This window comes from Micromonospora sp. WMMD730 (genome assembly GCF_049178955.1).
Classification (GTDB): domain Bacteria; phylum Actinomycetota; class Actinomycetes; order Mycobacteriales; family Micromonosporaceae; genus Micromonospora; species Micromonospora wenchangensis.
Window position 1 is genome coordinate 4809902 of sequence record NZ_JBMHML010000002.1, and the last position, 228435, is coordinate 5038336.

212 protein-coding genes, 1 pseudogene and 1 riboswitch (2 of these 214 only partly in view) are annotated in these 228435 nt (G+C 73.5%); of the genes and pseudogenes, 98 read left to right on the forward strand and 115 right to left on the reverse strand.

Translation table 11 applies throughout. The features are described 5' to 3' along the window. On the forward strand, nucleotides 1-52 hold the 3' end of the coding sequence (locus tag ACN265_RS20640) for a hypothetical protein (protein WP_421408989.1). It extends 479 nt beyond the left edge of the window; 52 of the gene's 531 nt are visible here — the last part of the coding sequence; the start codon falls outside the window, past its left edge; the stop codon is at nucleotides 50-52. On the opposite strand, the gene ACN265_RS20645 is transcribed toward ACN265_RS20640, so the two are convergent. After that, nucleotides 49-1449: a protein kinase domain-containing protein gene (locus ACN265_RS20645; RefSeq protein ID WP_421408990.1), complete on the reverse strand. Its 1401-nt coding sequence runs from the start codon at nucleotides 1447-1449 to the stop codon at nucleotides 49-51. The genes ACN265_RS20640 and ACN265_RS20645 overlap by 4 nt on opposite strands. Before the next feature lie 136 nt (nucleotides 1450-1585). Between ACN265_RS20645 and ACN265_RS20650 the strand changes: the two genes are divergently transcribed. The 3 genes from ACN265_RS20650 to ACN265_RS20660 all read left to right on the forward strand — a co-directional run bounded on the left by ACN265_RS20650 (nucleotide 1586) and on the right by ACN265_RS20660 (nucleotide 3598). After that, entirely contained in the window at nucleotides 1586-2197 is a 612-nt protein-coding gene (locus ACN265_RS20650) for a hypothetical protein (RefSeq protein ID WP_421408991.1), read from the forward strand. 115 nt (nucleotides 2198-2312) lie between these two features. Continuing rightward, complete coding sequence (locus ACN265_RS20655; RefSeq protein ID WP_204927639.1) at nucleotides 2313-2654, forward strand: PadR family transcriptional regulator; 342 nt, start codon at nucleotides 2313-2315, stop codon at nucleotides 2652-2654. Beyond that, nucleotides 2651-3598, forward strand: coding sequence for a permease prefix domain 1-containing protein (locus tag ACN265_RS20660; protein ID WP_420117696.1), 948 nt, complete (start codon nucleotides 2651-2653; stop codon nucleotides 3596-3598). Before ACN265_RS20655 ends, ACN265_RS20660 begins: the two co-directional genes overlap by 4 nt. Nucleotides 3599-3685: 87 nt before the next feature. Here ACN265_RS20660 and ACN265_RS20665 read toward each other — a convergent pair whose 3' ends face one another. From ACN265_RS20665 to pgsA, 8 genes are all read right to left on the reverse strand, one after another. Next, complete coding sequence (locus ACN265_RS20665) at nucleotides 3686-4300, reverse strand: DUF402 domain-containing protein (RefSeq protein WP_421408992.1); 615 nt, start codon at nucleotides 4298-4300, stop codon at nucleotides 3686-3688. A 5-nt stretch (nucleotides 4301-4305) separates the two neighbouring features. Continuing rightward, nucleotides 4306-5058 (reverse strand): YebC/PmpR family DNA-binding transcriptional regulator, encoded by a 753-nt coding sequence (locus ACN265_RS20670; RefSeq protein ID WP_208569437.1) that lies wholly within the window; start codon nucleotides 5056-5058, stop codon nucleotides 4306-4308. Nucleotides 5059-5277: 219 nt separating this feature from the next. Then, a complete protein-coding gene (gene pdxT / locus ACN265_RS20675) occupies nucleotides 5278-5883 on the reverse strand; it encodes a pyridoxal 5'-phosphate synthase glutaminase subunit PdxT (protein WP_204927642.1) in 606 nt (201 codons plus the stop codon). A gap of 31 nt (nucleotides 5884-5914) precedes the next feature. Then, on the reverse strand, nucleotides 5915-6832 hold the full coding sequence (gene pdxS / locus ACN265_RS20680) for a pyridoxal 5'-phosphate synthase lyase subunit PdxS (RefSeq protein WP_363654952.1): 918 nt from the start codon (nucleotides 6830-6832) through the stop codon (nucleotides 5915-5917). Nucleotides 6833-7012: 180 nt separating this feature from the next. Continuing rightward, nucleotides 7013-7528 (reverse strand): hypothetical protein, encoded by a 516-nt coding sequence (locus tag ACN265_RS20685; protein WP_377685626.1) that lies wholly within the window; start codon nucleotides 7526-7528, stop codon nucleotides 7013-7015. After that, nucleotides 7525-8694, reverse strand: coding sequence for a glycosyltransferase family 4 protein (locus ACN265_RS20690; RefSeq protein WP_421408993.1), 1170 nt, complete (start codon nucleotides 8692-8694; stop codon nucleotides 7525-7527). Before ACN265_RS20690 ends, ACN265_RS20685 begins: the two co-directional genes overlap by 4 nt. Before the next feature lie 15 nt (nucleotides 8695-8709). Next, nucleotides 8710-9651 carry a phosphatidylinositol mannoside acyltransferase gene (locus ACN265_RS20695; RefSeq protein ID WP_421408994.1) on the reverse strand — a complete coding sequence of 314 codons (942 nt, stop codon included), beginning with the start codon at nucleotides 9649-9651 and terminating at the stop codon, nucleotides 8710-8712. Further along, complete coding sequence (gene pgsA / locus ACN265_RS20700; RefSeq protein ID WP_421408995.1) at nucleotides 9648-10268, reverse strand: phosphatidylinositol phosphate synthase; 621 nt, start codon at nucleotides 10266-10268, stop codon at nucleotides 9648-9650. Before pgsA ends, ACN265_RS20695 begins: the two co-directional genes overlap by 4 nt. A 251-nt stretch (nucleotides 10269-10519) precedes the next feature. Here pgsA and ACN265_RS20705 point away from each other — a divergent pair, with 251 nt between their 5' ends. Next, nucleotides 10520-12637 carry an elongation factor G-like protein EF-G2 gene (locus ACN265_RS20705; RefSeq protein WP_421408996.1) on the forward strand — a complete coding sequence of 706 codons (2118 nt, stop codon included), beginning with the start codon at nucleotides 10520-10522 and terminating at the stop codon, nucleotides 12635-12637. Nucleotides 12638-12754: 117 nt separating this feature from the next. Here ACN265_RS20705 and ACN265_RS20710 read toward each other — a convergent pair whose 3' ends face one another. The 4 genes from ACN265_RS20710 to thrS form a co-directional block, all read right to left on the reverse strand. Continuing rightward, the gene (locus tag ACN265_RS20710) at nucleotides 12755-13813 is read right to left on the reverse strand and encodes an aldo/keto reductase (protein WP_421408997.1); all 1059 of its coding nucleotides are present in this window, start codon (nucleotides 13811-13813) and stop codon (nucleotides 12755-12757) included. Nucleotides 13814-13958: 145 nt separating this feature from the next. Beyond that, on the reverse strand, nucleotides 13959-14597 hold the full coding sequence (locus tag ACN265_RS20715) for a CG0192-related protein (RefSeq protein WP_421408998.1): 639 nt from the start codon (nucleotides 14595-14597) through the stop codon (nucleotides 13959-13961). 114 nt (nucleotides 14598-14711) lie between these two features. Further along, nucleotides 14712-15284 (reverse strand): HIT family protein, encoded by a 573-nt coding sequence (locus ACN265_RS20720; protein ID WP_377685052.1) that lies wholly within the window; start codon nucleotides 15282-15284, stop codon nucleotides 14712-14714. An 81-nt stretch (nucleotides 15285-15365) separates the two neighbouring features. After that, nucleotides 15366-17369 carry a threonine--tRNA ligase gene (thrS, locus tag ACN265_RS20725; protein WP_357930783.1) on the reverse strand — a complete coding sequence of 668 codons (2004 nt, stop codon included), beginning with the start codon at nucleotides 17367-17369 and terminating at the stop codon, nucleotides 15366-15368. Nucleotides 17370-17580: 211 nt separating this feature from the next. On the opposite strand from thrS, the gene ACN265_RS20730 reads away from it, so the two are divergent. After that, nucleotides 17581-18429, forward strand: a complete 849-nt coding sequence (locus ACN265_RS20730; RefSeq protein WP_421408999.1) for a DUF1775 domain-containing protein — start codon at nucleotides 17581-17583, stop codon at nucleotides 18427-18429. A gap of 17 nt (nucleotides 18430-18446) precedes the next feature. Here the strand turns inward: ACN265_RS20730 and ACN265_RS20735 are convergent, their stop codons facing one another. After that, nucleotides 18447-19370 (reverse strand): ADP-ribosylglycohydrolase family protein, encoded by a 924-nt coding sequence (locus ACN265_RS20735; RefSeq protein ID WP_420115630.1) that lies wholly within the window; start codon nucleotides 19368-19370, stop codon nucleotides 18447-18449. Between the two features lie 73 nt (nucleotides 19371-19443). On the opposite strand from ACN265_RS20735, the gene ACN265_RS20740 reads away from it, so the two are divergent. Then, the gene (locus ACN265_RS20740) at nucleotides 19444-20133 is read left to right on the forward strand and encodes a response regulator transcription factor (RefSeq protein ID WP_204927653.1); all 690 of its coding nucleotides are present in this window, start codon (nucleotides 19444-19446) and stop codon (nucleotides 20131-20133) included. Between the two features lie 29 nt (nucleotides 20134-20162). Beyond that, nucleotides 20163-21566, forward strand: coding sequence for a HAMP domain-containing sensor histidine kinase (locus ACN265_RS20745; protein ID WP_204927725.1), 1404 nt, complete (start codon nucleotides 20163-20165; stop codon nucleotides 21564-21566). Nucleotides 21567-21793: 227 nt separating this feature from the next. On the opposite strand, the gene ACN265_RS20750 is transcribed toward ACN265_RS20745, so the two are convergent. Next, the gene (locus ACN265_RS20750) at nucleotides 21794-22813 is read right to left on the reverse strand and encodes an adenosine deaminase (RefSeq protein ID WP_377685046.1); all 1020 of its coding nucleotides are present in this window, start codon (nucleotides 22811-22813) and stop codon (nucleotides 21794-21796) included. Then, nucleotides 22810-23604 (reverse strand): trans-aconitate 2-methyltransferase, encoded by a 795-nt coding sequence (locus tag ACN265_RS20755; RefSeq protein WP_421411553.1) that lies wholly within the window; start codon nucleotides 23602-23604, stop codon nucleotides 22810-22812. The genes ACN265_RS20750 and ACN265_RS20755 overlap by 4 nt, the downstream gene beginning before the upstream one ends. 85 nt (nucleotides 23605-23689) lie before the next feature. Here ACN265_RS20755 and ACN265_RS20760 point away from each other — a divergent pair, with 85 nt between their 5' ends. Together ACN265_RS20760 and ACN265_RS20765 are read left to right on the forward strand one after the other, a co-directional pair. After that, nucleotides 23690-24673, forward strand: coding sequence for an aldo/keto reductase (locus ACN265_RS20760; RefSeq protein ID WP_421411555.1), 984 nt, complete (start codon nucleotides 23690-23692; stop codon nucleotides 24671-24673). An 88-nt stretch (nucleotides 24674-24761) separates the two neighbouring features. Next, entirely contained in the window at nucleotides 24762-24956 is a 195-nt protein-coding gene (locus ACN265_RS20765) for a hypothetical protein (protein ID WP_421409000.1), read from the forward strand. Between the two features lie 140 nt (nucleotides 24957-25096). On the opposite strand, the gene ACN265_RS20770 is transcribed toward ACN265_RS20765, so the two are convergent. The 7 genes from ACN265_RS20770 to ACN265_RS20800 all read right to left on the reverse strand — a co-directional run bounded on the left by ACN265_RS20770 (nucleotide 25097) and on the right by ACN265_RS20800 (nucleotide 29453). Then, the gene (locus ACN265_RS20770) at nucleotides 25097-25300 is read right to left on the reverse strand and encodes a cold-shock protein (RefSeq protein ID WP_011905669.1); all 204 of its coding nucleotides are present in this window, start codon (nucleotides 25298-25300) and stop codon (nucleotides 25097-25099) included. A gap of 349 nt (nucleotides 25301-25649) precedes the next feature. Next, complete coding sequence (locus ACN265_RS20775; RefSeq protein WP_204927657.1) at nucleotides 25650-25922, reverse strand: DUF4235 domain-containing protein; 273 nt, start codon at nucleotides 25920-25922, stop codon at nucleotides 25650-25652. Further along, a complete protein-coding gene (locus tag ACN265_RS20780; protein WP_421409001.1) occupies nucleotides 25919-26278 on the reverse strand; it encodes a DUF3618 domain-containing protein in 360 nt (119 codons plus the stop codon). The genes ACN265_RS20775 and ACN265_RS20780 overlap by 4 nt, the downstream gene beginning before the upstream one ends. Further along, nucleotides 26275-26709: a phage holin family protein gene (locus ACN265_RS20785; protein WP_204927659.1), complete on the reverse strand. Its 435-nt coding sequence runs from the start codon at nucleotides 26707-26709 to the stop codon at nucleotides 26275-26277. Before ACN265_RS20785 ends, ACN265_RS20780 begins: the two co-directional genes overlap by 4 nt. Nucleotides 26710-26889: 180 nt before the next feature. Beyond that, a complete protein-coding gene (locus ACN265_RS20790; protein ID WP_421409002.1) occupies nucleotides 26890-28128 on the reverse strand; it encodes a mechanosensitive ion channel family protein in 1239 nt (412 codons plus the stop codon). A gap of 80 nt (nucleotides 28129-28208) precedes the next feature. Then, complete coding sequence (locus ACN265_RS20795; protein WP_357935593.1) at nucleotides 28209-29030, reverse strand: DUF1206 domain-containing protein; 822 nt, start codon at nucleotides 29028-29030, stop codon at nucleotides 28209-28211. Between the two features lie 60 nt (nucleotides 29031-29090). Continuing rightward, a complete protein-coding gene (locus tag ACN265_RS20800) occupies nucleotides 29091-29453 on the reverse strand; it encodes a hypothetical protein (RefSeq protein WP_204927662.1) in 363 nt (120 codons plus the stop codon). Nucleotides 29454-29532: 79 nt separating this feature from the next. On the opposite strand from ACN265_RS20800, the gene ACN265_RS20805 reads away from it, so the two are divergent. Continuing rightward, entirely contained in the window at nucleotides 29533-30759 is a 1227-nt protein-coding gene (locus tag ACN265_RS20805) for a cysteine desulfurase-like protein (protein WP_421409004.1), read from the forward strand. An 11-nt stretch (nucleotides 30760-30770) separates the two neighbouring features. On the opposite strand, the gene ACN265_RS20810 is transcribed toward ACN265_RS20805, so the two are convergent. Next, nucleotides 30771-32258, reverse strand: coding sequence for a glycoside hydrolase family 3 protein (locus ACN265_RS20810; protein WP_357935589.1), 1488 nt, complete (start codon nucleotides 32256-32258; stop codon nucleotides 30771-30773). Nucleotides 32259-32397: 139 nt separating this feature from the next. On the opposite strand from ACN265_RS20810, the gene ACN265_RS20815 reads away from it, so the two are divergent. The 4 genes from ACN265_RS20815 to ACN265_RS20830 all read left to right on the forward strand — a co-directional run bounded on the left by ACN265_RS20815 (nucleotide 32398) and on the right by ACN265_RS20830 (nucleotide 35936). Further along, nucleotides 32398-32520, forward strand: coding sequence for a hypothetical protein (locus ACN265_RS20815; protein ID WP_269756964.1), 123 nt, complete (start codon nucleotides 32398-32400; stop codon nucleotides 32518-32520). Nucleotides 32521-32615: 95 nt separating this feature from the next. Beyond that, on the forward strand, nucleotides 32616-33566 hold the full coding sequence (locus tag ACN265_RS20820) for a TIGR03557 family F420-dependent LLM class oxidoreductase (RefSeq protein WP_420116748.1): 951 nt from the start codon (nucleotides 32616-32618) through the stop codon (nucleotides 33564-33566). 173 nt (nucleotides 33567-33739) lie between these two features. Then, nucleotides 33740-35371, forward strand: coding sequence for a RecQ family ATP-dependent DNA helicase (locus ACN265_RS20825; RefSeq protein ID WP_420116749.1), 1632 nt, complete (start codon nucleotides 33740-33742; stop codon nucleotides 35369-35371). A 61-nt stretch (nucleotides 35372-35432) separates the two neighbouring features. Then, nucleotides 35433-35936 (forward strand): hypothetical protein, encoded by a 504-nt coding sequence (locus ACN265_RS20830; RefSeq protein WP_420116750.1) that lies wholly within the window; start codon nucleotides 35433-35435, stop codon nucleotides 35934-35936. 80 nt (nucleotides 35937-36016) lie between these two features. On the opposite strand, the gene fxsT is transcribed toward ACN265_RS20830, so the two are convergent. From fxsT to ACN265_RS20860, 6 genes are all read right to left on the reverse strand, one after another. Continuing rightward, on the reverse strand, nucleotides 36017-38533 hold the full coding sequence (fxsT, locus tag ACN265_RS20835) for an FxSxx-COOH system tetratricopeptide repeat protein (RefSeq protein ID WP_421409008.1): 2517 nt from the start codon (nucleotides 38531-38533) through the stop codon (nucleotides 36017-36019). A 76-nt stretch (nucleotides 38534-38609) separates the two neighbouring features. Next, complete coding sequence (locus tag ACN265_RS20840; protein ID WP_421409009.1) at nucleotides 38610-39053, reverse strand: hypothetical protein; 444 nt, start codon at nucleotides 39051-39053, stop codon at nucleotides 38610-38612. 172 nt (nucleotides 39054-39225) lie between these two features. After that, nucleotides 39226-39366: a hypothetical protein gene (locus ACN265_RS20845; protein WP_421409011.1), complete on the reverse strand. Its 141-nt coding sequence runs from the start codon at nucleotides 39364-39366 to the stop codon at nucleotides 39226-39228. A 7-nt stretch (nucleotides 39367-39373) separates the two neighbouring features. Next, a complete protein-coding gene (locus ACN265_RS20850; protein WP_421409012.1) occupies nucleotides 39374-40570 on the reverse strand; it encodes a helix-turn-helix domain-containing protein in 1197 nt (398 codons plus the stop codon). Then, nucleotides 40557-40793 (reverse strand): hypothetical protein, encoded by a 237-nt coding sequence (locus tag ACN265_RS20855; protein WP_421409014.1) that lies wholly within the window; start codon nucleotides 40791-40793, stop codon nucleotides 40557-40559. Before ACN265_RS20855 ends, ACN265_RS20850 begins: the two co-directional genes overlap by 14 nt. 84 nt (nucleotides 40794-40877) lie before the next feature. Next, nucleotides 40878-42032, reverse strand: coding sequence for a helix-turn-helix domain-containing protein (locus tag ACN265_RS20860; RefSeq protein ID WP_421411557.1), 1155 nt, complete (start codon nucleotides 42030-42032; stop codon nucleotides 40878-40880). A 368-nt stretch (nucleotides 42033-42400) separates the two neighbouring features. Between ACN265_RS20860 and ACN265_RS20865 the strand changes: the two genes are divergently transcribed. Then, complete coding sequence (locus ACN265_RS20865; RefSeq protein ID WP_421409015.1) at nucleotides 42401-43435, forward strand: helix-turn-helix domain-containing protein; 1035 nt, start codon at nucleotides 42401-42403, stop codon at nucleotides 43433-43435. A gap of 200 nt (nucleotides 43436-43635) precedes the next feature. Here the strand turns inward: ACN265_RS20865 and ACN265_RS20870 are convergent, their stop codons facing one another. From ACN265_RS20870 to ACN265_RS20905, 8 genes are read right to left on the reverse strand one after another with little or no spacing between them, the layout of a single operon-like run. Continuing rightward, a complete protein-coding gene (locus ACN265_RS20870; protein ID WP_421409017.1) occupies nucleotides 43636-44619 on the reverse strand; it encodes a DNA topoisomerase IB in 984 nt (327 codons plus the stop codon). 1 nt (nucleotide 44620) lies between these two features. Further along, the gene (locus tag ACN265_RS20875; protein ID WP_420116007.1) at nucleotides 44621-45610 is read right to left on the reverse strand and encodes a glycosyltransferase family 9 protein; all 990 of its coding nucleotides are present in this window, start codon (nucleotides 45608-45610) and stop codon (nucleotides 44621-44623) included. Beyond that, entirely contained in the window at nucleotides 45607-46308 is a 702-nt protein-coding gene (locus ACN265_RS20880; RefSeq protein ID WP_420116006.1) for an SDR family oxidoreductase, read from the reverse strand. The genes ACN265_RS20875 and ACN265_RS20880 overlap by 4 nt, the downstream gene beginning before the upstream one ends. After that, nucleotides 46305-47798, reverse strand: a complete 1494-nt coding sequence (locus tag ACN265_RS20885) for a PfkB family carbohydrate kinase (RefSeq protein WP_421409019.1) — start codon at nucleotides 47796-47798, stop codon at nucleotides 46305-46307. The genes ACN265_RS20880 and ACN265_RS20885 overlap by 4 nt, the downstream gene beginning before the upstream one ends. Further along, nucleotides 47795-48577: a D-sedoheptulose-7-phosphate isomerase gene (locus ACN265_RS20890; RefSeq protein ID WP_421409021.1), complete on the reverse strand. Its 783-nt coding sequence runs from the start codon at nucleotides 48575-48577 to the stop codon at nucleotides 47795-47797. The genes ACN265_RS20885 and ACN265_RS20890 overlap by 4 nt, the downstream gene beginning before the upstream one ends. Continuing rightward, nucleotides 48577-49794: a glycosyltransferase gene (locus ACN265_RS20895; RefSeq protein ID WP_204927679.1), complete on the reverse strand. Its 1218-nt coding sequence runs from the start codon at nucleotides 49792-49794 to the stop codon at nucleotides 48577-48579. Before ACN265_RS20895 ends, ACN265_RS20890 begins: the two co-directional genes overlap by 1 nt. After that, nucleotides 49779-50753: a glycosyltransferase gene (locus ACN265_RS20900; protein ID WP_420119577.1), complete on the reverse strand. Its 975-nt coding sequence runs from the start codon at nucleotides 50751-50753 to the stop codon at nucleotides 49779-49781. Before ACN265_RS20900 ends, ACN265_RS20895 begins: the two co-directional genes overlap by 16 nt. Beyond that, nucleotides 50750-52432, reverse strand: a complete 1683-nt coding sequence (locus tag ACN265_RS20905; protein ID WP_421409024.1) for an HAD-IIIA family hydrolase — start codon at nucleotides 52430-52432, stop codon at nucleotides 50750-50752. The genes ACN265_RS20900 and ACN265_RS20905 overlap by 4 nt, the downstream gene beginning before the upstream one ends. Nucleotides 52433-52616: 184 nt before the next feature. On the opposite strand from ACN265_RS20905, the gene ACN265_RS20910 reads away from it, so the two are divergent. Next, entirely contained in the window at nucleotides 52617-53066 is a 450-nt protein-coding gene (locus ACN265_RS20910; RefSeq protein WP_357935554.1) for an SRPBCC family protein, read from the forward strand. A gap of 89 nt (nucleotides 53067-53155) precedes the next feature. Further along, nucleotides 53156-53923, forward strand: coding sequence for a polyprenol monophosphomannose synthase (locus ACN265_RS20915; RefSeq protein WP_204927683.1), 768 nt, complete (start codon nucleotides 53156-53158; stop codon nucleotides 53921-53923). Between the two features lie 28 nt (nucleotides 53924-53951). Here ACN265_RS20915 and ACN265_RS20920 read toward each other — a convergent pair whose 3' ends face one another. Further along, on the reverse strand, nucleotides 53952-55556 hold the full coding sequence (locus ACN265_RS20920; RefSeq protein ID WP_421409026.1) for a phytoene desaturase family protein: 1605 nt from the start codon (nucleotides 55554-55556) through the stop codon (nucleotides 53952-53954). A gap of 70 nt (nucleotides 55557-55626) precedes the next feature. Here ACN265_RS20920 and ACN265_RS20925 point away from each other — a divergent pair, with 70 nt between their 5' ends. Beyond that, nucleotides 55627-57060 (forward strand): aldehyde dehydrogenase family protein, encoded by a 1434-nt coding sequence (locus tag ACN265_RS20925; RefSeq protein ID WP_421409028.1) that lies wholly within the window; start codon nucleotides 55627-55629, stop codon nucleotides 57058-57060. 51 nt (nucleotides 57061-57111) lie between these two features. Here ACN265_RS20925 and ACN265_RS20930 read toward each other — a convergent pair whose 3' ends face one another. Beyond that, nucleotides 57112-57513, reverse strand: coding sequence for a ChaB family protein (locus ACN265_RS20930; RefSeq protein WP_145918831.1), 402 nt, complete (start codon nucleotides 57511-57513; stop codon nucleotides 57112-57114). 167 nt (nucleotides 57514-57680) lie between these two features. On the opposite strand from ACN265_RS20930, the gene ACN265_RS20935 reads away from it, so the two are divergent. From ACN265_RS20935 to ACN265_RS20950, 4 genes are all read left to right on the forward strand, one after another. Then, a complete protein-coding gene (locus tag ACN265_RS20935) occupies nucleotides 57681-58664 on the forward strand; it encodes a YihY/virulence factor BrkB family protein (RefSeq protein ID WP_377686298.1) in 984 nt (327 codons plus the stop codon). 62 nt (nucleotides 58665-58726) lie between these two features. After that, nucleotides 58727-59143, forward strand: coding sequence for a DUF2795 domain-containing protein (locus ACN265_RS20940; RefSeq protein WP_088644065.1), 417 nt, complete (start codon nucleotides 58727-58729; stop codon nucleotides 59141-59143). Nucleotides 59144-59195: 52 nt separating this feature from the next. Then, the gene (locus ACN265_RS20945) at nucleotides 59196-59657 is read left to right on the forward strand and encodes an SRPBCC family protein (protein ID WP_145918828.1); all 462 of its coding nucleotides are present in this window, start codon (nucleotides 59196-59198) and stop codon (nucleotides 59655-59657) included. 115 nt (nucleotides 59658-59772) lie between these two features. Continuing rightward, nucleotides 59773-60036 (forward strand): hypothetical protein, encoded by a 264-nt coding sequence (locus ACN265_RS20950; RefSeq protein WP_204927688.1) that lies wholly within the window; start codon nucleotides 59773-59775, stop codon nucleotides 60034-60036. Between the two features lie 125 nt (nucleotides 60037-60161). Here the strand turns inward: ACN265_RS20950 and ACN265_RS20955 are convergent, their stop codons facing one another. Further along, entirely contained in the window at nucleotides 60162-61538 is a 1377-nt protein-coding gene (locus ACN265_RS20955) for an MFS transporter (protein ID WP_421409030.1), read from the reverse strand. A gap of 161 nt (nucleotides 61539-61699) precedes the next feature. Here ACN265_RS20955 and ACN265_RS20960 point away from each other — a divergent pair, with 161 nt between their 5' ends. Then, on the forward strand, nucleotides 61700-61912 hold the full coding sequence (locus ACN265_RS20960) for a hypothetical protein (RefSeq protein ID WP_204927690.1): 213 nt from the start codon (nucleotides 61700-61702) through the stop codon (nucleotides 61910-61912). A gap of 18 nt (nucleotides 61913-61930) precedes the next feature. On the opposite strand, the gene ACN265_RS20965 is transcribed toward ACN265_RS20960, so the two are convergent. Further along, complete coding sequence (locus tag ACN265_RS20965; protein ID WP_421409033.1) at nucleotides 61931-62764, reverse strand: hypothetical protein; 834 nt, start codon at nucleotides 62762-62764, stop codon at nucleotides 61931-61933. A 206-nt stretch (nucleotides 62765-62970) separates the two neighbouring features. Here ACN265_RS20965 and ACN265_RS20970 point away from each other — a divergent pair, with 206 nt between their 5' ends. Together ACN265_RS20970 and ACN265_RS20975 are read left to right on the forward strand one after the other, a co-directional pair. Beyond that, a complete protein-coding gene (locus ACN265_RS20970) occupies nucleotides 62971-63900 on the forward strand; it encodes a hypothetical protein (protein WP_420117913.1) in 930 nt (309 codons plus the stop codon). A 189-nt stretch (nucleotides 63901-64089) separates the two neighbouring features. Beyond that, entirely contained in the window at nucleotides 64090-64455 is a 366-nt protein-coding gene (locus ACN265_RS20975) for a DUF6401 family natural product biosynthesis protein (protein WP_420117912.1), read from the forward strand. Between the two features lie 66 nt (nucleotides 64456-64521). Here the strand turns inward: ACN265_RS20975 and ACN265_RS20980 are convergent, their stop codons facing one another. Beyond that, nucleotides 64522-65394 carry a mechanosensitive ion channel family protein gene (locus tag ACN265_RS20980; protein ID WP_204927694.1) on the reverse strand — a complete coding sequence of 291 codons (873 nt, stop codon included), beginning with the start codon at nucleotides 65392-65394 and terminating at the stop codon, nucleotides 64522-64524. 187 nt (nucleotides 65395-65581) lie between these two features. Here ACN265_RS20980 and ACN265_RS20985 point away from each other — a divergent pair, with 187 nt between their 5' ends. Both ACN265_RS20985 and ACN265_RS20990 read left to right on the forward strand, forming a co-directional pair. Beyond that, the gene (locus ACN265_RS20985) at nucleotides 65582-67702 is read left to right on the forward strand and encodes a SpoIIE family protein phosphatase (RefSeq protein ID WP_420117911.1); all 2121 of its coding nucleotides are present in this window, start codon (nucleotides 65582-65584) and stop codon (nucleotides 67700-67702) included. Between the two features lie 160 nt (nucleotides 67703-67862). Beyond that, nucleotides 67863-69158: a cation:proton antiporter gene (locus ACN265_RS20990; protein WP_421409036.1), complete on the forward strand. Its 1296-nt coding sequence runs from the start codon at nucleotides 67863-67865 to the stop codon at nucleotides 69156-69158. 16 nt (nucleotides 69159-69174) lie between these two features. Here ACN265_RS20990 and ACN265_RS20995 read toward each other — a convergent pair whose 3' ends face one another. Then, complete coding sequence (locus ACN265_RS20995; protein ID WP_204927727.1) at nucleotides 69175-70113, reverse strand: NAD(P)/FAD-dependent oxidoreductase; 939 nt, start codon at nucleotides 70111-70113, stop codon at nucleotides 69175-69177. 94 nt (nucleotides 70114-70207) lie between these two features. Here ACN265_RS20995 and ACN265_RS21000 point away from each other — a divergent pair, with 94 nt between their 5' ends. Then, a complete protein-coding gene (locus tag ACN265_RS21000) occupies nucleotides 70208-70423 on the forward strand; it encodes a DUF3072 domain-containing protein (protein ID WP_204927697.1) in 216 nt (71 codons plus the stop codon). Between the two features lie 2 nt (nucleotides 70424-70425). On the opposite strand, the gene ACN265_RS21005 is transcribed toward ACN265_RS21000, so the two are convergent. The 3 genes from ACN265_RS21005 to ACN265_RS21015 are packed head-to-tail and all read right to left on the reverse strand — an operon-like array spanning nucleotide 70426 to nucleotide 73636. Next, entirely contained in the window at nucleotides 70426-70926 is a 501-nt protein-coding gene (locus ACN265_RS21005) for a metallophosphoesterase family protein (RefSeq protein ID WP_421409038.1), read from the reverse strand. Nucleotides 70927-70968: 42 nt separating this feature from the next. Continuing rightward, nucleotides 70969-71748: an SDR family oxidoreductase gene (locus ACN265_RS21010; protein ID WP_421409040.1), complete on the reverse strand. Its 780-nt coding sequence runs from the start codon at nucleotides 71746-71748 to the stop codon at nucleotides 70969-70971. Nucleotides 71749-71788: 40 nt separating this feature from the next. Further along, a complete protein-coding gene (locus ACN265_RS21015; protein WP_421409042.1) occupies nucleotides 71789-73636 on the reverse strand; it encodes a glycoside hydrolase family 15 protein in 1848 nt (615 codons plus the stop codon). Nucleotides 73637-73770: 134 nt separating this feature from the next. Here ACN265_RS21015 and ACN265_RS21020 point away from each other — a divergent pair, with 134 nt between their 5' ends. Further along, complete coding sequence (locus ACN265_RS21020; RefSeq protein WP_145918815.1) at nucleotides 73771-74358, forward strand: general stress protein; 588 nt, start codon at nucleotides 73771-73773, stop codon at nucleotides 74356-74358. Between the two features lie 70 nt (nucleotides 74359-74428). Here the strand turns inward: ACN265_RS21020 and ACN265_RS21025 are convergent, their stop codons facing one another. Beyond that, nucleotides 74429-75016 carry a DUF1684 domain-containing protein gene (locus ACN265_RS21025; RefSeq protein ID WP_421409044.1) on the reverse strand — a complete coding sequence of 196 codons (588 nt, stop codon included), beginning with the start codon at nucleotides 75014-75016 and terminating at the stop codon, nucleotides 74429-74431. A 425-nt stretch (nucleotides 75017-75441) separates the two neighbouring features. After that, nucleotides 75442-75969: a GNAT family N-acetyltransferase gene (locus tag ACN265_RS21030; RefSeq protein WP_421409046.1), complete on the reverse strand. Its 528-nt coding sequence runs from the start codon at nucleotides 75967-75969 to the stop codon at nucleotides 75442-75444. 136 nt (nucleotides 75970-76105) lie between these two features. Between ACN265_RS21030 and ACN265_RS21035 the strand changes: the two genes are divergently transcribed. Both ACN265_RS21035 and ACN265_RS21040 read left to right on the forward strand, forming a co-directional pair. Next, entirely contained in the window at nucleotides 76106-76588 is a 483-nt protein-coding gene (locus ACN265_RS21035) for a MarR family winged helix-turn-helix transcriptional regulator (protein ID WP_145918811.1), read from the forward strand. Nucleotides 76589-76598: 10 nt separating this feature from the next. Beyond that, on the forward strand, nucleotides 76599-77585 hold the full coding sequence (locus ACN265_RS21040) for a pirin family protein (protein ID WP_421409048.1): 987 nt from the start codon (nucleotides 76599-76601) through the stop codon (nucleotides 77583-77585). A gap of 61 nt (nucleotides 77586-77646) precedes the next feature. Here the strand turns inward: ACN265_RS21040 and ACN265_RS21045 are convergent, their stop codons facing one another. After that, on the reverse strand, nucleotides 77647-77775 hold the full coding sequence (locus tag ACN265_RS21045; RefSeq protein ID WP_269756975.1) for a hypothetical protein: 129 nt from the start codon (nucleotides 77773-77775) through the stop codon (nucleotides 77647-77649). Between the two features lie 136 nt (nucleotides 77776-77911). On the opposite strand from ACN265_RS21045, the gene ACN265_RS21050 reads away from it, so the two are divergent. Continuing rightward, complete coding sequence (locus tag ACN265_RS21050) at nucleotides 77912-79501, forward strand: phospholipase D family protein (RefSeq protein WP_421411559.1); 1590 nt, start codon at nucleotides 77912-77914, stop codon at nucleotides 79499-79501. Here the strand turns inward: ACN265_RS21050 and ACN265_RS21055 are convergent. Then, complete coding sequence (locus ACN265_RS21055; protein ID WP_421409051.1) at nucleotides 79430-80203, reverse strand: hypothetical protein; 774 nt, start codon at nucleotides 80201-80203, stop codon at nucleotides 79430-79432. The two genes, ACN265_RS21050 and ACN265_RS21055, sit on opposite strands and share 72 nt — an antisense overlap. Nucleotides 80204-80520: 317 nt before the next feature. Here ACN265_RS21055 and ACN265_RS21060 point away from each other — a divergent pair, with 317 nt between their 5' ends. After that, nucleotides 80521-81342: a SigB/SigF/SigG family RNA polymerase sigma factor gene (locus tag ACN265_RS21060; RefSeq protein WP_088644086.1), complete on the forward strand. Its 822-nt coding sequence runs from the start codon at nucleotides 80521-80523 to the stop codon at nucleotides 81340-81342. 183 nt (nucleotides 81343-81525) lie between these two features. Here the strand turns inward: ACN265_RS21060 and ACN265_RS21065 are convergent, their stop codons facing one another. From ACN265_RS21065 to ACN265_RS21075, 3 genes are read right to left on the reverse strand one after another with little or no spacing between them, the layout of a single operon-like run. Beyond that, nucleotides 81526-82119, reverse strand: a complete 594-nt coding sequence (locus ACN265_RS21065) for a GNAT family N-acetyltransferase (protein WP_421409053.1) — start codon at nucleotides 82117-82119, stop codon at nucleotides 81526-81528. Next, nucleotides 82116-83636, reverse strand: a complete 1521-nt coding sequence (locus tag ACN265_RS21070; RefSeq protein ID WP_421409055.1) for an APC family permease — start codon at nucleotides 83634-83636, stop codon at nucleotides 82116-82118. The genes ACN265_RS21065 and ACN265_RS21070 overlap by 4 nt, the downstream gene beginning before the upstream one ends. A gap of 52 nt (nucleotides 83637-83688) precedes the next feature. Continuing rightward, complete coding sequence (locus tag ACN265_RS21075) at nucleotides 83689-84315, reverse strand: GOLPH3/VPS74 family protein (protein WP_204927901.1); 627 nt, start codon at nucleotides 84313-84315, stop codon at nucleotides 83689-83691. 142 nt (nucleotides 84316-84457) lie between these two features. On the opposite strand from ACN265_RS21075, the gene ACN265_RS21080 reads away from it, so the two are divergent. Genes ACN265_RS21080 through ACN265_RS21090 form a run of 3 tightly spaced genes read left to right on the forward strand, consistent with a single transcriptional unit; the run spans nucleotide 84458 to nucleotide 88176 of the window. Then, nucleotides 84458-85303, forward strand: coding sequence for a helix-turn-helix domain-containing protein (locus ACN265_RS21080; RefSeq protein ID WP_204927902.1), 846 nt, complete (start codon nucleotides 84458-84460; stop codon nucleotides 85301-85303). 40 nt (nucleotides 85304-85343) lie between these two features. After that, complete coding sequence (locus ACN265_RS21085) at nucleotides 85344-85544, forward strand: DUF397 domain-containing protein (RefSeq protein ID WP_420117137.1); 201 nt, start codon at nucleotides 85344-85346, stop codon at nucleotides 85542-85544. A 25-nt stretch (nucleotides 85545-85569) separates the two neighbouring features. Beyond that, nucleotides 85570-88176 (forward strand): ATP-dependent RNA helicase, encoded by a 2607-nt coding sequence (locus tag ACN265_RS21090; RefSeq protein ID WP_421409058.1) that lies wholly within the window; start codon nucleotides 85570-85572, stop codon nucleotides 88174-88176. A gap of 22 nt (nucleotides 88177-88198) precedes the next feature. Here the strand turns inward: ACN265_RS21090 and ACN265_RS21095 are convergent, their stop codons facing one another. Beyond that, entirely contained in the window at nucleotides 88199-88924 is a 726-nt protein-coding gene (locus tag ACN265_RS21095; protein ID WP_420118212.1) for a PP2C family protein-serine/threonine phosphatase, read from the reverse strand. Nucleotides 88925-89179: 255 nt separating this feature from the next. On the opposite strand from ACN265_RS21095, the gene ACN265_RS21100 reads away from it, so the two are divergent. Both ACN265_RS21100 and ACN265_RS21105 read left to right on the forward strand, forming a co-directional pair. Continuing rightward, nucleotides 89180-91789 carry a glycoside hydrolase family 9 protein gene (locus ACN265_RS21100; RefSeq protein ID WP_420118214.1) on the forward strand — a complete coding sequence of 870 codons (2610 nt, stop codon included), beginning with the start codon at nucleotides 89180-89182 and terminating at the stop codon, nucleotides 91787-91789. A gap of 127 nt (nucleotides 91790-91916) precedes the next feature. After that, nucleotides 91917-92327 carry a hypothetical protein gene (locus tag ACN265_RS21105; protein WP_421409061.1) on the forward strand — a complete coding sequence of 137 codons (411 nt, stop codon included), beginning with the start codon at nucleotides 91917-91919 and terminating at the stop codon, nucleotides 92325-92327. A gap of 41 nt (nucleotides 92328-92368) precedes the next feature. On the opposite strand, the gene ACN265_RS21110 is transcribed toward ACN265_RS21105, so the two are convergent. The 8 genes and pseudogenes from ACN265_RS21110 to ACN265_RS21145 form a co-directional block, all read right to left on the reverse strand. After that, a complete protein-coding gene (locus tag ACN265_RS21110) occupies nucleotides 92369-92569 on the reverse strand; it encodes a DUF397 domain-containing protein (protein ID WP_204927907.1) in 201 nt (66 codons plus the stop codon). Continuing rightward, nucleotides 92560-93327, reverse strand: coding sequence for a Scr1 family TA system antitoxin-like transcriptional regulator (locus ACN265_RS21115; RefSeq protein WP_420118503.1), 768 nt, complete (start codon nucleotides 93325-93327; stop codon nucleotides 92560-92562). The genes ACN265_RS21110 and ACN265_RS21115 overlap by 10 nt, the downstream gene beginning before the upstream one ends. A 191-nt stretch (nucleotides 93328-93518) precedes the next feature. After that, nucleotides 93519-94091: pseudogene (locus ACN265_RS21120) on the reverse strand (snapalysin family zinc-dependent metalloprotease); the annotation flags it as partial. Nucleotides 94092-94187: 96 nt separating this feature from the next. Beyond that, entirely contained in the window at nucleotides 94188-94445 is a 258-nt protein-coding gene (locus tag ACN265_RS21125) for a UBP-type zinc finger domain-containing protein (protein WP_088646235.1), read from the reverse strand. Beyond that, entirely contained in the window at nucleotides 94445-96022 is a 1578-nt protein-coding gene (locus ACN265_RS21130; protein ID WP_420118504.1) for a Na+/H+ antiporter, read from the reverse strand. Before ACN265_RS21130 ends, ACN265_RS21125 begins: the two co-directional genes overlap by 1 nt. A gap of 37 nt (nucleotides 96023-96059) precedes the next feature. Then, nucleotides 96060-97025, reverse strand: a complete 966-nt coding sequence (locus tag ACN265_RS21135; RefSeq protein ID WP_421409064.1) for a TIGR03885 family FMN-dependent LLM class oxidoreductase — start codon at nucleotides 97023-97025, stop codon at nucleotides 96060-96062. 66 nt (nucleotides 97026-97091) lie between these two features. Beyond that, nucleotides 97092-98504 (reverse strand): NADP-dependent succinic semialdehyde dehydrogenase, encoded by a 1413-nt coding sequence (locus ACN265_RS21140; protein ID WP_421409066.1) that lies wholly within the window; start codon nucleotides 98502-98504, stop codon nucleotides 97092-97094. An 11-nt stretch (nucleotides 98505-98515) separates the two neighbouring features. Next, nucleotides 98516-98779 carry a DUF6343 family protein gene (locus tag ACN265_RS21145; protein WP_421409067.1) on the reverse strand — a complete coding sequence of 88 codons (264 nt, stop codon included), beginning with the start codon at nucleotides 98777-98779 and terminating at the stop codon, nucleotides 98516-98518. A 253-nt stretch (nucleotides 98780-99032) separates the two neighbouring features. Between ACN265_RS21145 and ACN265_RS21150 the strand changes: the two genes are divergently transcribed. Beyond that, on the forward strand, nucleotides 99033-99887 hold the full coding sequence (locus ACN265_RS21150) for a GDSL-type esterase/lipase family protein (RefSeq protein ID WP_420118508.1): 855 nt from the start codon (nucleotides 99033-99035) through the stop codon (nucleotides 99885-99887). Nucleotides 99888-99981: 94 nt separating this feature from the next. Here ACN265_RS21150 and ACN265_RS21155 read toward each other — a convergent pair whose 3' ends face one another. The 3 genes from ACN265_RS21155 to ACN265_RS21165 all read right to left on the reverse strand — a co-directional run bounded on the left by ACN265_RS21155 (nucleotide 99982) and on the right by ACN265_RS21165 (nucleotide 102045). After that, nucleotides 99982-100704, reverse strand: coding sequence for an EcsC family protein (locus ACN265_RS21155; protein ID WP_421411561.1), 723 nt, complete (start codon nucleotides 100702-100704; stop codon nucleotides 99982-99984). A gap of 163 nt (nucleotides 100705-100867) precedes the next feature. After that, nucleotides 100868-101017: a hypothetical protein gene (locus tag ACN265_RS21160; RefSeq protein ID WP_168222413.1), complete on the reverse strand. Its 150-nt coding sequence runs from the start codon at nucleotides 101015-101017 to the stop codon at nucleotides 100868-100870. 143 nt (nucleotides 101018-101160) lie between these two features. Further along, nucleotides 101161-102045, reverse strand: a complete 885-nt coding sequence (locus tag ACN265_RS21165; RefSeq protein WP_420118509.1) for a peptidase M23 — start codon at nucleotides 102043-102045, stop codon at nucleotides 101161-101163. A gap of 418 nt (nucleotides 102046-102463) precedes the next feature. Here ACN265_RS21165 and ACN265_RS21170 point away from each other — a divergent pair, with 418 nt between their 5' ends. From ACN265_RS21170 to ACN265_RS21180, 3 genes are all read left to right on the forward strand, one after another. Further along, on the forward strand, nucleotides 102464-103384 hold the full coding sequence (locus ACN265_RS21170) for a proteasome assembly chaperone family protein (protein WP_088646244.1): 921 nt from the start codon (nucleotides 102464-102466) through the stop codon (nucleotides 103382-103384). A gap of 119 nt (nucleotides 103385-103503) precedes the next feature. Continuing rightward, nucleotides 103504-104316 (forward strand): exodeoxyribonuclease III, encoded by an 813-nt coding sequence (locus ACN265_RS21175; RefSeq protein WP_421409069.1) that lies wholly within the window; start codon nucleotides 103504-103506, stop codon nucleotides 104314-104316. 59 nt (nucleotides 104317-104375) lie between these two features. After that, a complete protein-coding gene (locus ACN265_RS21180; RefSeq protein WP_088646246.1) occupies nucleotides 104376-104696 on the forward strand; it encodes an antibiotic biosynthesis monooxygenase family protein in 321 nt (106 codons plus the stop codon). Between the two features lie 16 nt (nucleotides 104697-104712). On the opposite strand, the gene ACN265_RS21185 is transcribed toward ACN265_RS21180, so the two are convergent. The 3 genes from ACN265_RS21185 to ACN265_RS21195 form a co-directional block, all read right to left on the reverse strand. Next, complete coding sequence (locus ACN265_RS21185) at nucleotides 104713-105990, reverse strand: lanthionine synthetase LanC family protein (RefSeq protein ID WP_421409071.1); 1278 nt, start codon at nucleotides 105988-105990, stop codon at nucleotides 104713-104715. Between the two features lie 55 nt (nucleotides 105991-106045). Next, a complete protein-coding gene (locus ACN265_RS21190; protein ID WP_421409072.1) occupies nucleotides 106046-106768 on the reverse strand; it encodes a class F sortase in 723 nt (240 codons plus the stop codon). 221 nt (nucleotides 106769-106989) lie between these two features. Further along, nucleotides 106990-107589 carry a hypothetical protein gene (locus ACN265_RS21195; RefSeq protein WP_357934202.1) on the reverse strand — a complete coding sequence of 200 codons (600 nt, stop codon included), beginning with the start codon at nucleotides 107587-107589 and terminating at the stop codon, nucleotides 106990-106992. Nucleotides 107590-107810: 221 nt separating this feature from the next. Between ACN265_RS21195 and trmB the strand changes: the two genes are divergently transcribed. Both trmB and ACN265_RS21205 read left to right on the forward strand, forming a co-directional pair. Further along, nucleotides 107811-108440: a tRNA (guanosine(46)-N7)-methyltransferase TrmB gene (trmB, locus tag ACN265_RS21200; RefSeq protein WP_421411563.1), complete on the forward strand. Its 630-nt coding sequence runs from the start codon at nucleotides 107811-107813 to the stop codon at nucleotides 108438-108440. A gap of 150 nt (nucleotides 108441-108590) precedes the next feature. Further along, on the forward strand, nucleotides 108591-111104 hold the full coding sequence (locus ACN265_RS21205; protein WP_421409074.1) for a DEAD/DEAH box helicase: 2514 nt from the start codon (nucleotides 108591-108593) through the stop codon (nucleotides 111102-111104). Nucleotides 111105-111259: 155 nt separating this feature from the next. Here the strand turns inward: ACN265_RS21205 and ACN265_RS21210 are convergent, their stop codons facing one another. Continuing rightward, entirely contained in the window at nucleotides 111260-112003 is a 744-nt protein-coding gene (locus ACN265_RS21210; RefSeq protein WP_421411565.1) for a nucleotidyltransferase domain-containing protein, read from the reverse strand. A 595-nt stretch (nucleotides 112004-112598) separates the two neighbouring features. Here ACN265_RS21210 and ACN265_RS21215 point away from each other — a divergent pair. From ACN265_RS21215 to ACN265_RS21235, 5 genes are all read left to right on the forward strand, one after another. Next, nucleotides 112599-113243 carry a hypothetical protein gene (locus ACN265_RS21215; protein ID WP_421409075.1) on the forward strand — a complete coding sequence of 215 codons (645 nt, stop codon included), beginning with the start codon at nucleotides 112599-112601 and terminating at the stop codon, nucleotides 113241-113243. A 226-nt stretch (nucleotides 113244-113469) separates the two neighbouring features. Then, nucleotides 113470-114213 carry a GNAT family N-acetyltransferase gene (locus tag ACN265_RS21220; protein WP_421409077.1) on the forward strand — a complete coding sequence of 248 codons (744 nt, stop codon included), beginning with the start codon at nucleotides 113470-113472 and terminating at the stop codon, nucleotides 114211-114213. Further along, nucleotides 114210-115181, forward strand: a complete 972-nt coding sequence (locus ACN265_RS21225) for a hypothetical protein (protein ID WP_421409078.1) — start codon at nucleotides 114210-114212, stop codon at nucleotides 115179-115181. The genes ACN265_RS21220 and ACN265_RS21225 overlap by 4 nt, the downstream gene beginning before the upstream one ends. Next, the gene (locus ACN265_RS21230; protein ID WP_088646256.1) at nucleotides 115178-115912 is read left to right on the forward strand and encodes an iron-containing redox enzyme family protein; all 735 of its coding nucleotides are present in this window, start codon (nucleotides 115178-115180) and stop codon (nucleotides 115910-115912) included. The genes ACN265_RS21225 and ACN265_RS21230 overlap by 4 nt, the downstream gene beginning before the upstream one ends. Nucleotides 115913-116057: 145 nt before the next feature. Further along, on the forward strand, nucleotides 116058-117554 hold the full coding sequence (locus ACN265_RS21235) for a peptide ligase PGM1-related protein (protein ID WP_421409080.1): 1497 nt from the start codon (nucleotides 116058-116060) through the stop codon (nucleotides 117552-117554). 30 nt (nucleotides 117555-117584) lie between these two features. Here ACN265_RS21235 and ACN265_RS21240 read toward each other — a convergent pair whose 3' ends face one another. Next, on the reverse strand, nucleotides 117585-118064 hold the full coding sequence (locus ACN265_RS21240; protein ID WP_204927927.1) for a cytidine deaminase family protein: 480 nt from the start codon (nucleotides 118062-118064) through the stop codon (nucleotides 117585-117587). A 235-nt stretch (nucleotides 118065-118299) separates the two neighbouring features. Between ACN265_RS21240 and hrpA the strand changes: the two genes are divergently transcribed. Further along, nucleotides 118300-122355, forward strand: a complete 4056-nt coding sequence (gene hrpA, locus ACN265_RS21245; RefSeq protein WP_421409082.1) for an ATP-dependent RNA helicase HrpA — start codon at nucleotides 118300-118302, stop codon at nucleotides 122353-122355. Here the strand turns inward: hrpA and ACN265_RS21250 are convergent, their stop codons facing one another. Continuing rightward, nucleotides 122356-123294 (reverse strand): LysR family transcriptional regulator, encoded by a 939-nt coding sequence (locus ACN265_RS21250; protein ID WP_357934228.1) that lies wholly within the window; start codon nucleotides 123292-123294, stop codon nucleotides 122356-122358. 29 nt (nucleotides 123295-123323) lie between these two features. Here ACN265_RS21250 and ACN265_RS21255 point away from each other — a divergent pair, with 29 nt between their 5' ends. The 7 genes from ACN265_RS21255 to ACN265_RS21285 all read left to right on the forward strand — a co-directional run bounded on the left by ACN265_RS21255 (nucleotide 123324) and on the right by ACN265_RS21285 (nucleotide 131554). Beyond that, entirely contained in the window at nucleotides 123324-124055 is a 732-nt protein-coding gene (locus ACN265_RS21255) for a succinate dehydrogenase cytochrome b subunit (protein WP_204927929.1), read from the forward strand. A 1-nt stretch (nucleotide 124056) separates the two neighbouring features. Further along, nucleotides 124057-125994, forward strand: coding sequence for a fumarate reductase/succinate dehydrogenase flavoprotein subunit (locus ACN265_RS21260; RefSeq protein WP_204927930.1), 1938 nt, complete (start codon nucleotides 124057-124059; stop codon nucleotides 125992-125994). Beyond that, a complete protein-coding gene (locus tag ACN265_RS21265; RefSeq protein WP_420118520.1) occupies nucleotides 125991-126752 on the forward strand; it encodes a succinate dehydrogenase/fumarate reductase iron-sulfur subunit in 762 nt (253 codons plus the stop codon). Before ACN265_RS21260 ends, ACN265_RS21265 begins: the two co-directional genes overlap by 4 nt. A 207-nt stretch (nucleotides 126753-126959) precedes the next feature. Then, a complete protein-coding gene (locus tag ACN265_RS21270; RefSeq protein ID WP_204927931.1) occupies nucleotides 126960-128144 on the forward strand; it encodes a zinc-dependent alcohol dehydrogenase in 1185 nt (394 codons plus the stop codon). Next, nucleotides 128141-129160 (forward strand): SDR family NAD(P)-dependent oxidoreductase, encoded by a 1020-nt coding sequence (locus ACN265_RS21275; protein WP_421409085.1) that lies wholly within the window; start codon nucleotides 128141-128143, stop codon nucleotides 129158-129160. Before ACN265_RS21270 ends, ACN265_RS21275 begins: the two co-directional genes overlap by 4 nt. Before the next feature lie 81 nt (nucleotides 129161-129241). Next, nucleotides 129242-130261, forward strand: coding sequence for a serine hydrolase (locus ACN265_RS21280; protein WP_421409087.1), 1020 nt, complete (start codon nucleotides 129242-129244; stop codon nucleotides 130259-130261). Between the two features lie 147 nt (nucleotides 130262-130408). Next, a complete protein-coding gene (locus ACN265_RS21285) occupies nucleotides 130409-131554 on the forward strand; it encodes an MBL fold metallo-hydrolase (RefSeq protein ID WP_421409089.1) in 1146 nt (381 codons plus the stop codon). A 23-nt stretch (nucleotides 131555-131577) separates the two neighbouring features. On the opposite strand, the gene ACN265_RS21290 is transcribed toward ACN265_RS21285, so the two are convergent. Further along, nucleotides 131578-133089: a deoxyguanosinetriphosphate triphosphohydrolase family protein gene (locus ACN265_RS21290; RefSeq protein ID WP_421409090.1), complete on the reverse strand. Its 1512-nt coding sequence runs from the start codon at nucleotides 133087-133089 to the stop codon at nucleotides 131578-131580. Between the two features lie 251 nt (nucleotides 133090-133340). Here ACN265_RS21290 and ACN265_RS21295 point away from each other — a divergent pair, with 251 nt between their 5' ends. Both ACN265_RS21295 and ACN265_RS21300 read left to right on the forward strand, forming a co-directional pair. Continuing rightward, nucleotides 133341-135803, forward strand: coding sequence for a Tex family protein (locus ACN265_RS21295; protein WP_421409092.1), 2463 nt, complete (start codon nucleotides 133341-133343; stop codon nucleotides 135801-135803). A 202-nt stretch (nucleotides 135804-136005) separates the two neighbouring features. Continuing rightward, a complete protein-coding gene (locus ACN265_RS21300; protein ID WP_421409093.1) occupies nucleotides 136006-136440 on the forward strand; it encodes a hypothetical protein in 435 nt (144 codons plus the stop codon). Here ACN265_RS21300 and ACN265_RS21305 read toward each other — a convergent pair. Genes ACN265_RS21305 through ACN265_RS21315 form a run of 3 tightly spaced genes read right to left on the reverse strand, consistent with a single transcriptional unit; the run spans nucleotide 136415 to nucleotide 139349 of the window. Beyond that, complete coding sequence (locus ACN265_RS21305) at nucleotides 136415-137674, reverse strand: glycosyltransferase family 4 protein (RefSeq protein ID WP_420115391.1); 1260 nt, start codon at nucleotides 137672-137674, stop codon at nucleotides 136415-136417. The two genes, ACN265_RS21300 and ACN265_RS21305, sit on opposite strands and share 26 nt — an antisense overlap. Before the next feature lie 5 nt (nucleotides 137675-137679). Next, on the reverse strand, nucleotides 137680-138609 hold the full coding sequence (locus tag ACN265_RS21310; RefSeq protein WP_421409095.1) for an NAD-dependent epimerase/dehydratase family protein: 930 nt from the start codon (nucleotides 138607-138609) through the stop codon (nucleotides 137680-137682). Continuing rightward, a complete protein-coding gene (locus ACN265_RS21315) occupies nucleotides 138606-139349 on the reverse strand; it encodes a sugar transferase (protein WP_420115393.1) in 744 nt (247 codons plus the stop codon). Before ACN265_RS21315 ends, ACN265_RS21310 begins: the two co-directional genes overlap by 4 nt. Before the next feature lie 274 nt (nucleotides 139350-139623). Between ACN265_RS21315 and ACN265_RS21320 the strand changes: the two genes are divergently transcribed. Genes ACN265_RS21320 through ACN265_RS21330 form a run of 3 tightly spaced genes read left to right on the forward strand, consistent with a single transcriptional unit; the run spans nucleotide 139624 to nucleotide 143187 of the window. Further along, nucleotides 139624-140667, forward strand: a complete 1044-nt coding sequence (locus tag ACN265_RS21320; protein ID WP_420115394.1) for a polysaccharide biosynthesis protein — start codon at nucleotides 139624-139626, stop codon at nucleotides 140665-140667. Continuing rightward, on the forward strand, nucleotides 140664-141662 hold the full coding sequence (locus tag ACN265_RS21325; RefSeq protein ID WP_421409097.1) for a dTDP-4-dehydrorhamnose reductase family protein: 999 nt from the start codon (nucleotides 140664-140666) through the stop codon (nucleotides 141660-141662). Before ACN265_RS21320 ends, ACN265_RS21325 begins: the two co-directional genes overlap by 4 nt. A 55-nt stretch (nucleotides 141663-141717) precedes the next feature. Further along, on the forward strand, nucleotides 141718-143187 hold the full coding sequence (locus tag ACN265_RS21330) for an O-antigen ligase family protein (RefSeq protein WP_421409099.1): 1470 nt from the start codon (nucleotides 141718-141720) through the stop codon (nucleotides 143185-143187). 57 nt (nucleotides 143188-143244) lie between these two features. On the opposite strand, the gene ACN265_RS21335 is transcribed toward ACN265_RS21330, so the two are convergent. Genes ACN265_RS21335 through ACN265_RS21350 form a run of 4 tightly spaced genes read right to left on the reverse strand, consistent with a single transcriptional unit; the run spans nucleotide 143245 to nucleotide 148110 of the window. Next, on the reverse strand, nucleotides 143245-144498 hold the full coding sequence (locus tag ACN265_RS21335; protein ID WP_421409101.1) for a glycosyltransferase: 1254 nt from the start codon (nucleotides 144496-144498) through the stop codon (nucleotides 143245-143247). A gap of 5 nt (nucleotides 144499-144503) precedes the next feature. Then, nucleotides 144504-145706 (reverse strand): glycosyltransferase, encoded by a 1203-nt coding sequence (locus tag ACN265_RS21340; protein WP_420118024.1) that lies wholly within the window; start codon nucleotides 145704-145706, stop codon nucleotides 144504-144506. Next, nucleotides 145691-147157, reverse strand: a complete 1467-nt coding sequence (locus ACN265_RS21345; protein WP_421409102.1) for a lipopolysaccharide biosynthesis protein — start codon at nucleotides 147155-147157, stop codon at nucleotides 145691-145693. The genes ACN265_RS21340 and ACN265_RS21345 overlap by 16 nt, the downstream gene beginning before the upstream one ends. After that, on the reverse strand, nucleotides 147154-148110 hold the full coding sequence (locus tag ACN265_RS21350; RefSeq protein ID WP_421409104.1) for an NAD-dependent epimerase/dehydratase family protein: 957 nt from the start codon (nucleotides 148108-148110) through the stop codon (nucleotides 147154-147156). The genes ACN265_RS21345 and ACN265_RS21350 overlap by 4 nt, the downstream gene beginning before the upstream one ends. A 225-nt stretch (nucleotides 148111-148335) precedes the next feature. On the opposite strand from ACN265_RS21350, the gene ACN265_RS21355 reads away from it, so the two are divergent. Then, nucleotides 148336-150366 carry a hypothetical protein gene (locus tag ACN265_RS21355; protein WP_421409105.1) on the forward strand — a complete coding sequence of 677 codons (2031 nt, stop codon included), beginning with the start codon at nucleotides 148336-148338 and terminating at the stop codon, nucleotides 150364-150366. A gap of 24 nt (nucleotides 150367-150390) precedes the next feature. Here ACN265_RS21355 and ACN265_RS21360 read toward each other — a convergent pair whose 3' ends face one another. Beyond that, entirely contained in the window at nucleotides 150391-150930 is a 540-nt protein-coding gene (locus ACN265_RS21360) for an acyltransferase (RefSeq protein ID WP_421409107.1), read from the reverse strand. Between the two features lie 117 nt (nucleotides 150931-151047). Beyond that, a complete protein-coding gene (locus ACN265_RS21365) occupies nucleotides 151048-152256 on the reverse strand; it encodes a glycosyltransferase family 4 protein (RefSeq protein ID WP_421409109.1) in 1209 nt (402 codons plus the stop codon). Between the two features lie 250 nt (nucleotides 152257-152506). On the opposite strand from ACN265_RS21365, the gene ACN265_RS21370 reads away from it, so the two are divergent. After that, nucleotides 152507-153223, forward strand: coding sequence for a NeuD/PglB/VioB family sugar acetyltransferase (locus ACN265_RS21370; protein WP_421411567.1), 717 nt, complete (start codon nucleotides 152507-152509; stop codon nucleotides 153221-153223). On the opposite strand, the gene wecB is transcribed toward ACN265_RS21370, so the two are convergent. Next, complete coding sequence (gene wecB, locus ACN265_RS21375; RefSeq protein ID WP_421409111.1) at nucleotides 153152-154276, reverse strand: non-hydrolyzing UDP-N-acetylglucosamine 2-epimerase; 1125 nt, start codon at nucleotides 154274-154276, stop codon at nucleotides 153152-153154. The two genes, ACN265_RS21370 and wecB, sit on opposite strands and share 72 nt — an antisense overlap. A 64-nt stretch (nucleotides 154277-154340) precedes the next feature. After that, nucleotides 154341-155582, reverse strand: a complete 1242-nt coding sequence (locus ACN265_RS21380; RefSeq protein ID WP_421409113.1) for a glycosyltransferase family 4 protein — start codon at nucleotides 155580-155582, stop codon at nucleotides 154341-154343. Nucleotides 155583-155764: 182 nt separating this feature from the next. On the opposite strand from ACN265_RS21380, the gene gmd reads away from it, so the two are divergent. Genes gmd through ACN265_RS21395 form a run of 3 tightly spaced genes read left to right on the forward strand, consistent with a single transcriptional unit; the run spans nucleotide 155765 to nucleotide 159098 of the window. Then, a complete protein-coding gene (gene gmd, locus ACN265_RS21385; RefSeq protein WP_421409114.1) occupies nucleotides 155765-156778 on the forward strand; it encodes a GDP-mannose 4,6-dehydratase in 1014 nt (337 codons plus the stop codon). Next, the gene (locus ACN265_RS21390; protein WP_421409116.1) at nucleotides 156775-157977 is read left to right on the forward strand and encodes a glycosyltransferase; all 1203 of its coding nucleotides are present in this window, start codon (nucleotides 156775-156777) and stop codon (nucleotides 157975-157977) included. The genes gmd and ACN265_RS21390 overlap by 4 nt, the downstream gene beginning before the upstream one ends. Then, entirely contained in the window at nucleotides 157974-159098 is a 1125-nt protein-coding gene (locus tag ACN265_RS21395) for a DegT/DnrJ/EryC1/StrS family aminotransferase (RefSeq protein WP_421409117.1), read from the forward strand. The genes ACN265_RS21390 and ACN265_RS21395 overlap by 4 nt, the downstream gene beginning before the upstream one ends. 39 nt (nucleotides 159099-159137) lie before the next feature. Here the strand turns inward: ACN265_RS21395 and ACN265_RS21400 are convergent, their stop codons facing one another. The 5 genes from ACN265_RS21400 to glgC all read right to left on the reverse strand — a co-directional run bounded on the left by ACN265_RS21400 (nucleotide 159138) and on the right by glgC (nucleotide 166229). Continuing rightward, nucleotides 159138-160442 (reverse strand): hypothetical protein, encoded by a 1305-nt coding sequence (locus tag ACN265_RS21400; RefSeq protein WP_421409119.1) that lies wholly within the window; start codon nucleotides 160440-160442, stop codon nucleotides 159138-159140. Then, nucleotides 160439-161761, reverse strand: coding sequence for a hypothetical protein (locus ACN265_RS21405; protein ID WP_421409121.1), 1323 nt, complete (start codon nucleotides 161759-161761; stop codon nucleotides 160439-160441). The genes ACN265_RS21400 and ACN265_RS21405 overlap by 4 nt, the downstream gene beginning before the upstream one ends. Continuing rightward, nucleotides 161761-163125, reverse strand: coding sequence for a hypothetical protein (locus tag ACN265_RS21410; RefSeq protein ID WP_421409122.1), 1365 nt, complete (start codon nucleotides 163123-163125; stop codon nucleotides 161761-161763). Before ACN265_RS21410 ends, ACN265_RS21405 begins: the two co-directional genes overlap by 1 nt. A 160-nt stretch (nucleotides 163126-163285) precedes the next feature. After that, nucleotides 163286-164923, reverse strand: a complete 1638-nt coding sequence (gene pgm, locus ACN265_RS21415) for a phosphoglucomutase (alpha-D-glucose-1,6-bisphosphate-dependent) (protein ID WP_421409124.1) — start codon at nucleotides 164921-164923, stop codon at nucleotides 163286-163288. 73 nt (nucleotides 164924-164996) lie between these two features. Further along, nucleotides 164997-166229, reverse strand: coding sequence for a glucose-1-phosphate adenylyltransferase (gene glgC, locus ACN265_RS21420; RefSeq protein ID WP_357932874.1), 1233 nt, complete (start codon nucleotides 166227-166229; stop codon nucleotides 164997-164999). Between the two features lie 95 nt (nucleotides 166230-166324). On the opposite strand from glgC, the gene glgA reads away from it, so the two are divergent. Continuing rightward, nucleotides 166325-167527 (forward strand): glycogen synthase, encoded by a 1203-nt coding sequence (gene glgA, locus ACN265_RS21425; RefSeq protein WP_377683455.1) that lies wholly within the window; start codon nucleotides 166325-166327, stop codon nucleotides 167525-167527. 61 nt (nucleotides 167528-167588) lie between these two features. Here the strand turns inward: glgA and ACN265_RS21430 are convergent, their stop codons facing one another. From ACN265_RS21430 to ACN265_RS21440, 3 genes are all read right to left on the reverse strand, one after another. After that, a complete protein-coding gene (locus ACN265_RS21430; RefSeq protein WP_421409127.1) occupies nucleotides 167589-168044 on the reverse strand; it encodes a type II toxin-antitoxin system VapC family toxin in 456 nt (151 codons plus the stop codon). Then, nucleotides 168034-168273, reverse strand: coding sequence for an AbrB/MazE/SpoVT family DNA-binding domain-containing protein (locus ACN265_RS21435; protein WP_421409129.1), 240 nt, complete (start codon nucleotides 168271-168273; stop codon nucleotides 168034-168036). Before ACN265_RS21435 ends, ACN265_RS21430 begins: the two co-directional genes overlap by 11 nt. Before the next feature lie 61 nt (nucleotides 168274-168334). After that, entirely contained in the window at nucleotides 168335-168610 is a 276-nt protein-coding gene (locus ACN265_RS21440) for a hypothetical protein (protein ID WP_421411741.1), read from the reverse strand. Between ACN265_RS21440 and ACN265_RS21445 the strand changes: the two genes are divergently transcribed. Further along, complete coding sequence (locus ACN265_RS21445; RefSeq protein ID WP_421411569.1) at nucleotides 168549-168698, forward strand: hypothetical protein; 150 nt, start codon at nucleotides 168549-168551, stop codon at nucleotides 168696-168698. The genes ACN265_RS21440 and ACN265_RS21445 overlap by 62 nt on opposite strands. Before the next feature lie 332 nt (nucleotides 168699-169030). Here the strand turns inward: ACN265_RS21445 and ACN265_RS21450 are convergent, their stop codons facing one another. Further along, nucleotides 169031-169342, reverse strand: a complete 312-nt coding sequence (locus ACN265_RS21450) for a hypothetical protein (protein ID WP_204927968.1) — start codon at nucleotides 169340-169342, stop codon at nucleotides 169031-169033. Nucleotides 169343-169409: 67 nt separating this feature from the next. Next, complete coding sequence (locus tag ACN265_RS21455) at nucleotides 169410-169685, reverse strand: hypothetical protein (RefSeq protein ID WP_420118009.1); 276 nt, start codon at nucleotides 169683-169685, stop codon at nucleotides 169410-169412. A 193-nt stretch (nucleotides 169686-169878) separates the two neighbouring features. Between ACN265_RS21455 and ACN265_RS21460 the strand changes: the two genes are divergently transcribed. The 3 genes from ACN265_RS21460 to ACN265_RS21470 all read left to right on the forward strand — a co-directional run bounded on the left by ACN265_RS21460 (nucleotide 169879) and on the right by ACN265_RS21470 (nucleotide 175757). Next, a complete protein-coding gene (locus ACN265_RS21460) occupies nucleotides 169879-172107 on the forward strand; it encodes a maltotransferase domain-containing protein (protein ID WP_421409131.1) in 2229 nt (742 codons plus the stop codon). After that, nucleotides 172095-174197, forward strand: a complete 2103-nt coding sequence (gene glgB / locus ACN265_RS21465) for a 1,4-alpha-glucan branching protein GlgB (RefSeq protein ID WP_421409133.1) — start codon at nucleotides 172095-172097, stop codon at nucleotides 174195-174197. The genes ACN265_RS21460 and glgB overlap by 13 nt, the downstream gene beginning before the upstream one ends. 72 nt (nucleotides 174198-174269) lie before the next feature. Next, nucleotides 174270-175757, forward strand: coding sequence for a M48 family metallopeptidase (locus ACN265_RS21470; protein ID WP_421409134.1), 1488 nt, complete (start codon nucleotides 174270-174272; stop codon nucleotides 175755-175757). A 15-nt stretch (nucleotides 175758-175772) separates the two neighbouring features. Here ACN265_RS21470 and ACN265_RS21475 read toward each other — a convergent pair whose 3' ends face one another. After that, complete coding sequence (locus ACN265_RS21475) at nucleotides 175773-176813, reverse strand: App1 family protein (protein ID WP_357932909.1); 1041 nt, start codon at nucleotides 176811-176813, stop codon at nucleotides 175773-175775. 149 nt (nucleotides 176814-176962) lie between these two features. Between ACN265_RS21475 and yaaA the strand changes: the two genes are divergently transcribed. From yaaA to ACN265_RS21490, 3 genes are all read left to right on the forward strand, one after another. Next, the gene (gene yaaA / locus ACN265_RS21480) at nucleotides 176963-177763 is read left to right on the forward strand and encodes a peroxide stress protein YaaA (protein WP_421409136.1); all 801 of its coding nucleotides are present in this window, start codon (nucleotides 176963-176965) and stop codon (nucleotides 177761-177763) included. Nucleotides 177764-177860: 97 nt separating this feature from the next. Beyond that, entirely contained in the window at nucleotides 177861-178526 is a 666-nt protein-coding gene (locus ACN265_RS21485; RefSeq protein WP_421409138.1) for a hypothetical protein, read from the forward strand. A 95-nt stretch (nucleotides 178527-178621) separates the two neighbouring features. Then, nucleotides 178622-179584 carry a TAXI family TRAP transporter solute-binding subunit gene (locus ACN265_RS21490; RefSeq protein ID WP_421409140.1) on the forward strand — a complete coding sequence of 321 codons (963 nt, stop codon included), beginning with the start codon at nucleotides 178622-178624 and terminating at the stop codon, nucleotides 179582-179584. Between the two features lie 4 nt (nucleotides 179585-179588). On the opposite strand, the gene ACN265_RS21495 is transcribed toward ACN265_RS21490, so the two are convergent. From ACN265_RS21495 to ACN265_RS21515, 5 genes are all read right to left on the reverse strand, one after another. Beyond that, entirely contained in the window at nucleotides 179589-181010 is a 1422-nt protein-coding gene (locus ACN265_RS21495; RefSeq protein ID WP_421409141.1) for an ATP-binding protein, read from the reverse strand. A 10-nt stretch (nucleotides 181011-181020) separates the two neighbouring features. Continuing rightward, nucleotides 181021-181677: a response regulator transcription factor gene (locus ACN265_RS21500; protein ID WP_204927976.1), complete on the reverse strand. Its 657-nt coding sequence runs from the start codon at nucleotides 181675-181677 to the stop codon at nucleotides 181021-181023. A 173-nt stretch (nucleotides 181678-181850) separates the two neighbouring features. After that, nucleotides 181851-183605 (reverse strand): CDP-glycerol glycerophosphotransferase family protein, encoded by a 1755-nt coding sequence (locus tag ACN265_RS21505; protein ID WP_421409143.1) that lies wholly within the window; start codon nucleotides 183603-183605, stop codon nucleotides 181851-181853. A gap of 252 nt (nucleotides 183606-183857) precedes the next feature. Further along, nucleotides 183858-185867 carry a DUF6077 domain-containing protein gene (locus tag ACN265_RS21510; protein WP_421409145.1) on the reverse strand — a complete coding sequence of 670 codons (2010 nt, stop codon included), beginning with the start codon at nucleotides 185865-185867 and terminating at the stop codon, nucleotides 183858-183860. Nucleotides 185868-186096: 229 nt separating this feature from the next. Further along, complete coding sequence (locus ACN265_RS21515; protein WP_357932920.1) at nucleotides 186097-186732, reverse strand: TetR/AcrR family transcriptional regulator; 636 nt, start codon at nucleotides 186730-186732, stop codon at nucleotides 186097-186099. A gap of 178 nt (nucleotides 186733-186910) precedes the next feature. On the opposite strand from ACN265_RS21515, the gene ACN265_RS21520 reads away from it, so the two are divergent. The 4 genes from ACN265_RS21520 (at nucleotide 186911) to ACN265_RS21535 (ending at nucleotide 192013) form a co-directional block, all read left to right on the forward strand. After that, nucleotides 186911-187804: an ABC transporter permease gene (locus ACN265_RS21520; protein WP_421409147.1), complete on the forward strand. Its 894-nt coding sequence runs from the start codon at nucleotides 186911-186913 to the stop codon at nucleotides 187802-187804. Continuing rightward, on the forward strand, nucleotides 187797-188615 hold the full coding sequence (locus ACN265_RS21525) for an ABC transporter ATP-binding protein (protein WP_204927981.1): 819 nt from the start codon (nucleotides 187797-187799) through the stop codon (nucleotides 188613-188615). Before ACN265_RS21520 ends, ACN265_RS21525 begins: the two co-directional genes overlap by 8 nt. A gap of 170 nt (nucleotides 188616-188785) precedes the next feature. Beyond that, the gene (locus ACN265_RS21530; RefSeq protein ID WP_420117999.1) at nucleotides 188786-190294 is read left to right on the forward strand and encodes a D-ribitol-5-phosphate cytidylyltransferase; all 1509 of its coding nucleotides are present in this window, start codon (nucleotides 188786-188788) and stop codon (nucleotides 190292-190294) included. 24 nt (nucleotides 190295-190318) lie between these two features. Beyond that, the gene (locus ACN265_RS21535; protein ID WP_421409148.1) at nucleotides 190319-192013 is read left to right on the forward strand and encodes a CDP-glycerol glycerophosphotransferase family protein; all 1695 of its coding nucleotides are present in this window, start codon (nucleotides 190319-190321) and stop codon (nucleotides 192011-192013) included. A gap of 122 nt (nucleotides 192014-192135) precedes the next feature. Here ACN265_RS21535 and ACN265_RS21540 read toward each other — a convergent pair whose 3' ends face one another. The 4 genes from ACN265_RS21540 to ACN265_RS21555 form a co-directional block, all read right to left on the reverse strand. Beyond that, a complete protein-coding gene (locus tag ACN265_RS21540; RefSeq protein WP_421411571.1) occupies nucleotides 192136-192987 on the reverse strand; it encodes a C39 family peptidase in 852 nt (283 codons plus the stop codon). Nucleotides 192988-193259: 272 nt separating this feature from the next. Then, nucleotides 193260-193404, reverse strand: a riboswitch (cyclic di-AMP (ydaO/yuaA leader). Nucleotides 193405-193903: 499 nt separating this feature from the next. Further along, nucleotides 193904-194665 (reverse strand): hypothetical protein, encoded by a 762-nt coding sequence (locus tag ACN265_RS21545; protein WP_421409150.1) that lies wholly within the window; start codon nucleotides 194663-194665, stop codon nucleotides 193904-193906. 135 nt (nucleotides 194666-194800) lie between these two features. After that, nucleotides 194801-195196: a hypothetical protein gene (locus ACN265_RS21550; protein ID WP_421409152.1), complete on the reverse strand. Its 396-nt coding sequence runs from the start codon at nucleotides 195194-195196 to the stop codon at nucleotides 194801-194803. A 297-nt stretch (nucleotides 195197-195493) separates the two neighbouring features. Beyond that, entirely contained in the window at nucleotides 195494-196753 is a 1260-nt protein-coding gene (locus ACN265_RS21555; RefSeq protein ID WP_421409154.1) for an acyltransferase family protein, read from the reverse strand. A 180-nt stretch (nucleotides 196754-196933) separates the two neighbouring features. On the opposite strand from ACN265_RS21555, the gene ACN265_RS21560 reads away from it, so the two are divergent. The 3 genes from ACN265_RS21560 (at nucleotide 196934) to pseI (ending at nucleotide 200586) form a co-directional block, all read left to right on the forward strand. Continuing rightward, nucleotides 196934-198259, forward strand: coding sequence for a polysaccharide pyruvyl transferase family protein (locus tag ACN265_RS21560; RefSeq protein WP_421409156.1), 1326 nt, complete (start codon nucleotides 196934-196936; stop codon nucleotides 198257-198259). Between the two features lie 89 nt (nucleotides 198260-198348). Continuing rightward, nucleotides 198349-199467 carry a glycosyltransferase family 2 protein gene (locus tag ACN265_RS21565; RefSeq protein WP_421409157.1) on the forward strand — a complete coding sequence of 373 codons (1119 nt, stop codon included), beginning with the start codon at nucleotides 198349-198351 and terminating at the stop codon, nucleotides 199465-199467. A gap of 69 nt (nucleotides 199468-199536) precedes the next feature. After that, nucleotides 199537-200586 (forward strand): pseudaminic acid synthase, encoded by a 1050-nt coding sequence (gene pseI / locus ACN265_RS21570; RefSeq protein ID WP_420117992.1) that lies wholly within the window; start codon nucleotides 199537-199539, stop codon nucleotides 200584-200586. 49 nt (nucleotides 200587-200635) lie between these two features. Here pseI and ACN265_RS21575 read toward each other — a convergent pair whose 3' ends face one another. From ACN265_RS21575 to ACN265_RS21590, 4 genes are read right to left on the reverse strand one after another with little or no spacing between them, the layout of a single operon-like run. Next, nucleotides 200636-201115 (reverse strand): hypothetical protein, encoded by a 480-nt coding sequence (locus ACN265_RS21575; RefSeq protein WP_363656556.1) that lies wholly within the window; start codon nucleotides 201113-201115, stop codon nucleotides 200636-200638. Beyond that, entirely contained in the window at nucleotides 201099-201845 is a 747-nt protein-coding gene (locus ACN265_RS21580) for an SDR family NAD(P)-dependent oxidoreductase (RefSeq protein WP_377683879.1), read from the reverse strand. The genes ACN265_RS21575 and ACN265_RS21580 overlap by 17 nt, the downstream gene beginning before the upstream one ends. Continuing rightward, nucleotides 201838-203082, reverse strand: a complete 1245-nt coding sequence (locus ACN265_RS21585; protein WP_421409160.1) for an AMP-binding protein — start codon at nucleotides 203080-203082, stop codon at nucleotides 201838-201840. The genes ACN265_RS21580 and ACN265_RS21585 overlap by 8 nt, the downstream gene beginning before the upstream one ends. Then, nucleotides 203079-203330 carry an acyl carrier protein gene (locus ACN265_RS21590; RefSeq protein WP_169733084.1) on the reverse strand — a complete coding sequence of 84 codons (252 nt, stop codon included), beginning with the start codon at nucleotides 203328-203330 and terminating at the stop codon, nucleotides 203079-203081. The genes ACN265_RS21585 and ACN265_RS21590 overlap by 4 nt, the downstream gene beginning before the upstream one ends. A gap of 89 nt (nucleotides 203331-203419) precedes the next feature. Between ACN265_RS21590 and ACN265_RS21595 the strand changes: the two genes are divergently transcribed. Beyond that, nucleotides 203420-203932: a GNAT family N-acetyltransferase gene (locus tag ACN265_RS21595; protein ID WP_421409162.1), complete on the forward strand. Its 513-nt coding sequence runs from the start codon at nucleotides 203420-203422 to the stop codon at nucleotides 203930-203932. Nucleotides 203933-204035: 103 nt separating this feature from the next. Here the strand turns inward: ACN265_RS21595 and ACN265_RS21600 are convergent, their stop codons facing one another. Beyond that, a complete protein-coding gene (locus ACN265_RS21600) occupies nucleotides 204036-205826 on the reverse strand; it encodes a hypothetical protein (RefSeq protein WP_421409163.1) in 1791 nt (596 codons plus the stop codon). 347 nt (nucleotides 205827-206173) lie between these two features. On the opposite strand from ACN265_RS21600, the gene pseB reads away from it, so the two are divergent. From pseB to ACN265_RS21635, 7 genes are all read left to right on the forward strand, one after another. Further along, a complete protein-coding gene (gene pseB / locus ACN265_RS21605; RefSeq protein WP_088645426.1) occupies nucleotides 206174-207157 on the forward strand; it encodes a UDP-N-acetylglucosamine 4,6-dehydratase (inverting) in 984 nt (327 codons plus the stop codon). Next, on the forward strand, nucleotides 207154-208311 hold the full coding sequence (locus ACN265_RS21610) for a DegT/DnrJ/EryC1/StrS family aminotransferase (protein WP_421409165.1): 1158 nt from the start codon (nucleotides 207154-207156) through the stop codon (nucleotides 208309-208311). The genes pseB and ACN265_RS21610 overlap by 4 nt, the downstream gene beginning before the upstream one ends. A gap of 13 nt (nucleotides 208312-208324) precedes the next feature. Further along, nucleotides 208325-209161 (forward strand): hypothetical protein, encoded by an 837-nt coding sequence (locus ACN265_RS21615; protein ID WP_204927995.1) that lies wholly within the window; start codon nucleotides 208325-208327, stop codon nucleotides 209159-209161. Continuing rightward, nucleotides 209158-210963, forward strand: a complete 1806-nt coding sequence (locus tag ACN265_RS21620; RefSeq protein WP_421409167.1) for a class I SAM-dependent methyltransferase — start codon at nucleotides 209158-209160, stop codon at nucleotides 210961-210963. The genes ACN265_RS21615 and ACN265_RS21620 overlap by 4 nt, the downstream gene beginning before the upstream one ends. Before the next feature lie 116 nt (nucleotides 210964-211079). After that, complete coding sequence (locus tag ACN265_RS21625) at nucleotides 211080-211808, forward strand: cytidylyltransferase domain-containing protein (protein WP_421411573.1); 729 nt, start codon at nucleotides 211080-211082, stop codon at nucleotides 211806-211808. Then, nucleotides 211805-212893, forward strand: coding sequence for a PseG/SpsG family protein (locus ACN265_RS21630; protein ID WP_421411575.1), 1089 nt, complete (start codon nucleotides 211805-211807; stop codon nucleotides 212891-212893). The genes ACN265_RS21625 and ACN265_RS21630 overlap by 4 nt, the downstream gene beginning before the upstream one ends. A gap of 13 nt (nucleotides 212894-212906) precedes the next feature. Continuing rightward, nucleotides 212907-213539: an alpha-ketoglutarate-dependent dioxygenase AlkB gene (locus ACN265_RS21635; RefSeq protein WP_421409168.1), complete on the forward strand. Its 633-nt coding sequence runs from the start codon at nucleotides 212907-212909 to the stop codon at nucleotides 213537-213539. A 47-nt stretch (nucleotides 213540-213586) separates the two neighbouring features. Here ACN265_RS21635 and ACN265_RS21640 read toward each other — a convergent pair whose 3' ends face one another. Then, nucleotides 213587-216076, reverse strand: coding sequence for a DNA gyrase/topoisomerase IV subunit A (locus ACN265_RS21640; protein ID WP_421409170.1), 2490 nt, complete (start codon nucleotides 216074-216076; stop codon nucleotides 213587-213589). 38 nt (nucleotides 216077-216114) lie between these two features. Continuing rightward, nucleotides 216115-218172: a DNA gyrase/topoisomerase IV subunit B gene (locus tag ACN265_RS21645; protein ID WP_377683862.1), complete on the reverse strand. Its 2058-nt coding sequence runs from the start codon at nucleotides 218170-218172 to the stop codon at nucleotides 216115-216117. Between the two features lie 312 nt (nucleotides 218173-218484). Here ACN265_RS21645 and ACN265_RS21650 point away from each other — a divergent pair, with 312 nt between their 5' ends. Beyond that, the gene (locus ACN265_RS21650; RefSeq protein WP_204927999.1) at nucleotides 218485-219741 is read left to right on the forward strand and encodes a hypothetical protein; all 1257 of its coding nucleotides are present in this window, start codon (nucleotides 218485-218487) and stop codon (nucleotides 219739-219741) included. Nucleotides 219742-219810: 69 nt separating this feature from the next. Here ACN265_RS21650 and ACN265_RS21655 read toward each other — a convergent pair whose 3' ends face one another. Next, a complete protein-coding gene (locus ACN265_RS21655; protein WP_357932966.1) occupies nucleotides 219811-220263 on the reverse strand; it encodes an RrF2 family transcriptional regulator in 453 nt (150 codons plus the stop codon). A 145-nt stretch (nucleotides 220264-220408) separates the two neighbouring features. Between ACN265_RS21655 and ACN265_RS21660 the strand changes: the two genes are divergently transcribed. The 4 genes from ACN265_RS21660 (at nucleotide 220409) to ACN265_RS21675 (ending at nucleotide 224760) form a co-directional block, all read left to right on the forward strand. Next, nucleotides 220409-221626 (forward strand): globin domain-containing protein, encoded by a 1218-nt coding sequence (locus tag ACN265_RS21660; protein WP_421409173.1) that lies wholly within the window; start codon nucleotides 220409-220411, stop codon nucleotides 221624-221626. Between the two features lie 242 nt (nucleotides 221627-221868). Further along, nucleotides 221869-223086, forward strand: a complete 1218-nt coding sequence (locus ACN265_RS21665) for a glycosyltransferase (RefSeq protein ID WP_421409175.1) — start codon at nucleotides 221869-221871, stop codon at nucleotides 223084-223086. A 64-nt stretch (nucleotides 223087-223150) separates the two neighbouring features. Then, nucleotides 223151-224014 (forward strand): alpha/beta fold hydrolase, encoded by an 864-nt coding sequence (locus ACN265_RS21670; RefSeq protein WP_421409177.1) that lies wholly within the window; start codon nucleotides 223151-223153, stop codon nucleotides 224012-224014. A 122-nt stretch (nucleotides 224015-224136) separates the two neighbouring features. Beyond that, nucleotides 224137-224760 carry a hypothetical protein gene (locus ACN265_RS21675; protein ID WP_088647384.1) on the forward strand — a complete coding sequence of 208 codons (624 nt, stop codon included), beginning with the start codon at nucleotides 224137-224139 and terminating at the stop codon, nucleotides 224758-224760. Between the two features lie 91 nt (nucleotides 224761-224851). On the opposite strand, the gene ACN265_RS21680 is transcribed toward ACN265_RS21675, so the two are convergent. Then, entirely contained in the window at nucleotides 224852-225748 is an 897-nt protein-coding gene (locus ACN265_RS21680; protein WP_421409179.1) for a DUF72 domain-containing protein, read from the reverse strand. 139 nt (nucleotides 225749-225887) lie between these two features. Between ACN265_RS21680 and ACN265_RS21685 the strand changes: the two genes are divergently transcribed. Further along, a complete protein-coding gene (locus ACN265_RS21685; protein ID WP_421409181.1) occupies nucleotides 225888-226394 on the forward strand; it encodes a DinB family protein in 507 nt (168 codons plus the stop codon). 10 nt (nucleotides 226395-226404) lie between these two features. On the opposite strand, the gene ACN265_RS21690 is transcribed toward ACN265_RS21685, so the two are convergent. Together ACN265_RS21690 and ACN265_RS21695 are read right to left on the reverse strand one after the other, a co-directional pair. Continuing rightward, nucleotides 226405-227451 carry a polyprenyl synthetase family protein gene (locus tag ACN265_RS21690; RefSeq protein ID WP_204928006.1) on the reverse strand — a complete coding sequence of 349 codons (1047 nt, stop codon included), beginning with the start codon at nucleotides 227449-227451 and terminating at the stop codon, nucleotides 226405-226407. A gap of 4 nt (nucleotides 227452-227455) precedes the next feature. Next, nucleotides 227456-227917, reverse strand: coding sequence for a hypothetical protein (locus ACN265_RS21695; RefSeq protein ID WP_421409183.1), 462 nt, complete (start codon nucleotides 227915-227917; stop codon nucleotides 227456-227458). Nucleotides 227918-228100: 183 nt separating this feature from the next. Here ACN265_RS21695 and ACN265_RS21700 point away from each other — a divergent pair, with 183 nt between their 5' ends. Then, nucleotides 228101-228435: the 5' portion of a hypothetical protein gene (locus tag ACN265_RS21700; protein ID WP_421409184.1), read on the forward strand. The gene runs 10 nt beyond the window's last position; the window shows 335 of its 345 coding nt (coding positions 1-335); it begins with the start codon at nucleotides 228101-228103; the stop codon falls past the right edge of the window.

Sequence of the window (228435 nt, forward strand, 5' to 3'; positions counted from 1 at the left end):
GAGCATCCCGTACGAGGGGACGACGTACCTGGTCACGGTGGTGGTCGTCTAGCCGGGCCGCACGCGCACCCCGGCCAGCAGCGTGTCGACGACGTCCGGGCCGCTGCCCTGCGGCGGGGCGACCTGCACGTAGAGCAGCCCGACCCGGCCGGCACGGGCGGCGGCCTCGACCAGCACCGGCCGACCCGCCGGGCAGGTGAACCGGGCGACCACCCAGACCGTCGAGCCCCGGTGTACCCGCCGTACCGGGGCGGCCACGCAGTCGGCGTGCGGACGCTGCGCGACGAGGTCCGCCGGGGTGGACCGCCGGCCCAGCGTCGCGGAGAGGCCGACGAAGGCCCCCGGCACGGTCGGGTCGGTCGCCCACCGGCCCGGGTCGGGCGAGACGACAAGCGCCGGTTCGAGCCGCCCCCGCGCGTCGTACCGGCCGGCCCAGCCCGTCCCGGCGGCCCGCCAGCCGGCCGGCAGGAGCACGCTCACCGGCCCGCTGCGGCCCCACCGGCCGTCGGCCGTGGGCCGGGCGGCGTCACCGCCGGTGGCACCCACCGCGACCAGGATCAGGGCACCAGCCCCGGCCAGGCCCAGCCGACGCGCCACCCGGCGACCCGCAGCCGACCCGGCCCGGCCGACCGGCAGCGCCTCCCCCACCGGGAATGCCCTCCCCGGTCGCCGGGTGGCGGGGGCGTCGGGTGCCCCGGCGGCCCGGCGCAACGCCGCCCGGAAAGCGTCCGCGTCGGGGTAGCGGTCGGCGGGGCGGGGCGCGGTGGCCCGGCGCAGCACCGCCACCACCGGCGCGGGCACCCCGTCCAGGTCCGGCCGGGGGCCGGGACCGCCGAGCAACCGCAGGCCGAGCCGACCCAGCCCGAACACGTCGCTGCGGGTGTCCACCACGGCCAGCGGATCGTCCTGTTCGGGCGCCATGTAGCCGGGCGTGCCGGCGCGGGCGGTCAGCCCGGAGGCGGCGGCGAGCGCCTTGGCCAGCCCGAGGTCGGCGATGACCACCCGTTCCCCGTCGGCGGTGGAGGTGAACAGCACGTTGCCCGGGGTGAGGTCGCGGTGCACCACCCGCTCCCGGTGCAGCACGGCGACCCCGGCGGCGATCTCGTCGAGCAGCGTCAGGGCCGGCGGCACCGGCGGCGTCCCGGCGGCCAGCCGGTCCCGCAGGCTTCCGCCGTCGGCCAGGGCCAGCACCGCGTACGGCCGGCCGTCGGGTAGTTCGCCGACCGCGTGCACCCGTATCAGCCGGGGGTGGTCGAGCCGCCGCAGCAGCCGGGCCTCGTCCCGGAAGCGTTCGCGGACCCGCAGGTCGTGACTCCAGTTCTCGGCCAGCACCTTGATCGCCACCCGGGAGTCGAGAGCGGGATCGTGACCGAGCCAGACGGTCGCGAAGGAGCCCGCACCGAGCAGCCGTTGCACCCGGTAGGGCCCGATCCACGCCGGAGTGCCCATCGTTCCACCCCCACCGCACGGTAACCGGCCTCGGCGGGTGCCGGCGTCCGCCGGGGTCGGTCGGAAAGCCGACGAACGGATTCCGGCCCGGCGGAGACCAACAGAACGACAGACCCGTACCCGCGAAGGAGTTGTCATGCATCGTCTCCGCACCATCCTGCTCACCGGCCTGCTGACCCTGGCCGTCGTCGCGCCGGCGGTACCGGCCGGGGCGCATCCCGGCGTCGCGTCGGGGTCCACGGTGGACCGCGCGCCGGGGGTCGCCGCCGGACTGTGGTCGGGCGGCCTCCCCGGGCGTTCCACCGGCACCGACCTGCTCAGCGTCCGGGGGGCGGGGCCGTTCCGGATCGGCGCGTCACTGACCCGGCTCACCGTGGCCGGACTGATCGACTGGACGGCCGTCGACTGCGAGGGCGTGGTCACGGCCGGCGTCACCGGCGAGTGGGCCGGAAAGATCATGGTGGCCTTCCGCAACGGGCGGCTGGTCGAGATGGGTACTGCCACCGCACCGCCCCGCTCGCCGGCCGGGGCGGGCGTGGGCATGTCCTTCGCCGAAGTGGCGCGGATCTACGGCCCCCGGGGCGAGTTCATCCACAACGACGCCGGAGACGACACGGCGTACCTGGTGCGGTTCGGCAACCGGGTCGAGTTGTTCACCGGGCACCCGATCCGGCCGGGCGTCGGCTACTTCCAGGTCGGGCTGGCGGATCACGTCGAGCGGGCCTTCCGGCAGGGCCGGCCCTGCTGATCAGCCGGTCGGAGCCGGGGCGTCGGGGTTTCCCGACGCCCCGGCTCGCATAGTGCCGAACCCACATTGCTGCGCCGGTAGACATTAGTGTGTGCCACACAGTATAGTGTGACACATGGTCAACGAAGAGGTTCTGCGGACCCATCTCCAGGAGCTGCGCCGCGGCACGGTGGTGGTCGCCAGCCTGCTGGCCCTGCGCACGCCCGACTACGGCTACGCACTGCTGCAACGCCTCGGCGGGCACGGCTTCCCGGTCGACGCCAACACCCTCTATCCGCTGCTGCGGCGGCTGGAGGAACAGGGGCTGCTGACCAGCGAGTGGAACACCGAGGAAAGCCGGCCACGCAAGTTCTACCGGACCAGCGCCGACGGCGAGACGGTGCTGACCCGACTGCTCGACGACCTCGCCGCCGTACAGACCTCCGTGACCGGGCTGATCGAAGGAGTCGACCGATGAGCACCCTGACCGACCGCTACCTCGCGGCGACGCTCCGCTCGGTGCCCGCCGAGCGCCGGGACGAGATCGCCACCGAGTTGCGCGCCTCCATCGAGGACATGATCGAGGACCGGAGCGGCGGCGGCCAGCACACCGCCACCGCCGAACGGGAGGTGCTCACCGAGCTGGGCAACCCGGACCTGCTGGCCTCCCGGTACGCCGACCGCCGGCTCCAGCTCATCGGCCCGGCCTACTACCTCGTCTGGCTCCGACTGCTCAAACTGCTGCTCAGCTTCATCCCGGCGATCGTCGGCACGGTCGTCGTGGCCGTCGAGGTGGCACAGGGCAACGGATTCGGCGCCATCGGTCCGGGGATCGTCGCCGCCATGCAGGTGGCCGTGCAGATCGCCTTCTGGCTCACCCTGACGTTCGCCGTCATCGAACGCGCCCAGCCGGACCCCACGATGCCCGGCTGGACCGTCGACCAACTCCCCGACGTCCCCACCCACCGGGACGTCTCCCTCGCCGAGACCGTCGCCACGGTGGCCATGCTCGCACTGGCCATCGGGTACCTGCCCCTGCAGCACTTCCAGTCGTGGGTGCACGACACCGACGGCGGCAACATCCCGATCCTCGCCCCGGCGCTGTGGACGTTCTGGCTGCCGGCGCTGATCGTGGTGCTGGCCGCCAGCGTGGTGTTCGAGATCGTCAAGTACCGGATCGGACGCTGGAACTGGCCACTGTTCGGGGTGAAGGGCCTGCTCGACGTGGCGTTCGCGGTGCCGGTGGCGTGGCTGGCGCTCTCCGACCGGCTGCTCAATCCGGCTCTGGCCGACCGGCTGAGCTGGCTCGCCGACCAGGACAACCGGGACACCCTCGGAGTCATCATCGCGCTGAGCGCGGCCGGGGTGGTGGTCTGGGGGCTGATCGACAGCGCCCTGAAGACCCGCCGCCAGACGCGCTGAGCGAACCCGCACCCGACGGGCCCGGCGGATCCACGCCGGGCCCGTCGGGCGGTCCGGGAGTGCCGGGTTGCGCGGGGGCGGGTCAGGTCAGCAGGGCACGGCAGCCCAGCCGGGCGGCAGCTGCGGCACCGGCCAGGACGGATCCGGCCGCCAGTGCGCCCAGCCCGCGTCCCACCACCGCTGCCCCGCGTCGAGCAGCGCGGCGATCCGGTCCCCCTCGGCCCGGATCGCCTCCGCCATGCCCGGGTACCGCCCCTCCACGAGGCGCTGGGCGAACAGGTCCACGTCCTTGAAGACGTACCGGTCGGCGTCCGCCGCCCACCACAGGTCCAGCTCGTGGTCGAGGGTGTCCACCCCGATCGGGGTACGCCGCAGCGGGTCCTGGAGGTTGAAGTACCAGCCGGCGAAGGTGCGGTCCGGCCAGGCCCAGAAGACGTCGACCGAGTGCGCCTCGCCGGGGCGGTGCAGCATCAGCTTGCCGTGCCCGGACCACGCGGTGTGCCCCGCCGTCTGCCACGGGTGCCGGCCGCAGGGGAACTCGCCCTGCTCCGGGAAGCCGAACCCGGCACCCGGCGGCAGATAGAGCGCCAACAGGTCGTCGGTGTCCGCCACGCAGATGGTGGGGCAGCCGAACCAGACCTCACCACGCAGGATCTCCCGCCGGACGACCACGTCGCCCGGCGGGAACCGGTGCGCCGGCACGACCGTCAGGCGTCCACCGCCGCCATCACGTCGTCCGAGACGTCGAAGTTGGCGTAGACGTTCTGCACGTCGTCGCAGTCCTCCAGCACGTCGATCAGCTTGAAGATCTTGCGTGCGCCGTCCTCGTCCAGCGGCACGTTGACGCTGGGGATCAGGGCGGACTCGGCCGACTCGTACTCGATCCCGGACTCCTGCAACGCGGTGCGGACCGCGATCAGGTCGGTCGGCTCGGAGACCACCTCGTACGCCTCACCGAGGTCGTTGACCTCCTCGGCGCCGGCGTCGAGGACCGCCATCATCACGTCGTCCTCGGTGGTGTCGGCCTTCGGGACGATCACCACGCCCTTGCGGGAGAACATGTACGACACCGAGCCGGCGTCGGCGAGCGAGCCGCCGTTACGGGTCAGCGCGGTACGGACCTCGGTGGCGGCCCGGTTGCGGTTGTCGGTCAGGCACTCGATCAGCATGGCCACGCCGCTCGGGCCGTACCCCTCGTACATGATGGTCTGCCAGTCGGCACCGCCGGCCTCCAGGCCGGAGCCACGCTTGACCGCGCGGTCGATGTTGTCGTTCGGGACCGAACTCTTCTTGGCCTTCTGGATGGCGTCGAAGAGGGTGGGGTTACCGGCCGGGTCACCGCCGCCGGTGCGGGCCGCGACCTCGACGTTCTTGATCAGCTTGGCGAACATCTTGCCGCGCTTGGCGTCGATGACGGCCTTCTTGTGCTTGGTGGTCGCCCATTTAGAGTGGCCGGACATCTCGTACCTCCGTCTGTTGACTCACGCCTCGCGTCGGCTGGCCGCGCCGACTCCGGGCCAGCACCGGCCGCGTTGGAGGGCTGCGACGGGCAGTGCCCGCGCCGAACCGCGGCAATCCTACCGAGAGCACCGACCCCGCCGTCACACCCGGCGCGTCACCACCGCCGAGCCACCGGCAAATCGCCACGAATGACCGCTTCTTTGCCGGGCCGGGCCGGCTCAGCGGGCGGCGGCGACCAGGTCGGCGAAGTAGCGGTGCAGGCGCAGGTCACCGGTCAGCTCCGGGTGGAACGAGGTGGCCAGCAGGTTGCCCTGGCGGACGGCGACCACCCGGTCGACGGCCGGGCCACCGGTGACCCGGCCCAGCACCTCGACGCCGGGGTCGACCCGCTCGACCCAGGGGGCCCGGATGAAGACGGCGTGGAACGCGGGCCCGTCGACCCCGGCGACGCGTACCGGAGCCTCGAACGAGTCCACCTGGCGGCCGAACGCGTTGCGCCGCACGGTCATCCCGATGCCGGCGAAACCCCGCTGGTCGGGGCGGCCGTCCAGCACCTCGGCGGCCAGCATGATCATGCCGGCGCAGGAGCCGTAGACCGGCATCCCGGCGGCGATCCGCTTGTCGACCGGCTCCCGCAACCCGAAGATGTCCACCAGCTTGCTCATCGTGGTGGACTCCCCGCCGGGCACGACCAGCCCGTCGACCGCGTCCAGCTCGGCCGGCCGGCGCACCGGGCGGGCGTCCGCACCGACCCCGGCCAGGGCGGTGAGGTGCTCACGGACGTCCCCCTGCAATGCCAGCACCCCGATCACCGGTCCGCGCACGGCTGCCCCTCCCGACGTCGTGGCCCCCGGGTCACCAGCCGCGCTCGGCGAGACGGTGCGGCTGCGGGATCTCGTCGACGTTGATGCCGACCATCGCCTCGCCCAGCCCCCGGGACACCTTGGCCAGCACGTCCGGGTCGTCGTGGAAGGTGGTGGCCTTGACGATCGCGGCGGCCCGCTGGGCCGGGTTGCCCGACTTGAAGATGCCGGAACCGACGAAGACGCCCTCCGCGCCGAGCTGCATCATCATCGCGGCGTCGGCCGGGGTGGCGATGCCCCCGGCGGTGAACAGCACCACCGGCAGCTTGCCCGTCTCGGCGACCTCCCGGACCAGCTCGTACGGGGCCTGCAACTCCTTGGCGGCGACGAACAGCTCGTCGGCCGGCAGGGAGCTGAGCCGGGCGATCTCCTGGCGGATCCTCCGCATGTGCATGGTGGCGTTGGAGACGTCCCCGGTGCCCGCCTCACCCTTGGAGCGGATCATGGCCGCGCCCTCGGTGATCCGGCGCAGCGCCTCGCCCAGGTTGGTCGCGCCACACACGAACGGGACGGTGAACGCCCACTTGTCGATGTGGTTGGCGTAGTCGGCCGGGGTCAGCACCTCGGACTCGTCGACGTAGTCGACGCCGAGCGACTGGAGGATCTGCGCCTCGACGAAGTGGCCGATCCGGGCCTTGGCCATCACCGGGATGGAGACGGCCCGGATGATGCCATCGATCATGTCCGGGTCGCTCATCCGGGACACGCCGCCCTGGGCCCGGATGTCGGCCGGCACCCGCTCCAGCGCCATCACGGCCACCGCGCCGGCATCCTCGGCGATCTTGGCCTGCTCGGCGGTGACCACGTCCATGATCACGCCGCCCTTGAGCATCTCGGCCATGCCCCGCTTGACGCGGGCGGTGCCCCAGACCTGGGCGTCACCGGCGTTCGGGGAGGTCGTTTCGGGCACGGCTCATCACTCCTCGGACGTGCTGGGGGTGGGTTCCGGCTGATGCTACGACCGTGGCGACGCCGTTCCGACAGCCAATCGGCCCCACGGTGGCCTGCCCTGTGGCCCGCGTCACCACGTCCGCGCACCGCCCACCGGCGACGGCGGACCGCCGACCGGGCGGGCCGGCACGCCGTGGGGTCAGCCCGTCGGGACGTCGGCGGGCAGGGCCAGGGTGGGGTCGTCGATGTCGAAGTAGCGCGGCCACGGGTGGCGGCGGCCCATCCGGCACACCCGCACCAGCGGCCGGCTGCGCGCGCTACGGGCGTCCCGGACCAGGTCGGTGTGCACCTGCCGGGACAGGGCCAGCCGCCGGCTCGCCGCGATCACCGCCTCGCACGCCGGATCGGCCGGGTCGAGCCGGACCGCCCGCAGTTGCCGGGTGAGGTCGTTCTCGGCCGCCTCCCGCTCCTCGGGGACGGCGTCCAGGGCGATCCGGGCCGCCGCGTACAACTCGACGCCGTAGCGCTTCTCGGCCAGCACCGCGGCGGCGGCGGCCCGGCGCAGCAGGTGCGCGTCGAGCGCGCGGGCCGCCGACTCCGCCCGGGTCTGCAGCCGCTCGACCCGGCCGGCCGTCCAGACCAGGTAGACCGCGAGCAGGACGGCCACGACCGCGGTGGCCAGCACCGCCCACAGCTGCGGCAGCGTGGTGCTCACCCGGGACCACCCAGCCCCGCCCACTCCTGGTCGATGACCCGCCCGTCGGTGGCCTCGATGGCCGCCGCGTAGACCTCCACCACCCGGCGGGCCACCACCGGCCAGTCGAAGTGGGCGACCACCTGGCCGCCGCAGGCGGTCAACGCCGCCCGCTGCGCCGGGTCGTCGAGCAGTTCCGCCAGGGCGGCACGTAGGCCGGCCGGGTCGCCGGTCGGGAAGAGCCGGCCGGCCCGCCCGCCGTCGAGCACCCGGCGGAACGCGTCCAGGTCGCTGGCGACCACGGTGGCCCCGGCCGCGAGCGCCTCGGTGAGGATCATGCCGAACGACTCGCCGCCGGTGTTCGGGGCGACGTAGAGGTCGACGCTGCGCAGCATCCGGGCCTTGTCGACCTCGGAGACGAGGCCGAGGAACGTCACCCGGTCGCGCAGTTCGGCCGGGAACCGCCCGAACAGGTCGTCCGGGTCGCCGGGGCCGGCCACCAGCAGGCGCAGCCCCGGCCGGTGCGGGGCCAGCGCGACGAAGGCGTCCCGCAGGATCGGGAAGCCCTTGCGGGCCTCGGTGAACCGGCCGAGGAAACCCAGCGTCCCGCCGCTGCCGGTGGTGCACTCCCCCGGCCAGCCGGGTAACGGCTCGACCCCGGCGAACTTCGCCACCGCCACCCCGTTGGGGATCTCCACCGCCCCGCCGTCCATGTGCTCGACCTGCACCTTGCGGGCCAGCGCGCTGACCGCGATCCGGGCGGTGATCCGCTCCAGCAGGATCTGGAGCAGCCCCTGGGCGGCGGCGAGCACCCGGGAGCGGGTCATCGCGGTGTGGAAGGTGGCCACCACCGGCCCCCGGGCGGAGAGCACCGCCAGCATCGACAGGCTCGGGGTGAGCGGTTCGTGCACGTGCAGCACGTCGAAGTCGCCCCGGGTGAGCCAGCGCCGCACCCGGGCGGTGGAGACCGGCCCGAACGCGATCCGGGCCACCGAGCCGTTGTACGGCAGCGGCACCGCCCGGCCGGCGGAGACCACGTACGGCGGCAGCGTCGACTCCTCGTCGGCGGGGGCCAGGACGCTCACCTCGTGCCCCAGCCCGAGCAACGCCTCGGCCAGGTCCATGACGTGGTTCTGCACCCCGCCCGGGACGTCGAAGGAGTACGGGCACACGATGCCGATCCGCACTGGCGCCCTCCTCCCTCAGACCGATCCGGCGCTGGCCGGGGGCGCCGGCGCGGTGGACCCGCCGTCGGTGGAGCCCCGCTGGTCCAGCCACATCCGCTGCAACATGTGCCAGTCTTGCGGATGACGGGCGATGCCCGCCGCCAGACGGTCGGCAATCCGCTGGGTCAGCACCCGGACCCGCTCGTCCAGGGGTGCGCTGTCCGGCTCGGGCACCGGCAGCGGGCCCTCCAACTGCGCGCGCGGCATCTCCGGTTCGTACCACAGCGAGGCAACGTAGAGCGGGGCGCCGGTGCGGATGGCCAGCAGGGCGGGCCCGGCCGGCATCTTGGTCCGCGCGCCGAAGAAGTCCACCTCGATGCCCCGGGCCGAGAGGTCCCGGTCGGCCAGCAGCGGCACCACCGCGCCGCTGTGCAGCCGGTCCACCAGCACGTCGAAGGCCGGGCGGGCACCGCCGTGGGTGGGCAGGATCTCCATGCCGAGGGTCTGCCGGAAGGCGAGGAACCGCTGGTAGACGCCCTCCGGCTTGAGCCGTTCGGCGACCGTGGTGATCGGCCAGCCGGTGGCCGCGACCCAGGCGCCGGCGGCGTCCCAGTTGCCCGCGTGCGGCAACGCCACCACCGCGCCCCGGCCGGCCGCCACGTCGGCGGCGAGCATGTCCGACCCGCCGAGGTGGAAGCCGTCGAGGATCTGCTGGCGGCTGAGCGAGGGCAGCCGGAACGCCTCCATCCAGTACCTGGCGTACGACCGCAGACCCTGCCTGACCAGCGCGTCCAGCTCCGGCTCGGGCAGGTCGGGGCCGACCACCCGACGCAGGTTGGCGCGCAGCCGGGTGGCACCTCTGCCCCGGGACCGGTGGGCGCGGTCGGCACCGGCCCGGAAGGCGGCGGCGACCACGGGTCGGGGCAGCGCGCGGGCCAGCCGCCAGCCGGCGACGTAGCCGAGTTCGGTGAGGTTCACTCGCGGCCGGCCAGTTGCGCCTGCCGGTACACGTGGGCCACCCGCTGGCCGACCGTGAAGATCGACACGGCGGCGAGCAGCCAGAGCGAGATCTCCAGGGCCGGGCCGATCCCGAGGCCGGTGATCAGCCCACCGACCCCGACGATCAGCAGCCGTTCGGTGCGTTCCGCGACGCCCACGTTCGCACTCATCCCCAGCCCCTCGGCACGGGCCTTGACATAGGAGACCAGGCCACCGGCGGCCAGGCAGACCAGCGCGGCGGCCACCCCGGAGTGGTTGCCCTCGGTGGCCAGCCAGTAGGCGACCGCGCCGAACACCGCGCTGTCGGAGACCCGGTCCATCGACGAGTCGAGGAACGCGCCGAACCGGGTCGAGCCGCCGCTCATCCGGGCCATCGTCCCGTCGAGCATGTCGGTCAGCGCGAAGAACGTCACGATCAACGCTCCGGCGACGAGATGGCCACGGGCGCCGAAGCCGAGCGCGCCGAGGAGCACGCCGACGGTGCCGGCCACGGTGACCGCGTTGGGGGACACACCGGCGCGGAGCAGACCGCGCGCGACCGGCTCCACGACGCGGGTCATCCCCGCGCGGGCCGTCACTTGGAAGATCTTCGCCATGGCGGTCCCACGATAACGGCCGGCGGCGGCGGGCGGTACGGCCGGTCGCCCGACCCGCCCGGGAGGCTTGTGCCAACCCCCCGCCGGGTGTGAGATCGGGGTGGAAGGTGAGCCAGCTCACCGTCACGGCCGTTGACCGTCGTCCGGCCGACGGGTCACCGGAGGATAGCGCCGCGGCACCCGCACCGGGCCCCGCTTCCCGTCGCGCGCGGCGGTCGCCATCCACCACCGGCTGAGGGAGGTGCGCCGCGATGGCGCAGAGGAACCACGACAGGGCAGCCACCGGCGTACCGGCGGTGACCGACCCCGGCACCGTACGCAACGTGGTGCTGGTCGGGCACTCGGGGGCCGGCAAGACGACCCTGGTCGAGGCGCTGCTCGCGGCCAGCGGCACGATCGACCGGGCCGGCAGCGTCGCCGCCGGCACCACCGTCGGCGACCACGACCCCGCCGCGGTACGCCAACAGCGTTCCGTCGCCCTGTCCTGCGCGCCGCTGGTGCACGCCGGGGTGACGGTGAACCTGCTGGACACCCCCGGGTACGGCGACTTCGTCGGCGAGCTGCGGGCCGGTCTGCGGGCCGCCGACGCGGCACTGTTCGTGGTGTCCGCCGTCGACGGGATGGACGCCGCCACGGCCGCCCTGTGGGAGGAGTGTGCCGCGGTCGACCTGCCGCGTGCGGTGGCGGTCGCCCGGCTGGACCATCCGCGCGCCGACTTCGACGAGGCGGTGGCGCTGTGCCAGCGGGTCTTCGGGGACAACGTGCTCCCGCTGCACCTGCCGATGCTCGGTGACGACGGCGAGTCGGTGGCCGGTCTGCTGGCGCTGGTCACCCGGCGGGTGCACGACTACTCGGCCGGGCTGCCCGCCACCGTGCGCGACCCGGAACCGCAGCACCTGCCGGCGATCACCGAGTCCCGGGGCGAGCTGATCGAGGGGATCATCGCCGAGAGCGAGGACGAGACCCTGATGGACCGTTACCTCGACGGCGAGGAGATCGACACTCAGGTGCTGGTCGCCGACCTGGAGAAGGCGGTCGCCCGGGGGCACTTCTACCCGGTGGTGCCGGTCTGCGCGGCCACCGGCGTCGGGCTGGACGTGCTGCTCGACGGCCTGGTGTCGGCGTTCCCGTCGCCGCTGCAACGGCCGGTGCCGGCGGTCACCGGGCTGGACGGCTCCCCCCGCCCGCCGCTGGACTGCGACCCGGACGGCCCACTGGTCGCCGAGGTGGTCCGGACCACCGTCGACCGGCACGTCGGCCGGGTCTGCCTGGTCCGGGTCTTCTCCGGGACGCTGCGCCCCGACCAGACGGTGCACGTGTCCGGGCACGGGATGGCCGACCGGGGACACCCCGACCACGACGCCGACGAGCGGATCGGGCACGTCTACCGCCCGCTCGGGGCGGCCCTGCGGGAGGTGGACGCCTGCGTCGCGGGTGACATCTGCGCGATCACCAAGTCGGGCAGCGCGGAGACCGGCGACACCGTCTCGGCGCGCGACGAGCCGCTGCTGATCGCGCCGTGGGAGATGCCGGAGCCGCTGCTGCCGGTGGCGGTGGTGGCCCGCAGCCGGGCCGACGAGGACGCCCTGGCCCGCAACCTGGGCCGGCTGATCGTGGGTGACCCGACGCTGCGGCTGGAACGCAACCCGCAGACCCACCAGCTGGTGCTGTGGTGCATGGGCGAGGCGCACGCCGACGTGGTGCTCGACCGGCTCCGGGCCGGCGGGGTGGAGCTGGACACCGAGCCGGTGCGGGTGCCGCTGCGGGAGACGTTCACGGTGGCCGCCAGCGGACACGGCCGGCACGTCAAGCAGTCCGGTGGGCACGGCCAGTACGCGGTCTGCGACCTCACGGTGGAGCCGTTGCCCCGGGGTACCGGGATCGAGTTCGTCGACCGGGTGGTCGGCGGGGCGGTGCCGCACCACTTCGTACCGTCGGTGGAGAAGGGCGTACGGGCGCAGTTGGCGCAGGGGCTGGTGGCCGGCCACCCGGTGGTGGACGTGCGGGTGACCCTGGTCGACGGCAAGGCGCACAGCGTCGACTCGTCCGACGCCGCGTTCCAGACCGCCGCCGCGCTCGCCCTGCGCGACGCCGCCGGGCGGGGCGAGGCGACGCTGCTGGAGCCGGTCGACGAGGTGGTGGTCCGGGTCGCCGACTCCTCGGTCGGGGCGGTGCTGGGCGACCTGTCCGGCCGGCGGGGCCGGGTGCTCGGCACCGAGGCCGACCCGGACGCCGAGGGCCGCACCCTGATCCGGGCCGAGGTGCCCGCCCTGGAACTGCTGCGCTACGCGGTGGAGCTGCGCGCCCTGACCGCCGGCACCGGCACCTTCCGCCGCACCTTCTCCCACTACACCCCCACCCCGAACTAACCCACCCAGCCACCCCTCCCACCGCGTCGATCATGGAGTTGTGGTGGGGGTTGAGCGCACATGTGTCGCTTATGCGGGGGCCCACAACTCCATGATCGACGGGGGTGGGGGGGGTGGTCAGGGGCGGGCGGCGGGGATGGGGGGGAGTGGCCAGTGCGGGCGGTCGGCGTCGCGCAGCGCGGCCTTACGCAGCGCGGCGAGCTGCCGTTCCACCTCGGCGAAGTGGTCCGGTGTGAGCGGGCCGAGGCGCAGCGCGGCGGCGTTCTCCTCCACCTGGGCGACGGTACGGCAGCCGGGGATCGGCACCGCCCGACCGCTGCGCGCCCAGATCCAGCCCAGCGCGCCCTGGACCAGGGTCCGACCGTCGGCGGTCAGCGCGCCGCGCACGGCGGTGACCCGGCGCAGCCACTCCGGCGCGGGCCGGCCGCCCCGGAACCACTCCAGCCAGCCGGGGGTCATTCCCCGCACGTCGTCGCGGGGCAGGGTGGAGCCCGCCGTGTACTTGCCGGTGAGCAGCCCCATCCCGAGCGGCCCCCGGTTGACGCTGGCCAGGTCGTACTTGTCGCAGGTGGACAGCATCGCCGGCGCGTCGCGCAGCACCGACAGGTTGTGCTGGATCGCGGTGGCGTGCGGAGCCACCTGGGCGAAGCCGGCGGCCCGGTCGGCCCGGTCGGTGCTCCAGCCGTACGCCCGGACGAGGCCGTCGGCGACCAGGTCCTCGCAGGTGCCCACCAGCGCCTCCACCCGGGGCAGCGGCAGGTCGCCGAGGTGCAGCTGGTAGAGGTCGATCCGGTCGGTGTCCAGCCGGCGCAGGGAGTCGACGACCGCCCGCCGCAGGTACGCCGGGGAGGCGTCCTCGCCGGTGGCCTGCCTGGCCCGTTCGTCGAAGGTGTACCCCCACTTGGTGGCGATCACCGCCTCGTCCCGGCGGCCGGACAGCGCCCGCCCGAGGACCCGTTCACCGTGCCCGGCGCCGTACGTGTCGGCGGTGTCGAAGAGGGTCACGCCGAGGTCGAGGGCGCGGCGGACGGCCCGCACCGACTCCTCGTCGTCGACCGCGCCCCAGCCCAGCGGCTGGGATCCTTCGGCCCAGGGGCCACCGATCGCCCAGCACCCCATGCCGAGAGCGCTGACCTCGATGCCACTGCGACCCAACACCCGTGTCGTCACTGCCATGGCCGCATCGTGTCACCTTCCGGAAGCCTGGGGAGACGAAGCTGACGCAACGTGCCCGATCGACCACAAGCGACACCTCGGCGTGGACACCGGGCGACGGCGACGCGCCCGGCCCACCCCGTGGTGCCGGGAGGCCGCCGGGTGGTCAGCGGGGCCGGACGCTGGCCAGCGGCATCGGGGTCGACTGCCCCGGCCAGCGGCCGGTCAGGGTGGCGGCTGCCGGCCCGCCGTCGGGCAGTCCGTCACCGGGCAGTCGGCGCGCGACGAGCAGGTCGACGGTGTCGGTGCCGATGCGGGTCGGGTCGCCGTCGACCACCTGACGCACCGGGCCGACGACGGGGGCTCCCACGCTGCCGGTGGTGGCCACCGTCATGGACGGCTCGCGGATTTCCCGCACCCCGTCGATCTCGAAGTACTCCTGCGCCTGACCGGAACCGGTGAGGATCGCGGCGGCCAGGGCAGCGGCGTAGACCGGGTCGCCGCACCCGTCGTAGACCCAGCGGGGGCCGAGCACCGAGTGGTGGGTGGTGCCGACCAGCCATTCGTCGGCGTCGGCCAGCGGCGCGTCCCGGTAGGTCAGCGGGACCTGGTGGACCGGGCCGGCGTCGAGGCGTACCAGGATCGTCTCGATGCCGACGGCACCGGCGGGGTCGTCGAACCGGTAGGCGGCGACCCGGACGGGCTCGCCGGCGGCCGGCCCCGAATACCACCGTCGGCCCGGCAGCCACCCGGCCAGGAGTTCGAGTTTCGTGGGGCGGATCTCCGCCTGGTGCAGCAAGGCCATGATCACATCCTAGGAGTCGGCAGACCGGCCGCCGCACCCGTCACGTGGCCCGGTCAACCGGCGCGCGCCCGGCCGCGTTGTGCCGTGGCGGGCGCGCCGGTCCCGGGACGCCGGTCAGGACGGCCAGGCGCGGGCGAGCAGCTCGCGGGTGTCGGAGAGTAGTTGCGGCAGCACCTTCGTCCGGCCGATCACCGGCATGAAGTTGATGTCCCCACCCCACCGGGGCACCACGTGCTGGTGCAGGTGGGCGGCGATGCCGGCGCCGGCCACCCCGCCCTGGTTCATCCCCAGGTTGAACCCGTGCGCGCTGCTGACCTGCCGGACCACCCGCATCGCGGTCTGGGTGAACGCCGCCAGCTCCACCGTCTCGGCCTGGTCGAGCTCGGTGTAGTCGGCCACGTGCCGGTAGGGGCAGACCAGCAGGTGCCCCGGGTTGTACGGGTAGAGGTTGAGCACCGCGAAGACGTGCGTGCCCCGGGCCACCACCAGGCTCCGCTCCGGCGGCAGGCCGGGGGCCAGGCAGAACGGGCAGCCGGCGGGCTTCTCGTAGCCCCCCTCGGGGCGGTCCTCCCCCGAGATGTAGGTCATCCGGTGCGGGGTCCAGAGCCGGTCGAGCCCGTCGGCCAGGCCGTCGTCCACCGAGCCGTGGTCCGTGTCGCCGTCGAGATGCCGCTCCGCCCCAGTCACACCGCCGATCCTACGATCCCCCACCACGAACGCCACCGGCCCGTCGGTACGGGGGCCGGTGGCGGGTGGGGCGGGGCCGGGTCAGCCGGCGGCGGACGGCCCCGCGTTGGCCCGCGAGGAGACCACGTCGAGCACGTGGTCGACCGCCTCGGCGACCGGCACCCCGTTGCGCTGGGAGCCGTCGCGGTAGCGGAACGAGACGGTGCCGGCGGCCACGTCGTCGTCCCCGGCGATCACCATGAACGGGATCTTCTGCTGCTGGGCGGTGCGGATCTTCTTCTGCATCCGGTCGTCACCGGCGTCGACCTGCGCCCGGATGCCCTTGGCGCGCAGCGCCGCGACGAAGCCGTGCAGGTACTCGGTGTGGTCCTCGCGGATCGGGATGCCGACCACCTGCACCGGGGCCAGCCAGGCCGGGAACGCCCCGGCGTAGTGCTCGGTGAGCACCCCGAAGAACCGCTCGATCGACCCGAACAACGCCCGGTGGATCATCACCGGCCGCTGCCGGCTGCCGTCGGCCGCCTGGTACTCCAGGCCGAACCGCTCGGGCAGGTTGAAGTCGACCTGGATGGTGGACATCTGCCAGGTCCGGCCGATGGCGTCCTTGGCCTGGACGGAGATCTTCGGCCCGTAGAACGCCGCGCCGCCCGGGTCGGGCACCAGGTGCAGGCCGGACTCCTCGGCGGCCGACCGCAGCGCCTCGGTGGCCCGCTCCCAGTTCTCGTCGGTGCCGACCGACTTGTCCGGGTTACGGGTGGACAGTTCGAGGTAGAAGTCGTCCAGGCCGTAGTCGCGCAGCAGCTCCAGGACGAAGGCGAGCAGCGACTTCAGCTCGCCGGCCATCTGCTCCTCGGTGCAGAAGATGTGCGCGTCGTCCTGGGTCATGCCCCGGACCCGGGTCAGGCCGTGCACCACGCCCGACTTCTCGTACCGGTAGACCGTGCCGAACTCGAACATCCGCAGCGGCAGTTCCCGGTAGGAGCGACCCCGGGACCGGAAGATCAGGTCGTGCATCGGGCAGTTCATCGGCTTGAGGTAGTAGTTCGCCCCCTCCACCTCCATGGGGGGGAACATCCCGTCGGCGTACCAGTCGAGGTGCCCGGAGACCTCGTACAGGTGGCCCTTGGTGATGTGCGGGGTGTTGACGAACGAGTAGCCGGCCTCCTCGTGCTTGACCCGCGAGTAGTTCTCCATCTCCCGGCGGATGATGCCGCCCTTGGGGTGGAAGACCGCCAGGCCGGAGCCCAGCTCGTCGGGGAAGCTGAACAGGTCGAGGTCCACCCCGAGCTTGCGGTGGTCGCGCCGGGCGGCCTCCTCCAGCAGCTTCAGGTACGCCTTCAGCTCGTCGCGGGTCGGCCAGGCGGTGCCGTAGACCCGCTGGAGCTGCGGGTTCTTCTCCGACCCCCGCCAGTACGCGGCGGCCGAGCGCATCAGCTTGAACGCGCCGATCAGCCGGGTGTTCGGCAGGTGCGGGCCCCGGCACAGGTCCGACCAGCAGACCTTGTCCTCGCCGGCGGCGAGGTTGTCGTAGATGGTCAGCTCGCCGCCGCCCACCTCCATCACCTCGCTGGTGTCCAGCCCCTCGCCCTTGACCTCGATCAGTTCGAGCTTGAACGGCTCGGCGGCCAGCTCGGTCCGGGCCTCGTCCAGGCTGTCGAAGCGACGGCGACGGAACCGCTGGCCGGACTTGACGATCTCCTGCATCCGCTTTTCCAGCTTGGCCAGGTCGTCGGGCTGGAACGGCTTGTCGACGGCGAAGTCGTAGTAGAAGCCGTTCTCGATCGGCGGGCCGATGCCCAGCTTGGCCTCGGGGAAGACGTCCTGCACGGCCTGGGCGAGCACGTGCGCGGTGGAGTGCCGCAGCACGTTGAGCCCGTCCGGCGAGTCGAGGCTGACCGGCTCGACGGTGGTGTCCTCGGCCGGGGTCCAGTCCAGGTCGCGGAGCTGGCCCTGCGGGTCGCGGACCACCACGACCGCCTTCGGGCCGGCGGCGGGCAGCCCGGCCGCGGCCACCGCGTCGGCCGCCGTCGTCCCGGCGGCCACGACGACGGGGTCGGCCACGACGGGGGTACGGGGTGCGGACACGGTGAACTCCTCAACGGCAGGCGGCACGGATGGGCCGGACGCGCCGGCTGCTTCGATGCTATCGGTCCCGCCGTCGCCCCCGGTCGCCGGGAAAGGAAGCCCGGTCGCGGTGCCGACCCGCACCGACGTTGAACCTTTTCGGCCCGCCGTCCGAACTACCGGGTGTGGCCGGAGCCGGTGTCGGCCACGGCGAGACGGATGGGGGCGGAAGATGACGACGACCCGAGGTGACGTCCGGCGGCGTCGGAGCGTTCTGGTGCTGGCGGCGGTGGCGGCCGGGGTGTTCGGCGCCCCGGGCGCGGCGTCGGCGGACGGGCTGACGTCCAGTCCGAGCCAGGCGGTGCAGGGCGACGCGGTGGAGTTGACCTTCGTGGTGCCCGAGCAGCGGCCCGGCGCGCGCACCGAGAAGATCGAGTTCAGGCTTCCGCCGGACGCCCCGATCGGCGAGGTTTACCCGCTGTCGGTGGACGGCTGGGCACCGCTGATCACCTCCCGCGAGCTGGCCGCGCCGGTCGCCGGCATCCACGCCCCGTCGGTGAGCACGGTGACCTCGGCGGTGGTCTGGACCCGGGGTGCCGGGCCGGCGGTGTCGGGTCCGGCCCGGCTCTCGGTGGCCATGGGGCCGCTGCCGCAGGCCGACCGGATGACCTTCGAGGTGGTGCAGACCTACTCCGACGGGACGGTGGTGCGCTGGGCCGACCCGGCCGGGGGTGGGCATCCCGCCCCGACGCTGGCGCTGGTGCCGCCCGCTCCCGGCGCGGCGACCGGGCACCACGGCGGCGCGGCCGACGGGACGGACGCCCAGGCGGCCCCGGCCGCCGACGCCGCACCGGCCGACGACGAGGGCGGTCCCAGTGCGGACCTGCTGCTCGGCGGGGGCCTGCTGGTCGGGTTGGGCGGCGGCGCGGCGATCGGCTGGGTGGCGAGCCGGTCGCGCCGTCGGGCCGCCGCCGACGACGCCGGGGACGACGACCCGACGGCGGAGGCCGGCTCCGCCCCCGGCGAGCGGGGCTGGCGGCTCGACGGGCACGCCGACGCCGAGCGGGTGTCGACGCACTGAGGGCCGGCCGGGTCGGTTCAGTCCAGCCAGTCCGGCAGCGGCTCCCGGGCGGCCACCCAGTCGGCGGGCACCCCGCCGGGCGTGCCGACCCCGGTGTGGCCGCCGATGATCCCGCCGACGATCGCGGCGGTCGTGTCGACGTCCCCGCCCGCCTCGACGCAGGCGCGGATGGCGGCCGGGTAGTCGGCCAGGTGGGTGGCGGCCACCCAGAGGGTGAACGCGACCGTGTCCTGGGCGGTCACCCGGGCACCGTTGCCCAGCGTCGCGACGGCCTCGTCGAGGCCGCGACCGAGCAGGCCGATCGCCCGGCGTACCCCCCGGTGCACGACGCTGGCCGGGTCGATCGACCCGGCGACGGTGGTGAGCAGCCGGGCCGCGTCGGGGCGGGGTTCCCCGTCCAGCCGGGCCCGGGCGGCGAGGCAGGCGGCGACGGCCACCGCGACCGCGCCCGCGATCCCCTCCGGGTGGGCGTGGGTGACCTCGGCGCTGACCCGGGCCCGGGACGCGGCACGGGTGGTCGAGTCGGCGTACCAGGCGCCGAGCGGGGCGACCCGCATCGCCGCGCCGTTGCCGCAGGAGCCCTGGCCGTCGAAGGCCGACGCGGCGGCCACCGGCCACGGGGTGCCGGTGCGGATCAGCCGTAGGATGCTCACCGCGCCCGGACCGTAGCCCCGGTACGGCTCGGCCCGGGTGGCGAAGGCCAGCGCGAGCCGGTCGGCGTCGACGTCGCCGTGGGTGGCGAGTTCGGCCAGCACCGAGCAGGCCATCTCGGTGTCGTCGGTCCACTGCCAGGGCGGTGGTGGCAGTCGCCCGGCCGCGAGGTCGTCGGGTCGCCGGCCCGGGACGAAGAACTGCGAACCGAGGGCGTCGCCGACGGACAGCCCGGCGAGGCTGTCCCGGGCCAACGCCAGCCGGGCGTCGGGAAACAGGGTGAACGGCATCGTCGTACCATTTTGCCCGGTTCGCGGATGCGTCGCAACGCGCCCGACTTGCCACGGGCAGTACGGTGCTGACGTGGCCACCGTGCTCCTGGTCGAAGACGACCACGTCGTCCGTGGCGCGATGCTGCGGTCGCTCAGTGAACGGGGGCACGCGGTGCACGCGGTCGGCACGGCGCTGGACGCGCTGCGTCGGGTCGCCGCCGAGACCCCCGATCTGGTCGTGCTCGACCTGGGCCTGCCCGACCTCGACGGCTCGGACGCGCTGCGGATGCTGCGCGGCATCACCGACGTACCGATCATCATCGCCACCGCCCGCGACGACGAGCAGTCGGTGGTCCGCCTGCTGCGCGCCGGTGCGGACGACTACATGGTCAAACCGTTCACCGGCGCCCACCTGGACGCCCGGATCACCACCGTGCTGCGCCGGGTCGGCCGGGCCAGCCGTACCGTCGCGCCGGCCGTGCACTCCGTCGGTGGGCTGCGGGTGGACGTGGGCGAGCGCAGCGCGGTGCTCGACGGGGAGCCCCTGGCGCTCACCCGTAAGGAATTCGACCTGTTGGCGTATCTGGCGGCGCGGCCCGGCCGGGTGGTGTCCCGGCGGGAACTCTTGGAGGAGGTATGGCGCCAACCGTCGGTCGGCGAGGACCAGACCATCGACGTGCACCTGTACTGGCTGCGCCGAAAGATGGGCGAGTCCGCGGCGAAGCCGCGCTACCTGCGCACCGTGCGGGGGGTGGGGTTCCGGCTGGTGGCCCCCGACTGAGGCCGGCGCTGGCCGCGTTGACGGCCGGCATGTGCGCGCTGGTCGCGTCGGCGTTCCTCGTCCCGCTCGGCTTGACCCTGCGGGAGGAGGTGCGCGAGGAGGCGCTCGCCGACGCGGCGCGACGCGGGGCGCTGGTCACCGGCGCGCTCGCCGTCAGCGCCGAGCCGGCGGCCGTCCGCCGCGCGGTCGAGGCCACCGGGGACGACCCGGCGACCCGTCCGGTGGTGCACGGCCTGGCCGGGAAGCAGCCGGCCGGCCGGGCGTCGGCCGACGACCTGGAGCGGGCGCGGGCCGGGGAGCAGTCCCGGGTGGTCGACGTCGACGGCGGGTTGGTCCGGCTCGACCCGGTGGTGCTCGACGGCCGGGTCGCCGTGGTCGAGGTCTTCGTGCCCGACGCCGTCCTCGACGAGGGGGCGGGCGGCACCTGGCTGCTGCTCACCGGGGTGGCCGTGGCGCTGGTCGGCGCGGCGGTGATCGTGGTGGACCGGGTCGCCGGGCGGGCGGTCGACTCCACCCGGGCCCTGGTCCGCGCCGCGCTCGCCGTGGGCGACGGTGACCTGGGGGTACGGGTCGAGCCGAGCGGCCCGCGCGAGCTGGCCGAGGCGGGGTACGCGTTCAACCGGATGGCCGACCGGTTGGTCGCCGCCCGCACCGACGAACGGGAGCTGGTGGCGGACCTGTCGCACCGGCTGCGTACCCCGCTGACGGTGCTGCGGCTCGACGCCGAGGGGCTGGACTCCGACGACACCAGCGTCGGCTCGTTCAGCGCGGCGGAGCTGGACCGGCGGCGGACGATCCGGCGCATCCGGCAGGCGATCGTCACCCTGGAGGGCGAGATCGACGTGCTGATCAAGACGACCCGCAAGGCGGTGGCGCACGAGGCCGGGCCGGCCGAGTGCGACGTCAGCGAGGTGGTCCGGGACCGGATGGTGTTCTGGGCGGCGCTGGCCGGCGACCAGAACCGCCCGCACCGGGTCAGCGGTGCCCAGTTCCGGATTCCGGTGCCGGTGCCCCGGGCCGAGCTGGCCGCCGCCCTGGACGCGGTGATCGGCAACGTCTTCCGCTACACCCCGCAGGGCACCGCGTTCGAGGTGGCCGTCTCCCGCCGGGACGGGTACGTGGCGATCCGGATCGACGACGCCGGGCCGGGCATCGCGAACCCGGACCGGGCGTTGCGGCGCGGGGCCAGCGACCAGGGTTCGACCGGGTTGGGCCTGGACATCGCGCGGCGGGTGGCGTTGCAGGCCAACGGCTCGGTCAGCCTCGACCGGGCCCACCTGGGCGGGGCGAGCGTGGTGATGCTGCTGGCCGACCCGCAGGCGACGCCCCGGCAGGTCAACCGGTTCGGGCTGGTGGGCCGGATGGCGCGGGAGGCCCGGGAGCAGAAGGGCGGGGGCCGCCGCTGGCCCCGGCAGCGTCCCACCGACGGCTGAGAAACCGACGCTGGCTGTGCTGTGGCGCAAGGTTTCCTTAGATCCGGATTAACGACGGCGACGCGGGGCCGGTGGGCTGACAGGATCGGGGCCGAACCCATCGGTTCCACCGGCCTGTCGCCCCTGACACCCACCGGCCGGTGGATCGGTACGCGCGGCGGGGGCACGGTCCCCCACACCAGCTCCCGCCGCGTGTACACCCACTCTTCCCGGTCACCCGTGACGGTTCAGCGGGTCGCCACGAAGGCGTCGATCTCGGCGATGATCCGGGCCTGCCCGGCCGGGTCGAGGAACGACGCGGACACCGCCTCCCGGGCCAGCGCCGCGAGCCCCTCGGGGCCGGCGTCGAGCAGTCGGGCGGCGACGGCGTACTCGTCGTTGAGGGTGGTGCCGAACATCGGCGGGTCGTCGGAGTTGATGGTGACCCGCACCCCCGCGTCGACGAGTCGCCGCAGCGGGTGTTCCTCGATCCGGGTGACGGCCCGGGTCCGTACGTTGGACGTCGGGCAGACCTCCAGCGGGATGCGCCGCTCGGCCAGGTACGCCAGCAGCTCCGGGTCCTGGGCGGCGGAGATGCCGTGGCCGATCCGCTCGGCGCCCAGCTCGCGCAGGGCGTCCCAGACGGTCTGCGGGCCGGTGGTCTCCCCGGCGTGCGGCACGGAACGCAGCCCGGCCGCCCGCGCCTGGTCGAAGTACGGCTTGAACTGCGGCCGGGGCACCCCGATCTCGGGGCCGCCGAGGCCGAAGGCGACCAGACCGTCGGGGCGCTCGTCGAGGCTGATCCGCAGGGTCTCCTCGGCCGCCGGCAGGCCGGCCTCGCCGGGGATGTCGAAGCACCAGCGCAGCGCGATGCCGAAGTCGGCCTCGGCGCGGCGGCGGGCGTCCTCGATGGCCTCGCAGAACGCCGGTGCGGGAATGCCCCGGCGCACGTGCGAGTAGGGGGTGACGGTCAGCTCGGCGTAGCGGACCTGCTGGCGGGCCAGTTCCCGGGCCACCTCGTGGGTGAGCAGCCAGACGTCGTCGGGGTCGCGGATCAGGTCGACGACGCTGAGGTAGACCTCGATGAAGTGGGCGAAGTCGCGGAACGCGAAGTAGTCGGCGAGGGCGTCCGGGTCCGCCGGTACGGGGCTGCGTCCCTCGTGCCGGGCGGCCAGTTCGGCGACGATCCGGGGGGACGCGGAGCCCACGTGGTGCACGTGCAGCTCCACCTTGGGCAGTTCGGCGATGAAGGCGGACAGGTCGGTCACTGCGGCTCCTTGTGCCGGGCACCCGTACGGGCGACCACGAAGATCCGACGGAACGGGAAGTACACCTGACCCTGCCGTACCGGGTACGCGCGGGCCAACAGGTTCTCCAGCGCGGCGCGGAAACCGGCGAGGGCGGTGTCGTCCAGCACGGCCCGCACGGGGCGCAGGGCGGTGCCGTCCAGCCAGGTCAGCACGGGGTGTTCGGCGTCGGCGGGGGCGGGCAGCCGGTGCAGGTAGGTGGTCTCCCAGGCGTCGACCGCGCAGCCGGCGGCGGTCAGCGTGGCGGCGTACCCGACCGGGTCGTCGACGGGGTCCTCGCGCAGCAGCGGCCGGACGGTGTCCGCCCAGCGGGGGTCGGCGGCGACCTCGCGCAGCGCCCGGTGCGAGGGGCCGGTGAAGTTGCCGGGCACCTGGAACGCCAGCCAGCCGCCGGGTGGCAGCGTGTGCGCCCAGCGGCGCAGCAGGGCCGGGTGGTCGGGCACCCACTGCAGCACGGCGTTGGCGACCAGCACGTCCACGTCGGGGTCGGGCCGCCAGTCGGTGACGTCGCCCACGGTGAAGGTGACCGGGGTGTCGAGCGTGCGGGCCCGCCCGATCATCTCCGGGGAGGAGTCCAGGCCGCTGATCCGGGCGTCCGGCCAGCGTCGGGCGAGGGTCGCGGTCAGGGTTCCGGGACCGCAGCCGAGGTCGACCACCGCGCGTGGCCGGTCGGCGTCGACCCGGGCCAGCAGGTCGTGGAACGGGCGGGACCGTTCGTCGTCGTAGCGCAGATACGTGCCCGGATCCCACATGACCAACCCCCAAACCGTACGTACGTTTTGTTACAAGGTACGGCCGGCGCTGCGCCCCGGCAAGCAGGTCACTAGGCTCGACGGCATGGAACAGCGCAGCTTCGACCGGCTCGGCCGGCAGGTGGGTGTGGTCGGCCTCGGGGCCTGGCAGCTCGGCGCGGACTGGGGACAGGTCAGCGAGAGCGACGCCCTGGCCGTCCTCGCCGCCGCCGTGGAGTCCGGCGTCACCTTCCTCGACACCGCCGACGTCTACGGCGACGGCCGCAGCGAACAACTGATCGGGCGGTTCCTGCGGGACAACCCCGGACACGGGCTCACCGTCGCCACCAAGATGGGCCGCCGGGTCGAGCAGACGCCGCAGGCGTACACCCTGGACAACTTCCGGGCCTGGACCGACCGGTCCCGGGCCAACCTCGACGTGGACACCCTCGACCTGGTGCAGCTGCACTGCCCGCCCACCGAGGTCTTCGCCGACGACCGGGTCTTCGACGGCCTCGACACCCTCGTCGCCGAGAAGCGGATCGCCGGGTACGGCGTCAGCGTCGAGACCTGCGACCAGGCACTCACGGCGATCGCCCGGCCGGGGGTGGCCAGCGTCCAGATCATCCTGAACGCGGTCCGGCTCAAGCCCCTCGACGAGGTGCTGCCGGCCGCCGCCGCGGCCGGCGTCGGGATCATCGCCCGGGTGCCGCTGGCCAGCGGCCTGCTCTCCGGCCGCTACGACGAGCACACCACCTTCGCCGCCGACGACCACCGCACCTACAACCGGCACGGGGAGAGCTTCGACGTCGGCGAGACCTTCTCCGGCGTCGACTTCGACCTCGGCCTGACCGTGGTGCGCCGGCTCGCCCCGCTGGTCGGCGACGGGCGCACGATGGCCCAGTTCGCCCTGCGCTGGGTCATCGACCAGCCCGGCGTGACCGTGGTCATCCCCGGCGCCCGCAACCCGGAGCAGGCCCGGGGCAACGCCGCCGCGGCCGGGTCCCCCGCGCTCACCGGCACCGAGCTGGACACCGTCCGGTCGGTCTACGACGAGCTGGTCCGGCCCCGGGTGCACGACCGGTGGTGAGCCACGCCGGCCGGGTCGTCGCGTCGGTGCCGTCCGGCCGGCATCCTGGTGACCGGGCCGGGTCGACCGGCCCACGGAGGGGGGACCGGTGAGGGGATGGCTCACGCTCACCCTGGGCCTGCTGGCCGTGGTGGTCGGCGCCGTCTGGACGGTCCAGGGCCTCGGATACGTCGACGGCAGCCTGATGAGCGACGAGCGGCTGTGGGCCTTCATCGGACCGCTGCTGGTACTGGCCGGCCTGGTGCTGCTCTGGCGCGGCCTGCGGGCCCGGCGGCTGCCCTGACCGGCGTGCCGGGCTGCGGCCAGGCACGCCGACGGGGAGAGGAACCGATGCGGAAAGCCCCGCGTCCTGGAAGGACACGGGGCTTCTCGTCGATCCGGCTGGCCGGATCACCCGGGCCGGCGAATGCCGACCGGCTTCGCTCAGAGGGGGCGGACCTGCTCGGCCTGCGGACCCTTCTGACCCTGGGCGATCTCGAACTCCACCCGCTGGTTCTCCTCCAGCGTGCGGTAGCCGCTGGTCTGGATGGCCGAGAAGTGGACGAACACGTCAGCACCCCCGCCGTCGACGGTGATGAAGCCGAAGCCCTTGTCAGCGTTGAACCACTTCACGGTTCCCTGCGCCATGTGTATCTCCTTCTAAAACCGGCGGCCGAGCACGCTGTGCGGCCGATTGGCCGTGTGCGGGCGGCGACGACCCGGGTGTGGCCCCCACAGCGGGAGACCGCTCCGTTCCGACACCGTCTCGCAACAGCGGGGATCAGCAAACCACGTACCCAAAAACCTTGCACAGCCTAATCGACGAAATTCTCCGACATGTGACCTGACGGATGCCCGACGCACGCTGCCCGGGTCGTCCCGACCCGGGCGAAAGGCCCCCCGTCCGTCGATGCGTACGGGGGGCCACAGGTCGTCGTCACCATCCGGTGGGACAGCCGTCGCGGCTGGTCACCGGGGTACGGCCGGTCGGAGCGGGTCAGTCGGGCCAGCGCCCGGTCAGCCGCCGGACGCCGACCGCGCCACCCCGGTCCACCGCCGCCCGGACGACCGAGAAGATCGCCCCCTGCAACGCCGCCGCCGCCAGGATCTCGCCCCAGCGGCGGTCCTCGTCGGTGGGATTGGGCGCCTCGCCGTCCCCGGCGGTCGCCTTCCACACCTGCCGGAAGATCGTTCCGGCCAGCGCGCCGGCCGCCAGTCCCAGCACCACCCCCACCGGCTTGTACGCGGTCCTGCCGATGCCCTTGCTCACCTGCGCCTCCCCCGAACGATCAACAACACCACCACGGCGGCCACCGCACCTGCCGCTATCGTCGCCCACGGCACCGGATCACGTCGCACCGCCACCGAGGTGTCGTACGCCTGGGCCCGCGCGTGGTCGACGCTCTGGGCGGCCTGGCCGCGCACCCGGGCCACGGTCAGCGCCGCCTGCTCGCGCACCCGCTCCTTCGCCTGCTCCGCCGAGTCCTTCAGCCGGGCCTTGACGTCGGCCTTGGAGGCCAGCAGTTCCATGGTCTCGCCCAGCTCCACCCGGGTGCGCCGGATCTCCTCGCGCAGCGCCTCGGTGTCGCCGGTGCCGTTGCCGTTGCTGCCTGTCGTGCCGGTCATGCCCGTCCCCTGTCCTTCACCGCGGCGGCGACCGTGTCCACGTCCGCGCGGACGCTACGGACCGTCGCCTCCGGCATCGGGGGGACCGCGTGGCTGACCTGCTTCTTCCCCACCAGGGCGAGCACCCCGGCGACGAGGAAGAGCACCACCGCCACGATCAGCGCCGCCGCCCACGCGGGCAGCACCAGGGCCAGCAGCAGGATCGCGGCGGTGACCAGTGCGCCGAGCCCGTACAGGGCCAGCGCCCCGCCGCCGCCGAAGAGGCCGATCCCGATCCCGGCGTGCTTGCCCTTCTGGGTCAGTTCCGCGCGGGCCAGGGCCAGCTCGTCCCGGACCAGTCGGGAGACCTGCTCGGTGGCCCGCTGCACCAGTTCGGCGGTGGACGGCTCGCTCCCGGTCCGGGACGTACGGTGGTTCGCGACGTCAGCCATGCTGTCCTCCTTTCGTCATCACCGCGCTGTATGCCCGGAGCCGCCGTCCGTCAATCCTGCGCACGGTGACCAACCACATCTGACCGCAGGTCGGGCCGGGGCGTCCGGCAAAACGCCGAAGCGGGTGCGACAAGCCCCCGCGACCGGCGGTCGCGGGGGCTGGACGGGGCTGCGGGTGGCTCAGCGGCGGGCGTCGCCCCCCGGGTCCGCCCCGACGGTGACGGCCTCGCCCCGGGCGTCCTGGTCCGGGCCGACGAACGCCTCGCTGCGGGCGTCGCCGTCGTCGCTGCCGCCGAAGACCCGGGCGTCGTCGGGCAGCTCGCCCTCGGCGCGGCGACGGACCTGACGCCGCGGCGGCACCCACTGCCAGGGCAGGTTGCCGGCGCCGTCGCCCACCTCGGCGCGGGTCCGGGGCAGCGCGGTCGGCCGGTGGTCCCGGACCCAGCCGACCAGGTGCTCCCGCACCAGGCAGCGCAGGTCCCACAGGCTGCCGGCGTCGGCGGCGCTGACCAGGGCGCGTACCTTGATCGCGCCGCCGGTGGCGTCGGTGACCTGGAGCACGCAGACCCGGCCGTCCCACAGGTCGGTGCTCTCGACCAGCCGGCGCAGCTCCTCCCGCATCGACTGCACCGGCACCGACCAGTCGAGGTGGAACTCGGCAGTGCCGAGCACCGCCGCCTCGGTCCGGGTCCAGTTCTGGAACGGGGTGCTGGTGAAGTACGAGGTGGGCAGGATCAGTCGCCGGTCGTCCCAGATCTGGACCACCACGTAGCTGAGCGTCAGCTCCTCGATCCGGCCCCACTCCCCCTCGACCACCACCACGTCGTCGAGGCGGACGGCGTCGCTGAAGGCGAGCTGGAGGCCGGCGATGACGTTGCCGAGCAGGCTCTGCGCGGCCAACGCGGCGACCACACCGACCACACCGGCGCTGGTGAGCACGCCCGCGCCGACGCCGCGTACCGCCGGGAAGGTCATCAGCATCACGCCGACGGCGAGCACCACGATCACCACGATGGTCAGCCGGCGCAGCAGCACCACCTGGGTGCGTACCCGCCGGGCGTGCCGGTTGTCGGGCACGTCGACCCGCAGGAACCGGGCCAGCGCGGTGTCCTCCGCCACCACCAGCAGCGAGGCGACCAGCCAGGCCACCGCGGCGACCACCCCCAGCACCAGGATGTGCAGCACGGCCTGCCGCCACCCGGTGCCCACGGCGTAGCCGGTGGTCCAGCGGACCGCGAACTGGACGGCCACCACCGTGCCGGCCACCTGCAACGGCCGGTGCACGTGCGCGGTCAACTCCGTCATCAGGTGGGACCGCCGGCCGAGCCGGCGGATCAGCCGGTGTACCACCTCGACGAGCAACAGAGCGATCGCCGCCGCGGTGGCCGCGGCGGCGATCGTCTCGAGGTAGTCCTGCACGTGGTTGTCTCCCTCCGGCCGGGCTGATCGCAATCGGGCAAAGGCCCAATGGTGCCCGGCGTTTCCGGTATCGACCAGGCTCAGATCTTGCGGAACCGGGACTGGAAGAAGCAGTAGACCCCGAAGGCGGCGATACCGAGCGCCATCAGCGCCAGGATGAACGGCCCGTACGGCTGGTCCCGCAGGGTGCGCAGCGCGGCGTCCAGGCCACGGGCCTTCTCCGGGTCGTAGTTGATCGCGGCGACGACGATCAGCAGACCAGCGACGGCGAACACCGCGCCCCGGGCGATGTAACCGGCCATGCCCAGCCGGCGGACCGTCTGCCGGGTCTTGCCGTTCATCTCGTTGGTCTTGAGGTTCCGCTCGAACTTCTTCTTGTAGCCGTAGATCACCATGCCGATGCCGACGGCGGCGAGCACCAGGCCGGCGAAGCCGACCAGACCACGGCCGCCGCTGGAGGCCATCAGCTTCTCGCTGAACTGCTCCTGCTGGTCGGCGCTGTTGGAGCTGGCGTCCTGCACCACCTGGATCGAGGTCCAGGCGAGCCAGAGGAAGACGACGGTACGGACGACCGAGGCGATCCGCTCGAAGAGACGTTCCTTGCCGCGCTTGGCGTGGTGGCCGACGGCCGCCTCCAGCGCCTGCCAGATGGCCATCGCGATCAGGCCGACGGCGATCGCGATCAGCAGGAACTTGCCCATCGGCTGGGCACCCAGGGCGCGCAGTGCCCCGTTCTGGTTGCCCTCCTCGCCGGAGCCGGCGAAGGCGATCTGGAGGATGATCCAGGCGAAGAGCAGGTGGACGATCCCGTAGCCGATGAAGCCGGCCCGGGCGAGGAGTTCCAGCCAGCGGCTGTCCGCGGTGCGGCTAGCGGTGGCTTCGGCGTTCCGGGTGAGTGACATGGGCCCACAATCTCCGTTCGGGAAGATCCCCAAACGTGGTGCCCGCGCCCGGCGTGCAGGTCAGCCGCCTGCGTTACGCGACACCCGGATCTGCACCTGCTGGTCGGTGACGCTGTCCAGGGTGACCGCGAAGCCACCCACCTCGGTGGCCTGCTGGCCGATGGTCAACGAGAGCTGCTCGCCGGCGACCTCGACGGTCACCTGGTCGCCCTGCGCGCCGATCAGCTTCGCCTCGACGCCGAGGATGGAGGCGCGGGCGTCGACACCCCGGTCGAAGGTGACCGTGCAGGCGTCCAGGCCGCAGTCGGTGTCGGCGCCGTCCGAGCTGCATCCGGCCAGCACGGCCACGCCGAGTGCCAGGCCGGCCAGCAGGCCGGCGGTCCGCCGGAGGGGGGTGGGGGTGGTGGCGCTTCGCTTCGTCACCCCACCAAGGGTACGAGACGCGGCCCACCCCGGCACCCGGGTGGATCTTCGGGCCGGTCCGGCGGGCTAGGGTCCGGGCATGCCGTTCGACATCACCCGTACCCGGGCCGCGTACCCCGCGCTCGCCGAGGGTTTCGCCCACTTCGACGGTGCCGGTGGCACCCAGACCCCCCGGTCGGTGATCGACGCGGTGGCCGAGGCGATGCGGATCGCCGTGGGCAACCGCAGCACCGCCTTCCTGCCCGGCCGCCGGTCGCTGGAGCTGGTGGCGGGGGCCCGCACGGCGGTGGCCGACCTGCTGGGCGTCGCACCGGACGGGGTGGTGCTCGGGCCGAGCGCGACCGCGCTGACGTACACGCTGGCCCGGACGCTGGGCGCGGACTGGGGCCCGGGGGACGAGGTGGTGGTCTCCCGGCTCGACCACGACGCCAACGTGCGGCCCTGGGTGCAGGCGGCCGCGACGGCGGGGGCGACCGTACGCTGGGCCGAGTTCGACCCGGCCACCGGTGAGCTGCCCGCCGACCAGTACGCCGACCTGGTCGGCGCGCGGACCCGGCTGGTGGCGGTGACCGCCGGCAGCAACGCCACCGGCACCATGCCGGACGTGGCGGCGATCGCCGCGACGGCCCACGCGGCCGGCGCGCTGGTCTGCGTGGACGGGGTGCACTCGGTGCCGCACGGTCCCACCGACCTGGCCGCCACGGGTGCCGACTTCCTCGTCACCAGCGCCTACAAGTGGTCCGGTCCGCACCTGGCGGCGGTGGTGGCCGACCCGGCCCGGTGGGCGGGGCTGCGCCCGGCCAAGCTGCTCCCCTCCTCCGACGCGGTGCCCGACCGGTTCGAGGCCGGCACGCCGAGCTTCCCGCTGCTCGCCGGGGTGGCCGCCGCCGTCGACCACCTGGCCGGGCTGGACCCGACGGCCACCGGAGACCGGCGGGCCCGGGTCCGCGCCGGGCTGGCCGCCGCGCGGGATCACGAGGGGATGCTGTTCGCCCGGTTGGCCGCCGGGCTGGCCGCCCGGCCGGCGGTCGCCGTCCTGCCGGCCGGCGTGCGGCGCTGCCCGACGGTGTCGTTCCGGCTGGCCGGGTGGACGCCGGCCGGGCTGGCCGCCGCGTTGGGGGCCGCCGGGCTCTGCCTGTCCAGTGGCGACTACTACGCCTACGAGTACTTCCAGGCGCTCGGCCTGCGGGACAGTGGCGGGGCGGTACGGGCGAGCGTCTACCACTACAACACGGTCGACGAGGTGGACCGGCTGCTGGCCGAGCTGGACCGGCTCGCCGAGCAGGGGGAACCGGCGAACCGCTGAGGGCGGGCGGGTCAGCGGGTTCCGGTGAGCAGTTCGGCGGCGGCGCGGGCGGCGGCCCGGGTCGCGCCGTGGGTGGCCAGGTGCAGGCCGCCGGTGACCAGCTCGGGCAGGCCGAGTTCGACTATCACGGCGTCCGGCCGGGTGGCCAGCGCCCGGTCGACCGCGGCCTGCATCCACGGGTGCCGGTGCAGGTCCCGCACCACCAGCACCAGTGGCCGGCCGGCCGCCGCACCGGTCGGGTCGGCGGGCAGGTCGGCCTCGGTGAGCCGGACGGTGGTGGTGCCGGGGAGCAGGTCGGCCAGGGGTGCCCCGAGACCCCACGGGGTCTCGGCGCCGATCGCGATGTTGTGTGGTGCGGCGAACTCGACCACGTGCGCGGCGGCGGTCAGCGGCAGCCGGCCGACCGCGTCGCCGCTGACCCGGACCGCCCGCCGGGCGGCGGTCAGGCCGACCGGCGAGCCGTCGGTGGGGCGCGGGGCGGGGTCGGGCCGGCCGGTGCGGGCGGCGGTGCTCCACTCGGCGAGCTGACCGACCCGCTTGGCGGCCTCGGCGAGGCGTTCCTCGGGCAGCTCACCGGCGATCACCGCGGCGACGATCGCGTCGCGCAGGTAGCGGGCGGCGGCCTCGTCGGCGCGTTCGCCGCCGACGCAGATCGCGTCCGCCCCGGCGGCGAGGGCCCGGACGGCGGTGCCGGCGAAGCCGTACCGGTCGGCGACGGCGCGCATCTCCACCGCGTCGGTGACCACCACGCCGGAGAAGCCCAACTCCTCGCGGAGCAGGTCACCGAGGATGCGGTGGCTGAGGGTGGCCGGCAGGTCGGGGTCGAGGGCGGGGACCAGCAGGTGCCCGGTCATCACCGCCTGCACCCCGGCGGCGACGGCGGCCCGGAACGGGACCAGTTCACCGGCGTCCAGGCGGGCCCGGCTGGCCCCGATGCGGGGCAGGTCGTGGTGCGAGTCGACCCGGGTGTCGCCGTGGCCGGGGAAGTGCTTGGCGCAGGCGGCGACGCCGGCGGACTGGAGGCCGCGTACCCAGGCGGCGGTGTGCCGGGCGACCAGGTGCGGGTCGGCGCCGAAGGACCGCACGCCGATCACCGGGTTGGCCGGGTTGATGTTGACGTCGGCGTCGGGGGCGTAGTTGAGGGTGACGCCGAGGTCGGCGAGTTCGACGCCGAGGTCGCGGGCCACGTCCTCGGTGAGCGTCGGGTCGTCGACCGCGCCGAGGGCGAGGTTGCCGGGACGGGAGCTGCCCCGGCCGGACTCGATCCGGGTGACGTCGCCGGCCTCCTCGTCGATGGCCACCAGCACGTCGGGGCGTTCGGCGCGCAGCGTCGCGGTGAGCGCGGCGACCTGTTCGGGGTCGACGACGTTGCGGGCGAACAGCACCACCGCGCCGAGCCCTTCGGCCAGCCACCGGCGGACCCAGTCGGGCGGGGTGGTGCCGACGAAGCCGGGTTGCAGGACGGTGGCGGCCAGACCCGCCAGGTTGCGCTCGTTCATCCGGCCCCGGTACCCCCGTCGCGTGTCGACGGCCCGATGCCGTCGCGGTGCTGCCATGGTCACACCGGGCGAGGTAATAGTCAATAAACCTTACTGTTACTGTCTGGCGTCGGTCGGGGCGACGTGCGACAGTGCGGGGATGGACCTGCCGCTCGCCGACGCCACCTCGCCGGCCGACATTCCCGGCGTACGCCTGCTCGGCCTGGTGGTCGGCGGATTGCTGCTGCTGGCCGCCATCCGGGCCATGTTCGGCCGCCGCTGAGTCCGGCCGCCGCCGGCCGACTGATCCCCCACCCGCCGGGGTACCGCTGGCGGAGGTCGCGCCGCACCCGGCGGCGGGCCCGGCGAGGGGGCACCATGAAGATCGGCTACTTCCTGTCCAGCGAGGAGTACACCCCGGCGCAACTGCTGGAGCAGGCGCGGGCCGCCGAGCGGGCGGGTTTCCAGGCACTGTGGATCTCCGACCACTACCACCCGTGGACCGACGCCCAGGGGCAGAGCCCCTTCGTCTGGTCCGTCATCGGGGCGCTGAGCCAGGTCAGCTCGTTGCCGGTGAGCACGGCGGTGACCTGCCCGACGGTCCGCATCCACCCGGCGGTGCTGGCGCAGGCCGCGGCGACCAGCGCGGTCATGCACTCCGGCCGGTTCGTGCTCGGCGTCGGCACCGGCGAAGCGCTCAACGAACACATCCTCGGCGACGCCTGGCCACAGACCGACGTGCGGCTGGAGATGCTGGAGGAGGCCGTCGCGGTGATGCGGGAGCTGTGGCGGGGCGACTTCGTCAACCACCGCGGCCGGCATTACACGGTGGAGCACGCCCGCGTCTACACGCTGCCCGACACACCCCCGCCGGTGTACGTCTCCGGCTTCGGGCCCAAGGCCGTCGACCTGGCCGCCCGGATCGGCGACGGCTACGTCAGCATGATGCCCGACGGCGACCTGGTCAGCCGGTTCCGGGACAACGGCGGCGGCGACAAGCCGTGCCAGGCCGGTTTCAAGGCCGCGTACGCCGACACCGAGGACGAGGGCGCGCGGATCGCGTACGAGACGTGGCCCAACGCCGGGGTGCCGGGCGAGCTGTCCCAGGTGCTGCCCTCCCCCCGGCACTTCGAGCAGGCGGCCCAACTCGTCACGCCCGAGCAGGTGCGGCAGGGCTTCGTCTGCGGCAACCGCGCCGACGCCCACCTGGAAATGATCGACAGGTACGCCAAGGCCGGGTTCGACGAGGTCTACGTCGCCAACACCGGCCCGCACTGGCAGGGCCTGTTCGACCTCTACCAGCGCGAGGTGCTCCCCCACCTGAGCTGAATCCCACCGTCCACGGGTCACCGACACGCACCGCCGTCGGTGACCCGTGGTCGATCACGTGTGCGCGCCCGGTCACCGCGCCTGACCTGCGACGTACCGGCCACCGTGGGCGGTGTGCCCGATCCGGTGGGAGCGGTTTCGCCGCCGATCCACCCGGGTACCTCCGGCCTTCGATGAAGCTGTCCATGCACTCGACGACGTTGCGCCGCGCGGCGCGCAGCCTGTTCGGCTGGAAAGCGCTGCGGCCCAACCAGCTCGCCGCCATGCGCGCGGTGATGAAACGACGCGACGCCCTGGTGGTGCTCCCCACCGGAGCCGGCAAGTCGGCGATCTACCAGATCCCGGCGAGCCTGATCCCCGGGCCGACGGTGGTGATCTCCCCCCTGTTGGCCCTTCAGCAGGACCAGATCGCCGCGCTCAACGAACGCCAGCGCCCCGAGCTGCGCGCCGTGCGGATCAGCTCGGACGAGAGCGCCGCCCAGCAGGCCGAGGCCATCGAGGAGATCCGGCAGGGGCGGGCGGAGTTCCTCTTCATCACCCCGGAGGCGCTGGCCAACCCCGACCGGATGGCCGAGGTGAAGTCGCTGCAACCGGCCCTGGTGGCGATCGACGAGGCGCACTGCATCTCGGCGTGGGGGCACGACTTCCGCCCCGACTACCTGGCGTTGGGCCACCTGATCGACGGTCTCGGCCGTCCGCCGGTGGTGGCGCTGACCGCCACCGCCTCCCCGCCGGTACGCGACGACATCATCGCCCGGCTGCGGCTACGCGACCCCGAGGTGGTGGTCTCCGGGCTGGACCGGCCGAACCTGTTCGTCGAGGTCGCCCACTGCCCCACCGACGACTACCGCTGGCGGCGGCTGATCGCGCTGCTGCGTGACGACGAGCGGCCCGGCATCATCTACGTGCCGACCCGGCGGGCCGCCGAGGAGCTGGCCGAACGGCTGACCACGGCCGGGTTCCCGGCGGAGTACTACCACGGCGGGATGCCCACCGCCGCCCGGCACGGGCTGCACGAGGCGTTCCTCGCCGACCAGGTGCCGATCATGGTGGCGACCTCGGCGTTCGGCATGGGCATCGACAAGCCGAACATCGCCTGGGTGGTGCACATGGCGCTACCCGACTCGCCGGACAGCTACTTCCAGGAGATCGGTCGGGCCGGGCGCGACGGTGCGCCGGCCCGGGTGCTGCTGCTGTGGCGGGCCGAGGACGTCGGCCTGCAACGCTTCTTCTCCGGCGGCCTGCCGGACGAGACCGAACTGCGGGACCTGGCCGCGCTGCTGCGTCGCCGGGCGACGACCAAGAAGGCGCTGCGCGAGACGACCGGCCTCGGGCCGCGCAAGCTCGGGCAGTACCTGGCCCTGCTGGAGCAGATCGGGGCGGCCGAACCCCGGGCCGGGCAGAAGATCGGCGCACCGCGCTACTCCCCCACCCCGGCGGAGGCGGGCGCGGCGGCCCTGGCCGAGGCCGAACGGCAGCAGACGGTGACCCGCTCGCGTACCGACATGATGCGCGCCTTCGCCGAGACCACCGGGTGCCGGGGGCAGGTGCTGCTGGCCTACTTCGGCGAGCAGATGTCGCAGGTCTGCGGGCACTGCGACAACTGCCACGCCGGCACCAGCGTGGCAAGCGACGGCGCGGTCGGCCCGTTCCCGGTGCACAGCCAGGTCCGGCACCCGGAGTGGGGTCCCGGCCTGGTGCTCAACTACGAGGAGGACCGGATGACGGTGCTCTTCGACGAGGTGGGTTACAAGACGCTCTCCGTGCGCGTGGTGTCCGAACAGGGTCTGCTGACGCTGGACTAGCCTGACCCGGGCGACCGCCGGGGGCGGTGCCCGCAGTGAAACGATCGAGAGGGGCTCAGTCGTGATCGAACAGCCGGCGTACACCGGGTTCGGGTTCTCCGACGAGGAGTGGGGGCTGCTGGTCGGCCTGCCGCAGTCGGTCCTGACCGCGGCCAGCGCCGCCGAGTCGGACGGCGCCCGGCGCACCCGCGCCGAGAACGCGGCCGGGCTGGAGACCATCGCCGCCGGCCGGGAGTCGGCGAGCCCGCTCGTCGCCGCCGTCGCCGGGGAGATCGTCTCCCGGGTGGGTGACCCGGAGGCCGGCGAGGAACTGCCGGTGATCTCGCCGGCCGACCCGCAGGCGCTCATCGACGACGTGCTGGTCCGGGCCGGGCAGGCGGCCACCCTGCTGGCCGCGAAGGTGGACGAGGGCGAGGCCGGGGCGTACCGGCACTGGCTGGTGGAGATCGCCGAGCAGGTGGTCGGGGCGGCGTCCAGCGGGGGGCTGCTCGGCATCGGCGGCGACCAGGTCAGCGACTCGGAGCGCAAGTTCCGCGACCGGCTCTCGCACGTCCTCAACGACTGACATCGCGTACGGCGACGGGCCGGGCCAGCCTCACGGCGGCCCGGCCCGCGCTGTAACCCGTACCAGTGCTCACGCATTGGTCAACGCCCACGGTGGGTCCTGCCCGGTGGCCGGCGCCCACCCATGGCAACTGCGATCTGATCGAGGGTGGTCCGCGCGCGCTCCGTATAAGGGTGCTGCTGACCAAGAGTGGTTCGCAGTTTCCGATGTGCTGCTTCAGCGAATCGACGAGCGGAAAGCAACTGCCCGCGCCGCCCCAATATTTGGGCGAGATTCACCATGCCCGAAAGCGTATCAGGATGATCCTCGCCGAGGATCCGTACACGTCGCCGATACATATCCTCCATAACCTCCAACGCCCGCCTAAAATCCCCTACATCACCCAACGCGACAGCCAAATTACTCGCAGCCGTCAACGCGTCAGGATGATCCTCACCCAAAACCCGAACCCGCCGCCCATACACATCCTCCGCAACCTCCAACGCCCGCCTAAAATCCCCTACATCACCCAACGCGACAGCCAAATTACCCGCAGCCGTCAACGCGTCAGGATGATCCTCACCCAAAACCCGAACCAGCCGCCCATACACATCCTCCGCGATCTCCAATGCCCGCCCAAACTCCCCCACACTACCTAAAGAACTGGCCAAATTACTCGCAGACGTCAACGCGTCAGGATGATCCCCACCCAAAACCCGAACCCGCCGCCCATACACATCCTCCGCAACCTCCAACGCCCGCCCAAACTCCCCCACACTACCTAAAGAACTGGCCAAAATACTCGCAGACGTCAACGCGTCAGGATGATCCCCACCCAAAACCCGAACCCGCCGCCCATACACATCCTCCGCAACCTCCAACGCCCGCCCAAACTCCCCCACCCTACCTAAAGAACTGGCCAAATTACTCGCAGACGTCAACGCGTCAGGATGATCCCCACCCAAAACCCGAACCCGCCGCCCATACACATCTACATTGATTTCGAGTGCCCGCTGATGGTTCCCGAAAGCACTCTGAACTACCGCAAGGTCGGAGGCAGTGCGGAGGGTATCGGGATGGTCATGGCCGAGAATACTGATCTGGCGGGTGAGGGTGTCGTCGATCAGAGGACGAAGCCGGTCGAACTGGCCCAGGTCGCGGTAGGCCCAGACCAGTTCAGTGGCAGCGCGCAGAGTGTCCACATGATCCGGGCCGTGTCGCTTCTTCCACTCCTGGTAGAGGTTGTCGGCTAGTTGCTGGGCGGGGCGGCTGTCGCCCCTGCAGAGCAGGTAGACGATGGCATCCCGGGACCGGAGGCGAAGATCGGGGTTATCGGTGCGCGCGGGATCCGCTGCCAGCAGGTGGGGCAGGATCATGCTCCACTGCGGCCAGGTTGCAGTGTCCCGGGGATTACCCGGGTCGACGGTGCCGAGCGCCGCCTCGATGCGCGCCCGCAGCTCGGCAGCGACGGTGGGATCGATCTGGTCCCGGATGATCGCCTGGACCAGTCGATGGACGGTGATCGTCCCGAGTTCGACCCGGGCCAGCCCGGAGGCACCGACGGCACTGATGGATCGCTGGCGCTGGAGCGGCTTGTCAATGATCTGCGCCAGCGGTGCGAGGATCTCCAGTTGCAGGTCGGCATGCCGGGCGATGGTGATGACGAGGTCGGTCGGCACCGGCTCGGGTGCCAGGAACGCACACAGGTGGAGGACGGCGAGCGCGGCGGGATCCTTGGCCCCCAGCGCCGTGGTGCTCAGGGCGGCAGCCGCCGCCAGGGAATGCGGGTAACCTGCCAGCTGCCCCTCGTCGAGCACCGCAAGCGTCTCCTCCCGGAGCACCTGTCGGTATTCGGTAACAGACATGCCGAACTCGGCCAGGTAGCTCGCCGCCTGCGCCAGCGCCAAGGGCAGGTCACCCAGGTCCTCGGCGAGCTGACCGGCCTCCATCGCGCTGATCCTGGCAAGGCGCAGCGTCAGCAGTTCCACCGCCTCAGCACGCGGAAGGACCTCCAGCTCTAGGGTCCGGGCTAGCTGTCCCCAGCTCGTGGTGCGGGAAGTGACGAGCACATGCCCCTCGCCGTCCGGCAACCAGGGGCGGAGGTCCTCGGGTTTCTCCGCATTGTCAAAGATCAGCAGCCAGCGGTCCCGGCTCCGGAGGTACTCCTTGACCTTGCTTTGGGCGATCACGCTGTCCACTTGGGCGTCGAGCACGCCCAGCGCGGTCCCGAGCGCGCTGAACTGCTCACCGATGGCCCCGGACTGTTCCGCAGAGATCCACCACACGACGTCGTAGTCGGCACGGTGCAGGTTCGCGTACTCCAGGGCCAACTGGGTCTTGCCGACCCCGCCGATGCCGTGGATCGCCTGCACGCCGGCAGCGCCACCGGACGACAGCCGGGTTCGCAGCTCGGCCAGTTCGCTCCCCCGACCGGCGAAGTTCGGATCCCGGGGCCGGAGGTTCCACACCGGCGACGGCCGGTCCGCTGCGGCGGCGGGCCGATCGGTGGCGGGCCGGGGATCGGGTACGCCTTTGGTGTTGATGAAGTTGTTGATCTGGAGACCGTTACCCACCCCGGCACTCGTGCCGTGCCCCTCGGCCTGCATCCGCTGAGTCACCGTCGGAGGACCATCTGTCGGCTCGTCACCTGTCCCGCGACCGTGTGACGGCTCGGCCACAGGAACACCGGACGGTTCAGTCATCGGCGCGCGCCTCTGCGGTGCCGAACGTGTTGATCTGGCTGCCGTGGCCCAGCACAGCCTGCCGCGCGTTGCCGGAGGCGGTGGCATGCTGTACAACGTGACCGGCAGAGCGGACCCCGGCGCTCGCGGCGACCTGCCGTACCAGCGTCTCCAGTTCGGCGGCGGCAGCCGGTTGCTCGATCAGCAGGTCCTCTAGCCGGCCCGCCCACAGCGCCTCGTGCTGTGCACGCACCCGGTCGCCGTCCGCGCCCGCCGTCTCCACCGCGCCACGGGTCCGCTCCAACTGTTGCGTCACCGCGTCCTCTCTCGCCCGGTCACCCCGGCCGAGCAACCGCACGAAGCCGGTTTTCGCCAGCCCCCACGCGTCCTGGGCTACCGCGCCCACCAGTGCCGCACCACCGGCTCCAGCCAACACGAGCAGTTCCTCCGCCGCCATCACAGCCCCCTGATCGGTCGCCCACATGCCCAACCCATAGGAGTATCGCAACCTGTCGACGCCAGACACCCTGGACGGGCGGACGCCGCCCCGGAGTCGGGAGACCGACATCGAAGACCACCCAAAAGGCCAATAACGCACCCGGTCTGCTCTCGGGAACCGTTGCCCTTCTTCAGCGGCGTGGCGGACGTGGGGCGGTCGCCACGGCACCGCAGAGCGGGCAGCGACCGTCGGGCGCGGATCGCTCGGCGCGGCGGGCGTCGAGGATCAGTCGGTTGCGGATCTGGGCCAGGGACAGGAACGGCGCGGTCATGCTCAGGTCACCCGGAGGGCGGCGGCGAGCTGGATGATCGCGGCTGATGCCCGTGGGTCGTGGGCCAACTGGGCGAGCACCGATCGAGCGGCAGGCCGGTGGCGCACCTCGGCGGGGGCGGCGTGCTCGGCGGCCATGAGGGCGCGGCCGGCGTTGACCGGGCCGCCTGTGTGCAGGTAGGCGCGGGCGGCGTCGAGCAGGTGCCCGGCGCGGTGTTCGGCGGGTAGCCACCGCCAGCCGTCGCGGGCGATGACCTTCTCGTGCCAGGCCACCGCCGTACCGGCATCGCCCAGATCCAGAGCGGCGACGACCCGGGCCAGTCCACCGCGACCGGCCCAAAGGCGGTCCGATAGTGGTCGTGGCCGTCGCCGACCCGGGCCGCCATCTCGGCGGCCTCGTCGAGCAGGTCGGCCGTGGCGTGATCGTCGCCGTCTCGGGCTGCGGCCAACGCGGCCTCAATGACCAGGGCACCGCACAGCGACAGCGCCGGGGCGGGCAGGTCGTCGAGGTCGGGCGGAGCGATCCGGTACGCGGCGGCCAGCGCTGTGGACCTCGCCGCCCGTGCCCGCCCCGAAGCGCGGAGCACCTGGCCAAGTTGCACGGCAGCGGTGGCCACCAGCACCGCCTCACCGGCCGCAATGGTCATCGCCCGGTCGGCAGCCAACCACGCCATTTCTACCTCACCCAGCTTGACCAGCAGTGACGCGGTGACCCGGTACGCCTCCACCAGCATCGACCGCCCCGCCACCGGATTGTCCGCGTAGACACCCTGCGCGGCGACCACCAAACCCGGAAGCAGCCTGGTCACCTGCGGGTAGCGGGCGTGCCGGAACGTGCCCCAGGCGTACGTGACGTCCCGTGCCAGCCGATCCGCCGACAGCACCTGACCCCGCACTGTCGAACGACCCACCGCGATGTCGTACGTCGACAGCGCCTCTCGGACCCGTTCCACTCCCTCGACCGGACCGGACACGTCCACTGCCTGGAGGTCCCGGCCGAGCAGCACACCCGGGTCGATGCGCAGGACAGCGGCGATGTCCTGAAGTGTGGACACCTTGTCCAGCGTCCGGACACCCCGCTCGACCTTGTCCACCCAACTCTTCGACTTACCCAACCGGTCGGCGAACACCTGCTGCGACAACCCACGCCGCCCCCGCCAGTGCGCCACCCGCCGACCGACCGGCAACAACTCACCGCCCGCCACGACGCCACCGCCGATCCGGCACCGCCCGCGTCGTCTCCTCCACCGGTATCCGCTCCGCCTCGGCCTGCGCGAGCAGCCGTTGCCGCGCCGCCTCCCGCTCCGCCGCCTGAATCCGCTCACCCCGGCTCGCACCCGGATCACGTTCTTCGTCGCCCACCTGCGTCCCCTTCGCATGGGCGCGGCGGTACGAGATGAAGCTGCCGCCGCGCACGATCAGCGGCACGGCGACGGCCGGTCACCAGACCGACGAGGTGTCACCATGCCGTGATCAAGACGCTACGGAGCGCACGTGGAAGGGTTGGAACGCTTACGCACCACCCGTGGTCAGGCTCATCCTTTCGCAGAGACCTCGCAGCTCGGGCGAGGTCGCCCCCTTACGCAACAATGACCGCGCCGTCTCCCGGGCGGCGACCGACGAGCGGGCATGTTGCGGCCCGATCCGCTCCGCAGTGAGCAGCATCCGTACGGCGTCACGATCCCGACCGGTACCCTCGGCCGCCCGGCTCATGTCGAGCCAGAAGTACACCTGGCGCACCGCCGGCAGACCCGTCAGCTCCACACCCGCCGCAGTCCGCATCGCCAGTTCCGGACGGCCCGTGTCGAGCTGGAACGCCATCGTCCACAGGGCCACGTTCCGGGGACCCCAGACGAGATCCCAGCTCTCGGTCTCCCCGGTGTGCGCGGCGATCCGCGCCGCCTCGGCGAGATGATCCTCGGCACCGACCCGGTCCCGCAGACCGGCGAGATGGTGCGCCCGCGCCAGGTGCAGGAAACCCAGCACGTCCAACGCGCCGTCGGCGGCGCTACCGGCAAGATCGGCAGCAGCCGCGTCACACCACGCGCGGGCCGGCCCGTAAGCCCCGGAGTAGGCCGACACCCGCGCCCGGTTGGCCGCCGCCACCCCGACCGCCACCCCGTCGTCGAGCAACCCGGCAGCCTCGGCACAACGCTCGGCAGCCAGCCAGGCATGGGCCGGATAGCTGACGTTCAGCAACGACCCCATGGCCACGCCGTACACCGGCACCATCTCCGACAACGCCGCCCGCCGGTCCGTCAGGGCGTGCATCGCCGGCACGAGATCCACCAGCCGCCGCAACGCACCCGCGTAATCACACCGCCCATACAGACCACGCACCAACGCCGCCTCGCGACGCACCTGCTCGACCGTCGCCGTCGCCTCGGAACGCTGGGCCATCGGCGTGTCCATCATGACCCGCCACACCCGCTCGGCGTCGATCCGGGCGGCGTCGAGCTGCCGATCAGCCGGCGTGTACGCCTGACCCGTCAGGTCGACCACCGAACACTCCAGGGCCGCCGCCAGATCCACCACCATGTACCGGTCGGTGCGCTGCCGCCCCCGCTCGATACGCGACCACGACGTATGGGAGATGCCCGCCCGGCTGGCCGCGTACCGCACGCTCCAACCACGCAACTCCCGGCGAGCACGAATACGATCACCGATCGACGGATCGTCAGGAATAGAGCGACGAGGCATCAGCACACTCCCCCGGTGACACGAGATCCCCACCGGCCGAAACCGACAGGCTTCCACCACGGAACGTACACCCGCACCACCGGATGCGTGACACCCTGCGCTGCCACCGGCCGGCGCTCAAGAACGACGCCGAGCGAGCGTGAGCCAGTTGATCGACTCAATGTCGCTGACAGAGTGGTATCCCCGGCGCTCCAATGCCGCCATTTCGGCGCAACAGCGGCATCGGCACCCTCCGCGACCACACCCGACACCCCCCGCGACCCCCGTGCGGAGCGGGCCGGTGGGGTCTTCGTCCAGAATGGAGGGGAAGTGCCCGCCGACGGGGGAGGCCGGACATGGTGCACCGCACGGTGATCGACACTGAACAACTGCCACCGACGGAACGGTTCGGGATGTGGCTGGACCTGGTCGCCCGGACCGCCGCGCCGCTGCGCATCCGCTCCGACCACCAGCACGACTTCCGGGCCCGCGCCGAGTTCGTCGAGCTGGGCCCCATCCGGCTGGTGCGCTACCGCTACCCGTCACTGGAGGCGGTCCGCACCCCGAAGCTGGTCCGCCGCACCGAGGTGGACTTCCACATGCTCGCCCTCACCACCAGCGGCACCGGCGTCGCCGGGCAGGCCGGGCGGGAGAGCCGGATCGGCGCCGGTGAGTTCACCTTCTACGACGGTTCCCGGCCACACGAGGTGAGCCACCTCGGCGACGGCAACGGTGCGGAGCACGCCGCCTCGATCGTCGCCCTGGTCCCGTACGGGGCGATCCCGCTCACCCCGGACCAGCTCGCCCCGCTGCTGGCCGGCCGGATGTCGGCGAGCGAGGGGATCGGCGCGCTGATCGCCCAGTACCTGACCCGGATCACCACCCATCCGGAGCAGTACCAGCAGGCCGACGCCGAGCGGCTGGGCGGGGTGGCGCTGGACCTGATCTCCACCATGCTCGGCCGGTACCTGGTCGCCGAGGACGAGATGCCCCGCGAGGTACGCCGCCGGGCACTGCTCGCCCAGGTGCGGGCGTACGTCCAGCGGCACCTCGGTGACGCCGGGCTGACCCCGGCCGCCATCGCCGAGGCGCACCACATCTCGGTACGCAGCCTGCACCGGCTCTTCGAGGAGGAGCACGCCACGGTGGCGTCGTACATCCGGGAGCTGCGGTTGGAGCGGTGCCGGCGGGACCTGGCCGACCCGGCGCTCGCCCACCGGCCGGTGCAGGCCGTCGCCGCGCGCTGGGGTTTCCGGGACAAGGCCCACTTCAGCCGGGCGTTCCGGGCTGCCCACCAGCTCACCCCGCAGGCGTACCGGACGCTGCACCTGCAACAGGCACGGATCGTCAACAGCACGGCGTCCGCAGTCAACCCGGGACCGACATACTGACGGTGGGCCGGCGGTCACCCGACCGGTCGGCCCGACGGTAACGGGGGACCGCGGCGTGGCGTCCGTGACCCATCCGGGTCACGGACGGCCGCCCGGTGCCGCAGCCCGCCCGGCACGCGACCGCCGTCGCCCGGGATGGCCTCCCGGCCGCACCGGCCCCGACCCCGTCGCGCCTCCCCCAGGACCTGCGGCGGGGTCGGTCAGGTCTCCTCCAGCAGCTCCAGCACCAACCGTTCGACCTGCTCCCGCGGGGCGTCGGCGGGCACCGGCAGCACCACGCCGTCGTGGTAGAGGTCGACCACCCGGGGATCCACGTACGACGTGCGGGCCACCGTGGGGGTGTTGCCGAGCAGGTCGGCGACCTCCCGCATCACCCCGGCCACCGCCCGGCGACGCGCCGTCACCGAACGCTGCGTCCCCACGGTCGCCAGTTCGGCGGCCGCCCGGACGGTGGCGTGCCAGGTGCGGAAGTCCTTCGCGGTCATCTCGCCGCCGCTGGCGTCGCGCAGGTAGCCGTTGACCTCGTCGCTGCGCACGTCCCGCCAGGTCCGCCCGTCCCAGTAGCCGAAGAGCCGTTCCTCGGTACGCCGTCGCCGCCGCAGGGTGGTCAGCACCCGGCACAGTTGCGGGTCCTCGATCCGACGGACCTGTTCGATACCGCCCTTGGCCGGGAACTCGAAGACCACGCAGCCGCCCCGGGACCGGGCGTGCTCCGGGCGCAGGGTGGACACGCCGAAGGTGGCGTCCTCCCCGACCGCGTACTGCTCGTTGCCGACCCGGAAGGCGCCCATGTCGAGCAGCCGGGCGACGGTGGCCAGCACCCGGTCCCGGTTCAGCCCCCGCCCGGTCAGGTCACCGGCGATCCGGTCGCGCAGGGTCGGCAGCCGACGGGCCACCTCCAGCACGTGGTCGAACTTCGCCTCGTCCCGCTTGCGCCGCCACTGCGGGTGGTAGAGGTACTGCCGTCGGCCGGCGACGTCGGTGCCGGTGGCCAGGATGTGCCCGTTGGGGTACGGCGCGATCCACACGTCGGACCAGGCCGGCGGGATGACCAGCTCGGACAGCCAGGCCAGCGTGTCCGGGTCCCGGACCCGCTCACCGTTGCGGTCCAGGAAGGTCCAGCCCTTGCCGCGCCGGCGACGCCCGTAGCCCGCCCGACCCGGATCACTGCGCCTCAGTCGCACCTCAGACCCGTACCGTTTCCTCGGCCTCGTCCACGGCGGCCAGCACCCGGTCGACCGGGAGCGCCGCCCATCTCGCCGCCGTACCTACCCCCGGCCCGGCGGCACAATCCTCGCCCGCGGCCCAGAGCACCCGGTGCCACGGCCGGTCGGCCGGCGGGCCCCAGCGGGCCGGCGGCACCGGGCCGAACAGCAGCACCGACGGGACCCGGTAGGCGGTGGCCAGGTGACCGACCCCGGTGTCCCCGCTGACCACCAGCCGGGCGGCGGCCACCAGGGCGGCCAGCTCACCCAGGTCGGTCCGGCCGGCCAGCACCGCCGAGCGGGGCAGGCCGGCGTCGGCCGCCACCCGGTCGGCCAGGTCCCGTTCGCCGGCCGAGCCGGTCACCACCACCCGGTGCCCCCGGTCGGCCAGCCGCCGGGCCAGCGCGGCGAACCGGTCCGCCGGCCACCGCTTCGCCTCCACCTTGCTGCCCGGGTGCACCACGGTCACCCCGGCCGGCAGCCGGCCGGACGGCGGGCGGTGCAACGCCAGGTCGGTGCGGTCGGCCGGGATGCCGTACCAGTCGAGCAGCCGGCACCAGCGGTCCACCTCGTGCTCGTCGTCGTCCCAGTCGGGTCCGTCGCGGTGCCCGGCGGGCGGGCACCGGAAGGCCACCAGCCGGCCCGCGCCGGCCAGCATCCGGTGCGACCCCGGCCCGCGTCCGTGCAGGTTGACCGCCACCTCCGGCGGCGGCCCGGACCACGGCGGCACGCCATCCGGGGGCGGGCCGGGCCACCGGCCGGCCGACGACGGGACGGGCCAGGGCGGCGGGCCGAGGTCGTCGGTGGGCAGCAGCCGGTCGACCCCGCCGACCAGTTCGACGAGCGGACCCAGCCAGGCCGGCGCGGCCAGCACCAGTTCCTCGTCGGGGTGCCCGGTCCGCAGGGCACGCAGCGCGGGCACCGCCGTGGCCAGGTCACCGACGCCGAGCGCCCGCAGCACCAGGATCACGGGTACGAGGTCTCCTGCTCGGCGCAGACCACCAGTTCCCGCACGGCGCTGCCGGGCGGCTGGGAGAGCGCGAACATGATCGCGGCGGCGGTGTCGGCCGGGTCGTTGAGCTTCGCGTCCGGGCCCGGACGGTACTGCGGGTCACGGTCGTCGAAGAACGCGGTCCGCATCCCGCCGGGGATGAGCAGGGTCACCCCGACGCTGCCGGCCAGCTCGGCGGCGAGCGACCGGGTGAACCCGACCACCCCGAACTTCGCCGCGCAGTACGCGGTGGCGTCCCCGACCGCCTTGACGCCCAGGGTGGAGGCGACCGTGACGACGTTGCCCCGGGACGCCTCCAGGTAGGGCAGCGCCGCCCGGACCACCGCCACCGTGGCGAGCAGGTCCACCACGACGATCCGTTCCCAGGTGTCGCGGGGGACGTCGGCCAGTTTGCCGGGCACGTCCATGCCGGCGGCGGTCACCACCGCGTCCAGCCCGCCGACCCGCTCGGCCAGGTCCCGGGTGGCGTCCTCGGCGGCCCGGGTGTCGGCCAGGTCGCACTCGATCCACGGCACCCCGTCGTCGGGGGGCCGCCGGTCCAGCACCAGCGGTCGTCCGCCGGCTTGCGCGACGGCGGTGACCACCGCCGCGCCGAGGCCGCTCGACCCGCCGGTGACCAGGACGGCCGGACCGGCACCGGGTGGACTGCTGCTCATCGTGCTCCCTCCGTCGTCGGATGCGCCGGCCGGGACCCGGCGGGTTCCGGCCGCGCGCCACCGGCCGGGCCGGTGCGCCGGCGCTCACCCCGGGCCGCCGCGATCATGTCGGTGGTGGAGCGCCCGTCCAGGTACGGCACCACCACGCTGTCCCCGCCCCACCGGCGCAACAGCTCGCCCTCCGGCAGGCCCGGCCCGCCACCGACGCCGGTGGCGTAGTCCCCGCCCTTGACCCAGACGTCGGGCCGCAGCCAGCCCAACGTCGCGTGCGGGGTGGGCTCGTCGAAGACCACCACCGCGTCGACGCAGCTCAACGCCGCGAGCAGCCGGGCCCGGTCGCCCTGCGGGATCACCGGCCGGTCGGGGCCCTTGAGGCCGGTGACGCTGGTGTCGGAGTTCAGGCAGACCACCAGGCAGTCGCCGAGCTGCCGGGCGGCCTGCAACGTCGCCACGTGCCCGGCGTGCAGCAGGTCGAAGCAGCCCCCGGTGGCGACCACGGTGCCGCCGGCCGCGCGGACCTCGGCCACCACCGCGCCCGCCGCGGCGGCCCCGATCCGTTCCCCGCCGCCGACCAGCACCGGCGGGCAGTCCCGCACCGGTACGGGCAGCGCGGCGGCCACTCCGCCGTCCGCCACGTACGTCGACGCCGCCCCGACGGCCGCCTGGACCGCCTCGGAGACCAGCGCGCCCCCGGCGAGCGCCACCGCGGCGGCCGAGGCGAACCGGTCCCCCGCCCCGCAGGTGTCCCCCTCGGCGCTGACCGGCGCGGAGACCATCAGCGGCGTCGCCCCGGCGGAGCAGAGCAGCGCGCCGTCGCCCCCGAGGGTGACCACCACCGCGCCGGCCCGCCAGCGTTCCCGCAGCCCCTGGCCGGCGCGGGCGGCGACCGCCAGCCGGGACCCGCCCGGCGGCACCTTGGCCAGTTCCCGGGCCTCCGGCTCGTTCGGGGTGACCAGCCGCACCCCCGGCACCGCGACCGGACCCCGGGGGTGCGGGTCCCAGACCACCGGGGCGCGGGTCGCGGCCAGCGCCGCCCGCAGCGCCGGCTGTCGGGCCACCCCCCGGCCGTAGTCGCTGACCAGCACGGCGGACGCCCCGGCGAGCAGCCGCAGCACCGCCTCGGTGGGCGGGCCGGGTTCGCCCGCCACGCCGCCCCGGTCGTGGCGCAGCAGCACCCGGCCCCGGGCCCGCAGCCGGACCTTCTCCGGGGTGGCCCCGGCCAGCGGCAGGCCGTACACCTGCACCCCGGCGGCGGTGAGCAGGGAGCTGAGCCGGGCCGCCCCGGCGTCGTCGGCGAGCGCGGTCACCAGCGCCACCTCGGCACCCGCGGCGGCGGCGAACACGGCGGCCAGGCCGGCCCCGCCGGGCCGGTCGGCGGCGGCCGTCTCGTCCAGCACCGGCACCGGCGAGTCGGGGCACAGCCGGTTCACCACCCCCTCGACGTCCCGGTCGAGCAGGGTGTCCCCGATCACCACCAGCGGGCCCCTCACGCCGGGTCCCCGCGTCGCCCGTCGGCCGCCGGGTCGACGACCACCTCCACCCCGGCCCGTACCGGCCCGTCGTCGGCCACCGGCCGGTCCGCCGCCCCGGGCGGGTCCACCGGGGGGCCGGCGGGGTCCACGGGCGGGGCCGGCGACGCGGCGGCGGTGGCCGCCGCCTGGCCGGCCAGCGCGGTCAGCGCCGTGGGCAACGCCCGGTCGACGTACTCGCAGAGCACGTGGGTGGAGACCAGGTGCAGTTCCTGCACCACCTGGCTGTCCGGCGAGACGACGCCCAGCGCCTCGTGGCAGGCGTCGGCGAGCGGGTTCGGCGTCGGGCCGGTGAACGCCCAGCAGCGCAGCCCGACCTCCCGGGCCGCCGCCACGGCGGCGAGCAGGTTGCCGCTGGACCCGCTGGTGGACATCAGCAGCAGGACGTCACCGGGACGGCCGTGGGCCCGCACCTGCCGGGCGAAGACCTCGTCGTAGCCGTAGTCGTTGCCGATCGCGGTCAGCGCGGAGGTCTCGGCGTGAAGGGCGATCGCCGACAGCGGCCGGCGCTCGTCGCGCAGCCGGCCGACCAGTTCGGCGGTGAGGTGCTGGGCCTCGGCGGCGCTGCCCCCGTTGCCGGCGACCAGCAACCGCCCGCCGCCGACCAGGATGCCCGCCAGCTCGGTGCCCCAGCGGGCCAGCAACGGCTCCGCCGCACGGTACGGCAGCAGCGCCTCGGCCAGCAGGGTCAGGTGCGCGTCGAGCAGGCCGGCCCGCGCCGCCCGGGTCGAGGTCGTCATCAGGCGACCACCCGGCTCGGCTTGCGTACGGCGGCGACCTCGGCGTACACCTCGGTCAACCGGTCGGCGGCGGTGGCCCACGAGTAGCTGCGGCGGGCCCGCTGCAACGCGGCGGTGGCGTAGCCGTAGCGGCGGGCCGGGTCGCCGAGCAGGCCGGCCAGCGCGTCGCCCAGCGCCTGCGGGTCGCGGGCCGGCACCAGGTCACCGGTCACCCCGTCGACCACGGTGTCCCGGATGCCGCCGACCGCCGTGCCGACGACGGGCACCCCGCAGGCCATCGCCTCCAGCGGGGTCAGCCCGAACGGCTCGTACCAGGGGGCGGCGACCAGCACGTCGGCCGACCGGTACCAGCGGCCCATCTCCTCCCGGGGCACCGCCCCGACCAGCCGGACCCGGTCGGCCACCCCGCAGCTACCGGCGAGCGCCCGCAGCCGCCGGGCGTACGGGTCGGTCTCCAGCAGCCCGGCGGGCGGCCCGCCGACGACCACGCACTCGGCGTCGGGCACCAGTGCCATCGCCCGGATCACCGTCTGGAAGCCCTTGCGTTCCACCAGCCGGCCGACGGTGAGCACCCGGGGCCGGTCGGCGTCGCGGTCCACGGCCGGGCCGAGCGGGGCGAAGGTGTCCAGGTTCACCCCGGACGGCACGACGGTCATCCGGGACCGGGGGACGCCGAGCCGGACCAGCTCCCCCACCTCGTCGCGGCACTGGGCGACGACCCGGTCGACGGCGCACCCCAGTTCCCGTTCGTAGCCGATCCGCCGGGCCGGGCTGGTGTCCTGCACCCCCTGGTGACGTCGCTTGACCGTGCCCAACGCGTGGTACGTCTGCACCACCGGCACCCCGGTCTGCCGGCCGGCGGCCAACGCGGCCAGCCCGCTCATCCAGAAGTGCGCGTGCACCACCTCGGGCACCCAGTCCCCGCCCCGCCAGCGGCCGGTGAGCCAGTGGCTGAACTCCTTCATGTGCGGCAGCAGGGCGTCCTTGGCGACCGGTTCGGCCGGCCCGGCGGGCACGTGCACCACCTCGTACCCGTCCGGGGCGCGCACGGCGACCGGCAGGTCGACGGCGTCGCGCCGGGTGTAGACCCGGACGTCGTGGCCGGCCGCCACCAGCGCGGCGGAGAGTTCCGCGACATGCGTGTTCTGCCCACCGGCGTCCTCACCGCCCAGCACGGCGAGCGGGCTGGCGTGCTCGGAGATCATCGCGATGCGCATACTTCCTCCTCCAGCAGGCGGTCCCAGTCGGCGAGGAAACGGTCCAGGCCGTAGCGGCCCAGTGCGGCGGTACGCGCCTGCGCGCCCGCCCGGCGGGCCTCGGCGGGGTCGGCGACGAACCGGGCGGCGGCGGCCAGCAGGGTGTCGACCCGGGTGGACAGCGCCCCCGCCCCGGGGGGCACCGCCTGCACGGCCTCGGTGGTGGCCAGCGCGACCACCGGCATGCCGATGGTCATCGCCTCGATCAGGCTCAACCCGAGCGAGGTCCACCGGCACAGGTGCAGGTAGGCCCGCCGCCGGGCCAGCTCGGCGTGCATCCGGTGCTGCGGGACGTCGTCGTGGCTCCGCAGCCGGTCGGCCGGCAGTCCGAGATGGTCGGCGAGCCCGGCCACCTTCATGCCGAAGACATCCAGCGGGGCGATCTCGGCGAACCGGGCCAGCAGGTCGGTGCCGGTGATCCGGCCGCGGCGTACCGGCTCGTTGATCACCACGGCGAGCCGGTCCAGCTCACCGGTCCAGGTCACCGACGGCGGCACCACGCCGTGTTCGACGACGGCGGTGCGGGTGGACCCGTTGTCCCAGAACAGCTCGTTGAAGTGGGTGACGTGGGTGAGCAGCAGGTCGTCCCGGTCGGCCATCGGGTGCCGGGTGTTCGGCACGTCGCCCTTCGGGGTGTTGTGCTCGACGTAGACCGCCGGCACGGCCCGACCCACCGGCCGGCCGAGCCACTCACCGGCCAGGTCGTGCTCCTCGGGGCGTTGCAGCAGCACCACGTCGACATCGGCGTGACGCAACTGCTGCGGGGTCACCTCGACGGCGCTGTCCGGCCACGGGTAGGTGCGCGCCCGGCCCAGCCCGTACGGGCCCCGGTCGGGGGTGACCGGCACCAGGTAGCGGTGCTTGCCGTGCACGAAGGACGTGGTCCAGGAGCCGTGCACGTGCCAGAGCAGGATGTTCATCGGTCACTCCCCCGCCCTGCGGTCACCGGCGGCGCATCGGCCAGAGCGTCGGCGGGGACGCCGAGCAGGCGTACCGCGTCGAGGACCCGGCCCGGCTCGACGGCCGACAGGCAGGGGTGGCCGGGCACCGGGCAGACCGTGGCCCGGGTGTCCCGGCAGGGCGCGGCGGCGTCGCCCAACCGGACCGTCGGCACCCGGTAGGGCCCCCACTGTCCGTAGGGGACGGTGGGGGCGAACAGGCTGACCACCGGCACGCCCAGCGCGGCGGCCAGGTGCGCCGGCCCGGTGTTGCCGACCACCAGCGCACCGGCGTCGGCGAGCACCCCGGCCAGGTCGGCCAGACCCGTCCGGCCGCCCAGGTCGAGGCCGGTGTCGCCGGCCACCCGGGCGGTCAGCGCCGTCTCGTCGGGCCCGCCGGTGACCGCCACCCGGTGACCGGCGGCGGTGAGCGTCCGCACGATCCGGGCCGCCAACTCGGGTGGCACGGCCCGGCTCGGCACCGCCGAACCGGGGTGCAGCACCAGGTACCCGGGGTCGCCGAGCCCGGCCGGCGGGGGCGGCACCCGGTCGGCGCGGACCCGCAGTCGCGGATCGTCGCCGGCCGGCAGCGCGAACCCGGCGGCGGCGGCCAGCGACAGCGCCCGCTCCGGCTCGGGCAGCCCGGCGGGAACCCGGTGCCGCACGTCGAGCAGCGAGCCCGGGTAGTCGTCACTGATCGCGCTGACCCTCGGCACGCCGGCCAGCCGCAGCAGCAGCGCCAGCGGCAGCGGTGACTGGTGGAAGGAGGTGAACACGACCGCCTCGTCGGCGCGGACGGCACGCAGCCGGTCGGTGAGCCGGTCGATGTCCTGCGGGTCGACCGGGTCGGGTGCGCCGTCGATCCAGGGCAGCGGCCACTCGACGATCTCGTCGACGCCGGGCAGCAGGGCGGCGGCGGCGCGGCCCCGGGGGCCGCAGAGCAGCACGACCCGCTCGGCGTACGCGGCGACGGCCCGCACGGCCGGGCCGGTGACCAGGACGTCCCCGGCGGAGTCGCTGCGGACCACCAGCACGGTGCCGGCCCGGCGCGGCGGTGACCCGGCGACCAGGGCGGACCGGGTCAGGATCAGCTCCACGGCGGCGGGCAGGTCGGCGGCGACCTGCCCGGCGGCGGCCACCTCGACCGCCCGGGTGGTCGGGGTGGGCACGAGCACCCCGGCGGCACCGGCCGCGGCGGCGGCCCCCAGGTCGGCGGCGATGTCCCCCACCAGCACGCAGCGCTGCGGGGTGGTGCCGAGCGCCCGAGCGGCGGCGTGCACCATGCCGGGCGCGGGTTTACGGCAGGCGCAACCGGCCCGCTCGTCGTGCGGGCAGCACTGCCAGGTGTCGAAGGGGCCGAGCAGTTCCTCGACCCGGGCGTTGACCGCCCGCAACTGGGCGGCGGTGAACAGCCCCCGGGCCAGCCCCGACTGGTTGGTGACCACGCCGAGCCGCAGCCCGGCGGCGCGCAGCCGGTCCAGCGCCGCCCGCGCGCCGGGCACCGGCCGTACCTTGTCGGGGTCGCCGTTGTACGGCACGTCCTCGATCAGGGTGCCGTCGCGGTCGAGCAGCACCGCGTCGTACAGTGCGCGGCCGTCCCGGCCAGCGACCGGGTCAACCCGGCCTGACCTGCGCTGATACGGCTCCGCGTCCCGTCGCACGGGCGGCGGGTTCCCGAGGCCCCGGGGAGTAAACCTGGCCCTACCGGGCGGTACGCCGCCCGGCCCGCTCCCCGGCCCGCGCCGTCTGTTCGCCCGCGTCGGTGCAGCGTTACCCGTCGGCCCGGAGAAGCTAACGCGACGGGTTAGGCCGGGCGGGCCCGGGTACTGGTCAGCGGTGGCAGTCGTGGAGAAAGTGATCGATGCACCCCCGCAGCAGGTCTTCGACGTGCTGGCCGACGGTTGGACCTACAGCGACTGGGTGGTCGGCACGGTGCACGTGCGTGACGTCGACGCGCAGTGGCCCCGGGTCGGCACCCGACTGCACCACCGGGCCGGCCCCTGGCCGTTCTCCCTGGAGGACGCCTCGACGGTGCTGGTCTGCGAACCGCCGCACCGGCTGGTGCTGCGGGCCGGCCTGTGGCCGGCCGGGGAGGCGCTCGTGGTGTTCACGCTGACCCCGGAAGGCGACGGCGCGACCCGGGTCCGCATCGGCGAGGACTTCGCCGCCGGCCCGTTACGCTGGGTCCGCAACAAGCTCAACGACCTGGTGCTGCACCAGCGCAACAAGGAGACGCTGCGCCGGCTCTCCGACATCGCCACCCGGCAGAAGGCCGACGAGCGCGCCGAACGGTGACCGGGCGGTCGCGGGGAGCCTCGGCGGGGTCCCGTCGGGCTTTTGGCTACCCTGTGGGGGAATGCCGACCCCGACTGAGGATGTCCGAGATGATCGAACCCGTGGAGCTGCCGTCACCGTGGCGGGACGCACGCCTGACCGTCGTGGTCCCCACCTACAACGAGGCGGGCAACCTCCCGGTGCTGGTCGAACGGCTGCTGGCCCTTCCGCTGCCGGGCCTGAAGGTGCTCGTCGCCGACGACAACTCGCCAGACGGCACCGGTGAGGTGGCCGACAAGCTGGCCATCGAGAACCCGGACCGGGTGCAGGTCGTGCACCGGGCCGGCAAGGAGGGCCTGGGCCGGGCGTACGTGGACGGCATCGGTCGGGCCCTCGACGGCGGCGCGGAGTACGTGGCGCAGATGGACGCCGACCTGTCGCACCCGCCGGAGGCGCTGCCCGGGATGCTGGGTGCGCTGCTGTCCACCCAGGCGGGGGTGGTGATCGGTTCCCGCTACGTGCCGGGCGGGCAGCTCGACGAGGCGTGGCCGCTCTACCGGCGGGCGCTCAGCGGCTGGGCCAACCTCTACGTGCACACCCTGCTGCGGGTACGCATCCGCGACCTGACCGCCGGCTTCAAGATCTGGCGGGCGGACGCGCTGCGCGACATCGGCCTGCACCGGGTGCAGTCGAACGGTTACAGCTTCCAGGTGGAGATGCACTACCTGGCCACCAAGCTGGGGCACACCATCCTGGAGGTGCCGATCCGGTTCGAGGAGCGGCGCGACGGCCTGTCCAAGATGACCACCGCGACCAAGGTGGAGAGCGCGCTGATGCCGTTCAAGCTGCGTACCCGGCACCGTAACCTGGACTCCTGACCCCGCGGCGGGGTCGTGGGTGGACGGTTCAGCGGTAGAGCGTCCGGTGCGCGGCGTCGATGACGCCGGCGTACAGGCCACCGGTGACGGCGCGGTCGCGGGCCAGCGCCGCCCGGGCGGCGTTCGCGCCGGGCGCGCCGTGCACCCCGCCGCCGGGGTGTGCCGACGCGCTGGCCAGGTAGAGCCGGTCGACCGGGGTGTCGGCCCGGCCCAGGCCGGGGATCGGACGGAGGAACAGCTGCTGGTACGCCGCGGCGGTGCCGCCGCCCAACGCCCCGCCGACCAGGCTCGGGTCGCCCTGTTCCAGCTCGGCCGGCCCGGCGACGTGCCGGCCGACGACCAGGCTGCGGAACCCGGGGGCGGCGGCCTCCAGCACGTCCTCCATCCGGTCCACCTGGCGGGCGATGTCCTCGGCCCGCCAGTCCCGCCGGAACGGCAGGTGGGTGTACGCCCACAGCGACTCGGTGCCGGCCGGCGAGTGCGTCGGGTCGGCGGTGGTCATCTGCCCGGCCAGCAGGAACGGGGTCGTCGGGATCTCGCCCCGGGCCAGTTCGGCGGAGTAGCTGGTGAGCCCGTCGAGGTCGGCGCCCAGGTGCACGGTGCCGGCGCCGGCCACCGCCGGGTTGGTCCACGGCAGCGGGGCGGACAGCGCCCAGTCGACCTTGAGGGTGGAACCGTCCCAGCGGAAGTGGGCCAGGTCCTCGACCAGCCGGGGCGGTAGCTGGGCGGCCCCGACCAGGTCCAGATAGAGGGCGGGGGCGGGGACGTCGGCGAGCACCGCCCGGCGGGCCCGCCACAGCTCCCCGCCGACGGTGCGGACCCCGACCGCCCGGCCCCGGGCGGTCAGCACCCGGTCGACCTGCGCCCGGTAGCTGATCCGGCCGCCCCGCTCGGTGAGCCGGGCCACCAGCGCGTCGGTGATCCGCTGCGCGCCGCCGACCGGCACCGGCCAGCCGACCTGTTGGCCGAGCATTGCCAGCAGCCACCCGTAGACGCCGGAGCCGGCCTCCTCGGGGGACAGGTCGGTGTGCAGGGCGCAGCCGGCCAGCAGCGCGGGGCCGCCCTCGCCGGTGAACAGTTCGCTGCCGAGTTTGCGCACCGGCAGGACCAGCCGGCGGGCCAGCCGTAGCGCCCCGCCGACCCGCAGTTGGCGCAGCAGGCCCAGCCCGCCGCGTACCGGGGGGAAGGGGGTGGTGATGGCGTCGAGCATCGGCCCGGCCACCTGCGCCCAGTCGGCGTACGCGTGCCGCCAGCGGTCCCCGTCGCCGGGGGCGAACGTCTCCAGCGAGGCGGCGGTGGTGTCCAGGTCCCGGTTGATCACCGCGGCGCGTCCGTCGGGCAGCAGGTGGGCCAGCACGTCGGGGGCGTGCGTCCAGGTCAGCCCGTGGCGGGGCAGGTCGAGGCCGGCCAGCACCGGGGAGGCGTACCCGAGGGGGTAGAAGGAGCTGTACAGGTCGCTGAGGTAGCCGGGGGCGGTGACCTCGGCGGAACGGACCGCCCCGCCCGGCGCGCCGGTCGCCTCCAGCACCAGGACGTCCCAGCCGGCGTCGGCGAGCAGGTTGGCGGCCACCAGGCCGTTGTGTCCGGCGCCGATGACGACGGCGTCCGCGGTGTCCGTGCCCGGCGAGATCATCAGATCCGGCTACCCGGCGGGCAACCGGGCGAAACGTGTTTGCTTCGACGGGAGCGGGGCATCCCGCCGCATGTACCGGGTGGAGCAACTCATCGGTGGGGTGTGGGGCGCGGGCGGGGCGGGCGGTGAGCTGACCGTCGTCGATCCGGCGGACGGCCGACCGGTCGGCACCGTGCCGGTGGCGACGGCCGACGAGGTCGCCAAGGCGGTGGGGGCGGCCCGCGAGGTGGCCGCCGGGTGGGCGGCGACGCCGGCGGCCGGGCGGGCGGCGCTGCTGCACGAGGCGGCGGACGCGGTGGCGGCGGCGGCGCAGGAGCTGGCCGCCGCGACGACGGCGGAGATGGGCAAGCCGTTGGGCGACGCCCGGGGCGGGGTGGCGGCCGGCGTCGGCACGCTGCGCCAGTACGCCGAGCTGGGCCCGCTGCGCGGCGGCCGGACGCTGCACGGCGACGGTGACGCGATCGACTTCATGCTGCCGCAGGCGCGGGGCGTGGTCGCCGCGATCACCCCGTGGAACGACCCGGTGGCGGTCTCCTGCGGGCTGCTCGGCGCGGCCCTGGTCACCGGCAACGTGGTGCTCTACAAGCCGAGCGAGCGGAACCCGGTCACCGGGTGGCTGCTGGCCCGGCTGTTCGACGGGGTGTTCCCGGCGGGCGTGCTGTCCCTGCTGACCGGGGGCGCGGAGGTGGGTGCGGCGTTGGCCGCGCAGCCGGTGGACGTGGTGGCGCACGTCGGGGCCACCGCGACCGGGCGGGCGATCGCGGCGGCCTGCGCCCGCACCGGGGCCAAGGCGCTGCTGGAGAACGGCGGCAGCGACCCGTTGGTGGTCGACGCCGGGGTGGACCCGCGCTGGGCGGCCGAGCAGGCGGCCATGGGGGCGTTCGCCAACGCCGGGCAGCTCTGCGTGGCGGTGGAGCGGATCTACGCGCACCGCGACGTCGCGGAGGACTTCGTCGACGCGCTGGTGGAGCGGGCCGGGGCGCTGGTCGTCGGGCCGGGCCGCGACCCGGCGACCGAGCTGGGCCCGCTTGTCGACAGGCGGCACCGCGACCAGGTGCACGGGCAGGTCACGGCGGCGGTGGCGCAGGGGGCGACGCTGCGCGCCGGTGGGGTGCTGCCGGACGGGCCGGGGGCGTTCTATCCGGCGACGGTGGTCACCGACTGCCGGCAGGAGATGCCCCTGGTCCGGGAGGAGACGTTCGGGCCGGTGGCGGCGGTGGTGACGGTGGACTCGTTCAGCGAGGCGCTGCGGTGTGCCGCCGACTCGCCGTACGGGCTGGCGGCGACGGTGCTGACCGGGTCGATGAGCCACGCCCAGCGGGCCTTTCGGGAGCTGCCGGTGGGCACCGTGAAGGTCAACGCGGTGTTCGGGGGCGCGCCGGGTGGTGCCGCGCAGCCGCGCCGGGGCAGCGGCCAGGGCTTCGGGTACGGCCCGGAGCTGCTGGACGAGTTCAGCACGGTCAAGGCGGTGCACCTGCAACCGCCGGCCGGCGGGCACTGGTGAGCCGGGGCCGCCCCGACCGGGGCGGCCCCGCGTTCCGCACGTACCCTCCGGTCAGTCGCCGCGGGCCTTGCGGGTGGCCCGGTTGTTGGCCTTCTCGATGGCCTTGACCAGTTCCGGCTTAGTCATCCGGCTGCGGCCGGGCACGTCCAGTTTCTTCGCCACCTGCATCAGGTGGTCCTTGGTGGCGTTGGCGTCCACCCCACCGGCGGTGGGGGCCCGGCGGGCCGGGCCACCGCCCTCGGCCTGCCGGTCGCTGGGGCCCTTGCGGCCCTTCGGCTCCCAGTGGTCGCCGACCTTCTCGAAGCTGTGCTTGACGGCGGCGAAGGCGGCGCGGTGCGCGCGCTCCCCCTCGCCGTAGGTCTCCACCGCCGAGTCGTGCGTCTTCTCCCAGGTGCGCTGTGCCTTCTCCGGAGAGCGTCGCAGCGTGCTGGGCAGTACCTCGCGCCCGGGCATCCCGTCCTCCTCCGCGTCGACTTCGTCTGGCTGACCGGACGGTTCCCTGGGCCGGCACCGGCAAACACCGACGTCGGGTTTGTCGATTTCCGCCGTCGGGTACCGCCCCGCCCAGACGCGCGCCGGACGCCGGGTCCGCCGGGTCGTCGGGCGACGAGGAGCCGAGCATGGCAGCGACGACGGAGCCGACCACGGTCGCCGGTGGCGGCCCGGGGGTACGCGTGCCCCGCCGGATGCGCCAGTTGAGCTGGTCGACCTGGCGCGGGGTGCTGGTCCGCAGCGGCCGGGGTTTCGTGCAGGACAACTGCGCCGACTGGGCGGCGGCGTTGACCTACTACGGGGTGCTCGCCCTGTTCCCGTCCACGGTCGTGGTGGTGGCCCTGGTGGGGCTGGTCTCCGACGGCGAGCGGACGGTGGACACCGTGCTGGACCTGGCCCGCGACATCGGGGCCGGTTCGGTGGTCGGCAACGAGGGTTTCGTCTCGGTGGTGCGCACGGTGGTCGACCAGCAGAGCGGGACGAAGGTGCTGCTCAGCTTCGGTCTGCTGGGCGCGTTGTGGTCGGCGTCGGGGTTCATCGGCGCGTTCACCCGGGCCTCCAACGCGATCTACGGCGTCGAGGAGGGCCGCCCGTTCTACCGGCTGCGCCCGTTGCAGATCGGGATGGCCGCGCTGTCCCTGCTGCTGCTCGCCGTGGTGGCGCTGGGTCTGATCGTCAGCGGCCCGGTGACCGACGCGGTGGGTGACCTGGTGGGTGCGGGCGGACTGGCCCGCACGACGTGGAGCGTCGTGAAGTGGCCGGTGCTGGCCATGGTGATGATGACGCTGTTGTCGCTGATGTTCTGGATCGCCCCCAACGTCCGGCAGCCCCGGTTCCGGTGGCTCACCCCGGGTGGGGCGGTGGCGTTGCTGTCCTGGATCGTGGTCTCCTTCGGCTTCGGCCTGTACGTGGCCAACTTCGGCTCGTACGACGTCACCTACGGCAGCCTGGGCGCGGTCATCGCCTTCCTGGTGTGGCTGTACCTGTCGAACTCGGCGCTGATGTTCGGGGTGCAGATCAACGCGGAGTTGCAGCGCGGACGCCGGTTGCAGGCGGGCGAGGACGACCCGGGTGAGCCGGTGCTGCCGCCGAAGGCCACCGCCGGTTCGTGACCCGTCGGGTTCGGCGTCCGGGTCGGTGTTTCCCCGGGGCGGGCGCGGGTAGCACAACAGACATGGAACGTGGCAGCAGCAAGCACGCACCGAGGGTCGACGACCAGATGAGCCAGGAGGTCAGCGGCCTCGTCCAGGGGTCCGGCGCCGGTGGTTCCCGGGTCGAGGAGTTCCGCGAGGCGGAGCCGGCCGGCGAGGACCAGCCGGGCGCGACCACGGCACCGGCGGGCGACCTGCGCACCGGCACCCCGCAGGGGATGACCTCGGAGGACGTGGAGGCGCGCAGCCGGCTGGGTCGGTTCATCACGATGACGGCCCTGCCCGGGGACCGGCTGACGCTGGTGGCCAACGCGCGGGAGAACGACGCGCCCGACGACCTGGTGGCCGCCCTGGAGCGCCTGCCGGAGGGCACCCGTTTCCAGACGATTTCCGAGGTGTGGGCCGCACTCGGGCACCGGAACGAGACGACGCGTTGGTGACCGGATCGGCCCACGATCCGGACGAGCACCAGCGGCCAGAGGAGGATTTCGCATGAGCGGCGTCATCGAGCACGTGGACGTGTCGGTACCGGTACGGACCGCCTACGACCAGTGGACCCAGTTCGAGGAGTTCCCCCACTTCATGGAGGGGGTGCAGGAGGTCCGGCAGCTGTCGGAGACGATGACCCACTGGACGGTGGAGATCGCCGGGGTCAAGCGCGAGTTCGACGCCGAGATCACCGAGCAGCTCCCCGACGAGCGGGTGGCCTGGAAGTCGACAGGTGGCACCCAGCAGGCCGGTGTGGTGACGTTCCACCGGCTCGACGAGGACAACACCCGGGTGACCCTGCAGATGGACTTCGAGCCGCACGGCGTGGTCGAGCAGGCCGGCGACAAGCTGGGCGTGGTCGACCGGCGGGCCAAGGGCGACCTGGAGCGGTTCAAGCAGTTCATCGAGCGTCGCGGTCAGGAGACCGGGGCGTGGCGCGGGTCGGTCGACCGGCCGCAGCCCTGATTGCCCTCCTCCCCCGACCCGGACGCACGAATCCGACGGCCGCCGGTTCCCCGGCGGCCGTCGCCGCGTCCGGGTCCGGCCGTTTGCGATCATCGGGTCGGGGTACGGCGACGGTATGACGGACAACGACGGCAGGGTGTGGCGGGACGAGCGGAAGACACCGCTGGAGGAGTTGGACCGGGCGATCGCCAGGTCCACCATCGACGGGCAGGCCGACGACCCGACCGGCAACGACGCGGGCGAGGAGGCCGCCTTCGGGCACGGCCCCGAACCGGTGGACCGGGGTGCCGGCCCGCAGACCGGGCGTCGGGAGATGACCGACACCGAGCGCGCCTACCGCCCCTCCACGACGGGACGGACCGGACCCGACACCATGTGACGGTCGGGGTCAGGGGTCCGGGTCGGGGGGTCGATGATGCGGTGTCCCGGTCGAACGACACCGCATCATCGACCCAGCAGCCCGGTTGCCCTTGCTGGCCGAGCCCGAGAAGGGCGGAAGCGGGCTCAGTGGGTGGGGGGCGGTGCGGCGGTCTGGCGGGCGGCTGCGGCGTGCGCCACCAGCAGCGCCACCGCCAGCACCGTCAGCGCCGGGCCGAGCAGCCGCACCGACGTGTCGCCGAGCAGCACGCCGAGCCCGGCCGGGATGAGGGCCGCCCCGATGCCGGCGGCGCCGATCTGCACGCCGATCACCCGGTCGGCGTGCTGCCGGCCGACCCGTTCGGCGGTGCTCAGGGTGAGCAGCGGGAACACGGGCGCGGCGGCGAACCCGAGGACGACCAGGCCGGCCACCGTCACCCAGCCCGGCCCCGGCAGCGCGATCAGCACCGCGCCGGCCGCCATGCCCAGCAGGCTGCCCCGCAGCACCCGGGCGGTGCCGAGCCGCTCGGCGACCAGCCCCTGCACCACCCGGCCGACGAAGAGGCTGCCCCAGTAGCCGGAGACCGCCACCCCGGCGGCCTCAGCGGACACCCCCCGTCCCTCGGTGAGCAGCAGGAACGCGTAGAGCCCGGCGGACACCTCGATGGCCACGTAGACGGCGAAGGCGAGCGCGCCGAACCAGACGGCGGGCAACCGGAGCGTGTCGGCGATCCGCACCCCCGCCGGGCCACCGTCCGACCCGCCAGGCCCGGCCACCGTCGGACCCTCCACCGGTCCACCACGCCCGGCCACCGCCGGGTCGTCCACCGGTCCACCTCGCCCGGATTCCGCCGGACCGTCGACCGGTCCGCGGTGGCCGGCCGGTGCGACGACGGTGTCGTCGGGCCGCGCACCGACCGTCCGGTCGACCGGCACGGCGTGCGGCGGCGGGGGGCCGGCCGTACGGTCCCGCCACGCGCCGACGGTGAGCGCGAACGCGGTGGCCAGCGCGAGCTGGGCGGCGGCGGTGACGGCGTACCCCCAGCGCCAGCCGGCCCCGGTGCTCAGCATGGCGGTCATCACCAGCGGGCCGATGGCCACGCCGAGGCCGAAGAAGGCGTGCATCCAGTTCATGTGCCGGGGGCCGAACGCCCCGGCGGCGTACGCGTTGAGACCGGAGTCGATCGCCCCGGAGCCCAGACCGAGCACCAGCGCACAGCCGATCAGCACGGTCAGCGCCGGTGCGTTGGCGTACCCGGTCAGCGCGAGGCTGGCCAGCAGGGTGCTGCCGGCCAGCAGCCGGCCCACACCCAGCCGGGCGAGGGTGAACCCGGCCAGCACGCTGGAGGTCAGGTACCCGATCGTGCCGGCGGTGAGCACCAGCCCGACCGCGCCGGTCGGTACGCCGAACTCGGTGCTGATCGAGGGCCAGCCGACGCCGAGCAGGCCGTCGGGCAGGCCGAGGCTGACGAACGCGAGGTAGGCGAGCAGGAGCAGGGAGGTACGGGGCGGGGCGACGGACACGGAGGCTCATCCTGCCGCATCTCCGGGAACGGGTCGACGTGATTGTCGCCTCCCCCGAACCGGTGGTTTGGAACGCCCGGACGGGCAGTAAACCGGACAGGTCGTCCAGAATCCGCCGTTCGGCTGACGGTAATCCGAAGGGGTCGCGCAAGACTTTCGGGATGCAACAGGGCTCCGGTTTCCTCACCCCTCGTCAGCGTCGCCTGGCCTGGCTCGGCTTCCTGCTCGCCGCCATCCAGGCCCCGGTCTCCGCCAGGTTCTCCTCCGACGACTCGTGGCTGTTCAGCCTCTGCGTCGCGCTCATGGTGGCCACCGTGATCATCGCCGACGACGCCAGCCGTCGTCGCCCGGCCGACGCCACCAGCGCGGACTGAACCGCCCGGCGGCCCCCGTCACGGGGTCGGACCGGGGAACTCCCGCTGCGGGCAGCTGAGCGGGCGCGCCGGGTCGATCCGGTGCAGGGCGTACCCGGTGCCCTGCGTCGGGACGTGCGTGCTCGGCGCGCGGTCGCCGATCTGGATCAGGGCGTGCCAGCCGGTGCGCTGCGCGGTGTACCGGGTGCAGCCGTCGATTACCTCGGTGTGCTGCCGGGCCGTCACGGTGGCCCGGCTCTGGACGAAGCTCGTCGGGTCGGCCGGGTCGCTCCCGGCCAGCAGCAGCGAGGACGCGGCCGTCGTGGTGTGCGCCCAGAACGACTCCCCCGCCGTCAGCCAGAGGTCGGCGACGGTGACCAGGTCGTGGTCGACCAGGCTGGAGAAGGTCAGGTCGGGGTCGGACGCGCCGGTGGTGCCGGAGTGCGTCACCGGCGGCAGGGTGATCGTGGTGGTGTCCGTGCGCTGCTGCACCCAGTACGGGCCGGGCGTGTACGCGGTGACCGCTGCCGTGTAGGCACCGAACGGCCGGTGCCCGGCCGTGGAGTCGACCACCACGAAGTCGGTGCGACCGAGCCCGTAGAGGCTGGTGGCGAGCGTGCTGCCGGCGGCGTCGCGCAGGATCAGGTCCCAGTCGGCGGTGGCGGCGGGCTGGACGGCGACCACCGACCAGTGCCGCTGGTAGGTGCGGTAGGTGTAGTCCTGTGCGGTCCGGGCGATCTGCACGTCGCCGTCGCCGAGCCCGGTGCCGGCCACGGCCGCCCCGGGGTGGGCGAGCGGCACGGTCAGGGCCAGGGCGACGGTGCCGGCGAGGCGCACGCCGAACCACCGGCGGGCGGAACGGGACAGAGCCATCGATGGGATTCCTTCCGGGTGGGATCTGGACTGTAGCGACGCCGCACCGCCCGGGGCGTCGTCCCGCGCTGTCGGATATCGGCCCCGCCACGGCGGCCACCGGTGTGCGACCTTGTCGGCATGCCGCCGCGCACCGGCACCGGGCCCGGCACCCGCCGTGCCCCGGTCGCCGTACACCGGCACCCCGAGCCCGAGGAGCGCCGACCGTGACGAGACGACCGACGGTGTGGACGTGGCTGCTGAGCCTGCTGGCGGTGGTGGCGCTCACCCCGACCCCGGCGTCGGCCGCCCCGGTCGTGGGCGAGCGGGACGCCCGCGACCTCGCCGCCGTCCGCAGCGCCGCCGCGCAGGCGACGTGGTCCACCGGCCCGGTCGCACCGGGCGTCAGCCAGGGCTGGGTGTGGAACAACGCCAACCCGCTCAACGCCGCCTACCAGGTGGGGTTGTCCCCCACCGGGGCCGGCGACACGACCCCCTGCCAGTTCGAGGTGACCCGGACCTGGTACTCCCGCGAGCCGGGCGGCGAGCGCCGGTTCCACTTCGTGGTCCGCAACAGCGGCACGCTCACCTGCACGGCCACCGTCCTGCTGTCCTGGCTGACGCCGACCCACGACTGGTCGACAGGCGCGCTCGCGCCCGGGGCCAGCGGAAACTACGGCTGGGTGGAGCAGATCGCGCCCACCGTGTCGTACCTGCTGGGGGTGACGCCGACCGGGGCGACCGCGACGGCCGCCTGCCAGTTGGAGATCACCCGCAGCTGGTACCGGCAGGAACCGGACGGGGTACGCAAGTTCTACTTCGTGCTCCGCAACATCGGCACGATCACCTGCTCCGGTCAGTTCCAACTCGCCCAGACCGACCCGTCGGCGTCGTGGTCGACCGGGACGCTCGCCGTCGGGGCCTCGGCCACCTGGACCTGGAACAACGCCAACCCGCTGACCGCTGTCTACCTGCCCGGCCTGGCCCCGACGGGAGCCGCCGGGGGCAACGCCTGCCAGTTGGAGGTGACCCGGAGCCGGTACGTGCAGCGGGCCAACCCCGACGGCTCCCGCCAACGGCAGTACGTGCTGACCGTCGGCAACGTCGGGCAGCTGCCGTGCGGCGGCACCGTGCTGCTCGGGTCGTTGACCCCCTGACACGCCGGGACGGATTCCGGCACCGCGTCCCGTTGCTGTCCGCCCCGACGCCGCCGGTGGGCGGTGCGCCGTCTGGCCGCCGAGGGCGGATCGGTCCCGGTGGCCGAGGGCCGGTCGACCGGCGGGGGGACCCGTACCGGCCGGCTGGCCGACACCGCCGGGGTTACCGGGTGGTTAACCTCGGTCCTCATGCGAGTGCCGTACCCCCAGGTCGCGACCCGGACCGCCGTGCGCGCGGCACGCTCCCACCTGGCCCTGCTCAGCGCCTCGGTCGGTGCCCCCGGCCTCGCCGCCGCAGCGGCCCGGCCCGGCCTGCTCGCGCTGGTCGACCAGCACGCCGCGGCCATCCGGGACAGCCTCGACGGTGACCGCCGGCCGCTGACCCCGACCGCCCTGTCCGGCTACGCCGAGGGGGTACGCGACACCGCCCGCGCACACGGCCTGTTCCCCGAGGGCGCGGCGGACTTCACCGCCCCGGACTGGGTGCTGGTCCGCCTGCTCGCGGTCTGCGCCCTGGCCCGCACCCTCGACCCCCGGCACCTCGACCCGGCCTGACCGGAAGCACGCAGGCAGGGTGCCCGCGCCGTGCGCGGACACCCTGCCTGGGTGTGTGCTGTCGACTCAGCTGCCCGGACGGCCGAACTGCTGGGTCTCGTCGCCGGAGCCGGACTGGTAGGTGCCCCGGCCACCGGCCATCGTGCGGGCCTCGTCGACGCGCGGCATGGCCTGCGTCCGCTCGCCGCCCCGGTCGGCCATCTGCCGGCTCATGTCACCCTGCCCGGCCGCGCGGGCCCGCCGGTGCTCCTGGACCGCCCGCGACTCCTCGGCCGCCCGGTCCAGCCAGCCGTCCCAGCGGGACTGCATCGGCTTCACCAGACCACCGCCGACACCGACGATCAGGATGCCGGCCACGGTGGCGAGCACCGCGATCAGGACCGGCGTGGTGACCGTGGTGGCGATGCCGACCTGGTTCAGCGCGGCGATCACCCCGAGCGCCAGGATGAAGACGGCCGTCAGGTCGGCCAGCACCTTGCCGTACGACAGGCCACCGAGCGCACCGGAGACCAGGTCCCGCACGGCGTTGGCGATCGCGGCGGCCACCACCACGATGACGATCGCGATGAACGCCCGTGGCAGCCAGGCCACCACCCCCCGGATGAGGTCGCTGATCGCGTTGGGGCCCCACACCCCGAACGCGAACTGCAGGGTGAACAGCAGCACCGCGTAGTACGCCAGGCGGGCCAGGATGTCACTGGCGTCGTACTTGGTGCGTTCCAACGCGCGTCTGATCCCGCCCCGTTCGACCGCCCGGTCGAAACCCACCCGTTCCAGCGCCGCGTCCACGATCTTCAGTACCGCGCGGGCGATGAGCCAGCCCACCACGAGGATGACGATGAACGCGATGGCTCTCGGCACGAACAGCAGCACCGATCGCCACATGTCGGTCAAGGCGCTACCGATGTCGACCTGCCTGACCGCAAGGGTTTCCGGCATGATGTCCCTCCTGTCCAATGGACTGCGCCGCCCGGTTACCCGTCCGCCGCAGCAGCACGCCGGAGAATCCGCACCGATTTTCCCGACATGTCTATAGAAAAGTGGCCGGAACTGCACGAAGGTCGGCGTCAGTGGAGGCGCCGGGCATGATCGGGTCGTCCGGGCCGGCTCCGGATAGGCTGCGGGCATGCCAGGCACGGTCGGGCGGGTCCCGACGTCACCAACCCCCGCACCGGGGCCGGCCGGGGTCGAACCGGAGGCGGCGGCAGTGCCCGCCCACCCGTGGGCCGACACCCCGCTGGGCCCGCAACAGGGTTGGGACGTGACCATCCGCGTCCTGGTCGACGTGATCCTGTCCTGCCCCGTGCCGATGGCGCTGCACTACGGCGACGACTTCGTGCTGCTCTACAACCAGGCGTACGCGGAGGTGATCGGCGACCGGCACCCGGACGCGATGGGCCGGCCCGCCCCCGAGGTCTACGCCGACCTGTGGCACAGCCCGGACGTCGGCGAGGTCATCGAGCGCGCCTACCGGTACGGCGAGTCCTTCCTCCAGAAGGAGTCGGTGCTCCCCGTCCACCAGCAGGGCACCGGCGAGCACACCGTCTTCACCAGGGGCCACTCCCCGGTCCGCGACAGCACCGGGCGGATCGTCGGCGTGCTCACCGTCGCCGCCCAGACCAGCCAGCTCACCCAGCAGTTGCAGAGCCTGTCCGACTTCGCCGCCGCGCTGTCGGGCACCCTCACCCTCGACGACGTGGCCCGGGTGACGCTGCGCTACGCGCTGCACTCCTTCGACGCCGACCAGGTCTCCTTCGCCGTCGACGACGGCCCCGCCTGGCGGCTGGTCCGGCGCATCCGGGGCGAACTGCTCGACGAGGCCGACGAGCGGCTGCCCCCGCTGTGGCGGCCCGTCCCGCCGGACACCACCGCCCCGGTGGTGGTCGGCGCGCGCAGCGGGGTGCCCTTCTTCGCCGGCGACGGCCAGCCGCTGCGGGACACCGCCGTCGACCGGCACGACCAGAAGATCCGTTCGCTGGCCGCGTTGCCGCTGCGCTCGTCGGTGATCCGCGGCGGCCTCGCCGTCGGCTACCAGGCCCCGCACGGCTGGACGGCGGCGGAACGGGCGCTGCTGGCCGCCTCAGCCGAGCTGGTCGGTCAGGCTGCCGAGCGCGCCCGCCGGTTCGAGACCCAGCACGGCACCGCCCAGCTGCTGCAACGCAGCATGCTCCCGGAGCAGCTGCCGGCGCTGCCCCGGCTGCGCATCGCCGCCCGCTACGACCCCGGGGTCGACGGCAACGCCGCCGGGGGCGACTTCTACGACGCGTTCCTGCTGCCCTCCGGTGACCTGGGGGTGGTGCTGGGCGACGTCGCCGGGCACGACGTGCAGGCGGCGGCCCGGATGGGGCAGGTACGCGCCGCGCTGCGGGCGCTGGCGCTGACCGATCCCCGCCCGGACGCCGTCCTGGCCGGGCTGGACCGGCTGGTGGCGAGCCTGGGCACCGAGACCGGCACCCACGAGCTGTTCGTGACGGTGGCCTTCGGGGTGGTCGACGCCGACCGGGGCGAGATCACCCTGGCCAGTGCCGGGCATCCCCCGCCGCTGATCCGGCGGACCGGGCCGGACGGCGTCGCCACCGCCGACTTCGTCGAGCTGCCGACCGGCGCGCCCCTGGGGTTGGGGTGCCGGCCGCCCACCGCGACCGTGCCCTTCGCCCCCGGCGACACCCTGCTGCTCTACAGCGACGGGGTGGTCGAGCGGCGGCGGCAGAGCCTCACCGCCGGCCTGGCCGGGTTGGCGTCGGCGGTGGCCGGGGCGGCCAGCGGTGACCCCCGGGCGCTGTGCGCGGTCGCCACCGGCGCGGTCCCCGGCGCCACCGAGGACGACGTGGCGGTGCTCGCGGTCGAGCACGCGCTCAAGCCGAGCCGGTCGGCCGGGATGGAGATGCCCGCCGAACCGACCGCTCCCAGCCGGGTACGCCACTGGATGACGGCGCAGCTCGCCGAGTGGCAGGTGCCCGAGGCGGTGATCGGCGCGGCCGTGCTGTGCACCAGCGAGCTGACCACCAACGCGTTGCTGCACGCCGGCACCGCCGCCCGGGTGGAGATCGACCTGAGCCCGGAACGGCTGCTGGTGTCGGTGGCCGACTCGGGCACCCGGGGCACGGTGACCCGCGCCCAGACCGACACGCTGAGCAGCCGGGGCCGGGGCCTCGGGCTGATCGAACAGCTCTCCGACGCCTGGGGCACCGACCCGACGGTACGGGGCTCGACGGTCTGGTTCGAGATCCTCCTACCCACCGGCTGACCTCCCGTGCCGGTGGGTCCGACCCGGCCGGCGGCCATCGGCGGCCGCTGATCGACCGCCCGTGCCGGGACAAGCCGGACACCCAGGCTTAGCCCGGCCGGTCACGGGGCACAGTCCCACCCCCGCCCACGCTCGTGGCCGGGGGTGAGAGGCGGTCGGGGTGGAACTGGTCGATGTCGAGTTCGCGCTGGTGGGCGTGGGTGCCCTGCTGGCCGGGGTGCTCCCCCGCCTGCTGGAGCATCGTCCGCTGTCGATGCCGATAGCGTTTCTCGGCCTCGGGATGCTGGTCTTCGCCCTGCCGATCGGGCTGCCCGCGCCCGACCCGCTGCGGTATCCGCAGGTCGCCACCCACCTGACCGAGATCGGTGTGATCGTGGCGTTGATGGGCGCCGGCCTCAAGATCGACAGACCGTTGAGCTGGCGGAAGTGGTCGTCCACCTGGCGGCTGCTGGCGATCGCGATGCCGCTGTGCATCGCGGCGGTGGCGCTGCTCGGCTGGTGGTGGGCGGGCCTGGTACCGGCCGCCGCGCTGCTGCTCGGCGCGGCCCTCGCCCCCACCGACCCGGTGCTCGCCTCCGACGTGCAGGTCGGCGAACCCACCGACGCGGAGGACTCCGAGGACGAGGTGCGCTTCGCGCTGACCTCCGAGGCCGGCCTCAACGACGGCCTGGCCTTCCCGTTCGTCTACGCGGCCATCGCGATCGCCACCGCAGGGCTTGCCCCGTCGGGCTGGTTCGCCGAGTGGTTCACCGTCGACGTGCTCTACAAGCTGGCCGTCGGCATCGGCGGCGGCCTCCTGATCGGCTGGCTGCTCGGCAAGCTGTTCTTCCGCGCCCCGAGCGAGCTGCGGCTGGCCCGGCACGCCGAGGGCTTCCTCGCGCTGGCCGCCACCTTCCTGGCGTACGGGCTGGTGGAGGTGATCGGCGGGTACGGCTTCCTGGCCGTGTTCGTCGCCGCGCGGGCGATCCGGGCCGCCGAACGGACCCACGAGTTCCACGCCGTGCTGCACGACTTCGCCGAGCAGACCGAACGGCTGCTGACCGTCCTGCTGCTGCTGTTGTTCGGGGGCGCGGTGATCACCGGCCTGCTCGCCCCGCTCACCTGGCAGGCGGCGACGGTCGGGCTGGCGCTGGTGTTCGTCATCCGGCCGCTGTTCGGTTGGCTGTCGCTGCGCGGCGCACCGGGTCGACCGGCGGAGCACTGGGTGATCTCGTCGTTCGGCATCCGGGGCGTCGGCTCGTTCTACTACCTGGCGTACGCCACCACCAAGGCGGACTTCGCCCAGGCGGACCTGATCTGGGCGACGGTCGGCCTGGTGGTGGTCGTGTCGGTGGTGGTGCACGGGATCGCCGCGACCCCGGTGATGCAGTTGCTGGACCGGGCCGGTGAACGCACCGCCGACCCGTCGGAGCGGGGCCGGCAGGACGAACCGGCCCTGGACGGTGCCCGGGGCTGACCGGGCACCGTGACGGTCAGGTGAGCCGGCGGGCGAGTTCCCGGCCCAGGTCCCGGCCGGAGCGCCAGGCGCTCTGCACCCGGGGCCTGCCGAAGGCGTCCCCGGCCAGCCCCACCAGGTCGTCGTCGAGGAAGAACCCGCCGTCGGGGTCCGGCTCGACCGGCCGGGCGTACGTCCACCGGTGCACGTGGGTCAGTTCGGCCGGGTCCGGCAAGCCGAGCAGGTCCCGCACGGCCTCCTCGATCGCCGGGCCGGCCGCGCCGGGCTGGGCCAGGTGCCCGGCGGCGAACTCCGGCGTGGTGTGGGCGACCAGCACCGGGGCGGCGTCGCCCCGCCGGTCGCCGTCGTCGCAGACCAGGGCGAGCACCGGGTGGTCGTTGACGAACGCGCCCCGGAAGTCGGCCCACCGCCGGCCGGGGAAGCGCAGCACCGCCGCGAGCACCGGCGACCACCGCTGCCGGCCGGCGGCCCGGGTGACCCCGGCCAGCGCCGGGTCGAGCAGCAGGGCGGCCTGCGGCCCCGGGGTGCACAGCGCCACGGCGGCGGCGGACTCCCCGTCCACCACCGGACCCGGTGCGACGCCCGACACGAACCGGTCCACGGTCACCGGCAACTCCCGGGCCAGCTCCTCGACCAGGGAGCGCAGGCCCCGCGGGGCGGCCCAGCGGACCGGACCGGGCACCTCCCGCCGGCCGTCCGGGCCGTACGCGACGAAGGTGTCGGTCCACTCCCGCACCAGCCCGGCGGCCTGCCAGCGCCGGACGACCTCGGCGAAGTCCGGGTCGTCGGCGGTCAGGTACGCCGCGCCCAGGTCGGCGGGGCGGCCGTCGAAGCGTCGGCTGGCCATCCGACCACCGGGCACCCGACCGCGTTCCCGGACCTGCACCGGTACGCCCGCCCGCGCCAACTCCCCGGCGCACGCCACCCCGGCGATGCCAGCACCCACCACGATCACATCCGTGTCCACCTGTTGATCGTAGGCACCGCGACCGGCATGAGCGGGCGACCGGCGGGGTATTGGCACGGCTGTTCGAGGAGAGGTGAACGTGATGACCGACCGCAACGACCAGCAGCCCGACCCACGTGGGGCGATCAAGGACCCGGAGGAGTGGGTGACCGGGGACGAACCGCCGACCGCCGCCCAGGAGTCGTACCTGCACACCCTCGCCCGGGAGGCGGGCGAGGAGGTGCCGGACGACCTGACCAAGGCGGAGGCGTCCCGGCGGATCGACGAATTGCAGGAGGAGACCGGCCGGGGCCGGTGACCTCAGCGGGGTGGCAGGCGGTGCAGCGCGACCCGGTCGAGCTGTCCCGCCGCCACCTCGGCGGTCAGGTACGTGGCGTACGGCTGGGCCCGCCGGTCGGTGGGTGAGCCCGGGTTGAGCAGTCGCAGGCCGCCCGGCGCGACACTGTCCCACGGGATGTGCGAGTGGCCGAAGACGAGCAGGTCGCGGTCGGGAAACCGGGCCGCGCAGCGCTGTTCCCGGCCGGTCTTCGGCCCGGTCTCGTGCACCACCGCCACCCGCAGGCCCGCCAGCTCCACCTCGGCCACCTCGGGCAGCCGGGCCCGCAGGTCGGGGCCGTCGTTGTTGCCGTACACGCCGACCAGCCGGCGGGCCCGGTCGGCCAGCCGGTCGAGCAGCTCCACCTCGACCCAGTCCCCGGCGTGCAGCACCACGTCGGCGGCGTCCACCGCCGCCCAGACCTCGTCCGGCAGCTCCCGGGCGCGCCGGGGCAGGTGGGTGTCGGCGATCATGAGCAGCCGCATCAGGCGGGCCTTCCGGGCGGGGGCCGGGCGCGGCCGGCCGGCTCAGGCGCCCTGACCCTGATTCTGCATCAGGCCACCGTCCATGAAGTACGTCGACCCGGTCACGTAGTCGGCGTCGTCGCTGGCCAGGAAGACGGCCAGCCGGGCGATCTCGACCGGCTCGGCGGCCCGCTTCCACGGGATGCTCTGCACCTGCTCTTCCAGGTACTTCGGGTCGTCGATGGCCTCCTGGTTGAACGGGGTGAGCACCATCCCGGGTCCGATGTTGTTGACGTTCATCCGCATCGGGGCGACCTCCAGGGCGAGGCTCTTGGCCAGTTCGAGCATGCCGCCCTTGCTGGCGTCGTAGTCCGCCCCGCCGGCCCGGGCGACCTCCTGGTGGATCGAGGTGATGTTGATGATCTTCCCGCCGCCGCCCTGCTCCCGGCGGTGCCGGACGAAGCGTCGACAGCAGAAGAACATTCCGTACAGGTTGGTACGGATGCACCGGTCCCAGGTTTCGGTGTCCAGGTCGGCCACGCCGATGCCGGAGGCGTCCACCCCGGCGTCGTTCATCAGCACGTCCACCGTGCCGAACTCCGCCAACGCCTCGTCGAACATCGCCTCGACCTGGTGCTCGACGCTGATGTCGCCCTGCACAACCACCGCCCGCCGGCCGGCCTTCTCGATCTCGGCCCGGGTGTGGTTCGCGCCGGCGTGGTCGTGCAGGTAGTGCACCACCACGTCGGCACCCTCCCGGCCGAACTCGATCGCGGTGGCCTGCCCGATGCCCGAGTCCGAGCCGGTGATCAGGGCGGTGCGGCCGGTCAGTCGTCCGCTCATCAGCGTGTCCCCTCCGTCGGTCCGTGCCGGTCGGCACGGCTCACGTCGACGTCGCCACGACGTCGGTGCCGGTCGTCACGAAATGCGGCCGCTCCGTGGCGAGGTCGCGTCGTCGTTCGGCGATGTCGGTGAGCAACCCGGCCGCGTTGATCAGGCCGATGTGCGAGAAGGCCTGCGGGAAGTTGCCCACCTGTTCGCCGGTGACCTGGTCGATCTGCTCGGCGTAGAGGCCGAGGTCGTTGACCCGGCCGGCGAGCTGCTCGAACAGCCGGGTGGCCCGCTCCTGCTCGCCGGCCAGGGCCAGGCAGCTGGCCAGCCAGAACGAGCAGATGACGAAACCGGCCGGGTCACCGTCCCAGCGGCGCAGCAGCCCGTCGCGGGACAGCCGCCGCTCCACCACGTCGATGGTGGAGCGCATCCTCGCCTCGGCGGCGGGCAGGAAGCCGACCAGCGGCATGAGCAGCACCGAGGCGTCCAACCGGTCGGAGTCGAAGGCCCCGGTGTACGCGCCCAGCCGGTCGTTCCACCCCCGCCGCAGCACCGCCGCGCGGACCTCGTCGCGGGCCCGCGTCCACCGCCCGACGTCGGCCGGGTCGCCGAGCCGGTGACCGAAGCGGACCGCCCGGTCCAGTGCCGTCCAGCACTGCACCTTCGACGACAGGTAGTGCCGTTCGGCGTCGCGGGACTCCCACATGCCGGAGTCCGGCAGGTGCCAGGCCCGGACCGCCTGGTCGGCCAGGGCGCGCAGCAGGTGCCGTACGTCGGGCGACATCGGGTCCAGGTAGTGCCGCATCAACCAGGCGGCGTCGAGGATCTCGCCGAGCACGTCGTTCTGCCGCTGGGTCCAGGCGTCGTTGCCGACCAGCACCGGGCGGCTGTCGGCGTAGCCGCGCAGGTGGTCGAGGGAGTGTTCGGTGAGGTCCCGCTCGCCCTCGACGCCGTACATGATCGGCACCCGGCCGTCGTCGATGCGGCCCATCGCCCGCGCCACCCAGGAGAACTGCCGGTCGGCCTCGTCGGGGCAGGCCGACCGCCACAGCGCCTGGAGGGTGAGGCTGAAGTCGCGGACCCAGACGTAGCGGTAGTCGTAGTTGCGGTCGCCGCCCACCTGTTCCGGCAGCGAGGTGGTGGCCGCCGCGACGATCGCGCCGCTGGGCTGGTAGGTCATGCCCTGCACCACCATCGCGCTGAGTCGTACCTGGTCGCGGTACAGGCCCCGGTAGTCGTGCAGGTCGGCCCAGGAGCGCCAGCCGGCCACCGCGTCGGCCACCACCCGGTCGGCGGCGGGCAGCGCCGGTTCGCCGCCGTCGTAGGTCGGGGCGTACCCGAGGGTGAGCCGCAGGGTGTCCCCGGCCCGGACGGTCGCCCGGCCGACGGCGTCGCCGTGCCGGCAGGCCAACGGCACGTCGGAGCGCAGGCTGAGCCGGCACGCGCCGGCCCGCGCGTCGATCACCCCGTCGGCGTGGGTCAGGTACGCGGTGACCCGGCCGTACTCGAACCGGGGAGCGAACTCGACGCGTACCGGCACCTCGCCGGAGAGCCCCTCGACGAGCCGGGCGAGCACCCGGGGCGAACGCAGGCCGATGTCGTGCCCGCGTGCGCCGGGTTCCAGCGCCAGCGCGTCGGTGACCGCCACCGAGCCGGTGCCGGTGTGGAAGACGGTACGCAGCACCAGCGAGTCGTCCAGATAGGAGCGGGACACCCGGACGTCGTCGCCCTCCGGGGCGATCGACCAGTGCCCGGCCCGGTCGTCGAGGAGCCGCCCGAACACCGACGGGCTGTCGAACCGGGCCGGGCACCACCAGTTGACCGAGCCGTGCCGGTCCACCAGCGCGGCGCTGCGCCCGTCGGCGAGGAACCCGTGCTCGCTGATCCGTCCGCTGTCCACGGGGCGGGTTACCCGGGCTCCTCGTACCGCATGCCTCGCCCGGCGGGGTTGTCCCCGCGGCCCGGATTGCCGGGCGGCCCGGCGTTATCCCGGCGGGTCGGCGGGAACGCCGGTCGTTGACGAAGGAGGAGGCCATGACCAGAGCAGCGAACCCGACCGCCACCTGGCGCCCCGGGATGCCGGGCGGCGACAACCTCCCGTCCGGTCCGGCCGGCCGGCCGGCGACCCCGCCGGGGGACGGACACGGCCCGCAGGCCGGCCCGCCCACGGTGACGATCGGCGCGTACCCGGACTACCCGTCCGCGCAGCGCGTGGTGGACTACCTGGCCGACAACCGGTTCCCGGTGGAGCACACCGCGATCGTCGGGACCAACCTCACCCTGGTGGAGACGGTGCTCGGCCGGCTCACCACGGGACGTGCCGCCCTGCTGGGCGCCGGTACCGGCGCGTGGTTCGGGCTGTTCATCGGCCTGTTGTTCGGCATCTTCACGGTCGGCAACTGGCTCGCGGTGATCCTGGTCGGACTGGTGATCGGTGCCATCTGGGGTGCCGTGTTCGGCGCGGTGGCGCACGCCATGTCCGGCGGCCAGCGCGACTTCACCTCGGCCAGTTCGCTACGCGCCGGCCAGTACGCGGTGACCGTCGACGCCGCCCTGGCCGACCAGGCGCGGCAGATGCTCGGCCGGATGCACCTGACCCCGACCGGGGCCACCGCCCGCTGACCCACCCGGCGTACCCACCGCCCCGACGCACCCCACGTGCGTCGGGGCGGCGTGCGTCGTCCGGCCGGTCTCAGCGGTGGTACGCCAGTTCGCCCGCCCTGATCGGCGTGGCGAGCCGGTTCTCCGGGGGTGCCAGCGGGCAGGCCCAGGTGTCGTCGTACGCGCAACTGGGGTTGTAGAGGTAGTTTGCGTCGAGGCGTACCCGGTGACCGGGGAGCACGGTGAGTCCCCGCCCGAAGGTCCCCTTGACCGTGTCGGTGAGGTACCGACCGCCGCCGTACGTCTCCCGGCCGCTGGTGCCGTCGCGGACCGGCACGAACAGCCCTCCGCCGTACGCCTCGATCCACCACAGGGTAAGCGGCCCCCACGGGGTCTCGGCGACCGCCAGCCGCCGGTAGCGGACCACCCCGTCGGGGCCCCCGGTGTCGATGGTCTCGGTGCCGTGGGCGGGTCGCAGCGGGGCCTCGACCACCGCCGCCGGGTCCGGTGGGAACCAGCCGAGCCCGGGGAAGCCGGCCCGGTCGGCGGCCGGCAGCGGGCTGGCCGGGTGACTGCGGAACAACTCGTCCCGGGCGGCCCGGAAGCCGGTCAGGTCGGTGTCGGACAGGTAGAGCGCGGCGGTGCGTTCCCGCCAGTCGAGCACGTCGAGGTCGTCCACCCGTCGACCCTAACCAGCCCCGAACCCGACCCACCCCTCTCCCACCGCCCCAACCCGTTTCCCCCTCCCCCGAACCCCCTCCCCAGCGCTCCAGCGCCCCAGCCGCCTCCCCGGTGATCAAGAGGTTCGCGTCAGGAATCGGGCTGACCAATGACGCAAACCTCTTGATCACCGGACACTCCACCGGGGGAACGACACCGAAGGGGGCGGTGATCAAGAGGTTTGGGGCGGGAATCGGGCTCAGCGGTGACGCAAAGCTCTTGATCACCGAACGCTCCGCCGGGAGACCGCGCCGAGGGGTGGTGATCAAGAGGTTTGGGGCGGGAATCGGGCTGGAGGGTGACGCAAAGCTCTTGATCACCGGGGCGAGGCCCGGGCGGGGCCGGGGCGGGGTGGGAGTGGCGGGTGAGGGGGAGCGGAGCGGGTCAGTCGTCGGTGGCGAGGCGGGCGTGCAGGTGTTCGTCGTGACGGTGGCCGTCGCCGTAGCGGTACGACTCGCGCAGCGTCCCCTCCCAGCGGTAGCCGGCGCGGGTGGCGACCCGGCAGGAGGCGGGGTTGTCGACCGCGTGGCACAGCTCGATCCGGTGCAGGTCGAGGTGGGTGAAGGCCCAGCCGGTGAGCGCCCGTAGCGCGCCGGCGGCGACCCCGCGTCCCCGCGCGGGCCCCGCGGTCCAGTAGCCGACGGCGGCGTTGCCGTTCCGGATCTGGTGCACGGAGACCGCGCCGAGCAGTGTCCCGTCGGTGGCGTCGGTCACCGCGACGGAGACGTGGCTGCCGTCGCTCCGGTCGGCCCGCCGGGTGATCCACGCGGCGGCCTGCGCCAGGTCGGTCACCCCCTGCCCGTTCCACCGGACGATGTCGGGGTCGACCAGGGCGGCCAGCACGGCCGGCGCGTCCGCCGCCCGCCAGGGGCGCAGCACCAGGCCGGGTGCGGTGATCTGCACAGGTTCCACCGGGGCAGTCTGGCAGCTCACCGGCCACCATTTCCTTTCAAATCCCGAAGTTCCTCCCGGCAAGGACGGTTGTTCCGCTGCTCACACGGACACGGGAGAGCTTGTTTAAATTTGAAAGAGTGCTACTGTTCGGGGCATGACGGAGAGCCTGGACAGCGAGCGGATGGCCTGCTGGCGTGCCTACATCGAGGCCAGCCAGCGGCTGTTCACCCAGCTGGAGGACGATCTGCGCGCCGACGGTGAGCTGAGCTTCGCCGACTACCACGTGCTGGTCCTGCTCTCCGAGGCACCGGGCCAGCGGCTGCGGATGGGCGAGCTGGCCGCCCGGCTGGTCTTCTCGCCCAGCCGGCTCACCTACCAGATCTCCACCATGCAGCGGCGGGGTCTGGTCGCCCGGCAGTCCTGCCCCGGGGACCGTCGGGGCAGCGAGGCGGTGCTCACCGCCGCCGGGCTGCTGGCCCTGCGTGAGGCCGCGCCGGGGCACCTCGCCTCGGTCCGGCGGCACCTGATGGACGACCTCGACGACGCCGAGGTCGCCACCCTGACCCGGGTCTTCGACCGGCTCGGCCGGCGGCTGCGCGCCGACCGGGACGCGTCGTCCACCCACCGCGACACCTGAGGAGCCCGTGATGCCCGCGATCACCGTCGACGACGTCCTCGTCCTGCCCCGTCTGCCCCGGCTCGACGAGACCACCAGCTACCGGCCGGTCCGCCGGCTGACCACCGCCCCCAGCGGCTACGAGGGTGAGGGCTTCCCGGTCCGCCGCGCCTTCGCCGGGGTGCCGATGTCGGATCTCGACCCGTTCATCCACCTCGACCAGATGGGCGAGGTGGACTACGCGCCGGGCGAGCCGAAGGGCACCCCGTGGCACCCGCACCGGGGCTTCGAGACGGTCACCTACATGATCGACGGGATCATGGACCACCAGGACTCGCAGGGCGGCGGCGGCACCATCACCGACGGCGACACCCAGTGGATGACAGCCGGCAGTGGCCTGTTGCACATCGAGGCCCCGCCGGAGCACCTGGTCGCCAGCGGCGGCCTCTTCCACGGCCTCCAGCTCTGGGTCAACCTGCCCCGGGTGGCCAAGATGATGCCGCCGCGCTACCAGGACATCCGTGGTCGGGAGTCGGCGCTGCTGACCACGCCGGACGGTGGCGCGCTGATCCGGATCATCGCCGGTGAGATCGCCGGGCACCGGGGGCCGGGGTCGACCCACACCCCGATCACCATCGCGCACGTCACGCTGGAGCCCGGCGCGGAGCTGGACCTGCCCTGGCGGGCCGACTTCAACGCGCTGGTCTACGCGCTCTCCGGTCGCGGCACGGTCGGCACCGACCGGCGGCCGTTCCAGGGCGGCCAGTTGGCCGTGCACGGTCCGGGCGACGCGCTGCGGGTGACCGCCGCCGGCAAACAGGACGGCAACACCCCGGCTCTGGACCTCTACATCATGGGCGGAAAGCCCATCCGGGAGCCGGTGGCGCACTACGGGCCGTTCGTGATGAACACCCGCGCCGAGCTGATGCAGGCCTTCGAGGACTTCCAGGCCGGCAAGCTGGGCGTGGTTCCCGCCCAGCGGCTGCCGCACACCGGCGGCCAGGGCGACCGCCCCTGAGACCGACCTCCGACGGGCGTCCCGGTGTCATCCCGGGACGCCCGGGGCGGCACCGCGTCGGTCAGGAGACCGCGAAGATCCCGGCCACCCCGAGGATCACCATCAGCAGCACCGCCAGGATCGCGCCGCGTTCGCTCTCGACCGCATCCGTACGGTCCTCGGTCGCGGGGTTCGTCGTCTCGGCGGGCATGGCCTGGCCTCCTCGGCGTTCACGGCTTCGCGGGGTGCGGTAGGCCACCGTCCGGGCGGGGTCCGGGAGACCCGGCGTGCGTACCGACGGTGGGGGTCCTACCGTGAGGACGTCGTCGACCTCGGGAGGCTGGAACGTGGCGATCGAGGACTGGTTCCTGACCGCTGAGGAACGCGCCAACCCGGTCTCCGGGATACCCGTCTGGACGTCCGGAAACCTCGCCGAGCCGTTGATTCACGGCTCGGCGTACTTCGACCGCCTGGTCACCGAGGTCGAGGCGCTGTGCGCGGGCGACCAGCTCTTCTTCACCGACTGGCGGGGCGACCCGGACGAGCGGATGCGCCCGGACGGCCCGACGGTGGCCCAGCTCTTCGCCCGGGCCGCCCAGCGGGGCGTGCTGGTCAAGGGGCTGCTCTGGCGCTCCCACCTCGACGCGTTGTCCTACAGCGAGGCGGAGAACCGCGACCTGAGCGAGACGGTCAACGCCGCCGGTGGTGAAGTGCTGCTCGACCAGCGCGTCCGGCGGGGCGGGTCCCATCACCAGAAGCTGGTGGTGCTGCGCCACCGCGACGCCCCGGAGCGGGACGTCGCCTTCGCCGGCGGGATCGACCTGTGCCACAGCCGCCGCGACGACGCCGACCACCACGGCGACCCGCAGGCACTCGCGATGTCACCACGGTACGGCCCGCACCCGCCGTGGCACGACGTGCAACTGGCCGTCCGGGGTCCGGTGGTCGCCGCGCTGGACACCACGTTCCGCGAGCGGTGGACCGATCCGATGCCGTTGGACTCGGAGAACCCGCTGGCCTACCTGCGGGACCGGCTGCGCGGCTCCGACCTGAGCCCCGATCCGCTGCCCGACCCGTCGGCCGATCCGCCGCCCTGCGGCCCGCACCACATCCAGGTGCTGCGCACCTACCCGGCGGTGCGCCCCCGCTACGCGTTCGCCCCGGACGGCGAGCGGACGGTGGCCCGGGGCTACACCAAGGCGGTACGCCGGGCCCGCCGGCTGATCTACCTGGAGGACCAGTACCTGTGGTCGACCGAGGTGGCCGAGCTGTTCGCCGAGGCGCTGCGGGACAACCCCGACCTGCACCTGGTCGCGGTGGTCCCCCGCTATCCGGACGTGGACGGCGCGTTGGCGCTGCCGCCCAACACGGTGGGCCGGGAGCAGGCGCTGTCGCTGTGTGAACGGGCCGCGCCGGACCGGGTGCACGTCTTCGACGTGGAGAACCGGGCGGGCGACCCGGTCTACGTGCACGCGAAGATCTGCGTGGTCGACGACGTGTGGGCGAGCGTGGGCAGCGACAACTTCAACAGGCGTTCCTGGACGCACGACAGCGAGCTGTCCTGCGCGGTGCTCGACGAGACCCGCGACGAGCGGTCCCCCCTCGACCCGGCGGGTCGGGGCGACGGGGCCCGGGTGTTCGCCCGGGACCTGCGGCTGCGGTTGTGGCGCGAGCACCTGGACCGCGACCCGGGCGGTGCCGACGACGCCGACCTGCTGGACCCGGCCAGCGCCGTCGCGGCGATCACCGCCACGGCGGACGCTCTGCAGCGGTGGCACGACTCGGGCCGCTCGGGCCCCCGGCCGCCGGGCCGGCTGCGCCCGCACCGGCCTGAGCGGCTGCCCTGGTACACCCGGCTCTGGGCGTTACCGGCGTACCGGCTGGTCTACGACCCCGACGGCAGGCCGCTGCGCGCCCGCCGCAAGGGCACCTGGTAGGTCCCGCCGGTCGGCGGCCGGTGCGGGCGGGGTGGGGTGGCGGGTCAGCCCGCCCGGGTGGGCGAACGAGGTACGCGGGGCGTAGCAGCCGCTGGTGATGAGCAGGGGGTTCTCCGGGCGCAGCGCGTAGCTCGGGTGCCGGGGGTCGAGGAACTCCACCGACTCGATCTCGAACGGGCTGACCGGTTCGGAGACGTAGGGGTAGACCCCGCTGAACAGCTCGCCGTCGCACCGGGTGAAGTACCGGTGGTGGCCGGCGCGCAGCTGGTGACCGGTGTGGCCGATCCGGGCCCGGGTCCGGATCAGCGGGACGCCGCCGACCTCGGTCTCGGCGACCAGCACGTCACCCCGTACCCGCAGGGTGGTGTGTCCCAGCACGGCCGGGGCTCCCCGGGCGGCGGCGTAGTCCCGGACCCGGGGGCTGGAGGTGACGTAGTGGGTCCACCAGCCCCCGGGGGTCGCCCCGTCGGGCGCGTCGACCCCGACGAGGGCCACCCCGATGTAGGTCAGCGAGTACGCGCCGAGGCCGGAGGTCTGACCGGCGTCCTCGACGACGTACTGGTTCATGAAGACCTGCCGGTCGGGGCGGGGGCACAGGCCGGGCGGGACCAGGGCGACGACCGCGTCCGGGTCGGCCGGCAACCAGCTGAAGTGCAGCGTACGGCTGTCGACGACGAGCTGCGGGTCCGCGGGGTCGAGCACGTGGTCCTCCGTACGGGGATGGTCTCCCGCGACGCTACGGGCGGTCCTGTCGGCGGGACAAGGACGGATAGCCGACACCTCCGCCGTGGTGTCGGGTTCCGGGTCGCCCGCCGGTTCGACCGGTGCCTGTGATCACAATCGACGCGAACCGTGTCCGATAGTGCGGCTTTGTGACTTAAAATCACTTAAGTACATCAGCCTTTCGGCTAGATTTCCGCTCACCGATCAGGCTATGGTGGCTTCCGAACGGCCCATCTGAAGCTAAACCGAAGCGTCACGTCTTTTTGACCGCGGACGAGGTGCAGGGAGGACCACCAATGACCGCGCCCACCATGAGCAAGCCGGCGGCGACACCGTCCACCACCGAGAAGCTGGACCCGCGCGCACTCACCGACAGCGCCGCCGACCTGCTGAACGCGATGGCCGCGCTGCCCGCCGGCCACCCGTCCCGGGCCGCGCTGCGCGACCGGGCGATCGAGGCCTGGCTCCCGTTGGCCAACCACCTGGCCCACCGCTACAGCGGCCGGGGCGAGCCCACCGACGACCTGGCCCAGACCGCCGCCGTCGGCCTGATCAAGGCGATCGACAAGTTCGATCCGTCGCGCGGCGTCGACTTCGCCGGCTACGCCATCCCGACCATCATCGGCGAGCTGAAGCGGCACTTCCGCGACCGCACCTGGGACATCCGGGTCCCCCGGCGGCTCCAGGAGCTGCGGCTGGCCATCTCCGACGCCAACAGCTCGCTGTTGCAGACCCTCGGCCGCTCGCCGACGGTCGCCGACATCGCCGCCCACCTGAAGCTCACCGAGGAAGAGGTCCTGGAGGGCCTGGAGGGTGCCCGCGCGTACAACGCGGTGTCGCTGTCCACCCCGACCGGCGACGGCGACCGCGCCACCGAGCTGGGCGACATGCTCGGCGGGGAGGACAACGAGTTCGAGCTGGCCGAGCTGCGGGTCGCCCTCGGCCCGGCGCTGGCCACCCTCGACGAGCGCGAGCAGAAGATCCTCACCCTGCGCTTCTACGGCAACCTGACCCAGTCGCAGATCGCCGACCAGATCGGCGTCTCGCAGATGCACGTGTCCCGGCTGCTCGCCCGGGCCCTGACCAAGCTGCGCGGTCAGCTCGACGGCACCTACTGAGGGGGTGGAGGCGGTCACCGGTCGCCGGTGACGGTCACGACCACGGGGCCCGGCCGGCGGTTCGCCGGCCGGGCCTTCCCGACTCCGGACGCCGTACCGGCCCCGACGCACTCGCGTCGGGGCCGGTGCCGCGTCGGTCGGCGTTCCCGCTGGTACGCGACGCCGACGTTGCCGGGATGCCGGTCAGCCGGCCGCCGGGTCCCGCCACATCGGGTAGAACGGCGTGCCGTCGGGCAGCCGGAAGACCTCCCGCAGCCGGTAGCCGTGCCGGGCGTAGAGGTCCCGTCCCGCCTCGCTGCTGGCCTCCAGGTAACCGGGCACCCCGTGGGCGTCCAGCCAGGCGTGGTGGTGCCGCAGCAGCGCGGTGCCCAACCCCTGTCCCTGCCGCCTCGGCCGGACGGCGAGCAGCGCCAGGTGGTGGTGGTCGGGGTGCGGATGGTTGGCGGCGAACAGCTCGTCGAGGTGCTGGAACCGGGGGGTCCACTCCCCGCAGGCGGCGGCCAGCCGGTCGTCGTAGTCCACCGGGGCCGGCGATTCGTCACCGACCTGCGGGAACCAGACCGCCACCGCGTCCCGGTCGGCCGTGCCGAAGACCAGCCCGTGCCGCATCGCGTGGTCGACCAGGATCTCGAAGTTGTCGGCGAAGACGGCCTCCCGCTTGGCCTCGTCGGGCACCAGCCACCGGGTCGCCGGGAGCACCAGGAACGCCTCGGCGATCCGCTCGGCGACCCACCGGGTGTCGGCGGCGGCGAGCCGTCCGATGGTCGGCGCGGTCACCGCCGGGACTCCACCGGCACCGGCTGCTCCACCGGGGGACCGAACAGCGAGGTGGCCGCGCTCTCCGCGCCCCGCCCGATCCGGGCGTAGACGTCGGGTCGGTTGGCGCGCAGCACCAGACCCCACAGCAGGCCGATCAGCGCGGCCACCGGGTAGACCCCCGGGATGATCCAGCGCAGCGGCGAATCCGGCGCGACACCGAGCAGGGTGGCGAAGTTCGCCACCGCCACCGCCACCACGGCGGCCAGCGCGACGGTGGCCAGGGCCGGGGCGATCGCCCGCTTCCACAGCGACTCCGAGGTGTCGGAGCGGGCGAAGTAGACGATCACGGCGACGCTGGTGGTGGCGATCAGCAGCAGCACGCCGAAGCCGCCGCCGGTGCCGGCGTAGTAGAACAGCTGCACCACCGGGTCCCAGCCGTTGACCGCGTACAGCACGATCACCAGCAGGCCGAGCAGGCTCTGCGCCAGCGAGGCCATCCGGGGTGCGCCGGTGCGCGGCGAGGTCTGCCCGAAGACGGCCGGCAGCACCCGTTCCCGGCCCAGCGCGAAGGCGTACCGGGCGGTGGTGTTGTGGAACGAGATCATCGCGGCCAGCACCGAGGTCATGAACAGCGCCTGGCCGATGGTGACCGCGGTGTCGCCGAGGTGCGCGGCGGCCAGGTTGAAGATCAGTTCGATGCTCTGCTCACCGGCGGCGGCGGAGATGTTCTCCGGGCCGACGGCCACGGTCATCGACCAGGAGGAGAGCGCGTAGAGCCCGGCGATGATCGCCACCGAGAGGTAGGTGGCCAGCGGGACCGTCCGCCGCGGGTCCTTGCTCTCCTCGCTGAACACCACCGAGGACTCGAACCCGACGAACCCGGTCATGGCGAGCACCAGCAGTGCGCCCGCCCCCGGCACCAGGAGGTTGGCCGGGGCGAGGGCGGCGAAGCTGGTCGAGCCGCCCGCCGGGTGGCTGAGCTGACCCAGGTCGAACACGACGATCACCACGATCTCGGCGATCAGCAGCACCGCCAGGACCAGGCCGTTGACGTCCACCCGCAGCAGGCCGAGGAACGCGACCAGGGCCCAGGCGACCAGGGCCACCACGGCCCAGTGCGGTTCGACGCCGAACAGGGTGCCGAGCACCGGGGCGGCGGCGGCGCCGATCGCGCCGTAGAGACCGACCTGGAGTGCGTTGTAGGCGATGAGCGCGACCCAGGCCGCGCCGACGCCGGCCGGGCGGCCGATGCCCCGGGCGACGTAGGCGTAGAACGCGCCGGCGTTCTCGACCCGGCGGGCCATCGCCACGTAGCCGACGGAGAAGAGCGCCAGGACGGCGCCCACGGCGAGGAACGCCAGCGGCATGCCGGTGATGCCGGTGACCGCGTAGCCGGTGGTGACCACGCCGGCCACCACGGTCAGCGGCGCGGCGGCGGAGAGGACGAAGAAGATGACCGACGGCACGCCGAGGCGGCCACGGGCCAGGGCGTCGCTGACGTTGCTGGGGCGGTCGACTGTCGGATGCGGGGGCATGGGGCTGCTCCGGAAGAGGGGAGATGAGGGGGAAGGGGGTGGCGCGGTGAGATCAGGGGATGCCGCGCAGCACCGCCGCGCCGACCGCGGCCTCGGTGTGCACGACGAGTTCCTTCAGGGGAGGCGGCAGTGAACCGACGAGGGTGGACAGTCGGTGGTGGGCGCGGGGGCCGGCGCTCCACAGCACCTCGCGGGTCAGCCCGGCGGCGGCCACCAGGCCGAGCAGCGTCGTGTCCGACACCAGCGGCTGTTCGGGCCGCTCCACCAGGGCCCGCAGCCGGGTCGCCGGCCAGGCGGCGGCGTTGAGGTCGATCGGCAGGTAGCTGACGGTGGTGCGCAGCAGGCGGCGGTTCTCCTGCCGGCGCAGCACCCCGGCCCGGGCCAACCGCTCCCCCACCGAGGTGGTGGACGACTGGGCCAGGAAGGCGAGCCAGGTGCGCACCGCCTGGTGCTGCGACTCACCGATCAGTTGGTCGAGCACGGTGTGGGCCAGCGCGTCGGCCGGGGGACGCCGGTCGATCACGGTGACCAGTCCACCGGAGACGGTGATCTGTCCGAACAGGATCAGCTCGGCCAGCAACCCGGCGGCCAGGCCGAGCCCGGTGGCGCTCGGGTGCAGTTTGGCCTTGCCGCGGCTGTCGTTGTGCGCAATCAGAAAGAACTCGTCGGCGACCAGCAAACGAGCCTCCCACGCATTGTCCACAGGTGATCCACGCCGGGTGACAGGATGCCCCCAGAGCTCCAGCTTTGCAACTCCCGGATTCGATGGTTGCACTCCGTGCTCATGCGACCTGCGGATCTTGTCGTGACAGACTCGGAGGGTGACCGTCAGCCCCACTGTTCGCCGCCGCCGCATCGCCCGTGAACTCCGCCAACTGCGGGAACGCGCGGGCATGACACTGGACGTCGCCGCACGCCAACTCGACATGTCCAAGAGCAACCTGTCCCGGATCGAGAACGCCCAGATCGGCATCAAACCCCGGGACGTGCGCGCCGCCCTGGCCCTCTACGAGGTGACCGGGGTCGATGCCGAGGCGCTCATCGAGATCGCCCGGGGCGCCCAGCAGCGCGGCTGGTGGCAGAACTACAGCGACGTGCTGCCCGAGTGGTTCGAGTTCTACGTCGGGCTGGAGGCCGAGGCGGAGAGCCTGCGCACGTACGAGGCGGAGTCCGTCCCCGGGCTGCTGCAGACCGAGGCGTACGCCCGGGAGATGTTCCGTCGTACGGCCGGCGAGGAGGGACTGGAACGCAAGGTGGCCGCCCGGCTGCGCCGGCAGGAGGTGCTGCACCGGGACTCTCCCCCGGTCGAGCTGTCGGTGGTGCTCAACGAGGCGGTGCTGCTGCGTCCGGTGGGCGGGCCGGCCGTGATGGCGGAGCAGTTGACCCACATGGCCACGGTCGCCCGATCACCGAACGTGACATGTCACGTACTTCCGTTCGCGTCCGGTGGGCACCCCGCGATGAGCACTCCGTACGTGATCATCACGTTTGCCGACGCGGCCGACAATTCCGTGGTTTACCTGGACAATCTCACGCTGGGTCTGGCGCTGGAGGAAGCGGGACACGTGCGCGGGTATACCCTTGTGCACGAGGAGCTGTGCCGGATGGCACTGGATCCGGCGGCGTCTCTCGCCCGCCTGGAGGAGGCTGCTCGTCACTTTGCGTGATCGCATTGCGGCACGCCCGGGGGGAACGGAAGGTACGGGAATGCAGGCGCTGCCTCTGTCCATGATGGACTGGCGGACCAGCAGCCGCAGCAGCGGCAACGGCAACTGTGTGGAGATCGCCACCACCGACGACCGGATCGCGGTGCGCGACAGCAAGGACCGGTGCGGGCCCGCGCTGGTCTTCTCCGCCCACGCCTGGACAGCCTTCGTCACCGGCATGGAGGCGGTACGCCGGGGCTGACCCCGGGCGTGCCACAGTGGCAGCCGTGCTCTCCGACGTACCCCTCGACCTGCCGGTCCGGCCGGCGCTGGCACCCCTGCTGCGAGCGCTGACCGACGCCGGCGGCGCGGTCCTGGTCGCCCCGCCCGGCACCGGCAAGACCACCCTGGCCCCGCTCGCCGTGGCCGACGGGGTGGCCGGGCGGGTGCTGGTCGCCCAACCCCGCCGGGTGGCCGCCCGGGCGGCGGCCCGGCGGATGGCCGACCTGCTCGGCGAGCGGGTCGGCCACCGGGTCGGCTACGCCGTACGCGGTGACCGCCGGGTCGGCCCGGACACCCGGGTCGAGGTGGTCACCACCGGCCTGCTGGTCCGCCGGCTGCTGCGCGACCCGGACCTGCCCGGCGTCGACGCGGTGCTGCTCGACGAGGTGCACGAGCGGCAGCTCGACGCCGATCTCGCGCTGGCCTTCACCGTGGAGGCCCGGGCGGCGCTGCGGCCCGAGCTGTGGCTGGTGGCGATGTCGGCGACCCCGGAGGCGGACCGGTTCGCCGCGTTGCTCGGCGGTGACGCGCCGGCCCCGGTGGTCCGCGCCGAGGCGGCCCTGCACCCGGTCACCCGGGTCTTCACGCCGCCGCCGCGCCCGGTCGCGCCGCCGGGCGCGGGACGGGTCGATCCGCTGCTGCTCGACCACGTCGCCGCGACCGTCCGGCGGGCCCTGCACGAGCAGGACGGCGACGTGCTGGTCTTCCTGCCCGGGGCGGGCGAGATCGGGGCGGTGACCCGCCGGCTGGCCGACCTGGCCGACCGGGTGGCCGTCCTGCCGCTGCACGGGCGGCTGCCCGCCGCCGCGCAGGACGCCGCGCTGCGCCCCGCCGACCGGCGTCGGGTGGTGCTCGCCACCTCGGTGGCGGAGAGCAGCCTGACCGTGCCCGGGGTCCGGGTGGTGGTCGACGCCGGCCTGGCCCGGGTGGCCCGCACCGACCTGGCCCGGGGGCTGGGCGCGCTGGTCACCGTGCCGGTGTCCCGGGCCGCCGCGACGCAACGGGCCGGCCGGGCCGGCCGGCAGGCCCCCGGGGTGGTCTACCGCTGCTGGTCGGAGGGGACCCACGGCCGGCTCGCCGCGCAGCCCGAGCCGGAGATCACCACCGCCGACCTGACCGGTTTCGCGCTGGACCTGGCCGCCTGGGGCAGCCCCGACGGAGCCGGACTGGCACTGCCCGACCCGCCGCCGCCCGCCGCGCTGGCCGTGGCCCGGGAGACGTTGACCGCCCTCGGCGCGGTCGACGCCGACGGTCGGGTGACCGCCCGGGGGCGGGCCATCGCCGCCACCGGCACCCACCCCCGGCTGGGCCGGGCGCTGCTCGACGGTGCCGACCGGATCGGCCGGGACCGGGCCGCCGAGCTGGTCGCCCTGCTCGCCGAGGACGGTCTGGCCGGTCGGCACGACGATCTCACCGCCGCGTGGCGGCGGCTGCGCGACGACACCGACCCCGGTGCCACCGCCCGGTGGCGGGCCGAGGTCCGGCGGCTGCGGGCCGCGCTGCCCGCCGGCGACCCCGACCGGGCCGGCACCCCGGACGGTCCCGCCCGCGCCGCCGACCGGGACCGGCCCGGTGACCGGCCGGCCGCCCAGGGACGGAGCGGCCGGGGACGGGCCGCCGGGCCGTGGCTACCCGACGATCTGGCGGCGGGGCTGCTGGTGGGGCTGGCCCATCCGGAGCGGCTGGCCCGGCTGCGCCGGGCCGGTGGGACGTCGTACCTGATGGCGGGCGGGACGGGGGCGGAGCTGGCCGCCGGGTCGGCGTTGACCGGGACGGGCTGGCTGGCCGTCGCGGTGGCCGACCGCTCGCCGGGCGCGCCGACCGCCCGGGTCCGGCTGGCCGCCCCGCTCGACGAGGCGACCGCCAGGGAGGTCGGCGGCGCGTTGCTGACCGAGGTCAGCGAGGTCGGTTGGGTCGACGGCGACGTGCTGGCCCGCCAGGTGACCCGGCTCGGCGCGATCGAGCTGGTCAGCCGGCCGCTGGCCCGACCGACGCCGGAGCTGCTGGCCGCCGCCCTGGCCGACGGGCTCCGCCAGGCGGGCCTGGACCTGTTGACCTGGGCCCCGGCGGCCCGGTCGCTGCGCCAGCGGCTGGCGTTCTGCCGGCAGGCGCTGGGCGGACCGTGGCCCGAGGTCTCCGACGACGCGCTGCTCGCCGCCGCCGACCGGTGGCTCGGGCCGGAGCTGGCCGCCGCCCGCCGCCGGGCCGACCTGGCCCGGATCGATGTGGTCGGGGCGCTGCGCCGGCTGCTGCCCTGGCCGCAGGCGGGCCGGCTGGACGAGCTGGCCCCGGAACGCGTCGAGGTGCCCAGCGGCTCCCGGGTCCGGGTCGACTACACCGATCCGGCCGCGCCGGTGCTGGCGGTGAAGCTCCAGGAGACGTTCGGCTGGCAGCAGACGCCCCGGCTGGCCGACGGCCGGGTGCCGCTGCTGCTGCACCTGCTCTCCCCCGCCGGCCGGCCCGTCGCGGTCACCGCCGACCTGGCGTCGTTCTGGCGTACCGGCTATCCGCAGGTGCGCGGGGAGCTGCGCGGGCGCTATCCGCGCCATCCCTGGCCGGAGGACCCGGTCACGGCCGCGCCGACCCGGCACACCACGCACCGCCGTCGCTGAGCCGACGCACCGCCGGTGGCGGTCACTCGTCGACGACGTCGGCGATCAGCACGGTAATGTTGTCCGGGCCACCGGCCCGCAGGGCGAGGTCGATCAGGCGGCGGGCGCAGTCCTCCCGGTCCGGGGTCTCCCGCAGCACCTCGGTGAGGGTGTCCGGGCGGACGACGTTGGACAGGCCGTCGCTGCACAGCAGCCAGCGGTCGCCGGCCCGGGGCACCATCGTGGCGTACGACGGGGAGACCTGCTCGCCCTGCAACGCCTGGGTGACCACGGCCCGCCGGGGGTGGCTGGACGCCTCCTCGGGGCTGATCACCCCCTGGTCGACGAGCATCTGGACGAAGGTGTCGTCCCGGGTGACCTGTTTGAGGGTGCCCTCGCGGAACAGGTAGGCCCGGGAGTCGCCGACGTGGGCCAGCGCCAGGCAGCTACCGGTACGGGAGAACAGCAGGGCGGTCAGTGTGGTGCCCATGCCCTGCCGCTCGGGGTCCTCCCGGACGGCCTGCTGGATCCGCGTGGTGGCCAGCTCGATGCCGGTCTGCAACGCTGCCACCAGGGCGTCCTCGGGGGTCTCCACGTCCAGTGGGGCGACCGCGTCGATGGCGATCCGGCTGGCCAGGTCGCCGGCCGCCATCCCGCCCATGCCGTCGGCGACGGCGACGAGCCAGGCACCGGAGTGCAGGGCGTCCTGGTTTCCGCTGCGGATCAGCCCACGGTCGCTCGTCCCGACGGAACGAAGCTTCAGGGTCATGGGTGGCAGCCTGCCAGGCGGAGGGCGTTGTTGTCTCTAGGAGATCAGGACGACTGCGCGTGGCGCGGCGAATCTCACTGCCGCAGGCGTCGGTCCGGGCGGCTGCGACCAGCCCGAAGGTCATCCAGTCGAATCGATTGACAGGGAGGAGACGCGCTGGAAACATCTGGCTGATAGCTGGGAGCGCTCCCAGCGACAGGCATCGACGGCACACCCCACCACCACCCCTTCCGCCCGGAAAGGAATCCCGTGATCCTGACCCGACGACGTCGGCGGCATCTCGCGGTACTGGCAGCGACGACCCTGATCCTCACCGGCGCCGGCACCGGCGTGGCCCACGCCGAGGTCCCGCCGGACGCGCCCGAGCAGATCAGCAACGGCGACTTCAGCGAGGGCGTCGCGCCCTGGTTCTCCTATGGCACCGGCCCGCTCGACGTCGTCGACGGCCGGCTCTGCGTCACCGTCCCCGCCGGGCTGGCCAACCCGTGGGACGCCGGCATCGGCCACGACGGGGTCCGGCTCAACGCCGGTGCGGAGTACAAGCTCAGCTTCGACATCTCGGCCACCCCCGGGCTGAGCGTCAACGCCGTGCTCCAGCTCGGCAGCGCCCCCTACACCTCGTACGCGAGCGTGCCGGCGGTGGCCGCCCCGACGAGCAAGCGGGTCGAGCAGACGTTCACCGTCCCGGACGACAACCCCAACGCCCAGCTCATCTTCCAGGTCGGTGGGGCCGCCGCCGAGCAGCGGATCTGCCTGGACAACGTCTCGTTGCGCGGTGGCGAGGCCGCCCCGCCGTACGTGCCGGACACCGGCCCCCGGGTCCGGGTCAACCAGGTCGGCTACCTGCCCGGCGGCCCGAAGAACGCCACCGTGGTGACCGAGTCGACCGAGGCGCTGCCCTGGCAGCTCAAGTCGGCCGCCGGCACGGTCGTCGCCAGCGGCCAGAGCACCCCGCGCGGGGTCGACGCCGCCTCCGGGCAGAACGTGCAGACCGTCGACTTCTCGTCCTTCCGTACGCCCGGCACCGGCTACACGCTGGTCGCCGACGGTGAGACCAGCCACCCGTTCGACATCTCCGGCGACCTCTACGACCGGCTGCGGGCCGACGCGATGCAGTTCTTCTACGCCCAGCGCAGCGGCATCGAGATCGACGGTGACCTGATCGGCGAGGAGTACGCCCGCCCGGCCGGCCACCTCGGCGTGGCCCCCAACCAGGGCGACACGCAGGTGCCCTGCCAGCCCGGCGTCTGCGACTACTCGCTGGACGTGCGCGGTGGCTGGTACGACGCGGGCGACCACGGCAAGTACGTGGTCAACGGCGGTATCGCCGCCTACCAGCTGCTGAGCGCCTTCGAGCGGACCAAGACCGCGGAGACCGCCGCCGGTGGCGCCGCGCTGGGTGACTCGACGCTGCGGGTGCCCGAGCGGGGCAACGCGGTGCCGGACATCCTCGACGAGGCCCGCTGGGAGATCGAGTTCCTGCTCCGGATGCAGGTGCCGGCCGGCAAGCCGCTGGCCGGAATGGTCCACCACAAGATCCACGACAAGGCGTGGACCGGCCTGCCGCTCGCCCCGCAGGACGACGCGCAGCCGCGTGAGCTGCACCCGCCGTCGACCGCCGCCACCCTCAACCTGGCCGCCGTCGCCGCGCAGTGCCAGCGCCTGTTCGCCCCGTACGACGCGGCGTTCGCCGCCCGCTGCGGCACCGCCGCGTCGAGCGCGTACGCCGCCGCCAAGGCCCACCCGGCGGTCTACGCCGACCCGGCCGACGGCATCGGCGGTGGGGCGTACGAGGACAACAACGTCACCGACGAGTTCTACTGGGCCGCCGTCGAGCTGTACCTGACCACCGGCAAGAAGGCGTACCTGGACGACCTGACCGCCTCGCCCCAGCACACCGGCGACGTGTTCGCCACGGGCGGCGCGTTCAGCTGGCAGAGCGTGGGCGCGGTGGGCCGGCTCGAACTGGCCACCGTGCCGAACGGTCTGCCGGCCGCCGACCGGGCCCGGGTCCGCGCCTCGGTGACCGCCGCCGCCGACAACTACCTGACCACCCTGCACGCCCAGGCGTACGGCCTGCCGGTGCCGGGCGAGGCGGCAAGCTACGTCTGGGGCAGCAACAGCAACATCATCAACAACATGGTCGTGCTGGCCACCGCGTTCGACCTGACCCGGGACGCGAAGTACCGGGACGGCGCGGTGCAGGCGACCGACTACCTGCTCGGCCGCAACGCGCTGAACATGTCGTACGTGACCGGCTGGGGCGAGCAGAACGCGCGCAACCAGCACAGCCGGATCTTCGGCAACCAGCTCAACCCGGCCATGCCGAACCCGCCGGTCGGCTCGCTCGCCGGTGGCCCGAACGCCGCCCTGCAGGACCCGTTCGTCGCCCAGCTGCTCAAGGACTGCGCGCCGATGTTCTGCTACGTCGACGACATCAACTCGTACTCGACCAACGAGGTGGCGATCAACTGGAACTCGGCGCTGGCCTGGCTCGCGTCGTTCCTCGCCGACCAGGGGGAGGCCAAGGCCGTGGCCCCGCGCACCTGCGCGGTCAGCTACCAGGTGCACGGCACCTGGCCGGACGGCTCCAACACCCAGGTCGTCCTGCGCAACACCGGTGACACCGCGATCGACGGCTGGACCCTGCGGTACGCCTACAACGGCGACCAGAAGGTCACCCAGGCGTGGTCGGCGAAGGTGACCCAGTCCGGGGCCACCGTGACGGCGAAGAACGAGTCGTACAACGCGAAGATCGCGCCGGGCGCCAGCATTACCTTCGGTCTGCTCGCCAAGACCGGCACGCTGGCCAACCCGGAACCGGATCTGATCACCGTCAACGGCGTCGCCTGCACGGTGTCCTGACCGGCACTCCCACCCTCGGACCCCGGGCTGCCACCCGGGGTCCGAGCGCGCCGGGCGGTCGTCCCCCGACCGCCCGGCGCCCCCGCCCGACCGCCCGGCGTCCCGGCCCAGAGTGGAGACGAGTCCGATGCCCGAGCCGACCACGATCTCCGACGCCGAGCGTCGGCGCATCGTCCACGAGTTCGTCGACGGGACCGTCGGCGACGCCCACCCCGAGGTGGTGGCGATGGTCCGTGACCTCACCCACCGGGTCCGCGACACCGTCGAACTGGCCCGGGCCGCCGGCATCGCGCCCGAGTCGCCCCGCGCCGGCCACGTGGTGGCCGCGCTGGTCTGCGCGTACGGCGAGGTCTTCGACCGGGTCGACGACGCCGGTTACCGCAGCGCGCTGCTGGGCCGGCTGGAGGTCGCCAACGACCCGCGGACCGAGCGGTACTTCCAGCTCCTCGCGACGGTCAACGGCTGGACCGCGCCGCCCACCCTGACGCCGGTGCTGGACTGGTTCATCGCCGCGCTGCGCCACCACCCGGCGCCCTGACCCGCCACCGGCCGGCCCGGTGACGACGGCCGGCGGGCCGGTCAGCCGGCCTGTCGCGTCGACCGGGTCAGGCGCAGGAAGCCGCGCCAGGCACCCGGGCTGAAGGCCAGGGTGCCGCCCGCGCGGTCCTTCGTGTCGCGGACGAGGACGACGCCGGGCAGGTTGTCCGCCACCTCGACGCAGTTGCCACCGTTGTTGCCGCTCCTGGTGCTCGTGTGCCACCGGGCGCCGCTCAGCTCCATGATGCCGCCGCTTTCCTGACGAGTTCCAGGGATCGTGCCCGGGGTAGGGCCTCCCCCACTATGCGCGCCCACCGGCGTTCCAGGACAGCGATGTCCGTGCGCTGGTCGATGATCTGCGCGCGTACCTGCCCGTCGACGTGCGCCACCCGCGTGCCGTCGTCCAGCTCGGCGACGACGAAGGGCCCGCCGAGACCGGCGTACATGCCCGTCTCGGCCGGGACCACGTGCACCTGCACGGTCGGCAGTTCGGCACAGACGGCGAGGTGGGCGCACTGCTCGCGCATCAGTTCGGGCCGGCCCCGCACCGGGCGGTGCAGCACCGACTCGTCGATGACGGCGACCAGCAGCGGCGGGCGGTCGCGGTGCAGGATCGCCTGGCGGGTGAGGCGGGCCGTGATGAGCTGGTCGACCTCCTCCTCGGTCAGGGTCTCCCCGGCCAGGGTCGCCCGCGCGTACGCCTCGGTCTGGAGCAGGCCGGGCACCCAGGCCAGCTCGAAGCCGCGCAGCACGACGGCCTCGCGTTCGATGTCGGCCCACGGCCGGAACCACGCGGGCTCGTGTCGCTTGTGCAGGTCCGGCCAGAGGTCGAGGACGTCCCGCTTGAGCAGCGCGGCGACCTCGGCACGATGGCGGGTCTGGGGGATTCGCCCCTGGCTGGCCCAGCGCGCGGCGGTCTTCGGGTCGACCCCGATGCGGGCGGCGAGGCTCTCGGCCGTCTCACCCGCCTCGGCCATCGCCTCTTTGACTGCCAGATTCATCCTGACCCTCCCCGGACATCCTGGATATCCGGAGTCATCTTGCTACGCCGTGTGATCATGTCGCAACCCTTCGGCACGACGAGACCCCGGCGGCACCGACGGGCCGGACTCCCGTCGGCGGCACCACGGGGGCCGCCCCCGCCCGGGGCGGGGGCGGCCCCTCCACGGTGGACCGACGGGGCTCAGGAACCGGCGGGGGCGCCGGCGGCGACCGGCGCGGGGGCACCGTCGCCACGCCAGACGTAGCTGACCCCGGCCGGCGCGGTGAGCGAGCCGGCGAACAGCGCGTTGACCCGGGACGCCTCGGCGCTGCTCGGCCTGGCGTTGCGGCACGACACCGGTGCGCTGCTGCCCGACATCAGGTCGGTGCACAGGCCGGTCCGGTTGTCCGGCAGGCCGAGGATGTGACCGATCTCGTGGGTGGCGATCCGGGTCCGGTCGTACCCCTGGTCGACGGCCTGGGTGCCCATCCAGACCCGGCCGTTGCCCAGGCTGGCGGTCTGCGCCCGGGGCCAGCCGGTGTCGACGTAGATGGTGATGTTGCCGGGCGTGCGGGCGACCAGCCGGACGTTGGTCACCGAGCTGTTCCAGATCGTCGCGGCCTGGTCGAAGTTGGTGCGGAACTCCCCGGCCCGGCTCGCGTCGTAGTAGACCGTCCGCGCGGCGGCGGACGCCGCGCCGCCACCCGCGGCGACCACGCCGGTCGCCGTGAGCACCAGCGCCAGCAGGGCACCGGCGGTACGCGAGAACTGTCGTCGGCGCATCGTCCGACCTCCCATCGATAGAAGTTCACCGATGTTAAGCGGTCGGTCGGAACCCGGTCGAATAGCGGTTACGTCATACCGCCACCACCGGACGGCTCAGCCGATCTCCTCGTCGACGAAGCACCAACGCCAGGACTCCCCCGGCTGGATGGACCGCATCACCGGGTGCCCGCTCGACTCGAAGTGTTTCGTCGCGTGCTGGTACGGCGACGAGTCGCAGCACCCCACCTGTCCACACTCCACACACGACCGCAGGTGCACCCAGTCGTCGTTGCCGACGGCCACGCACTCCGGGCAGGCGTCGGTGACGCTCGGCTCGGCGGTTCCCGCCCCGGTCAGGTGCGCACAGCTCATCAGTCACTCTCCCGTCGCAACAACGACTCCTCCAGGTCCAGGTCGCGGTACGCCCGCACCAGCACCTCCTCGGGAATCCGTCCCTCGTCACGGGCGGCCCGGAAGACCTCCCGCTCGGCGTCGATCATCTCCTGCCGCAGCCGACCGTACGCCTGCGACGGGGTCTCCCGGTCGCTGCCGCCGAGCCGTTCCCACGCCAGGTTGGTGCGGCTCTGCACCAGCCCGCGCAACCGCTCCACCACGGCCGGCGGCGCACCGTCGGCCAACGCGTCCAGCTTCTCCCGGGCCGCGCGCCCGGCCTGCTGCTGCACCGTGGCGGCGGAGAGCGCGTCGGCCACCGGGTCGTCCGGGGGCAGCTTCAACCGGCGGGCCACCCACGGCAGGGTCGCCCCCTGGCCGAGCAGCGTCGCCATGATCACCGCGAAGGCCAGCCAGATGAACAACGCCCGCTGGTAGGGCTGGTCCCCGGCCAGGGTCAGCGGCAGGCCCAGCGCGGCGGCCAGCGTCACCACCCCGCGCATCCCGGCCCAGCCGATGACGATCGGGAACTGCACCGGCGGGCCCGGGTCGCGCTGCCGCACCCGGGGTACCAGCCGGGCCAGGTAGGTGGCGGGGAAGACCCAGACGAACCGGGTCAGGAAGACCGCCGCCAGCACCGCCGCGGTGATCCCCACCAGCCGGCCGGTCGGCTCGTCGAGGTCCCGCAGGACCTCGGGCAGTTGCAGGCCGACCAGCAGGAAGACCAGCCCCTCCAGCAGGAACTGGACCAGCCGCCAGAACGCGCCGGTCTGCAACCGGGAGGCGGCCGACAGCAGCAGCGGCATCTTGTGGCCGATCCCCAGCCCGGTGACCACGACCGCGACCACCCCGGAGGCGTGGATCTCCTCGGCGGCGAAGACCACCGCGAACGGCACGATCAGCGACAGCGCGTTGTCCAGCAGCGGGTCGGTGGTCCGCTTGTGCAGGTAGCCGAAGACCACCACGCCCAGCAGCCCGACCAGCACCCCGCCGCCGGTGGCGACCACCACCTCCTGCGCCACGTACCCGAAACTCACCGAGCCGGCGCTGGCGGTGGCCGCGACGATCGCCACCCGCAGCAGCACCAGCGCGGTGGCGTCGTTGACCAGGCTCTCCCCCTCCAGGATGGTCACCACCCGCCGGGGCAGGCCCACCCGCCGGGCCACCGCGGTGGCCGCGATCGCGTCCGGCGGGGCCACCACCGCACCCAGCGCCACACAGATCGCGTACGGCAGGTCGGGCAGGAACAGGTGCACCACCGTGCCCACCACGAACGCGGTGAAGATCACCAGACCCACCGCGAGCAGCAGGATCGGCCGCAGGTTGAGCCGGAACGCCGGCACCGACGTGCCCAACGCCGCCACGTAGAGCAGCGGCGGCAGGATGCCCACCAGCACCAGGTCGGGATCGAGCCGCACGTGCGGGAAGCCCGGCAGGAAGGACAGCCCGAGGCCGAGCACCACCAGCAGGATCGGCGCGAGCAGACCCAGCTTGCGGGCCAGCGCGGCGCCGAAGGTCGCGATCGCCAGGAAGACCACGACCTCGAACAGAGCTTCCATGGAGTAGCAGCCTAGGCGTACGGACGGCCCGGGGTGATCACCCGGTGGCGCGCAGCTTCGGCAGCACCTCCGCGCCGAACGTGTCGATGAAGGCGCGCTGCTCCTGCCCGACGTGGTGCAGGGCGATCTGGTCGAAGCCCAGCGACAGGTACTCCTCCAGCCAGCCCACGTGCCGGCCCAGGTCCGCCGACACGTTCACCACCTCGGTGACCTGCTCCAGCGGCACCCGCTCGCTGACCATGTCGAAGTGCTCGGCGGTGTCCAGGTCCCAGCAGACCGGCGGCGCGAAGACGTTGCTGCGCCACTGCTCGTACGCGATCGCCTCCGCCTCGGCCTGCTCCGGCGCCCAGCTCACGTGCACCTGCAGGTGCAGCGGCCCCCGCCCGCCCGCGTCCCGATAGGCGTCGATCATCTCGCGCAGGTGCGCGGTCGGGGCGTTCACCGTGATCAGGCCGTCCGCCCACTCGGCGCACCAGCGGGCGGTGGCCACGCTGACCGCCGCCCCGATCAGCGCCGGCGGTTCCTCCGGCCGGGTCCACAGCTTCGCCCGGTCCACCCGGACCAGGCCGTCGTGGCTGACCTCCTCGCCGGCCAGCAGCGCCCGGATCACCTCCACGCACTCCCGCAGCCGGGCGGTCCGCACGTCCTTACGCGGCCAGCCGTCGCCGGTGATGTGCTCGTTGCTCGCCTCGCCGGTGCCCAGCGCCGCCCAGAACCGGCCCGGGTACATCGCGCCCAGGGTGCCGATCGCCTGCGCGATGATCGCCGGGTGGTAACGCTGGCCTGGGGCGTTGACCACCCCGAACGGCAGCCCGGTGGCCTGCAGCGCCGCGCCCAGCCAGGACCAGGCGAAGCCGGACTGGCCCTGCCGGGTGCTCCACGGCGAGAAGTGGTCCGACGACATCGCGGCGTCGAAGCCGGCGCGTTCGGCGTGCACCACCGCCTCCAGCAGGCGACTCGGATGGATCTGCTCGTGGGAGGCGTGGAAGCCGAACACCGTCATGGCGTCCTTCCGTACCCATGACGGTGTCCGGTTAAAGCTCGCCCGCGCCGGTCGCCCGGCGCGGGGTCACTCGGCGTGCGCGCCGGCCCCGGCGGTGGCCGCGCCCTCCCCCACCCAGACGGTCTTGGTGTTGCAGAACTCCCGCATCCCCAGCGCCGACAGCTCCCGGCCGTAGCCGGAGTTCTTCACCCCACCGAAGGGCAGCTCCGGGTACGAGGTGGTCATGCCGTTGACGAACACGTTGCCGGCGTCCAGGTCGGTGGCGAACCGCTCCTGCTCGGCCGGGTCGGTGGTCCAGGCGTTCGCGCCCAACCCGAACGGCGTGCCGTTGGCCACCGCGACCGCCTCGTCGTACGACGACACCCGGTAGAGCCCGGCGACCGGTCCGAAGACCTCCTCGGCCCACATCCGCATCTGCGGGTTCAGGTCGGTGACCACGGTCGGCGGGTAGAACCACCCGTCGCCGGTCGGCTTCTCGCCGCCGCAGAGCACCGTCGCGCCGTGCGCCACCGCGTCCTGCACCTGGGCGTGGATCTCGTCCCGGCCGCTCTCGCTGGCCAGCGGGCCGACGTCGGTGTCGGCGTCCATCGGGTCGCCGACCCGCAGCGCGGCCATGTTCGCGGCGAACTTCCCGGCGAACGCGTCGAAGACGTCGGTGTGCACGATGAACCGCTTGGCGGCGATGCAGGACTGCCCGTTGTTCTGGCAGCGGGCGGTGGTGGCCACCTCGGCGGCCCGGTCCAGGTCGGCCGAGGGCATCACCACGAACGGGTCGCTGCCGCCCAGCTCCAGCACCGTCTTCTTCAGTTCCCGTCCGGCGATCTGGGCGATCGAACGGCCCGCGCCCTCGCTGCCGGTCAGCGTCGCCGCCCGCACCCGGGGGTCGCTGAGCACCCGGTCGACCGCGTCCGAGCCGACCAGCAGGGTGGTGAACGCCCCCTCGGGGAAGCCGGCCCGGCGGAAGACATCCTCCAGGTAGAGGGCGGTCTGCGGCACGTTGGACGCGTGCTTGAGCAGGCCGGTGTTCCCGGCCATCAGGGCCGGCGCGGCGAACCGCATCACCTGCCAGAGCGGGAAGTTCCACGGCATCACCGCGAGCACCACCCCGATCGGCTGATAGCGGACGAAGGCCCGCTTCGCCTTCACCGCGGCGGCGTCGGCGGGCTCGTCGGCGAGCATCCGCTCCGCGTTCGCGGCATAGAACCGACAGGCGGTGGCGCACTTGGTGACCTCGGCCCGCGCCGCGGCGTAGGTCTTGCCCATCTCGGTGGTCATCAGCCGGGCGGTGTCGTCGCGTTCGGCGTCGAGCAGGTCCGCGGCGGCGTTCATCCACTGCGCCCGCTGGGCGACCGTGGTGCGGCGCAGGTCCCGGAACGCCAGGTCGGCCCGGTCGATGGCGGCGTCGATCTGCTCGCTCGACATCGGCTCGTAGGACTTGAGCACCTGACCGGTGGCGGGGTTGGTGGTGGCGATGGGCATCTCTTCTCCTGTCACTCGAAGAGTGAGTGCCGCGCGCCCGGCTGCTCACGGCGGCGGGCGGCACGGCGGTGCTGGATGACGACCAGGTCGACCACCGCCACGACGGCGAACAGCACGCACAGCACACCCAGCCAGGCCAGCCCGGCCGCGAACGCTCCGACCGCGAGGACGGTCATGGTGACCAGGCCGAACAGGGCCAACGCCAGGCGCAGGTTCAACGCGCTGTACGCGTGGCCGACCGTGCCACGGGCACGCCGGGGCTGCGATCTCGTCATCGTCTCGGCCTACCCCGGTACGGACGCCGCTAACCGGTCCCGACGCCCGGATCACCCCACGTCGGCGCTGCCCACCGGGCCGGTGCCGGGCGGGCGGCCTGCCCGGAGAGCCCCGCTCCGACCTGTTCTTACCAGATTCATGTTTCGAGCTGTTGAATCTGCCCGGAAGTCGACACGAGCGGGCCGCCGCACCCGGTACGGCCCGTAGAGTGACCGGGCTGTCGCTCTGCGCCGTCTGACCGGGGGAAGACGCATGCCTCGACGCTGGGTCGCCGCCGTGGCCTGCCTGTTGGCGCTGACCGCGCTCGCCTGCGAGGAGGGCGGCGGGGCCTCCCCGCGCCCGACGAAGAGCGGATCGACACCGACCGGGCTGCCCGGCACGATGGCCGCCCTCGGCGACTCGATCACCACCGGGTTCGGTTCCTGCCTGGTGCTCACCTCGTGCCAGCGCAACTCCTGGTCCACCGGGGACGGTATCCGGGTGGAGAGCCACTACCGGCGGCTGCTCGACGCCGACGCGCCGATCCGCAACCGGGCCCGCAACCACGCCGTACCGGGGGCCCGCGCCGAGGCCCTCGCCGGGCAGGCCGGTGCCGCCGTCAAGGACAAGGCCGACTACGTCACCGTGCTGATCGGCGCGAACGACGCCTGCCGCGACGACATCGACGCGATGACCGCGACCGCCACCTTCCGCAGCCAGGTCGACCGGGCGCTGCGGGTGCTGCGCGAGGGCCGCCCGAAGGCCCGGGTGCTGGTGGCCAGCATCCCCGACCTCAACCGGCTCTGGGAGATCGGGCACACCGAGTCCCGCGCGGTGCGGATCTGGAAGACCGGGATCTGCCCGGCGCTGCTGGCCAACCCCACCTCGGACGCCAAGGCCGACCGGGACCGCCGGGCCCGCTTCGCCGAGCGGATCGACGCGTACAACAGCCAGCTCAAGGCGGCCTGCCGGGCGTACGGGTCGCGGTGCCGCTACGACGGCGGCGCGGTGCACCGGGTGCGGTTCAGCCTGGACGAGGTCAACGGGTTGGACTGGTTCCACCCCAACGTCGCCGGGCAGAACCGGCTCGCCGACGCGACGTTCTCGGCGGCCGGCTGGCGACTCTGAGTCACCCCGGCACCGGCCCGCTCGCGGCCGGGCGTCGCGTCGTGCGCGGGCCGCGCCCGGCGGCGGGCCGGGCACGGCGTGGCACCACGCCCGGTCAGGGGCGGCGCGGGTGGGGCAGCCCGCCCCGGTGCTCCCGGTAGAGCGCCTGGGCGCGCTCGGCGAGATCCTTGGTGGCCGACGAGTTGGCCCAGGTGCCGAGGATGATCGCGGCACCGGGGACGACCTTGGCGAAGACCCGCTTGGCCGCCCGCACCCCGGCCATCCGGGCCAGCCGGACGCCGAGTTGCAGCATCACCCGCCCGAGCGGGTTCTGGGCGGAGTGACCGAACAGCGCGCCGGCCCGTTCCCGACCGGCCGCGACACCGAGCGCCAACCGGGCCGCCTCGGCCGCCTTGTGCACCTTCTGCAGGACGAGCAGGTCGGTGGCCCGGTCAGGGTGCACCGGGTCCGCGCCGTACGCGGCGGCGACGTGCAGCACCAGCCGGGCCTGGGTCCAGGCCAGCACGCCGACGTCGATGACCGCACCGGGCAGCCCCGCCGCACCCGAGACCGCTCCGGAGAGGCGGGCCCGGTTGACGAAACGCCGGATGGCCTGCTCGGCCAACTGGTCGGCGGTGGCGTCGGGGCGCTCCGCCCGGGCCCGGGCGACCCACTGCGCCGCCTCCGGGCCGAGCCGGCGGACCGCCTCCAGGGCCAGGTGTTCGGGGGCGTACTGCGGGTCGTCCCGCATCCGGTCCCAGAGCCGGGCCGGCGGCGCTTCCGGGGCGTCGCCCGGATCACCGGCCGGTACCGCCGGGACCGGAGCCGACGCCCCCACCGTCGCCGGGACCGTGGCGGTCGGCGACCCGCCGGCCGGTGTCGCGGGGACGGCCGGGCCGGCGGTGTCCGCCGGTACCGGCGGCGTGGGGACGGTCGGTTCGTCGTCGGCGGGGACGGCGTCGGTCACGGATGCTCCCGGGGTGGAATCGGTTCGCGGACGGTCAGCGGCGACGGCCCGACAGCTTGCCGGCCGCCTGCTTGAGCCGTGCCTGGTTCTCCGGCTTGGCCAGCTCGCGCCGACCCCGGTCGACCAACTGCTGACCCTTGGGGGAGCGCAGGAAGGCGCTGATCCGCTGCATCAGTGCTGACATATCGTCCTCCGATCGGGTGTCCTGCGTCATGTGTACCCGATCCGAGCAACCGCCAACCGTCCACTGTGTCCGGTCGAGGGTAGCCATCCGCCGACGCCGACGCGAACCGGCCCGCCCGGTACCGGGCGGGCCGGGCCGGCGGCTCAGACCAGGATGGCGGCGACCACCTCGGTGGCCCGCCACTCGTGCTGGGCGTAGAGGTCCGGGTAGGCGGAGATCTGCACGGCCTGCGCGGCGACGGTGAGCGGGAGGTCCGCCCAACCGGGGATCTCCAGCAGCGCGGTGAGGAACGCCCGGGTGGCGAACGCCGGGTCCATCAGCTGGCCGACCTCGCCCCAGCCGCTGCTCGGGCGCTGCTGGAACAGCCCGACCGAGTCGTGGTCCCAGCCGATCGCCTGGTGCGGGTAGTTCTGCGACTCGGGCAGCACGCCGCTTGCGTAGTTGTAGAGGTTGCTCTCCTGCATCGCGGTGGCCACCGCGATGACCAGGGCCCGGCGCGGGACGCCCATCGCCCGGCCGGCCTTGACGATCTCCTTGGCGTTGTCCATCTGGGCCTGGTCGAGGCCGGCCACCGGGACGATCCGCTTCGGCCGGGGCTTCGGCTTCGGCCGGGGCTTGGGCTTGGTGGTCCTGGTCGCGCTCGGGGTGGGGCTCGGGGTGGCGGCGGTCGGGCTGGCGGCGGCCGGGCTGCTGGGCACGACCGTGACCGGGGTACGGACCTCGGCGCGGGAGGCGGCCTGCTGCTGGGCGCGCTCGGCGAGGGCGGCCTCGGTGCCGAGCCGGTCGTCGGCCCGCTCGTCCGGCAGTGCCTGGACGCCCGCGACGGCGGTGAGGCCGAGGCAGCAGAGCACCCCGGCGGCGAGCAGCGCCGGCCGGCGGCGGCGGAGGTTAACGAGCCCGCCGAGGCGGGTACGGAGGGAGCGGGGTTCACGAAGAACGCCGACCTGAACGGACGAGGGGGTGTCGTCCGAACGGCCAGTCATGCCCTGAGGGGCGCCCTGGTCGTCGATGGTGTCGTCGTCACGCATCCGCCGAGGCTAGACATGCCCTTTCCCGGCCACCCACCAGCAGGAAGTGGCCCTCGCCACACTTTCCGGCGGGCCGCCGGGACGCCCACCCCGGACGCGGGACCGGGGCGACAGACCACCCGCAACGGGCATTACGGTCAGCTACCGCGCCCGCCGTCGTCGGAGTGGGTCGACCACCCAGACCACCGCGGCCGGCCGCATGATCCACCATGTCCCCCTTTCGGGTGACACGCCGGAACCATCCGACCGGGTCGCTCCGGCCCGTCCGGCGAATTGGTGGCTTCCTCCGGGTTTGATAGCCGGATCGGTCACGACGCGCCCAGTGATGGAATGGATGACGCCGACGGGTACGTTCCCCGAACCGGGTGCCGTCCGTGCGCGGCCACCCGTAGGCGCATTTCCTCAGGAGGTCCGACCGGTGCTCGACCCACACGAGCTGTACCAGCTCACCGACGATCTGCCCGACCTCGGCCAGCCGGTGCTGATCCAGGCGCTCACCGGCTTCGTCGACGCCGGCAACGCCACCCGGCTGGCCCGCGAGCAGCTCCTCACCTCACTGGACGCCCGGACGATCGCCACCTTCGACGTCGACCAGCTCTTCGACTACCGGTCCCGCCGGCCGGTGATGACCTTCGTCGAGGACCACTGGGAGGACTACGACGCCCCCGAGCTCGCCCTGCACCTGCTGCGCGACGACGACGAGACGCCCTTCCTGCTGCTCACCGGCCCGGAGCCGGACCTGCAGTGGGAACGGTTCGTGGCGGCGGTCGGCGCGGTGGCCGCCCGGCTCGACGTCCGGCTCACCGTCGGGCTCAACTCCATCCCGATGGCCGTCCCGCACACCCGACCCACCGGAGTCACCGCGCACGCCACCCGCCGCGAGCTGATCGCCGGATACGAACCGTGGTTGCAGCGGGTGCAGGTCCCGGGCAGCGTCGGCCACCTGCTGGAATACCGGCTCGGCGAGGCCGGCCGGGACGCCCTCGGGTTCTCCGCGCACGTGCCGCACTACGTCGCCCAGACGGAGTACCCGGCCGCCGCCGAGGTGCTGCTCGCCTCGGTGTCCCGCAGCACCGGGCTGCTGCTGCCCAACGAGAGCCTCCGCTCCGCCGCCGAGGTGGTCCGGGTGGAGATCGACCGGCAGGTCGCCCAGACCGACGAGGCCGCCGCGCTGGTCACGGCCCTGGAGGAGCAGTACGACGCGTTCGCCCGGGGTCGGGGGGAGAAGAACCTGCTCGCCGCCGAGACCGGCCCGCTGCCCACCGCCGACGAGCTGGGTGCCGAGCTGGAGCGTTTCCTCGCCGAGCAGACCCGACCCGGCGAGACCCCGGGCGCCTGAACCACGGCCGGGCGGCATCGCCGCCGCCCGGCCCGCCCACCCGCAGCCCCCGCGCGTCGCAGCCGACCCGACGGCGGGCCGCCCCGGCGGGGTGGGCCGCGATGCGGCAGGCTGGGCACATGCGCCTGGCGACCTGGAACGTGAACTCGGTGAAGGCCCGCCTGCCCCGCCTGCTCGACTGGCTGGCCGGCACCGCCCCCGACGTGGTCTGCCTCCAGGAGACCAAGTGCCCCGACGGGGCCTTTCCCGCCGCCGAGGTCGGCGAGCTGGGCTACGAGGTGGCCAGCCACAGCGACGGCCGGTGGAACGGGGTGGCCATCCTGTCCCGCGTCGGCCTGACCGACGTCGCCGTCGGGTTCCCCGACGAGCCGGGCTTCCCCCTACCCGAGGCCCGCGCCATCGCCGCCACCTGCGCCGGGGTCCGCATCTGGTCGGTGTACGTGCCGAACGGCCGCGCCACCGACGACCCGCACTACACGTACAAGCTGGCCTGGCTGGCGGCGCTGCGGGACGCGGTGACGCCGGCGGTGGCCGCCGGTGGACCCGTCGCCGTCTGCGGGGACTTCAACGTCGCCCCGACCGACGCCGACGTCTGGGACCCGGCGCTCTTCGTCACCTCGACCCACGTCACCCCCGCCGAGCGGGCCGCCCTGGCCGCCCTGCGCGACCTCGGCCTCAGCGACGTGGTGCCCACCCCGATGAAGGGCCCGCACCCGTACACCTACTGGGACTACCGGGCCGGCATGTTCCACCAGAACAAGGGCATGCGGATCGACCTGGTGTACGCCTCCGCGCCGCTGGCCCGCGCGGTCCGCTCCGCGTACGTCGACCGGGAGGCCCGCAAGGGCAAGGGCCCCTCCGACCACGCCCCGGTCGTGGTCGACGCCGACCTGCCCGGCGCGGAGCCGATCGGCCCTACCGGGCAGCGGTAGCGCGCCACACCCCGGCTCAGCGCCCGACCGGACCGGCTGCGCGGGGCTAGGGTGGGCAGATGGCAGTCGTGAAGATCAACGCGATCGACGTCCCGCCCGGTGCCGGCGAGGAGCTGGAGAAGCGGTTCGCCGCCCGGGCCGGCGCGGTGGAGAACTCCCCCGGTTTCCTCGGCTTCGAGCTGCTGCGCCCGGTGGCCGGCGAGAGCCGCTACTTCGTGTACACCCGGTGGGAGACCGAGGAGGCGTACCAGGCGTGGGCGGCCGGGCCGTCGCGGGCCGCGCACGCCGGTGGTGGGGGCGGCGAGCAGCAGCGGCCGGTGGCCTCCGGCGCGACGCTGCTGGAGTTCGAGGTGGTCCAGCAGGTGACCGGCAAGGGCTGACCGCGACCCCGGGCGGTCAGAGCCAGGGCAGGACGGGCGCGGTGGTGGGGGCGGCGAGCCGGGCGAGCCAGCCGGCGATCCCGGCGGCGCCCTGCATGAAACCGGGCTCCGGCGGCAGCTCCGCCGGGGTCCGGGTGTGCTCGGTGTTGGACCAGGCGACACCCGTCGGGGTGGTCACGGTCCGGGCGAGCACGTCCTCGGCGAGCCGGTGCGCCCAGGCGAGCAGGGCGGGGTCGGCGGTGGCCCGGTAGCGGTCGAGCAGCAACTGCCCGACGCCGGCCGTGCCGCAGCACCGGGCGAGGTTGTCCCAGAAACCCGGGTACCGCCGCTGCGGCAGGCCGCTGTCACGCAGCGCCCCGAGGCACCCGTCGACGGCCCGCTGCCAGCGGGGCTGCGGGTCGACGGTGTCGAGCAGGGTGAACAGCCGCACCGTGCCGGTGGGGCCGTGGCACCAGCCGAAGTTGACCGCCGGGCGGTCCGGGCGGGGCGGGACCAGCAGCGGCAGCGCCCAGCCGTCCGGGTGGTCACCCATCGCCAGCAGGCCGTCGGCGGCGCGGACGGCGGTGTCGAGCAGGTCGTCGCGGCGCAGGGTGACACCGGCGACGGCGAGGGCGTAGGCGACCCCGGCGGTGCCGTGGGAGAAGCCGGGCATCAGGCGCTCGTCGCCGGCCCGCATCCGCCAGTGCGGACCGTCCGGGTGTTCCTCGGCGAGCCCCACCAGCCCGTCGGCGAGGAGGTGCGCCGCCTGCGCCACCACCGGACCCGTGTCGTCGGCGTCGAGGAGGGCCAGCAGGATGCCCGCGTCGCCGGAGATGACGTCGGAGCACCGGTCCGGGTCCACCGGGCGGTCCCGCAGCCGTTCGGCGACGCGTGCCGTCACCGACGCGGCGGCGTCGAGGGCGACCGGGTCGGCGGCGGCCCGACCCCAGGCGCGCAGGGCGACGGCGGCCCCGGCCCAACCGCCGAACACCCCGTCGTCGGGCAGCGTCGCGGCGTCCGGCTCGTGCCGGGCGAGGTGTACCAACCGGTCCCGGGCACCGGCCGCGACCCGGTCGAGAGCCGACCCGGCTCCGCTGCCCGCCCCGGTGCCGGGGCGCGCGTCCCCGGTGGGCACCCCGCCTGCCGGGGAGGCACCGGCGGCGGTGGCCTCGGCGCAGCCGAGCAGCACCCCGGCGGTGCCGGCGTACAGGTCGTCGAAGGGTTCGCCCGCCTCCCGCCAGCACGGGCCGCCGTCGGCGGGCACCGCCACCGACTCGATCCAGGTGAAAGCCTGCCGCACCACGTCCGCCGTCACCGCGCGATCCTGCCATCCGCCGCCGTGCGGTGTCGCCGCAATATCGTCCCGGCGGTCAGGGTGACCGGGTCGCCGCCAACGAGGCGAACGCGATGACGTTGTCGGCGTAGCCGGTGCGTCCGCCGATCCACTGGCCGCCGCAGGTGATCAGCCGCAGCGCGGGTGCGCCGTCGCGGCCGTAGACCCGGTCGGCGGGCAGGGCCGACTTGTCGAAGAACTCCACCGAGTCGATCCGGAACACCACCACCCGCCGGTCGTCCCGGGTCACCTCGATCGTGTCGCCCGGGTTGAGTTTGCGCAGGTCGTAGAAGACCGAGGGGCCGTCCTTCGAGTCGACGTGGCCGACGATGATCGCCCGGCCGGGCTCGCCGGGGGTCGGGCCCCGGTCGTACCAGCCGGTCTCGTCGTGCCGGTCGAGCGGCGGTACGTCGATCGATCCGTCCCGGGCCTGACCGACCGGGGCGACCTGGGCGTTCACCTTGATCGCGGGCACGGTGAGCCGTACCGGGCGGCTGGCCGGCAGGCTGCCCGGCGCGGGGCTCTGCCGGGCACCGGCGGCCGGGCGTTGCGACGGGGTGCCCGTCCAGTCCAGGGGCCCGACCGAACGCCCCAGCCCGGCGCCGGTGGCGAAGATCCCGAGCAGCACCAGCGCCACGGCCAGCGGCACCGACCAGGGCCCGCGCGTCGAGGACCGCCCGCCGGCCGGGGCGGCCGGGGCCGGGCCGGCAGCCGTCGGGCCGCCGGTGGACGGGACCGGAGCACGGAACGGGGGCGACATCGGATCGTCGGGCGGCCGGGTCGGAGCGCCGCGCTGCGCAGCCGCGGCGGGCGGCGGCGGACCGGGCACCGGGCCGGCCGGCGGGGGAATCAGACCGACCCACCGGGGGCGGGGACCGGGGCCGCCGGAGGGGGAACGGTACGCCCGCGTGCCACTGGGTGGCGGGCTGCCGGGGGGCGGGAGCGGGCCGTTACGCGGACCCGGGGAGGCGGGCGGCACGGTCACTGCCCGGCGACGCCACGCGGCCGGCGGGCCGCCACGATACCGACGACGGCCCCGGCGATGGTCAACGCCAGCCCGCCGGGCACGAGCAGCCCGCCGGGTATCCCGTCGCCGCCGGCCGCGCCGCCGAAGCCGGTGTGCGGCCCGGGGCTGGGCTTGACCTTCTTGACCACCTGGAGCGCCGTCGATGCGGTCGCCCCGTCGGGGCATTCCAGCTTGACCCGGTAGTTGCCCGGCCGGACCCGCTCCCTGACCATCGGCGCGGCGGTGAGCAGGCCGTGCTGCGGCTGCACCTGGACCCGGCCGAAGGCGTCGGACACGACCGTCGCCGGGATCGAGTTGTCGTGGCAGCTCGCCCGGATGCCGACCAGGTAACCCGGCTCGACGGTCCCCGGGGTCACCTCGACGAAGAGCACGCCGGGCGGCGGCTGCGGTTCACCGCCCCCGTCGGGCGGGGGCTGACCCGGCCCGGGGGCCGCGGCGACGACCGGCGGGGCGACCGGGACCGGGGCGGCGGAGGCCGGAGCGGTGTGCCACAGGGCGGGGACGAGGGCACCGACGGCGACCGCAAGCGCGGTGCGGTGCAGCGGAATCGACACGTCTCCCCCTTCCGGCGCCCCGGGGCAGCGCCGGACTGACCCGGACGCCGACCTGCCGTACGGGATGAATCGTCTCACCCTCCGACCGACGGCACATCCGATACGGCGGAACCGTCGCGTACGCTCGGGTCGCTGTGACCTCCATCGACCAGAACCCCGCCGTCCCGGTGGCCCGGCCGGGCACCGGGACGATCCGCACCTTCCACCCCCGCCGGGGCCGGATGTCCAGCCGGCAGACCGACGCGCTGGCCCGGCTGCGGCCGGCGTACGGGATCGAGATCGCCGACCTCGACGGGCCGGTCGATCCGGCCGGGTTCTTCGGTCGGGGCGCGCCGGTGGTGCTGGAGATCGGCTCGGGGATGGGTGACGCCACCGCGGCGATGGCCGCCGCCGACCCGGACCGTGACTACCTGGCGGTCGAGGTGCACACCCCGGGCATCGCCAACCTGCTCGACCTGGTGCAGCGCCACGGCCTGGGCAACGTCCGGGTCGCCCAGGGTGACGCGCTGGACCTGGTCCGGGCCATGCCGGAGCGCTGTCTGGACGCGGTGCACGTGTTCTTTCCCGACCCGTGGCCCAAGTCGCGGCACCACAAGCGGCGGATCATCCAGCCGGAGCACGTGGCGTTGCTGCGGTCCCGGTTGGCCGGCGGCGGGACGCTGCACTGCGCCACCGACTGGGCCGAGTACGCCGAGTCGATGCGCTCGACGCTGACCGCCGACCCGGAGCTGGTCGACGTGCACGGCGGGTACGCACCCCGGCCCGCCCACCGTCCGGTGACCAAGTTCGAGCGGCGGGCCCTGACCGCCGGCCGCGAAGTCTTCGACCTGGTCCACCGCCGCCGCGCCTGAGCCCGCCGGATCGCCCCGGCGGTGGTGTCCGGCCACCGGCGACACCGCCACCTCGGCCCACCGGCGGTCCCGCGCTACGGGCGGGACGGGGGTCGGGCGGGCGGCCCGGTTGGCGTGGGGGGTGGTGGTGCGGGCACGATGGGGGGCGTTATGACGCTCACTGCCGCGCTGCCTCGAAGCGCCGACCCCGACACCCTCTTCGACGCGTTCGCCGGCTGGGCGAAAGAGCGTGGGCTGGACCTCTACCCGCACCAGGAGGAGGCGGTCATCGAGATCGTCTCCGGCGCGAACGTGATCATGAATACGCCGACCGGTTCGGGCAAGAGCCTGGTGGCGATCGCGGCGCACTTCACCGCCCTGGCCGACGACCGGACGAGCTTCTACACCGCGCCGATCAAGGCCCTGGTGTCGGAGAAGTTCTTCGCGCTCTGCGAGGTGTTCGGCGCGGAGAACGTCGGCATGCTGACCGGCGACGCCAGCGTCAACGCCGACGCCCCGATCATCTGCTGCACCGCCGAGATCCTGGCCAACCTGGCGCTGCGCGAGGGGGCTCGGGCCGACGTCGGCCAGGTGGTGATGGACGAGTTCCACTTCTATGCCGAGCCGGACCGGGGCTGGGCGTGGCAGGTGCCGATCATCGAGCTGCCGCAGGCCCAGTTCGTGCTGATGTCGGCCACCCTGGGGGACACCACCCGGTTCGTCGACGACCTGACCCGGCGCACCGGCCGGTCGACCGCCGTGGTCCGGTCGGCCGAGCGGCCGGTCCCGCTGATCTTCTCGTACGCGATGACGCCGCTGCACGAGACGCTCGAAGAGCTGCTGGAGACCAAGCAGGCCCCGGTGTACGTGGTGCACTTCACCCAGGCCGCCGCGCTGGAACGCGCCCAGGCGCTGATGAGCGTGAACGTCTGCACCCGGGCCGAGAAGGACATGATCGCCGCCGCGATCGGCAGCTTCCGGTTCACCTCCGGCTTCGGCAAGACGCTGTCGCGGCTGGTGCGGCACGGCATCGGCGTACACCACGCCGGCATGCTGCCCAAGTACCGCCGGCTCGTGGAGACCCTGGCCCAGGCCGGCCTGCTGAAGGTCATCTGCGGCACCGACACGTTGGGCGTGGGCATCAACGTGCCGATCCGCACGGTGCTGTTCACCGGCCTGAGCAAGTACGACGGGGTACGCACCCGGCTGCTCAAGGCCCGCGAGTTCCACCAGATCGCCGGCCGGGCCGGACGGGCCGGCTTCGACACCATCGGGCGGGTCGTGGTGCAGGCCCCCGAACACGTGATCGACAACGAGAAGGCCCTGGCCAAGGCGGGCGACGACCCCAAGAAGCGCCGCAAGGTGGTCAAGAAGAAGCCGCCGGAGGGCTCGGTCGGCTGGGGCGAGCCGACGTTCCAGCGCCTGGTCGAGGCCGAGCCGGAGCCGCTGACCTCCAGCTTCCAGGTCAGCCACTCGATGCTGCTCAACGTGATCGGCCGCCCGGGTGACGCGTTCGCCTCGATGCGGCACCTGCTCACCGACAACCACGAGGACGCCGCCGCCCAGCGCCGGCACATCCGCCGGGCGATCGCCATCTACCGGGCGCTGCGGGCCGGCGGGGTGGTCGAGCAGCTCGACGAGCCCGACGAGACGGGTCGCCGGGTCCGGCTCACCGTCGACCTCCAGCTCGACTTCGCGCTCAACCAGCCGCTGTCGCCACTGGCGCTGGCCGCCATCGAACTGCTCGACGTCGAGTCCCCGTCGTACGCCCTGGACGTGCTGAGCGTGATCGAGTCGATCCTCGACGACCCGCGCCAGGTGCTCTCCGCGCAGCAGTTCAAGGCCCGCGGCGAGGCGGTCGCCGCGATGAAGGCCGAGGGCATCGAGTACGAGGCCCGCATCGAGCTGCTCGACGAGGTGACCTGGCCCAAGCCGCTGGCGGAGCTGCTGCACGCCGCGTACGAGATGTACCGGCAGGGGCACCCCTGGGTCGCCGACCACCAGCTCTCCCCCAAGTCCGTCGTGCGGGACATGTACGAGCGCGCGATGACCTTCGGCGAGTACGTGCAGTTCTACGGGCTGACCCGGTCCGAGGGGCTGGTGCTGCGCTACCTCGCCGACGCGTACAAGACGCTGCGGCAGACCGTGCCCGAGGACGCCAAGACCGAGGAGCTGGTCGACCTCATCGAGTGGCTGGGCGAGCTGGTCCGGCAGGTCGACTCCAGCCTGATCGACGAGTGGGAGCGGCTGCGCAACCCCTCCGACGTCGCGGACGCCGCCCAGGCGCACGCGTCGCTGGAGGAGCGGGTGCCGGCGGTGACCCGCAACGCCCGCGCCTTCCGGGTGCTGGTGCGCAACGCGTTGTTCCGCCGGGTCGAGCTGGCCGCCCTGCGCCGCTGGTGGGACCTCGGCGAGCTGGACGGGGCATCCGGGTGGGACGCCGACGCCTGGGCGGAAGCGCTGGAGCCGTACTTCGAGGCGTACGACGGGATCGGGGTGGGACCGGACGCGCGCGGGCCGGCGCTGCTCATGATCGAGCAGGGGCGGGAGAAGTGGACCGTCCGGCAGATCCTGGACGACCCGGAGGGCGACCACGACTGGGGGATCAGCGCCGAGGTCGACCTGGCCGCCTCGGACGAGGTGGGTGCCGCCGTGGTCCGGGTGACGGACGTCGGGCAGCTCTGAGTCTTTCTTCGCAGGGGCCGTCCGGTGTGTCCGTGTCCGGTCCGGCATCGGTGGCCGCCGGTCGCGTGGATGGCCACCAGCGGGACAGCTTCCTGCGGACGATCCGCCGTGATCTCGTCCGGAATCAGTTGGCCATCTCTTGGCTGCCTGGGACGTTACGGCGGGGCGGGAGTTCGAAGAGCGCGCTTCGCGCGAGCCACTGTCCGGCGGGCGTCGAGCCAGGCGACTACGGCTGTCCGTATCCGAGGCGAGGAGACGGCTTCGCCTCGCCGTCTCGCGCTGAGTTGGTCGATCAGCCAGGTTGGGGCGTGCGCCTGTTCGATGGCCTGCGTCTTGGTGAGGAGTTCGCCCTTGTCGAGTGCGTGGCGACCCCTGGCCATGGAGGTAAGGCCGAGTTCAGCGATGGTGGGGTCCACCCATATCCACGGACGTCGAGCGGCCCAGGCCCAGTAGCCGGTGAGCTCGGCACGGGCCGCCGCTCGTATGTCCTCGGCTGAGACTGCGGGGAAGACCTCGCGCGGCGAGCGTCCGAAGACCTCGTATCCGTGTCTCGCTAGTTCTGCTCTTGTGACCCGGGAAAGAATGCGGTGAACGAGTCGACCGTGGGTCCAGGTCGGATGCTGCTCCTCGATTTCGGAGACGGTCGCAGTGTCGACGTATACGCAGCCCAGGCTGAAGCCCGCGCCGCTCCCGCTGTCGAGTCGACGGTGGATCACTGAAAGTGCTGCCTGCCGACCGGTGTCAACAGGGCCGTCAACAAGCGCAACCAGGTCAAGATCGCTGATGCGTGGGACGTAGTCACCGGTGGCCAACGACCCTGCCACCAGGAGATCGCTGACCCAACCGAGTTCCTTCAGTTCGTGGCCGAGGTCCCGAACGGCAGCAGGTGATGTCGCCATGGTGGCGAGTGTAGGAAACGCCTGCGGCAGCCGACATGAATTTCGCTGCTCGATGGTCTCGCTCAACTGTTGTCCCGCAGTCCGGTCCGACCCGACGTCGTTGTACGCCTGCTGCTGGAATTGATCGATCACAATGGGTGCGTCGACGGCCAACAGGGCCTCGCCGATGACGAGGGCGGAACTCCCGTACGCGAGCCCGATCTCCACGATCCTCCGCGCCTTCTCGGCGACCAGGAGGTCACGGACGAGGTCGCAGTCGCGTTCGGGCAGGGTCACGGTCTGGAGACCGAGTTCAGGTCCGCGCGTCCACACCAACCCGTCCCGGGCAATTTGGTTGGGTACATCCCGAACTCGCGCTCCGCGTCGTTCGTCACGCGACCAGTGCCCAGAGGGGCAGTCGGAGGGAGCCGCGGGAGAACCTCGGGGGTGGCTGGCCGTCTTCGGGCGGACGAGACCACGCTGTCGGCCACGCTCCGGCGGACTGGCCGACTGCACCCGGACTGGACCGGGATCGGCGGCCTCCACCCCTGGGCGATGTCACACCCGTCGATTAGAATGTATGTACTAATCGAGTTCCTGACCTGGGAGGACGCTCGTGACCGCGCCCGTCAACGCCCCCCTCACGCCGTACGCCACCCTCCTCGGCTTCACCCGGTACGTCGACCGCACCGGGCCCACCAAGGCAAGCTTCGTCGGCGGGCTGCGCAAGCAGCGGGCCAGCCGGCACGGCTTCAACCCGCACGGCCAGTTCGTCAAGGCGCTCAAGGCCGACATCGCCTTCCACACCGGCGGCACCCACCTGGCCGGGGTGGCCGATCTGGTCAAGCCGCGCTGGCGTCCGCTCTACCAGGCGCTGACGCCCGGCGCGACGGCGTGGCTGGAGTCGCTCGGCGAGCCGACCGGCGTCGACCTGGCGCAGACCCGCGACGCCCTCGCGATGCTCGGCGACCTGCCCGTCAAGATCAACCCCCACTTCGGCATCCGGTACGCCGACGGCCACGCCGAGGCGGTGCGACTGCACTTCGACGAGACCCCGCCGAGCGAGGAGGCGGCCCTGGCCACCCTGCACCTGATGGCCCGGCACATGGACGCGGTGCTGCCGCACGCCGAGCCGGTCCTGGTCGACGTGCGGCGCGGGGTGACCCACCGGACGCCCGAGCACGTCAAGCCGGCACAGGTCGAGCAGTGGCTGGCCGGCGAGGCGGCCGCCTTCCGGGCCATCTGGTCCACCGCCGCCTGACCACGATTCCGGCACATCCATCTACGCATTGACCTGCTTAATTGTTTAAGACAGATCGGACGGCAGCGTCGCCGTCCGATCTGTCTGTCGTTGCAGACTTCCCCAAAGACCGTTCCGATCATCGCGGAAGCCGACACCGACCGTAGAGTGTTGCGGAAATAAGTTCATCTACCTCGATGTGTAACGGCGCAGGGACGCACCAGTTCGATCGGAGGTGGAATTCCCGATGAGTCATGTCCGGTTCCGCTACTTCGCCGGAGCAGAATCGATCCCCCCTGATTTCGTCCACCGAATACGCACCGACCTGGCCCGGTCGATGCCCCGGCACCGGGTGGCCGACTACCTGACCACCAAACAGCACATCCTGCGGGAGAGCCACCACCTCGTCGCCGCCGAGACAACCCAGGGGTGCGTCGGGCTCGTCGCCGCCACCGAACGCGACCCCGACGACCGGCCCTTCACCTACGTCGAAACCCTGCTGGTCGCCGAGGAACACCACGGGGGAACCGTCGCCTTCGGCCTCGTCTCCCGACTGTTCCGCGAAATCACCCGCCGACGCGGCGAATTCCCGGAACTGGTGGCGATGAAGACCTACACGCCGAAGGCGTACACGGTCATGCGCCGGTTCACCGTGCACGACGACATCCGCTGCTATCCGTCCCTCGACGGCTCCGACCCCGACGAGGTGCGCCGGCTGGCCGGCCGGCTGGCCGCCCAACTGTCACCGGAGTGCCGGTTCGATCCCCGTACCGGGGTGATCGTGCACGGCGGCGGCACGGTCGGCAGCGATTTCTGGCAGTACCGGCCACGCTCCGGAAACCGGCGCGTCGACGCCTTCTTCTCCGCCGAGGTCGGGGAATTCGACCGGGTGCTGTGCCTGGTGCACGCCCCGACACCGGCCGCCCGCGCGGCACTGACCGCGGCGTTGCGTATCACCCCGAATCCGGCACCCCGACAGGAGATCGCGTGAACGACGTAACCATGTCCGGCGGCGCGGCACGGGACTGGCTGGCCGGGAAGGGCTACCCGTTCACCGACAACGTCGAATTCCGCCGCTCGGCCGGCGAGTTCGACGGGGGCGGCCAGTTCGGCGTCGAGATCCCGGCGGTGAACTCGATGCGCGACCTCGAAATCATGGTCAAACTGCTCAACGAGCACGGCGTCCGGGTCACCCGGTTCAACGAGACGTTGGGGTCCTTCCTGCTCTCGGACGCCGAACTGACCGACATGTTCGCGCTGTGCCGGGAGAACGACCACGGCATCGTGGTCAGCCTGGGCCCCCGCCCCGAGTACGACACGAAGAGCGCCTTCTACCGCACCGGTTTCGGCCTGGAGATGGGCCGGCAGATCAACAACAGCGACGGCATCCGCGCCTGCGTGGCCGAGGCGCTGCGGCTCGCGGCGCTCGGCTGCCGGGGCATCACCGTCTACGACATCGGCGTGCTGCGGGTGCTCGCGGAGCTGCGGTCGGACGGGCTGCTCCCGGCCGACCTGGTCTTCAAGACCTCCAGCCACTGCATGCCGACGAACCCCTTCCTGGCGCGGATCTTCGCGGAGAACGGCGCCGACAGCATCACCCTGGCGCACGACCTGGGCCTGCCGATGATCCAGGAGATCCGGCGGCTCAACCCCGAACTGCCGATGGACGTGCCCACCGACGTCTACCGCACCAAGGGCGGCTTCATCCGGTTCTACGAGCTGGCCGAGATCGTCCAGATCGCCGCGCCGGTGATGCTCAAGATGGGCGCGAGCGTGCAGGAACACCCGTACGACCCGCCGAGTGAGGCACGGACCGTCGAACGGGTCCGGCGCGTCGCCCGCGGCCTGGAAATGCTCGACCGCCACCTTCCCGACAAGACCGCCATCTCCCGCCGCAGCCGGCAGTACGCGATTCCGGCCGCGGCGTCCGACCGACGACAGGGGCCGGCAAGCGCATGACCACCAACGAGCACGCCGCATTCAAGCAGGAGGTCGACGAACTGCTGCGGCAGATGGTGCAGCAGTTCTACCGCGAGGTCGAGGGCGCGGACCACCTCTTCCGGGCCAGGGACATCAACATGGCCTACTACCAGCGGCACGTCATCGAGATCATTCTCCGGCTGCGGATGAAGCGGTGGATCGACGCGCTGACGATCCACTACTTCACCAAGCACAACCCGGTGCTGGCCAAGAAGTGGTGTGCGTACACCGAGGACGAGATGCTGCACGACTCGATGTTCGCCAAGGACCTGGAACGGGTCGGGGTGAGCCGGGAGGAGATCTACTCGACCGAGCCGATGTTCTCCACCAAACTGCTCCAGGGCTACTTCTACTACGGCCTCGAACACGAGGGCCGACCGCTGGCCTCGCTGTCCAGTTCGTACTTCATCGAGAACGTCTCGCTGATGACCCAACCGGACTGGATCGAGAACGTCGAGCAGGTGCTCGGCGCGGGCATGGCCAAGGGTCAGCAGGCGCACGTCAACCACGACCTGGAGGACGACCACACCGATTTCGTGTGGGACGTGCTCATGACGTTCGTGCACACCGACGACGACCGGCGACGGGTGGTGGAACACATCACCAACGTGTACCGGCTGTTCTGCGCCTTCTACACCGAGCTGTACCACCGAACCGTGCTCAAACAGGACGGCGCATTCGCGGTGGTGAAAGCACTGACCACCCCCTGAGGAGGCGAATCGCGGGCGGACGCGGGTCACCTCGGGGCACCGGTCGCGGTGTTAGGGTCGGGCCCACCTTCCGTCGGACGGCGGTCACGTCACCACCGGTGGCGTGACCGCCCGTCGACCTCCGCCGCCGAGGAGAATGATCGCGATGGCCGTCACCGGCAACCGTCGTGCCGTCGTTTCCGTGCAGAGCCGGGAATGCAGCCCCGAACTGTTGGAACGGTTGAGCGGGTCGACCCTGTTTCCCGAACGGCCGGTCGGGGCGGCGATCGTCTCCGTGGTCTGCCGGGGCGGCGGTTCGCTGCTCTACCTCACCGCGCCCCGGATGATCGACGCCGACCGCCAGGTGGACTACTTCCTCGGGCTGCTGCCGCAGGAGCCGGTCGACGGGCGGGACCCCCGCCGGGACCGGGTGGTCATCGGCAGCCTCGACGACTCCTCGCCCCGTTGGCTGAGCGACAAGCTGCTCGACCCGACGAACCCGGCGGCCACCCGGCTGCGCGAGCGCGTGGCCGACTTCGTCGCTGCCGCCCGGCAGGCGGGCGACGAGGTCGCGCTGAGCTACTTCGAACCGTCGGGCAACCTGCAGGACTACGCCGCCACCCTCGGGGTCCCCGGGGACCAGGCCGACGCCGGGTACATCCCGCTCGGCACCAAGAGCGCCGGCCGGGACATGTTCCGGGCGCTGGGTATCGAGGTGCCGGCGGGCACCCCCGAGTGCCACGACGTCGACACGCTCGCCGAGGCGGTCGCCGACCTCGTGCTGGCCGGGCGACGCCGGCTGGTGCTCAAGCTGAGCAGCACCGCGTACGGCGCCGGGATGGGCAACGCCACCGTCGACCTCACCGACGTCACCGGCACCGACCGGGCCGAGGTGGTCGCCGAGGTGGCCAAACGGCTGCCCGACAGCCGGCTCGTCGACGGCAGGCTGGGCTGGGCGGAGTTCGCCGGCCTGATCCCCCACGCCGGCATCGTCGCCGAGGAGTTCGTCGGGGCCGACGAGCTGCGCAGCCCCAGCTTCCAGGGCCGGGTGACCCCCGCCGGTGCCGTCGAGTGCGTCTCCACCCACGACCAGGTGCTCGGCGGGGCGGGGTTGACCTACGTCGGCAGCTCGTTCCCGGCCGACGCCGCCTACCGCGCCACCGTGGTCGAGTACGGCCTGCGCGTCGGCAGGTACCTCGTGGCGCAGGGCGTCACCACCGGCGACTACGGCGTCGACTTCATCGCCGCCCGCCGGGGTGACACGTTCCGGGTGCTCGGCTGCGAGCTGAACCTGCGCGCGACGGGGACCAAGCACGGTTTCGTGATGGCCAGCCACCTGCTCGACACCGTGCCGGACGCCGACGGCCGGCTGTTCACCGACACCCCCGACGGCCGCGCGGAGCGCGTCTACCAGGCGTCCGACTCGATCACCGACCCGTCGTTGGTGGGGCTGGCCCCGGCCCGGCTGATCGACGCCGTCGAGCGGTCACCGCTGCGCTACGACCACACCCGGCGGACCGGCACGGTGCTGCACATGCTCAGCGCGCTGCCCGCCTACGGCAAGTTCGGCGCGGTCTGCATCGGCCGGGACGCGGCCGAGGCGGCGGAGCTGATGCGGCGTACCCGCGCCCTCGCCCTGGACGTGGCGGCCCACGACGCCTGAACGCGCCCGGCCGGGGCGACGGCCCCGGGCTCAGTCCTCCGAGGCGGGGCGGCTCGCCGGGACGGTCGGCATCGGCCACTGCCCCGTCCGGACGATGGCGGAGGCGTCGAGCCGCTGCTCGGCCCAGATGTAGGTGTCCGGCAGCAGATCGGCCACCGGCACCTTGCGCAGCGCGTCCAGCGGCCCGACGATGACCTGGATGCCCGGGTGGTAGTCGAGCAGCACCTGCCGGCACCGCCCGCACGGCGGGATCACCCCGCGTCCCCGGTCGCCCACCGCGACGATGGTCTCCAACTCCCCCACGCCCTGGGTGGCGGCGGCGCCGATGGCCACCAGCTCCGCGCAGGGGCCACCGGTGAAGTGGAACAGGTTCACCCCGGTGAAGACCCGGCCGTCGGTGGTCCGGGCCGCCGCCGCGACGGTGTGGTTCTCGCTGCGGCAGCGCAGCTTGGCGACCGCCGTGGCGGCCTGGACCAGCGCGCGGTCGGTGTCCAGCATCGTCGTCGTCATCCGGCAGCCCCCGTGGTCGCGTCGTCGGCGCTCAGCGTAGCCCGGCGGCGGCCCGTTTCCCGGGCAGCGCACCGGGGGACGTGACCGGCCACCCACCGCACCGCGAACCCGCCCCCACCCGGCCCGCGACCTGCACCGCGACGGCCGGGGGACACCCGGCTCACCGGCGGCCGTGGGGTGCCGGGGCGTAACCCGGGGGCGGTCCGGCGGTCGGCTGCCTATCCTTGGCGACGACATGCAGAATCCAGCCGCCTCCGGTCCCGCCGCGCCCGCCGACGCCCCGACCGCCCGTGAGCTGCACCGCCGGCTCACGCCGTTGATGTTCCGTGACCAGCGTCGCCTGCAGCGGCGGCTGGACGGGGTGCGCCGGCTGCGCGACCCGCAGCGGCGCGACGAGGCGCTGGCCGAGATCGCCGCGGAGGTGTCCCGGGCGGAGGGCCGGCTGGCCACCCGGCGGGCCGCCGTGCCGACGATCACGTACCCCGCGCAGTTGCCGGTCAGCGAACGCCGCGACGACATCGCCGCCGCCATCCGCGACCACCAGGTGGTGATCGTGGCCGGCGAGACCGGCTCCGGCAAGACCACCCAGCTACCCAAGATCTGCCTGGAGCTGGGTCGGGGGATCACCGGCCTGATCGGGCACACCCAGCCCCGCCGGCTGGCCGCCCGGACGGTCGCCGACCGGATCGCCGAGGAGCTCGGCACCGAGCTGGGCGACGTGGTCGGCTACAAGGTGCGCTTCACCGACCAGGTGAGCGACCGCAGCCTGGTCAAGCTGATGACCGACGGCATCCTGCTCGCCGAGTTGCAGACCGACCGGATGCTGCGCCAGTACGACACGTTGATCATCGACGAGGCGCACGAGCGCAGCCTCAACATCGACTTCATCCTCGGCTACCTGCGCCAGCTGCTCCCCCGGCGACCCGACCTCAAGGTGGTCATCACCTCGGCGACCATCGAGACCGACCGGTTCGCCCAGCACTTCGCCGACGCCGACGGGCGGCCCGCGCCGGTGGTCGAGGTCTCCGGGCGGACGTACCCGGTGGAGGTGCGCTACCGGCCGCTGGTGGAGGTCGCCGAGGGCGACGACGACGGGGGCGACGACGAGGAGAACGTCCGCGACCAGATCCAGGCGATCGGTGACGCGGTGCAGGAGCTGGCCGCCGAGGGGCCGGGCGACATCCTGGTCTTCCTCAGCGGCGAACGGGAGATCCGGGACACCGCCGAGGCGCTGGGCAAGCTGACCCAGTCGAAACGCCCGCTGCTCGGTACCGAGATCCTGCCGCTGTACGCCCGGCTGTCGGCGGCCGAACAGCACCGGGTCTTCGCCCCGCACGCCGGCCGCCGGGTGGTGCTCGCCACGAACGTCGCGGAGACCTCGCTGACCGTGCCCGGCATCAAGTACGTGGTGGACCCGGGTTCGGCCCGGATCTCCCGCTACTCCAGCCGGCTCAAGGTGCAGCGGCTGCCCATCGAGCCGGTCTCCCAGGCGTCGGCCAACCAGCGCAAGGGCCGCTGCGGCCGGACCTCGGACGGCATCTGCATCCGGCTCTACGACGAGCAGGACTTCGCCTCCCGGCCGGAGTTCACCGACCCGGAGATCCTGCGCACCAACCTCGCGTCGGTCATCCTCCAGATGACCGCGATCGGCCTCGGTGACCTCGCCGCGTTCCCGTTCATCGACCCGCCGGACCGGCGCAACGTCACCGACGGGGTCAACCTGCTGCACGAGCTGGGCGCGCTGGACCCGACCGAGACCGACCCGGCCAAGCGGCTCACCCCGCTGGGCCGGCGGCTGGCCCAGCTCCCGGTCGACCCCCGGCTGGCCCGGATGGTCATCGAGGGCGAACGCAACGGCTGCGCCACCGAGGTGTTGGTGATCGCCGCCGCGCTGTCGATCCAGGACCCGCGGGAACGGCCGGCGGAGAAGCAGGCCCAGGCCGACCAGGCGCACGCCCGGTTCACCGACCGGGAATCCGACTTCGTGTCGCTGCTCAACCTGTGGCGGTACCTGCGCGAACAGCAGCGGGAGCTGTCCTCCAGCGCGTTCCGCCGGATGTGCCGGGCGGAGTACCTCAACTACCTGCGGGTCCGCGAGTGGCAGGACATCGTCGCCCAGTTGCGCCAGGTGCTGCGTACCCCGGAGCAGGGTGACGGGCGGCGGGGCCGGCGGGGCGCGACGCAGGCCCCGGCCGACGGGGGCCGGCGCGGTCCGGCCGCCGACCTGCCGGAGGAGATCGACACCCCGAAGGTGCACCAGTCGCTGCTGCCCGGCCTGCTGTCGCACATCGGGCTCAAGGACGCCCAGAAGCACGAGTACCTGGGTGCCCGGGGGGCGAAGTTCGCGGTCTTCCCCGGTTCGGCGCTGTTCAGGAAGCCGCCGCGCTGGGTGATGGCCGCCGAGCTGGTGGAGACCTCCCGGCTGTGGGGGCGGGTCGCCGGGCGGGTGGAGCCGGAGTGGGTCGAGCCGCTGGCCCAGCACCTGGTCAAACGCAGCTACAGCGAGCCGCACTGGGAGAAGAAGCAGGCCGCCGTGATGGCCTACGAGAAGGTCACCCTGTACGGCGTCCCGCTGGTCACCTCCCGCAAGGTCAACTTCGGCCGGATCGATCCGGCGCTGAGCCGGGAGCTGTTCATCAGGCACGCCCTGGTGGAGGGCGACTGGCAGACCCACCACCAGTTCTGGCGGGACAACGAGAAGCTCCGCACCGAGATCGAGGAGCTGGAGAACCGGGCCCGCCGCCGGGACATCCTGGTCGACGACGAGAGCATCTTCGCCTTCTACGACCAGCGCGTCCCCGCCGACGTGGTCTCCGGCCGGCACTTCGACGCCTGGTGGAAGACCGCCCGCCGGGAACAGCCCGACCTGCTCACCTTCACCCGGGAACTGCTGGTCAACGCCGGCCGGGGCGGGGTCGACGAGGCCGACTTCCCGGACGAGTGGCGGGCCGACGGGGTGACCCTGCCGCTGACGTACACCTTCGACCCGACCGCGCCCACCGACGGCGTCACCGTCGACATCCCGCTGCCGCTGCTCAACCAGGTGCCGGCGGAGAGCTTCGACTGGCAGGTGCCGGGGCTGCGGGAGGAGCTGGTGATCGCGCTGATCCGGACGCTACCCAAGGCGGTCCGGCGCAACTTCGTCCCGGTGCCCGACCACGCCCGCGCGGCGCTGGCCGCGATCACCCCCGGCGAGGAGCCGCTGCTGGACGCGTTGGCCCGGCAACTACGCCGGATGACCGGGGTGACCGTGCCCCGGGAGGCGTGGGAGCCGGCCAAGCTGCCCGCGCACCTGCGGGTGACGTTCCGGGTGATCGGCGACGCGGACCAGCCGGTCGCCGAGGGCAAGGACCTGCCGGCCCTGCAACGCCAGCTCCGCCAGGAGGTACGCCAGGTGGTGGCCGCCGCCGCGCCGGAGCTGGCCCGCAGCGGGCTGACCGGGTGGACCATCGGCACCCTGCCGCGCACCGTCGAGCAGGTCCGGGCCGGCTACGCGGTGACCGCCTACCCGGCGCTGGTGGACGAGGGCACGACGGTCGGGGTGAAGGTCTTCGACTCCGAGGCCGAGCAGGCCGCCGCGCACTGGGCGGGCACCAGGCGGCTGCTGCGGCTGACCGTGCCGTCACCGGCGCAGTTCCTGCAGGGGCGGCTGAGCAACGAGGCGAAGCTGGCGTTGAGCCGCAACCCGCACGGCGGGGTGCAGCAGCTCATCGCCGACGCCGCCGGGGCCGCCATCGACAAGCTGATCGCCGACGCGGGTGGGCCGGCCTGGGACGCCGACGGCTTCGCCGCCCTGCGCGACCGGGTCCGCGCCGACCTGGTCGACACGGTCGTGGAGGTGATGGGCCGGGTCCGTCAGGTGCTCGCCGCCGCGTACGCGGTGGAACAGCGGCTCGGCGCGACCCGCAACCTGGCGGTGGTGGCCGCCCTGGCCGACCTGCGCCAGCAGCTCACCGGCCTGGTGCACGACGGTTTCATCACCGAGACCGGGTACGCCCGGCTGCCCGACCTGCTGCGCTACCTGACCGCGATGGAACGTCGGCTGGACCGGCTGACCGCCAACCCGCAGCGGGACAAGTCTCAGCAGGACCGGATCGCCACGGTGCAGCAGGAGTACCGGGACATGGTGGCCGCGCTGCCCCCGGCCCGCCGCGCCTCGGCCCCGGTACGGCAGATCCGCTGGATGATCGAGGAGCTGCGGGTGAACGTCTTCGCGCAGGCCCTCGGCACCCCCTATCCGGTCTCCGAGCAGCGCATCTACCGCGCGATGGACGACGCCGAGGGGCGCTGATCAGGGCAGCGGCTCAACGCCCGGCGGCAGGTCGCTGGTGCTGGTGGCCGCGTGCACGTAGTCGAGCAGGATGCGCCGCAGTTCCCGCCCGGCGTGGGTGGGCACGACGTCGCGGCGGCGGGCCACCGCGATGGTCCGCCGCACCCCGGGCGGGGCGAGCCGGGTGACCCGGATGCCGGGGCGGCGGCTGACCACGATGCCCGGCACCAGGGCGATGCCCAGTCCGGCCTCGACGAAGCTGAGCACGGCGTCCATCTCGCCGCCGTCGACCGAGAAGGTGGGCTCGAAGCCGGCCTCCCGGCACGCCTGGATGGTGGCGTCGCGCAGGTCGTAGCCCTCGCGGAACATCACCAGCGGTTGGTCGCGCAGGTCGGTGATCCGCAGTTCGCCACTGACCAGGGCGGCGGGCAGCGGCTCCACCGAGGCGATCACCAGGCTCTCCCGCAGGATCGGGTCGACCCGCAGCCCGGGGTCGGCCCCCTGCGCGGGCATGATGATCAGGGCGAGGTCGAGGTCGCCGCGCAGCAGGTCGCGGACGAGATCCTGCGAGCCGCCCTCCTCGACCCGCAGGTCGACGGCGGGGTGGGCGTCGCGGAACCGGCGCAGCACCGGCGGGGCGAGCGAGGTGGCCAGGCTGGGGGTGGCCCCGAGCCGGACCCGGCCCCGGCGCAGGCCGACCAGTTCCTGCACCTCCCGGGTGGCGGTGTCGACGTCGGCGAGGATGCGTTTGGCCAGCGGCAGCAGCACCTCGCCGGCGGCGGTGAGGGCGATGTTGCCGCGTATCCGCTCGAACAGGGGGGCGCCGAGGGTGGTCTCCAGAGCGTGAACTTGCTTACTCAACGACGGCTGGGTTATGCCGACGATGTCGGCGGCTTGGGTGAAATGTCGTACTTCAGCCACCGCGACGAAGTACCTCAGCTGATGGAGCTGCATCTTCATAGCTTACGGCTATCGAGACTGCGAGTTCGATGCATTGGACGACTGATTGCCGGGCTCCTAGCGTCGGTCAGGTGGTAATCACGAAAACTCGGTCGCCCATCCGCTCCAACGTCGGCCTCAAGGCCGTCATGGCGGTGACGGGCATCATGCTCGTGCTGTTCCTCGTCGCCCACATGCTCGGCAACCTCAAGGTGTTCACCGGCGAGACCTCGTTCGACCACTACGCGCACTGGCTGCGCGACATCGGCAAGCCGCTGCTGCCCGGGGTCTGGTTCCTGTGGATCCTGCGCACCGCGCTGGTGGTGGCCGTGATCGGGCACATCTGGGCGGCGACCGTGCTGGCCGTACGGGCCCGCGCCGCCCGCCCGGTGCGCTACGCCCACCGCAAGAAGGTCCAGGGCAGCTACGCCGCGCGCACCATGCGCTGGGGCGGAGTGATCATCCTGCTCTTCGTGATCTACCACATCCTGGACCTGACCACCGGCACCCTCAACCCGGTCGGCGACGCCAGCAACCCGTACGGCAACGTGGTCGCCGACTTCGCCCCCGACCGCTGGTACGTGACGCTGTTCTACACGCTGGCGATCGTCACCGTCGGCTTCCACCTGCGGCACGGGGTGTTCTCCGCGTTGCGCAGCCTCGGCCAGCAGACCCCCCGGGGCGAGCGGCGGGCCCGCACCGCCGCGCTGGTCTTCGCCGTCGTGCTCTGCGCCGGCTACCTGGTGGTCCCGTTCGCCGTACTCACCGGATTGGTGTCCTGACATGGAACTCTTCACCGAGGGCGAGCCGATCGCCGACACGAAGGCTCCCGACGGCCCGGTCGAGAAGCGCTGGGAGACCCGCCGCTTCGAGGCCAAGCTGGTCAACCCGGCGAACCGGCGCAAGCTGACGGTGATCGTGGTGGGCACCGGCCTGGCCGGTGGCTCCGCCGCCGCCACCCTCGCCGAGCAGGGCTACCGGGTGCGCAGCTACTGCTACCAGGACAGCCCGCGCCGCGCCCACTCGATCGCCGCGCAGGGCGGCATCAACGCCGCCAAGAACTACCGCAACGACGGCGACTCGGTGCACCGGCTCTTCTACGACACGGTCAAGGGCGGTGACTTCCGCTCCCGCGAGTCGAACGTGCACCGGCTCGCCGAGGTGTCGGTCAACATCATCGACCAGTGCGTCGCCCAGGGCGTCCCGTTCGCCCGCGAGTACGGCGGGCTGCTGGACACCCGCTCCTTCGGCGGCGCGCAGGTGCAGCGCACCTTCTACGCCCGGGGCCAGACGGGCCAGCAGCTGCTGCTCGGCGCGTACCAGGCGCTGGAGCGGCAGATCGGCCTGGGCAACGTGGAGATGCACACCCGGCACGAGATGCTGGAACTGGTCGTCGTGGACGGCCGGGCCCGGGGCATCGTGGTCCGCGACATGGTCACCGGTGAGATCAGCACCGAGATGGCCGACGCGGTGGTGCTCGCCTCCGGCGGCTACGGCAACGTCTTCTACCTCTCCACCAACGCCAAGGGCTGCAACGTCACCGCCTCCTGGCGGGCGCACCGCAAGGGCGCGTACTTCGCCAACCCCTGCTACACCCAGATCCACCCGACCTGCATCCCGGTCTCCGGCGACCACCAGTCGAAGCTGACCCTGATGAGCGAGTCGCTGCGCAACGACGGCCGGGTCTGGGTGCCGAAGGCCAAGGGCGACGACCGCGACCCCCGGCAGATCCCGGAGGACGAGCGGGACTACTACCTGGAGCGGATCTACCCGTCGTTCGGCAACCTGGTTCCCCGGGACATCGCCTCCCGGGCCGCCAAGAACGTCTGCGACGAGGGCCGGGGCGTCGGGCCGACCAAGCTCGGGGTCTACCTCGACTTCGCCGACGCGATCGAACGGCTCGGCCGCAGGGCCATCGAGGCCAAGTACGGCAACCTGTTCGAGATGTACGAGCGGATCACCGGCGAGGACCCGTACCAGGTGCCGATGCGGATCTACCCGGCCGTGCACTACACGATGGGCGGGCTGTGGGTCGACTACGACCTCCAGTCGACCATCCCCGGCCTGTTCGTCATCGGTGAGGCCAACTTCTCCGACCACGGCGCGAACCGGCTCGGCGCGTCGGCCCTGATGCAGGGCCTCGCCGACGGGTACTTCGTGCTGCCCACCACCATCGCCCACTACCTGGCCTCCGGTCCGCTGGACAAGGTCGACGCCAGCCACCCGGCGGCGGTGCAGGCCCGGCGCGAGGTGGAGGACCGGATCGCCCGGCTGCTGGCCGTGAACGGCGACCGGACGGTCGACTCGTTCCACCGGGAGCTGGGCCAGATCATGTGGGAGCACTGCGGGATGGAGCGCTCCGAGGCCGGGCTGCGCAAGGCCATCGACGAGATCCGGGCGCTGCGGGAGCAGTTCTGGCAGCGGGTCCGGGTGCCGGGCGACGGCGAGGGGCTCAACCAGTCGCTGGAGAAGGCCGGCCGGGTGGCCGACTTCTTCGAGCTGGCCGAGCTGATGTGCATCGACGCCCTGCACCGCGAGGAGTCCTGCGGCGGCCACTTCCGGGCCGAGCACCAGACCCCCGACGGTGAGGCGCAGCGCGACGACGACCGGTTCGCCTACGTGGCGGCCTGGGAGTTCACCGCGACCGGTGAGCCGGCCGTGCTGCACAAGGAAGACCTGAAGTTCGAGTACGTCCACCCCACGCAGCGGAGCTACAAGTGAACCTGACCCTGCGCATCTGGCGTCAGTCCGGCCCCCAGGACAAGGGGCGGATGGTGACCTACCCGGTCGACGACGTCTCCCCCGACATGTCGTTCCTGGAGATGCTCGACGTGCTCAACGAACGGCTGATCCTCGCCGGGGAGGAGCCGGTCGCGTTCGACCACGACTGCCGCGAGGGCATCTGCGGCATGTGCGGTCTGATGATCAACGGGGACGCGCACGGCCCGCAGCGCGGCACCACCGCCTGCCAGCTGCACATGCGGCAGTTCTCCGACGGCGAGACGATCGACATCGAGCCGTGGCGGGCCCGCGCCTTCCCGGTGATCAAGGACCTGGTGGTCAACCGGAACGCCTTCGACAAGATCATCGCGGCCGGGGGCTACATCACCGCGCCGACCGGCAGCGCCCCCGAGGCACACGCCGCGCCGGTGGCCAAGGCCAACGCCGACGCCGCCTTCGAATCCGCCGCCTGCATCGGCTGCGGGGCCTGCGTGGCGGCCTGCCCCAACGGCTCCGGCATGCTCTTCACCGCCGCCAAGGTCACCCAGCTCTCGCTGCTGCCGCAGGGCCAGCCGGAGCGCTACACCCGGGTGATCGGCATGGTCGACGCGCACGACGAGGCCGGCTTCGGCGGCTGCACCAACGCCGGCGAGTGCACCGCGGTCTGCCCCAAGGGCATCCCGCTGAACACCATCGGCCGGCTCAACCGGGACTACCTCACCGCCACCGCCAAGCGCGGCGACACCCCCGGCTCCTGAACACCTGCTCCACCACGACCGCCGCACCCCCGGCTCCGGGGAGGCGGCGGTCGTCGTCTCTCCTGCGGTGCGCTGTCGCCGGCGTCCCCCGGGATGCGCGGCGGCGGGTCGCCGGGCGGTCCGGCGCGGGCAGCAGGCACGCCGCCGGTTCAAGCGCCCCTGCCGGGGTAGCAGACCCCTCGACGGCACCGAGAGGGGACAGCAGCGATGAAGGCACTGACCTGGCACGGCACGCGCGACGTCCGGGTGGACGAGGTCCCGGACCCCCGGATCGAGGCACCGACGGACGCGATCGTCCGGATCACCTCGACCGCGATCTGCGGCTCCGACCTGCACCTGTACGAGGTGCTCGGGCCGTACCTGAAGCCCGGTGACATCCTCGGGCACGAACCGATGGGCATCGTCGAGGAGGTCGGCTCCGGGGTGACCCGGCTCAAGCCCGGCGACCGGGTGGTCGTCCCGTTCAACATCGCCTGCGGGCACTGCTGGATGTGCGAGCGGCAGCTCTTCGCCCAGTGCGAGACGACCCAGGTGACCGCCGAGGGCAAGGGCGCGTCGCTGTTCGGCTACACATCCCTCTACGGTTCGGTCCCCGGCGGGCAGGCCGAGTACCTGCGGGTCCCGCAGGCCCAGTTCGGCCCGATCACCATCCCGCAGACCGGCGCCGACGAGCGCTACCTGTACCTCAGCGACATCCTGCCGACCGCCTGGCAGGCGGTGAAGTACGCCGACACCCCGCCCGGCGGCACCCTGGCCGTGTTCGGGCTCGGCCCGGTCGGGCAGTTCTGCGCCCGGATCGGCAGGCACCTCGGCGCGGGCCGGGTGATCGGGCTGGACCTGGTGCCGGAGCGGCTGGAGATGGCCCGCCGGCACGGCATCGAGACGCTCGACGTCAGCCAGCTCGACGACGTGCCCGGCGCGCTGATCGACCTGGTCGACGGGCGCGGCCCGGACGCGGTGATCGACGCGGTCGGCATGGAGTCGCACGGCTCGACCAGCGGCAAGCTGGCCCAGCACGCCGCCGGGCTGCTGCCGGACAAGCTGGCCGACAAAATGATCGACAAGGTCGGTGTGGACCGGTTGACCGTGCTCAAGGCCGCCCTCAAGGCGGTGCGGCGCGGCGGCACCGTCTCGATCTCCGGGGTGTACGGCGGCGAGGTGGACCCGATGCCGCTGATGGAGATGTTCGACCGGGGCATCCAGCTGCGGATGGGCCAGTGCCACGTACGCCGGTGGACCGACGAGATCCTGCCGCTGCTGTCCGGCGACGACGACCCGCTGGGCGTGGAGGACCTGCGGACCCACCGGATGCCGCTGGTGGACGCGCCGAAGGCGTACGAGATGTTCCAGAAGAAGGAGGACGGCTGCGTCAAGGTCGTACTCGCTCCGTGAGCCGGGTGGTGGTGGTCACCGGGGCCACCAGCGGCATCGGCCGCGCGGCGGCCCTGGAGTTCGCCGGGCGCGGGGACCTGCTGGTCCTCGCCGCCCGCTCCCCCGAAAGCCTGGCCGAGGTACGCCGGGAGTGCCACGACGCCGGCGCCGGGCGGGTACGCACGGTGCCCACCGACGTCACCGACCCCGACATGCTCGACGCCCTGGCCGACACGGCGGTACGCGAGTTCGGCCGGATCGACGTGTGGGTGCACACCGCGGCGGTGATGGCCTACGGCCGGTTCGAGGAACTGCCGGCGGAGGTCTTCGACCGGGTGGTCCGCACCGACCTGCTCGGCGCGGCCGGCGTCGTCCGGGTGGCGCTGCGCCGGTTCCGGGCGGCCGGCGGGGGCACCCTGATCCTCACCGGCTCGGTCCTCGGGCACGTCACCGCCCCCTACATGAGCGGCTACGTGACCAGCAAGTGGGGCCTTCAGGGGCTGGTCCGCACCGTGCAGCAGGAGGCCCGGGAGCTGCCCGGGGTGCACGTCTGCCTGGTCACCCCGGGCAGTGTGGACACCCCGGTCTACCAGCGGGCGGCGAACTACCTGGGGCGGGCCGGCCGGCCCCCGCTGCCGATCACCACCCCGCAGCGGGTGGCGCGGGCCGTCGCGCGCTGCGCCGACCGGCCCCGCCGGGAGGTGTCGGTGGGCCGGGTCAACCTGCTCATGCGGGGTGGCTTCACCCTGCTGCCGGGCGTCTACGACGCGCTCGTCGGGCCGCTGATGCGGCGCGGCGGGCTCACCGGGCAGGCCGTCGCCCCGCACGACGGCGTCGTGTTCGCCCCGGACCCGGCCGGCGCGGCGGTGCGCGGCGGCTGGCTGCCGGAACTGTCCGCCCTGCTGCGCCGGTCCGCCGTACCGGCCGGACGGACGGCCGCCTCGATCGGGACCGGGGTGGCGGTCGCGGCCGGGACGGCGCTGGCGGTCGGGACGGCACTCGCGGCGGGTGGCGCGGCCCGGCGTCGACGACGCTGAGCGGCGCCCCCACCACCCAAGGCCAGTCACCTAGAGTGGTGGCCCGGAGACAACTCCGGGCCACCACTCGACGGGAGAGCCGTGACCACCAGGGTGAACCGCAGGACGGCGCTGGGTCTCGGCACGGCCGCCACGGCCGGAGCGGTGCTCGTCGGCACTGAAGCGTCGGCCGCCGCCCGCCCCGGCAAGTCCGCCACCGCCCAGGCGAGCCCGGAACTCGTCGCCCCCCGGATCGCCGCGGCCTTCCAGCGGGAGAAGTCGCTGACCGGCGGCAACTGGCAGGTCCACCTCAGCCTGGAGAACGGCGTCACCCCGCTGGTCGCGGTCTCCGAGTCCGCCGACCGGCGGGTCGAGGCGTACAGCGTCAACAAGATCGCGGTGGCCGTCGCGGTGCTCGACCGGATCGACCGGGGGCTGCTCACCCTCGACCAGCGGGTCGAGGTGGCCGCCTCGACCGTGGTGCCCGGCGGCGACGGCATCTTCGTCCTGGACACCGCCTACCCCAGTTCGGTGACCGTCGGGCACGTGCTGGCCAACCTGCTCACCGTCTCCGACGACACCGCGTCGCGGCTGTGCGGCCTGGTCTGCCCGGCCGCCGAGATCAACCGCACCCTCGCCGCGAAGGGCTTCCCCAACACCCAGGTGCAGCCGCTGTCCGACCCCCACCGGTTCTATCTCGGCACCAGCACCGCCCGGGAGACGCACGCGCTGCTGCGCGCCCTGGTCGCCGGCACGTTGCTGTCGCCGTCGTCGACCGCCCTCGTGCTCAAGCTGCTGCGCTCCCCGGTCGCCTTCACCGACGGCATCCGGCGCACCATGTCCTCGGCGGAGCGGGCCCGGGTGGCCACCAAGGCGGGCTGGTTCGTCGACGCCCGGCACGAGGCCGGTGTGGTCTTCGACACCACCGGGGCGGCGGTACTGACCTACGTGCTCTTCGCCGACGGCCAGGCCGACCGGGACAACTTCGGTGCCACCCACCCGGTGGTGCAGGCCCGGGCCCGGCTCGGCCGGTTCCTTCTGGACGCCACCACGCAGCTGAGGGGCACCGCCGACGCGCCCCGGTACCGGGTGGCCCGGCAGCGCCCCAGCAACGGCGGCTGACCACCCGGGCCCGCACCACCCGGGCCCGGGTCGTCCCCCGGCCCGCCGACCGGCCACCCGAAGCGGGACGGACCGTGGCTCGACGTGGGCGGGAGCGGTCGGCGGTGACTACCGTGTACTGCGGGACACCGGCGAGGGGGACGACACATGGGGAAAGCGGCGGAGCGCACGGCCGGGCGGACGATCGGCGGGCAGCTGTGGCGGGCGGCAGGGCTGGCCGCGCTCGCGGGCCTGGCGTGGACGGCCCGGGACGTGCCGGCGGCGCTGGGCGGCCGGCTGACCGGCGCACGGGCGGAACGGGCCGCCCGCTCCGCGCAGTTCCGCGACGGCACCTTCCACAACCGGGTCGCCACCCGCACCATGCCCGGCGGTGATCCCGACCGTAACCTGCTGCGGGAACTGCTCTTCGGGCCGCAGCGTCGCCGCCCGACCGCACCGGTCCCGTTGCTGCGGCCCGCCCCCGCCCCGACCACCGACGTCGAGCGGGAGCTGAACGTCGTCTGGTACGGCCACGCCTCGACCCTGATCGAGATCGAGGGACACCGGGTGCTGATCGACCCGGTGTGGAGCGACAGGTGCTCGCCGTCGGCCGTGGTGGGGCCGAAGCGGCTGCACGAGCCCCCTGTACGCCTCGACGAACTGCCCACGGTCGACGCGATCCTCATCTCCCACGACCACTACGACCACCTCGACATGGCCACCGTCCGGGAGCTGGTCCGCCGGCAGTCGGCGCCGTTCCTGGTGCCGCTGGGCGTCGGCGCGCACCTCGACCGGTGGGGGGTGCCCGACGACCGGATCATCGAGCTGGACTGGTCGCAGGGGCACCGGGTCGGCGGCCTGGAGATCACCGCGACCGCCGCCCAGCACTTCTCCGGCCGGGGGCTGCGCCGCGACGGCACGCTGTGGAGTTCCTGGGTGGTCGCCGGGGCGCACCGGAAGGTCTTCTACACCGGTGACTCCGGCTACTTCGACGGGTACGCCGAGATCGGCGCGGAGCACGGGCCGTTCGACGTGACGCTGATGCAGATCGGCGCGTACGACCGGGCCTGGCCGGGCATCCACATGTTCCCCGAGGAGGCGGTCGCCGCCCACCTCGACCTGCGCGGCGACCTGCTCGTGCCGGTGCACTGGGCCACCTTCAACCTGGCCCTGCACGACTGGTCCGAGCCGGTGGACCGGCTCTGGGCCGAGGCCAAGGCGCGCGGCGTACGGCTGGCCGTGCCCCGTCCCGGCGAGCGGGTGGTGGTCGACGACCCGGCGGCGGTCGACGGCTGGTGGCAGACGATCGCCTGACCGCAGGCCCCACCGCCCGCCGCTCAGAGCACGAAGGCGTCGGTCCACAGCGCGCCGGAGCGGCCCGACAACACGTCCAGCATCGCCGCCGCCTGCCCGTCGGTGAGCTGGGCGACGAAGTCGACGATGGCCCGGCCCCGGGCCCGGGAGATCCGGTCCGGGGTACGCGGGTGCAGCTCCGCCTCGGCCAGCTCGACCAGGTCGGGCAGGCGGCGGGGCAGCCGGGACTCCTCCTCGGGGTCGAGCAGCCACTCCCACAGCGACTCGACCAGGGTGCCCAGCAGCCGGGCCTGGCCCCGCTGGTGCAGGGCCAGGTCGGGGCGGGCCAGCACGAAGCGGTGGTGGACGAACTTGAGCACCTGCACCTCGTGCCACTGGGCGCGGGCCAGCAGCACGTGGCCGGAGCGCACGTCCGGGGCGGCGGTCACCGTGATCGCGTCGACCAGCCGGGTGGTCCACCGGGCCGAGAACCGGGCCACGTACTGCTCCGCCTCGATCGAGCCGTCGAAGGGCAGCGCCAGCAGCCCGTCCACCAGTTCCTCGCGGACGTGCTCGACGGCGGCGGCGAACGCGTCGTCGTCGGCGATCCAGGCGTCCTTGCGGTGCAGCTGCCGGCGCAGCGCCTCGATCGCCGAGCCGGGTCGGCGGGCCGCGCCGGCCAGCGCGGCGTCGGTGACCGCCCGCAGGTGTCCGCCCTCGCGCTGCCAGGCCATCAGCTCGGCGGCGACGGTGCCCTGCTGGAGCACCCCCACCCGGTAGAAGTCCTCCACGTCGTGGATGGCGTACGCGATGTCGTCGGCGGTGTCCATCACCGACGCCTCGACGGTCTGCTGCCACTGCGCGATCCGCCCGGCGAACGGCGCGCGGGCCTGCCGCAGGTCGGCGAGTTCCGTGCCGTACGCGCCGAACTTCAGCGAGCCGCTGTCCGGGTCGTCGGGTGGGGCGGCGGCGCCCCGGGGTGCGGGACGCAGGTGCCGGGGGTGCGGGTCGGGGTGGTCCAGCCGGGTCCACGGGTACTTCAGCATCGCCGCCCGGACGGCGGCGGTCAGATCGAGGCCCGTGGTGGCCGCGCCCCGGATCTCGGTGCTGGTGACGATCCGGTACGACTGGGCGTTGCCCTCGAAGCCGTCGGCCAGCCCGAGCCGCTGCCGGGCCAGCCGGTCGAGCACCCGTTCCCCCAGGTGCCCGAACGGCGGGTGGCCGAGGTCGTGGGCGAGGGCGGCGGCCTCCACCACGTCCGGGTCGCAGCCGCCCAGCTTGTCCAGCAGGTCCCGGTGCGCCGGGTCGGCGGTCAGCCGTTCGGCGATCGCGCGGGCCACCTGGGCGACCTTGAGACTGTGGGTGAGCCGGTTGTGCACCAGCAGCCCGGAGCCGACCGGGCTGATCACCTGGGTCACCCCGCCGAGCCGGGCGAAGAACGGCGAGGCCACGATCCGGTCCCGGTCGGCCCGGAACGGGCTCGCGGCCAGGTCGCCGAGGGCTCGGGCGCTGCCACCGAAGAGCCGACGGGCACGCGGGTCCGCAGGTTGGTCCATGATCGCCACGCTAGCGCAGCCGACCGCCCGGCCGCGCCGGCTCGCACCGGGCCACCGGCGGGCCGGGCCCGGCGGGGTACGCCGGCCGGGGGGCCGGGCCCGGGGCGGCCGGCGGGATACGCCGGTCGGGCGGGCGGCGGTCGGCGGTCGGGTGGGCGACCGCCGGCTCCGTCCCGGCGGGGGTGGCGCGGGGCGTCGGGGGTGGGCGGCAGAATGCAGCAGGGAACCCGAAACGAAGGCGGATCAACATCGTGACCCAGTCAGTCCATCAGCGGATCGCCGACGAGCTCGGCGTCGCCGAGCGTCAGGTGCGCGCGGCCGTGGAGCTGCTCGACGGCGGCGCGACCGTGCCGTTCATCGCCCGTTACCGCAAGGAGGCCACCGGCCTGCTCGACGACGCCCAGCTGCGCACCCTCGAGGAGCGGCTGCGCTACCTGCGGGAGCTGGACGAGCGGCGGGCCGCGGTGCTGGAGTCGATCCGCAGCCAGGGCAAGCTGGACGAGGCGCTGGAAGCGCAGATCATGGCGGCCGACTCGAAATCCCGGCTGGAGGACATCTACCTGCCCTACAAGCCCAAGCGGCGGACCCGGGCGCAGATCGCCCGGGAGGCCGGGCTGGAGCCGCTGGCCGAGACGCTGCTCGGCGACCCGACCCGGGACCCGAAGGAGACGGCCGCCGGGTTCGTCGACGCCGGGCGCGGGGTGGCCGACGCCGCCGCCGCGCTGGAGGGCGCGCGGGCCATCCTCATCGAGCGGTTCGCCGAGGACGCCGACCTGATCGGCGCCCTGCGCGAGCAGATGTGGTCGCGGGGCCGGCTGGTCGCCCGGGTACGCGACGGGCAGCAGGACACCGGCGCGAAGTTCGCCGACTACTTCGACTTCGCCGAGCCGTACCCGAAGCTGCCCTCGCACCGCATCCTGGCGATGTTCCGGGGCGAGAAGGAGGGCGTGCTCGACCTCACCATGGCCCCCGACGCCGAGGAGGACCCGGACGCCCCGCCCACCGGCCCGACCCGCTACGAGGCGGCCATCGCCGGCCGGTTCGGCATCAGCGACGCGGGCCGGCCCGCCGACCGGTGGCTGGCCGACACGGTGCGCTGGGCGTGGCGTACCCGGATCCTGATCCACCTCGGGGCCGACCTGCGGATGCGGTTGTGGCAGGCGGCCGAGGAGGAGGCGGTCCGGGTCTTCGCCACCAACCTGCGCGACCTGCTGCTCGCCGCCCCGGCCGGCAGCCGCGCCACGATGGGTCTCGACCCGGGTCTGCGGACCGGGGTGAAGGTGGCGGTGGTCGACGCCACCGGCAAGGTGGTCGCCACCGACACGATCTACCCGCACGAGCCACGTCGGCAGTGGGACGCCTCGATCGAGACGCTGGCCCGGCTGGCCGGGGCACACCGGGTGGAGCTGGTCGCGATCGGCAACGGCACCGCCAGCCGGGAGACCGACAAGCTCGCCGCCGACCTGATCAAGCGGTATCCGCAGCTCGGTCTGACCAAGGTGATGGTCTCCGAGGCCGGCGCGTCGGTCTACTCCGCCTCCGCGTACGCCTCGCAGGAACTGCCCACGTTGGACGTGTCGCTGCGCGGGGCGGTCTCCATCGCCCGCCGGCTCCAGGACCCGCTGGCCGAGCTGGTCAAGATCGACCCGCGCTCGATCGGCGTCGGCCAGTACCAGCACGACCTGTCCGAGGTGAAGCTGTCCCGCTCGCTGGACGCGGTGGTGGAGGACTGCGTCAACGGCGTCGGGGTGGACGTCAACACCGCCTCCGCCCCGCTGCTGACCCGGGTCTCCGGCATCGGTGCCGGGCTCGCCGAGAACATCGTGCTGCACCGGGACGCCAACGGGCCGTTCCGCACCCGCGCCGAGCTGAAGAAGGTGGCCCGGCTCGGGCCGAAGGCGTTCGAGCAGTGCGCCGGCTTCCTACGCATCCCCGGCGGCGACGACCCGCTCGACTCGTCCAGCGTGCACCCGGAGGCGTACCCGGTGGTGCGGCGCATCCTGGCCAGCACCGGGCAGGACCTGCGCTCGCTGATCGGGAAGTCGGCCCTCCTGCGCGGGCTGCGGGCCACCGACTTCGTCGACGACACCTTCGGCCTGCCCACCGTCACCGACATCCTCGCCGAGCTGGAGAAGCCCGGCCGGGACCCGCGACCGGAGTTCCGCACCGCGACCTTCGTCGAGGGGGTGGAGAAGATCGGCGACCTCACCCCCGGGATGCTGCTGGAGGGCGTGGTCACCAACGTGGCCGCGTTCGGCGCGTTCGTCGACGTGGGCGTGCACCAGGACGGCCTGGTGCACGTCTCGGCGATGTCGCACACCTTCGTCAAGGACCCGCGCGACGTGGTGAAGTCCGGTGACGTGGTCCGGGTCAAGGTGCTCGACGTCGACGTGCCGCGCAAGCGGATCTCGTTGACCCTGCGGCTGGACGACGAGGTGCCGGCGGGCGGTGGCCGACCGGCCACCGACGGGCAACGGCGCGAGCGCGGCACCCCCCAGGGCGGGCGCGGCGACACCCCGGGCGGCCGGCGCGGCGGCGCGGCCGGGTCCGGCGGCACGGGCAGATCCGGCGGCACGGCCGGGTCCGGCGGCCAGCGGGAGCAGCGGAGCGGTTCCCGGGGCGGGCCGCAGCAACGGCAGGGCCGGGGCGGCTCCGCGCCGGCACCCGCCAACGACGCGATGGCCGAGGCGTTGCGCCGGGCCGGCCTGGCCTGACCCGGCCGGCACCGACCGGGCGGGGCGGCACCCGCCGGTCACCGCGTCGCGGTCGGGCCGGGCGGGTGCGCGCTCGCCGGACCGGTTCGACGGGCAGCGGACCGGGGCCGGGGCCGGCGGGGTGGCGGACCGTGCACCGGGGCCGGGTGCGGCCGGTGACGGGGCGTCGCCGGGTCGCCGACGGTGGGCGTACCGTCGCGGCATGGACGGTGACGGCGATCCGCAGTGGCGGGAGCGGCAGCAGCGGGCGGTCCGGGCGCACGCGGCGGCCGACGCCCGTCAGCGCGACGGCGAGCACGCGCAGGCCGAGGAGCTGGTGGCCCGGTTCACGGCCGAGGCGACCCGGCGCGGGCTGCGCACCACCCGCCTGGTGGCCCAGGGCTACGACGGGCGGGGCCGGTACCGGACCGGGCTGACCGGCTGGTACGTCGACCGGGCCGGCCTGCGCGCGGTCGCCGTCGACGGCCGTTTCTACCTGCTCACCGTGCCGTCGGGCGTGCGCGCGCGGCTGTTCGGCGTCGACGTGCCGCCGGCCCGGCCGCCCCTGGTCGTCGGGCGCGGCGGACGCGACGGCGAGTCGATCCCGCTGGCCGACCTGCTTACCCGCCGGCTCACCGCCGGCGACGACTGGCCCTGAACCCCGGGTCCGCCACCATCTCGCGCAGGGTCCGCTCGACCCGGTCGGCACCCACGGCCACGGAGAACATCCGGTCGTAGTACGCCCGGCCGGCCTGCCCGAGCAGTTCCAGCTTCTCCCGGCCCAGGTCGCAGACCTCACGCAGGGCGTCGGCGATCGAGTCGGGGTCACCGGGCCGGGCGGTGATCCCCGCGCCGCTGTCCCGGGCCACCGCGGCGGCGTCGCCCTCCGCGGCGACCAGCAGCGCCCGTCCGGCGGCGAGGGTCGCCTGCACCTTGCTCGGCATCGTGTACGCGGACATGCCGCCCCGGCGCAGGCTCACGTAGTGGACGTCACCGGTGGCCATCAGCGCGGGCATCCGTTCCCGGGGCAACTGCCCGAGGAACCGGACGTTGGACGCGCCCACCGCCGTGGCCCGGCGACGCAGCCGATCCTGCGTGGTGCCGGAGCCGGCGATCAGGCACACCAGCCGGGGGTCGTCGGTACGGGCACAGGCGTCGACCAGCGAGTCGAGCCCCTGCGCCTCGCCGAGCGCGCCCGCGTACACCAGCACCACCTGGTCGGGCCGGAGCCCGAGTTCGGCTCGTAGGTCGGCGGCGCGGACACCCAACGTCTCGTCCGCCCACACCGGGATGTGCACGAGCCTGTCCCGGGGCACGCCCCGGTCGGCGAGCAGGTCGGCGGCACCGGGTGCGACGTGGGCGACCCGGGAGGCGCTGCGGTACATCGCCCCGCACCAGGCGGCCATCCCCCGCTCGACGGTCCGCGACACCGGGCCGGTGCCGAGGAACCCGCTCGCGACCACGCTGTCCGGCCACAGGTCCAGCACGTGCAGCAGCACCGGCACCCGGTGCACGTAGCGGGTGAACCACATCGGCAGGGCGACGCTGATCGGCGAGTTGCCGACCCAGAGGGCGTCCAGGCCGCGCAGCGCCGGGGTGCCGGAGACCAGCGCGGAGACCGCGAAGGAGCCGTAGTTCGCCACCCGGCGCAGCGCGGAACGGTCGTGGCTGGGATAGAGGGCCACCCGGCGGACCCGGGTCGCATCGACGACCTCGTCGTGGCGGCGGGCCAGCCGGTAGCCGGGGGCCAGCCGGCCGGTCGGGTAGTTCGGGAACCCGGTCAGCACCCGGACCTCGTGGCCCCGTTCGGCGAGGGCACGGGCGAGCATCCCGGGCAGGGCCGCCGGGCCGGGCTCCGGGTCGTACCACTGGGTGAGCAGACCGATCCGCATCCGCCTCACCCCGCCGCCACGCCGGCCACCGGCCGCTCCGACCGTTCGCCGTCGGCCCGCCACAGGGCGCGCAGCGATTCGGCCAGGTCGTACGCGGGGGCCCAGCCGAGCACCCGGCGGGCGCGGTCGACGTCGGCGCACATCCAGGGCACGGCGGCCGAGCGGGTGGCGTCGGGCGGGAAGTCGCCGGGGCGGATCAGACCGGTGAACCCGGCCACGTCGGCCAGCAGCCGGACGACGTCGCGGGTGGCCGTCGCCCGCCCGCTGCCCACGTTGACGACCCGTTGCGCGCCGACGGGGGCGCACCGCGTCGCGGCCAGCACCGCCGCCGCCACGTCCCGCACGTCGACCAGGTCCCGGTACGTGTCGTGCAGTCCCAGGGCGATGTCGTCCGCGCCGTCGGCCATCGCGGTACGGACCATCGCGGTCGCCCGGGCCAGCATGTTGCCCGCCGGCATCCCCGGCCCGACCGGGTTGAAGACCCGCAGCACGACCGTGTCGACCCGGCCGGCGTCGCCCGCCAGCTCGGCCAGCCGGGTGGCCGCCAGGTGACTGAGCCCGTACTCGCTCACCGGTGCGGCCGGATGGTCCTCCCCGACGGCCAGACCGTGCGGCACGACGCCGTACTCCGCCGCCGAGCCGATCCGGACCAGCCGTGCGCCGGGCGCGGCGGCGGCCACCGCCTCGATGAGTTTCGCGGTCGTCACGACGTGCGCCCGGACGAAGTCGTACCCGGAGCCGACGATGCGACCCGCCGCGCTCACCACCACGTCGGGGCGTTCCCGGGCGACGAGCGCGGTCAGCTCGGGCAGTTCCATCCGGGCCGGGTCGCACCGGGTGCGGGAGGGGGCCAGGACGGTGGTGTGGCCGGCCAGCGTGGCGTGGATGTGCCGGCCGAGGAATCCACCCGCGCCCAGCAGCAGCACCCGGTTCATCGGGGCCGCACGACGTCCCGGTCGTCGACCGACGACCCGCTCCGGTGGCCGGCGGCCGGCACCGTGGGTGCCGGCCCGTCGGCGGGCCGGTCGTCGGCGGCCGACGGGGCGTTGCCGGTGAACTCGTGCCAGGTGGCCGCGCCGGGGGCGGAGATGCCCTCCCGGGTGAGCACCACCCTGACGGTGGTCAGCAGGATCCTCAGGTCCAGCAGGAAGGACCGCCTGTCGACGTACTCGACGTCGGAGGCGAACTTCGCCTCCCAGCTCAGGGCGTTGCGTCCGCGTACCTGGGCGAGCCCGGTGATGCCCGGCCGCACGTCGTGCCGGCGGGCCTGCTCGGGGGTGTAGAGGGTCAGGTACCGCACCAGGTGCGGGCGGGGGCCGACCACGCTCATCTCGCCACGCAGCACGTTCCAGAACTCGGGCAGCTCGTCGAGGCTGCTCGCCCGCAGCCACCGCCCCACCCGGGTGAGGCGTTGCGCGTCGGTGACCAACCCGCGCTGCGGGTCGGGGTGGCGCATGGTGCGGAACTTCACCACCTCGAACAGGTCGCCGTGCAGGCCGGGCCGGGTGTGCCGGAACAGCACCGGCCGGCCGTGGGTGACCAGCACCAGCAGGGCGACCAGGGCCAGCAGGGGCGCACCGAGGGTCAGCACGACCAGCGCGCCGAGCACGTCGAGCAGCCGCTTCCACCTGTCGTACGGGCGGCGGGTCGACGGGTCGGTCGCCCGTCCGGTCACCGGGCCGGCATCACCGGCGCGCGGCTGTGCCGCGGGGGCAGCAACTTTGGACATGGAACAGACCTACCACCTTCCCGACGGCCGTTCCGCAGTTTCACATTTGCCGCACCGGTGCGTCGGCAATGGTCGCCGCGCAGCACCGCGCGAAACATGAAACGTGATTGTTCCTCCCTTTACCGGAAGCGCGCACGGTCTCGTTATCGCAACAGTATGGTCACCATTGACGAGATCGTGATCCCCGAGGATGGTCCGACGGGAAAAGGCAGGAGGAGATATGCTTTCCTCGCTTGCGGGCAGGCGTTTCCTGGTCACCGGGGGCACTGGTTCGTTCGGCCAGACAATGGTTTCCCGACTGCTCGACGCCGGCGCCGCCGAGGTGCGGGTCCTCAGCCGGGACGAGTCGAAGCAGGACGCGATGCGCCACCGCCTCGGCAACGACCGGGTCCGCTACTACATCGGTGACGTGCGCGACTACGACAGCGTGCTCAAGGCCGCCCGGGGCATGGAGTTCGTCTTCCACGCCGCGGCGCTGAAGCAGGTGCCCTCCTGCGAGTTCTTCCCGCTGGAGGCGGTCCGCACGAACGTGCTCGGCAGCGCCAACGTGGTGGACGCCTGTGAACGTGTCGGGGTGGAGACGCTGGTCCTGCTGAGCACCGACAAGGCCGTCTACCCGGTCAACGCGATGGGCATGACCAAGGCGTTGATGGAAAAGGTGGCGCAGGCGCACTCCCGTAACAACGCGACGGCCCGGACCAGGGTCTGCTGCGTGCGTTACGGCAATGTCATGTACTCGCGCGGATCGGTGATTCCGTTGTTCATCGACCAGATCCTGCGCGGTGGTCTGCCGACGGTCACCGATCCGTCCATGACCCGTTTCCTGATGTCGTTGCCCGAATCGGTGGAACTGGTGGAGCACGCGTTCACCTTCGGCCAGCCGGGGGACGTGTTCATCCGCAAGGCCGACGCCTGCACCATCGGCGACCTGGCCACGGCGCTGTGCAACCTGTTCGGGGTGCCGGCGAAGTTCACCGTGCTCGGCATCCGGCACGGGGAGAAGCTCTACGAGACCCTGGCCAGCCGGGAGGAACTCGCGTTCGCCGAGGACCTCGGCGACTTCCTGCGGGTGCCGGTGGACAGCCGCGACCTCAACTACTCCCTCTACTTCGAGGAGGGCGACGTCGAGCACGGCGGGCTGGCCGACTTCCACTCGCACAACGCCCGCCGGCTGTCCGTACCCGAGATCGAGTCGTTGCTGATGACGCTGCCCGAGGTGCGCGCGCAGGTCGCCGCCGCCACGGCGGCCGTGGTGACGAGTTGAGCGCGAGCACCGACGCCGCCCGCCCGGACCGGGTGCCCCGCCGCCGCACCGACCACCGGGCGGACCAGCGGGCCGCCGACCCGGTGCGGCGGGTCCTCGTCGTCGGGGTCACCGGCATGCTCGGGCACGCCGTGCTGCGCGAACTAGCCGACGACCCGACGCTCGACGTGCACGGCCTCGCCCGCAGCATCGACGACCGGGCGGGTTGCTACCCCCCGCACCTGCTGGCCCGCATCGTCCCGGCCGTCGACGTGACCCGGTTCGACGACGTCCGGCGGCTCGTCGACGAGCTGCGACCCGACGTCGTCGTCAACTGCGTCGGCGTCATCAAGCAGCGGCCGGGCGTGCAGGACGCGGTGCCGACGGTCACCCTCAACGCGCTCCTCCCCCACCTGCTGGCCGACGCCTGCGCACAGGTCGGCGGCCGGCTCGTGCACGTCAGCACCGACTGCGTGTTCTCCGGCCGGCGGGGCGGCTACCTCGAGGACGACCTGCCCGACCCGCCCGACCTCTACGGCCGCTCCAAGCTGCTGGGCGAGGCGACGGGCGCGTCGGCGCTGACCCTGCGCACGTCGATCGTCGGGCACGAGCTGACCACCCGCCGCTCCCTGGTCGACTGGTTCCTCTCCCAACGGGGTCAGGTGCGCGGCTTCACCCGGGCGGTCTACAGCGGGGTGACGACCGTGGAGTTCGCCCGGCTGCTGCGCACGGTGGTCCTGCCCCGGCCGGAGCTGACCGGCCTCTACCACGTCGCCGCCGAACCGATCACGAAGTACGACCTGCTCCGGCTGGTCGCCGAGGTGTACGGGTGGCCCGGTGAGCTGGTGCCGGACGACACGTTCGTCTGCGACCGGTCGATGCGCGCGGACGCCCTCGCCCGCGCCACCGGTTACCGTCCGCCGAGCTGGCCGGACATGATCACCGCGCTGCACGCCGCCCGGGAACGCTGGGCGTCCGACCCGGCCCGGCCGGGCCTTGCGGGCGTACCGCGCTGACGCAGCTAACGACCATCGCCGGCGCTGCCGGCCCGTCGGAGTCGAAGGACATCACGTGGGGAACCGAGTGGGTCAACTGTGCCTGGTCGTCGGGGCGGTCCTGGCCGTGGTGGTCACCACCGTCGCCAGCGTCACCGTCCCGCTGATCGCGGTCGGCGCGGTGGCGCTGCTGCTGCTCGCACTGTTCGCGCTCGCGCAGCAGATGGACGGCTGGCGCTGGCTGCTGGGCCTGACCATGGCGCTGCTGGTCTGCGCCTCGTCCAAGCTGCCGGGCCTGGTGGAGGCCAGCTTCTATCCCCGGTACGCGGCGGTGGCCGCCCTGATCGTCTGGGCGCTGGGCGCGCCGGGCCGGACGGTGGCGCAGGTCGACCCGTGGACCCGCCTGCTCGTCGGCGCGCTCTGGGCGATGGCCGGCCTGGCCACGGTGAGCTTCACCTGGTCGGTGGTGCCGTTGGAGACCCTGCAACGGGGGGTGGCGCTGCTCCTGCTGGCCGCGCTGGTGCACGTCCTGGTCCGCCGCCGGTGGCCCGACCGGGCGGTCATGCTGGCCGACCTGCGCATGGTCTACCTGGTGCTCAGCGGGTCCGCCCTGATCAGCCTCGGCGTCGGGTTCACCGACGGCACGCTCGTCGCCGCGTTGTCGCGGACCGACCGCTTCGAGGGCCTCTACAACAACCCCAACATGCTCAGCATCGTCTGCGCCCTGACCACGCCGCTGGGCTGGGCGGTCTACCGGCAGTCCCGCCGGCGGGTGGAACTGCTCGGCATGGTGCCGGCCGTCGCCTGCCTGCTGCTGTCGCAGTCCCGCACCGGTCTGATCGCCGTGCTCGCCGGCGCCTGCTGGGTCGTGCTGCGCAACGGGCTGGGCCGGGTGGTCCGGCTGGCTGCCGGACTGGCCGTGGGGCTGCTGGTGGCATACCTGTTCAACCTGCTGCCGGTCCTGTTCACCGGCCCCTGGGTGCGGCAGCTCGTGCTGCGCTTCACCGACCCCACCGGCGGTGACCTCTCCAACGGCCGCACCGAGATGTGGCAGGCCACCGTGGACCTGTGGTGGCAGAACCGCCCCACCCTGGGCTTCGGCTACGCCTCCCGCAACCACCTGTTCGCCCTCGCCAGCCTCGACGAGTCCTTCGGGACCGGGGTGAGCGTGGTGCACAACAGCTACCTGCAACTGCTGCTGGAGTTGGGGCTCGCCGCCGTGGCACCGCTGGTGCTGCTGCTGCTGGCCGTCGGACGGGTCGCCCTGCGCTCCCCGGTGCGCCGGGCCGACTCCGGGCTGGTCTGGCTCGTCGTCACCGGTCTGCTGATCCAGATCACCGAGTCGGCCATCTTCGGCACCGGGCAGACGTACCCGTACGTGTTCTGGTGCGTGGTCGCCGGGGTGCTGCTGCACCTGCCCGGCGAACGCGCCGACGCCGACGGAGCGGACGCGGACCCGGCGGCGACCCCGACGACGGCGGCCCCGCCGGGGGTCGCTGCCCCGGCCGCCGACCTGACCCGCCTGCCGGTCCCCGCCCTGCGCTGAGGTAACCCGACGGTGGGCGTCCCGACCGGGACGCCCACCGCTTCGTCCGTGCCCGGCTCAGCGCCGCTCGTCGGCCACCAGGAAGGCGCTGACCTCGGCCCGCCAGGCGCGGTGGTCGAACGACCCACGGGCCCGGGACCGGGCGGCCCGGCTCATCGCCGTCCACTCCTCGTCGCGCAGCCGCAGCGCCCGCTCGATCCCCCACCGCACGTCGTCGGGGCCGTTGCCGTCGAGCACCAGCCCCTCGACGCCGTCGTGCACGTGGGCGGCCAGGTCGCTGGTGTGGTTGAGCAGCACCGGGCAGCCGGCGGCGAGGCTCTCCGGCACCTTGGACGGGAAACCGTTGGCCGCGTACCCGCCGGTGGGGCGGACCAGCATCGAGAAGTGCGACTCCGCGAGCAGCGTCAGCACGGTGTCGCGGGGCACCCGACCGAGGAACCGCACCTCGGCCACGATCCCGTCGAGGACCGCGACGTCCAGGTCGGAGTGGGTGGCGGCGTCCTCGCGGGTGACCCCGGCGATGGTGAGGCTGACCCGGCGCTGCTGCTGCGGGGTGAGCCGGCTGATCCCGCGCAGGATCACGTCCAGCATGTCCTTGCGGCCGGGGGTGCCGGCGTAGAGCAGGCGCAGGCCGGTGGCGAGCGCGGGTGGCCGGGAGGTCGGGAAGTCGTCGCAGTCCACCTGCGGCGGCACCACCAGCACCGTCATCCCGTGCCCGGTGAGGTAGCCGGCCAACGTGGTGGAGACCGCGGTGGCCCGGTCGACCAGCCGGGTGGCCAGGAACGTCGACCAGCGGTGCCGGACGTAGTACGGGGTGAGCCAGCCGTGGCGGAACTGCCGCCGGTCGTGGCGTTCGCTGGCGTCGACCACCACCGGGCAGCGCAGCGCGAGCCGCAGGACCGTCCAGTTGCCCAGCGTCATCAGCGCCATCGGGAGCAGCACCACGCTCACGTCGCCCCGGCGTACCCCCTGCCGGCGGGCGGCCCGCAGCACGCGGACCGGGCGGGCCAGCCGGGCCGGCAGCCGGGTGAGCCGGTGCCGGCCCCGCACGCGCAGGGTGACCAGGTCGACGCCGGCCGGCTCGGGTGGCCGGGCGGGGAAGGCCAGTTCGCAGGGCCAGTCGTTGACGACGAGCGTGCGGGTGCCCTCGGGCGCGGCGGACCGGGCGAGCTGCAACAGCCGGTTGGAGGTGGCGTCGCCGTGCGGGAAGGCGTAGGCCCCGACGAGCAGCGGACGCGGTGGGCCGGTGCGCCCGGTCGGTCCGCCGTCGGGCAGGGGTCGCGGGTTCACGACCACGGTCTGTTCGTTCATCTCTGTCACCGTCCCGAGCCGACCGGTGGCCGGCTGCTCTGTCGTGGCGTGCGGTCCCGCCCGGGGCGGGCCGCCGCCCACCGGTGGTAGATCTCCAGGTGGGTGGTGGCTGCCGTGTCGATGGCGAAGGGGCTCTGGAAGAACCGGTCGGCGGCCACCGCGGGCGCGGTCGACGCGGTGTACGCCGCCGCCCGGCCCACCGCCCGCGCCCACACCTGCGGCGGGGCGTCGACCCCGACGACGGTCACGCCGGGCAGCCGCTCGTCGATGAAACGCACGCCCGGCAGGTCGGCGGCGACGGTGCCGACGCCCAACGCGACGGGCTCCAGCACGCCCCCGGGCAGCCCCTCCAGGCAGGACGGGTGGACGACGACGTCGGCCTGCCGCAGCAGCCCGCCCACGTCGTCGCGGGGACCCAGCAGGTGCACCCGGTCGCCCAGCCCGGCGGCGTCCGCCGCCGCGCGGACCCGCTCGTCGTCGGCCGGGTCACCCGGCCCGACGAGCACCGCGTGCGCGGACACGCCCCGGTCGCGCAGCGCGGCCAGGATCGGCGGCAGCAGCCAGCGGCGTTTCTCGGGTGAGGCCCGGCCCACGGTCACGCAGACCAGGTCGGCCGGTCCCGCGCCGATCAGGGCCCGCAGGTCGTCGGGGCTGGGGCGGCGCAGCCGGTCGAGGTCGAGCCCGTTGAGCACCACCCGGCACCGGTGGTCGGCACGCCAGCCCGGGTGGTAACCGAACGTCAGCGAGCTGGGCGAGACACCGAGGATGTCGGTGGCGCAGACGCGCAGCAGCCGCCCGCAGACCCACCGGTAGACCCGGCGGCGCAGGGTGCGCGAGGCGTTGTCGTCGCCCCGGAAGTGCGCGACCCGCCCGGGTACGCCGCGCAGCGCGCCCAGCGCGAGTGGCACGCCGGAGAAGTTGGCGCAGTCGGCGTGCACCACGTCCGGGCGCAGCCGCCCGAGCAGCCGCAGGAACCGCAGCGGGAAGCGCGGGTCGAGGGGGATCGCGGTGACGCTGCCGCCGTGCCGGGCGACCACGTCGGCCAGTGGTCCCGGGCCGATCCGGTCGCTGAGGGTCACCAGGTGCAGGTCGACGCCGCCGGCCGCGAGCCGGGGCAGCAGTTCGGCGGTACGCATCTCGGTGCCGCCGAAGTTCAGCTCGCCGACGACCCGCAGCACCCGCAGCCGGCCGGTCACGACGGACCGCACCGGGCCAGCGCCCGCCGGTAGCCCACCAGCGCGGCCGGCACCATGGTCGACAGGTACGCGACGCAGGCCGCCGCCGGCAACCCGGCCAGGCCGAACTGGCGCAGCCCCCAGACCTTGAGCACGGTGGCCAGCACCAGGAACGCCGCCCATCCGACGAACTGCGGCCGGAGCAGGCCGATGCTGTTCTGCACCATGATCAGCGGGGAGGTGACCGCGACCAGCAGCGACCAGCCGGCCAGTCCGACGAGGACGGGCAGCCGGATCGTCGACCGGTCGATGGACCCGAGCCAGAGCGCGATCAACCGGTGGCCGGTCACGACCAGCGCCAACCCGACCGAGCCCACGACCACGCCGTAGAGCAGCACCATGCGCCGGGTGTTGCGGCGTACCCAGTCCACCTCGCCCCGGGCCAGGGCGGCGCCGTTGACCGGCCAGACCGTCATGCCCACCAGCCCGACGAAGACCCACAGCACGCCGAACAGCTTCCCCACGACCGCGTAGTGCGCCGCCGCCGCGAGCCCCAGCACGTTGGCGACCAGCGGGTTGTCCACGTTCAGCGCGATCGACGACATCGTGGTGAGCACGAAGAACCGCACGCCCAGCCGGAGCAGGCCGGCGACGGTGTGGCGGTGCACGAGTCGCGGCCCCGGCCGGTGTGCCGGCGGGCAGGACCAGAAGTAGGTGACGGTGTTGAGCAGGTTGGTCACCGGCACCGCCAGCACCGCACCGGCGACGACCACCAGCGGTGGCCAGCCGGCGGTGATGGCGGCGAGCACCACGGCCAGGGCGGCCAGGGCTCCGGCCGACTGCCAGGCGTTGCTCTGCACCATCTGGCCACGGGCGTACTGCACCCGCTGGACCAGCGAGAGCGGGATGTTGACGACGAAGGCACCGAAGCAGATCAGGACCAGGGTGGGGGTCTGCGCGGCGACGCCCGGGTCACCGACGGCGAACAGCTCCACCCAGGGCACCACCGGCGTCACCACCAGCAGGGCGGTCAGCAGCAGCACCGCGACCACGCCGAGGGTGGCGAACGCGCCGGAGATCTCCCGGGCCTGCTGGCGGGGGTCGTCGGCCAGTTGGCCGAGCCGGGTGAGCAGCCCGTTGCCCAGCCCCAGGTCGGCGAACCAGGCCATCCCGGTGAGCGCGGTGATCGCCATCCACAGGCCGTACCGCTGCTCGCCGAGGTACCGGAAGCAGGCGGGGGTCATCACCAGCGGCGCGGCCAGGCCGATCCCCTTGGCCACCATCGCGGTGGCGATGCCCACCGTGACGGTCCGGTCCCGGCCCGGTCCCGACGCCGGGAAGCCGGCGGGTCGCGCGGCGGTGGCCGTCGTACCGGTGGCCGTCGTACCGGTGGTGGCCGTCGCGGCGTTCGTCGTCGTCGCGGCGGCGGCCGTCGCGGCGGTGGGGGCCGTGCCGGCGGCGGCCCGGCCCACGGCCCGGGTCACCGGAGGGTGGCGGGGGCGACGGCCAGCCGCTCGGCCAGCCACTCGGCCGTGGCCCGCAGTCCCTGCCGGCGCGCCACCGGGGTGACGTCCGGGAACAACTCCCGCAGGGCGGTGTTGTCGGCCAGCGAGTGCGGGACGTCCCCGGTACGCGGTGCCACGTGTTCCCGGGCGATCGGCCGGCCGAACAGCTCCTCCAACTCGTCGAGGACCTGGAGCAGGCTGGCCCGCGCGCCGAAGGCGAGGTTGACCGGATGCGGATGGTGCACCCGGCGGCGCAGCGCGTCGAGGATCACCTCGCAGACCGTGCCCACATAGGTGAAGTCGCGGGACTGGGTGCCGTCGCCGTGCACCTCGACCGGCTCACCGCGCAGGGCGGCGTGGGTGAACCGGGGGATGACGGCCGCGTACGGGTGGTCGTGGCGCTGCCCGGGACCGAACACGTTGAAGAACCGGAACGCCAGCGTGGGCAGCCCGAACGACGCCTGGTGGGCCAGCGCGTACGCCTCGGTGGCGAGTTTGCTGGCCGCGTACGGGCTCATCGGGCGGGTCCAGGTCAGCTCCGCCTTGGGCAGTGCCGGGTTCATCCCGTACACCGACGAGGAGGAGGCGACCAGCACGTGCCCGACGTCGTGCCGGCGGGCCGCCTCCAGCACCATCAGCGTGCCGGTGGCGTTCGCGTGGTGGGAGGCGAGCGGGTCACGCAGCGACCGGGGCACGCTGGGCAGCGCGGCCAGGTGGACCACCGCCTCCCGGCCCCCCATCGCCGCGTCCAGGGCCGCCGGGTCCAGGATCGACCCCTCGACGAGGTCGACGTCCAGCCCGGCGAGGTTGCCGCGCAACCCCACCGAGAAGTCGTCGAGGACGCTGACCTCCTTGACGGCCGGCTCGGCGAGCGCGGCGCGGGCCAGGTTGGCGCCGATGAAACCCGCGCCACCCGTGATCAGAATGCGCATGAACCACCCCCATGTACGCACATCACCTGTACATCGAGCCGGGACACGGCGCGTTACGGCGGCGGCGCGAAATTCACCCTGCCCACGGTGGGGACGCCGGCCTCCGGGCGGGCCGGCATCCGCCGAACGGCCGACGGTGCTGTCCGGGAGCCGACCGAGAAACGCCGTGAGCTGCGAAAACGCGCACAGTGACAGCATCGTCGTGTGTCGCGGTGGAGGTGTGGGATGCCCGAGCTGATCGTCTACCGGTCCAACGCCCTGATGTCGGTCAGGTCGCGGTTCGACGCCACCCGGGACGTGGTGATGCCGGCCAACCTCGCGTACCCCGAGGGGATGGTCGGCCTGTGGCACTCCGGCCTGCCGCAGGTGAGCCTCGTGCCCTCGACCGCCACCGACGCCCAGGTGTGGCCGGTCATGTCCGCCGTCGGCACCCGCATCCACGACACCTCCGACGACAACTGCCCGATCAACACCGGCTGGTCGTACGTCGGCGGCAACCACGGCTACAACGTCGGCAACCAGATCGTGGTGGCCAACCACGGCAAGACGACCGCCGACGTGGGGTCGCAGTGGAGCGACGGGACCCGCATCTTCACCCTGCTGGCCGTCACCAACGCCAGCAGCCTGCTGTTCGGCAACCCGTACACGGTGGTGGACGGCATCGCGCAGGGTGCCCGGGTGAAGCCGACCGGGCCGCTCACCCACGTGTCGGGGGCGACCAACCGGACCACCGTGCCGATCACCGGTCTCACCCCGGACGTGCAGATCCGCCCCGCCACCCACTCGCACACGGTCGCCGTCGAACTCGACGGGCGGCCGGTGCCCGACGGCCGGTCGACGGGCCTGGAACTGGTGATCCGGGAGTCCTACCTCATCCCGACCTACCAGGGGATGATCGACACGGCGCGGGCGAACGTCGGCACCCCGATCGCCACGATCATGCCCAGGATCCCGTCGCTGTGCCGGATCGCCAACGTCTACCGCTGGTCACCCGGCGGCGGCCTGCTCGTCACCCAGACGGTGACCGCCCTGACCCGGTTCACCCTCAACGCGGGCGTCACCCAGTGCACGCCGCTGACGCCGGTGACGGGCGGCTCCCGCCGGCAGTTCATGCCGAACGTGGGGGTTGCCGGCGGCCTGAACTGGTCGGTCTGGGCCAACATCGACTCCCTCGCCGCGCTCACCGACGTCACCCCGGCGACCCTCGTCGACCGGACGATGCCCGCCGGCAGCATGACCCAGTGGGTGGTCAGCGGCGGCGGCGTGCAGCAGTGGGGCATCGCCGTCGGGCTGCTGCCGGTCGCGGACGGGGTGCCGCAGGTCCGCGCCCGCTACACCACCGCCAAGAGCTGGTTCATCAGCGCCAGCCTGAAAAAGAACTACCCGCAACTGGTGTGGGGGCGCACCCTGGCCGCCGGTGAGTCGGTGACCGGCACCGCCTACCGCCGCTACCTGGCCCCGCCGTCGACCGCCACCGAACTCGTCGTCTCCACCGGCGACGACAACTTCGTGGTGATCGAACGGGTCGGCACGGTCGCCCAGGCCGTGCTGGCCGCGCCGCAGCTGTTCCACCGGCTGCTGGTCCCGGTGGGCGCGACGAACCTCACCGTGCCCGACCGGGTCACCGTCGCCGGGGTGCCGTACGCCGTACCGGTCTCCCCCGGGTACGGGATGTGGCGCGCGGACTCCGACGAGGCCCTGCCGCAGTCGCTGCCGGGGGCGTACCGGACCCGGGGCGGCTACTTCCTCGTCCGGTCCGGCCCGACGGTGGAGAGCACCTGCACGGGTGCCTACCAGCGGCTGCTGCTGCACCCGTTCTTCCTGACCGAGCCGGTCCCGGTCGACCGGGCGTGCGTGGAGGTGACCCGGGTCGGCACCGGTGTGCTGCGCCACGGTGTGTACGCCCACGACCCGACCACCGGTCGGCCCGCCCTGCTCGGCCCGGTCGCCGACTTCGGCACCGTGGCCGTCACCACCGTCGGGGTGAAGGAGTCGGTGCTGGGCGCGCCCGTCCTGCTGCCGGCCGGCTGGCACTGGTACGGGCAGGTGTGGCAGGTCAGCGGCGTCACCGCGCCCACGGTGCGGGCCGGTGGTGGCGGCTGCGCCACCGTGCTGAACCTGGGTTCGACGGCGGCGGCGATGACCGGCGACCGGTTCGGCTACGAGGTGAGCGCGGTGACCGGCGCGCTGGGGGCGATCACCATCGGTGGGGTGCACCAGTTCCCCCCGCCGCAGGTCGCCTACCGGCGGGCCTGACCCGACTCCGCCGTGTCCCCGGCGTCAGCCGGTGGGGACGCCGTAGATCCGCTTCATCGCCTCGTGCTTGGCCGGGACGGGCAGGTGCCCGATGCCCAGCGACTTGGCCCGCAGCCGTTCCAGGTACTCGTCGGTGGTGCGCACCGGCCGGGCCGGGACCCCGGCCGCCACGGTGTTGTCCGGGACGTCCCGGGTGACCACCGAACCGGCCCCGATGACGCACCGGTTGCCGATGGTGACGCCGGCCAGGATCATCGCGCGCATGCCGATGTAGACGTCGTCGCCGATCGTGATCGGCGCGGTCCAGTCGAGGTCGGGGTACTCCTTGCGGAGGATCAGCGTGCCACCGTCGTGGGTGATGAACTGCACCTCGGAGGTGACGTAGACGTTGTCGCCGATGGTGATCAGCCAGGGTTCCGAGCCGAACATCGCCCGGTTGACCCCGTAGAACCTGACCCGACCGCGGAGGTTGACCCCCAGGGACCGGACGAACGCCTCGGGGTCGCGGGACGCGGCCAGATGGTCCCGTACGCGCCGGGCCATCGTACGAACACGACTGGGCACTGACTGTCCTCGATCGCAGGTCAGGTACGGTCACGGGCTGCCGGCCCCCGCCGGGTCCGGTCACTGGCACAACGAGCCGGGTCCGGCCCCGGTGACGGGTGGCCGCCCCCTCGGCGGTCAGCGGCAGAACTGGCGGGCGTGTTCCAGCACGTGCAGTTCCCGGTGCCGCTGCCGCCAGTGCCGGTAGCGTCGCCCGGCGGTGGCCTTGGCCGCGGCGCGTTCGGCGGGTGTCCGGTCGGCGAGCAGGTCCAGCGCCCGACTGAGGCCGGCCGCCGTCGCCGGCCGGACCACCATCCCGCCGGTGTCGGCGATCAGGTCGCTGAACGGCGTGTTGTCCGAGCAGACGACCGGGCAGCCCGAGGCCAGGCTCTCCAGGATCACGTGGCCGAAGTTCTCGCCGAGGGTGGGGAAGAGGAAGGCGTCGTACCGGCTGAACGTCGGCATGACGTCCGCCGCCACGAGTTCGCCGAGGTAGCGGACCCGGACGTGTCCCGGCATGCCCGCCATGAGCCGTCGGCAGCGCGACCAGTACTGCGGATCCTCCGGCGGGCCGAAGATGTCGAACTCCACCGGCCGGGTGACGCCGGCCACCGCCTCCAGGGCGGTGGACAGGTTCTTCATCGGCGAGATCCGGCCAACGAAGACCAGTCGCAGCGGACCGTCGTGCGCGACGGCGGGTGGGGGCGGGTCCGCCGGGATCGGGCTCTCGTTGCCGTTCACCATCACCTGCGCCCAGGGCAGGTTGGCCCGGATCTGCTGCTCCTCCAGCCCGCTGCACGCCTGCCAGCGCACCCGCAGCCGACGCAGCAGCGGCGCCCACAGCGCCAGGAAGATCCGCTTCTTGGCCGACCTGATCGCCAGGGCGCCGGGCGACAGCTCGCCGCGCGGGGCGACCAGCACGGCCCCGACCCGGACCAGCCGCAACGCCACCGCCAGGATCGCCAGCACCGAGAACAACGACCAGATGCTGTTGACGTAGAGCAGGTCGACCGGGCGGGCCCGGACGTGGCGGACCAGCCGGACCCAGTGCCGGGGCGTCCACGGGTTCAGGTAGAAGACGGCGGACCGCCCGTCGCGTCGCAGCAGCCTTCCGGACAGACCGGGGTACGGTGCTGACGAGCCGAGGTCCCGGTCCCGGGTGACCAGGGTGACGTCGAGGTCCCCCGGCAGGGTGTCCAGGATGAACCGCAGCGAGCGGATCGGGCCGCCGCCCCGGAAGCCCGGCTCGAACACCCCCGCGGTCGCGACCACCCGGTAGGTGCCCACGGACCGTCGTGGCGTGCCGGCGACGTCCAGGGAGGGCAGCCTTGTCAACTTGTTCACCATCGGCCCACCTTCACCATGCCGCCCGGATGGGGGCATCCCGTAGGAATGTCTGCGCCGCACGGGCGGCGGCCGGAGGGCCCGGCCCGTGCCGGAGGTCGCCGTCGAGGGGAAGGGTGCGTTCGCGGGCCGCGGACTCGACCCGTGCCGCCGCGCACGTCGGACGGGCACCGGCGGTGCCGTGCGGGGCCGGCTGGCGGAACGCGACCGGTGTTCTCCGTGGCCGAGGGGGCAACGGTTGACCACCGACGTAGTGATCGTAGGCGCGGGTGGCATGGGCAGGGAGTTGTTCGGGGTAATTCGGCTGCTCAACGCCCAGGCGGCCGGTTCGGCCCCGTGGCGGGTCCTCGGCTTCGTCGACGACTATCCGACCGAGGAGAACGTGGCCCGGGTGCGGCGGCTCGGTGTCCCCTTCCTCGGCCCCACCCGCTGGCTCGCCGGTGGCCCGGCGGGCCTGACGGTGGCGCTGGGCGTCGGGCATCCCCGGTTGCGCCGCGAGACCGACCGGGCCCTCGCCCGGTACGGCCTGCCCGCCGCCACGGTGGTGCACCCGGCTGCCGAGATCGGGCCGGACTGCGTCTTCGGGGAGGGGCTGTTCGCGGCCGGCGGGGCCCGGGTGACGACGAACGTGGTGCTGGGCCGTCAGGTGCACCTCAACCAGAACTGCACCGTGGGGCACGACAGTGTGCTCGGCGACCACGTCTCGGTCAATCCGCTCGCCGCGGTCTCCGGCTACTGCCGGCTGGACGACGGCGTGATGGTGGGCACCACCGCCGCCGTCCTGCCGGGACTGCGGGTCGGTCGGGACGCCGTGGTGGGCGCGGGCGCGTGCGTGACCAGGGACGTCCCGGCGGGCACGGTGGTCACCGGGGTGCCCGCCCGGCCGGTGACGCCCGGGTCAGCGGCGGATGCCCGCCCAGTCGTGGTGCCGGCGCACGGTCGACAGGATGAAGTCGACCACCCGGCGTGAGGTGTCCGGGATCCGGTAGTCCGGCGGGCAGTCGACCGGACCGGCCGCCACCTGGTCCACCACGACCCGTACGCCCTCCACCACGCCGGCCGGGTCGAGGCCGGTCATCACGATCGCCCCGGCGTCCAGCGCCTCGGGGCGTTCGATGGACTCCCGCAGGGTCACCGCCGGGAAGCCGAGGATCGCCGCCTCCTCGCTGACGGTGCCGCTGTCGGACAGCGTGCACCGGGCGTGCCGTTGCAGGGTCACGTAGTCGAAGAAGCCGAACGGCTCGTGGAAGGTGATGCCGTCCAGGAGCGTGCCGTCGACGGCGAGCATCTCCAGCCGCTTGCGGGTACGCGGGTGGGTGGAGACCAGCAGCGGCAGCCGCCACTCGTCGCGTACCGCGCACAGGCAGTCGAGCAGCCGGCGGAGCCGGTCCGGGTGGTCGACGTTCTCCTCGCGGTGGGCGCTGACGACGAAGTAGCCGCCCGGTTCGAGGGCGAGCTGCGCCAGGATGGTGGACCGTTGGATCTGCGGCAGGTAGTGGTCGAGCACCTCCCGCATGGGTGAGCCGGTGTGCAGGATGCGGCGGGGGTGCAGGCCCTCGGCGAGCAGGTTGCGCCGGGCGTGCTCGGAGTAGACCAGGTTGAAGTCGGCGACGTGGTCGACCAGCCGGCGGTTGGTCTCCTCCGGCACGTTGAGGTCGAAGCAGCGGTTGCCCGCCTCCATGTGGTAGACGGGCACCTTCATCCGCCGGGCCATCAACGCCGCGATGGCGCTGTTGGTGTCACCGAGCACCAGCAGCGCGTCCGGCCGCAGCTCGCCGATCGCCTTCTCGGTGCCGACCAGCACCGCGCCGAGCAGGCTGCCGAGCGACCGGGTGTCGGCCCGCAGGAAGCGGTCGGGCGGGCGTACGCCCAGCTCGGTGAAGAAGATGTCGGACAGCGCCGGGTCCCAGTTCTGTCCCGTGTGCACCAACGTGTGCTCCACGGTGCGGTCCAGCGTGTCGATCACCCGGGCCAGGCGGATGATCTCCGGCCTGGTCCCGACGACGGTCATCACCCGGGTCACGGACGCCTCCTCGTGGTTGGTCTCGGTGGTTGCGGGCACCGCCGGCCGGACGGATCGGCGGTGGTCACGACGTCCGGCCCTGCGGGGGCACCCGGTGCGGCGGTTCGTCGACCGCCCGCCACGCCTGGTCGAGCACGCTGACCCGGGGCCGGCTGAGCCGCCACCGGCGGTAGGCCTCCCCCGCGCTGAGCCGCGCCGCGCGCCGCTGGGCGGGCGGGGCGGTGGCGATCCGGGTGAGCAGCGCGCCCAGCGCCGCCGGGGTCAGCTCGGTGAGCACCTGCCCACCGCCGTCGTGCAGCACGGACGTCCACGGCGTCCGGTCCGAACAGATCACCGGGCAGTACGCCGCGAGGCTCTCCGCGATGGCGTTGCCGAAGTTCTCGCCCCGGGTCGGCAGGACGGACGCGTCGTACCTGGCGAACGTCGGGCCGACCTGCCCGGGGGGAAGCTCACCCCGGTAGCTGACCACCGACGGGTCCGGCAGGGCCGCCCACAGTTCCCGGCAGCGTTGCCAGTACCTCGGGTCCTCGACCGGGCCGTAGACGTCCAGCCGGACCGGGGCCCGGACGTGGGCGAGCGCGGCGAGCAGCAGGTCGAGGTTCTTCATCGGGGAGATCCGGCTGATGAAGACCAGCCGCATGTGGTCGGCGGGCGGCAGCTCGGCCGGGGCGGGGTGCGGCTCGGGGCCGGGGGCGATCGCCACCACCCCGATGCGGGCCCGGGGCAGCACCCGGCGGATGTCGGCGACCTCCTGCGGGCCGGTGGCGTGCCACAGCACCCGGGGTCCCCGCAGCATCCACCGCCAGCCGGCCAGGAACACCCGCTTGCGCAGCCGGTGCAGGCCGAGGGCGGCCGCGCCGAACTCGCCCCGGGGGGCCACCAGGATGCGTTCCGCCCGCAGCAGGCCGAGCCGGGCCGCGACGATGGGCATGATCGAGAAGACCGACCAGACGCTGTTGACGTAGAGCAGGTCGAACCGGGCCGAGCGCAGCGAGCGCCAGAGCGTCCGCCAGTGCGCCGGGTGCCGTGGGCCGAGATAGAAGATGTCGGTGCGGCCCCGGCGTACCCAGGTGCCGGACAGGCCGGGATAGGCGGCGGGGCAACCGAGGTCGCGGTCGCGGGTCAGCAGGACGGTGGCGACACCGGCGCTCGCCGTGTCGAGCACGTCGGACAGGGATCGCACGGGTCCTCCGGCGCGCCAGCCGGGGCTGAAGTAGCCGGCCGTGACGAGGACCCGGAAACTCTTCCCGTCGGCTTCGGCCAACCGTTCGTCGACTTCCGTCGCGGGGCTGGTGTCGCCGGCCATCCTCGCTCCTCGCTGAAGACACGAAACTGAGTGGCTCAACGAGCGGAGACGCTTTTCGTGACTGCGTTCCGCAATTATCGCGAAGCTGTCGAACATTAGCCGCAAAACCCGCAGCAAGCAGGGTGTAAGCCGGTATAAGGAAGTCGGCGAACACACATCTGACCCGGCCCGAGAGGACCCCCATGTCGCGAGTGGCACTCATATCCGGCACCACCGGTCAGGACGGCAGTTATCTGTCCGAGTTCCTACTCGACAAGGGCTACACGGTGCACGGGATAAAGCGAAGGTCGTCCTCGTTCAACACCGAACGGATCGACCGGGTCGACGTCCATCCCCGCGACGGCGAGGCCCGGATGTTCCTCCACTACAGCGACCTGTCCGACCCGGCGTCGTTGACCGCGCTGATCCGCGACATCCGGCCGGACGAGATCTACAACCTCGGCGCGCAGAGCCACGTCCGCGTCTCCTTCGACATCCCCGGCTACACCGCCGACGTCACCGGGCTCGGTGCCCTGCGGATGCTGGAGGCGGCCCGGGCGGCCGGCGTCGACTGCCGCTTCTACCAGGCGTCCTCGTCGGAGATGTTCGGTTCCGCCCCGCCCCCGCAACGCGAGCAGACCCCGTTCCACCCCCGCAGCCCGTACGCGTGCGCCAAGGTCTACGCCTACTGGACGGCGGTCAACTACCGCGAGTCGTGGGGCATGTTCTGCGTCAACGGCATCCTGTTCAACCACGAGAGCCCCCGGCGGGGCGAGAACTTCGTCACCCGCAAGATCACCCGTGCGGTCGCCCGGATCGAGGCCGGCATCCAGGACAAGCTCTACCTGGGCAACCTCGACGCCGTCCGGGACTGGGGCTACGCCCCGGAGTACGTCGAGGCGATGTGGCTGTCCCTGCAACAGGACACCCCCGACGACTACGTGGTGGCCACCGGCGAGGGGCACTCGGTGCGGGAGTTCGTCGAGGCCGCCTTCGACCGGGTCGGGCTCGACTGGCAACGGTACGTCGAGATCGACCCCCGCTACTTCCGCCCGGCCGAGGTCGACGCGCTCATCGGCGACTACACCAAGGCCCGGCGGCGGCTGGGCTGGGCGCCCAAGACCCTCTTCGGCGACCTGGTACGGATCATGGTGGACGCCGACCGGCAACTGCTGGAGGACGAGCGGATGGGGCGCCTGGTGCGGGTGGACCGATGAGGATCACCGTCGAGGCCACCCCCATCCGGCCGGGCCACGCCGCCGGCGTCGAGGCGTTCACCTACGGCCTGCTCACCGGCATGGCCGCCGACACCTCATGCGAGCTGCGGGTGAACATCCTGCGGGGCACCCTGGACCGGTGGCGCGAGCAGGTGCCCGCCGACCGGCTCGGCTGGGCCGAGGTCACCCAGCCGCTGCGCTCGGACACCGCCGGCGGGCAGCTGCTGCGCCGGTGGACACCGACCCGGGTCCGCGACTCGATCGCCGTACGCCGGGCGGTCAACGCGGTCCGGCAGCGTTCGGTGCCCCGGCAGCGCGGCGCGGACGTCACGCTCCACCCGTTCCACAGTGCCCCGATCGGTCCCGGCCCGTCCGTCGTCGTCGTGCACGACCTGCGGCACCTGCTGGCCGCCTTCCACGCCCCCGGTTTCGCCGCGGTGGTCCGGGAGAACGTGGCCCGCGCCGACGCCGTGGTGGTCACCTGGCCGCACCCGTACCGGGAGATGTTGCGGCTGTTCCCCGAGGCGGCGGAGCGGACCGCGCTCATCCCGACCCCGACGTTCCAACCCGCGCCCGCCCGCGCCGCCGCGCGCCCCGAACCGGGCCTGCTGCTCTACCCGTCGTCCACCGCGAGCCACAAGAACCACGCGACGCTGCTGGAGGCGATGGCGCTGCTACCGCAGTGCCGGCTGGTCTGCCCCGGGCCGCTGGTCGAGCCGGACGCCAGCCGGCTGCTCGCCCGCGCCGCGCAGCCCGACCTGCGCGGCCGGGTCTCCTTTCCCGGTTTCGTCACCCTCGACGAGCTGAACGCCCTCTACGCCCGCGCCGACGCGGTGGTGATCCCGTCGCTGTGGGAGGCGGCGAGCGGTGCCATGCTGGAGGCGTTCAGCTGGGGCCTGCCCGTCGCCTGCGCGGACGCCGAGCCGCTGCTGGCGCAGTTGGAGTTCACCGGGGCCGAGGCGGCCGTCTTCCGGGCCACCGACCCCGCCTCGCTGGCCGAGGCGGTCTACCGGCTGCTGGCCGACCGGGCGCACTACGCCGCCGCCGCCCGGCACGCCGACGGCCGGCTGGCCACCCGCACCTGGACGGCGACCGGCGGCGACTACCTCGACGTGCTGCGCTGGGTGGCCGACGGCCGGCCCGGACCGATGCCGCGCTCGGCGTTCGCCGCCGAACTGACCGGGGAGGAACCCTCGTGAGCCTGACCGACGACCGCTATCCGGTGGCCCGTCCGAGCCTGTCCGACCTGGAGGAACGGTACGTCGTCGAGGCCGTGCGCAGCGGCTGGGTCTCCTCCCAGGGCCCCTTCCTCACCGACTTCGAGGACCGCTTCGCCCGCCGGTGCGCCGCCGGTACGGCGGTCGCCACCGCCAACGGCACGGTCGCCCTGCACCTCGTCCTCGCCGCCGCCGGGATCGGTCCGGGCGACGAGGTCATCGTGCCCGCGCTGACCTACGTGGCGACCGCGAACGCCGTCGCGTACTGCGGGGCGCGGGCGGTCTGCGTGGACGTCCTGCCGCAGAGCTGGTGCGTCGACCCGGCCGCGGTCGCCGCGGCGATCGGGCCACGCACCCGGGCGGTCGTCGCCGTCGACCTGTACGGCCACCCCGCCGACTACCCGGCCCTGCGTGCGCTGTGCCACCGGCACGGCCTGCTCCTGGTCGCCGACGCCGCGGAGTCCTTCGGGGCCACCCTCGACGGGGTGCCGACCGGTTCCCTGGCCGACGCCACGACCTTCTCGTTCTTCGGCAACAAGGTGATCACCGCCGGCGAGGGCGGCTGCGTGACCACCTCCGACACCGCGCTGGCCGAGCGGATGCGGCTGCTGCGCAACCAGGGCATGGACCCGCGGCGGCGGTACTACTTCCCGGTGCTGGGCTACAACTACCGGATGACGAACCTGTCCGCCGCGCTGCTCTGCGCCCAGCTCGACCGGGCCGACGAGATCATCGCCCGGCGGGACGCGGTGATCGCCGGCTACGAGGCGCAGCTCGCCGACGAGCCGTCGCTGTCGGCCCAGCCGGTGCTCGCCGGCGTCCGCCGCGCGCCGTGGATGGCTTGCTTCCTGGTCGGGCCCGCCGGGGACGCCACCTCCCGGGACGCGCTGGCGCTGGCGCTGGACCGGCTCGGCGTGGAGACCCGGCCCTTCTTCGTGCCGATCCCCGAGCTGCCCGCCCACCACGATCCGACGGCGCACTGCCCGGTGACCGTCGACCTGAGCCGGCGGGGTATCAATCTGCCCACGTATCCGGAGCTGACCGAGCCGGGGGTCAAGACGGTGGTGGAACGCGTCCGCGCCGCCCTGGTGGCCGTCGGCTGAGCCGTCGTCCCGGCCGACGCCACCCGGTTCCGCTCCCGATCAGCCCATGGGCGGGACCGGGTGGTGTCGACGGTGAGCCGGTGGGTGGGACCGGGCATCCCACCGGTGGGCCGGCGGGTGGCCGGCCACCCGCCGCAGCAGCAGCAGGTAGCTGCCCGCCCAGGCGACCGCGCTGACCAGGGCCAGTGCCGCGAGAGCGCCCGCCGCGCCGACCGCCCCGCCCAGGACCGCCGCACCGACGACCACCGGCACCCGCAGCCCGCCCAGCAGGACGCCGAGCAGGATCGCCCGGCGACTCGCCTGCTCCACCCGCAGCCCGGCGAAGCCGACGGCAGCCGGCACCGCGAACAGGCTCTCCAGCGCCAGCAGCACCAGCAGGCTACGGGCCAGTTCCCAGTTGCCGCCGAGCAGCATCCTGCCCAGCGGGTCGGGCAGCAGGGCGACCGCCGCCGTCATCGGCAGGACACCGACGGCCACCAGCAGCGAGACCCGCACGGCCGCCCGGGACCGGACCGACCGGGACGCGGTACGGGTGCGGGCCAGGTAGGGCAGGGTCAGCGTGGCCGCGGTGGACAGAAGCAGATTCACCGGCCCCAGCAGGGTCCGCCCGGCGCTCAACGCGCCGACCACCGGGGTGCCCGCGAAGGCGGCCACCGCGCTCAGCGACACCTGCGCCGACCCGGTGGTGAGCAGGAACTGCGTACCGAATCCCAGCGCGACCCGGCGCTGCGTCCGGTCGACGTACCAGCCGGGCCGCAGGGCGTAGCCGCGCCGGACCGCGACGACCACGCCCACGCCGCCACCGCCGACCGCCCAGCCGGCCACCACCCACGGCGCGTCGACCAGGCCGAGCAGGCCGGCCAGCGCGGCGCAGCAGGTGACCGCCGCCCAGGTCGCCTCCTGCCACAGCGCGCCCGACGGGACGCCGAGCCCGACGGCGACCGCCTTCGCGTGGTCGTAGAGCACCAGGCCCGGCAGGGCGAGGCCCACCCCGACCAGATAGGGCGACCCGTAGGCCACGCCGGCGGCACCGACCGGACCACCGCAGAGCACGCCGAGCAGGACGACCCGTCGGGTGGCCGAGGCGACGCCCGTCCCCGCCGCCAGCGTCGCCTCGGTCACCATGCTGCGCACCAGCCCGGAGCCGAGCACGTAACACGAGAAGGCCAACGCGAACTCGCCCACCCCGCCGATCGACTCCAGCCGGGTGACGGTGACCGCCACCAGCAGGTTGCCCCCGCTGGACAGCCCCCCGACGACCAGCGCGAGCAGGGCCCGGCGACCGCGTCGGGGGGCATCCGGGGGACCGGCGCGGCCAGCCCGGGAGCGGACCGGAACGGTCACCGGACGGCACCCACCGGCAGCCTCACCTCGTCGTCGCGACCGGCGGGGCCGCTGCGGGTCAGCCACAGCAGCAGGAAGACCGGTGCGGCCGACACCACGTGTTGCAGGAACCCGATGGTGCAGTCGGGATAGGTCCCCGACCAGAGCAGCACGTCGGAGAAGACCAGGCAGAACAGCGTCAGCCGGACCGGGCCGGGCCGGCTCCGCCAGCGCAGCAGCAACGCCACGAAGCCCGCCCAGAAGGCGTGCACGGCCACCATGCCGGCGGGCCCGTCGAAGAACCAGATGTTGCCCAACAGCAGGAAGGTGTACGCCGACGTCGGCCCCCCGCCGAGGAACTGGTTGATCTGCTGCCCGGTGGACAGCGCCGGCCGGTCCGGATCGAGCACCCGGGGCACCAGCCCGTACCTGAAGTAGTCGGCGACACCGGGCTGGCCGATCTCGACCGGCACCTCGAACGCCGCCACGGCGGTGAGCTGGCTGTCCAGCCGGAGCCGGTCGGCAGCGGTGACCTGGGTGTCCACCGCCACCCCCCGCTCCTCCCGGATGGCGTTGCGCTGGGCGAACATGGCGGGCCAGGCGAGCAGGAGCACCACCGCCCAGAGCAGGAGGTGACGCAGCCGGAAGACCCCGCAGACCGCCCCGGCGGCGGCGACGAAGAACACCAGGGCGACCAGCGGCGCGGACCGGGCCGTCAGCGCCGCGACGTACGCCTCCACCCCGACGAGCACGGCCACCCAGCAGTACAACCGCTGCGACGACAGCCGACCGCTGAGGTGGCTGCCCACCAACAGGGCGAAGCCCAGGGTGCCCCAACCGGAGAAGAGGGCGCACACCATCGCGAGAGGGTTGTCGGACAGGTCGCCGGACACCTGGGCGACGACGGTCCCCCGCCCGAGGTGGGCCCCGGTGATGCTCGCCACCATCCCGGTCAGGGTCACCAGCCGGGCCACCGGGTAGATCCGGGGATATCGGGCGGTCGCCTGTCGCATCCCCTGCCGCCACCGGGGATCGGGACGCCCGAGGAACAGGCCCAACGTCTCCACGCTGACGCTGCCCACCAGGGCCAGCCCCACCAGGAGCACGATGAAGCCGGTCTGCGGGTTGTCGTTGAGCACCGCCATCGGGAGGATGAACACCGCGTACGGGGCGAGCACCAGGAAGCTGACCGGATAGCACCGCAGCAGCCCGCCGACCAGCTCCCGCTGCCGTCGGGACCAGCCGCCGTGGCCCGGCCCGGCCGACCCCGCGCCGCTCACCCCGAGCCCGGTTCCACAGTCGACGACCAGCTGTGCTCCGGCCGCCCTGGGCCCGATCATCAGGCGTCCCCCTCGCGGTGAACGCCATGCCGACCGGGGCCACGCAACGCTTCCGACCGCGCACGCCCGCCGGCAGGCAGCGCCAGACGGTCACCTGCCCCGAGGGGGATCCTGCGGGTCAGCCACAGCAGGAAGAAGACCGTCATGGCCGACACCACGTGTTGCAGGAAGGCGATCGTCGACTCGGGGTAGGTGCCGGACCACAGCAGCACGTCCGAGCAGACGAGGCAGAACAGGCTCAACCGGGCCGGGCCGGGCCGGGCCCGCCACCGCAGCAACAACGCCACGAAGCCCGCCCAGAAGGCGTGCACACCCAGCACCCCGACGGGCCCGTCGAAGAACCAGATGTTGCCCAGCAGCAGGAAGTTGGAGGCGGACGTCGGGCCGCCGCCGAGGAACTGGTTGATCTGCTGCCCGGTGGACAGCGCCGGCCGGTCGGGATCGACGATCCGGGGCACCAGCCCGTACCGGAGGTGGTCGACGAGGCCGGGTTGACCGAGGTCGACGGGGACCTCGATGCCCGCGACGAGGGTCAACTGCCGGTCCAGGCGGATCCGGTCCACTGCCGTCACGGCGTCGCTCACCTCGATGCCCTGGTCCTGGCGGATCTCGTTGCGGTATTCGAAGATGGCCGGCCACAGCAGGACCATCACCACCGTGCCGAGCAGCAGGTACCGCAGCCGGAACACGCCACAGACCACCCCGGCGGAGACCACGAAGAAGAGGAAGGCGACCAGGGGGGCGGTGAGGGCGGTCAGCATGGTGACGACCGCCTGGGTGGTGACGAGCGCGGCGAGCCAGCCGTACAGCTTGCCCCGGGACAGTCGGCCGCCCAGGTGGCTGGCGACCAGCAACGCGAAGCCGAGCGCGCCCCAGCCGGAGAAGAGCTTGGTCAGCGCCACCATCGGCGCGTCGGACAACTCCCCGGAGATCTGCGCGACGATGCTCCCCCGCCCGAGGTAGGTGCCCAGCAGATCGGCCGCGATGCTGGTCAGCGTCACCAGCCGGGCCACCGGATAGATCCGGGGATAGCGGGCGGTCGCCTGTCGCATCCCCTGCCGCCACTGCGGATCGGGACGCCCGAAGAGCAGACCCAGCGTCTCCACCGAGACGCTACCCAGCAGGGCCAGCCCCACCAGGAGCACGATGAAGCCGGTCTGCGGGTTGTCGTAGAACACCGCCATCGGAAAGATCAGCAACGCGTACGGGGCGAGCACCAGGAAGCTGACCGGATAGCAGCGCAACAGCCCACCGACCAGCTCCCGCTGTCTTCTCGACCGGGCGCCTCGGGACGGGCGGGCCGCCCGGGGGGCGATGGCGTCGATCTGCGGTCCAGGGTCGGTGACCACCCTGGACCAGACCATCAGATGTTCCTCTCGCTGTTTTCGGTCGCCTCATGCGCAACGAGGCAGCGGGAGCGGCGACACGCTCACCGGGAGAAAACCCCGGGAAACGGGCGTAGACGACTACGCCCCGCCGGTCACCGTGCGGTGACCGGCGGGGCGCGACGACCTCGTCCGGCTGCTAGCCCAGCACCTCGTCGACCAGGGACTTCGCCTCGTCCTGGATGCGGGCCAGGTGCTCCGGGCCCTGGAACGACTCGGCATAGATCTTGTAGACGTCCTCGGTGCCCGAGGGGCGGGCGGCGAACCAGCCCGACTCGGTGGTCACCTTGAGCCCGCCGATGGACGCGCCGTTGCCGGGGGCGCTGGTCAGGGTGGCGGTGATCGGCTCGCCGGCCAACTCGGTGGCGGTGACCTGCTCCGGGGACAGCCGGCCCAGCACCGCCTTCTGCTCCCGGCTGGCCGGGGCGTCGATCCGGGCGTACGCGGGTGCGCCGAAGCGCTCGGTCAGTGCGGCGTAGTGCTCGCTCGGGGTCCGGCCGGTGGTGGCGATGATCTCGGCGGCCAGCAGGCAGAGCAGGATGCCGTCCTTGTCGGTGGTCCACGTGCTGCCGTCGCGGCGTAGGAACGACGCCCCGGCGCTCTCCTCGCCGCCGAAGCCGACCGTGCCGTCGAGCAGCCCGGGGACGAACCACTTGAAGCCGACCGGCACCTCCAGCAGCGGCCGGCCCAGGTCGGCGGCGATCCGGTCGATCATCGAGGAGGAGACCAGGGTCTTGCCGACGGCCGCCGCCGGACCCCACTGCGACCGGGTACGGAACAGGTGCCCGATCGCCACCGCCAGGTAGTGGTTGGGGTTCATCAGGCCCCCGTCGGGGGTGACGATGCCGTGCCGGTCGGCGTCGGCGTCGTTGCCGGTGGAGACCTGGAACCTGTCCCGGGCGGCGATCAGCGACGCCATCGCGTTGGGCGAGGAGCAGTCCATCCGGATCTTGCCGTCGCCGTCGAGGGTCATGAACCGCCAGGTCGGGTCGACCAGCGGGTTGATCACGGTGAGGTCGAGGCGGTGCCGCTGCGCGATCTCACCCCAGTAGGCGACGCTTGCCCCGCCGAGCGGGTCGGCCCCGATCCGCACCCCGGCGTCGCGGATCGCGTCGATGTCGAGCACCGACGGCAGGTCGTCGACGTAGCCGGCGAGGAAGTCGTACGTGCCGGTGGTGTCGGCGGCGCGCGCCCGCGCGTACGGGATGCGTCTGACCTCCTTGAGCCCGGCGGCCAGGATCGCGTTCGCCCGGTCCTGGATCCACCTCGTGACGTCGGTGTCGGCGGGCCCGCCGTTGGTCGGGTTGTACTTGAAGCCGCCGTCGTCGGGCGGGTTGTGCGAGGGGGTGATCACGATGCCGTCGGCGAGCCCGTCGGTGCGCCCCCGGTTGTGGGTGAGCACGGCGTGCGACAGCGCCGGGGTGGGGGTGTAGCCGTCGCGGCTGTCCCGCAGCACGGTCACCCCGTTGCCGGCGAGCACCTCCAGCGCGTCGGCCTCGGCGGGGGCGGACAGCGCGTGGGTGTCCCGGGCCAGGAACAGCGGCCCCGTCAGGCCCTGTTCGCGGCGGTAGTCGCACAGCGCCTGGGTGACGGCGAGGATGTGGTCGGAGTTGAACGCGTTGCGCAGGCTGGACCCCCGGTGGCCGGAGGTACCGAAGGAGACCTGCTGCGCCGGGTCGTCCGGGTCCGGGTGCTCGGCGTAGTAGGCGGTCACCAGCCGGGGCACGTCGACCAGGTCGGCGGGCTCGGCGGGCTGTCCGGCACGGGGGTGGGCCACTGCGGAAACCTCCTCGGGTGGTACGGGGCGGGTGCGGTGTCTTCCCGGCGGCGGCCGGGTCACACACCCGGGCTCAGGGCTCGACGCGCTGCCCCTTGCCGATGACGACGACGCCGTTGTCGGAGACCGTGTAGCGCTGCCGGTCCTTCTCCAGGTCGACCCCGATCTCGGCGCCCTCGGGCACGAAGACGTTCTTGTCGAGGATGGCCCGGCGGATCACGGCATGCCGGCCCACCTCGACACCCTCCATCAGCACCGCGCCGTCGACCTGCGCCCAGGAGTGCACCTTGACCTTGGGTGAGACGACCGAGTTCTCCACCAGCGAGCCGGAGATCACCGCGCCGGGCGAGATCATCGAGCCGACCGCCCGGCCGACCCGCTCGCCCCACTGGTGGACGAACTTCGCCGGCGGGTACGGCGGCTGGTCGGTGTAGATGGGCCAGTCGAAGTTGTAGAGGTTGAACACCGGGTGCACGTTGATCAGATCCATGTGCGCGTCGTAGAACGAGTCGAGCGTCCCCACGTCCCGCCAGTAGCCCCGGTCCCGGTCGGTGCTGCCGGGCACCTCGTTGTCCTTGAAGTCGTAGACGTTGGCCTCGCCCCGCTCGACAAGCATCGGAATGATGCTGCCGCCCATGTCGTGCTTGCTGGTCTTGTCGGCCGCATCGCGTTCCACGACCTCGCAGAGCGCCCGGGTGGAGAAGACGTAGTTGCCCATCGAGGCGTAGATCTGGTCGGGGGCGTCGGGCAGGCCGACCGCGTCGGTGGGCTTCTCCCGGAACGCCCGGATCCGCTTGCCGTCCTCGCCGACCTCGATCACGCCGAACTGGTCGGCCATCGACAGCGGTTGGCGGATGCCGGCGACGGTGACCGCCGCGCCGGAGGCGATGTGGTCGTCGACCATCTGCCGGGGGTCCATCCGGTAGATGTGGTCGGCGCCGAAGACGATCACGTAGTCCGGCTGCTCGTCGTTGATCAGGTTGAAGCTCTGGTAGATCGCGTCGGCGGAGCCGGCGAACCACCACGGGCCCCGACGCTGCTGGGCCGGCACCGGCGTGACGTAGTTGCCGAGCAGCGTCGACATCCGCCACGTCTTGGTGATGTGCCGGTCCAACGAGTGGGACTTGTACTGGGTCAGCACGACGATCTTGAGAAAGCCGGCGTTCGCCAGATTGGACAGGACGAAATCGACCATGCGGTACATCCCGCCGAACGGGACGGCCGGCTTGGCCCGGTCCGCGGTGAGCGGCATCAGGCGCTTGCCCTCTCCACCGGCCAGGACGATCGCGAGCACCTTGGCAGCCATGACCAGACGCTATCCATACCGCTGCGACTTCACCACTCGTACGGGCACAGTTCCGCGACCGGTGCGCGGCCGGATTCTGCACTAGGGTGCCGGGCATGACCGACTCCGCCCCGCTGCGCGTGGACCTGCTGACCCGCGAGTACCCGCCGGAGGTGTACGGCGGGGCCGGGGTGCACGTCGAGTACCTGGCCCGGGAACTGCGCCGGCTCGCCGACGTCCGGGTGCACTGCTTCGGCGCGGCCCGCGACGAACCGGGCGTCACCGCGTACCCCGAGCCGGCCGCCCTGGACGGCGCGAACGCGGCGCTGCGCACCATGGGCGTCGACCTGGCGATGGCCGCCGGGTGCGCCGGCACCGACGTGGTGCACAGCCACACCTGGTATGCCAACCTGGCCGGGCACACCGCCAAGCTGCTGTACGGGGTGCCGCACGTGGTGACCGCGCACAGCCTGGAGCCGCTGCGCCCGTGGAAGGCCGAGCAGCTCGGCGGCGGCTACGCGCTCTCCTCGTGGTGCGAGCGGACGGCGATGGAGTCCGCCGACGCGATCGTCGCGGTCAGCGCGGGGATGCGCCGGGACGTGCTGACCGCCTACCCGGCGGTGAACCCCGACCGGGTGCGGGTGGTCTACAACGGCATCGACACCGCCCAGTACTCCCCCGACCACGGCACCGACGTGCTGGACCGGCTGGGCATCGACCCCGCCCGCCCCAGCGTGGTGTACGTCGGGCGGATCACCAGGCAGAAGGGCCTGCCCTACCTGCTGCGGGCGGCCCGGGAACTGCCCGCCGACACCCAGCTCGTGCTGCTCGCCGGCGCCCCGGACACCCCGGAGATCGCCGCCGAGGTGGAGGGTCTGGTCACCGAGTTGCGGGCCAACCGGTCCGGGGTGGTCTGGGTGGCCGAGATGCTGCCCAAGCCCGAGGTGATCCAGGTGCTCACCCACGCCACGATCTTCGTCTGCCCCTCGGTCTACGAGCCGATGGGCATCGTCAACCTGGAGGCGATGGCCTGCGAGACGGCGGTGGTGGCGACCGCCACCGGCGGCATCCCCGAGGTGGTCGCCGACGGCGAGACCGGGCTGCTGGTGCCGATCGAGCAGGCCGGCGACGGTTCCGGCAACCCGCTGGACCCGGACCGCTTCGTCGCCGACCTCGGCAGGACGATCAACGGGTTGCTGGCCGACCCGAAGCGCACCGAGGCGTTCGGTCTCGCCGGCCGGCGGCGGGCCGTGGAGCACTTCTCCTGGGACGCCATCGCCGTCCAGACCCTGGAGCTGTACCGCTCACTGCTCGCATAGGGCGGGTTCTTCTCCCCGTCCTCCCGCCGCTGCCACGCAGGCTGGGCGGAGCAGGGGCCGGTTACTCGCCGGGCGCGATCAACTTCAGCGTCGGGAAGTACGAGCGGTAGCGGCTGCTGTCGCGGGTGAGCAGGCGGTAGCGGCAGACCGCCGCGTGCGCGCCGATGTAGAAGTCGGCGATCGGCGAACGCTTGGCGCCGCCCTGCCGGCGGTATCGCGCGTTAGCCTTGCCGGCCAGGAAGCCCGCCGGGTACGGCAGTTCCTCGCGGAGAAAATCCGTGGCGGGCAGCGCATCGTCGAGTTCCTCGACACCGTCGAACCGCACGGATACCTCGGCGTACACGATCGGATTGATCACCAGAACGCCCTCGTCGCGGGCGCTGGCCAGGGCCTCACCCGACCAGTCGGCCCATTGCGGGTCCTCGGTGAAGACGTCCAACAGGACGTTGGTGTCTACCAGCGTGGCAACCGTGTCCGGCACCCGACCGGCGACAGCCCGGATCCGTTCACTCCCCACGGAGAAGGTCCATCAGATCCTCGGTCGACATGCCCCGCACCTCCTGGCCGCTGCCCCTGCCGCGCATGTGTCGGACCAGACGCTGGCCACGGGTGTCGGCATCACTGACGCGCACGATGCGCAGCGCGCCGCCCTCCTCGATCACGTCTACCTCATCGCCCTCGTGCAGGTTGTACCGGACCCGCAGTTCCGCCGGGATCGTCACCTGACCCTTGCTGTTCAACCTCATGGCAGGCCCCCTAGATACGTAATACACATGATACGTGTCGCAGGTCTCTGCCCGGCTGCTCTCAGGTGACGTGAAGGATGGCGGCGAGGTGGACCAGGGCCGGCGGGGCGGCGGCGCAACGGGCCACCGCGGCGACCAGGGGGCGCACCGCCGGGCGGTCGTGCACCTCGCTGCGGGCGGTGCGCTCCGCCTCCGTGGTCGGCGAACTGCTCCTGGACGGTGTGACCCGCTCGATCCGGTTCGGCGCGCCACGACCAGGGGCGAAGCTGCCGTCGATCGCGGAACTCCGCGAGCAGTACAAGGCCAGCGCGACACCGAGCCGGCTGGCGCTTCGCATTTTGGATTGCCCGCCCGCACAATGCGCAACCCCGACGGGGGTACCACTCTCCAGAGGTCGTATGACTGTCGGGCATCTTTATGCCTGACAGTCATACGGGTCTCCGACGAACGTACCGCCGGACGGAGGCAGGCTCCATGAGCATCCCGATGGGCTATCGGAAGATCGCCGCCGACCTGCATGCCGTATCCAGCAGGGCGGGAGACAGCACCCCGCGCCCTCCGCTCGCCGATACGACGTGCCCGGCTGGCAGAAAGATGCCAGCCGGGCACACGTGTCTCCGGACAGGTGACGCGGGGAGGGGATCCGACGCGGGGCAGGAGCCTGAGAGGGGGCAGGGACCTACCGCACGGCTGGGCCACGCGGCAGCACCGCCGGAGAACTACGGGCAGGACGGAGGCCTGCGCGCAGCGGGGAGGGCTACGAGCAGGGCCGGACCCAGGCGGTGCTGACCCAGCCGTTGGTGTCACCCGAGGCGTCCCAGAGCGAGACGTGGTAGCGGCCGTTGGCCTCCTGCGCCGCGAACATGCGGGTGTTGTAGCCGACCGAGTGCGGCCACTTCGTGGTCGACGAGGTGCTGTCCACGAACACGGACAGGCTGACGGCGGTGGAGCACTTGCTGTACTGGTAGTAGGCGGCCTGGGCGGCACCGCCGGTCGCCACGGCCGCGCCGAGGCTGGTCAGGGCGGTCGCCGTCACCAGGGCTGCCGCGCGCTTGCCGATCGTGCTCATGGATACCTCCGGGTCGTCGGGTGGGTGGGTCCGGGCCGCGCCGTCGTCAGCGTCGGCGTCGGGTCGCTCAGCAGGCGCGGACCCAGGCGGTGCTGACCCAGCCGTTGGTGTCACCCGAGGTGTCCCAGAGCGAGACGTGGTAGCGGCCGTTGGCCTCCTGCGCCGCGTACATGACGTTGTTCCAGCCGATCGAGTGCGGCCACCGCGTGGTCGACGAGGTGCTGTCGACGAAGAAGGAGAGCGAGACCGCGGTGGAGCACTTGCGGTACTGGTAGTAGCCGGCCTGGGCGGCGGTGCCGGGCACCACGGCCGCGACGAGGCCGGCGATCGCGGTGCCTGCCACGAGGGTCGCCGTGCGTGATTTGAGCCGATTCATCCTACCTCCAGATCGCGACCTGTCGATTGACCCGGCCGACCATACACACATGGTGATCTCACAGCAACGCCATGTGTCCGGACCTGGGCGGGGACGCCAGGGCGGGGCGAAGGGGACGCTTGGTTGAGCGCGAGGGGATCTCGCACAGTAGGTTGAGCGGGTGAGCGGACGGTTCCCGATCGAAGACGTCTCCCCTGTCGTCGCCTGCGGTCGCTACCCGGCCAAGGCGGTGGTCGACGAGCTGGTGCCGGTGTCGGCCCGCGCCTACCGGGAGGGGCACGACGCGCTCGGCTGCAACGTGGTCTGGCACGGCCCCGACGGCGTGACCCGCCCGTTCACCCGGATGCGGCCCGGCGAGCCGGGGCAGGACCGCTGGCACGCCACCATCCGGCCGGACGCCGTCGGCGAGTGGTCGTTCACCGTCGAGGCGTTCCAGGACCCGTACCTGACCTGGCACAACGCGGTGACCAAGAAGGTCGCCGCCGGGCAGGGCGCGGCCGATCTGGCCAACGACCTGGCCGAGGGCGTGCGGGTGCTGACCGCCGCCCTGGACCTCGTGCCGGCCGACGCGGCCGGGCGGGTCACAGCCGCGGTGGAGGCGCTGGGCGACCAGCAGGCCGAGCTGGCCCGCCGGGTCGCCCCGGCCCTCGACCTGGCCGACCTGCTCTGGGCCCACCCGGTGCGGGAACTGGTCACCACCGGCACCCCGCACCTGCTGTGGGTGGACCGCCCCCGGGCGCTCTTCTCCGCCTGGTACGAGTTCTTCCCCCGCTCCGAGGGCGCGATCCCGGCCACCGTCGACGCCCCGGCCCGCTCGGGCACCTTCGTCACCGCGCTGGACCGGCTGCCCGGGGTCGCGGCGATGGGCTTCGACGTGCTCTACCTGCCGCCGATCCACCCGATCGGCCGGGTCAACCGCAAGGGCCGCAACAACGCGCTGACCGCCGGCCCCGACGACGTCGGCTCGCCGTGGGCGATCGGCGCGGCCGAGGGCGGCCACGACGCCATCCACCCCGACCTGGGCACGCCTGAGGACTTCCGCGACTTCGTCGCCGCCGCCGCCGAGCAGGGCCTGGAGGTGGCGATGGACCTGGCGTTGCAGTGCGCCCCCGACCACCCGTGGGTCACCGAGCACCCGGAGTGGTTCACCACCCGGGCCGACGGCAGCATCGCGTACGCGGAGAACCCGCCGAAGAAGTACCAGGACATCTACCCGGTCAACTTCGACAACGACCCCGAGGGCATCCGGGCCGAGGTGCTGCGGGTGGTGCGGCACTGGATCGGCGAGGGCGTCCGGATCTTCCGGGTGGACAACCCGCACACCAAGCCGTTCGACTTCTGGCACTGGCTGATCGCCGAGGTGAAGCGCACCGACCCGGACGTGCTGTTCCTGGCCGAGGCGTTCACCCGGCCGGCGATCATGCACGGCCTCGGCAAGATCGGCTTCACCCAGTCGTACACCTACTTCACCTGGCGCACGACGGCCGCGCAGATGCGGGAGTACTGCGAGGAACTGGTCGCCTCGGTCGACTGGATGCGGCCCAACTTCTGGCCCAACACCCCGGACATCCTGCACGAGTCGTTGCAGCACGGCGGACCGCCGATGTTCAAGATCCGGGCGGTGCTGGCCGCGCTGCTCAGCCCGTCCTGGGGCATCTACGCCGGTTTCGAGCTGTTCGAGCACGTCGCCCGGCCCGGGGCCGAGGAATACCTCGACAACGAGAAGTACGAGCTGCGCCCCCGCGACTGGGCCGGCGCGCAGGCACACGGCCGTTCGCTCGCCCCGTTCGTCGCCATCCTCAACCGGGTGCGCCGCGAGCACCCGGCCCTGCACCAGCTGCGCAACCTGGTCTTCCACGACATCGACAACCCGGCACTGCTCTGCTGGTCCAAGCACGACCCGGACACCGGCGACACGGTCATCGTGGTCTGCTCCTTCGACTCGCACACCGTGCAGTGGGGCAACACGACGCTGGACATGCCGGCGCTCGGCTTCGACTGGCACGAACGGTTCACCGTGCACGACGAGCTGACCGGGGCCGGCTACGAGTGGGGCCAGCGCAACGCGGTCCGGCTCGACCCGTACCTGCAACCCGCGCACGTGCTGACGGTCCGCCGCCCGCCGACGCCGCCGGCCGAGATTCCGGCCGGTGCGCAACCCGCCGAGTTGACCGTGACGGAGGTGCCCACGGAACTCTCCGGCGGCACCGCGCCGACCACCCCCGCCCCGGAGACCGACCAGCCGGCCGGCCCCGCCGCGACCGACCTGCCCGCGCCCGGCCCCGTCAGGGCCCGCCGCGCCAGGGCCGGCGGCACCAGGACCGGCCGTGCCCCGCACGGCAGCACCCCGACAGACCCCGCCTCGAAGGACGACCGATGGACCAGCTGATCGCCGGCGCGACGCACGACCCGCACGCCCTGCTCGGCGCGCACCCCGCCGACGGGTGGACCACGATCCGCACCCTGCGGCGGGGCGCCGGTGACGTGGCGCTGCTCGTCGGCGACGACCGGCACCCGATGAAGCGGGTGCACGACGTCGGCGTCTTCGAGGCCCGCGTCGAGGGCAGCGTGCTCGACTACCGGGTCGACGTCGACGGGTGGGTCACCGACGACCCGTACCGCCACCCGCCGACCCTCGGCGAGCTGGACCTGCACCTGATCGGCGAGGGCCGGCACGAGCGGCTCTGGGAGGCACTCGGCGCGCAGGTCCGCGACGGCGGCGTCGCCTTCGCGGTATGGGCCCCGAACGCCGGTGGGGTGCGCGTGGTCGGCGACTTCACCGGCTGGGGTCCCGACGACGGCTGGCCGATGCGCAGCCTCGGCTCCAGCGGCGTCTGGGAGATCTTCGTGCCCGGCGCGCCGGAGGGGGCCCGCTACAAGTACCGCGTCCTCGGTGCCGACGGGCGGTGGCGGGACAAGGCCGACCCGATGGCCGCGTACGCGGAGGTGCCGCCGGCCACCGCCTCGGTGGTGCACCGGTCCCGCTACGAGTGGACCGACGCGCAGTGGCTGCAGCGGCGGGCCCGCCGGCAGCCGCACCGGGAACCGATGAGCGTCTACGAGGTGCACCTCGGCTCGTGGCGGCCCGGCCTCGGCTACCGGGAGCTGGCCGAACAACTCACCGCGTACGTCACCGAGATGGGCTTCACGCACGTGGAGTTCCTGCCGGTGATGGAGCACCCGTTCGGCGGTTCCTGGGGCTACCAGGTCACCGGCTACTTCGCGCCCACCTCCCGGTTCGGTGACCCGGACGACTTCCGGTACCTGGTCGACCGGCTGCACGCCGCCGGCATCGGGGTGCTGCTGGACTGGGTGCCCGCGCACTTCCCCAAGGACGAGTGGGCGCTCGCCCGCTTCGACGGCACCCCGCTCTACGAGCACCCCGACCCGCGCCGCGGCGAGCACCCCGACTGGGGCACGTACGTCTTCGACTTCGGCCGCCGCGAGGTCCGCAACTTCCTGGTCGCCAACGCGCTCTACTGGTGCGACGAGTTCCACGTCGACGGCCTGCGGGTGGACGCGGTCGCCTCGATGCTCTACCTGGACTACTCCCGCCCCGAGGGGCAGTGGCTGCCCAACCAGCACGGCGGCCGGGAGAACCTGGAGGCGATCGCCTTCATGCAGGAGGTCAACGCCACCGTCTACAAGCACCACGCCGGGGTGGTGATGATCGCCGAGGAGTCCACCGCCTGGCCCGGGGTGACCCGGTCCACCGCCGACGGCGGGCTCGGCTTCGGTTTCAAGTGGAACATGGGCTGGATGCACGACACCCTGCTCTACACCGCCAAGGACCCGATCTACCGGCAGCACCACCACCACCAGCTCACCTTCTCCCTGGCGTACGCCTGGAGCGAGAACTACGTGCTGCCGATCAGCCACGACGAGGTGGTGCACGGCAAGGGGTCGCTGGCCGGCAAGATGCCCGGCGACACCTGGCAGCGGCTGGCCAACGTGCGGGCGCTGCTGGCGTACATGTGGGCGCACCCGGGCAAGCAGCTGCTCTTCATGGGCTGCGAGCTGGGCGACGACCGGGAGTGGAGCGAGGAACGCGGCCTCGACTGGTATCTCCTGCACGATCCGGCGCGGGCCGGGGTGCAGCGGTTGGTCGCCGACCTCAACGCCGCCTACCGGAACACCCCGGCGCTGTGGGCGCAGGACACCGACCCGGCCGGGTTCCGCTGGATCGCCGGAGACGACGTCGCCAACAACACGGTCTCCTTCGTCCGGATCGCCCCGGACGGCGCGACCCTGGTCTGCGTGGCGAACTTCTCCGCGAGCCCGCTGGAGGACTACCGGGTCGGTTTGCCGGCCGCCGGCACCTGGACCGAGGTGATCAACACCGACGCCCACCACTACGGCGGTTCCGGGGTGGGCAACCTCGGCGCGGTGCACGCCCAGGACGTCCCCTGGCACGGCCTGCCCGCCTCGGTGTCACTGCGGGTGCCCCCGCTCGGCGTGCTCTGGCTGCGCCGCGACTGACCGTCCGAAAGGGCCTTGTGGCGCATCTCCTCCGGTCGATACTGTGCACGCCGCACCGGGGGAGGAACGCGCGTGAAGACGTGGTTGCAGGCCGTGCTGTCCGTCGTGCTGCTCGTCGGTTTCCTCGTCCTGGCCGTCGCGCTGGTGGTGGCGGTCGGGGCGTTCGGCCTGGGCTACGGCACCGACGGGGACGGCTCCGGCACCCGCGGGTTCCGGCCGCTCATCGTCGGTGCCGCCGGCACCGTGTTGTTCGCATTGGTCTTCACCCTCGGCCGGGTGCTGACCCGACGCCCGGCCCCGCTGACCGGCATCCTGCTCAGCCCGGAACAGGCACCCGAGCTGTGGCGCATCGTCCGGGACCTCGCGGCCCGGGTGGGCACCCGGGAGCCGGACGACGTCCGCCTGGTCGCCGAGGCCAACGCCGCGGTGACCGAGGAGGTGCGGCTGCTCGGCCTGCTCCCCGGCCGCCGTACGGTGATCCTCGGACTGCCCCTGCTGCCGGCGTACACCGTCGACCAGATCCGGGCGGTCCTCGCCCACGAGATGGGGCACTTTTCCGGCCGGCACACCCGCAGCGTGCGCATCGCCCTGCGGGCCCGGATGATCATCGTCGGGACCGCCCAGAACACCGTGGACGGCGTGCTGCGCGCGGTCCTCTCCGCGTACGCCCGCCTGTTCGTCGCCGTCGAGCAGGGCATCAGCCGGCAGATGGAGTACGAGGCGGACCGCTACGCGGTGGCCGCCGCCGGGCGGGACGCCATGGTGAACGCCCTACGCGAGATCCGGTTGGTGGGCACCGGTTGGGACGGGTACCTCGCCGACCACGTGCTGCCGGCGTACGACCGGGGGCACCTCCCGGAGGACCTGTTCGAGGGGTTCGCCGCCTACCTGGCCGAGTGCCGCGAGGAGATCCGCGAGCGCAGTGTCGAGGTGGCCCCCGCCGAGCCCGCCTGGTGGGAGTCGCACCCGCCACTCAGGGAGCGGATCGCCGCGCTGCGTTTCGTGCCGGACGTACCCGTCATCCCGGACCGCCGCCCCGCCACCGTGCTGGTTCCCGACCTCGCCACCTCGGGCCGCCGGCTCCGGGAGAGCCGGTTCGACCGGCCCGGAACCCGGCTGCTGCCCTGGGACCGGCTCACCCCGGCCCTCGCGCACCGGTCCGCCCGGGAGCAGGCCGACCCGCTGTACCGGGCGGCGGCGCGGCTGACCGGGCGACCCGACGCCGATCTCGGCCTGCTGCTGGACCTCCTCGCCGAGGACCGGTGCCTCGACCTCGCCCGTGAGCTGGCCCCGGATGCCGCCGAGGAGGACGCCCTCCGGTCCCTGACGGTGGCCTACGAGGGGGCGCTGGAGGCTGCGGCGGTCGACTCCGCCGCCGCCTCGTGGCGGCATTCCTGGTCTGGCCCGCCCGAGCTGTCCACCACCGCCGGCGAACCGCTGCCGCTCGGCGAACTGGTGGACCTGTCGGCCGACCCCGCCACCGTGCCGGCCGCACGGGACCGGCTCGCCGCGCTCGGAATCCGGACGACTTTCACCCCCGCAGCCGCACCGACCACCTGACCGTCGGGCCGGGGATCAGACCAGGCCGGCGTCGCGGAGCAGCTTCCACAGGCCGGCCCCGTCAGGGGCGGAGAGCCACTTCTGCCCCACCGGCCCCGCCGAGGACGGCCGGTCGTTCGGCACGGGCAGGCTACCGGCGAGCACCGACTGGGTCGGGGAGAGCCGGCGGATCGCCACCCCGGCGACGTTCTCCGGGTGGGCGGCGGCGAACTCCCGGTAGATCTCCTGGTCGTGCTGCCCGTCGTCGCCGATCAGCAGCCAGCGCACGTCGGGGAACTCGGTGGCCAGCCGGGCCAGGGTGGCCCGCTTGTGTTCCCGGCCGCTGCGGAACCAGCGGTCGGCCGTCGGCCCCCAGTCGGTGAGCAGCAGCGGGCCGGCCGGGTAGAGGTGCCGGGACAGGAACCGGGTCAGCGTCGGCGCGACGTTCCACGCGCCGGTCGACAGGTAGAACACCGGGCTGCCCGGGTGGGCGGTGACCAGGCGTTCGTAGAGCACCGCCATGCCGGGCACCGCCGTACGGGCGTGCTCGTCGAGGACGAAGGTGTTCCAGGCGGCCAGCATGGGCCGGGGCAGCGCGGTCACCATCACCGTGTCGTCGATGTCGGAGAGGATGCCGAGGCGCACCTCCGGGTCGATCACCCGGACCAGCGCCTCGACCGGTTCGGCGTCGGCGACCCGCAGCCGCACCGACGCCCAGCCGGGGGTGAAGTCGGCCTTGACCACGGTGTCGACGAAGCCGCTGCGGTCGGCCTGGGCGGTGTGCACGCTGCCACCTGCCTCGATGGTGACCTCGACGTGCTTGGCGGGCAGGGTGGCGAAGCTGCGCCAGCCACGGACCTTCTCCAGCCGGCCCTGCCGCCGGTCGGGGCGGCTGAGCAGCACCCGGCAGAGCACCCGGGCCCAGCCGGGGGCGCCGTAACCGGCGTACGCGACGATGTTGGGCTGCCACCCGGTGCGCCGCAGCCGGCGCTCCACGAGCTGGTGCAGGGCGTCCTCGATCCGCGCGGCCCGGTGCAGGGTGGGTACGGCCAGCTGGCTCGCGGTGGTGGAGGGCACGGTGCAACCCTGCCACAGGTGTCCGGGAGCGGCCAGGCGAGCGCCCCGGTCGTCACCGGCAACACGCCGGGCCGACGACCCGGGTGGGAGCGGGAACGGCCCGAGCGCCGTCCGGCCGTGACGCCGACCCCGGCCCGTACGCTGTGCCGGTGCTCATCCTGCTGCCGCCCTCCGAGGGCAAGGCTGACGCCGGCACCGGTCGTCGGCTCGACCTGACCCGGCTCTGCCTGCCCGAGCTGACCCCGGCCCGCGAGGAGGTGCTGGGCGCGCTGATGACGCTCTGTGCCACCGGCGGGTCCGACGCCGCCGCGGACGCCGCCCTGGCCGCCCTCGGGTTGACCGCCGGGCAGCGGGGCGAGCTGACCCGCAACGCCCGGCTGGACCGGGCCACCACCGCACCCGCCGGGCAGGTCTACACCGGGGTGCTCTACGAGGCGCTCGGCCTGGCCACCCTGCCGCCCGGGGCGCTGCGGACGGCCCGCCGCACCGTGCTGGTCAGCTCGGGGCTGTGGGGCGCGGTCCGGCTCGCCGACCGGATTCCGCCGTACCGGTGCCCGATCGGGGCGCGGTTGCCGGGGGTGGGGGCGCTGTCGGCGTACTGGCGGCGGGTGCTGTCACCGGTGCTGACGGCGGCGGCCGGCGACGGCCCGGTGCTGGACCTGCGCTCCGCCGCCTACGCGGCGACCTGGACGCCGCCGGCGGAGCTGGCCGGTCGGACAGTCACCGTGCGGGTGCTGCACGAGCGCCGGCCGGGCGAACGCACGGTGGTCAGTCACTTCAACAAGGCCACCAAGGGGCGGTTGGTCCGTGACCTGCTGCTGGCCGGGGCCCGGCCGCGGACCGCGACCGCGTTGATCGGCGCGTTGCGTGACCTGAAGTATCCGGTCGAGGAGCAGCCGGTGAGGGCGGGGCGGCCCCGGCAGATCGACGTGGTGGTGACCGAACTCTAGGAACGCAAGATTTCCTCAAATCCGGTGCCGATGGCTGGAGGCGGGCCGACCGGCAGGCGACCGTTAGGGGAATCCCCCGTCGAGAAGGAGCGGTCCGATGGCCTCCGAACCCCGCCTGCTCGACCGGCCACGCCTCCCGTCGTCCCCGCCCCCGCTGGACTGGCTGACCCTGGCCGACGCGTTCGAGGTGGCCTGCCTGGTGCGCTGCACCCCGACACCGACGGCCCGCCCGCACGTCCCCACGCCGCCGGAGCGGGGGGCCGTGGAGTTCAACCGGGAGGACGCGGCGCTGCGGATGCGGCAACTGCTCGCCCGGCTCGACGTGCCCGTCGAGCACGAGGTGGTCACCGGTGGCCTGCGCCGTCGGTACGAGCTGCACCGGCTGCACGTGCCGGCGGGTCACCGCGCCGGGTTCACGCAGCTCCGGGAGGCGGGCTGGCGGCAGGGACGTCGGGAACTGCTCGGGCCGGCCGTCGGGTCCTCCACCCCCCGGGCCGCCTGGCGGACCCGGCTCGCCTCGGCCGCCTGGCGTTCGGCCCTGCTGGCCGGCGGCCGGCACGTCCGGCGGCACATCCTCGGCATCCGGCTGGCCGACCGGGAACTCGCCGCCGTGCTGATCCGGTCGGCGGCGCTGCTGGAGGTGCCGGCGCTGCTGCGCCCGGGGGCCGGCTGCCTGGTGGTGAGCGTCGCGGACGGACCGGACCGGCTGCGGATCATGGAACGGGCCGCGTTGGCGCCCGCCCGGACCCCCACCCTGGTCTGATACCGGCCACCACAGCGCGCACCGACCCGGGGCCCGGGCCGGTCACCGGCGGCCCGAGCTTGCGCCGGAGCCGGTGACGGCGCAGAGTGCACCGCGTGAGCCGTAGCCGGACCGGGCGCGGCCGGCGGTCCGCCTCCGCCGGCGGGGCGCTGCTGATGCTGCTGGTCGTGGTGCTCGGTGGGCTGGCCGCCTGCCAGGAATCCCCTGACGAGCCGATCCCGATCCGGATCGCCACCGGCAGCCCGACCGCCGTCTACCACGCCTTCGGCCAGTCGTTGGCCACCGTCCTCAACCGCGAGCTGCCCGGCGTCCGGGCCAGCGTGGTGGTCACCGCCGCCTCCGCCGAGAACGTCCGGCTGGTCGGCTCCGGCGCCGCCGAACTGGGCTTCACCCAGGCCGACGTGCTCGACACCAGCCCGACCACCCCGCCGAGGGTGCTCGCCGTGGCCCGCGTCTACGACGACCTGCTGCACCTGGTCACCACGACCGGTGGACCGATCCGCGACCTCGCGGACCTGCGCGGGCGACGGGTCTCGGTGGGGGCGGCCGGCTCCGGCACCGAGGTCACCGTGACCCGGCTGCTGGAGGTGGCCCGGCTCGGCGGGGACCAGGTCCGGCAGGAACACCTCGGGCTGGACGACTCGGTGGCGGCGTTACGCGCCGGCCGGATCGACGCCTTCTTCTTCTCCGGTGGCCTGCCGGTACGCGGGGTGAAGGCGCTGGCCGACGCCACCTCGATCCGGCTGGTGAACCTCGGCGAGTGGACCGAGCCGCTGCGCCGCGCCTACCGGGAGGTGTACGTCTCCCGGGACGTCCCCCGCTCGGTGTACGGGGTGGACCCGGTCACCACCGTCGCCAACCCCAACTACCTGATCGTCCGGGCGGACCTGCCCGAGCCCCTGGTGCGCGAGGTGACCCGGCTGCTGATGGAACGCCGGTCGGAGCTGGCCGCCGCCCACCCGGCGGCCGGCCGGATGAGTCCCCGCTCGGCGATCGCCACCACGCCGTTACCGCTGCACCCGGGCGCGGCCGACTGGTACCGGTCCGCCAAACCCTGACCGCTCAGCCCGCCCCGGCGGGCAGGGCGGGGGCACCGGCGTCCGACGGAGGGTCGGCGTCGGACGGGCCGGGGAACCACAGCTCGGCGACCAGGCCCCGCGGCTGCCCCGGGTGCATGGTGAGCCGGCCGTCGGAGGCGTCCACCAGCACCGCCACGATGGTCAGGCCGAGCCCGGCGCCCTCGATGTTCTGCGCGTCCGGGGCCCGCCAGAACCGCTCGGTGGCCTGGTCGAGCTGGCCCGAGGTCATCCCCGGGCCGGTGTCGCGCACCTCCAGCGCGGTGCCCCCGTCGACGTGCCGGACCGCGACGGTCACCTCACCGCCGTCGCCGCTGAACTTGATCGCGTTGTCGATCAGCGCGTCCAACGCCTGGTCGACCGCGGTCGGCACGGTCCGGGCGAAGGCCGGACCGGACGCTACCAGGCGCAACGTGACCGACCGGTGCCGGGCCAACGGCTCCCACGCGGCGACCCGGGACGCGGCCACCGCCGCCGCGTCCACGGTGACCCGCTCGTTCTGCTCCCGCTCGGCGCGGGCCAGGGTGAGCAGCCCGTCGAGAACCAGCGCCAACCGGTCGCTCTCCTCCAGGGCGAGCCGGTGCTCGGCCCGGCCGTCCTGGTCGACCACGCTCGGCCCCAGCTCCTCCACCCGCAGGCGCAACGCGGTCAGCGGATTGCGCAACTGGTGACTGGCGTGCGCGACGAAGGCCCGCTGCCGGTCCATCACGTCGGCGACCACCGCCGCCATGTGGTTGAAGTTGGCCGCCAGCCGGCGCAGCTCCGGCGGCCCCCACCGGTCCTGCACCCGGGCGCCCCGGTCCCCCTCGGCGATCTCGTGGGTCACCGCGTCCAGCTCGGTCACCGGACGCAACACCCAACCGGCCAGCCCGAACGCGGTGGAGACGCAGGCCAGCACGGCGAGCAGGCCGATCCCGGCGAGCAGCAGCCACCACGCGGTGACCGTGCGGCGCACCTTCGCCACCGGCGTGGCGGTGACCACCGCGCCGAGCACCTCACCGCCGTCGTTGATCGGCACCGCCACCACCAGCGGACCGTCCACCCACGGCCACACCGAGTCCGGCCCGTTGAACTGCTGCCCGGCCAGGGCGGTGTCCAGGGCCGCCCGGGTGTCCCGGCCGGTGCGCCAACTCGTCGACACCACCAGCGCCCGGCCGTCCCGGTCGACGACGGCGGCCCCGATGCCGTAGAGCTGGTCGTAGCTGACGAGTTCACCGGTCAGCGGTCCGGCCCCGCCGCCGCGCAGCGCCGGCCCGGCCAGCGAGGCGAACCGGGTGGCGTCGGCGAGCCGGTCGGCGCGGACCCGGTCGGTCTCCCGGGACGCCAGGGTCGCCGCGAGCGGCGTCTCCAACGCCAGGAGCACCAGCACCATCAGCAGCAGGTAGCTGATCACCAGTCGACGCCGCACCGGCTGCCCCTCACTCGCCCCGGAGCCGGTAGCCGACCCCGCGTACGGTCTCCACCAGCCGGGGGTCGCCGAGCTTGCCGCGTAGCGAACCGACGTGCACCTCGACGGTGTGCCGGTCGGCCCAGGTGGTGCCCCAGACGTCGAGCAGGATGCGGTCGCGGGGCACCGCCGTGCCGGGCTGACGGGCCAGCGAGAGCAGGATGTCGAACTCCTTGCGGGTCAGCGCCACCGGCTGACCGGCGACGGCGACCGTCCGGGCGGCCACGTCGATACGGACCGACCCGACCTCGATCAGGTCCCGGGCCGGCGCGGCGTGCGCCGCCCGCCGCAGCACCGCCTCGATCCGGGCCTGCAGCTCCACCATCGAGAACGGCTTCACCACGTAGTCGTCGGCGCCGAGCCGCAGGCCGAGCACCCGGTCGCGTTCCTCGCCCCGGGCGGTGACCGCGATGATGCCGAGCTGGCTGCTGCGCCGCCGCAACTCCCGGCACACCTCCGTGCCGTCCCCGTCGGGCAGGGTGAGGTCGAGCAGGACCAGGTCGCAGGGGGCGGCGGAGAGCGCGGCGGCGACCGTGGCGGCGTGCTCGACCTCGTAGCCGCGTCGGGTCAGCGCCGAGGCGAGGGCGGCGGCCACCCGTCGGTCGTCCTCGACCAGCAGGATGCGCACCGGTGGCCCCCATTCGTCGTACGGATGTCGAGCGAATGGTGGCAGAAGCGCCGGTGTGGGGGAAACGGTGGGCGGCCCCGCGCCGGTCACCGGCATGCCGCCGCCACCGCCCGGGGAAACGCCGCGGGACCCGGGGCCGGCGTCCGCCGCCCCGGGTCCCGCAGCATGGTCGGTCAGCGGCAGAGCCGGCCGATCTCCTCCTGGAACCGGTCCATCGGGTTGGCCTCGGCCGGGCCCAGCAGGTACGTCTTCAGCTCCCGCCGGGCGTCGGTCATCGGATCGTCGCCGGCCCGGGTCACCGCGACGATCTTCTCCAGCTCGCCGCAGTCCCGGGAGAGCAGGTACGCCGCCCGGGAGGTGGGGAACTCGCGCCGGAACTCGTCCTCCGGCAGCCCGCTCGGGTTGGCCACCACGTACGGCCGCTGGCTCTGCACGAAGTCGGAGACCACGCTGGAGATGTCGCTGATCAGCAGGTCGGTCTGGTTGAAGCAGTCGAACAGGGCGGGAACCCGACCGGTGACCACCCGGTGCCCGGGGCCGTCGAGCGAACCGGAGTCGGGGTCACCGCCGGCGGCCCGGATCAACGACACCAGCCGCTCGTGCACCGCCCGGGCCTCCTTGGAACGGGAGCCGGTCAGCGGGTGCGGCTTGTAGACCAGGCGCACCTGCGGCGAGGCGAGCACCCCCCGGACGATCCGCTCCCCCATCAGCACCAGCGAGGTGTGGTAGGGGTCGTCGTCGAGCCAGCCCTCCCAGGTGGGGGCGTACAGGACGGTGAACGGCCGGTCCGGGGCGGTCCCGCCGAAGGTGTGCACCCCGGCGAGCTGCGGCCGGCCGATCTCCACGATGTCCTCGTCGCGGACGCCGACCGCGGCCCGCGCGTACCGCTCCCGGCCGGCCAGGCCGGCGACCCACACCTCGTCGTACACCTTGCTGTACGGGTTGACGCTGGCCTGCTTGTCGCTGTCGCCGTGGCCGACGAACACGTGCTTCATGCCCGGCTCGCGCAGCATGTGGATGTTCGCGCCGACGTTGGCCGCGTAGAGGGCGGCCCGCACCGTGCCCAGTTCGAGGTTCATGAAGTCCGGGCCGGTCGGCACGCAGATCACCGGCAGCCGGGTGTCGGCCAGCTCGAAGAACGCCTCCTTGCTGCGCATCAGCACGACCGCCCGCTGGTGCAGCGCCTCGGTCGGGGCCAGCCACATGTTCGCCTGGTAGACGTCCTTGGCGGGGCCGGCGAAGTAGAGCGCGACCTCGGGGCGGTAGCCGTCGATCCAGCGCTGGAGCACCGGCAGCACCGGGCTCTTGCCGGTGCCCCTCCCCCGCAGCCAGGTCACCGCGACGACCGCGCCGACCAGGGCGGCGAGCCCGGCGGCCAACGCGGCGACCGCCAGCATGACGGTGACGTCGGTACGCACCGCCGCGACCACGGCGGCCGGGATCAGCAGCACGTTGAGCACCGCGAGCGGGACGCCGGCCAGGGCGGCGACCCACCCGGGCGGGCGGGGGGCCGACCGGATCGGCCCCAGCTCGATGTTGCGGACCAGTGCGGAGACCGGGTTCCGCCGGTCGATCATGGTGTTGAGGGCGCCCGAGAAGACGGCGGTCACCCAGACCGCCGCCGGCAGCACCAGCAGCCAGGTCAGCTCGACCCCGGTGAGCGGGACCGTGGCGGCGACCAGCAGCACGCTGGCCAGGTCGCGGCTGAGCTGCCGGTAGCCCCGGTTGAGGCCGACCTTCTCCAGCAGCACCTCCGAGGGGGGCGACCACCGGGTGACGGCGAACTCGCCGACGACTGCCGCCAGCCCGGCCACGGCGAACAGGGCCACCCATCCGAAGCCGCCCGCGACGAGCATGACCAGGTAGGACAGCACCAGCAGCGCGCCTCGGGCGGCGGTGCCGGTGCGTTCCAGTAACGAGCCGAACAAGGGGGACGCTCCCTACGAGATCGATGACGGGCGGGGGCGGGGGCGGGGGCCGGGTCCTGGACGTCGAGGCGGACACGTCGCCCAGGGTGCTCGCACCGGGTCGGCGCAGACAGCCACCTTGACGGCCCCGCCGCGCCGACGTGACTGCGACCTTAACGCGAAGGAACGAGTGGGTACCGCCCGGGTATCCCTTGGCATTCCGACCAAATCGCCCGGCGGCGACGCTCCGGTGTCGGTCCTCGTGCCAGGGAATCAGGGACCGCTGACCGGTGTGACCGGCTCCTTGCTGCGGTAGCAGTACATGCCGCCGGGGGATTTCCTGGAGGCGAACCGCTCGAAGCCCAGCGCCGGTGCCGCATCGGCGACCGCCCGGTTGTTCTTCCACACACACACCACGCTGACACCGACCCGGCCCATCGCCGCCTTCACATCGGACACCGGCACCGCCTCGGTGCCGTCGGCGAACCTGCCGAGCAGCAGCCGGTCCTGCGAGAACTGGCTCTCCATGTCGTAGTCGGTGAGGTAGAGGTCACGCGCCATCACCACCCGAACCCGCGTGGTGACCTGCGGCAGCGCACGCATGACCGGCGTGGGGGCGAGCACCAGACCCGGGGGTCGGTCGAGCCGGGTGATCCAGAAGGCCACGTTCTTGCGGGTCTCGGGCATCCGCCAACTGGGCTCGGCCTGGACGACGTTCGCCGTCCACATGGGTGATCCGTACACCGCGAAGACCAGGACGAGGACCGCGGGAAGAGCAACGGCGAGCACCCGGTTCAGCACGCCCCACCGGGGTGGGCGGAGCACTGCCAGCATGCCCACGAGCGCCGGAACCGGCACGATCCACGGGATGCGCCACAGCACCGCCGTCAGCCCGGTCAGGCCGCCTGCTGTGGCCGCCACCCCCGGGATGAGCAGGAGCGTCACGGTCAGGGCCGCCCCGGCGACCAGGACCCGTGGAACACCACGACGGAGCAGGACCGGCCCGCACCACATGGCGATGCCGGCGATCACGCCGAGGATCCCCAACCACAGGGTGAGCTCGTAGATCGTGCGGAGCGGCCGCAGCTCGATGTAGGTCGCGACCGCCTCGTCGAGACCGCCGCTGGCGAATCTCGCACCGACGCCCACCAGGAGGGGGTACGTCGACGCGGCGGCGAAGCACAGCGCCGCGTCACGCCACCTCCGCGTGAGGACGAGCATCGACACCGCGGCCACCGCCAGCAGGGGCAACAGGATGACCGCCGTGGTGGTCAGCCCGACGGCGGCGACCGACAGCAGGCCCAGCAACACCAGCGCCCGCCGTGAGCGGGTTTCGAGGAAGTCGGTGAGGTACACCCAGGCGAGCGGAATGAGCGCATGGACGAAGACGCTCTTGCCCTGCGTCAACCGGGGCAGGTGATAGGTGTTCAGCGCGTCCGGGTATCCGGCCACCAGCACGATGTAGGTCAACGCCACGCCGAAGACCAGCAACGGCCGGCGCGGCGCCCAGCGCTGCACCAGCCGCCACAGGGCCAGGACCGCGAAGACCGCCAGCAGCGGAAGCACGATGTACCAGGTGGTCGATGCCGCATGCACGTGCAGGACCCGGGCCAGCGCCCCGATGAACACCTCGAAGGACGGGACCGGAGGGTTCGCCGAGCCCGCCGGGAGGACACCTTCGGTGAACAGGAAGTCCCGGTAGGGGATCTGGTCACGTTCGGCCACCCAGACCGACTTGCCGACGTAGAAGACGTCGTCGAGGGAGACCCGGGCGATGAACGTCGAGAACACCGCCGCAGCCAGGGCGGCGAGCATCACCACGTACGCCTGTGCCGGCGTCGTACCGGTCGGGGCCGGGTCGCCGGACTCGGTGGACCGCCGCGACGACACCCAGGCGGAGATGACCGCCACCGATCCGAGGATCACGGCCAGCCACCAACTCAGCGACCCGCTGCCGAGCGCGGCGAACAGCGCCGCACCGATTCCGGCGCCGATCGGCAGCGCATAGCGACGCAGCGATGCCGCCCGGCCGGTTTCCACAGGTGACGCCGGGGCCGGTCCGGCCGTCCCCACCTCACCCGCGAGCCGCCGGTCGCGGCGGCGGCGACCGACCCGCCAGCCCACGTAGGCCGCAACCGGCAGGGTGAGCACCCAGGCGACGAACACGACGGAGGGGCGGAGACCCAGCACGAGGTTGAGGTGGTAGAGCAGCGTCCACAGGGCGAAGCCGACCACGGCGGCATCGGTGAGGACGACGGGGGCGGCCGACACCGAGACGTTCACCCGCCGCAGGAAACCCGTTCCGGACGTGGGCCCCCGTCCTCGATCGGCTGGCGCAGGTGCCCCGACAGCGACTTCGACTTCCGTCACGAGCCGTCCTTCTCGTCGTTCCGTGCTCGGACCGGGCGGCCACCCTGGTGTCGGCACGGGAGGTTCCCGGATGGGCGGGGAGAGCCCGACCGGCGCTCCCTCAGGTCAGTTTCGACGGCGCACGGCCGCTGAACACGGTCTCTCACCCTACCGAAGGCTCCCGCTGGCGGGGCACCGTGCCGTTCGCGGTCAGCCCGGCCGCCACCGACTCCACCAGCAGGTCCAGGTAGCTCGGGGTGAGCGGGGTCCGCGCGATCGCCAGCCGCCAGTACAGCGGGCCGACGATCAGGTCGACGGCCGCGTCGGCGTCGGTGTCGGCGGGCAGTTCGCCGCGCTGCACCGCCAGCCCGATCAACCGGCCGCCGATCTCCTGCTGCTTGGCCCGCAGGAGCTGCTGGAGGGTGGCGTCGATGGTCGGGTTGCGGGCCGCCTCGGCGAGCAGGTCGGGGATGATCTGCGAGGCCAGCGGGTGGCTGAGCGCGTGGGCGATCACCTGGAACAGCAGCGTCAGGTCGCCGCGTAGGCTGCCGGTGTCCAGCGCCGGCAGTTTGTTGCCGGCGGCGGCCACCACGGTCTCGATCACCAGGTCGAGTTTCGAGTTCCACCGGCGGTAGATCGCGGTCTTGCTCACCCCGGCCCGGCGGGCCACCGCCTCGATGGAGAGCCGCCCGTATCCGACCGCGGCGAGTTCCTGCATCAGGGCACGGCGGATGGCTCTGGTGATGTCGCCCCGCAGCACTGCGGCACCGGCCGGCGGACGCCTCTTGTCGCTGGTCATCGGGGACTCTTCGCACCTGTCACGGGGGCCAATGTAGCGCAACGACGGTACGGTTGCGTCCCGACGTGTTTTGGACTACCGTCCACGCAGCGACGAGGCTGCCCCGGCACCGCGCCGACCCAGGGATCCCCATCGTCGCGCGCATCCCGTTGGTACGAAAGATCGGAGCGCCCTTCCCATGGCCACCACCGCGCTGGTCGACCCCGAAACGGGCCTGACCCAGGCGCAGCTGGCCGCTCGGCACGGACTACGGGTCGCCGGCGAGCGCCCCTCCCTGACCGAGTACAGCCGCAGACTGTGGGCCTACCGGCACTTCACCGCCGCGTACGCCAACGCCAAACTGGTCGCTTCGTACAGCAACGCCAAGCTGGGCCAGATCTGGCAGGTGCTCACCCCGCTGACCAACGCCGCCGTCTACTACCTGATCTTCGGCGTGGTGCTCGGACAGAACACCATCCCGAACTTCATCGCGTACCTGACCACCGGGTTGTTCATCTTCAACTTCACCCAGAGCGCGGTGCTGGCCGGCACCCAGTCGATCAGCGGCAACCTCGGGCTGATCCGGGCGCTGCACTTCCCCCGGGCCTGCCTGCCGCTGGCCGCCACGCTCACCCAGTTCCAGCAGCTGCTGGCCTCGATGATCGTGCTGGTCGGCATCGTCCTGGTGACCGGCGAGCCGATCACCCTGGCCTGGCTGATGCTGCCGCCGGCGCTGCTGCTGCAGGCGCTGTTCAACGCCGGGATCGTGATGGTGGTCGCCCGGATGGGCTCCAAGGCCAGCGACCTCAAGCAGGTCATGCCGTTCATCCTGCGCACCTGGATGTACGGCTCCGGCGTGCTCTACAGCGTCAAGCTCTTCGACCGGCTGCCCGAGTGGGCCGCGACGATCATCCAGTTCAACCCGATCCTGGTCTACATCGAGCTGGCCCGGTACGCCCTGCTGGAGCAGGCGCCGCTGCTCAACGAGTCGGTGACCCAACTCTGGCTGGTGGCGGTCGGCTGGGCGGTGCTGGGCGGCATCGCCGGGTACGTCTACTTCTGGCGCGGCGAACAGGAGTACGGCCGTGGATGACCGGTACGAGACGTCCAACGACGTCACCGTGACCCTGCCCCGGATCGTCGACCGCATCCCCACCGTGGTGGTCGACGACGCGCACGTGATCTACCGGGTGCACAAGGGCGCCGGGGGCGGGAGCACACCGGTGGCCGCGCTACGCCGGCTGGTCAAGCGCTCCTCCGCGCCCAACATCCAGGAGGTGCACGCGGTCAAGGGGGTGTCGTTCACCGCCTACCGGGGTGAGGCGATCGGCCTGATCGGCAGCAACGGCTCCGGCAAGTCGACCCTGCTGCGCACCATCGCCGGGCTGCTCCCGGTCAACCGGGGCGCGGTCTACACCCAGGGCCAGCCCTCCCTGCTCGGGGTGAACGCCGCCCTGCTCAACGACCTGTCGGGTGAGCGCAACGTCACGCTGGGCTGCCTGGCGATGGGCATGCAGCCCGACGACGTGGCCCGGATGACCCCGGAGATCATCGAGTTCTCCGGGATCAACCAGCGCGGTGACTTCGCCAGCCTGCCGATGCGGACGTACTCCTCGGGCATGGCGGCCCGGCTGCGGTTCTCCATCGCCGCGGCCAAGAAGCACGACGTGCTGCTGATCGACGAGGCGCTCGCCACCGGCGACAAGGGCTTCCGCAAGCGCAGCGAGCAGCGGGTGCGGGAACTGCGCGAGGGGGCCGGCACGGTCTTCCTGGTCAGCCACCAGCTCTCCTCGGTGCGGGACACCTGCGAACGGACGATCTGGTTGGAGTCGGGGCTGATCCGGATGGACGGGCCCACCGACGAGGTGATCCGGGCGTACGAGGCATTCGCCAACGGCAAGTAGTATTCCGGGCGCGCGTGCCACATCGATCCGACGTCCGGCGGACCGCGTCGTCCCGTTGGGGCGGCGCGGTCCGCGCGTTAAGGTTCATCCCGTCGCCACGCTGGCGCAATCTTCCGTTCAGGGTGACCCCCGGGACGCGTGCAGACATCCCCCGAGAGTGAGGATCGGCAATGACGCAGGACCACACCACTGGCCCGGACGCCACACCGGAGACCCCGGCACCGTGGCGGCCCTCGCGGACGGTGGCGGTGGTGCTGGCCGGAGGCACCGGGACCCGGCTGGGCCTGGGCATCCCGAAGCAGTTGCTGAAGATCGCCGGCAAGCCGATCATCGAGCACACCCTGGCCGTCTTCGAGGCCGCCCCGGAGATCGACGAGATCATCGTGCTGATGGCCACCGGGCACGTCGCCGAGGCGCAGCAGATCGTCGACAAGGCCGGCTTCCGCAAGGTCAGCAAGGTCATCGAGGGCGGCGACACCCGCAACGCCACCACCCGGATCGCGCTGGACGCGGTCGGTGACGGTGACGTCAACATCCTCTTCCACGACGCGGTCCGCCCGCTGGTCAGCGCCCGGATCGTCCGCGAGTGCGTGAACGCGCTGTGGAGCTACACCGCCGTCGACGTGGCGATCCCCTCGGCCGACACGATCATCCAGGTCGACGAGGACGAGTGCATCACCGACATCCCGGTCCGGTCCCGGCTGCGCCGGGGGCAGACCCCGCAGGCGTTCCGCTCGGGCACCATCCGCGAGGCGTACCGGCGGGCCGAGGGCGACCCGGACTTCGCCGCCACCGACGACTGCGGCGTGGTGCTGCGCTACCTGCCCGGCACCCCGATCAAGGTGATCGACGGGTCGGACGAGAACATCAAGGTCACCCACCCGGTCGACGTGCACCTCGCCGACAAGCTGTTCCAGCTCGCCGCCGCCCAGGCCCCCCGGCTGTCGCACCGCAGCTACACCGAGGAGCTGGCCGGCCGGACGATCGTCATCTTCGGCGGCAGCTACGGCATCGGGCACGACCTGGCCGAGCTGGCCCGGGGGTACGGCGCGCAGGTCTTCCCGTTCAGCCGCTCCAGCACCGGCACCCACGTCGAGCAGACCGGCGACGTCGAGGCCGCGCTGAAGACCGCGTTCGAGGCCACCGGCCGGATCGACCACGTGGTGGTCACCGCCGGCATCCTGGAGAAGGGCGCGCTGGCCGAGATGGACGAGGAGACCATGGACCGGGTGCTCCAGGTCAACTTCGTCGGGCCGGTGATCGCCGCCCGGCAGTCCCTGCCGTACCTGCAGCAGACCAAGGGTCAGCTGCTGCTCTACACGTCCAGCTCGTACACCCGGGGCCGGGCCCAGTACGCGCTCTACTCCTCGACCAAGGCGGCGCTGGTCAACCTGACCCAGGCGCTGTCCGACGAGTGGGCCGAGTACGGCGTCCGGGTCAACTGCATCAACCCGGAGCGCACCGCCACCCCGATGCGTACCAAGGCGTTCGGTGAGGAGCCGGAGCACACCCTGCTGGCCGCCGAGACGGTCGCCCAGTCCTCGCTCGACGTGCTGATCTCCGACCTCACCGGTCAGGTGATCGACGTCCGGCGGGCCCCCGGCGAGGCTGCCCCGGTGCCGGCCCAGCCGACCCCGGCCGAGCAGGACCGGCTGCCCAGCGGCGTCGACGCCGGCTGACCCGACCCCCGGAGACGGTACGACATGCGTGGTGACCTGGTCAGGAAACTGATCGCACGGTGCCTGACCACCGGCCTGGCCGTGGTCGCCTTCCTGGTGGTGGCGTTCACCGGGGCCACCGGTTGGGGCCTGGCCCTGGCGGTGGCCGCGCTGGCCGCCGCCGGCTACGAACGTCGGGTGCGCCCCGACGCCGACATCGTCGCCGAGACGGTGCTGCTGGCCGCCGGCATCCTGGTCGGCTACGCCCGCCGGCTCGACGACGGGTTCGACCCGGTGCTGGCGCTCACCGCGCTGCTGCTGCTGGGCTTGGTGCTGCTGGTGGGGCCGCTGCGCGACGCCGGCAACCTGGAGATCCGGGCGGCGAACCTGCCGGTGCGGGCGTGGACCCCGCTGGTCGCCGCCCGGCTCGGCGGCGTACTGCTGGGGCTGCTCGCCGTGGTGGCGGTGGCCGCCGCGTTCGCCCTGCCTGCCGTGCTGGCGCTGGTCGTCGTGCTGGTGGTCGCGGCCGGCTGCGGTGCGGTCGGCCTGGACCTGGCCCAGCGGCGGTTCCGGCCGTCGGGCGGGGGCGGCCCGGTGACCCGGGCGCTGCGCGCCCACCAGCCGGAGTTCCTGCTCTACTTCTCCGCCCCGCCCGGCTCGGAATACCAGGTCACCATGTGGCTGCCCTACCTGGAGCGGCTCGGCCGGCCGTTCCTGGTGCTGCTGCGGGAGCCGGAGTTCCTGCCCACGATCGCCGCCGCGACGAGCGCCCCGGTGGTCTACTGCCCCACCCTCAAGGCCATGGACGAGGCGCTGGTGCCCAGCCTGCGGGTGGCGTTCTACGTCAACCACGGGGCGAAGAACAGCCACTGCATCCGGTTCACCCAGCTCACCCACGTGCAGCTGCACCACGGCGACAGCGACAAGGCCCCCAGCGCCAACCCGGTCTCGGCCATCTTCGACAAGATCTTCGTAGCCGGTCCGGCGGCGATCGAGCGGTACGCGCGGGCCGGCGTGGAGATCCCCGCCGAGAAGTTCGTCGTGGTCGGCCGGCCGCAGGTCGAAGCCATCGAGGTACGCCGGGAGGCCCGCCCGCTGACCGCCCCGACCGTGCTCTACACCCCCACCTGGACCGGCCACCACGCCGACGCCAACTACTGCTCGCTGCCGGTGGCCGAGCCGCTGCTGCGCCGGCTGCTCGACCGGGGCGCCACGGTGATCCTGCGGGCCCACCCGTACACCGGGCAGAACCCGGCCTCGGCCCGGCAGCTGGCCCGGCTCACCGAGCTGCTCGCCGCCGACCGGACCCGTACCGGCCGGCAGCACCTGTGGGGGGCGGCGGCCAGCCGTGAGCTGAGCCTGACCGAGTGCGTCAACCGCTCCGACGCGCTGGTCTCCGACGTCTCCGGGGTCATCTCCGACTACCTCTACTCCGGCAAGCCGTACGCGGTGACCGACCTGGGCGTCGACGGCGACGAGTTCCTGGACCGGTTCCCGCTGGCCCGCTCCGGTTACGTGCTGCGCCGGGACATGGCCAACCTCGACGAGGTGCTGACCGGCCTGCTGGACACCGACCCGTTGGCGGCGGCCCGCTGGGACACCCGGCGCCGCTACCTGGGCGACTTCCCCGCCGACGCGTACGCCGACGGTTTCCTCGACGCCGCCCGCCGGGAGTTGGAGCCGGGCTGGGCCCCGCCGGCCCCCCGTGCCCCCGCCGCTCCCCTCTCCCCCCGGATCTGACCGGGGGCCGCCCGCCATCGGGCCGATGTTGCGGTATCCGGATCCGCTGACACCGCTACATCGGCCCCATGACGAGCACCGCCCCGGCCGCGGGCGGCCGGGGCGGGTGGGGGGTGGCTCGGTCAGGCGGAGTAGCCCCGGGTGGCGATCCAGTTCGCCAGGGTGGTCACGCTGACCCAGTAGGCCGGCAGCGACGGGTCGGCCGAGTCGGCGATCCGCACGGTACGGCCGTTGTCCCGGTAGCCCACGGCGGCGACGTAGTGGCCGCCGGGGAAGGAGTGCCAGCCGCCGTCGAGGTCGGTGGCGTCCCCGGCCACGTTCGCGACCACGGCCCGCTTGTCGGTGACCGCCGCGACCACGTCGGCCCGCAGCCGCTCGATCTGCGCGTCGCTCGGGGTGCCGGCGAACATCCGGGTCCGGTACGGGTCGCCCTTGACCACGGCGTTGAGCACCCGGGTGGTGTCCTCGGCCGAGTTGGTGCCCATCTCGGTGGTGCCCAGCTGGGCGGCGAGGTCGTCCTGGCCGCGTTCGATGCCGGCCGCGCTGAGCGCGTTGCGCACCGCGGCCGGGCCGCAGTAGTAGTAGGTGATCTGGGCCTGGTAGTCGTAGCGCAGGACCTTCGACGACGGGGGCTTCGGGGCCGCCTTGCGGGTCAGATCCGGGTCGGCGGTGGCGCGGGCCTTCGCCCGGGTGACGCGCGGCGCCGGGGTGGGGCTCGCCGACGGGCTGGTCGAGGGGGTGGCCGACGGGCTGGCCGGGGCGGGGACGGCGACCCGGGCCTGGGCGCGGCTGGCGACGTCGTCGAGGCGGGGGGTGGTCTCGGCCACGGCGGTGGCGCGTTGCTGGTCGGTCGGGGCGTCATCGACCCCGGCGGCCAGGGCGGTGCCACCGGCGGCCAGGACGAGGACCGCCGCCGAGCCGACGACCATCCGGTACGGGCGCTGGGCGCCCAATCGGCGGAGCTGACGCTTCATGTGGTGCTTCACGGGGTGTTCCTCCACGGGGCGAGGCGGCCGGGCACGCCGGACCGGCACGTGGCGGGTACGCCACGCGCGGATCGGGTGTTGCGCCGCTCGTTCGGCAGGGACCGCCCGACGGGAGCCGGACGGGTCGGCGGGTCGCCCGACCGGGGTCGGGCGGCGGGGTGGACGGCCGGGTCAGCGCGTCAGGCGCGACGGTCCGGCGGCACCCCGGTGCCGAGGTGGAGGAACCACCGAGGGGGTGGGGTCATGCTGCACGAGGATGAAACTCCTTCCGCTGCCGCCGACCGGGTTAGCTGACGGATTCGGGCGGGAAGATCGCCCTACCCCGGGCCGTGGCCCGGAGATTCACCCCAGGTGGTGCGTGTGGGTCCCCGGTTCGTGACATGCACGATTGAGCGGGTCGGCACGGCGTCGCCTCCTGCGATCGGAAACCGCACCGGACCGCAGCGACACTACTGGTCACCCTTCGCTCCCGCCAAGCCCTGTGAGCTGCGCAAACATCGTCGGGTCGGCTTCTTTGCGGGGCACTCGGGCAGCGGGGGTGCGGGCCGGGACGAATGGCCGTCAGGGCTCGGCAGGGCAGTGACCGGACAGCCGACCCGCAACCTCCGATGATCAGCGGAGTCGATGTGACCGGGTGTGACGGGCTGTCCGGTTCCGCCGGACCGTGACCGCACCCACACCGCCCTGGATAACGATTCGGCCCCCGGGACCCCCGGTCTCCCGGCCCGCGCGGCCCCGGGCAGGACCACCGCCCGCAACGGGACCGCCGGGGCGGGGGCACGGCATTCGCAACGGGGCCGAAGTCGCGGGGTCAACGCGGCGCGGACACCGCCATCTGCGCGTCATTGTGTCGATCATCCCGGGCCGGGCCTGGTCCGGCCCGGGAGCGGCGGTCCCGGGGTGGTCAGCCGACCCGGGCCGGGTGCCAGCGGGCGGCCTGCGTGAGGCGGGTCGCCGCCGACGTCGCGGTACGGGGCAGCGGGACCCGGCCCGGCCGCACCCGCTGCGTCGCCGCGTACGCCTCGGCGGCCAGGGAGCGGGCGGCCTCGGCGGCCAGCTCGGCGTCCCGCCACGCGACGCTTTCCCGCCAGGCCGCCGCCCGGTACGCCGCACGCCGGTCCTCCCGGACCGCCCGGGCCAGCATCACCTCGTGCTCGACGGGGTGCCGGCGCGGGTCCCAGCCGTCGCGGTGCGCGAAGACGTCCCGCAGCCGCTCCACCGACAACTCGCCCCGCCAGTGCGCCGCCACCGCCTCCTGGTGCAGCCACCGCTCCCGACCCGCGTACTCGGCGGGTGTCCGGGGGGTACGCGGGCTCGGCAGCGCCCCCGCGCCGACGAACCGGCGGGCGGTCGTCTCGGCCTCGTCGTACGCCTGCCAGGCCCGTTCCAGGGTGTCCTGGGCGGCCAGCCAGGCGGTCCGGTGACGGCGGGCGGTCTGGGCGGCCCCGGCGGCGGCGACGGCCACCTCGTCGGCGTAGCGCCGCAGGTCGGCGACCGGGGGTGGGGCGTCCGGCGACGGCACGACAGGGGTCACGTCGGTCGTCTGCTCCCGCTCGGGACGGGCGACCAGGACGGCGAGGCCGGTCAGCGCGAGGACGAGCAGCAGGGACCAGATCGCGGTGGCGGTCGGCACCCCGATCAGGAACTGGGAGAGCACGGTGTTCACGGGTCGACACCTCGCGGGCGGATGTGGCGGATCGGGGCCGTACCGGGGCGGGACCGTTGCGGGCAACGCCCGCCCGGGGCGGTACGGGGACGAGGTCGTGGTGGTGGCGGGCGGGTGGCCCCCGCCGGGGCGGGTTCAGCCCGCCGGGGGTGCCCGGGGCCCGGCGGCGGCGGGCACCCGACCGCCCGGTGTCACCAGGGTGGCGGCCGGCAGCTCCCGTGCCGGACCGGCCGGTGCGGCGGTCACGCCGGCGTCGACCCGCTCGGACGCCAGCACGTCGACCCGCTCGGTTGCCCGGTCGGCGGAGCGGAGGCCGTCGCCCCGACCGAACGGGGTGTCGAGGGCGACGGCGGCGGGGAAGGAGTGCGACGCGTCGGCCGACAGGGTGCCCGGGACCGGGTCGAACAGTGCTGGGCCGGCCGGTGCGGGGCCGGCGGCGGCGAACGCGAGTGCGACGGCGAGGCCGGCGAGCAGCCGGGACATCCCGCGCGCGACCCACCACAGGGGACTGGTGAGCGCGACCGGGAACACGTGGCCACGCTACCGAAGGGGTCACCGACCCGCAGCACCGCCGGGCGTGTCGCCGCGCCGAGCAGGCGGAGGAGCAGGTCACCCGGGGCCTGGGCCCGCAGAGCCGGTTGGTGTCCATGATGGGGCGACGCGTCGCGGCCGACGGAACACGTCCGCGCCGACGCCCGGCCGGAGCAGGGGGCACCGGAAGGACGTGGTCCGACCCCGCCATCGCGGTGCCGGAACAGGGCGGTGTCCCGACCGCGGCCCGCCCTCGCCGGCGGCGGGACCGGAGGGGAACCGGGCCGGGCCGGCGGGTCAGCGCGGGTCGCGCGGCCCGGCGTACTCGATGGGACGGCCGTCGCGCGGCCCGTCACCGGCCCCTCTCGGCGTCGGCACGACGCCGTCGCCGCGAGCGCGGGCAGCGCCGGGAGCAGCCGGGGTGTCGGAGGCGGCAACGCCGTCAACGGCGGCGGTGCCGGGAGCGGAGGTGGTGGCCGGCTTGCGGCGGCGGGGGGCGAGGCGGCGCATCATCGGCGTCTCGACGAAGCGGTGCAGCGCGGCGGCCAGCGCCAGGTTCGCCACCAGGAAGCCGAGCACGGCCAGCGGCCCCGACCAGCCGGGCAGCCCGACGCCCCAGTGCCCGGTGAGCCGCAGCACGGTCATCATCACCAGCACGTGCACCAGGTAGAAGGCGAACGACACCTCACCGAGCCAGATCAGGGTGCGGTGCCGCCACGGTGACCAGCGGCCCTGCACGTCCGCGCGGGCCGCCGCCGGGATGACCAGGATGTACCCCACCGACAGCAGCGCCGCCCACATCTCGGCCGGGATCCAGTGCGCCACCACCCAGACGGCCACGAACAGCAGGCTGGCCAGGGGCAGCCCGGGGCCCCGCCAGTGACCACGGCGCAGCAGTTCGGCGGCGGCGACGCCCAGCCAGAACTCGGTGGAGCGGACCAGCGGGAAGACCTGGGTGAACCACCAGTTGCTGCCCTCGGGCAGCAGTTGCTGGCCGGGCCAGAGCGCCAGGATCACCAGCGGCACCGCCACCACCACGGCCCACAGCACGCCGGAGTGGGCCCGCCGGATCGCCGGCAGCACCAGCGGCAGGCAGAGGTAGAAGAACAGCTCGCAGGACAGCGACCAGCTCACGTTGTTGATGCTGTAGAAGTAGCCGGGGGTGGGGTCCCACGCCTGGACGAGGAAGAGGTTCTCCAGGGCGGCGCGGGGCACCACCGGGTCGGCGAACCACCACATCACCAGCAGCGCCGCCGCCCAGGTCAGCACGTGGTTGGGATAGATCTTGGCGAGCCGGCGACGCCAGAAGTCCCGCCGCCGGTCGCCGTCGCGGGCCGACCAGACCAGCACGAAGCCACTGAGGATGAAGAAGAACTGCACCCCGGACAGGCCCAGGGTGAACAGCCAGTCGACCACCGCCTTGGCGTCGGGCTGGGTGACGATCCGCATGGTGCCGACGTGGTAGCCGAAGACCAGCATGGCGGCGATCCACCGCAGCCCGGTCAGCGACGGGAGCCGGTTCAGCGCCGGGGACGCGGTGGTGGGCACGCTGGTCACCCGGGGCACCCTACCGGCAGGCCCCCTCCCCGGCGACGGACCGGGGTGGTGCGGATGTGCGGAAGGTGTACGAAATCCCTCCACTGCCCTAACATCGCGGGACCTGTCGGTGTCGGCGCACCCGTGGGTCAGGTCGGCAGCCCGTCGGAGGCTCCCGGCAACGAGGAACGGAGCGAAGTGGTGCACCAGCGGATCCTGATGCGGGCGAAGAAGGACCCGTTCGACGTACGCGGCCCGGAGGAGGCCTACGAGGGGAACTGGATCGGGGAGAACAACGGCAACCTGGTCTTCAGTCACGCCGCCCACAAGCTGCTGCGCACCTCCACCGCGCGGATCACGTCGACCGAGTTCAAGGTCGACCTGCGCGACGCCGACCGGATCAACGAGCAGTACGACGTGTACGTCATCCCGCTGGCCAACGCCTTCCGGCGCAGCTACGCCCACCGCATCGAGCTGATGACGAAGCTGGTCGAGCGGCTGCGCATCCCGGTGGTGGTGTTCGGGGTCGGCGTGCAGACCGACATCCACGGCGACCGGGAGTACCTGCGTCCGATCGACGACGTGGTCAGCCGGTTCGTCCGGGCGGCGCTGGAGCGGGGGCCGAGTATCGGCGTACGCGGGGAGATCACCGCGCAGTACCTGAACACGCTGGGCTTCTCCGCCGTCGACGTGATCGGCTGCCCGTCGATGTTCCTGCACGGCGACCAGCTCCGGGTGGAGAAGTCCGGGCCGGCCCTGAGCACCGACGCCCGGGTGGCGCTGACCGTCTCCCCGTACGTCAAGTCGATGGCGAAGATCATCGCCTCGCACCAGGCCCGCTACCCCAACCTGCGCTACCTCCCGCAGGACCTCAAGACGTTGGGCACCCTGCTCTACGGCGACGCGCCGCAGGACCGGGGCAAGACCAGCGCCATCCCGGTGCACACCTCGCATCCGCTGTTCACCGAGGACAAGGTGCGGATGTTCCTCGACCCGTGGACCTGGATGGACTACCTCGCCGGTTTCGACTTCGCCTTCGGCACCCGCATCCACGGCACCATCACCGCGCTGGTCGCCGGCACCCCCGGCTACCTGTTCGCGCACGACTCGCGCACCCTGGAACTGGCCCGCTACTTCGACATCCCGCACCGGCTGATGCCGGACGTGCCGGCCGACGTGGACGCCGCCCAGCTCTACGCCGAGGCCGACTACACCGGCCTGAACACCGGGCACCGGGCCCGCTACGAGGTGATGCGCGCCTTCCTCGCCCGGCACGACCTGGGCAACGCGTTCGACGACGGCGACAGCGCGGCCCGCTTCGACGCGCAGGTCCGCGAGACGGTGTTCCCGCCGGCGGTCCGGCCCGCCTCGGCCAGTTCGCCCGGGGAGCTGCTGGCCCGCATCCAGTGGCTGCGCGACCGCAACGCGGCGCTCGGCGACGACGTGCGGGAACTGCGTGAGCAGCGGCTACGGGCCCGGGTGCGACGCGCGGTCCCGGCACCGGTACGGCGGATCATGGGTCGTTAACCTGCCGCTCGGCCGCTGTTCAGCAGCTCCATCTCCACCGGATACGTCACGTTCCGTGGCCGTCCATACCCGTGCACCAGGGTGGCGGGGTGGTCAACCAGCCCGCGCCCACCCCGCTGCTCAGCGTCGTCGTCCCCGTCCACGGGGTGGAGGCGTACCTGCACCAGTGCCTCGACTCGGTGCGCACGGACGTGCCGGCCGACGCGGCGGGCGCGGTCGAGATCGTCGCCGTCGACGACGCCTCACCGGACCGGTGCGGGGAGCTGCTGCGCGCGTACGCGGCCGAGCATCCGGGCGTACGCGTGGTGCACCTGACCCGCAACGTCGGGTTGGGTCCGGCCCGCAACGCCGGCCTGGACGTGGCGACCGGCGCGTACGTCTGGTTCGTCGACAGCGACGACTGGCTGCCGCCGGGCACCGTCCCGGCGGTGCTGGACCGGCTCCGGGCGCACCGCCCCGACGTGCTGATGCTCGACCACCTGCGGGTACGCGACGACGGCCACCGTGAGGTGGACGCGAGCAGTCACCTGCTGCGCGGCATCCCCGGGGTGGTCCGGCTGGCCGACCGTCCCGGGCTGCTGCGGGTGCAGCACACCGCGTGGAACAAGGTGGTCCGCCGGGCCTACCTGCACGCGCTGGAGCTGCGCTTCCACCCCGGCTGGTACGAGGACATCCCGTTCAGCAACCCGCTGCTCATCGGCGCGGAGCGGATCTCCGTGCTGGACCGGGTCTGCTACCTCTACCGGCAGGGCCGGCAGGGCGCGATCACCTCCACCCGCAGCGGTCGGCACTTCGACGCCTTCGACCAGTACGACAGGCTGTTCGACTGGGTCGCCCGAAGGTATCCGGACGAGCGGCTGCGCGGTGAGCTGTTCACCCTGATGGTCAACCACATGCTGGTGGTGGTCGGCAACGACGGTCGACTGCACCCGCACCTGCGTCGGGAGTTCTTCCGCCGGGTCGCCGCGCACTACCGCCGGCACCTGCCGCCGGGCGGTTACCCCCGGCCGGGCGGGGTGGCCGGGCTCAAGCACCGGCTGGTCGGCCGGGACGCCTACCTCCCGTACGCGGTGCTGCGTCAGGCGCACCGGCTGGCGGGGTGGCTGCGCCGTCCGGCCGCCGCGCCGCAACCGGTGCCGCCGGCCGTCGGGCCGACCCACGGCCGCCCCGCCGACCGCGACGCGCTGGCGGGTCGCGGCAGCCGGTGACCGGCCGGCCCGCCGTCGGGGGCGGCGGCCGGGGTACGAGCAACGAGCACAGGGAACAGGGGTCTGGGGATGACGACAGTGAAGATCGGGCCGCACCTGGTGGGGGCCGGGGAGCAGCCGTTCGTGGTGGCGGAGATGTCCGGCAACCACAACGGTGACCTGGGCCGGGCGCTGGCGATCGTGGACGCGGTGGCGGCCAGCGGGGCGCACGCGCTGAAGTTGCAGACGTACCGGCCGGACACGATCACCATCGACGTGGACACCCCGGCGTTCCGGATCTCCGGCGGGCACGAACTGTGGGGCGGGCAGAACCTCTACCGGCTCTACGAGCGGGCCCACACCCCGTACGAGTGGCACGGGCCGATCTTCGAACGGGCCCGGGAGCGGGGGCTGACCGTGTTCTCGTCCCCGTTCGACCCGTCGGCGGTGGAGCTGCTGGAGGGGCTGGACGTCCCGGCGTACAAGATCGCCTCATCGGAGCTGGTCGACCTGCCGCTGATCCGGCTGGTCGCGGGCACCGGCAAGCCGCTGGTCATCTCCACCGGCATGGCCACGCTCGCCGAGATCGACGCCGCGGTGCGCACCGCCCGCGACGGCGGGGCCGGCGGCATCGTGCTGTTGGCCTGCACCGCCGCCTACCCGGCCCCGCCGGCCGACAGCAACCTGCGCCGGATTCCGGTGCTGGCCGACGCGTTCGGGGTGCCGGTCGGCCTGTCCGACCACACCCCCGGCATCGGGGTGCCGGTCGCCTCGGTGGCGCTGGGCGCCTGCTTCATCGAGAAGCACGTCACCCTCGACCGGGGCGACGGCGGGGTGGACTCCGACTTCTCACTGCACCCCGACGAGCTGGCCGCCCTCGTGGTGGAGTCGGCGCGGGCGCACGCGGCGCTCGGCGGCACCGCCGTCGGGCCGACCCCGGCCGAGCGGGAGGGGCTGCGGTTCCGCCGTTCCCTGTTCGTGGTGGCCGACGTCCGGGCCGGCGACGAGGTGACCGCCGCGAACGTCCGCTCGATCCGCCCGGCCGGCGGCCTGCCCCCGGTGGAGATCGACCGGGTCCTCGGCCGCACCTTCACCACCGACGTTGCCCGGGGCACCCCGCTGAGCTGGGACCTCGTCTGACACCGCGCGGCCCGCCCCGCGCCACCGCGCGGGGCGGGGCGGGGCGGGTTCAGGGGGCGAAGGCGACAGTGACCACCAGGTCGGCCAGGCGCAGGGTGCGCCAGACCGCGCGGGTGTGCGGGGGTACGGCCAGCCCGTGCCGCCGCCACCAGGCGGCCACCGGCACCTCGGCCAGCTTGCACAGGCTCTCCGCCCGGGTCCAGCGGGCCCAGAAGTCGGCCGGGCCGAAGCGCGCGGCCAACGCGGGCGGGACCTCGGCGGTGGCCCGTTCGGCGTCGATCGCCACCCGCCAGCCGGGGGCGGCCGGCCCGTACCAGCCGACGCAACGCCCGTCGTCGAGGTGGCTGCGGGTCACCGCGTACCGCAGCTCGTCGGGGGTGCCGACGCGCAGGTGCCGTTCGGCGGCACCGAGCAGCGCGGGCACCGGCCGCAGCCCGGTGTCCCCGGCCGGCCGTGCCGGGTCGGCCAGCGGCGGCCCGGCCACCCGCAGGCCCCCCGACCCGGCCGCGAGATCAGATCGAGGCGGCACCGTCGACCACGATCACCTGGCCGTTGATGTTGGTGTGCGCGCACAGCAACATCCGCACCACCGGGACCACCTCGGCCGGTTCGGTCAGGTGACCGGTGGGGGTGCGACGGACGATCTGGTCGAGCTGGGTGCTGCCCAGCACGGCGGACATCTCTGAGGCGAAGAAGCCCGGCGCGACGGCGTTGACCAGCATCCGCCCGCCCAGCTCGCGGGCCAGCGAGCGGGTCGCCGCGTCCATGCCGCCCTTGGTGGCCGAGTACGCGACCAGACCGGGGAAGCCGCGCTGGGCGCAGATCGAGGTGACGTTGACGATGCGTCCGCGCCGCCCCTGGCCGAGCATCCGCCGGGTCACCAGGCGGGTGAGCTGCAACGGCGCGGTCAGGTTGGTCTCGACGATCCGGGCGATGTCGGCGGTGGCGGTGTGCGTGTGCATCGAGTCCTGCCCGACGGCGGCGTTGTTGACCAGGCCATCGACCGGACCGAACCGTGCCTCGACCTCGCGGAGGAACCGCTGGGCCGCCGCGAGGTCGGTGACGTCCACCGCGCCGACGTGCACCCGGTCGGGGTGCGCGTCGGCCAGCTTCTCCAGCTCGGGGGTGACGGTACGGGCGAACGCGGCCACGGTGAGCCCGGCGTCGAGCAGGTCGGTGACGATGGCCAGGCCCAGCCCCCGGGACCCCCCGGAGACGAGGACCACGGTGCTGGCGGGAACGGGTGGGGAGTCAGACATCGCTCTTCAGGGTCTCCTTGACGGGGATCTCGGTCAGCAGGCGGATGCGGCGGGGCACCGCGTACTCGGGGAGCCGGTCGGCGCACCAGCGCACCAGCGTGCCCTCGTCCGGCTGCCCGGCGTCGCCCGACGCGGTGGTGGGGACGACCTCGGCGACCACCATCCGGCCGAGTACCGGCGCGCGGCGGCCGGTGACCCGCGCCCAGGCGACCCCGGGGTGGGCGGTGAGCACGGCGCGGACCAGCCCGGCGGAGACCTTGCTGCCGCCGACGTTGATCTCGTCGGAGTCCAGCCGGCCGGTGATCACCACCCGGTCGTCGACCACCTGGGCCCGGTCACCGGTGCGGACCGGCCCGGCGAGGCCGACCCCGTGGTGCGGGGAGGTGATCACCAGTTCGTCGTCGCGCAGGGAGAGGGTGGGACGGCCCGGGGTGACCCGGTCGAGCCAGCCGACCGGGAACCCGGCCCGCCCGTCGTGCACCACGATCGACGCGCCGACCTCGGAGGAGGCGTAGATCCAGGAGATCCGGGCGGCCGGGAAGAGCTCCCGCAGCCGGTCCAGGACGGCCTGGTCGACCGGTTCGCCGCCGAGGGTGAGCTGGCGCAGCGGCACCCGGGCCAGCGCCTGCGGGTCGCGGTGCAGGGTGCGCCGCCAGAAGGTGGGGGTGCCGGAGACGGCGTCGACGCCGTGCGCGGCGGCGATCGCCGGCCAGTCGTCCAACTCCTCGGGGTCGACCACCACCAGGTGCTGACCGGGCTGGGTCAGCGACAGGGTGACCACCTGCCACCAGGCGTAGCTGCCGGGGGCGTACGGGCACAGCCAGGTCCGTTCCGGCTGCGCCGACCGTACGGTGGTCAACGAGTCGAGGCTGTGCCCGACCCGCTTGGGTCGCCCGGTCGACCCGGAGGTGAGCAGCCAGAGCCGACCCGCCTCCGGTGCCCGGGAGACGGCCGGCGGCACGGTCCACGGCACCCCGGCGGTGAGCACGGTGACGGCGAACCCGGCGGCGCGCAGCTCGTCGCGCATCGTCGCGTCGACCCGGGTGGGGGCGGCGAGCAGCAGTTCGGTGCCGTCGACGGCGTGCCGCCGGGCGACGGCGAGCGCGTCGGCGGCCCCGGCGGCGAGGACCACCCCGGGCGACGGCAGCACCGGGGCGGGCAGGTCCCGCCAGCTCCGGGCCACCCCGGCGACGACGACCCGGTTGTCCAGCCCGGCCGGCGAGGTCGCGACGGTCACTGCCGCTGGAGTTCGGCGAGGAAGTCGAGGACGTCGCCGACGGTGGCGATCCGGCGCAGGCCGGGGGCGTCGAAGTTCAGCTCCTCGCCGGTGGCGTCCTCGACCCGCAGGGCCAGCTCCGAGAAGTCCAGCGACCGGAAGCCGATCTCCCGCAGGTCGGTGGAGTCGTCGTCGGGCAGCACCCGGCCCTGGTTGCGCACCACCTGCGCCATGAGGTCGCGAATCTGCGCGCGACTCAATTCGTTCATGCGCCGGAGTGTACAGCCCGACAATTATCCGGCCCCTTTACCCGGGTAGGGTCCGCAGGGGTCCACCAGATGAATACAAAGGGGTACGGGTGCTGCGCGAGGCCACTACGGACGACGTTAACCTGATGTTGTCCTGGCGTAATCAGGAAACCAACCGGCAGGTCAGCAAGACCAGTCACGAGATCACCGCCGCCGAGCACGCGGCGTGGTGGTCGCGGGTGCTCACCGACCCGACCCGGCGGGTGCTGATCTACCTGCACGACGATCGGCCGGCCGGTGTGGTGACCTTCTTCGACCTGCGTCCGGACGGGCCGCAACGCACCGCTTCCTGGGGTTTCTATCTGGACGCCGACGGGTTGGCCGAGCGGGGGGCGACGCTGCCCGCCTGGCTGGGCGTGATGCGGGCGGCGGTGGACCACGCCTTCGACGTGCTCGCGCTGGACCGGCTCGACGGCGAGGTGCTGGCCGACAACACGGTCGTACGGCAGATGAACCGACGGTTCCGGTTCGTCGAGGGCACCGGTCGACGCGAGACGCACGACGGCCGGGAAATCACCGTCGTCCCTATTTCCCTGGCCCGGGAGAACCGTCGCCGTCGCTGATTTCCCCGATTGTCCGGCGACCATTAACCGGCCCGCCACCCCGCGTTAACCGAATTGCGTCGCCGAGCCCGGCGGGCCGGTTCCGGGCGGCGCGGCCCTCGGCTCAGGCACGCCGCCAGGCGGCCCAGCGCTGCTGCGGGTTGCCGCCGAGGCGGACGAAGCCGTACCGGGTGCCGTCCCAGTCGTCCGGCTCGCCGGGGGCCCACCTGACGAACACCACGTCGGCGTCGGCCGGCGGGTCGGCCCCGAACCACCGCACGTCGGCCCAGGTGACCTGGTGGCTGAGGTTGAACCGGAGCACCCACTGCACGCCGAGCGACGCCCAGACCCGGTCGCCGGGGCGTACCCCCAGGTCGGCCACCCGGGGGGTCGGCGCGGTCGCCGCGACCACCGGCCGGACCAGCCGCTCGGTGATCACCTGCATGGTGCCGAGGTTCACCGCCACCAGCGCGGCGAGCACCGGCAGCCGCCACCGGGGCAGCCGCAGGGCGGCGACCAGCAGCAGGCAGCCGGCGATCCCGACGGCCGCCCCGGTGAACGGCCGGAACTCCCGCCAGCCGCCGGTGAGCGCCATCAGGTCCGGTGCGCCGAACCCGCCGTAGCGCAGCTCGTGTCCCCGGCTGGCGACCCAGGCCAGCCGGGCGGCGATCAGGGTCGCGCCGGCCAGCAGCAGGCCCACCGCGACCGCCACCCGCCGCCACCGCTGCCGGGGCGTCGCTGCCACCAGCATCCCCACCCCGAGCAGCAGCCAGAACGGGGCGAGCATCTGCACGTACCGGCCGTAGATGGCGTCCAGCGGTTTGCCGGTGATGCCGGCCAGGATCACCGACGCGCCGGCCGCCACCCCCACGCTGGTCACCAGCGCCACCCCGACCGTCCACCGGGTCGCCCCGACCCCGTCCGCCGGGCCGGCGGCGGGCGGCGGGGACGCGGCGGCGGGCCCCGGGCCCGTGGTGGGGGCGGGACGGCGGAGCAACAGTCGGACGGCCCCGGCCCAGGCGACACCGGCCAACCCGAAGGTGATGACCACCAGGTACCAGAGCTGGGTGGCGACCGCCGCGCCGACCCGCAGCAGCCCCGGCCCGGAGGCGACCGCCCGGACGGTGCCGCCGCCGGGCGGATCGCCCAGCAGGTAGACCCGGTCACCGAGCAGCCGGATGACCACCTCGTTGAGCAGCGCCAACGCCAGCACCGGCAGGACGGCGGCGAGCACCTGCGCCGGGCCGATCCGTCGCCGCAGGAACAGCAGCAGCACCAGCCCGGCGTGCACGCCCACGATCACCAGGCCCCGGGAGTGCAGCAGGTGGAACGTCCCGACCAGGGCGCCGGCCCCGGCGGCGACCAGCGGGCCGGGCCGGCGCACCCAGTGGTGCACGGCCAGCAGCCAGGCCAGCACCAGCGGCGCGAGCACCGCGTCGATCATCGCCACCCCGGCGTAGAACACCGTCGCCGGCAGGGTCGCCGCGACGGTCGCGGCGGCCAGGGCGACCGCGCGGCGCACCGGCACCAGCCGACGCAGCAGCAGATACGAAAGCGGCAGCACCGTCGCGTTCACCGCCGCATTGATCAACTGCACCAGTCGGTAGCTGTCGGCGAAGTCCCGCTCCCCGAGGAACGCCGGGGAGATCAGCAGCGGGTAGCCGACCCGGCGCAACGGCCCGTTCTCGCTGCTGAAGCCGCCCGGCCCGCCGGCCAGCGCGCGGGCGGTGTGCAGGTAGCTGTCCTCGTCGGTGTGGGCGATGGGCAGCGGCACGTGCCGGGACAGCCACATCCGCCAGCCGACGCCCAGCAGCCAGCCCACCACCAGCAGCGCCGGCACCAGTCGCCGGCGTCGGCGAGCCGGCTGCCCGGCCGGGTCGGCGACCCGGGGTCCCACCTCGGTGACGGCCACCATGCGTCGTCTCCTGCCTCGTCGGGGTACCCCCGTCGGCCCGCCCGGGGCGCGCGACGGCCCCGGCCCGCAGGCCGGGCCGATGGGGGCGGTGCCCGGCCGTGGGTGTCGGATGCGCCTGCGGCGGGATGCCCACCGGCCGCGCCGGGCCACTGTAGTCAGCGGCGTACCCGCTGGTCAGCCGGCAGCGGCCGGGTCGGCAAGTGTTCGCCCGCCGGGGGGCCGGCATTCACACGACCAGCGTGGGCGGTTAACCCGGGGGCGTCGGTGCGTTAACCCGACCTGGTTAGCGTCCGTCCGGTCGCCTGGCCCGGAGCCTGCGGCGCAACCACGAGCTGGGGAGCACCAAATTGAGTGAGTTGAATGGGTCCTCCATTCTGGTCACCGGCGGGACGGGGTCCTTCGGGAAGACGTTCCTCCGGCACGTCCTCGACGTGGCCGACCCGGCCCGGGTGGTGGTGTTCTCCCGCGACGAACTCAAGCAGTACGAGCTGCGCCAGCAACTCGGCGACGACCCCCGGCTGCGCTGGTTCATCGGCGACATCCGGGACCGCCACCGGCTCACCCGGGCCATGCACGGGGTGGACCACGTGGTGCACGCCGCCGCCCTCAAGCAGGTCGACACCGCCGAGTACAACCCGTCGGAGTTCATCGCCACCAACATCACCGGCTCGCAGCACGTGGTCGACGCGGCCATCGAAGCCGGCGTCCGGAAGGTCATCGCGCTCTCCACCGACAAGGCGTCCAGCCCGATCAACCTGTACGGCGCGACCAAGCTCGTCGGCGACAAGCTCTTCGTCTCGGCCAACCACTACGCCGCCCAGCACCCCACCCGGTTCGCCGTGGTCCGCTACGGCAACGTGGTGGGCAGCCGGGGCTCGGTGGTGCCGCTGTTCCGCCGGCTCGCCGCCGAGGGCAAGAGCCTGCCGATCACCGACAAGCGGATGACCAGGTTCTGGATCACCCTGGACCAGGCCGTGCAGTTCGTTCTGGACAGCTTCGACCAGATGCAGGGCGGTGAGCTGTTCGTGCCCCGCATCCCCAGCATGCGCATCCTCGACCTGGTCGAGGCGGTCGCCCCGGACGCCACCACCCACGAGATCGGCATCCGGCCCGGCGAGAAGCTGCACGAGGAGATGATCGCCCCGGACGACAGCCGCCGGACGCTGCGCGCGAAGGACCGGTTCATCGTCCAGCCGACGATCGCCACCTGGGGTTACCGGCCGCCCGTCGACTGCGAGCCGGTGCCGGACGGCTTCGCCTACCAGTCCGACGGCAACGACGAGTGGTTGAGCGTCCCGCAGCTGCGCGACATGCTCGGTATCGCGGCGTGACGGCGATGCTCCCGTACGGCCGGCAGTCGGTGACCGACGACGACGTCGCCGCCGTGGTAGCCACCCTGCACAGCGACTGGCTCACCACCGGCCCGCAGGTCGACGCGTTCGAGGCCGACCTCGCGGGCTGGACCGGCGGGGCCGGCTGCGCGGCGGTCGCCAACGGCACCGCCGCCCTGCACGTCGCCTACGCGGCGGCCGGGGTGGGACCCGGCGACGAGGTGGTGGTGCCGCCGATGACGTTCGTGGCGACCGCCAGCAGCGCGGTCGCCCTCGGCGCGCGGATCGTCTTCGCCGACGTCGAGGAGGGGACGTTCACCCTGGACCCGGCGGCGGCCGCCGCCGCGACCACCGCCCGGACGAGGGTCGTCGCCGCCGTCGACTACGCCGGCCACCCGGCCGACTACGACGCCCTGCGCACCGCCCTGGCCGGCTCCGACGCGCTGCTGCTGGCCGACGCGGCGCACTCCATCGGGGCCACCTACCGGGGCCGACCGGTCGGGTCGCTCGCCGACCTGACCACCTTCTCGTTCTTCCCCACCAAGAACCTCACCACCGCCGAGGGCGGCGCGGTCGCCACCGCCGACGCGGAACTGCTGACGCGGGCCCGCCGGTTCCGCAACATCGGGCTGGTCCGGGAGCGCGCCGAGCTGCGCGAGCCGGACGAGGGCGGCTGGCACCAGGAGGTGCACGAATTCGGGTTGAACTACCGGCTGCCGGACGTGCTCTGCGCGCTGGGCCGCAGCCAACTGCGCCGGCTCGGTGACTTCCTCGCCGCCCGCGCCCGCCTGGTGGCCCGCTACGACGAGGCGCTTGCCGACCTGCCCGGGGTGCTCACCCCGACCCGCCGGTCCTGGGCCGCCCCCGCCTGGCACCTCTACCCGGTCCGGGTCCTCGACGGCCGCCGCCGCGAGGTGTACGACCGGATGCGCGCCGCCGGCATCGGCGTCCAGGTCAACTACCTGCCGGTGCACTGGCACCCGGCCTTCGCCGACCTGGGTTACCGGCGCGGGTCCTGCCCGGTGGCCGAGGCGTTCTACGCCCAGCAGCTCTCGCTGCCGCTGTACCCGGGACTCACCGACACCGACCAGGACCGGGTGATCGACGCGCTCGGCGCGGCGCTGCGCGGCGTCACCGCGCCCACCGCCGCCTGACCCGGGGGAACCGATGCACCACGCGAACCACTTCTACGGCCACGCCCACGTGCTGGCCCGCTACTGCGGGCTGGGCGACGGCCACCCGCCCCGGATCAACGGGTACGTCCAGCACGGCTGGAACATCGGCGACGGCCTCGCCCCCGGCCACCCGTACGCCGAGCGCACCCCGAGCCTGCTCTGGTCGGAGCAGACCCGCCGGCGGGCCTGGTCGGTGGGGCGGCGCAACGTGGTGGTCGTCGGCGCGCCCTTCGCGTACCTGCTCGACCTGCGCCGCGACGACCCGCCGCCGGCCGCCCGGGAGGGCACCATCTGGTACCCGTTCCACGGCTGGGAGGGCCAGCACGTCAAGGGCGACCACAGGGAGCTGATCGCGCGGATCAGGGACACCGAACCCGGCCCGGTCACCGTCTGCCTCTACTGGCACGAGTACGGCATGCGCCGGGTCCGCCGGCTCTACGAGAACGCCGGCTTCCGGGTGATCTGCCACGGCTACCGGGGCCACTGGTGGCGCGACACCGACCCGCTGTTCCTCGACAAACAGCTCACCGAGCTGCGCCGGCACGCCCGGGTGGCGTCCAACCGGCTGACCAGCGCCATCTTCTACGGCATCGCCGCCGGATGCGAACCGGCCGTCTACGGCGACCCGATGATCCTGGCCAAGGAGGACCCCACCTTCGGCGGCACCGCCCGCATCCGCCGGCAGTGGCCGCAGCTGCACGGCGAGTCGGTGGACCTGCCGACCGCCGTCGGGATCGCCCGCGCCGAACTGGGCACCGACCACCGCTGTACGCCGGCCGAGCTGCGTGAACTGCTCGGCTGGGCGCATCCCGCAGGAGGCACGAGTTGACCACTGGAACCACCGCCCCCGTCGTCCTGCCCGGCGGGGAGATGCTGGCCTGGTCCGATCTGCCGGAGCAGCGGCTGGCCGACGGTGGGCCGCTGGGCGCGCTGGCCGCCCGGGTCGTACCGGCCGGGGCGCGGGTGCTGCTGGCCGGGCCGCACGACCCGGCGCTGCTCGACCGCCTCGCCCACGCCGAGGTGACCTGCCTGCTGCGCAGCCACCCGGACGCGGTGGCCCTGGCCGACCGGGCCGCGCGGGTGATCGTCGGCGGCCCGACCGGACTCGACCCGACCGACACGTTCGACGTGGTGGTGGCCGGGGCCGGGCTGGACGCCGTCGAGTCGGTCGAGGGGGCCCGGCTGGGCTGGACGGGGGTGCTGGCCCGGCTGGCCGCCGCCCTGCGCCCCGGCGGCACGCTGCTGCTGCGCCTGGACAATCCGCTGGGGGTGTCCCGGCTGGTCGCCCCCACCCCCTGGTACGCCGACCGGGGCGACGCGGCGTGGAGCATCGGCGGGGTGCTCGACGCCGGCCGCCCGGTCAACCGGGAGCAGCTAAGCGCCCGGCTCGCCGAGGTGGGACTGACCGCCGACGCCGGCTACGCCGCGTACCCCGGTCCGGGTGCCCCGACGGCCCTGGTCGCCACCGACGCGCTGGAGCAGCGGCCCACCTCGGGGCTGCTCGACGCGGTGCTGCACGGTGCCTGCGCCGGTGGGTTCGCCGCCGGCCCGGTGCTCCAGGACCCGGCCCGGCTGGCGGTCGACGCACTGCACGCCGGGCTCGGTGCGGCGCTGGCCCCCGGCTGGCTGACGCTGGCCCGCCGCGCCGGCCCCGCCGCGCCCGTCGCCCCGGCGCTGCCGGTGCTGCTGGTGCAGACCGGGCCGCCCGGGGTGGGGGTGGTCGAGGTGTCCGACGGGCCGGACGGCTGGCACTGGGCGGTCACCGGCGGCGGGGCCGACCGGACCCGACCGGCGCCCTTCGCCAGCCGGGAGGCCGCCCACCGGGACCCGACCGCGCTCACCGGCCCGGTGCCGCCGGGACGGCTGCTGCGCACCGTGCTGCTCGACGGCTGCCTGCGCCGCGACCTGGACGCCCTGCGCCGGCTGCTGGACGGCTACGCGGGGTGGCTCGCCGGGCAGGCCGACCCGGACGGGCGGCTCACCGGGGCGGTCGCGCTCGCCGACCCGGACACCGTGGTCGTCGACGGGGACACCTTCGCGGTGCTCGACCCGAGCTGGCAGGCCAGCGAGCCGCTGACCCTCGAGGTGACGCTGGCCCGGGGGCTGTGGCGGTTCGCGGTCACCCTGCTCACCGGCGGCTACGCCCACCCCTGGCCGTCCACCCTGGACGTCGCCGGGTTGACCGTGGTCCTCGGCGGCGTCGCCGGGCACGACCTGGACCGGGCCACCGTCGACGCGGCCGTGGAGACCGAGGCGGCGGTCGCCGCCGCCATGCGCGGCCTCGACGCCGACCGGCGGGGGACGCTCGCCACCGAGCTGCGGGCGGTCACCCCCACCGACCCGCCCGCCGGGCCGCGCAGCTACCAGCAGATGCGCGAGGCCTGGGTACGCCAGCGGGAGGAGCTGACCCGGCTCGCCGCCCTGCTGAAGTGGACCGAGGAGCTGCTCACCTCGCGGGAACGGGCGCTACGTCGCGCCGACGCCACGATCAACCTGCTCAGTGGCTCGCTCAGCTACCGGGTGGGCCGGCTGGCCATCACCCCGGCCCGACTGGCCAAGCGGGGCGCCCGGGCGGCCAAGCGGCGGGCCCGCGAGGCGCTCGGCCCCAAGCCGCAGGAGGAGCAGCAGTGACCGCCCCGGCCACCCCGCCGCCATGCCGGCCCGGCGGCGTCGGCATCCCGGCGGCGGGCCGGGCCGGCCACACCGACCCCGTCGGACCCGACGCGGTCGCACAGGTCGGCTCCGACCTGCGGATCGTCGGGATCGTGCAGGCCCGGATGGGTTCGTCGCGGCTACCCGGCAAGGTGCTGCGCCCGCTGGCCGGGCGCAGCGTGCTCGGCCGGGTGGTCCGGGCCGCCCGGGACAGCGGGGTCCTCGCCGACCTGGTGGTCGCCACCAGCGTCGACCCCGTCGACGACGCGGTGGTCGCCGAGTGCGCGCGGCTCGACGTGCCCGTGCACCGGGGGCCGGTGGACGACGTGCTGAGCCGGTTCGTCGGCGCGCTCGACGCCCACCCCGGCGACGCCGTCATGCGGTTCACCGCCGACTGCCCGCTGCTGGACCCGGAGATCGTCACCCTGGTGGCGTCGGTCTACCGGGCCGTCCCCGGGCTCGACTACGCCAGCACCTCGATCGCCCGTACCCTGCCCCGGGGGTTGGACGTGGAGATCATCCGGGCGGACGCGCTGCGCACCCTGGACCGGCTCGCCGTCGACCACCACCGGGTGCACGTCACCTCCTTCGCGTACGCCCATCCGGAGCTGTTCCGGGTGCTCGGGGTGACCCTCACCCCGGACCGGTCGACGCTGCGGCTCACCCTCGACACCGACCAGGACTGGGCGCTGGTCAGCGCGGTCGTCGACCACTTCGGCGACGTCAGCGTGCCGCTGGCGAAACTCGCCGACTGGCTCGACGGGCGGCCCGACCTGCGTACCCTCAACTCCTCGGTACGCCAGAAGCGGCTGGAGGAGTCCTGAACCCACCACGGATCGGGCTGCGCTGCGACGCCGGCCCGCACACCGGCGTCGGGCACTTGGTGCGCTGCCTGGCCCTCGGCGAGGAGTTCCTGGCCCGGGGTGCCCGGGTCGAGCTGTTCGGCACGGTGGACCGGGTCGGCTGGGCCGCCGCCCACCTGGCCGCGTGCGGCATCCCGGTCCACCCCGGTCCGGACACTCCCGCCGGGCTGGTCGAGGCGGCCCGTACGCACGCCCTCGACGCGTTCGTGCTCGACTCGTACGAGCTGGACCCGGCGGGCGCGGGGGCGCTGCGGGCGGCCGGCGTGCTCACCCTGGCGATCGTCGACGGCGACACCCGGGGTCAGGACGCCGACCTCTACCTGGACCAGAACTTCGGCGCGGACACCCCCGACGGGCAGCCCACCGCCGGCACACCCGGCGACGGGCGGCTGCTGGCCGGGGTCCGGTACGCGCTGCTGCGCGACGCGGTGACCGCCGCCCGGCCGGCCGCCCCGCCACCGGCCATCCCGGCACCCCGCCCCCGGGTGCTCGCCTTCTTCGGCGGCACCGACGCGGTCGGCGCGGCCCCGGTGCTGACCCGGGTGCTGCTCGGCACCGGTCACCCGATGGCGGTGACCGTGGTCGTCGCCCGCCCCGGGATCGAGGCCGACCTGTCGCAGGTCGGCACCGGGCGGGGGCAGTCGTTGCACCTCGTCGCGCCGACCGACGCCCTGCCCGCGCTGATCGGCGCGGCCGACCTGGTGGTCAGCGCCGCCGGCACCTCCACCTGGGAACTGTGCTGTCTCGGTGCGCCCGCCGCCCTGGTCTGCGTGGTCGACAACCAGCGTGACGCGTACCGGCGGGTGGTGGCGCACGGGCTCGCCGCCGGCCTCGGCGAGCTGCCGGAACTGGCCGCGCCGGGGTTGGCCGGGCGGGCCGCACGGGCGGACGCGGCCCGCACCCTGCGCACCCTGCTGACCTCCCCCCGGCGACGGGCGGCCCTCGCCGCCCGCGCCTGGACCACCGTCGACGGGCGCGGCCGGCAACGGGTGGCCGAAGCCGTCCTCACCAGGATCACCGATCGTACGGGTGTACTAAAGCCCTGATAGGGTGCCGGGTATGCCGCAGGCCGCCTACCAACCGTCGATGCTCGACCTCACCGACACCGGCCCGACACTGACCCCGCTGACCGGGCTGCGCCGCCGGATGCTCACCCGGGGCGCCTGGGTCGACCACCTGCCCGGCTGGGTGCGCGGCTCCGACGCGGTCCTCGACACCCTGCGCACCGGCGTTCCCTGGCGGGCCGAACGCCGCACCATGTACGACACGCAGGTCAACGTCCCCCGCCTGCTCTGCTGGTACGGCCCCGACCGCCCGCTGCCGCACCCGCTGCTCACCGCCGCCCGCACGGCACTGAGTCGGCACTACGCCGCCGAACTGGGCGAGCCGTTCGTCACCGCCGGCATGTGCCTCTACCGCGACGGGCGGGACAGCGTCGCCTGGCACGGCGACACCCTCGGCCGTTCCGCGCACACCGACACGATGGTGGCGATCGTGTCGTTCGGCGCGCCCCGCCCGTTGCTGCTACGCCCCCGGGGCGGCGGCGACACCCTGCGCTTCCCGCTCGGTCACGGCGACCTGGTGGTGATGGGCGGGTCCTGCCAGCGCACCTGGGAGCATGCCGTGCCCAAGACCACCCGCCCGGTCGGCCCCCGGGTCAGCGTCCAGTTCCGCCCCGTCGACGTCGCCTGACGCCGACGGGGCGGCCGGCCGTCAGCCTCGCGGCGGCCGGGGTGACCTCAGTCGCGTTCGATGAGGTGCCCGACGACGGTCGGGCCGAGCATGACGGCGAAGCCGGACCCGTCCCGGCGCGGATCGGCCGGCGGCAGCTCCACCGGGTCACCGGTCGCCGTCGCGCCCACCGGCCGCGCGCCGATCCAGGCCACCACCAGATCCGTCTCCCCCTTGAGGAACCGCTGCGCCCGCACCCCGCCGGTCGCCCTGCCCTTCGCCGGGTACGACGCGAACGGCGTCACCTTGACCGTCGCCCCCGTCGAGGTGACCACCATCGGCTCCCCGTGCGCGGCGTCGTCGGTGCGGACCGCGCCGAAGAACACCACCCGGGCGCCCGCCGGCAGGCTGACCCCGGCCATCCCGCCGCCCTTGAGCCCCTGCGGGCGGACCACGGACGCCGCGAACCGCAGCAGGGACGCCTCACTGGTCACGAACGCCACCGTCTCGCTGCCGTCGTCGAGCCAGGTGGCCCCCACCACCTCGTCACCCGACCGCAGCGAGATCACCTCGAACTCGTCGGACCGCACCGGCCACTCCGGCGTGCACACCTTCACCACGCCCTGCCGGGTGCCCATCGCCAGGCCCGGGGAGCCCTGCGCGGTCGGGCCCAGCGGGGCCAGCCCGATCACCGTCTCCCCCGCCGCCAGCGGGACCAGCTCGGCGGCGGCCATCCCGCCCCGCAGCGACACCGTGCCGGCCTGCTCGGGCAGCACCGGCAGCGGCAACACGTCGACCTTGAAGGCCCGGCCGGCGCTGGTGACCAGGAGCACCCGACCCCGGGCCGTGGTGTGCACGACCGCGCGTACCGTGTCGTGCTTGACCCGGCCGTTGCGCCGACGCCCCTCGGACGCCTCCTCCGACTCGGCCGCCGTCCGGGCGACCAGCCCGGTCGCCGAGAGGATCACCTGACACGGGTCGTCGGCCACCTCCAACGGCCCGGCCGGCACCGACGCCGCCAGCACCGCCTTGAGGTCCCCGTCGACCAGGGTGGTCCGCCGCGCCCCGGAGAACTGCTTCACCACGGCGGCCAACTCGTCGGAGACGACCTTCCGGAGCACCTTCGGGTCGTCGAGGATCTTCGACAGCGCGGCGATCTCCCCGCGCAGCTTCTCCTGCTCGGCCTCCAGCTCGATCCGGTCGTACTTGGTCAACCGGCGCAGCGGGGTGTCCAGGATGTAGGTGGCCTGGATCTCGGAGAGCTTGAACTTCTGCATCAGGCCGTCCTTGGCGGCCTGGGCGTCCTCGCTGGCCCGGATCAGCTTGACCACCCGGTCGATGTCGAGCAGGGCGATCAGCAGGCCGTCGACCAGGTGCAGCCGCTCCTGGCGCTTGCGCCGCCGGTACGCGCTGCGCCGGGTCACCACCTCGTAGCGGTGGGCCAGGAACACCTCCAGCAGCGCCTTCAACCCGAGGGTGCGCGGCTGGCCGTCGACAAGCACCAGGTTGTTGATGCCGAAGGACTGCTCCAGCGGGGTCAGCCGGTAGAGGTCGGCCAGCAACGCCTGCGGGTTGACCCCGACCTTGCACTCGACGACCAGCCGGGTGCCGCTCTCCCGGTCGGTGAGGTCCTTGACGTCGGCGATGCCGGTGAGCCGCTTGGTCTTGTTCACCTCGTTGGTGATCGCCGCGATGACCTTCTCCGCGCCGACGCCGTACGGCAGTTCGACGACGGTGATAGCCTGCCGGCCCCGGCTGCCCTCCAGCGGGCCGATCTCCACCCGGCCACGCATCCGCACCACACCGCGCCCGGTCTCGTACGCCCGGCGCACCTCGTCCAGCCCGAGCAGCAGGCCACCGGTGGGCAGGTCGGGGCCGGGGACGAACTCCATCAGCTTGTCGAGGTCGGCGTCCGGGTGGTTGATCAGCCAGCGGGCGGCGGAGACCACCTCGCCGAGGTGGTGCGGGATCATGTTGGTGGCCATCCCGACCGCGATCCCGGACGCCCCGTTGACCAGCAGGTTGGGGAAGGCGGCGGGCAGCACGGTCGGCTGGGTCAGCGAGCCGTCGTAGTTGGGCTCGACGTCGACGGTGTCCTCGCCCAGCTCACCGACCAGCAGCATCGCCTCCCGGGACAGCCGGGCCTCGGTGTAGCGCGCGGCGGCCGGTCCGTCGTCAGGGGAACCGAAGTTGCCGTGCCCGTCGATGAGTGGCGCGTTGAGCGAGAAGTCCTGGGCGAGCCGGACCATCGCGTCGTAGATCGCCGTGTCGCCGTGCGGGTGGTACTTGCCCATGACGTCGCCGACGATCCGGGCCGACTTGACGTGCCCCCGGTCGGGGCGGTGGCCCTGTTCGTGCATGGACCACAGGATGCGGCGGTGCACCGGCTTGAGGCCGTCGCGGGCGTCGGGCAGCGCCCGGGAGTGGATGACCGAGAAGGCGTACTCCAGGTAGGAGTCGGACACCTCGGTGACCAGCGGGTTGTCGAAGACCCGCGCGCCGGCCTGGTCGAAGGCGGACAGGTCCACCTTGGCGCGGTCGTCCTTACGGCGTGCCATCGTTCAGCTCTCTTCCGGGGATACGGCGGCCACGGTGCTCATGCGTCGATCGCGTCGCGGTCGACCCGGTCGGAGGAGTCGATCAGCCAGTTGCGGCGCGGCTCGACCTTCTCGCCCATCAGCAGTTCGAGGATGCGCTCGGCGGCGTCGACGTCGTCGAGGGTGATCCGGCGGACCGCCCGGGTGGCCGGGTTCATCGTGGTCTCCCACAACTCGTCGGCGTCCATCTCACCGAGGCCCTTGAAGCGCGGGATCGGGGTGACGATCTGCCGGCCGGCCTTCTCCAGCTTGCGGACCGTCGCCTCCATCTCGGCCTGGGTGTAGGTGTAGGTGGTCTGCGGGCTGCGCCCCTTCGTGGTGATCTTGTGCAGGGGCGGCATCGCGGCGTAGAGCCGGCCGGCCTCGATCAGCGGGCGCATGTAGCGGGCGAACAGGGTGATCAGCAGGGTCCGGATGTGCGCGCCGTCCACGTCGGCGTCCGCCATGATCAGCACTCGGCCGTAGCGCAACGAGGACAGGTCGAAGGTGCGTCCCGAACCGGCCCCGAGCACCTGCACGATCGCCGCGCACTCGGCGTTGTCGAGCACCTGCTGGAGGTTGGCCTTCTGCACGTTGAGGATCTTCCCGCGGATCGGCAGCAGCGCCTGATACTCGGCAGAACGGGCGAGTCGCCCTGTTCCGAGGGCGCTGTCGCCCTCCACGATGAACAATTCACTTCTGTCGATGCCTGCGGCGCGGCAGTCGACGAGCTTGGCGGGCATCGACGCGCCCTCCAGGGCGGTCTTGCGCCGGGCGGCGTCCTTCTGCTGCTTCTGGGTCAGCCGGACCCGGGCCGCGTCGACGATCTTCTGGAGCACCGTGCGCGCCTCGGCCTTGCTGCGCCGGTCCTCCAGCCAGGCCTTGACGTGCTGCTCGACCAGGGTCTGGAGCACCTTGGTGATGCCGGCGGTGGAGAGCTCGTCCTTGGTCTGCGAGGTGAACTGCGGCTCGGGGATGCGCACGTGCACCACCGCCGTCATCCCCTCCAGGACGTCGTCCAGGGTGGGCGGGTCCTCCTTGGGCTTGAGCAGGCCCCGGGTGTTGCGGACGGCGTCGGCCAGGGTCCGGGTCAGCGCCCGCTCGAAGCCCTTGCGGTGGGTGCCGCCGTGGGCGTTGCGGATGGTGTTGGTGAAGCACTCGACGGTGCGCTCGTAGCCGGTGCCCCAGCGGAAGGCGATCTCGACCTCGGCCCGGCGCTGCACGTTGGACTGCATCACGCCGTTGGCGTCGGCGGCGTTCTCCCGGTACGTCCCCTCGCCGGTGACCAGCAGGGTGCCAGAGACGGGCCGGTCACCGGCCGGCGCCAGGAACTCGACCATGTCGGTGAGCCCGTTGGGGTAGTGGAAGCGCTCCTCGACCGGCTCCTCGGCGGTCTCGTCGCGCAGCCGGTAGTCGACCCCGGGGACCAGGAAGGCGGTGTTGCGCAGCTTCATCCGGACGGCCTCGACGTCGAGGCGCGCGCCGGTCTCGAAGTAGCGGGCGTCGTGCCAGTAGCGGATCGAGGTGCCGGTGCGCTGGCCCCGCTTCATCGACCCGACGACCTGCAGGCCGGGGCCGGGGGTGAACGGGGCGTCCGGGCCGTCGCCGGCGAAGACGCCGGGGACGCCGTGCCGGAAGGACATGGCGTGCACCTTGCCGCCGCGCCGGACGGTCACGTCGAAGCGGCGGGACAGCGCGTTGACGGCGGAGGCGCCCACGCCGTGCAGGCCGCCCGAGGTCTTGTAGCCGGAGCCGCCGAACTTGCCGCCGGCGTGCAGCCGGGTGAGCACCAGCTCGACCCCGGAGATGCCGGACTTGGCGTGCACGTCGGTGGGGATGCCCCGGCCGTCGTCGTCGACCTGCACCGAGCCGTCGGCGCGCAGGATCACCTCGACCGTGGTGGCGTGACCGGCGACACCCTCGTCGGTGGAGTTGTCGAGGATCTCGTTGACGAGGTGACCCACGCCACGACTGTCGGTCGAGCCGATGTACATGCCGGGACGCTTGCGGACGGCGTCCAGGCCCTCCAGGTGGGTGAGGTCGTCTGCCCCGTAGAGGGTCTCAGGCTGTGCGGTCAACTGGTCGTACTCCCCGGTCTCGGCGGTGTGGTGCCGCTCACCGTCTCGATCTCCACGCGCGGCGTGCCGCAGCGAGCGTAGCCCTACGCCCTGACAGCGCCGTGCAGCCCCACGTCGGACGGCGGATGCGCGTCCGCCGGGGGCAACGCCGCCGGGGGTCGGGGCCTTCCCGGGCGGGGTGCCCGCCGGGCCGGAAACGACCGTTTCCACCATTGGACGATCATGTTAAGAGGCATTGACGTCCATCTCGCCAAGTGATCTGATCCGGCCCGGAAGGATCTTTCACATTTCCATGGACAGATGGGGGACGTCATGTCCAGGTTCCACCGTAGCGCCCTCGCGGCGCTGCTCACCGTCGCCACGGCCGCCCTGCCGGTCGCCGTCGGCTCCGCCGCACCGGCCGCCGCCGCCCTGCCCACCGCCGCCGTCGCCCTCGGCGACAGCTTCATCAGCGGCGAGGGTGCCGGGGCGTACTCGGCGGTGACCGACGTCAACGGGGTCGCCCAGCCGTTCCCGGGCTGGTCGGCACCGAACAACAACGCCTACTTCTGCCACCGATCACCCAACGCCTCGCTGTTCAAGGCGGACCTGCCGGGGATCGCCGACCGGTTCAACCTGGCCTGCTCCGGCGGCCAGCCGTACGACATCGCCAACGCCTCGGCCAGCCGCGCCAAGGGCCGCCAGGTCGCCGCCCAGCTCGACCAGTTGCGCGCGGTCGGGCAGACCCACGACATCGACCTGGTGCTGATCGGCCTCGGCTCGAACAACAGCTCGTTCACCTTCGGCACCGTCGCCGAGAAGTGCGCGAACCGGTTCATCGCCGACGCCTGGACCGGGTGGTGGGAGTTCTGGGCATACCTGGGCGGGCCGGTGGAACAGAAGCCCTGCACGGACGCCGACCTGGCCACCTCCGCCCAGGTCGCCGCCGCGACGGCGGAGACCACGGCGGCGGTTCGGCAGATCCTGACCACGCTGGACCAGATCGACGCCGACGGCCAGCACCGGATCGTCTTCCAGGACTACACCAACCCGCTGCCGCCGGAGCTGGCCTCGACCTACTGGGAGGAGGACAGCCGGGACGACACCCGGGACAAGTTCCGTGACCTGGGGGCCGAGCGGTACGCCGCCGGTTGCCCGATCCACCGGGCCAGTCTCGCCCCCGGCCAGCGCTTCTCGCAGGGCCTGGGCACGCTGGTGAACTCGGTCCGCAGCACGCTGTCCGCCGAGTTCCCCGCCGCCGACCTGGTCTACCTCAACGTGCAGCGGGCCTTCGACGGCGCCCGGCTGTGCGAGTCGGCGGGCAGCCCCGGCAACGCGCTGGCCACCCCGATCCGGCTCCAGGACGGCACCTCGGGGGTCTTCGTGACCAGCCTGTCCGGCTACGACAAGCTGGACATCCAGCGGATCGCGAACACCTGCGGGACGTACTTCCAGACCTGCCAGGAGTCCTGGCACCCGAGCGCGGCCGGGCACCAGGTGCTGGGTCGGTGCCTGAGCGGCGCGGCGGCGACCGGCGCCCGCGCGGTCTCCTGCGTCCGCTCGCCGGACGGGACGATCCAGGTCAGCTGAAGCGGCGGCCGGTGGGGTGACCGTCCGGGTCGCCCCACCGGCCGACCGGTCCGCGTCCGCCGGTCCCGTTCAGGTCTGCGCCGGGGTGCGGGCCGCCGGGCCGGACGCGGGAGTGAGCAGCAGGGCCGCCGCCGGGCCGTCGGCCAGTTCCGCCAGGGGCATCTCGTCGAGTACGGCGAGGAAGGCGGCCTGGGCGCGGCGGAGCTGGACCCGCAGGCGGCAGCCGGCGCGCAGGGCGCAGCCGGTCTCCTCGCAGGAGACCACCTCCCCCTCCCCCTCGAAGGCGCGCACGACCCGGCCGACGGTGATCCGTTCGGCCCCCTCGGCGAACGCCACCCCGCCGGAGCGGCCCCGGACGGTGAACAGCACCCCGATGCGCTGGAGCCGCTGGACCACCTTGGCCACGTGGCTGCGGGGCAGGTCCAGCCGTTCGGCCAACTCGTCGACGGTGGTGCGGGTCGAGGCGGGGGCGGTGAGCATGGCGATCCGCAGGGCCATGTCCGTCGACAGGTTGAGCTTCACGATCCGACCCTAGCCAGCGCCCCTGGTGGCGAACAGGGGCCGGGCGGCGGTGGCCGGCACGCCGACGGGCCCGGGACTTTCGGCCCTAAGAGGACTTTCACATTCCTGTTTGAGTGGTCTCCGGTACCCATCTGGAGGAGGAGCCGTGCTCTCGGAGTCGTCAGCCGCCGTCGTCACCGCCACCCTGCCCGTGGTCCGGGCCCACGCCGACCGGATCACCGGCCGGTTCTACGCCCGGATGTTCGCCGCCCATCCGGAACTGCTGAACCTGTTCAACCGGGGCAACCAGGCGACCGGCCGGCAGCAGGCGGCGCTGGCCGCCTCGGTCGTCGCGTACGCCGGGCACCTCACCGGCGAGGACGCGACCGGGTGGACGGCGGTGCTGGAGCGCATCGCGCACAAGCACGCCTCGCTGGGCATCGCCGCCGACCAGTACCCGCTGGTGGGCAGGCACCTGATGGCCGCCATCGGCGAGGTGCTGGGCGCGGCGGTCACCCCGCAGGTCGCCGCCGCCTGGGACGAGGTGTACTGGCTGATGGCCTGCGAGCTGGTGGCCCGGGAGGCCCGGCTGTACGCGGCCACCGGGCTGCCCCACGGCGGGGTGGTCTGGCGCGACTGGCGGGTCACCGGGGTCACGTCGCAGGCCACCGACGTCGTCTCGGTCACCCTCGTCCCGGTCGACGGCGGTCCGGTGCCGGGCTTCGTCCCCGGCCAGTACGTCTCGATCGCGGTGGACCTCGACGGCGGACGCGGCCGGCAGATCCGGCAGTACAGCCTCTCCGGCCGTCCCGACGCCGACCACTGGCGGATCACCGTCAAGCGGGTACGCGGCACGGCCGGCGCCCCGGACGGGTTGGTCTCCGGTTTCCTGCACGACCACGTCGGCCCCGGCGACGTCCTGCGGCTGAGCCCGCCCTTCGGCGAGGTGAGCGCGGTGGCGGGCCAGGGGCCGCTGTTGCTGGTCAGCGCCGGGATCGGGCTCACCCCGGCGATGTCGGCGCTGGCCCACCTGGCGGCGACCGCGCCGGACCGGCCGGTGGTGCTGGCCCACGCCGACCGGGACGGTGCCGCCCACGCCCACCGGGCCGACCTGGTCGAGCTGCACGCCCGGCTGCCCCGGCTGCGGCTGCGGCTGTGGTACGAGGAGATCACCGGCGACGACGCCCCGGCGCTGCCGGCCGAGGTGAGCCGGGGCCGGATCGACCCGGAGCTGATCCCGCTCTCCCCCGACGCGCACGTGCACCTGTGCGGTCCACTGCCGTTCATGAACCGGGTCCGCGGCGGCCTGCTGCGCCGGGGGGTGCCGGTGGAGCGGATCGCCTACGAGGTGTTCGGGCCCGGGATGCTGCCCGAGGTGGGCTGAGCACGGCTGGTCGCGGGGCACGCAGGGCGCTCGGACGGGCACGCAAAGTTGATGTTTACCGCCTCCGCGCTGGGCAACTGGTTCGGCATACCGGGCGGCGCGTGACGTCCGGGCACCGGTGCCGCGAGGGCGCGGCCGGGTGCCCGTCGCGCGCCCGGTGCGCGGGACCGGGTGATGACGCCGGCCGGAAGCCCCCGCACCGGATTCCGCCTCGCCGGTGACCGGATCACGGAGGAGGAAGCATGCGCATCGCGATGGTCTCGGGGCACGCCAGCCCGCTCGCCGTCCCCGGCGGACAGGATGCCGTGGGCCTGCACCTGCACGTCGCCGAGCAGGCGGCGGCGCTGGCCGCCGAGGGCCACGAGGTGCGGGTCTACACCCGGCGGGACGACGCCACGCTGCCCGACACGGTGCCGACCGACGCGGGGTACCAGGTGTGGCACGTGCCCGCCGGCCCCGCCCGGCCGGTGCCGGCCGAGGAACTCCTGCCCCACGTGGGCGAGTTCGGCCGCTGGCTGGCCGCGCACTGGCAGCAGGCCGACTGGCGGCCGGACGTGGCGCACGCCCACTTCTGGCTGAGCGGCCTGGCGGCCGTGCACGCCGGCCGGCGCACCGACACGCCCGTGGTGTTGACGTACCACGACCTGGGCAGCACGTACCGACGCCGCCCGGGTGGCCGGGAGCCGGCCGGCCGGGGACGGATCGGCTACGAGCGGGCGCTCGGACGGGCCGTCGACCGGGTCGTCGTCCAGTCGCACGACGAACTGGGGGAACTGGTCCGGCTCGGGGTGCCCCGGGCGAAGCTGACGCTGGTGCCGTCGGGGGTGGACGAGCGGCTGTTCACCCCGACCGGTCCGGCCGCACCGCGCGCCCCGGGCCGGCCCCGGCTGCTCACCGTGGGGCCGCTGCACGAACGCCGGGGCGTACAGGACGTCGTGCGGGCGCTGCCCGGGGTGCCCGGGGCCGAGTACGTGGTGGTCGGCGGGCCGCCGGCCGGGTCGCTGGCGACCGACGACGTCGCCCGCCGGTTGACCGCGCTCGCCGGGTCCTGTGGTGTCGCCGACCGGGTCCGGCTGGTCGGCGCGGTGCCCCGCGAGGAGTTGGCGGCCTGGTACCGCTCGGCCGACGTCCTGGTCGCCGCCCCGTGGTACGAGCCGTTCGGCCGTAGCCCGCTGGAGGCGATGGCGTGCGGCGTGCCGGTGGTCGGCACGGCGGTCGGCGGGATCACCGACAGTGTGGTCGACGGGCTGACCGGGGACCTGGTGCCGCCGCGCGACCCCCGGGCGCTGGGTGCCGCGGTCCGCCGGCTGCTCGCCGACCGGGTCCGCCGCTTCGCGTACGCCACGGCGGCGTTGGACCGGGTGCGGGTGCGCTACTCCTTCCGGCACTGGGCGGAGCAGCTCGGTGGCGTCTACGCCGCGGTCAGCGGGGTCGGCCGGCTGGCTCCGGCGGCGGCCTGACCGGCCGCGACGGGCCGCCCGGGCGCCACGCGGACCACTTATTACCGGCCGGTAGGATGGGCCGGTGAGCGGGGACGCGGAGTACACGCAGGAGTTCGTCGACGTCGACGGGGCCCGGATCGGCATCCAGGTCTATCCGGAGCCCGCCGGCACGTCCGCCGCGCCGGTGGTGCTGATCTGCCCGGCGATGGGGGTACGCGCCCGCTACTACCGCCCGTTCGCCGCCACGCTGCGCGCCGCCGGCCTCGCCGTGGTCGTCGCCGACCTGCGCGGCACCGGGGCCAGCACACCCCCGCCGTCGCGGTCCTGCCGGTACGGCTACCGCGAACTGGCCGCCGACGTCGGCGCGGTCCTCGACGCGCTCAAGTCCCGGCGGGACGGCCGGCCGACGCTGCTGCTCGGGCACTCCCTCGGCGGGCAGGCGGCCCTGCTGCACCTCGCCCTGCACGGCGTCGACCAGGTCGACGGGCTGGCCCTGCTCGCCGTCGGCATGCCGTACTGGCGCGGCTACCCGGGCCTGCGCCGGTACGGCGTGCTGCCGTACAGCCAGGGGATCGCGGCGGTCGCCGGGACGCTCGGGGTCTGGCCGGGCTGGGGGTTCGGCGGCCGGCAGGCGCGCGGGGTGATCCGGGACTGGGCGCGCACCGCCCGCACCGGCCGCTTCCCCACCCTCGACGGGGTGGACGGCGACGCGGCGGTGGGCCGGCTGACCCTGCCGGTGCTCGCGGTCAGCGTCGACGACGACCAGTACACCCCGCACCCGATCGTCGACCACCTCTGCACCAAGCTCACCGCCGCGCCGGTCACCCGGCACCGGTACACCTCGGCCGAGGCGGGGGCCCCGCTGGACCACTTCCGCTGGGTCCGGGCCGGCCTGCCGCTGAGCCGGCGGGTGGCCGACTTCGCGGCCGGTCTGCCCCGCCGCTGACCCCGGTGTCCGGTCCCCCGTACGCCCGATCCGGATCATCGGTGACCCGGCCGGCAGCCGGGCGCGTAGCCCCCGTCGGGACGGGTATGCCGCTGCGCCCGAACACGGTGGAGGGGGATCAGATGTCGGAACGACACACCGCACTGCGCTCGATGCACGATCTCGGCCTGGCGGCCTGGTTCGGTGGCTCCCTGATGGGGGCGCTGGGCGTGAACGGAGCGGCGGCACGGATCAGCGACTCGACCCAACGGCTTCCGGTGGCCTCGGCCGGCTGGTCGCGGTGGACGCCGGTCAACGCGGCGGCGATCGGCGCGCACCTGGCCGGCGCGGTGGGTGAGCTGGCCACCGAGAGCCCCCGGATGATGGCCCAGTCCGGGGTGGGCCGGATGAGCGCGGTGAAGACGGCGCTGACCGTCGGCGCGCTCGCGGTCACCGGGTACAGCCGGTTGGTGGGCATGAAGTTGCAGAACGCCGGCAACCCGCCGGTGTCGGGGACCACCGAGCCCAACTACCAGACGCCCGCCGAGGTGGCGCACCGGCAGCGGCAGATGAAGGTCCTCCAGTGGACCATTCCGGCGTTGACCGGGGCGTTGGTGGTGGTCACCGCGTACATGGGTGAGCAGCAGAAGCCGGGCCAGGTGTTCCGGGGGATGCTCGGGCGCGCCGGTGGGCTGATGGGCGCGCCGATGACGATGGGTCGGCTGGCCGCGACGGGGGCCCGGCGACGGATGGCGATGGCCGGCTGACCGGCGGGCCGGGACCGGCCGGTACGGGGGTCGCCGTCAGCGCGGACGGCGGGCCCCGTACCGGCGCGGTCAGTGACCCGTACCGGCGCGGTCAGTGGCCGACGGCCGCCGTCGTGGGAGCGACCCCGAGCAGTTCGGCCAGCCGGGCGGCGTCGCGCTGGGCCTGCCCCGCGCAGCAGTTGTTGAACAGCACGTGCAGCTCCCCGGACCGGTCGGCCAGGTCGGTGAGCAGGTCGGCCCAGCGGCGTAGTTCGTCGTCGGCGTAGGCGTACCGGAACCGGTCCTCCTTGCTGCCGTGTTCCCAGTGCGCGCTGTGGCCGTGCATCCGCACCAGCACCGGCTCGGCGGTACCGATCATGATCGGGGGCACCGAGGACGGGTGCCCCTGCGGCATGTCGACGCAGACCAGGCTGAGGTCGTGGTCGCGCAGGAAGGCGACCGTCTCGGCCGCCGCCGCACCGTCGAACCAGGACCCGTGGCGCAGCTCCACGGCGACCCGCCAGGGCCGGCACCGGTCGGCCAGTTCCGCGATCCGCCGCCGGGCGCCCTCCCCCCGCACCAGCCACGGCGGGAACTGCAACAGCACCGCGCCGAGCCGGTCGGCCGCCGCGAGCGGTGCCAGCGCCGCCCGGAACCGGGTCCACAACTCGTCGTACGTCGCCTCGGGCAGGTCCCGGCGGCGGACCCGGGACGGACCGGTGGCCGGTCGCAGGTCCTTCGGCAGCACCTGCACCGGTGTCGGGTGTCCGGTGAAGAGGCTGAACGCCTTGACGTCGAAGGTGAAACCCGGCGGGGTGGCCGCCGCCCAGCCGCCGGTGGTCTCCGGCACCGGGATGGCGTAGTACGAGGTGTCCACCTCGACCAGCCCGAACCGCCCGGCGTACCAGCCCAGCCGCTGCGCCGGGGTGCGCATCGACCGGGGATACCAGCCGGCGCGCAGCAGCGTCTGATCCGCCCAGGACGACGTTCCCACCCTGATCGTTCCCATGTGGTCCAGTCCACCGCCCGGCGGCCGGATCGGCAACCGCAGGGGCGGACGCGGTCGGAGGCGCGGTGTGGCGGGGCGGAAAGTGTCGGGGGGTGGCCCTAGCGTGACCCTCGACGACATCGACCACGGAGGGTGGCGGATGACCACTTCGGAGCGGGTGCTCACCGGCGAGAAGGCCGACCTGTTGCAGTCCCTCGGCCAGCACCGCGGCTTCCTGCGGCACACCGTGCGCGACCTGACCGACGAGCAGGCGGCGACCCGCAGCACCGTCAGCGAGCTGTGCCTGGGCGGCCTGATCAAACACGTGACCCTGGTGGAGCACCGGTGGGCGCGGTTCATGGCCGGTGGGGCCGAGGCGATGGAGAGCGAGCCGGTCGACTGGGCCGGCATGTTCCGGATGACCGACGACGACACCCTGACCGACCTGCTCGCCCGGTACGCCGAGACGGCGGCCCGCACCGACGAGCTGGTCGCCACCCTCGACCTGGACACGGCCCACCCGTTGCCGGAGGCGCCCTGGTTCGAGCCGGGGGCGAGCTGGTCGGTGCGCCGCACGGTGCTGCACGTGATCGCGGAGACCGCCCAGCACTGCGGGCACGCCGACATCATCCGCGAGTCCATCGACGGCGCGAAGACGATGGGCTGAGCCCGGCCGGTCAGCGTGGGCGGTCGACGACGTAACGGGTCAGGCCGAGCAGGAACCGACCGTCCTCGGTGCCGGCCCGGTCACCGAGCACGGCACGTCCCTCGGCCAGCGCCGCGTCGGCCAGTTCCCGGGCGCTGCGCCGGGCCACCTCCACACTGTCGTACGCCGTCAGCCGGCGGTGCAGCCAGCGCACGTCGGCCGCCGTCCGGTCGGCGCGGGGGGTGCCGAGGAAGGCCACCGTCCGTTCCCGTTCCCCGGCGGTGCAGCGGGCGAGGAAGTCGATGAGGATCAGGGTGCGCTTGCCCTCCCACAGGTCACCGGCGATCTCCTTGCCGTAGGCGGCGTACTCCCCCACCAGGTTCAGCACGTCGTCGGTGATCTGGAAGGCCGCGCCGAGGTACCAGCCGTAGCGGTCCAGCCGGTCGGTGCGCAGCCGCCCGCCGCCGGCCGCCAGCACCCCGGTGCGGCACGGGTAGATGCAGGTGTACCAGGACGTCTTCTTCAGGCACATCCGGTAGTAGTCGTCGGGGGTGAGATCGCAGGCGTTGTCCCTGATCCAGCCGATCTCGATGGCCTGGCCCTCCAGCGAGTGGCGCAGCATCAGCCGGGTCTGTTCGACCAGTTGCCAGGCGGTGCCGGAGCCGAGGCCGTCCCGGTTGGCCAGCAACCGGTCCAGGGCGAGCAGGTTGGTCATGTTGCCGACGTTGAGCGCCACACCGACGCCGTACGCGGCGGGCAGGGTCGGTGCGCCCCGCCGCTGTTCGCTGCCGTCCTGGATGTCGTCGTGGATGAGGAAGGCGTTGTGGAACAACTCGACGGTGGTGGCCACGTTGACCGCCGCCTCGTCCGGTTCGTCGCCGTCCCCGGCGAGCCGGCACGCGGCCAGGCAGAGCGCCGCCCGCAGCCCCTTGCCGGAGCGGCGGGGATAGTCGGCGACCAGGTCGTAGAGGTAGCGGGGGCCGCCGGTGGGCAGCTGGGCCAGTAGGGTCGCCATGGTCCGCGCCCGGTAGCGGTCCAGCACCTCCTCGACCCGGTCGTCGATGCCCGGAACGGTCATCGGCTCAGGCCACCGGGTCGGGCCCGCCGTCGGCCGCCGGGGCCCCCGGGTCCCGGTCGACGCGGACCGGGCCGGTCGGTTCGTGGCCCTGGCGGGACACCCGGTCGATCAGCCCGTTGGCCAGTTCCGGGGTGAGCCGGGCCAGGTCGAGCAGGCTGTCCAGCACGTCGTGGGCGTCGGCGGCGTAGCGGCGGGTCAGCTCGCCCCGCTCGCCGGTGATCGGCAGTTGGGCGACCACCATGTCGATCAGCGCGTGGGTGTCCCTGCGGACCCGCCCGGCCACCTCGTCGAAGGCCGCCGGGTCGACCCGCCGGTCGGCGGTGAGTTTCTCCTGGAGCCGGCGGGCACTCTCGATGCCGGCGGACAGCTCCTCCTCCAGCACGGATGCCGCGCGGGTGACGGCGGCCGACATCTCGTCGCCGAGCTGATCGAAGCGTTCGTCACGGTGGGTGTCACGTTCGGGCATGGCCCAACCTCCCTCGATGCGACCTGTCCAGCGGATTTTTACACCAGCGCATACCGACCGGTCACGTACTGTAGGGATGCCGACCCGGTTTTCGTCCCCGCCGCCCGGCTCGGGTGTGACCGGGGCCACGTCGGGCCCCGTCGGCGTGACGTCCCAACCCGCGCCGACGCTGAGGGACACGAGATGACCCGATACCGCCTGGATCAGGAAACCGCTGAGCGGCTGCTCAGCGGGGCGGTCGACGGGTCGACCGGCCCGGTCCGGCCGCTGGTGACGCTGCTGACCGCGGTGCGCCCCGCCGCGGCCCGGGACGAGCTGCCCGGGGAGTCGGCGGCGATGTCGGCGTTCCGGGCCGCGCGGGCCACCCTGGCCATCCCCGTCCCCGACCGGCCCGCCGCGAATCCGGCCCGAGACCCGGACGGGCCGGTGGACGGCAACGACCCCGGGCCGGATCACCCGCCGGGACCCGGCTGCCCACCGACGACCGGTGGCCGCAAGGACCGACGGCCACCGACCCA

Coding starts and splice junctions, on each gene's coding strand:
- ACN265_RS21205 (WP_421409074.1), top strand. CDS start 108,591: ATGACGCTCACTGCCGCGCTGCCTCGAAGCGCCGACCCCGACACCCTC.
- ACN265_RS21380 (WP_421409113.1), bottom strand. CDS start 155,582: ATGGCCGGCGACACCAGCCCCGCGACGGAAGTCGACGAACGGTTGGCC.
- ACN265_RS21580 (WP_377683879.1), bottom strand. CDS start 201,845: ATGTCTGACTCCCCACCCGTTCCCGCCAGCACCGTGGTCCTCGTCTCC.
- ACN265_RS20825 (WP_420116749.1), top strand. CDS start 33,740: ATGAAGCTGTCCATGCACTCGACGACGTTGCGCCGCGCGGCGCGCAGC.
- ACN265_RS20795 (WP_357935593.1), bottom strand. CDS start 29,030: ATGTCACTCACCCGGAACGCCGAAGCCACCGCTAGCCGCACCGCGGAC.
- ACN265_RS21255 (WP_204927929.1), top strand. CDS start 123,324: ATGCATTGGACGACTGATTGCCGGGCTCCTAGCGTCGGTCAGGTGGTA.
- ACN265_RS20735 (WP_420115630.1), bottom strand. CDS start 19,370: ATGCCGTTCACCCTGTTTCCCGACGCCCGGCTGGCGTTGGCCCGGGAC.
- pseI (WP_420117992.1), top strand. CDS start 199,537: ATGACGACAGTGAAGATCGGGCCGCACCTGGTGGGGGCCGGGGAGCAG.
- ACN265_RS21165 (WP_420118509.1), bottom strand. CDS start 102,045: ATGCGTGACGACGACACCATCGACGACCAGGGCGCCCCTCAGGGCATG.
- ACN265_RS20915 (WP_204927683.1), top strand. CDS start 53,156: ATGATCGAACCCGTGGAGCTGCCGTCACCGTGGCGGGACGCACGCCTG.
- ACN265_RS20705 (WP_421408996.1), top strand. CDS start 10,520: ATGGCGCAGAGGAACCACGACAGGGCAGCCACCGGCGTACCGGCGGTG.
- glgB (WP_421409133.1), top strand. CDS start 172,095: ATGGACCAGCTGATCGCCGGCGCGACGCACGACCCGCACGCCCTGCTC.
- ACN265_RS20785 (WP_204927659.1), bottom strand. CDS start 26,709: ATGGCTGACGTCGCGAACCACCGTACGTCCCGGACCGGGAGCGAGCCG.
- ACN265_RS21070 (WP_421409055.1), bottom strand. CDS start 83,636: ATGCCCCCGCATCCGACAGTCGACCGCCCCAGCAACGTCAGCGACGCC.
- ACN265_RS20770 (WP_011905669.1), bottom strand. CDS start 25,300: ATGGCGCAGGGAACCGTGAAGTGGTTCAACGCTGACAAGGGCTTCGGC.
- ACN265_RS20650 (WP_421408991.1), top strand. CDS start 1,586: ATGCATCGTCTCCGCACCATCCTGCTCACCGGCCTGCTGACCCTGGCC.
- ACN265_RS20895 (WP_204927679.1), bottom strand. CDS start 49,794: ATGCGCATCGCGATGATCTCCGAGCACGCCAGCCCGCTCGCCGTGCTG.
- pgsA (WP_421408995.1), bottom strand. CDS start 10,268: ATGGCGAAGATCTTCCAAGTGACGGCCCGCGCGGGGATGACCCGCGTC.
- ACN265_RS20975 (WP_420117912.1), top strand. CDS start 64,090: ATGCGAGTGCCGTACCCCCAGGTCGCGACCCGGACCGCCGTGCGCGCG.
- ACN265_RS21300 (WP_421409093.1), top strand. CDS start 136,006: ATGGACGGTGACGGCGATCCGCAGTGGCGGGAGCGGCAGCAGCGGGCG.
- ACN265_RS21230 (WP_088646256.1), top strand. CDS start 115,178: ATGACCACCAACGAGCACGCCGCATTCAAGCAGGAGGTCGACGAACTG.
- ACN265_RS20960 (WP_204927690.1), top strand. CDS start 61,700: ATGCAACAGGGCTCCGGTTTCCTCACCCCTCGTCAGCGTCGCCTGGCC.
- ACN265_RS20930 (WP_145918831.1), bottom strand. CDS start 57,513: ATGCCCGGGCGCGAGGTACTGCCCAGCACGCTGCGACGCTCTCCGGAG.
- ACN265_RS21000 (WP_204927697.1), top strand. CDS start 70,208: ATGACCGACCGCAACGACCAGCAGCCCGACCCACGTGGGGCGATCAAG.
- ACN265_RS20670 (WP_208569437.1), bottom strand. CDS start 5,058: ATGTCCGGCCACTCTAAATGGGCGACCACCAAGCACAAGAAGGCCGTC.
- ACN265_RS21210 (WP_421411565.1), bottom strand. CDS start 112,003: ATGGCGACATCACCTGCTGCCGTTCGGGACCTCGGCCACGAACTGAAG.
- ACN265_RS20865 (WP_421409015.1), top strand. CDS start 42,401: ATGGTGCACCGCACGGTGATCGACACTGAACAACTGCCACCGACGGAA.
- ACN265_RS21175 (WP_421409069.1), top strand. CDS start 103,504: ATGCGCCTGGCGACCTGGAACGTGAACTCGGTGAAGGCCCGCCTGCCC.
- ACN265_RS21600 (WP_421409163.1), bottom strand. CDS start 205,826: ATGGTGGCCGTCACCGAGGTGGGACCCCGGGTCGCCGACCCGGCCGGG.
- ACN265_RS20710 (WP_421408997.1), bottom strand. CDS start 13,813: ATGGCAGTGACGACACGGGTGTTGGGTCGCAGTGGCATCGAGGTCAGC.
- ACN265_RS21235 (WP_421409080.1), top strand. CDS start 116,058: ATGGCCGTCACCGGCAACCGTCGTGCCGTCGTTTCCGTGCAGAGCCGG.
- ACN265_RS21130 (WP_420118504.1), bottom strand. CDS start 96,022: ATGGAAGCTCTGTTCGAGGTCGTGGTCTTCCTGGCGATCGCGACCTTC.
- ACN265_RS21520 (WP_421409147.1), top strand. CDS start 186,911: ATGGCCACCACCGCGCTGGTCGACCCCGAAACGGGCCTGACCCAGGCG.
- ACN265_RS21180 (WP_088646246.1), top strand. CDS start 104,376: ATGGCAGTCGTGAAGATCAACGCGATCGACGTCCCGCCCGGTGCCGGC.
- ACN265_RS20900 (WP_420119577.1), bottom strand. CDS start 50,753: ATGAACATCCTGCTCTGGCACGTGCACGGCTCCTGGACCACGTCCTTC.
- ACN265_RS21530 (WP_420117999.1), top strand. CDS start 188,786: ATGACGCAGGACCACACCACTGGCCCGGACGCCACACCGGAGACCCCG.
- ACN265_RS21250 (WP_357934228.1), bottom strand. CDS start 123,294: ATGAAGATGCAGCTCCATCAGCTGAGGTACTTCGTCGCGGTGGCTGAA.
- ACN265_RS20920 (WP_421409026.1), bottom strand. CDS start 55,556: ATGATCTCGCCGGGCACGGACACCGCGGACGCCGTCGTCATCGGCGCC.
- ACN265_RS20805 (WP_421409004.1), top strand. CDS start 29,533: ATGCCGTTCGACATCACCCGTACCCGGGCCGCGTACCCCGCGCTCGCC.
- ACN265_RS21045 (WP_269756975.1), bottom strand. CDS start 77,775: ATGCCCGCCGAGACGACGAACCCCGCGACCGAGGACCGTACGGATGCG.
- ACN265_RS21690 (WP_204928006.1), bottom strand. CDS start 227,451: ATGACCGTTCCGGGCATCGACGACCGGGTCGAGGAGGTGCTGGACCGC.
- ACN265_RS20845 (WP_421409011.1), bottom strand. CDS start 39,366: ATGACCGCGCCGTTCCTGTCCCTGGCCCAGATCCGCAACCGACTGATC.
- ACN265_RS21040 (WP_421409048.1), top strand. CDS start 76,599: ATGCCCGCGATCACCGTCGACGACGTCCTCGTCCTGCCCCGTCTGCCC.
- ACN265_RS20925 (WP_421409028.1), top strand. CDS start 55,627: ATGTACCGGGTGGAGCAACTCATCGGTGGGGTGTGGGGCGCGGGCGGG.
- ACN265_RS21140 (WP_421409066.1), bottom strand. CDS start 98,504: ATGCCCATCGCCACCACCAACCCCGCCACCGGTCAGGTGCTCAAGTCC.
- ACN265_RS21355 (WP_421409105.1), top strand. CDS start 148,336: ATGCCCGAGCTGATCGTCTACCGGTCCAACGCCCTGATGTCGGTCAGG.
- ACN265_RS21085 (WP_420117137.1), top strand. CDS start 85,344: ATGCAGGCGCTGCCTCTGTCCATGATGGACTGGCGGACCAGCAGCCGC.
- ACN265_RS20730 (WP_421408999.1), top strand. CDS start 17,581: ATGACGACGACCCGAGGTGACGTCCGGCGGCGTCGGAGCGTTCTGGTG.
- ACN265_RS20715 (WP_421408998.1), bottom strand. CDS start 14,597: ATGGCCTTGCTGCACCAGGCGGAGATCCGCCCCACGAAACTCGAACTC.
- ACN265_RS21135 (WP_421409064.1), bottom strand. CDS start 97,025: ATGACGGTGTTCGGCTTCCACGCCTCCCACGAGCAGATCCATCCGAGT.
- ACN265_RS21405 (WP_421409121.1), bottom strand. CDS start 161,761: ATGATCGGGCCCAGGGCGGCCGGAGCACAGCTGGTCGTCGACTGTGGA.
- ACN265_RS21515 (WP_357932920.1), bottom strand. CDS start 186,732: ATGACCAGCGACAAGAGGCGTCCGCCGGCCGGTGCCGCAGTGCTGCGG.
- ACN265_RS20810 (WP_357935589.1), bottom strand. CDS start 32,258: ATGAACGAGCGCAACCTGGCGGGTCTGGCCGCCACCGTCCTGCAACCC.
- ACN265_RS21240 (WP_204927927.1), bottom strand. CDS start 118,064: ATGACGACGACGATGCTGGACACCGACCGCGCGCTGGTCCAGGCCGCC.
- ACN265_RS20985 (WP_420117911.1), top strand. CDS start 65,582: ATGCCAGGCACGGTCGGGCGGGTCCCGACGTCACCAACCCCCGCACCG.
- ACN265_RS21485 (WP_421409138.1), top strand. CDS start 177,861: ATGGCCTCCGAACCCCGCCTGCTCGACCGGCCACGCCTCCCGTCGTCC.
- ACN265_RS20980 (WP_204927694.1), bottom strand. CDS start 65,394: ATGCCGGAAACCCTTGCGGTCAGGCAGGTCGACATCGGTAGCGCCTTG.
- ACN265_RS21160 (WP_168222413.1), bottom strand. CDS start 101,017: ATGTCAGCACTGATGCAGCGGATCAGCGCCTTCCTGCGCTCCCCCAAG.
- ACN265_RS21615 (WP_204927995.1), top strand. CDS start 208,325: ATGCACCACGCGAACCACTTCTACGGCCACGCCCACGTGCTGGCCCGC.
- ACN265_RS21190 (WP_421409072.1), bottom strand. CDS start 106,768: ATGTCGCCCCCGTTCCGTGCTCCGGTCCCGTCCACCGGCGGCCCGACG.
- ACN265_RS21220 (WP_421409077.1), top strand. CDS start 113,470: ATGAGTCATGTCCGGTTCCGCTACTTCGCCGGAGCAGAATCGATCCCC.
- ACN265_RS21450 (WP_204927968.1), bottom strand. CDS start 169,342: ATGAGCACGATCGGCAAGCGCGCGGCAGCCCTGGTGACGGCGACCGCC.
- ACN265_RS20840 (WP_421409009.1), bottom strand. CDS start 39,053: ATGGCGGCGGAGGAACTGCTCGTGTTGGCTGGAGCCGGTGGTGCGGCA.
- ACN265_RS21540 (WP_421411571.1), bottom strand. CDS start 192,987: ATGAAGCGTCAGCTCCGCCGATTGGGCGCCCAGCGCCCGTACCGGATG.
- ACN265_RS21285 (WP_421409089.1), top strand. CDS start 130,409: ATGGGGAAAGCGGCGGAGCGCACGGCCGGGCGGACGATCGGCGGGCAG.
- ACN265_RS21440 (WP_421411741.1), bottom strand. CDS start 168,610: ATGCGAAGCGCCAGCCGGCTCGGTGTCGCGCTGGCCTTGTACTGCTCG.
- ACN265_RS20780 (WP_421409001.1), bottom strand. CDS start 26,278: ATGACCGGCACGACAGGCAGCAACGGCAACGGCACCGGCGACACCGAG.
- ACN265_RS20745 (WP_204927725.1), top strand. CDS start 20,163: ATGTGCGCGCTGGTCGCGTCGGCGTTCCTCGTCCCGCTCGGCTTGACC.
- trmB (WP_421411563.1), top strand. CDS start 107,811: ATGTCCAGCCGGCAGACCGACGCGCTGGCCCGGCTGCGGCCGGCGTAC.
- ACN265_RS20660 (WP_420117696.1), top strand. CDS start 2,651: ATGAGCACCCTGACCGACCGCTACCTCGCGGCGACGCTCCGCTCGGTG.
- ACN265_RS21125 (WP_088646235.1), bottom strand. CDS start 94,445: ATGAGCTGTGCGCACCTGACCGGGGCGGGAACCGCCGAGCCGAGCGTC.
- ACN265_RS21695 (WP_421409183.1), bottom strand. CDS start 227,917: ATGCCCGAACGTGACACCCACCGTGACGAACGCTTCGATCAGCTCGGC.
- ACN265_RS21410 (WP_421409122.1), bottom strand. CDS start 163,125: ATGGTCTGGTCCAGGGTGGTCACCGACCCTGGACCGCAGATCGACGCC.
- ACN265_RS20880 (WP_420116006.1), bottom strand. CDS start 46,308: ATGAGCAGCAGTCCACCCGGTGCCGGTCCGGCCGTCCTGGTCACCGGC.
- ACN265_RS21320 (WP_420115394.1), top strand. CDS start 139,624: ATGCTTTCCTCGCTTGCGGGCAGGCGTTTCCTGGTCACCGGGGGCACT.
- ACN265_RS20820 (WP_420116748.1), top strand. CDS start 32,616: ATGAAGATCGGCTACTTCCTGTCCAGCGAGGAGTACACCCCGGCGCAA.
- ACN265_RS21035 (WP_145918811.1), top strand. CDS start 76,106: ATGACGGAGAGCCTGGACAGCGAGCGGATGGCCTGCTGGCGTGCCTAC.
- ACN265_RS21060 (WP_088644086.1), top strand. CDS start 80,521: ATGACCGCGCCCACCATGAGCAAGCCGGCGGCGACACCGTCCACCACC.
- ACN265_RS21010 (WP_421409040.1), bottom strand. CDS start 71,748: ATGAGCGGACGACTGACCGGCCGCACCGCCCTGATCACCGGCTCGGAC.
- ACN265_RS20950 (WP_204927688.1), top strand. CDS start 59,773: ATGACGGACAACGACGGCAGGGTGTGGCGGGACGAGCGGAAGACACCG.
- ACN265_RS20935 (WP_377686298.1), top strand. CDS start 57,681: ATGGCAGCGACGACGGAGCCGACCACGGTCGCCGGTGGCGGCCCGGGG.
- ACN265_RS20755 (WP_421411553.1), bottom strand. CDS start 23,604: ATGTGGGATCCGGGCACGTATCTGCGCTACGACGACGAACGGTCCCGC.
- ACN265_RS20945 (WP_145918828.1), top strand. CDS start 59,196: ATGAGCGGCGTCATCGAGCACGTGGACGTGTCGGTACCGGTACGGACC.
- ACN265_RS21590 (WP_169733084.1), bottom strand. CDS start 203,330: ATGAACGAATTGAGTCGCGCGCAGATTCGCGACCTCATGGCGCAGGTG.
- ACN265_RS20655 (WP_204927639.1), top strand. CDS start 2,313: ATGGTCAACGAAGAGGTTCTGCGGACCCATCTCCAGGAGCTGCGCCGC.
- ACN265_RS21110 (WP_204927907.1), bottom strand. CDS start 92,569: ATGGAGCTGAGCGGCGCCCGGTGGCACACGAGCACCAGGAGCGGCAAC.
- ACN265_RS21335 (WP_421409101.1), bottom strand. CDS start 144,498: ATGAACGAACAGACCGTGGTCGTGAACCCGCGACCCCTGCCCGACGGC.
- ACN265_RS21365 (WP_421409109.1), bottom strand. CDS start 152,256: ATGGTGAACAAGTTGACAAGGCTGCCCTCCCTGGACGTCGCCGGCACG.
- ACN265_RS20940 (WP_088644065.1), top strand. CDS start 58,727: ATGGAACGTGGCAGCAGCAAGCACGCACCGAGGGTCGACGACCAGATG.
- ACN265_RS21020 (WP_145918815.1), top strand. CDS start 73,771: ATGACCAGAGCAGCGAACCCGACCGCCACCTGGCGCCCCGGGATGCCG.
- ACN265_RS21435 (WP_421409129.1), bottom strand. CDS start 168,273: ATGAGGTTGAACAGCAAGGGTCAGGTGACGATCCCGGCGGAACTGCGG.
- ACN265_RS21115 (WP_420118503.1), bottom strand. CDS start 93,327: ATGAATCTGGCAGTCAAAGAGGCGATGGCCGAGGCGGGTGAGACGGCC.
- ACN265_RS20815 (WP_269756964.1), top strand. CDS start 32,398: ATGGACCTGCCGCTCGCCGACGCCACCTCGCCGGCCGACATTCCCGGC.
- ACN265_RS21350 (WP_421409104.1), bottom strand. CDS start 148,110: ATGCGCATTCTGATCACGGGTGGCGCGGGTTTCATCGGCGCCAACCTG.
- hrpA (WP_421409082.1), top strand. CDS start 118,300: ATGCAGAATCCAGCCGCCTCCGGTCCCGCCGCGCCCGCCGACGCCCCG.
- ACN265_RS20760 (WP_421411555.1), top strand. CDS start 23,690: ATGGAACAGCGCAGCTTCGACCGGCTCGGCCGGCAGGTGGGTGTGGTC.
- ACN265_RS20890 (WP_421409021.1), bottom strand. CDS start 48,577: ATGACGACCTCGACCCGGGCGGCGCGGGCCGGCCTGCTCGACGCGCAC.
- ACN265_RS21105 (WP_421409061.1), top strand. CDS start 91,917: ATGCCCGAGCCGACCACGATCTCCGACGCCGAGCGTCGGCGCATCGTC.
- ACN265_RS21650 (WP_204927999.1), top strand. CDS start 218,485: ATGTCCAGGTTCCACCGTAGCGCCCTCGCGGCGCTGCTCACCGTCGCC.
- glgA (WP_377683455.1), top strand. CDS start 166,325: ATGACCGACTCCGCCCCGCTGCGCGTGGACCTGCTGACCCGCGAGTAC.
- ACN265_RS20965 (WP_421409033.1), bottom strand. CDS start 62,764: ATGGCTCTGTCCCGTTCCGCCCGCCGGTGGTTCGGCGTGCGCCTCGCC.
- ACN265_RS21145 (WP_421409067.1), bottom strand. CDS start 98,779: ATGACGAGATCGCAGCCCCGGCGTGCCCGTGGCACGGTCGGCCACGCG.
- ACN265_RS21270 (WP_204927931.1), top strand. CDS start 126,960: ATGAAGGCACTGACCTGGCACGGCACGCGCGACGTCCGGGTGGACGAG.
- ACN265_RS21150 (WP_420118508.1), top strand. CDS start 99,033: ATGCCTCGACGCTGGGTCGCCGCCGTGGCCTGCCTGTTGGCGCTGACC.
- ACN265_RS21665 (WP_421409175.1), top strand. CDS start 221,869: ATGCGCATCGCGATGGTCTCGGGGCACGCCAGCCCGCTCGCCGTCCCC.
- ACN265_RS21305 (WP_420115391.1), bottom strand. CDS start 137,674: ATGCGGATCGGTCTGCTCACCCAGTGGTACGACCCGGAGCCCGGCCCG.
- ACN265_RS21680 (WP_421409179.1), bottom strand. CDS start 225,748: ATGGGAACGATCAGGGTGGGAACGTCGTCCTGGGCGGATCAGACGCTG.
- ACN265_RS21685 (WP_421409181.1), top strand. CDS start 225,888: ATGACCACTTCGGAGCGGGTGCTCACCGGCGAGAAGGCCGACCTGTTG.
- ACN265_RS20645 (WP_421408990.1), bottom strand. CDS start 1,449: ATGGGCACTCCGGCGTGGATCGGGCCCTACCGGGTGCAACGGCTGCTC.
- ACN265_RS21675 (WP_088647384.1), top strand. CDS start 224,137: ATGTCGGAACGACACACCGCACTGCGCTCGATGCACGATCTCGGCCTG.
- ACN265_RS21535 (WP_421409148.1), top strand. CDS start 190,319: ATGCGTGGTGACCTGGTCAGGAAACTGATCGCACGGTGCCTGACCACC.
- ACN265_RS21290 (WP_421409090.1), bottom strand. CDS start 133,089: ATGGACCAACCTGCGGACCCGCGTGCCCGTCGGCTCTTCGGTGGCAGC.
- ACN265_RS21005 (WP_421409038.1), bottom strand. CDS start 70,926: ATGCGGCTGCTCATGATCGCCGACACCCACCTGCCCCGGCGCGCCCGG.
- ACN265_RS21310 (WP_421409095.1), bottom strand. CDS start 138,609: ATGAACCGGGTGCTGCTGCTGGGCGCGGGTGGATTCCTCGGCCGGCAC.
- ACN265_RS21640 (WP_421409170.1), bottom strand. CDS start 216,076: ATGGCACGCCGTAAGGACGACCGCGCCAAGGTGGACCTGTCCGCCTTC.
- ACN265_RS21095 (WP_420118212.1), bottom strand. CDS start 88,924: ATGACCCTGAAGCTTCGTTCCGTCGGGACGAGCGACCGTGGGCTGATC.
- glgC (WP_357932874.1), bottom strand. CDS start 166,229: ATGGCTGCCAAGGTGCTCGCGATCGTCCTGGCCGGTGGAGAGGGCAAG.
- ACN265_RS21260 (WP_204927930.1), top strand. CDS start 124,057: ATGGAACTCTTCACCGAGGGCGAGCCGATCGCCGACACGAAGGCTCCC.
- ACN265_RS21635 (WP_421409168.1), top strand. CDS start 212,907: ATGCCGCAGGCCGCCTACCAACCGTCGATGCTCGACCTCACCGACACC.
- ACN265_RS21390 (WP_421409116.1), top strand. CDS start 156,775: ATGAGGATCACCGTCGAGGCCACCCCCATCCGGCCGGGCCACGCCGCC.
- gmd (WP_421409114.1), top strand. CDS start 155,765: ATGTCGCGAGTGGCACTCATATCCGGCACCACCGGTCAGGACGGCAGT.